199 protein-coding genes, 4 tRNA genes, 5 pseudogenes and 1 riboswitch (2 of these 209 running past the window's edge) are annotated in these 225032 nt (G+C 72.4%); of the genes and pseudogenes, 108 read left to right on the top strand and 100 right to left on the bottom strand.

Features of this window, described 5'->3' with window-relative positions; genetic code table 11:
* Positions 1–407: the 3' portion of a hypothetical protein gene (locus tag IE244_RS03815; RefSeq protein WP_229853960.1), read on the top strand. The gene continues 163 nt to the left of window position 1, outside the view; only the last 407 of its 570 coding nucleotides appear in the window; the start codon falls outside the window, past its left edge; the stop codon is at positions 405–407.
* Here the strand turns inward: IE244_RS03815 and IE244_RS03810 are convergent.
* Positions 394–1827: an RNB domain-containing ribonuclease gene (locus tag IE244_RS03810; protein WP_191871155.1), complete on the bottom strand. Its 1434-nt coding sequence runs from the start codon at positions 1825–1827 to the stop codon at positions 394–396. The genes IE244_RS03815 and IE244_RS03810 overlap by 14 nt on opposite strands.
* A 74-nt stretch (positions 1828–1901) precedes the next feature.
* Here IE244_RS03810 and yaaA point away from each other — a divergent pair, with 74 nt between their 5' ends.
* Both yaaA and eda read left to right on the top strand, forming a co-directional pair.
* A complete protein-coding gene (yaaA, locus tag IE244_RS03805; RefSeq protein WP_191871419.1) occupies positions 1902–2693 on the top strand; it encodes a peroxide stress protein YaaA in 792 nt (263 codons plus the stop codon).
* An 80-nt stretch (positions 2694–2773) separates the two neighbouring features.
* The gene (gene eda / locus IE244_RS03800; RefSeq protein WP_191871418.1) at positions 2774–3454 is read left to right on the top strand and encodes a bifunctional 4-hydroxy-2-oxoglutarate aldolase/2-dehydro-3-deoxy-phosphogluconate aldolase; all 681 of its coding nucleotides are present in this window, start codon (positions 2774–2776) and stop codon (positions 3452–3454) included.
* Here eda and IE244_RS03795 read toward each other — a convergent pair.
* The 3 genes from IE244_RS03795 to IE244_RS03785 are packed head-to-tail and all read right to left on the bottom strand — an operon-like array spanning position 3426 to position 6389.
* A complete protein-coding gene (locus tag IE244_RS03795; protein WP_191871154.1) occupies positions 3426–4769 on the bottom strand; it encodes a bifunctional RNase H/acid phosphatase in 1344 nt (447 codons plus the stop codon). The two genes, eda and IE244_RS03795, sit on opposite strands and share 29 nt — an antisense overlap.
* Before the next feature lie 22 nt (positions 4770–4791).
* Positions 4792–5535 carry a zinc ribbon domain-containing protein gene (locus IE244_RS03790; RefSeq protein WP_191871417.1) on the bottom strand — a complete coding sequence of 248 codons (744 nt, stop codon included), beginning with the start codon at positions 5533–5535 and terminating at the stop codon, positions 4792–4794.
* Complete coding sequence (locus IE244_RS03785) at positions 5532–6389, bottom strand: Nif3-like dinuclear metal center hexameric protein (protein ID WP_031171120.1); 858 nt, start codon at positions 6387–6389, stop codon at positions 5532–5534. The genes IE244_RS03790 and IE244_RS03785 overlap by 4 nt, the downstream gene beginning before the upstream one ends.
* Before the next feature lie 188 nt (positions 6390–6577).
* On the opposite strand from IE244_RS03785, the gene IE244_RS03780 reads away from it, so the two are divergent.
* Both IE244_RS03780 and IE244_RS03775 read left to right on the top strand, forming a co-directional pair.
* Positions 6578–7834: a hypothetical protein gene (locus IE244_RS03780; protein WP_191871153.1), complete on the top strand. Its 1257-nt coding sequence runs from the start codon at positions 6578–6580 to the stop codon at positions 7832–7834.
* Between the two features lie 95 nt (positions 7835–7929).
* A complete protein-coding gene (locus tag IE244_RS03775; RefSeq protein WP_191871152.1) occupies positions 7930–8088 on the top strand; it encodes a hypothetical protein in 159 nt (52 codons plus the stop codon).
* 60 nt (positions 8089–8148) lie between these two features.
* On the opposite strand, the gene IE244_RS03770 is transcribed toward IE244_RS03775, so the two are convergent.
* The 3 genes from IE244_RS03770 to chsH3 are packed head-to-tail and all read right to left on the bottom strand — an operon-like array spanning position 8149 to position 11094.
* Complete coding sequence (locus tag IE244_RS03770) at positions 8149–9114, bottom strand: 3-oxoacyl-ACP reductase (RefSeq protein WP_191871151.1); 966 nt, start codon at positions 9112–9114, stop codon at positions 8149–8151.
* A gap of 14 nt (positions 9115–9128) precedes the next feature.
* Positions 9129–10205, bottom strand: coding sequence for a Zn-dependent alcohol dehydrogenase (locus IE244_RS03765; RefSeq protein WP_191871150.1), 1077 nt, complete (start codon positions 10203–10205; stop codon positions 9129–9131).
* Between the two features lie 31 nt (positions 10206–10236).
* Positions 10237–11094 (bottom strand): enoyl-CoA hydratase ChsH3, encoded by an 858-nt coding sequence (gene chsH3, locus IE244_RS03760; protein ID WP_191871149.1) that lies wholly within the window; start codon positions 11092–11094, stop codon positions 10237–10239.
* A 243-nt stretch (positions 11095–11337) separates the two neighbouring features.
* Between chsH3 and IE244_RS03755 the strand changes: the two are divergent.
* From IE244_RS03755 to IE244_RS03750, 3 genes and pseudogenes are all read left to right on the top strand, one after another.
* Positions 11338–12167, top strand: a pseudogene (locus tag IE244_RS03755) (ABC transporter ATP-binding protein); the annotation flags it as partial.
* Positions 12164–12388, top strand: a pseudogene (locus IE244_RS41730) (ABC transporter permease); the annotation flags it as partial. The pseudogenes IE244_RS03755 and IE244_RS41730, both read left to right, overlap by 4 nt.
* A 17-nt stretch (positions 12389–12405) precedes the next feature.
* Positions 12406–13680 (top strand): sensor histidine kinase, encoded by a 1275-nt coding sequence (locus tag IE244_RS03750; RefSeq protein ID WP_191871148.1) that lies wholly within the window; start codon positions 12406–12408, stop codon positions 13678–13680.
* Here IE244_RS03750 and IE244_RS03745 read toward each other — a convergent pair.
* Positions 13658–15226, bottom strand: coding sequence for an alpha-L-arabinofuranosidase B (locus IE244_RS03745; protein WP_191871147.1), 1569 nt, complete (start codon positions 15224–15226; stop codon positions 13658–13660). The genes IE244_RS03750 and IE244_RS03745 overlap by 23 nt on opposite strands.
* 275 nt (positions 15227–15501) lie before the next feature.
* On the opposite strand from IE244_RS03745, the gene IE244_RS03740 reads away from it, so the two are divergent.
* Complete coding sequence (locus IE244_RS03740) at positions 15502–16143, top strand: response regulator transcription factor (RefSeq protein ID WP_191871146.1); 642 nt, start codon at positions 15502–15504, stop codon at positions 16141–16143.
* A 34-nt stretch (positions 16144–16177) separates the two neighbouring features.
* Here IE244_RS03740 and IE244_RS03735 read toward each other — a convergent pair whose 3' ends face one another.
* From IE244_RS03735 to IE244_RS03720, 4 genes are all read right to left on the bottom strand, one after another.
* Complete coding sequence (locus IE244_RS03735) at positions 16178–16972, bottom strand: hypothetical protein (RefSeq protein ID WP_229853934.1); 795 nt, start codon at positions 16970–16972, stop codon at positions 16178–16180.
* Positions 16973–16998: 26 nt separating this feature from the next.
* Positions 16999–17538: a SigE family RNA polymerase sigma factor gene (locus IE244_RS03730; RefSeq protein ID WP_191871144.1), complete on the bottom strand. Its 540-nt coding sequence runs from the start codon at positions 17536–17538 to the stop codon at positions 16999–17001.
* Between the two features lie 52 nt (positions 17539–17590).
* Positions 17591–19021: an MFS transporter gene (locus IE244_RS03725; RefSeq protein ID WP_191871143.1), complete on the bottom strand. Its 1431-nt coding sequence runs from the start codon at positions 19019–19021 to the stop codon at positions 17591–17593.
* A gap of 108 nt (positions 19022–19129) precedes the next feature.
* The gene (locus IE244_RS03720; RefSeq protein ID WP_191871142.1) at positions 19130–20317 is read right to left on the bottom strand and encodes a thiolase C-terminal domain-containing protein; all 1188 of its coding nucleotides are present in this window, start codon (positions 20315–20317) and stop codon (positions 19130–19132) included.
* A gap of 163 nt (positions 20318–20480) precedes the next feature.
* On the opposite strand from IE244_RS03720, the gene IE244_RS03715 reads away from it, so the two are divergent.
* The 5 genes from IE244_RS03715 (at position 20481) to IE244_RS03695 (ending at position 25977) form a co-directional block, all read left to right on the top strand.
* Positions 20481–22229, top strand: coding sequence for an MFS transporter (locus tag IE244_RS03715; protein WP_191871141.1), 1749 nt, complete (start codon positions 20481–20483; stop codon positions 22227–22229).
* Positions 22230–22340: 111 nt separating this feature from the next.
* Positions 22341–22994, top strand: coding sequence for a class I SAM-dependent methyltransferase (locus IE244_RS03710; protein WP_191871416.1), 654 nt, complete (start codon positions 22341–22343; stop codon positions 22992–22994).
* A 22-nt stretch (positions 22995–23016) separates the two neighbouring features.
* A complete protein-coding gene (locus tag IE244_RS03705) occupies positions 23017–23949 on the top strand; it encodes an N-acetylmuramoyl-L-alanine amidase (protein ID WP_191871140.1) in 933 nt (310 codons plus the stop codon).
* Positions 23950–24032: 83 nt separating this feature from the next.
* Complete coding sequence (locus IE244_RS03700; RefSeq protein WP_191871139.1) at positions 24033–24860, top strand: DUF5336 domain-containing protein; 828 nt, start codon at positions 24033–24035, stop codon at positions 24858–24860.
* A gap of 106 nt (positions 24861–24966) precedes the next feature.
* The gene (locus IE244_RS03695; RefSeq protein ID WP_191871138.1) at positions 24967–25977 is read left to right on the top strand and encodes an LLM class F420-dependent oxidoreductase; all 1011 of its coding nucleotides are present in this window, start codon (positions 24967–24969) and stop codon (positions 25975–25977) included.
* Here the strand turns inward: IE244_RS03695 and IE244_RS03690 are convergent.
* The gene (locus IE244_RS03690; protein ID WP_191871137.1) at positions 25974–26558 is read right to left on the bottom strand and encodes a hypothetical protein; all 585 of its coding nucleotides are present in this window, start codon (positions 26556–26558) and stop codon (positions 25974–25976) included. The two genes, IE244_RS03695 and IE244_RS03690, sit on opposite strands and share 4 nt — an antisense overlap.
* A 129-nt stretch (positions 26559–26687) precedes the next feature.
* On the opposite strand from IE244_RS03690, the gene IE244_RS03685 reads away from it, so the two are divergent.
* Positions 26688–26981, top strand: a complete 294-nt coding sequence (locus IE244_RS03685; RefSeq protein ID WP_191871136.1) for a hypothetical protein — start codon at positions 26688–26690, stop codon at positions 26979–26981.
* A gap of 36 nt (positions 26982–27017) precedes the next feature.
* On the opposite strand, the gene IE244_RS03680 is transcribed toward IE244_RS03685, so the two are convergent.
* Genes IE244_RS03680 through IE244_RS03670 form a run of 3 tightly spaced genes read right to left on the bottom strand, consistent with a single transcriptional unit; the run spans position 27018 to position 30204 of the window.
* Positions 27018–28085: a prenyltransferase/squalene oxidase repeat-containing protein gene (locus tag IE244_RS03680; protein ID WP_191871135.1), complete on the bottom strand. Its 1068-nt coding sequence runs from the start codon at positions 28083–28085 to the stop codon at positions 27018–27020.
* Positions 28082–28816 carry a class I SAM-dependent methyltransferase gene (locus tag IE244_RS03675; protein WP_191871134.1) on the bottom strand — a complete coding sequence of 245 codons (735 nt, stop codon included), beginning with the start codon at positions 28814–28816 and terminating at the stop codon, positions 28082–28084. The genes IE244_RS03680 and IE244_RS03675 overlap by 4 nt, the downstream gene beginning before the upstream one ends.
* Positions 28810–30204 (bottom strand): glycosyltransferase family 4 protein, encoded by a 1395-nt coding sequence (locus IE244_RS03670; RefSeq protein ID WP_191871133.1) that lies wholly within the window; start codon positions 30202–30204, stop codon positions 28810–28812. Before IE244_RS03670 ends, IE244_RS03675 begins: the two co-directional genes overlap by 7 nt.
* 220 nt (positions 30205–30424) lie before the next feature.
* On the opposite strand from IE244_RS03670, the gene IE244_RS03665 reads away from it, so the two are divergent.
* On the top strand, positions 30425–31063 hold the full coding sequence (locus IE244_RS03665; RefSeq protein WP_191871132.1) for a TetR family transcriptional regulator: 639 nt from the start codon (positions 30425–30427) through the stop codon (positions 31061–31063).
* A 134-nt stretch (positions 31064–31197) separates the two neighbouring features.
* On the opposite strand, the gene IE244_RS03660 is transcribed toward IE244_RS03665, so the two are convergent.
* From IE244_RS03660 to IE244_RS03650, 3 genes are read right to left on the bottom strand one after another with little or no spacing between them, the layout of a single operon-like run.
* On the bottom strand, positions 31198–31431 hold the full coding sequence (locus IE244_RS03660) for a ferredoxin (RefSeq protein WP_191871131.1): 234 nt from the start codon (positions 31429–31431) through the stop codon (positions 31198–31200).
* Between the two features lie 2 nt (positions 31432–31433).
* Complete coding sequence (locus tag IE244_RS03655) at positions 31434–32885, bottom strand: aldehyde dehydrogenase (protein WP_191871130.1); 1452 nt, start codon at positions 32883–32885, stop codon at positions 31434–31436.
* Between the two features lie 60 nt (positions 32886–32945).
* Positions 32946–33323, bottom strand: coding sequence for a site-specific integrase (locus IE244_RS03650; RefSeq protein WP_191871129.1), 378 nt, complete (start codon positions 33321–33323; stop codon positions 32946–32948).
* 183 nt (positions 33324–33506) lie between these two features.
* Between IE244_RS03650 and IE244_RS41725 the strand changes: the two genes are divergently transcribed.
* The 4 genes from IE244_RS41725 to IE244_RS03630 all read left to right on the top strand — a co-directional run bounded on the left by IE244_RS41725 (position 33507) and on the right by IE244_RS03630 (position 36971).
* Positions 33507–33956, top strand: a complete 450-nt coding sequence (locus IE244_RS41725) for a DUF6023 family protein (RefSeq protein WP_229853933.1) — start codon at positions 33507–33509, stop codon at positions 33954–33956.
* A gap of 237 nt (positions 33957–34193) precedes the next feature.
* Positions 34194–34922 (top strand): hypothetical protein, encoded by a 729-nt coding sequence (locus IE244_RS03640; protein ID WP_191871128.1) that lies wholly within the window; start codon positions 34194–34196, stop codon positions 34920–34922.
* 483 nt (positions 34923–35405) lie between these two features.
* Entirely contained in the window at positions 35406–36425 is a 1020-nt protein-coding gene (locus IE244_RS03635; RefSeq protein WP_191871127.1) for a Strvi_7410 family MBL fold metallo-hydrolase, read from the top strand.
* Between the two features lie 75 nt (positions 36426–36500).
* A complete protein-coding gene (locus IE244_RS03630) occupies positions 36501–36971 on the top strand; it encodes a nuclear transport factor 2 family protein (protein ID WP_191871126.1) in 471 nt (156 codons plus the stop codon).
* Here the strand turns inward: IE244_RS03630 and IE244_RS03625 are convergent.
* Positions 36943–37524, bottom strand: coding sequence for a helix-turn-helix transcriptional regulator (locus tag IE244_RS03625; protein ID WP_191871125.1), 582 nt, complete (start codon positions 37522–37524; stop codon positions 36943–36945). The two genes, IE244_RS03630 and IE244_RS03625, sit on opposite strands and share 29 nt — an antisense overlap.
* Before the next feature lie 270 nt (positions 37525–37794).
* On the opposite strand from IE244_RS03625, the gene IE244_RS03620 reads away from it, so the two are divergent.
* The 8 genes from IE244_RS03620 (at position 37795) to IE244_RS03585 (ending at position 46254) form a co-directional block, all read left to right on the top strand.
* On the top strand, positions 37795–38658 hold the full coding sequence (locus tag IE244_RS03620; protein WP_191871124.1) for an ATP-grasp domain-containing protein: 864 nt from the start codon (positions 37795–37797) through the stop codon (positions 38656–38658).
* A gap of 199 nt (positions 38659–38857) precedes the next feature.
* A riboswitch (cobalamin riboswitch) is annotated at positions 38858–39006 on the top strand.
* Between the two features lie 113 nt (positions 39007–39119).
* The gene (locus IE244_RS03615) at positions 39120–40337 is read left to right on the top strand and encodes an SCO2321 family membrane protein (RefSeq protein WP_191871123.1); all 1218 of its coding nucleotides are present in this window, start codon (positions 39120–39122) and stop codon (positions 40335–40337) included.
* A complete protein-coding gene (locus tag IE244_RS03610) occupies positions 40334–40996 on the top strand; it encodes an SCO2322 family protein (RefSeq protein WP_191871122.1) in 663 nt (220 codons plus the stop codon). The genes IE244_RS03615 and IE244_RS03610 overlap by 4 nt, the downstream gene beginning before the upstream one ends.
* Positions 40983–42170, top strand: coding sequence for a CbiQ family ECF transporter T component (locus tag IE244_RS03605; RefSeq protein ID WP_229853932.1), 1188 nt, complete (start codon positions 40983–40985; stop codon positions 42168–42170). The genes IE244_RS03610 and IE244_RS03605 overlap by 14 nt, the downstream gene beginning before the upstream one ends.
* Complete coding sequence (locus IE244_RS03600; protein WP_191871121.1) at positions 42167–43900, top strand: ABC transporter ATP-binding protein; 1734 nt, start codon at positions 42167–42169, stop codon at positions 43898–43900. The genes IE244_RS03605 and IE244_RS03600 overlap by 4 nt, the downstream gene beginning before the upstream one ends.
* On the top strand, positions 43897–44718 hold the full coding sequence (locus IE244_RS03595) for an ECF transporter S component (protein ID WP_191871120.1): 822 nt from the start codon (positions 43897–43899) through the stop codon (positions 44716–44718). Before IE244_RS03600 ends, IE244_RS03595 begins: the two co-directional genes overlap by 4 nt.
* A gap of 332 nt (positions 44719–45050) precedes the next feature.
* The gene (locus tag IE244_RS03590; RefSeq protein WP_191871119.1) at positions 45051–45464 is read left to right on the top strand and encodes an aggregation-promoting factor C-terminal-like domain-containing protein; all 414 of its coding nucleotides are present in this window, start codon (positions 45051–45053) and stop codon (positions 45462–45464) included.
* A gap of 88 nt (positions 45465–45552) precedes the next feature.
* Complete coding sequence (locus tag IE244_RS03585; RefSeq protein ID WP_229853931.1) at positions 45553–46254, top strand: YoaK family protein; 702 nt, start codon at positions 45553–45555, stop codon at positions 46252–46254.
* Between the two features lie 91 nt (positions 46255–46345).
* Here the strand turns inward: IE244_RS03585 and IE244_RS03580 are convergent, their stop codons facing one another.
* The gene (locus IE244_RS03580) at positions 46346–47581 is read right to left on the bottom strand and encodes a cytochrome P450 (RefSeq protein WP_191871118.1); all 1236 of its coding nucleotides are present in this window, start codon (positions 47579–47581) and stop codon (positions 46346–46348) included.
* Positions 47582–47811: 230 nt separating this feature from the next.
* On the opposite strand from IE244_RS03580, the gene IE244_RS03575 reads away from it, so the two are divergent.
* From IE244_RS03575 to IE244_RS03560, 4 genes are all read left to right on the top strand, one after another.
* Positions 47812–48981 (top strand): steroid 3-ketoacyl-CoA thiolase, encoded by a 1170-nt coding sequence (locus tag IE244_RS03575; RefSeq protein WP_191871117.1) that lies wholly within the window; start codon positions 47812–47814, stop codon positions 48979–48981.
* A gap of 325 nt (positions 48982–49306) precedes the next feature.
* On the top strand, positions 49307–50689 hold the full coding sequence (proP, locus tag IE244_RS03570) for a glycine betaine/L-proline transporter ProP (protein ID WP_191871116.1): 1383 nt from the start codon (positions 49307–49309) through the stop codon (positions 50687–50689).
* 53 nt (positions 50690–50742) lie between these two features.
* On the top strand, positions 50743–51867 hold the full coding sequence (locus IE244_RS03565) for a DUF2330 domain-containing protein (protein ID WP_229853930.1): 1125 nt from the start codon (positions 50743–50745) through the stop codon (positions 51865–51867).
* Positions 51868–51912: 45 nt separating this feature from the next.
* Positions 51913–52584 carry an O-methyltransferase gene (locus IE244_RS03560; RefSeq protein ID WP_191871115.1) on the top strand — a complete coding sequence of 224 codons (672 nt, stop codon included), beginning with the start codon at positions 51913–51915 and terminating at the stop codon, positions 52582–52584.
* Between the two features lie 30 nt (positions 52585–52614).
* Here the strand turns inward: IE244_RS03560 and IE244_RS03555 are convergent, their stop codons facing one another.
* On the bottom strand, positions 52615–53007 hold the full coding sequence (locus tag IE244_RS03555; RefSeq protein ID WP_191871114.1) for an FHA domain-containing protein: 393 nt from the start codon (positions 53005–53007) through the stop codon (positions 52615–52617).
* Positions 53008–53106: 99 nt separating this feature from the next.
* Between IE244_RS03555 and IE244_RS03550 the strand changes: the two genes are divergently transcribed.
* Complete coding sequence (locus tag IE244_RS03550) at positions 53107–53544, top strand: DnaJ family domain-containing protein (protein WP_191871113.1); 438 nt, start codon at positions 53107–53109, stop codon at positions 53542–53544.
* Here the strand turns inward: IE244_RS03550 and IE244_RS42955 are convergent.
* From IE244_RS42955 to IE244_RS03530, 4 genes are all read right to left on the bottom strand, one after another.
* Positions 53533–54522, bottom strand: coding sequence for a hypothetical protein (locus IE244_RS42955; RefSeq protein WP_308436250.1), 990 nt, complete (start codon positions 54520–54522; stop codon positions 53533–53535). The two genes, IE244_RS03550 and IE244_RS42955, sit on opposite strands and share 12 nt — an antisense overlap.
* 5 nt (positions 54523–54527) lie before the next feature.
* Positions 54528–55178 (bottom strand): hypothetical protein, encoded by a 651-nt coding sequence (locus IE244_RS03540; protein WP_191871112.1) that lies wholly within the window; start codon positions 55176–55178, stop codon positions 54528–54530.
* A 77-nt stretch (positions 55179–55255) separates the two neighbouring features.
* Positions 55256–55672, bottom strand: a complete 417-nt coding sequence (locus IE244_RS03535; protein ID WP_191871111.1) for a nuclear transport factor 2 family protein — start codon at positions 55670–55672, stop codon at positions 55256–55258.
* Between the two features lie 49 nt (positions 55673–55721).
* Positions 55722–56444 (bottom strand): helix-turn-helix transcriptional regulator, encoded by a 723-nt coding sequence (locus tag IE244_RS03530; protein WP_191871110.1) that lies wholly within the window; start codon positions 56442–56444, stop codon positions 55722–55724.
* 60 nt (positions 56445–56504) lie between these two features.
* On the opposite strand from IE244_RS03530, the gene IE244_RS03525 reads away from it, so the two are divergent.
* Positions 56505–57002 carry a GNAT family N-acetyltransferase gene (locus IE244_RS03525; protein WP_191871109.1) on the top strand — a complete coding sequence of 166 codons (498 nt, stop codon included), beginning with the start codon at positions 56505–56507 and terminating at the stop codon, positions 57000–57002.
* Here IE244_RS03525 and IE244_RS03520 read toward each other — a convergent pair.
* Entirely contained in the window at positions 56995–59034 is a 2040-nt protein-coding gene (locus tag IE244_RS03520) for an MDR family MFS transporter (RefSeq protein ID WP_191871410.1), read from the bottom strand. The genes IE244_RS03525 and IE244_RS03520 overlap by 8 nt on opposite strands.
* Before the next feature lie 139 nt (positions 59035–59173).
* Between IE244_RS03520 and IE244_RS03515 the strand changes: the two genes are divergently transcribed.
* On the top strand, positions 59174–60178 hold the full coding sequence (locus IE244_RS03515; protein ID WP_191871108.1) for a peptidoglycan-binding domain-containing protein: 1005 nt from the start codon (positions 59174–59176) through the stop codon (positions 60176–60178).
* A gap of 28 nt (positions 60179–60206) precedes the next feature.
* On the opposite strand, the gene IE244_RS03510 is transcribed toward IE244_RS03515, so the two are convergent.
* Positions 60207–60875: an HAD family hydrolase gene (locus IE244_RS03510; RefSeq protein ID WP_191871107.1), complete on the bottom strand. Its 669-nt coding sequence runs from the start codon at positions 60873–60875 to the stop codon at positions 60207–60209.
* Positions 60876–61075: 200 nt separating this feature from the next.
* Positions 61076–61657 (bottom strand): TMEM165/GDT1 family protein, encoded by a 582-nt coding sequence (locus IE244_RS03505; RefSeq protein WP_191871106.1) that lies wholly within the window; start codon positions 61655–61657, stop codon positions 61076–61078.
* Positions 61658–62044: 387 nt separating this feature from the next.
* Between IE244_RS03505 and IE244_RS03500 the strand changes: the two genes are divergently transcribed.
* Positions 62045–62689: an HNH endonuclease family protein gene (locus tag IE244_RS03500; protein ID WP_191871105.1), complete on the top strand. Its 645-nt coding sequence runs from the start codon at positions 62045–62047 to the stop codon at positions 62687–62689.
* A 216-nt stretch (positions 62690–62905) separates the two neighbouring features.
* Here the strand turns inward: IE244_RS03500 and IE244_RS03495 are convergent, their stop codons facing one another.
* From IE244_RS03495 to IE244_RS03485, 3 genes are all read right to left on the bottom strand, one after another.
* On the bottom strand, positions 62906–63556 hold the full coding sequence (locus IE244_RS03495) for a DedA family protein (RefSeq protein WP_191871104.1): 651 nt from the start codon (positions 63554–63556) through the stop codon (positions 62906–62908).
* A 257-nt stretch (positions 63557–63813) separates the two neighbouring features.
* Positions 63814–64269 carry a DoxX family protein gene (locus tag IE244_RS03490; protein WP_191871103.1) on the bottom strand — a complete coding sequence of 152 codons (456 nt, stop codon included), beginning with the start codon at positions 64267–64269 and terminating at the stop codon, positions 63814–63816.
* Between the two features lie 338 nt (positions 64270–64607).
* The gene (locus IE244_RS03485; protein ID WP_191871102.1) at positions 64608–64844 is read right to left on the bottom strand and encodes a DUF2277 domain-containing protein; all 237 of its coding nucleotides are present in this window, start codon (positions 64842–64844) and stop codon (positions 64608–64610) included.
* A 91-nt stretch (positions 64845–64935) separates the two neighbouring features.
* Between IE244_RS03485 and IE244_RS03480 the strand changes: the two genes are divergently transcribed.
* A complete protein-coding gene (locus IE244_RS03480; RefSeq protein ID WP_191871101.1) occupies positions 64936–65844 on the top strand; it encodes a ketopantoate reductase family protein in 909 nt (302 codons plus the stop codon).
* A 62-nt stretch (positions 65845–65906) separates the two neighbouring features.
* Positions 65907–66248: a DUF8825 domain-containing protein gene (locus IE244_RS03475; protein ID WP_191871100.1), complete on the top strand. Its 342-nt coding sequence runs from the start codon at positions 65907–65909 to the stop codon at positions 66246–66248.
* 36 nt (positions 66249–66284) lie between these two features.
* Here the strand turns inward: IE244_RS03475 and IE244_RS03470 are convergent.
* Positions 66285–66359, bottom strand: a tRNA-Val gene (locus tag IE244_RS03470).
* A 226-nt stretch (positions 66360–66585) separates the two neighbouring features.
* Between IE244_RS03470 and IE244_RS03465 the strand changes: the two genes are divergently transcribed.
* The 3 genes from IE244_RS03465 to IE244_RS03455 all read left to right on the top strand — a co-directional run bounded on the left by IE244_RS03465 (position 66586) and on the right by IE244_RS03455 (position 69556).
* A complete protein-coding gene (locus IE244_RS03465) occupies positions 66586–67356 on the top strand; it encodes a DUF4097 family beta strand repeat-containing protein (protein WP_191871099.1) in 771 nt (256 codons plus the stop codon).
* Between the two features lie 94 nt (positions 67357–67450).
* Positions 67451–68839, top strand: coding sequence for a coiled-coil domain-containing protein (locus IE244_RS03460; protein WP_191871098.1), 1389 nt, complete (start codon positions 67451–67453; stop codon positions 68837–68839).
* Positions 68840–68995: 156 nt separating this feature from the next.
* Complete coding sequence (locus tag IE244_RS03455; RefSeq protein ID WP_191871097.1) at positions 68996–69556, top strand: DUF4383 domain-containing protein; 561 nt, start codon at positions 68996–68998, stop codon at positions 69554–69556.
* Between the two features lie 30 nt (positions 69557–69586).
* Here IE244_RS03455 and IE244_RS03450 read toward each other — a convergent pair whose 3' ends face one another.
* The 3 genes from IE244_RS03450 to IE244_RS03440 form a co-directional block, all read right to left on the bottom strand.
* Positions 69587–70699, bottom strand: a complete 1113-nt coding sequence (locus tag IE244_RS03450) for an amidase domain-containing protein (RefSeq protein ID WP_229853958.1) — start codon at positions 70697–70699, stop codon at positions 69587–69589.
* Positions 70700–70873: 174 nt separating this feature from the next.
* Complete coding sequence (locus tag IE244_RS03445) at positions 70874–72169, bottom strand: polysaccharide deacetylase family protein (protein ID WP_191871095.1); 1296 nt, start codon at positions 72167–72169, stop codon at positions 70874–70876.
* 50 nt (positions 72170–72219) lie between these two features.
* On the bottom strand, positions 72220–74310 hold the full coding sequence (locus IE244_RS03440; protein WP_191871409.1) for a transglycosylase domain-containing protein: 2091 nt from the start codon (positions 74308–74310) through the stop codon (positions 72220–72222).
* Between the two features lie 293 nt (positions 74311–74603).
* On the opposite strand from IE244_RS03440, the gene IE244_RS03435 reads away from it, so the two are divergent.
* On the top strand, positions 74604–74810 hold the full coding sequence (locus IE244_RS03435) for an FmdB family zinc ribbon protein (protein ID WP_191871094.1): 207 nt from the start codon (positions 74604–74606) through the stop codon (positions 74808–74810).
* A gap of 60 nt (positions 74811–74870) precedes the next feature.
* Here the strand turns inward: IE244_RS03435 and IE244_RS03430 are convergent, their stop codons facing one another.
* From IE244_RS03430 to IE244_RS03420, 3 genes are read right to left on the bottom strand one after another with little or no spacing between them, the layout of a single operon-like run.
* Positions 74871–75689: an HAD family hydrolase gene (locus tag IE244_RS03430; RefSeq protein WP_191871093.1), complete on the bottom strand. Its 819-nt coding sequence runs from the start codon at positions 75687–75689 to the stop codon at positions 74871–74873.
* The gene (locus tag IE244_RS03425; RefSeq protein ID WP_191871092.1) at positions 75689–78172 is read right to left on the bottom strand and encodes a phosphoribosyltransferase; all 2484 of its coding nucleotides are present in this window, start codon (positions 78170–78172) and stop codon (positions 75689–75691) included. Before IE244_RS03425 ends, IE244_RS03430 begins: the two co-directional genes overlap by 1 nt.
* Positions 78173–78207: 35 nt before the next feature.
* On the bottom strand, positions 78208–79374 hold the full coding sequence (locus IE244_RS03420; RefSeq protein WP_031159238.1) for an HpcH/HpaI aldolase/citrate lyase family protein: 1167 nt from the start codon (positions 79372–79374) through the stop codon (positions 78208–78210).
* Positions 79375–79560: 186 nt separating this feature from the next.
* Here IE244_RS03420 and IE244_RS03415 point away from each other — a divergent pair, with 186 nt between their 5' ends.
* On the top strand, positions 79561–80340 hold the full coding sequence (locus tag IE244_RS03415; RefSeq protein WP_191871091.1) for a TerD family protein: 780 nt from the start codon (positions 79561–79563) through the stop codon (positions 80338–80340).
* Positions 80341–80364: 24 nt separating this feature from the next.
* On the opposite strand, the gene IE244_RS03410 is transcribed toward IE244_RS03415, so the two are convergent.
* From IE244_RS03410 to IE244_RS03385, 6 genes are all read right to left on the bottom strand, one after another.
* On the bottom strand, positions 80365–81102 hold the full coding sequence (locus IE244_RS03410; RefSeq protein WP_191871408.1) for a TerD family protein: 738 nt from the start codon (positions 81100–81102) through the stop codon (positions 80365–80367).
* A gap of 89 nt (positions 81103–81191) precedes the next feature.
* Positions 81192–82331, bottom strand: a complete 1140-nt coding sequence (locus IE244_RS03405) for a DUF475 domain-containing protein (protein ID WP_191871090.1) — start codon at positions 82329–82331, stop codon at positions 81192–81194.
* A 143-nt stretch (positions 82332–82474) separates the two neighbouring features.
* The gene (locus IE244_RS03400) at positions 82475–83053 is read right to left on the bottom strand and encodes a TerD family protein (RefSeq protein WP_031159229.1); all 579 of its coding nucleotides are present in this window, start codon (positions 83051–83053) and stop codon (positions 82475–82477) included.
* A 105-nt stretch (positions 83054–83158) separates the two neighbouring features.
* The gene (locus IE244_RS03395; RefSeq protein WP_031159227.1) at positions 83159–83734 is read right to left on the bottom strand and encodes a TerD family protein; all 576 of its coding nucleotides are present in this window, start codon (positions 83732–83734) and stop codon (positions 83159–83161) included.
* Positions 83735–83872: 138 nt separating this feature from the next.
* Complete coding sequence (locus IE244_RS03390) at positions 83873–84331, bottom strand: peroxiredoxin (RefSeq protein ID WP_191871089.1); 459 nt, start codon at positions 84329–84331, stop codon at positions 83873–83875.
* 131 nt (positions 84332–84462) lie between these two features.
* Complete coding sequence (locus IE244_RS03385) at positions 84463–84900, bottom strand: DUF3052 domain-containing protein (protein ID WP_031159221.1); 438 nt, start codon at positions 84898–84900, stop codon at positions 84463–84465.
* A gap of 393 nt (positions 84901–85293) precedes the next feature.
* Here IE244_RS03385 and aceE point away from each other — a divergent pair, with 393 nt between their 5' ends.
* Both aceE and IE244_RS03375 read left to right on the top strand, forming a co-directional pair.
* Positions 85294–88041, top strand: coding sequence for a pyruvate dehydrogenase (acetyl-transferring), homodimeric type (aceE, locus tag IE244_RS03380; protein WP_191871088.1), 2748 nt, complete (start codon positions 85294–85296; stop codon positions 88039–88041).
* A 124-nt stretch (positions 88042–88165) separates the two neighbouring features.
* Positions 88166–88909: a potassium channel family protein gene (locus IE244_RS03375; RefSeq protein ID WP_191871087.1), complete on the top strand. Its 744-nt coding sequence runs from the start codon at positions 88166–88168 to the stop codon at positions 88907–88909.
* 158 nt (positions 88910–89067) lie between these two features.
* Here IE244_RS03375 and IE244_RS03370 read toward each other — a convergent pair whose 3' ends face one another.
* Together IE244_RS03370 and IE244_RS03365 are read right to left on the bottom strand one after the other, a co-directional pair.
* Positions 89068–89373 (bottom strand): small hydrophobic protein, encoded by a 306-nt coding sequence (locus tag IE244_RS03370; RefSeq protein WP_191871086.1) that lies wholly within the window; start codon positions 89371–89373, stop codon positions 89068–89070.
* 222 nt (positions 89374–89595) lie between these two features.
* The gene (locus IE244_RS03365) at positions 89596–91242 is read right to left on the bottom strand and encodes an MFS transporter (RefSeq protein ID WP_191871085.1); all 1647 of its coding nucleotides are present in this window, start codon (positions 91240–91242) and stop codon (positions 89596–89598) included.
* 66 nt (positions 91243–91308) lie between these two features.
* Between IE244_RS03365 and IE244_RS03360 the strand changes: the two genes are divergently transcribed.
* The 3 genes from IE244_RS03360 (at position 91309) to IE244_RS03350 (ending at position 94160) form a co-directional block, all read left to right on the top strand.
* Positions 91309–91944, top strand: coding sequence for a TetR family transcriptional regulator (locus IE244_RS03360; protein WP_191871084.1), 636 nt, complete (start codon positions 91309–91311; stop codon positions 91942–91944).
* A gap of 83 nt (positions 91945–92027) precedes the next feature.
* On the top strand, positions 92028–93245 hold the full coding sequence (locus tag IE244_RS03355; protein WP_191871083.1) for an alpha/beta hydrolase: 1218 nt from the start codon (positions 92028–92030) through the stop codon (positions 93243–93245).
* Between the two features lie 66 nt (positions 93246–93311).
* Complete coding sequence (locus tag IE244_RS03350; RefSeq protein WP_191871082.1) at positions 93312–94160, top strand: DUF4429 domain-containing protein; 849 nt, start codon at positions 93312–93314, stop codon at positions 94158–94160.
* 92 nt (positions 94161–94252) lie between these two features.
* Here the strand turns inward: IE244_RS03350 and IE244_RS03345 are convergent, their stop codons facing one another.
* Complete coding sequence (locus tag IE244_RS03345) at positions 94253–94717, bottom strand: MerR family transcriptional regulator (RefSeq protein ID WP_191871081.1); 465 nt, start codon at positions 94715–94717, stop codon at positions 94253–94255.
* Between the two features lie 96 nt (positions 94718–94813).
* Here IE244_RS03345 and IE244_RS03340 point away from each other — a divergent pair, with 96 nt between their 5' ends.
* On the top strand, positions 94814–95290 hold the full coding sequence (locus IE244_RS03340) for a GNAT family N-acetyltransferase (RefSeq protein WP_191871080.1): 477 nt from the start codon (positions 94814–94816) through the stop codon (positions 95288–95290).
* Between the two features lie 19 nt (positions 95291–95309).
* The gene (locus tag IE244_RS03335) at positions 95310–96131 is read left to right on the top strand and encodes a serine hydrolase domain-containing protein (protein WP_191871079.1); all 822 of its coding nucleotides are present in this window, start codon (positions 95310–95312) and stop codon (positions 96129–96131) included.
* A gap of 79 nt (positions 96132–96210) precedes the next feature.
* Here IE244_RS03335 and IE244_RS03330 read toward each other — a convergent pair whose 3' ends face one another.
* Positions 96211–96864, bottom strand: a complete 654-nt coding sequence (locus IE244_RS03330) for a pirin family protein (RefSeq protein WP_191871407.1) — start codon at positions 96862–96864, stop codon at positions 96211–96213.
* Positions 96865–96960: 96 nt separating this feature from the next.
* Between IE244_RS03330 and fasR the strand changes: the two genes are divergently transcribed.
* The 5 genes from fasR to IE244_RS03305 all read left to right on the top strand — a co-directional run bounded on the left by fasR (position 96961) and on the right by IE244_RS03305 (position 101908).
* Positions 96961–98166, top strand: a complete 1206-nt coding sequence (gene fasR, locus IE244_RS03325) for a fatty acid biosynthesis transcriptional regulator FasR (protein ID WP_191871078.1) — start codon at positions 96961–96963, stop codon at positions 98164–98166.
* A gap of 89 nt (positions 98167–98255) precedes the next feature.
* Positions 98256–99182, top strand: a complete 927-nt coding sequence (locus tag IE244_RS03320) for an ACP S-malonyltransferase (protein ID WP_191871077.1) — start codon at positions 98256–98258, stop codon at positions 99180–99182.
* A 10-nt stretch (positions 99183–99192) separates the two neighbouring features.
* A complete protein-coding gene (locus IE244_RS03315; RefSeq protein ID WP_031159184.1) occupies positions 99193–100224 on the top strand; it encodes a ketoacyl-ACP synthase III in 1032 nt (343 codons plus the stop codon).
* 80 nt (positions 100225–100304) lie between these two features.
* On the top strand, positions 100305–100553 hold the full coding sequence (locus IE244_RS03310) for an acyl carrier protein (protein WP_018545314.1): 249 nt from the start codon (positions 100305–100307) through the stop codon (positions 100551–100553).
* Between the two features lie 83 nt (positions 100554–100636).
* Complete coding sequence (locus tag IE244_RS03305) at positions 100637–101908, top strand: beta-ketoacyl-[acyl-carrier-protein] synthase family protein (RefSeq protein WP_191871076.1); 1272 nt, start codon at positions 100637–100639, stop codon at positions 101906–101908.
* 143 nt (positions 101909–102051) lie between these two features.
* Here the strand turns inward: IE244_RS03305 and IE244_RS03300 are convergent, their stop codons facing one another.
* Positions 102052–102546 carry a DUF3145 domain-containing protein gene (locus IE244_RS03300; RefSeq protein WP_191871075.1) on the bottom strand — a complete coding sequence of 165 codons (495 nt, stop codon included), beginning with the start codon at positions 102544–102546 and terminating at the stop codon, positions 102052–102054.
* Positions 102547–102811: 265 nt separating this feature from the next.
* Here IE244_RS03300 and IE244_RS03295 point away from each other — a divergent pair, with 265 nt between their 5' ends.
* Positions 102812–103702 (top strand): SGNH/GDSL hydrolase family protein, encoded by an 891-nt coding sequence (locus tag IE244_RS03295; RefSeq protein WP_191871074.1) that lies wholly within the window; start codon positions 102812–102814, stop codon positions 103700–103702.
* A gap of 26 nt (positions 103703–103728) precedes the next feature.
* A complete protein-coding gene (locus IE244_RS03290; protein ID WP_191871073.1) occupies positions 103729–104703 on the top strand; it encodes an aldose epimerase family protein in 975 nt (324 codons plus the stop codon).
* Here the strand turns inward: IE244_RS03290 and IE244_RS41720 are convergent.
* Both IE244_RS41720 and IE244_RS03280 read right to left on the bottom strand, forming a co-directional pair.
* Entirely contained in the window at positions 104700–105662 is a 963-nt protein-coding gene (locus tag IE244_RS41720; protein WP_229853929.1) for a hypothetical protein, read from the bottom strand. The genes IE244_RS03290 and IE244_RS41720 overlap by 4 nt on opposite strands.
* A gap of 132 nt (positions 105663–105794) precedes the next feature.
* Positions 105795–108236 carry a glycoside hydrolase family 3 protein gene (locus IE244_RS03280; RefSeq protein WP_191871072.1) on the bottom strand — a complete coding sequence of 814 codons (2442 nt, stop codon included), beginning with the start codon at positions 108234–108236 and terminating at the stop codon, positions 105795–105797.
* Positions 108237–108340: 104 nt separating this feature from the next.
* Between IE244_RS03280 and IE244_RS03275 the strand changes: the two genes are divergently transcribed.
* Positions 108341–108922: a TetR/AcrR family transcriptional regulator gene (locus tag IE244_RS03275; RefSeq protein ID WP_191871071.1), complete on the top strand. Its 582-nt coding sequence runs from the start codon at positions 108341–108343 to the stop codon at positions 108920–108922.
* 53 nt (positions 108923–108975) lie between these two features.
* Here the strand turns inward: IE244_RS03275 and IE244_RS03270 are convergent, their stop codons facing one another.
* Together IE244_RS03270 and IE244_RS03265 are read right to left on the bottom strand one after the other, a co-directional pair.
* Positions 108976–109365, bottom strand: coding sequence for a RidA family protein (locus tag IE244_RS03270; protein WP_191871070.1), 390 nt, complete (start codon positions 109363–109365; stop codon positions 108976–108978).
* Between the two features lie 11 nt (positions 109366–109376).
* On the bottom strand, positions 109377–110201 hold the full coding sequence (locus tag IE244_RS03265; RefSeq protein WP_191871069.1) for an NAD(P)-dependent oxidoreductase: 825 nt from the start codon (positions 110199–110201) through the stop codon (positions 109377–109379).
* A 58-nt stretch (positions 110202–110259) separates the two neighbouring features.
* On the opposite strand from IE244_RS03265, the gene IE244_RS03260 reads away from it, so the two are divergent.
* On the top strand, positions 110260–111195 hold the full coding sequence (locus IE244_RS03260; protein ID WP_229853928.1) for a LysR family transcriptional regulator: 936 nt from the start codon (positions 110260–110262) through the stop codon (positions 111193–111195).
* 15 nt (positions 111196–111210) lie between these two features.
* Here the strand turns inward: IE244_RS03260 and IE244_RS03255 are convergent, their stop codons facing one another.
* Genes IE244_RS03255 through IE244_RS03245 form a run of 3 tightly spaced genes read right to left on the bottom strand, consistent with a single transcriptional unit; the run spans position 111211 to position 113083 of the window.
* Entirely contained in the window at positions 111211–111825 is a 615-nt protein-coding gene (locus IE244_RS03255) for a LysE family translocator (RefSeq protein ID WP_191871067.1), read from the bottom strand.
* Complete coding sequence (locus IE244_RS03250; RefSeq protein ID WP_191871066.1) at positions 111822–112625, bottom strand: EI24 domain-containing protein; 804 nt, start codon at positions 112623–112625, stop codon at positions 111822–111824. Before IE244_RS03250 ends, IE244_RS03255 begins: the two co-directional genes overlap by 4 nt.
* A gap of 20 nt (positions 112626–112645) precedes the next feature.
* On the bottom strand, positions 112646–113083 hold the full coding sequence (locus IE244_RS03245) for a MarR family winged helix-turn-helix transcriptional regulator (protein ID WP_191871065.1): 438 nt from the start codon (positions 113081–113083) through the stop codon (positions 112646–112648).
* A gap of 89 nt (positions 113084–113172) precedes the next feature.
* On the opposite strand from IE244_RS03245, the gene IE244_RS03240 reads away from it, so the two are divergent.
* Positions 113173–114207 (top strand): NADP-dependent oxidoreductase, encoded by a 1035-nt coding sequence (locus tag IE244_RS03240; RefSeq protein ID WP_191871064.1) that lies wholly within the window; start codon positions 113173–113175, stop codon positions 114205–114207.
* A gap of 94 nt (positions 114208–114301) precedes the next feature.
* Positions 114302–114721 (top strand): organic hydroperoxide resistance protein, encoded by a 420-nt coding sequence (locus IE244_RS03235; protein WP_191871063.1) that lies wholly within the window; start codon positions 114302–114304, stop codon positions 114719–114721.
* Positions 114722–114792: 71 nt separating this feature from the next.
* On the opposite strand, the gene IE244_RS03230 is transcribed toward IE244_RS03235, so the two are convergent.
* Positions 114793–115944, bottom strand: coding sequence for a serine hydrolase domain-containing protein (locus IE244_RS03230; RefSeq protein ID WP_191871062.1), 1152 nt, complete (start codon positions 115942–115944; stop codon positions 114793–114795).
* Positions 115945–116132: 188 nt separating this feature from the next.
* A complete protein-coding gene (locus IE244_RS03225; protein ID WP_229853927.1) occupies positions 116133–117077 on the bottom strand; it encodes an SCO2400 family protein in 945 nt (314 codons plus the stop codon).
* 200 nt (positions 117078–117277) lie between these two features.
* Between IE244_RS03225 and IE244_RS03220 the strand changes: the two genes are divergently transcribed.
* The 8 genes from IE244_RS03220 to IE244_RS03185 all read left to right on the top strand — a co-directional run bounded on the left by IE244_RS03220 (position 117278) and on the right by IE244_RS03185 (position 127584).
* Entirely contained in the window at positions 117278–118435 is a 1158-nt protein-coding gene (locus IE244_RS03220; protein ID WP_191871061.1) for a mandelate racemase/muconate lactonizing enzyme family protein, read from the top strand.
* Entirely contained in the window at positions 118432–119436 is a 1005-nt protein-coding gene (locus tag IE244_RS03215) for a zinc-dependent alcohol dehydrogenase (RefSeq protein ID WP_191871060.1), read from the top strand. The genes IE244_RS03220 and IE244_RS03215 overlap by 4 nt, the downstream gene beginning before the upstream one ends.
* A gap of 153 nt (positions 119437–119589) precedes the next feature.
* A complete protein-coding gene (locus IE244_RS03210) occupies positions 119590–120558 on the top strand; it encodes a hypothetical protein (RefSeq protein WP_191871059.1) in 969 nt (322 codons plus the stop codon).
* Positions 120559–120595: 37 nt separating this feature from the next.
* Entirely contained in the window at positions 120596–121705 is a 1110-nt protein-coding gene (chvE, locus tag IE244_RS03205; protein ID WP_191871058.1) for a multiple monosaccharide ABC transporter substrate-binding protein, read from the top strand.
* Between the two features lie 46 nt (positions 121706–121751).
* The gene (gene mmsA / locus IE244_RS03200; RefSeq protein WP_191871057.1) at positions 121752–123302 is read left to right on the top strand and encodes a multiple monosaccharide ABC transporter ATP-binding protein; all 1551 of its coding nucleotides are present in this window, start codon (positions 121752–121754) and stop codon (positions 123300–123302) included.
* Positions 123299–124543, top strand: a complete 1245-nt coding sequence (mmsB, locus tag IE244_RS03195) for a multiple monosaccharide ABC transporter permease (RefSeq protein WP_191871056.1) — start codon at positions 123299–123301, stop codon at positions 124541–124543. Before mmsA ends, mmsB begins: the two co-directional genes overlap by 4 nt.
* A 57-nt stretch (positions 124544–124600) precedes the next feature.
* Positions 124601–125764, top strand: coding sequence for an aldose epimerase family protein (locus IE244_RS03190; protein ID WP_191871055.1), 1164 nt, complete (start codon positions 124601–124603; stop codon positions 125762–125764).
* Between the two features lie 101 nt (positions 125765–125865).
* The gene (locus tag IE244_RS03185) at positions 125866–127584 is read left to right on the top strand and encodes a pyridoxal phosphate-dependent aminotransferase (protein ID WP_191871054.1); all 1719 of its coding nucleotides are present in this window, start codon (positions 125866–125868) and stop codon (positions 127582–127584) included.
* A 39-nt stretch (positions 127585–127623) separates the two neighbouring features.
* Here IE244_RS03185 and IE244_RS03180 read toward each other — a convergent pair whose 3' ends face one another.
* The 4 genes and pseudogenes from IE244_RS03180 to IE244_RS03165 all read right to left on the bottom strand — a co-directional run bounded on the left by IE244_RS03180 (position 127624) and on the right by IE244_RS03165 (position 131092).
* Positions 127624–128991, bottom strand: a complete 1368-nt coding sequence (locus IE244_RS03180; RefSeq protein ID WP_191871053.1) for an FAD-dependent oxidoreductase — start codon at positions 128989–128991, stop codon at positions 127624–127626.
* Positions 128992–129233: 242 nt separating this feature from the next.
* Positions 129234–129635 (bottom strand): annotated as a pseudogene (locus IE244_RS03175) (Crp/Fnr family transcriptional regulator); the annotation flags it as partial.
* A gap of 207 nt (positions 129636–129842) precedes the next feature.
* Positions 129843–130496 carry a DUF4360 domain-containing protein gene (locus IE244_RS03170; RefSeq protein ID WP_191871052.1) on the bottom strand — a complete coding sequence of 218 codons (654 nt, stop codon included), beginning with the start codon at positions 130494–130496 and terminating at the stop codon, positions 129843–129845.
* A 137-nt stretch (positions 130497–130633) separates the two neighbouring features.
* Positions 130634–131092, bottom strand: a complete 459-nt coding sequence (locus IE244_RS03165; RefSeq protein ID WP_191871051.1) for an RrF2 family transcriptional regulator — start codon at positions 131090–131092, stop codon at positions 130634–130636.
* Positions 131093–131167: 75 nt separating this feature from the next.
* On the opposite strand from IE244_RS03165, the gene IE244_RS03160 reads away from it, so the two are divergent.
* A complete protein-coding gene (locus IE244_RS03160) occupies positions 131168–134119 on the top strand; it encodes a glycoside hydrolase family 35 protein (protein WP_191871050.1) in 2952 nt (983 codons plus the stop codon).
* Here the strand turns inward: IE244_RS03160 and arfA are convergent, their stop codons facing one another.
* A complete protein-coding gene (gene arfA, locus IE244_RS03155) occupies positions 134120–135634 on the bottom strand; it encodes an arabinosylfuranosidase ArfA (protein WP_191871049.1) in 1515 nt (504 codons plus the stop codon). It abuts the gene before it with no gap.
* 276 nt (positions 135635–135910) lie between these two features.
* Between arfA and IE244_RS03150 the strand changes: the two genes are divergently transcribed.
* The 3 genes from IE244_RS03150 to IE244_RS03140 are packed head-to-tail and all read left to right on the top strand — an operon-like array spanning position 135911 to position 139216.
* Entirely contained in the window at positions 135911–136594 is a 684-nt protein-coding gene (locus IE244_RS03150; RefSeq protein ID WP_191871048.1) for a toxin-antitoxin system, toxin component family protein, read from the top strand.
* A 2-nt stretch (positions 136595–136596) separates the two neighbouring features.
* Entirely contained in the window at positions 136597–137820 is a 1224-nt protein-coding gene (locus tag IE244_RS03145) for an MAB_1171c family putative transporter (protein WP_373305705.1), read from the top strand.
* Positions 137813–139216, top strand: coding sequence for an FAD-dependent oxidoreductase (locus IE244_RS03140; protein ID WP_191871046.1), 1404 nt, complete (start codon positions 137813–137815; stop codon positions 139214–139216). The genes IE244_RS03145 and IE244_RS03140 overlap by 8 nt, the downstream gene beginning before the upstream one ends.
* Positions 139217–139337: 121 nt before the next feature.
* On the opposite strand, the gene IE244_RS03135 is transcribed toward IE244_RS03140, so the two are convergent.
* Positions 139338–140186 carry an SMP-30/gluconolactonase/LRE family protein gene (locus tag IE244_RS03135; RefSeq protein WP_191871045.1) on the bottom strand — a complete coding sequence of 283 codons (849 nt, stop codon included), beginning with the start codon at positions 140184–140186 and terminating at the stop codon, positions 139338–139340.
* The gene (locus IE244_RS03130; protein ID WP_191871044.1) at positions 140183–140956 is read right to left on the bottom strand and encodes an IclR family transcriptional regulator; all 774 of its coding nucleotides are present in this window, start codon (positions 140954–140956) and stop codon (positions 140183–140185) included. The genes IE244_RS03135 and IE244_RS03130 overlap by 4 nt, the downstream gene beginning before the upstream one ends.
* A gap of 111 nt (positions 140957–141067) precedes the next feature.
* Between IE244_RS03130 and IE244_RS03125 the strand changes: the two genes are divergently transcribed.
* Positions 141068–141658, top strand: coding sequence for a hypothetical protein (locus IE244_RS03125; protein ID WP_191871043.1), 591 nt, complete (start codon positions 141068–141070; stop codon positions 141656–141658).
* A 19-nt stretch (positions 141659–141677) separates the two neighbouring features.
* Here IE244_RS03125 and IE244_RS03120 read toward each other — a convergent pair whose 3' ends face one another.
* Positions 141678–142508: an oxidoreductase gene (locus tag IE244_RS03120; protein WP_191871042.1), complete on the bottom strand. Its 831-nt coding sequence runs from the start codon at positions 142506–142508 to the stop codon at positions 141678–141680.
* 109 nt (positions 142509–142617) lie between these two features.
* Between IE244_RS03120 and IE244_RS03115 the strand changes: the two genes are divergently transcribed.
* Complete coding sequence (locus IE244_RS03115; protein ID WP_191871041.1) at positions 142618–143523, top strand: LysR family transcriptional regulator; 906 nt, start codon at positions 142618–142620, stop codon at positions 143521–143523.
* Between the two features lie 104 nt (positions 143524–143627).
* Here IE244_RS03115 and IE244_RS03110 read toward each other — a convergent pair whose 3' ends face one another.
* On the bottom strand, positions 143628–144512 hold the full coding sequence (locus IE244_RS03110; protein ID WP_191871040.1) for an ATP-grasp domain-containing protein: 885 nt from the start codon (positions 144510–144512) through the stop codon (positions 143628–143630).
* Between the two features lie 177 nt (positions 144513–144689).
* On the opposite strand from IE244_RS03110, the gene IE244_RS03105 reads away from it, so the two are divergent.
* Together IE244_RS03105 and IE244_RS03100 are read left to right on the top strand one after the other, a co-directional pair.
* Positions 144690–146177 (top strand): acyl-CoA synthetase, encoded by a 1488-nt coding sequence (locus IE244_RS03105; protein ID WP_191871039.1) that lies wholly within the window; start codon positions 144690–144692, stop codon positions 146175–146177.
* Positions 146170–147501: a carboxyl transferase domain-containing protein gene (locus IE244_RS03100; protein WP_191871038.1), complete on the top strand. Its 1332-nt coding sequence runs from the start codon at positions 146170–146172 to the stop codon at positions 147499–147501. The genes IE244_RS03105 and IE244_RS03100 overlap by 8 nt, the downstream gene beginning before the upstream one ends.
* 15 nt (positions 147502–147516) lie before the next feature.
* On the opposite strand, the gene IE244_RS03095 is transcribed toward IE244_RS03100, so the two are convergent.
* Positions 147517–151140 carry a S8 family serine peptidase gene (locus IE244_RS03095; RefSeq protein WP_191871037.1) on the bottom strand — a complete coding sequence of 1208 codons (3624 nt, stop codon included), beginning with the start codon at positions 151138–151140 and terminating at the stop codon, positions 147517–147519.
* 228 nt (positions 151141–151368) lie between these two features.
* Between IE244_RS03095 and IE244_RS03090 the strand changes: the two genes are divergently transcribed.
* The 5 genes from IE244_RS03090 to IE244_RS03070 all read left to right on the top strand — a co-directional run bounded on the left by IE244_RS03090 (position 151369) and on the right by IE244_RS03070 (position 160484).
* A complete protein-coding gene (locus IE244_RS03090) occupies positions 151369–151782 on the top strand; it encodes a CU044_2847 family protein (protein WP_373305701.1) in 414 nt (137 codons plus the stop codon).
* On the top strand, positions 151779–153446 hold the full coding sequence (locus IE244_RS03085; protein WP_191871036.1) for a VMAP-C domain-containing protein: 1668 nt from the start codon (positions 151779–151781) through the stop codon (positions 153444–153446). Before IE244_RS03090 ends, IE244_RS03085 begins: the two co-directional genes overlap by 4 nt.
* 25 nt (positions 153447–153471) lie before the next feature.
* Complete coding sequence (locus IE244_RS03080; RefSeq protein WP_191871035.1) at positions 153472–154485, top strand: AAA family ATPase; 1014 nt, start codon at positions 153472–153474, stop codon at positions 154483–154485.
* Positions 154475–159298: an SAV_2336 N-terminal domain-related protein gene (locus tag IE244_RS03075; protein ID WP_191871034.1), complete on the top strand. Its 4824-nt coding sequence runs from the start codon at positions 154475–154477 to the stop codon at positions 159296–159298. Before IE244_RS03080 ends, IE244_RS03075 begins: the two co-directional genes overlap by 11 nt.
* Before the next feature lie 148 nt (positions 159299–159446).
* Positions 159447–160484 (top strand): rod shape-determining protein, encoded by a 1038-nt coding sequence (locus tag IE244_RS03070; protein ID WP_191871033.1) that lies wholly within the window; start codon positions 159447–159449, stop codon positions 160482–160484.
* Positions 160485–160878: 394 nt separating this feature from the next.
* Here the strand turns inward: IE244_RS03070 and IE244_RS03065 are convergent, their stop codons facing one another.
* Positions 160879–162306, bottom strand: a complete 1428-nt coding sequence (locus IE244_RS03065; protein ID WP_191871032.1) for an MFS transporter — start codon at positions 162304–162306, stop codon at positions 160879–160881.
* Between the two features lie 93 nt (positions 162307–162399).
* Here IE244_RS03065 and IE244_RS03060 point away from each other — a divergent pair, with 93 nt between their 5' ends.
* A complete protein-coding gene (locus tag IE244_RS03060) occupies positions 162400–163302 on the top strand; it encodes a LysR family transcriptional regulator (RefSeq protein WP_191871031.1) in 903 nt (300 codons plus the stop codon).
* Positions 163303–163340: 38 nt separating this feature from the next.
* On the opposite strand, the gene IE244_RS03055 is transcribed toward IE244_RS03060, so the two are convergent.
* Together IE244_RS03055 and IE244_RS03050 are read right to left on the bottom strand one after the other, a co-directional pair.
* Positions 163341–164315, bottom strand: coding sequence for an anti-sigma factor RsbA family regulatory protein (locus IE244_RS03055; protein WP_191871030.1), 975 nt, complete (start codon positions 164313–164315; stop codon positions 163341–163343).
* A complete protein-coding gene (locus tag IE244_RS03050; protein ID WP_191871029.1) occupies positions 164312–164680 on the bottom strand; it encodes an STAS domain-containing protein in 369 nt (122 codons plus the stop codon). The genes IE244_RS03055 and IE244_RS03050 overlap by 4 nt, the downstream gene beginning before the upstream one ends.
* A 159-nt stretch (positions 164681–164839) precedes the next feature.
* Between IE244_RS03050 and IE244_RS03045 the strand changes: the two genes are divergently transcribed.
* Positions 164840–165625 carry an ANTAR domain-containing protein gene (locus IE244_RS03045; RefSeq protein ID WP_191871028.1) on the top strand — a complete coding sequence of 262 codons (786 nt, stop codon included), beginning with the start codon at positions 164840–164842 and terminating at the stop codon, positions 165623–165625.
* Positions 165626–165772: 147 nt separating this feature from the next.
* Here IE244_RS03045 and IE244_RS03040 read toward each other — a convergent pair whose 3' ends face one another.
* The 9 genes from IE244_RS03040 to IE244_RS03000 form a co-directional block, all read right to left on the bottom strand.
* The gene (locus tag IE244_RS03040) at positions 165773–166996 is read right to left on the bottom strand and encodes a cytochrome P450 family protein (protein ID WP_191871027.1); all 1224 of its coding nucleotides are present in this window, start codon (positions 166994–166996) and stop codon (positions 165773–165775) included.
* An 11-nt stretch (positions 166997–167007) separates the two neighbouring features.
* Positions 167008–168222 carry a cytochrome P450 gene (locus tag IE244_RS03035; protein ID WP_191871026.1) on the bottom strand — a complete coding sequence of 405 codons (1215 nt, stop codon included), beginning with the start codon at positions 168220–168222 and terminating at the stop codon, positions 167008–167010.
* Complete coding sequence (locus IE244_RS03030) at positions 168219–168845, bottom strand: GTP-binding protein (RefSeq protein ID WP_191871025.1); 627 nt, start codon at positions 168843–168845, stop codon at positions 168219–168221. Before IE244_RS03030 ends, IE244_RS03035 begins: the two co-directional genes overlap by 4 nt.
* Positions 168823–169176, bottom strand: a complete 354-nt coding sequence (locus IE244_RS03025; protein WP_191871024.1) for a DUF742 domain-containing protein — start codon at positions 169174–169176, stop codon at positions 168823–168825. Before IE244_RS03025 ends, IE244_RS03030 begins: the two co-directional genes overlap by 23 nt.
* The gene (locus IE244_RS03020; protein WP_191871023.1) at positions 169173–169595 is read right to left on the bottom strand and encodes a roadblock/LC7 domain-containing protein; all 423 of its coding nucleotides are present in this window, start codon (positions 169593–169595) and stop codon (positions 169173–169175) included. Before IE244_RS03020 ends, IE244_RS03025 begins: the two co-directional genes overlap by 4 nt.
* A gap of 2 nt (positions 169596–169597) precedes the next feature.
* Positions 169598–170980 (bottom strand): ATP-binding protein, encoded by a 1383-nt coding sequence (locus tag IE244_RS03015; RefSeq protein WP_191871022.1) that lies wholly within the window; start codon positions 170978–170980, stop codon positions 169598–169600.
* 646 nt (positions 170981–171626) lie between these two features.
* A tRNA-Ile gene (locus IE244_RS03010) sits at positions 171627–171703 on the bottom strand.
* A 175-nt stretch (positions 171704–171878) separates the two neighbouring features.
* Positions 171879–171951: transfer RNA gene (locus tag IE244_RS03005), tRNA-Asn, on the bottom strand.
* Positions 171952–171957: 6 nt separating this feature from the next.
* Positions 171958–172030 (bottom strand) — tRNA-Asn (locus IE244_RS03000).
* A 160-nt stretch (positions 172031–172190) separates the two neighbouring features.
* On the opposite strand from IE244_RS03000, the gene IE244_RS02995 reads away from it, so the two are divergent.
* From IE244_RS02995 to IE244_RS02980, 4 genes are all read left to right on the top strand, one after another.
* The gene (locus IE244_RS02995) at positions 172191–172496 is read left to right on the top strand and encodes a YtxH domain-containing protein (protein ID WP_191871021.1); all 306 of its coding nucleotides are present in this window, start codon (positions 172191–172193) and stop codon (positions 172494–172496) included.
* Between the two features lie 99 nt (positions 172497–172595).
* Positions 172596–174035: a xylulokinase gene (locus IE244_RS02990; RefSeq protein WP_191871020.1), complete on the top strand. Its 1440-nt coding sequence runs from the start codon at positions 172596–172598 to the stop codon at positions 174033–174035.
* A 152-nt stretch (positions 174036–174187) separates the two neighbouring features.
* Positions 174188–175921, top strand: coding sequence for an ABC transporter ATP-binding protein (locus tag IE244_RS02985; RefSeq protein ID WP_191871019.1), 1734 nt, complete (start codon positions 174188–174190; stop codon positions 175919–175921).
* On the top strand, positions 175921–177849 hold the full coding sequence (locus IE244_RS02980) for an ABC transporter ATP-binding protein (protein ID WP_191871018.1): 1929 nt from the start codon (positions 175921–175923) through the stop codon (positions 177847–177849). Before IE244_RS02985 ends, IE244_RS02980 begins: the two co-directional genes overlap by 1 nt.
* 33 nt (positions 177850–177882) lie before the next feature.
* Here the strand turns inward: IE244_RS02980 and IE244_RS02975 are convergent.
* From IE244_RS02975 to IE244_RS02955, 5 genes and pseudogenes are all read right to left on the bottom strand, one after another.
* A pseudogene (locus IE244_RS02975) lies at positions 177883–179146 on the bottom strand (RNA polymerase sigma factor).
* 94 nt (positions 179147–179240) lie between these two features.
* Entirely contained in the window at positions 179241–181154 is a 1914-nt protein-coding gene (dnaG, locus tag IE244_RS02970) for a DNA primase (protein ID WP_191871016.1), read from the bottom strand.
* A gap of 93 nt (positions 181155–181247) precedes the next feature.
* Positions 181248–182510 carry an NAD(P)/FAD-dependent oxidoreductase gene (locus IE244_RS02965; protein WP_191871015.1) on the bottom strand — a complete coding sequence of 421 codons (1263 nt, stop codon included), beginning with the start codon at positions 182508–182510 and terminating at the stop codon, positions 181248–181250.
* Positions 182511–182614: 104 nt separating this feature from the next.
* Positions 182615–183892 carry a deoxyguanosinetriphosphate triphosphohydrolase gene (locus tag IE244_RS02960; protein WP_191871014.1) on the bottom strand — a complete coding sequence of 426 codons (1278 nt, stop codon included), beginning with the start codon at positions 183890–183892 and terminating at the stop codon, positions 182615–182617.
* 80 nt (positions 183893–183972) lie between these two features.
* Positions 183973–184827 carry a sirohydrochlorin chelatase gene (locus IE244_RS02955; protein ID WP_191871013.1) on the bottom strand — a complete coding sequence of 285 codons (855 nt, stop codon included), beginning with the start codon at positions 184825–184827 and terminating at the stop codon, positions 183973–183975.
* A gap of 154 nt (positions 184828–184981) precedes the next feature.
* Here IE244_RS02955 and IE244_RS02950 point away from each other — a divergent pair, with 154 nt between their 5' ends.
* From IE244_RS02950 to IE244_RS02935, 4 genes are all read left to right on the top strand, one after another.
* Positions 184982–185662 carry a SanA/YdcF family protein gene (locus IE244_RS02950; RefSeq protein WP_191871012.1) on the top strand — a complete coding sequence of 227 codons (681 nt, stop codon included), beginning with the start codon at positions 184982–184984 and terminating at the stop codon, positions 185660–185662.
* 2 nt (positions 185663–185664) lie between these two features.
* Positions 185665–187134 (top strand): membrane-associated oxidoreductase, encoded by a 1470-nt coding sequence (locus tag IE244_RS02945; protein ID WP_191871011.1) that lies wholly within the window; start codon positions 185665–185667, stop codon positions 187132–187134.
* A 112-nt stretch (positions 187135–187246) separates the two neighbouring features.
* Positions 187247–189541: a molybdopterin oxidoreductase family protein gene (locus tag IE244_RS02940; protein WP_191871010.1), complete on the top strand. Its 2295-nt coding sequence runs from the start codon at positions 187247–187249 to the stop codon at positions 189539–189541.
* A gap of 56 nt (positions 189542–189597) precedes the next feature.
* Entirely contained in the window at positions 189598–190428 is an 831-nt protein-coding gene (locus IE244_RS02935) for an arylamine N-acetyltransferase family protein (protein ID WP_191871009.1), read from the top strand.
* A gap of 9 nt (positions 190429–190437) precedes the next feature.
* Here IE244_RS02935 and IE244_RS02930 read toward each other — a convergent pair whose 3' ends face one another.
* Complete coding sequence (locus IE244_RS02930) at positions 190438–190881, bottom strand: gamma-glutamylcyclotransferase family protein (RefSeq protein WP_229853925.1); 444 nt, start codon at positions 190879–190881, stop codon at positions 190438–190440.
* A gap of 139 nt (positions 190882–191020) precedes the next feature.
* On the opposite strand from IE244_RS02930, the gene IE244_RS02925 reads away from it, so the two are divergent.
* The 8 genes from IE244_RS02925 to IE244_RS02890 all read left to right on the top strand — a co-directional run bounded on the left by IE244_RS02925 (position 191021) and on the right by IE244_RS02890 (position 200110).
* Positions 191021–192673, top strand: coding sequence for a M4 family metallopeptidase (locus IE244_RS02925; protein ID WP_191871007.1), 1653 nt, complete (start codon positions 191021–191023; stop codon positions 192671–192673).
* A 297-nt stretch (positions 192674–192970) separates the two neighbouring features.
* Positions 192971–193480 (top strand): hypothetical protein, encoded by a 510-nt coding sequence (locus tag IE244_RS02920; protein WP_191871006.1) that lies wholly within the window; start codon positions 192971–192973, stop codon positions 193478–193480.
* Between the two features lie 121 nt (positions 193481–193601).
* Positions 193602–194237, top strand: a complete 636-nt coding sequence (locus tag IE244_RS02915) for a class F sortase (RefSeq protein ID WP_191871005.1) — start codon at positions 193602–193604, stop codon at positions 194235–194237.
* Between the two features lie 152 nt (positions 194238–194389).
* On the top strand, positions 194390–195604 hold the full coding sequence (locus IE244_RS02910) for an NAD(P)/FAD-dependent oxidoreductase (protein ID WP_191871004.1): 1215 nt from the start codon (positions 194390–194392) through the stop codon (positions 195602–195604).
* Positions 195604–198234 carry a nitrite reductase large subunit NirB gene (gene nirB / locus IE244_RS02905; RefSeq protein WP_191871003.1) on the top strand — a complete coding sequence of 877 codons (2631 nt, stop codon included), beginning with the start codon at positions 195604–195606 and terminating at the stop codon, positions 198232–198234. Before IE244_RS02910 ends, nirB begins: the two co-directional genes overlap by 1 nt.
* Positions 198231–198611, top strand: coding sequence for a nitrite reductase small subunit NirD (gene nirD, locus IE244_RS02900; protein WP_191871002.1), 381 nt, complete (start codon positions 198231–198233; stop codon positions 198609–198611). The genes nirB and nirD overlap by 4 nt, the downstream gene beginning before the upstream one ends.
* A 44-nt stretch (positions 198612–198655) precedes the next feature.
* Positions 198656–199240 carry a TetR/AcrR family transcriptional regulator gene (locus tag IE244_RS02895; RefSeq protein WP_191871001.1) on the top strand — a complete coding sequence of 195 codons (585 nt, stop codon included), beginning with the start codon at positions 198656–198658 and terminating at the stop codon, positions 199238–199240.
* A gap of 90 nt (positions 199241–199330) precedes the next feature.
* Entirely contained in the window at positions 199331–200110 is a 780-nt protein-coding gene (locus IE244_RS02890; protein WP_191871000.1) for an SDR family NAD(P)-dependent oxidoreductase, read from the top strand.
* A gap of 6 nt (positions 200111–200116) precedes the next feature.
* On the opposite strand, the gene IE244_RS02885 is transcribed toward IE244_RS02890, so the two are convergent.
* Genes IE244_RS02885 through IE244_RS02875 form a run of 3 tightly spaced genes read right to left on the bottom strand, consistent with a single transcriptional unit; the run spans position 200117 to position 203110 of the window.
* On the bottom strand, positions 200117–200950 hold the full coding sequence (locus tag IE244_RS02885; RefSeq protein ID WP_191870999.1) for a carbohydrate ABC transporter permease: 834 nt from the start codon (positions 200948–200950) through the stop codon (positions 200117–200119).
* A complete protein-coding gene (locus tag IE244_RS02880) occupies positions 200943–201845 on the bottom strand; it encodes a carbohydrate ABC transporter permease (protein WP_191870998.1) in 903 nt (300 codons plus the stop codon). The genes IE244_RS02885 and IE244_RS02880 overlap by 8 nt, the downstream gene beginning before the upstream one ends.
* Positions 201842–203110, bottom strand: coding sequence for an ABC transporter substrate-binding protein (locus tag IE244_RS02875; protein WP_191870997.1), 1269 nt, complete (start codon positions 203108–203110; stop codon positions 201842–201844). Before IE244_RS02875 ends, IE244_RS02880 begins: the two co-directional genes overlap by 4 nt.
* A gap of 357 nt (positions 203111–203467) precedes the next feature.
* Here IE244_RS02875 and IE244_RS02870 point away from each other — a divergent pair, with 357 nt between their 5' ends.
* Positions 203468–203857, top strand: a complete 390-nt coding sequence (locus IE244_RS02870) for a DUF4232 domain-containing protein (RefSeq protein WP_191870996.1) — start codon at positions 203468–203470, stop codon at positions 203855–203857.
* 192 nt (positions 203858–204049) lie between these two features.
* On the opposite strand, the gene IE244_RS02865 is transcribed toward IE244_RS02870, so the two are convergent.
* A complete protein-coding gene (locus tag IE244_RS02865) occupies positions 204050–204448 on the bottom strand; it encodes a cupin domain-containing protein (RefSeq protein ID WP_191870995.1) in 399 nt (132 codons plus the stop codon).
* A complete protein-coding gene (locus tag IE244_RS02860) occupies positions 204445–205956 on the bottom strand; it encodes an MFS transporter (protein WP_191870994.1) in 1512 nt (503 codons plus the stop codon). Before IE244_RS02860 ends, IE244_RS02865 begins: the two co-directional genes overlap by 4 nt.
* Positions 205957–206036: 80 nt before the next feature.
* Between IE244_RS02860 and IE244_RS02855 the strand changes: the two genes are divergently transcribed.
* Entirely contained in the window at positions 206037–206711 is a 675-nt protein-coding gene (locus IE244_RS02855) for a TetR/AcrR family transcriptional regulator (protein ID WP_191870993.1), read from the top strand.
* 51 nt (positions 206712–206762) lie between these two features.
* Here IE244_RS02855 and IE244_RS02850 read toward each other — a convergent pair whose 3' ends face one another.
* The 3 genes from IE244_RS02850 to IE244_RS41715 are packed head-to-tail and all read right to left on the bottom strand — an operon-like array spanning position 206763 to position 210153.
* Positions 206763–209042: an FtsX-like permease family protein gene (locus IE244_RS02850; RefSeq protein ID WP_191870992.1), complete on the bottom strand. Its 2280-nt coding sequence runs from the start codon at positions 209040–209042 to the stop codon at positions 206763–206765.
* Positions 209039–209719 carry an ABC transporter ATP-binding protein gene (locus IE244_RS02845; RefSeq protein WP_191870991.1) on the bottom strand — a complete coding sequence of 227 codons (681 nt, stop codon included), beginning with the start codon at positions 209717–209719 and terminating at the stop codon, positions 209039–209041. The genes IE244_RS02850 and IE244_RS02845 overlap by 4 nt, the downstream gene beginning before the upstream one ends.
* Positions 209720–209730: 11 nt before the next feature.
* Entirely contained in the window at positions 209731–210153 is a 423-nt protein-coding gene (locus IE244_RS41715; protein ID WP_229853924.1) for a hypothetical protein, read from the bottom strand.
* A gap of 618 nt (positions 210154–210771) precedes the next feature.
* Here IE244_RS41715 and IE244_RS02830 point away from each other — a divergent pair.
* Positions 210772–210975 (top strand): hypothetical protein, encoded by a 204-nt coding sequence (locus IE244_RS02830; protein WP_191870990.1) that lies wholly within the window; start codon positions 210772–210774, stop codon positions 210973–210975.
* Between the two features lie 18 nt (positions 210976–210993).
* Here the strand turns inward: IE244_RS02830 and IE244_RS41710 are convergent.
* Positions 210994–211233: pseudogene (locus IE244_RS41710) on the bottom strand (hypothetical protein); the annotation flags it as partial.
* Positions 211234–212071: 838 nt separating this feature from the next.
* Between IE244_RS41710 and IE244_RS02825 the strand changes: the two are divergent.
* On the top strand, positions 212072–212557 hold the full coding sequence (locus tag IE244_RS02825; protein WP_191870989.1) for a hypothetical protein: 486 nt from the start codon (positions 212072–212074) through the stop codon (positions 212555–212557).
* 318 nt (positions 212558–212875) lie between these two features.
* Here the strand turns inward: IE244_RS02825 and ppdK are convergent, their stop codons facing one another.
* Together ppdK and IE244_RS02815 are read right to left on the bottom strand one after the other, a co-directional pair.
* Entirely contained in the window at positions 212876–215596 is a 2721-nt protein-coding gene (gene ppdK / locus IE244_RS02820) for a pyruvate, phosphate dikinase (protein ID WP_031158957.1), read from the bottom strand.
* Between the two features lie 406 nt (positions 215597–216002).
* Positions 216003–217223: an ROK family protein gene (locus tag IE244_RS02815; RefSeq protein WP_191870988.1), complete on the bottom strand. Its 1221-nt coding sequence runs from the start codon at positions 217221–217223 to the stop codon at positions 216003–216005.
* Positions 217224–217353: 130 nt separating this feature from the next.
* On the opposite strand from IE244_RS02815, the gene IE244_RS02810 reads away from it, so the two are divergent.
* The 3 genes from IE244_RS02810 (at position 217354) to IE244_RS02800 (ending at position 222742) form a co-directional block, all read left to right on the top strand.
* The gene (locus tag IE244_RS02810; RefSeq protein ID WP_191870987.1) at positions 217354–218856 is read left to right on the top strand and encodes an MGH1-like glycoside hydrolase domain-containing protein; all 1503 of its coding nucleotides are present in this window, start codon (positions 217354–217356) and stop codon (positions 218854–218856) included.
* On the top strand, positions 218853–220790 hold the full coding sequence (locus IE244_RS02805) for an amylo-alpha-1,6-glucosidase (RefSeq protein ID WP_191870986.1): 1938 nt from the start codon (positions 218853–218855) through the stop codon (positions 220788–220790). Before IE244_RS02810 ends, IE244_RS02805 begins: the two co-directional genes overlap by 4 nt.
* A 164-nt stretch (positions 220791–220954) precedes the next feature.
* Entirely contained in the window at positions 220955–222742 is a 1788-nt protein-coding gene (locus IE244_RS02800; RefSeq protein ID WP_373305700.1) for an alkaline phosphatase family protein, read from the top strand.
* Positions 222743–222771: 29 nt separating this feature from the next.
* On the opposite strand, the gene dusB is transcribed toward IE244_RS02800, so the two are convergent.
* Both dusB and IE244_RS02790 read right to left on the bottom strand, forming a co-directional pair.
* Positions 222772–223905: a tRNA dihydrouridine synthase DusB gene (dusB, locus tag IE244_RS02795; protein WP_031158950.1), complete on the bottom strand. Its 1134-nt coding sequence runs from the start codon at positions 223903–223905 to the stop codon at positions 222772–222774.
* Positions 223906–223985: 80 nt separating this feature from the next.
* On the bottom strand, positions 223986–224861 hold the full coding sequence (locus IE244_RS02790) for a helix-turn-helix transcriptional regulator (protein WP_191870985.1): 876 nt from the start codon (positions 224859–224861) through the stop codon (positions 223986–223988).
* Positions 224862–224962: 101 nt separating this feature from the next.
* Here IE244_RS02790 and IE244_RS02785 point away from each other — a divergent pair, with 101 nt between their 5' ends.
* A protein-coding gene (locus IE244_RS02785; protein ID WP_229853923.1) for an MFS transporter crosses the window boundary here: on the top strand, positions 224963–225032 show its 5' portion. It continues 1355 nt past the right edge of the window; only the first 70 of its 1425 coding nucleotides appear in the window; the start codon lies at positions 224963–224965; its stop codon lies off the right edge, out of view.

Below are 225032 nucleotides of genomic sequence, written 5' to 3'. Positions count from 1 at the left end.
TCGAGACGGTCGGCGTGTCGGTGATGCTCCGCGACATGCCCACCGCGCACGACGTCCTACTGGTGCTGGACGTCTACACCGTGCTGTTCGTCATCGGCCTGCACGCGGCCTGTGTGGTCCGCCCGCACGTGCTGACCGACAAGGCCCTGCGGGTGCGGTACGGCGCCCATGTGGACCTGTGGATCCCGCTGGACGCGATCGCCGCCGTACGCCGCCGTACGCGGATGACGCACGAGCCGGCGGACGGCGTGCTCGACCTCGCGGTCGGTTCACAGACGTCGGTCGAGCTGGAGCTGACCGCACCCGTCGCACACCGGTCGTTCCTCGGCGGGTCCCGGCAGGTGAGCACGGTGCGGCTGCACGCCGACGACCCCGGCGGCCTCGTCCGGGCCCTCACGCCACGGTGAAGACGATCTTCGTCGTGCCCGGGTCGGCCCGGCTGAGCCGTACCCGCAGGCGTTCGCCGAGCGGCAGCCGGTCGCCCTCGATCCGGCCGATGACCGCGGGCGAGTCCACCTGCACGGTGCCCACCGTGGGCCGGCGTTCGTCGATCTCCACCACGCAGCCGTCGAAGACGTCCCCGACCCGGTCCTTGAGCAGGGCCGCCTCCACGATGTCCACGCACTCGCGCTCGACCGTGCCGGCGATGCGGGAGCCGTCGGCCATCCGCCGGGGCAGCGCGTCGAGCGCGGCGAGCACCCAGTCGGGCGGCGGCAGGCCGGCGACGGCGGCGAGACAGATCTCGGACGCGTAGCGGTCGGCGAGCCGGCGCAGTGGGGCCGTGCAGTGCGTGTAGGGGGCGGCGACCGCGGCGTGGGTGGTGATCGCGGGGAGGACGCCGTCACGGAACACCGTGTAGCCGGCGCCGCGCAGCAGAGTCGTGCACTCCTGGAGGAAGGCCGCGTGACGGGTGTCGTGCGGATCGAGGGTGCGGATCAGCGCGGCGTAGGAGACATGGTGCGGCCAGTCGACGCGCAGGGCGGTGGCGGTGCGGCGCAGCCGGGCGACGGCGCCGTCGGGGGCGGCCGGGAGGGTGCGCAGGACGCCGGTGCCGTGGGCGAGCATCAGCTCGGCGGCGGCCATGCCGGTGAGCAGCGAGAGCTGGGCGTTCCAGCCCTCGGCGGGCAGCGGAGAGCGGTAGCCCAGGACATAGGTGTGGTCCTGCTCGGTGATCTCCTGCTCGGGCACGTTCAGGGAGATGCCTCCGCGCTCGGTCTCCTGCCGTTCCCGGGCCTCGCCGATCTCCTTGAGCAGCGCGAGGGGTTCCTCGGCGGTGCCGGCGTCGATCCGCTTCTGCGCCTGCGCGTAGTCGAGCCTGGCGCGGCTGCGGACCAGGGCGCGGCGCACGTCGACGGCGACGGTCCGGCCCTCCGCGTCCAGGTCGATCGTCCAGAGGGCGGCGGGCCGGACCTGGTCCGGCAGCAGGCTGGCCGCGCCCTCGCCGAGCACGGCGGGGTGCAGCGGGATCCTCTCGTCCGGGAAGTACAGGGTGTTCACCCGCCGGTGCGCCTGTGCGTCCAGCTCCTTGCCGGGTACGACGAAGGCGGCGACGTCGGCGATGGCGTACCGGACCCGGTAACCGGTGCCCCGCCGCGACAGGTGGGTGGCCTGGTCGAGGTCCAGGGAGGCCGGGGGGTCGAGGGTGAAGAAGGGGATGTCCGTGGCGTCGTACGACGGCAGGACGGGTGCCTTCGCCGCGCGCTCGGCCTCGGCCCGGGCCTTGGGCGGGAAGTCCGCCGGGAGGCCGAGCTCGGCGCGCAGCGCGGCGAGGGCGGCCCGCAACGGGGCCTCGGGGGCGCCGGTCACGCGGATCTTGCGGCGGGGCATACAGCGAGCGTAGGGCGCGGGCGGGTGGGCGGCACGCCGTACGCTGTCGCGGAGGTCTACGTGAGGAGTACGTGTTGCTGGTCCTGCTGCCGCCCTCGGAAGGCAAGGCGAACTCGGGTGAAGGAGCCCCGCTGGAGCTCGCGGCGCTGTCCCTGCCGGGGCTGACCGCCGCACGCGAGGCCGTGCTCACCGAGCTGGTCGAGCTGTGCGCCGGGGACCCCGACCAGAACGAGAAGGCGCGCGAGGTGCTCGGGCTGAGCGAGGGACTGCGCGGCGAGGTCGCGAAGAACGCCCGGCTGCGTACGGCCGGCGCCCGCCCCGCCGGGGAGATCTACACCGGTGTGCTCTACGACGCCCTCGGTCTGGCCACGCTGGACGCGGCGGCGCGGCGGCGCGCGGCGGACTCACTGCTGGTGTTCTCCGGCCTGTGGGGCGCGGTGCGGGTGACGGACCGCATCCCCTCCTACCGCTGCTCGATGGGTGTGAAGCTGCCGGCGCTCGGCGCGCTGGCCGGGCACTGGCGGGCGCCGATGGCCGAGGTGCTGCCGGAGGTGGCCGGGGACGGACTGGTGCTGGACCTGCGCTCGTCCGCCTACGCGGCGGCCTGGCGGCCGAAGGGGGAGGTCGCGGGGCGGACGGCGACCGTGCGGGTGCTGCACGCGCCGACCCGGAAGGTCGTCAGCCACTTCAACAAGGCGACCAAGGGCCGGATGGTACGGACCCTGCTGACGGCCGGTGCGGCGCCGAGGGACCCGGCCGAGCTGGTGGAGGCACTGCGGGAGCTCGGGCACGAGGTGGAGGCCCAGGCGCCGGTGAAGGCCGGGAAGCCGTGGGCGCTGGATGTGCTGGTGGAGGAGATCCACTAGACACCGCCACCCACCCGACTCCATTGCAGCATGCGCAACGCTCTTTGCGCATGCTGCACCACATGGGCACGATGTGGGGCATGACCTCACCGCTGCCCTCCTCCTCGGCCGCCTCCGTGCTGGATCTCGCGCCCGTCGTCCCCGTGGTGGTCGTCTCCGACGCCGCCGACGCCGTACCGCTGGCGCGGGCGCTGGTGGCGGGCGGGCTGCCGGCGATCGAGGTGACGCTGCGGACGCCGGCGGCACTGGACGCGATCCGCGCGATCGCCGCCGAGGTGCCGCGGGCCCTGGTCGGCGCGGGCACGGTGATCACGCCGGAGCAGGTGGCCGCGGGTACGGCGGCGGGGGCGGGGTTCCTGGTCAGCCCGGGGTGGACAGAGGCACTGCTGGTGGCGATGCGCGGGGCCGGGGTGCCGTTCCTGCCCGGGGTGTCGACCACCTCGGAGGTCGTGGCGCTGCTGGAGCGCGGGGTGCGGGAGATGAAGTTCTTCCCGGCGCAGGCGGCGGGCGGTACGGCCTTTCTGAAGTCGCTGGCCGCGCCGTTGCCGCAGGCCCGCTTCTGCCCGACCGGCGGGATCGGGCCGACGACCGCGCCGGAGTATCTCGCCCTGCCCAACGTGGGCTGTGTGGGCGGCAGTTGGATGGTCCCGGCGGACGCGGTGGCCGCCGGGGACTGGACGCGGATCGAGGAGCTGGCGCGGGGCGCGGCGGCGCTCGGCGGGCGCGCCGGGGTCAGGGACGCAGAGGGGACGTGTCGTTGAGGAGCCGCACGCTCGCGTTGCCGTCCGCGTAGTACGCCACCGCCGAGAGGGAGGCCGCCGACAGCTCCATGCGGAACAGGGACTCGGGCGGGGCGCCGAGGGCGAGGCGGACGAAGGTCTTGATCGGGGTGACGTGGGTGACCAGCAGGACCGTGCGGCCCGCGTGGGCCGCGACGAGCTTGTCGCGGGTGGCGGCGATCCGGGCGGCCGTCTCGGCGAAGCTCTCACCGCCGCCGGTGGGGTGGGCCTCCGGGTCGGCGAGCCAGGCGTTCAGGTCGTCCGGGTAGCGCTCGCGGACCTCAGCGAAGGTGAGACCCTCCCAGGCGCCGAAGTCCGTCTCGCGCAGGCCGTCCTCGATCGTCACCTCAAGGCCGAGGCGGGCGGCGACGACGGCGGCTGTCTCGCGGGTACGGGTGAGCGGGGAGGCCAGGACGGTCTGGATGGTGCCGCGCCTGGCGAGTGCCTCGGCGACCCGGCGGGCCTGTTCGCGGCCCACCTCGGAGAGGGCGGGGTCGGTGCCGCCGCTGCCGGAGAAGCGTTTCTGGGGCGTGAGGGGGGTCTCGCCGTGGCGCAGGAGGACGAAGGTGGCGGGGGCGCCGAGGTCGGGGGCGCTGCTCCAGCCCGGCGTCGAGCGGCGCTCCTCGGCGGGAGCGGCGGGCCGCCGCTCGCCGTCGGGTGCCTGCTCCACGCCCGGCTTCTCCTGCACCGCGGGGGCATCCCCCTCGCCCGCCCGGGCCGCCCCGGCGGCCCGACCGCCCGCAGCCGGGTCGGCCGCCCGCCCCTGCGCCAGCGCGGCACGCGCCCGGGCCGCGCCCGCGGCCGCGTCGCCCGGCGGGCCCGACGGCTCGGGAACGGCGGGCGGAGTGTCCAGGGCCGCCCTCGACTCCGACGGGGACCACTGCCGGCCCTTGGCGCCCGCGTCCATCGCCTCGTTCGCCAAGCGGTCCGCGTACTTGTTCTGTTCGCGGGGGATCCACTCGTAGGTGACCTGGTCCGGGGGGAAGACCGCCCTCGCCTGGGTCGCCAGGGGCTTCATGTCGGGGTGCTTGATCTTCCAGCGGCCCGACATCTGCTCGACGACCAGCTTGGAGTCCATGCGGACGTGGACCCGCGCCGAGGGGTCGAGGGCGTGGGCTGCGCGCAGGCCGGCCAGAAGGCCCCGGTACTCGGCCACGTTGTTCGTGGCGACGCCGATGTACTCCGCCGCCTCCGTCAGGGGCTCACCCGTGGCCCCGTCGAGGACGACCGCCCCGTAGCCCGCGGGCCCCGGGTTGCCCCGCGACCCGCCGTCCGCCTCGACGATGAACTCCCGCACCCCGCAAGCCCCTTACCGACTCTTACAGACCCGACTCGGCCGTACGCACCAGGATGCGGCTGCAGTTCTCGCAGCGCACCACGGCGTCCGGCGCGGCCGCGCGGATCTCGCTCAGCTCGGTGATCGCCAGCTCCTGCCGGCAGCCCTGGCAGGTGCGGGCGTACAGCTTCGCCGCGCCGATGCCGCCCTGCTGCACGCGCAGCTTGTCGTAGAGCTTGAGCAGGTCGGCGGGGATGGCGGCCGCGACGACCTCGCGCTCCTTCGTCACCGAGGCGGTCTCGCCGTCGATCTCCTCGAACGCGGCGTCCCGGCGCCCGGTCGCGTCGTCGATCTTCGACTGGACGGAGGCGACCCGCTCGGTCAGTTCGGTCACCCGCTCCTGCGCGGCCTCGCGGCGCTCCATGACCTCCAGGACCACGTCCTCCAGGTCGCCCTGCCGCTTGGCGAGGGACGCGATCTCGTGCTGGAGGTTGGACAGGTCCTTCGGCGAGGTGACCGCGCCGGAGTCCAGGCGCTGCTGGTCGCGGGCGGCGCGCTGGCGCACCTGGTCCACGTCCTGCTCGGCCTTGGTCTGCTCGCGGGCCGTGTCGCTCTCCTCGGTCTGCGCGGCGACGAGCAGGTCCCGCAGCTGCGTGAGGTCCTTGTTCAGCGACTCGATCTCGACGTGCTCGGGCAGCGACTTCCGCTTGTGCGCCAGCTGCTGCAGGCGGACGTCGAGGCCCTGGACGTCGAGGAGTCGGATCTGGTCGGCGGGCGCGGCGTTCAGTTGGGGGCTCCCATGTGGTTCGTCGTGGTGGTGGACGCCGCGTGGGCGGTCCAGGGGTCGGTGACCGTCTTGGAGACATGGACCCGAAGGTCCCAGCCGTGGCGGTCGGAGATCTCGTCGAGCTGGGCTGCGGCCAGCTCGCACCAGGGCCACTCGGTGGCCCAGTGGGCCGCGTCGAGCAGCGCCAGGGGACTGTGGGCCACCGCCTCGGAGGCCGGGTGGTGGCGCAGGTCGGCGGTGAGGAAGGCGTCGACGCCGGCCGCGCGGACCTGGTCGAAGAGGCTGTCGCCGGAGCCGCCGCTGACGGCGACCGTGCGGACGACGGCGTCGGGGTCGCCGGCCACCCGGATGCCCTGCGCGGTGGCGGGCAGTCGTGCGGCGGCGCGCGCGGCCAGTTCGCGGACGGTCACCGGGTGGTCGAGTTCGCAGACGCGGCCGAGGCCCCGGCATCCCTGCGGGTCGGTGGGGTCCGGGACGAGGGGGCGTACGACACGCAGGTCGAGCGCGCCGGCGAGGGCGTCCGAGACGCCCGGGTCGGCGGTGTCGGCGTTGGTGTGGGCGACGTGCAGCGCGATGTCGTTCTTGATGAGGGTGTGCACGACCCGGCCCTTGAAGTGGGTCGCCGCGACCGTGGTCGTACCCCGCAGATAGAGCGGGTGGTGGGTGACCAGCAGGTCGGCGCCGAGCTTCACCGCCTCGTCGACGATCTCCTGCACCGGGTCGACGGCGAACAGGACCCGGGTGACCTCCTGGCCGGGGTCGCCCACGACCGTGCCGACCGCGTCCCAGGACTCGGCCCGCTCGGCGGGCCACAGGTTCTCCAGCGCGGCGATGACTTCAGACAGACGGGGCACGAAGCAAAGGCTACCTGGCTGGCCTGCGGGGCCGTACCGCATCCGTCCGGTCTGGCCCCGCTCAGCACAAAGGCCCCGGTTTCCTCAGGTGAATCGCTTCTGCGCCACCCGTATGTGTGAAGCGGATGTCGGCCGGTCCCCCGCCTGTGCGTACGAAAACTAGCTTCGTCGCCGGAGGTGACCGAACGATGACGGCCTGTGCGATCGAACCCCCGTCGACCGGTGCGGGGGACGGCGGGACGGGGTGCGCCATCACGGCGGACGGCGCGTACGCGGCACGGCTCGCGCGGGACGGCGAGTCGTGGTTCCCGGAGCGCTGGACGCTGGACGGCCCGGAGCCGTACGCGGTACCGCTGCCCGGCAACCAGCCGGAGGAGCCCGGCACCGAGGTGCAGCCCCTGGCGGACGGCCGGGTGCTGATCCACCGGCTGGTCGAGCACCGGCACGCCTTCTCGCTGCTGTACCCGACCGGCCCCGGCACCGGTGAGCTGCCGCTGGGCGCGGTGGAGTGCCCCGAGCCCGGCACCCGGCTCACGCTGCTGCCGCCGGCGCCGGACGGCAGGCGGGCCTGCGCCCTCGCCGTCGGTCCGCACTCCAGCGCGGTGTGGCTGGTGGCGGGCGGCGCCTTCGGGCCCGAGCGGCTCGTCGAGGTGCCGGGGCGCTGTTCGGGCGGGGTCTGGCTGGACCGCGCCGGGCGGATGCTGGCGCTGGACCGGGAACGGGGCGGGCCGGTCAAGACGGTCGTGGTGGACCTGGAGCGCGCCGAGGTGTCGCCGCTGCTGCAGATCGCGGCGGCGAGTGAGGACCGGCTGCTGCTCGCCGATCCCGACAGCGGGCTGCTGCTCATCTCCTCGGACGCCCCCTCGCCGGGGGAGGAGCGACTGGGCTGGGGGGTGCTGGGCAGCACGCTGCCGGTGCGCTTCCCGGAGAGCCTGCGGATGCCGGACTGTGCGGTGACGCCGTTCGCGATCCAGCCGGGACAGGTGCTGATGCCGGAGAACTGCGCGGTGGCGCTGCGCGTCGACGGGCCGTTCGGCAGCTGGGTGAGCACCTGGCGGCCGGCCGGGCGGCAGGTGAGCCATCTCCCGGCGCCGCGGGGCTGGCTGGCCGGGGCGGGGCTGTGGACACGGGACGGGGTGCTGCGGCTGCCGTACGCCACACGGGAGACGCCGTGCGGGGTGGCGGAGCTGACGGTGCCCAAGGGGGAGACGGGAGGCGCGGCGGCCGCGGGGAGCGGCTTCGCCGGGCCTTCGGGGGGATGGCCGGGGGGCGATGGCCCGGAGGGTCCGGTCCGGGACGGCACGGCGGCCGGGGCGCCCGGGGCGCCGCGGCCGCCGGCGGAACCGGACCCTCCGGAGTCCGCGGAACTCGGGGCCGGGCAGCCGGTGGTGGCACGTCCGGTGCCGTTGCAGCAGGCGCCTCTGGGACGTCTTGTAACGGAATAGTGCCGGTTGGCGTGTGCTCCTGGATTCGGTCCGTGGTACGCCGGTTACACTCGCCCGGCTGTACGAAAGATCATATGACGGGGTGAAGACGTCCGATGAGCGACACCAGCACGACGGAGCAGCTGTCCGCCGACTCCCGGGAGGCTGCCGGCCACGGCAGGCACCGGGGGCCGGTCTCGGCCCAGGAGAGCGAGACGGTTCCGCACGGCCGGCACCGCAAGCCCGCCGAGGAGACCGCCGAGGCGGCTGTCTGAAGGTCGTAGAACAAGAGGGGCGCTCGCTTCGGCGAGCGCCCCTTTGTGCTGTCCGCTGCCCTATCCGCGGGTGAGCCCCAGGACCTCCGCCGCCGCGAAGGTCTCCCCCGCGGGCCGGTCCGCGTAGTGCGGGGTGAGCAGCGCGTCGAGTTCGTCGTAGGTGAACGTCTCCTGCTTGCTGTCGAACTTGGCCTGCACCCGGGGCCGTTCGACGATCGCGACCATGCCGCCGTGGACGACGAGCAGCTGGCCGTTGACCCGGGCGGCGGCCGGTGCGGCCAGGTAGCCGACGAGCGGGGCGACGTGCTCGGGGGCCAGCGGGTCCAGGCCCTGGTCCGGCCGCTGGAAGCCGGCGAAGACGTCCTCGGTCATCCGGGTGCGGGCGCGCGGGCAGATGACGTTGGCGGTCACACCGTACTTGGCGAGGGCCAGGGCCGTGGAGGTGGTGAGCCCGACGATCCCGCCTTTCGCGGCCGCGTAGTTGGGCTGTCCCGCGGATCCGGCGAGGAAGGCCTCCGACGAGGTGTTCACGATCCGCCCGTACACCTTCTCCCCGCCGGCCGCCTTGGACCGCTCCCGCCAGTGCGCGGCGGCGAAGTGCGTGGTGTTGAAGTGGCCCTTGAGGTGGACGCGGATCACCGAGTCCCACTCGTCCTCGGTCATGGAGAAGACCATGCGGTCGCGCAGGATGCCCGCGTTGTTGACGAGGACGTCCAGCCTGCCGAACTCCTCGACCGCCGACCGCACGAGCTCCCGCGCCTGCCGGAAGTCGGAGACGTCGCCGGTGTGCGCGACCGCCCGGCCGCCGCGGTCGCGGATCTCGGCGGCGACCTCCTCGGCGGGGCCCGCCGAGGAAGCGCCGGAACCGTCCCGCCCGGGCCGCCCGTAGTCGTTGACGACGACGGCCGCGCCCAACCGGGCGAGTTCCAGGGCCTCGGCCCGGCCGAGGCCGCGTCCGGCGCCGGTGACGACGGCGGACAGCCCTTCCAGCGGCCGCTCCGGTGACCCCTCCTGTGGCAGTGCCATGCCGGTCCCCGTCCTCAGATCTCGACGCACGTACGCAGGGCCGTCCCGGTACGCATCTGGTCCAGTGCCTCGTTGATCCCGGCCAGCGGCACCCGGTGGGTGATCAGCCCGGCCAGGTCGACGCGGCCCGCCCGCCACAGGGCGATGGTGCGCTCGTAGGAACGCAGCACGTCCCCGCCGCCGTACATGGACGGCAGGATCCGCTTCTCGTCGAAGAACAGCTCGAACATGTTGAGCCGCAGGAAGTCGTCCATGGCGCCGGCGCCGACCACGACGAGGGTGCCGCCGCGCCGGGTGTTCTCGTAGGCGGTGCGGGCGGTGGCGGACCGGCCGACGACCTCGAAGACGTAGTCGAAGCCCTCGCCGCCGGTGACCTGCTGCTTGGCGTCGGCCAGCTCCTCGGGCGAGACGGCCTTCGTGGCACCGAACCTGAGCGCCGACTCGCGCCGGGAGGCGACCGGGTCGACGGCGACGATCTCGGCGGCGCCCTTCAGTCGCGCCCCCTGCACCGCCGAGACGCCGACGCCTCCGCAGCCGATGACGGCGACCGACGAACCGGCCTGGACGTCGGCGGTGTTGAGGGCGGCACCGAGCCCGGTCGTGACCCCGCAGCCGATCAGCGCGGCGATGTCGAAGGGCACGTCCTCGGGGATCGGCACGGCACAGCCGGCGTCGACCACGACCTCCTCGGCGAAGGTGCCGGTGCCGGCGAAGCCGAAGACGTCCGTGCCGGAGCGCCTGAAGTTCGGGGTGCCCGCGTTCATGAAGCCGGCCAGGCACAGTTCGCTCTGGCCGCGTCCGCAGGCCGGACACGCGCCGCAGGCGGGCAGCCAGCAGATGACGACCCGGTCACCCGGCTTCAGGTGCCGTACGCCCTCCCCCACTTCGAGGATCTCACCCGCGCCCTCGTGACCCGGCACGAACGGCGCGGGCTGGGGCAGCACCCCGTTCATCGCCGACAGGTCGGAGTGGCACAGCCCGGCGGCCCGCACCCGGACCCTGACCCGGCCGGGGCCGAACCCCACGGCCTCGACGTCGTCGAGGACCTCCAGCTTTTCCTGGCCGATCTCGTGCAGTACCGCTGCGCGCATGGTGCGGCTCTCCCCTCGAAGGTGGGCTGGCTCAGGAGTGGTGGACGACGGTGTCGGTGAGGACGGGCGCGTCGCCCCGCTCCACCGCGCTCACGGCCACCCGGACGCCGCCCCGCTCCCGCCACATGCGGATGCGCAGGGTCTCGCCGGGATACACCACCCCGGCGAACCGCGTGCTGTAGCCGCGGACGCGGGTGACGTCGCCGCCGAGCAGTGTGTCCACGACCGCCTTGAGCGTGATGCCGTAGGTGCACAGGCCGTGCAGGATGGGCCGCTCGTATCCGGCGAGCTTGGCGAACTCGGGGTCGGCGTGCAGCGGGTTCCAGTCGCCGCAGAGGCGGTACAGCAGGGCCTGGTCCTCGCGGACGGGGCGTTCGACGGTCCGGTCGGGTTCGCCGGCGGGCGGGTCGAGGCGGCGGGACGGGCCGCGGTCGCCGCCGAAGCCGCCCTCGCCCCGGACGAAGATCTGCGCGTCGTCGGTCCACAGCGGGCCGTCGTCGTCGGCGACCTCGGTGCGCAGCACCAGGACGGCGGCCTTGCCCTTGTCGTGGACGGCGGCGAGCCGGCGAGTCGCGGTCGCCGTGCCCTGGGCCGGGATGGGCCGGTGGATCTCCAGCGTCTGCCCGCCGTGCAGGACCTTGGCGAGCTCGACCTCCACACCGGGCAGGAACAGCCCGCCGATCACACCCGGCGCGCCGGAGCCCGCGACGGTGGCGAAGCTCGGCAGGACGTGCAGCCGGGACTCCAGGGTGTAGCGCAGCTCGTCGGGATCGGTGGCGGGGAGGCCGGCGCCGATGCCGAGGTGGTAGAGCTGGACGTCCTTGGTGGTCCAGGAGATCTCGCCGGTCCGGGGTCCGGCCGCGAGGGCTTTCGCTGCGTCGATGGGCATACGGCTCCTGACACTGGCGGTTCAAGACCCCGGTGCGGACGTCCGCACCGTCGGCCGCACCGAGGTCGCTACGGGCCGATCTAGAACGCGTTCCAGTCCGGCGCCCTCTGTATAGCCCAGCGCCCCCCACATGTGAAGGCTCCTGACGCTGTGTCAGTTCTGCTGGGAGGTGACATTTGTACTGCCCGGGTCCGTACATGCGTATCTGCCGGTGGGAGGACCGGGCCCCTTAGCGTCGTGAGCATGACGCAACGGGGAAGCGCCGCCTCCTTCTCGGGGGCGGTCAGGACGTACGGCGCGGTACGCGCGGGGGACGGGGCGGACCTGGAGATCGGGCACGGCGAGACCGAGGCGCCGCTGGGCCGCGACGGCGCCGGCAAGTCGACCCCGATCGGGCTGCTGCCGGGGCTGTACGAGCCCGGCGCCGGCGCCGTGCGGCTGTTCGGCGCGACACCCGGGCGGTCGGTGCGCGCGGGGCGGGTGGGCGCGATGCTCCAGGAGGCACGGCCGGTGCCCCGGGTCACGGTCGGCGAGCTGGTCACCTTCATGGCCTCCCGCCATCCGGCCCCGATGCCGGTGGCGCGGGCCCTGGAGCTGGCCGGGATCACGGACCTGGCCGGACGGCGGGTGGACCGGTTGTCCGGCGGGCAGGTGCAGCGGGTGCGGTTCGCCCTCGCGCCGGCCGGGGACCCGGCGCTGCTGGTGCTGGACGAGCCGACGGCGGCGCTGGACGTGGAGGCCCGGCACGCCTTCCGGGCGTCGATGCGCACCTACGCCCGCCGGGGCCACACCGTCCTGTTCTCCACGCACCACCTGGAGGAAGCGGACGCGTACGCCGACCGGATCGTGGTCATCGACCGGGGCCGGATCGTCGCCGAGGGCACGGCGACGACCTGCGGCGCCGGGCGGGCGGCAACCTGGTCACCGTGGACCTGGCAGGCCGGGAGCCCGAGGACCTGGCCCCGCTGCCGGGCGTCCGGTCGGTGGAGGTGGCCGGCGACCGGGCCCGGCTCCGTACGGACGACTCCGACGCGACGGCGATCGCGCTGGCCGGGCTGGGCGCGATCAGGGGCTCGCGGTGCTCGGCGGACCGTGGTTCCCGGTCAGCCTGTTCCCCGGCCGGCTGCGCGGTCTGTCGGCGTACACGCCCACCCACCGGTTCGCGCAGCTGGGGACCGCCGTAGCGGAGGGTCAGGCGCCGGGCGCCGGTGCCATCATCGTCCTGACGGCCTGGCTCGTTCTGTTCGGTTCGTACGCTGTGCTGTCGTACCGCCGTCGGGCGGGGACCATCTGACCGGGGGAAACACAAAGATGACATGGGTTCGGGGAGTTCGGTGCCGGATACAGGCCCTGCGGGCCGAACGGCACCAGTGGCGCGCCGCGCACGAGCGCTTCAAGGCCGCGCAGCGCGCCGCCCGCAAACAGGGCAAGGAGCCGGACGTCGACCATCCGGGTCCGCCGCCCACCGGCTTCGCCCTGCTGCCCTGGCTGCTGATGGGGATGGGGTCCCTCTCCAACCTCCTCCAGGGCAGGACCCCGAACCCGTGGGTCGGCGGCCTGGGCCTGCTGGCCTTCAACTCCCTCTACCTCTACGTCACTTTCCGCTCCTTCGAACGGGACAGGCGGGAGGCGCTCTCCACCCGGCTGGCGCTGCTGATCATGGCCCTGGTGACCACGGGTCTGGCACTCGGCTACGGCGGTGACTGGCTGACCTTCTTCCCGCTGCTCGGGCTCGCGACCGGCGCGGCCCTGCGCGGTCCGTGGCTGGGCCGGACGGGCCTGCTGCTCTCGGTGTACGCGGGCGCCGTCTCGTACGTCCGCGGCGGGTGGGGGGACGCGTCCGGCATCGGCTACGCCACCTTCATCTCCAGCATGGTGACCGCCGCGATCCTCGGCCTGTCCGAGGCCGTGCGGGAACTGCGCGCCGCCCGCGAGGAGCTGGCCCGGCGCGCGGTGGAGAAGGAGCGGCTGCGCTTCTCGCGGGACCTGCACGACCTGCTCGGGCACACGCTGTCGGTGATCGTGGTGAAGTCGGAGGCGGCCAGGCGGCTGGCCCCGCGCGACATGGACGCGGCGCTGGGCCAGATCGCGGACATCGAGTCGGTGGGCCGGCAGGCGCTCACCGAGATCCGTGAGGCGGTGACCGGTTACCGGGAGGGCAGCCTCGCCACCGAGCTGACCCGGGCCCGTTCGGCGCTGTCCGCGGCGAGCGTGGAGCCGGTGGTGCGCCAGTCCGGCGTACCGCTCGAACCGCAGACGGAGGCGTTGCTGAGCTGGGTGGTGCGCGAGGCGGTCACCAACGTGGTCCGGCACAGCGACGCCGGCCGCTGCGAGATCGCCGTCGACTGCGGCGCCGAGCAGGCCCGGCTCACCGTCACCGACAACGGCAGCGGCAGGCCCGTGAGCCGGCCCGAGCAGGGCATCGGCGGCACGGGACTGAAGGGCCTGACCGAACGCCTCGCGGCGGCGGGCGGCTCGCTCACGGCCGGCCCGTCGCCGCGCGGCGGCTTCGCGGTGACCGCCGAACTCCCGGTGGTGTCGGCGGCGTTCGCGGACGCGGCGGCTACGGCGCCCAGGGCGAGCTGACCGCCCAGCTGACGTCGTCGCTCCAGGACGTGCTGCTGTCGAAGTCGTCGGAGCCGCCGTCGCTCGCTATGTAGAGGTTGTACGCGTAGTGGCGCAGGTACCTCGTGGGGTAGTTGTACGAGGCGAACGAGGTGCCGGTGCCGCTCTTGCCGCTCTGCGGGCAGAAGGTGGCGTCGGCCCGGAACTGGGCGGTGCCGTCCATGGGCTGGCGGTAGAGCCTGTAGTCGTGGTGGCGCAGGAAGTCGCCGGGGTAGTTGCGTGACTCGAAGGAGACGCAGGAGCCGCTCGCGAGGCCGCGGCGGACGATCCAGGTCGCGTCGTTCCTGTCCAGGGCGGAGCTGCCCGAGGTGATCGAGGAGAGCACGCCGGCGTCGTTCTGGTGGCGGACGTAGTCGGTGGTGCAGCAGGAGGTGGTGGCGCGCAGCGAGATCTCCGCACCGGGGTTCAGGGTGCCGGCGCTGCCGCTCGCGCCGCCGTAGCCGACGGAGACGATGTCGGCCTGGACGGCGGCGTCGGCGGCGTCGGTCGGGATGCCGGAGGTCATCACGCCCTCGAAGAAGGAGCCGATGGAGCCGTTGCTGTTGTCGCCGCCGGTGCCGAGGACGATCGCGCCCTCCTGATGCATCGGCGCGTATCCGCTCGTGGTCGGTTCACCCCCGGAATAGGTGGTCGTGAGCCCGCCGGACTGGGCATTCCCGTATTTCAGCGCGAAATGGTTCTGTCCGTTGTTCTTGAGCAGGGCGGTCACGAAAGGAAGGGGTCCGGTGCCCGTGTCGGAGGTGTTCCTGCTGTGTCCGGCGTCGGACTGGAACAGCCCGTTCTCCAGGTCGGCCTGCACCCAGGGGCCCTGTCCGTAGCACGGCGAGAACCAGCACTCGGTGCCGAAGTTGATGGCGTCCATGTGGCCGTTGCCGGTGTCCTTGTTGTTGGTCTCGGCGTTGCCGTAGTCGAAGCAGCAGCGGTTGTTGACGTGGGTGCCGGAGGTCACCATGTACATCCCCTCGGCCTGCCCGTTCACGGCGACGCCCGAGGTGGAGTTGTCCCGGTAGCCCATGCCGGCGGAGATCTCCAGGCCGTAGACCTGATGGCCGCCGGCGGTCACCGGGAGGGCGTCGGCGGGCGCCCCGACATCGGCCGCTCCGGCGCCGCCGGCGCCTTCGACGGTGAGGTTGTTGTGCCGGGCGGACTGGTCGTAGATCTCGGTGATGACGCAGGTCGTGCCGGCACAGAAGGAGTCCTGGGCCGCCGCGTCGGCGTAGCCGCCGGCGGACAGCAGCCCGATGTTCTTCTTCGCCCCGTCCGAGGCGCGCTGCACCTGGTAGAGCGGGCCGCCGTACGACCCGTACAGCGCCCGGACCAGGCTGTGCGCGGCGACGCAGGGGGTGCCCGCGGCGGCGTAGACGTCACAGGGCAGCGAACCCGCCGCTGCGGCCTCGGGCGCACCGGTGCCGAGCAGCAGCGCGGCGAGGGTCGCGCAGACCGCGAGGACGGACAGGGCGGCGCTTCTCAGCCGCCCGGGGCGGATGTGGGGGGACCTCGTGAGCACGGTGCACCTCGGATTCTCTGGTCGACTTCTTTGGTCGATATCTCGGACGTCGTTCGATCGAAATACCGAACCTATTCGACGGCGGAAATGGCACGGATTCCTGGAAATGCAGGGGCGATTGTTTGATCACCGTCTCGGAGCGTCAACCCCCGCTGCACCGGACCATGCCAAGTCTTTAATCGACAGCCGGCCGTACCCGCCCCGCCCGGTGCGGGGGCGCACGGGCTCGGGATCGGCGCCGTTCCAGGTCGGCGGGTCCGCCGTAACCTGACTCCATGAACGAGATGCCCCGCGAGCACCGGACCACCAAGTCCATTCGGGTGCTGCTCGCCGAGGACCAGGGCATGATGCGCGGCGCGCTCGCTCTGCTGCTCGGCATGGAGGAGGACATCGAGGTGGTGGCCCAGCTGGGCTCGGGGGACGGCATCGTCGACGCCGTGCTCACCCACCGGCCGGACGTGGCCCTGCTGGACATCGAACTGCCGGGCGTCAGCGGGCTGGACGCGGCGGCCGAGCTGCGGGAGCAGGCGCCCGACTGCAGGGTGCTGATCCTCACCACCTTCGGCCGGCCCGGCTATCTGCGCCGCGCCATGGAGGCCAGAGCGGCCGGTTTCCTCGTCAAGGACGGGCCCGTCGAGGAACTGGCCGCGGCGATCCGGCGGGTGCTCACCGGGGAGACCGTCGTCGACCCGGCGCTGGCCGCCGCCGCCCTCAGCGCCGGACCGAATCCGCTGACGGCCCGTGAGTGCGAGGTGCTGAAGGCGTCGGTGGACGGGGCGACGGTCGCCGACGTCGCCGGGAAGCTGCATCTGTCCGAGTCCACCGTGCGCAACTACCTGTCCTCGGCGATCGGCAAGACGGGCACCCGCAACCGGGCGGAGGCGGTACGGGAGGCCCGGCAACAGGGGTGGCTGTGACCGGGACTCCTGGCCCCTCCTGCCGGCTGCGGTGTCATCGCGTCACTTCGGCGTCCTTGAACGCCGTGCCCTCGGGCGCGACGCACACGAACCACTTCGCCCCCGGATAGCCCGCGGCCGGCACGATCGCCGGACGGGGCAGGTTGTGCTCGTAGACGACCGGGCCGCTCCTGGCCTTGGTGGTCGTGCCGTCCTTCCAGGTGCAGGTGACCTCCTGGGCGGTCTCGGCGACCTTCCCGACCACCAGGTGGTCCCATGTCGAGCTCGTGTCGTCCAGGGGGTTGGAGGCTGACTCCAGGTCCCTGCCCGTGAGGCGCTCCAGCTTCCGCCTGGCGTCGAACATGACCTGCCGCGGGGGCTGGTCGCCGAACTTCCGGGTCACGAAGTAGGAGGTCTTGCCGATCAGGTCGGTGGGCTTGTCCACGGCGGCCATCAGGTTCAGCTCCTGCATGGCGACGTACTGCCGGTCCGCCTCGGTCCTGTTCCGCGGCGCTCCCCACACCTGGAGGTCGACGTACCAGGGCGTGCCCTGGTACAGGCCGCGCGACAGCTCGGTCCGCTGCGGCTCGTACACATGCCGGTCCTCGGGCGAGGTCGGTTCCGTCGTCAGGTTTCCGTGCCGGTCCCCGTGGCCGCCGCCCGGCAGGCCCGTCACCGCCAGCGTCGCCCCCGTCGACCCCGTCAGCACGACGGCCGTGGCCGTCACGACCGCCCAGCGGCGGGCTCTGCGGCGCCGGCCGCCCCGGATGACCGCCTGGACGGGGGCTGTACCGATCTCGACCTCGTCCGCGGCGTCCGCGAGGAGGAGGGCGATGTCCGTCTGCGTCATGTCGTGGTTCTCCCGCTCCGCGCCCATCACTTCCGCCCTCCGTACGTCACCGTGTCGGCCAGCCCCGGTACGGCCCGGAGTTTCGCGATGCCCTTGGCCGCGTTGCTCTTCACCGTGCCGACCGAGCAGCCCATCGCCTCCGCCGCCTGGGTCTCCGTCAGGTCCTCCCAGTAGCGCAGGACCACCGCCTCCCGCTGCCGCGCGGGCAGCTGGGCGAGCGCCGTGAGCAGCGCGCCGCGGTCGTCGGCCTGCGCGATCCGGTCCCCCGCCTCGGCCACCTCGCGCACCAGGCCCGAGTCGTCCTTCGGGGCCAGGAACTCCTTGAGCCTTCTTCTGTGTCTGCGGGCATGCAGATTGATCATCACGCGCCGTACGTAGGCCTCGGGATCGTCGGCCGCGCCGACCTTCCGCCAGGCCACATAGACCCGCTCAAGCGTGGACTGGACCAGGTCCTCGGCGGCGTGCTGCTCCCCCGTGAGGAGAAACGCCGTACGCATCAGGCGCGGCCAGCGGCCGACCATGAAGCTCTGGAACTCGTCGTTCCGAGCGTTCTTCCCGTCCCCCATGGGCACCTCCCTTGATGTCAGAAGGAGTCCACGGGGCGCCCGGACCGTTGCCTCATCCCCGGGAAGTCGCGGAATCTCCTCGCGGCAGCCACACCAGCATCAGCACCGCGCCGCCCAGCAGCACCGCCGTACTGGCCCGGAAGGCCAGCGCGTAGCCGTCCGTCAGCGCCTGCGGGCCGTGGCCGCCGCCCGTGCCGGCCGCGGCGACGGTGGACATCACGGCGAGGCCCAGTGAACCGCCCATGGTGCGCGAGGTGTTGACGAGCCCCGACACCACCCCCGCCTCCCCCGGCGCCGCCCCCGACGTGGCGAGGGAGGCGAGCGGGGTCACCGCCAGGCCCGCGCCCAGCATCATCAGGATCCCCGGGATCATGATCGCGGTGAGGTACGCCTCGTGGGCGCTCATCGTGGACTGCCAGCCGAATCCCGCCGCGGCCACCAGCGTGCCCAGCGTCGCCGTGGTCCGCGCGCCGGCGGCCCGCATCAGGCGCGGCGCCAGCTTGGAGCCGACGACCACCGCCAGCGAGCTGGGCACGAGGGCGACTCCGGCCTGGAGCGGCGAGTAGCCGAGGACGTTCTGGGCGTAGAGCGTCATGAAGTACCACATGCAGAACATGGCCGAGCCGGAGACGAACATCGCGGCGTTCGCCGCGGCGACCGAGCGCAGCCGGAGCAGCCCGAGCGGCATCAGCGGCGCCGCCGTACGCGCCTCGACCAGCAGGAACAGGCCGGTCAGCAGCAGCCCGGCGAGCAGCGGCAGCAGGGTGGCGGCGGCCGTCCAGCCCTCCTCCTCGGTCTGCGAGATGCCATACGCGAGGGTCGCCAGGCCCGCCGTCACCAGCAGCGCGCCGGGCAGGTCCAGGCGCCGGCCGTCACCGGCCCGGCTCTCGGTGAGCCAGCGCATCGAGCCGGCCAGCACCAGCGCGCCCACCGGCACGTTGATCAGCAGCACCCAGCGCCAGGACAGCAGGTCCACGAGCGCCCCGCCGACGAGCCCGCCCGCGGCCCCGCCACCGGCGCCGACCGCGGACCAGGTGGCGATCGCGCGCGCCCGCGCCGCCCCCTGCGGCACCGCGGAGGTCAGCAGGGTCAGCGTCGAGGGGGCCAGCACGGCCGCGCCCAGTCCCTGCACGGCCCGGGCCAGCAGCAGCTGCCAGCCCTCCTGGGCGAGGCCGCCGCCCAGCGAGGCCAGCGTGAACAGGCCGAGGCCGACCAGGAACATCCGCTTGCGCCCGTACAGGTCGCCGGCCCGGCCGCCGAGCAGCATGAACCCGGCGAAGGCGATGGCGTAGGCGTTCACCACCCACTGCAGGCCGGACGGCGTGAGGCCGAGGCCGCCGCGCATGGACGGCAGGGCGACGTTCACCACCGACACGTCGAGGACGACCAGGAACTGTCCGGCGCAGGCGAGCGCCACCACCAGCCAGGTCGGCGCGGTCGTACGGCGGGATATGAGCGGTGTGGTGTCGGCGGCTTCCAGCATGGGTGTCATGCTCTCAACCGGGTTACGGTCCTTGCATCGTCATTTCGGACCACCGGTGCGGCCCACCGGTCCTAGGTCCCGCGGCCCAGGACCGCCGCAGGGTGCCGCCTACACAGCGCGCAGTACGGTCACCACCGCCGCCCCGCCCAGCCCGATGTTGTGCGCGAGTCCCACCCGCGCCCGCGGCACCTGCCGCTTCCCCGCCCGGCCGCGCAGCTGCCACACCAGCTCGGCCGTCTGGGCCAGCCCGGTCGCGCCCAGCGGATGCCCCTTGGAGATCAGCCCGCCCGACGGGTTCACGACCCACCGGCCGCCGTACGTCGTCGCGCCCGACTCGACGAGCTTCCCGGACTCCCCCGGGGCGCACATGCCGAGGGCCTCGTACGTCAGCAGTTCGTTGACCGAGAAGCAGTCGTGCAGCTCGATCACGTCGACGTCGTCGATGCCGAGCCCGGCGCGTTCGTACGCCTGCCGGGCCGCGTCCCGGGACATGGGCTGACCGACGACGTCGATGCAAGAGCCGGACGCGAAGGACTCCTCGGTGTCGGTGGTCATGGCCTGCCCGGCGATCTCCACGAGACCGGTGAGCCCGCGCCGGGAGGCGAACCGCTCCGACACCACCACGGCCGCCGCCGCGCCGTCCGAGGTCGGCGAGCACTGGAGCTTGGTCAGCGGCCGGTGGACCGTACGGGAGGCGAGGACGCCGGCGACGTCGTACACGTCCCGGAACTGGGCGCGCGGGTTGTGCGCGGAGTGCCGGTGGTTCTTGGCGGCGACCGCGGCGAGCTGCGCCTCGGTCGTGCCGTACCTCTCCATGTGCTCGCGGGCCGCGCCACCGAAGATCTGCGCGGTGGGCGGGGTCTGCTCGAAGCCGTGCCGAGCGGCCATGACGCCGTAGTGCCGGGCGACCGGAGACGTGGAGAAGTCGCCGCCGTCGGCCCCTCCGCCCAGCGCGCCCTTCTTCATCTTCTCGAAGCCCAGCGCCAGGACGCAGTCGGCGGCGCCGCCCTGCACGAGCTGCCGGGCGAGCATCAGCGCGGTCGAGCCGGTCGCGCAGTTGTTGCTGACGTTGTAGACGGGGACGCCGGTGAGCCCCAGCTCGTAGGCGGCGCGCTGGCCGGCGGTCGAGGGCTGGAAGCAGTAGCCGACAGGAACCTGTTCCACATCGGTGTAGACGACGCCCGCATCCGCCAGAGCCGCGCCACCCGCCTCCCGCACCATGTCCCAGTACTGCCATGAACGGGTCTCGGGCTTCTCGAACCTGGTCATCCCGACCCCGGCGACATAGGCCTTCATGGCGCGCAGATTAGAACGTGTTCCATAAATGTACCACCCCCTGACGGGCGATCAGAATCCCATGAAGTGGTCAAGGATTCATTAGAGGCCTGAAGCAACGGAATAGTTGCCTGTGCATACGAGGTTTACCCGGCACTTATCACTACGGGGAGGCCTCGACTTCATGACCCACACGACGACCGACCAGCCCGGCCGGAGGGCCGGCGGCGCCGTGGTCCCGGTGCTCGCCTTCGCGGGCATCGTGGTCGCGGTGATGCAGACCCTGCTCGTGCCGGTCATCAAGGACCTGCCGCAGCTGCTGGACACCACGCCCTCCAACGCCACCTGGGTCCTGACCTCGACCCTGCTGTCCGGCGCCGTCGCCACCCCGATCATGGGCCGGCTCGGCGACCTGTACGGCAAGCGGCGGATGCTCATCCTCAGCCTGGCCGTGATGGTGGTCGGCGCCCTGGTCAGCGCGGTCACCAGCCAGCTGCTCACCATGATCGTCGGCCGTACCCTGCAGGGCTTCGCGATGGGCGCGATCCCGCTGGGCATCGGCCTGATGCGCGACATGCTGCCGCGCGAGAAGCTCGGCTCGGCCATGGCCCTGATGAGCTCCTCGATCGGCGTGGGCGGCGGCCTCGCCCTGCCCGCCGCGGCCCTGGTCGCGCAGCACACGAACTGGCACGCCCTGTTCTACGGCGCCGCCGGCCTCGGCGCGCTGTCCATCGTCCTGACCCTCCTCGTGGTGCCCGAGTCCCCGATGCGGGCGGAGGGCTCCTTCGACCTGCTCGGCGCGCTCGGCCTGTCCACCGGCCTGGTCCTGCTCCTGCTGCCCATCACCAAGGGCAGCGACTGGGGCTGGTCGTCGGGCACCACGCTCGGCCTGTTCGCCGCGTCGGTCGCGGTCCTCGCGCTGTGGGGCCTGTACGAGCTGCGCGTCCAGGCGCCCCTGGTCGACCTGCGCACCACCGCCCGCCCGGCCGTCCTCTTCACCAACCTCGCGTCGATCATGGTCGGGGTGGCGTTCTACGTCGTCTCGCTCGTCCTTCCCCAGCTGCTCCAGCTGCCGAAGACGACCGGCTACGGCCTCGGCCAGTCCATGGTCGTCGCCGGTCTGTGCGTGGCCCCGCTGGGCCTGACGATGATGTTCACCGCACCGGTCTACGCCCGCCTGTCCGCCAGGTACGGCCCCAAGACCACCCTCATCATCGGCCTGCTGATCATCGCCCTCGGCTACGGCGGCGGCCTCGGCCTGATGGACGCGGCCTGGCAGACGATCGTCACGTCCGTCGTGCTCGGCGCGGGTATCGGTCTCGCCTACTCCTCGCTGCCCGCCCTGATCGTCGGCGCGGTCCCGGCCTCGGAGACCGGCGCGGCCAACGGCCTCAACACGCTGATGCGGTCCATCGGCACCTCGGTGTCCAGCGCCGTCATCGGCATGGTGCTGGCCAACACGGCGAACGACGTGGGCGGCATCGCGGTCCCGACCATGCACGGCTTCCGGGTGTCCTTCCTGATCGCCACGGCCGCGGTGGCGGTGGGCCTGCTGCTGGCCCTGTTCCTGCCGAAGGCCGGCCGCCCGGCTCAGCAGCAGCACACCCAGCTCCGGGCGAGCAGCGAGGAGGACGCCGTGCTGGAGCGGGCCGAGGAGGTCCTGCGCGGCTTCCGGGGGCGGGTCCTGGACGCCGGCGGTGCACCGGTCGCCCGGGCCAAGGTGACGCTGATCGACCGGCGGGGGCGGCAGGCGGGGGCGACCGTCTCCGGCGAGGACGGCGGCTATGCGCTCGCCGTGCCGGCGCAGGGGGCGTACGTGCTCGCCGCGAAGGCCTCCGGCCATGGCCCGCTCGCCTCCTCCGCCACGCACTCCGGTGAGGAGCGGGCGGTCGAACTGGACCTCTCGCTGCCCGGCGAGACGGTGAGCGCCTAGGGCCCGGAGCCCCGGAACACTTCGGGCGCCCTCCGCACCCCCTGTCACACCCGTGGCGGGGGGTGCGGCAGCATGGGGCACCTGAACAGCCGTACGACCGGAAGGCGCCCCATGCCCGTCCCCGCCCCCCAGCCCGAGATCCTGGCCGCGTTCGAGGCGGCCAAGGGGTTCATGCCCGTGGACGAGGGGCTGGCGCTGTACGCGGCCGCGGTGGAGGCCGGCGGGCTGGGGCTGCCGTTGCTGGAGGTCGGGACCTACTGCGGACGCTCCACCGTGCTGCTCGCCGACGCGGCCCGTGCGGCCGGGGTCAGCGCGCTGACCGTCGACCACCACCGGGGCAGCGAGGAGCAGCAGCCGGGCTGGGACTACCACGACCCGGAGACGGTCGACCCGGAGATCGGGCTGATGGACACCCTGCCGGCCTTCCGCCGCACGCTGTTCCGGGCGGGTCTGGAGGAGCACGTGATCGCCCTCGTGGGGCGCTCGCCGCGGATCGCGGCCGTCTGGGGCTCGCCGCTCGGTCTCGTGTTCGTCGACGGCGGCCATACGGACGAGCACGCCACCGCCGACTACGAGGGCTGGGCGCCGCACGTGGCCGAGGGGGGCCTCCTCGTCATCCACGACGTGTTCCCGGACCCCGAGGACGAGTTCACCGGTCAGGCGCCGTACCGCGTGTACCTGCGGGCTCTCGCGTCCGGGGCGTTCACGGAGGTCTCGGCGACCGGCTCTCTGCGTGTCCTGCGGCGAACGGGCGCCGGGATCTGACGTCCCGGTTAGAGTCGCAGACGTGTCGTACGCAGGCCCGGACTTCGATCCCCCGCAGCCCCGCCGTCCCCGGCGCGGCCCCCTGACCGTGGCGCTCGCCGCGCTGGTGCCCGGCGCGCTGCTCGGCTGGGTGGTGTACCAGACGGTGGGCGGCGGTGACGGGGCCTCCGCCGCCCCGGCCCCGCGCGGCTCCGCCGCTTCCCCCGCACCCTCGACCCGCTCCGCCTCCCCCGCGGACGACGGCAAACAGCACTCGGGGGCGACGCCCGCGTCCGGTTCGCTGCAGGGCAAGGTCGTCGTCGTCGACCCCGGCCACAACCCGGGCAACTTCCAGCACACGTCCGAGATCAACCAGAAGGTGGACATCGGGACGAACTGGAAGGAGTGCGACACCACCGGGACGTCCACCAACGACGGGTACACGGAGGCCCGGTTCACGCTCGACGTCGCCCACCGGCTGCGCACGCTGCTGGAGGCGCAGGGCGCCACGGTGAAGCTGACCCGTGACGGTGACAGCCCCGCCTGGGGGCCGTGTGTGGACGAGCGGGCCCGGATCGGCAACGCCGCGCACGCCGACGCGGCCATCTCGATCCACGCCGACGGCTCCGCCGAGGGCAACCGTGGCTTCCATGTGATCCTGCCGGGGTCGGTGCACGCCGGTGCCGCCGACACCCGCCCGATCGTCGATCCCTCGCACGACCTCGGTACGCGCATCGCCGGCACGTTCCTGCGCGACACCGGCGAGCCGCCGTCCAACTACCTCGGCGAAGGTACCGGTCTCGTCACACGTACGGACCTGGGCGGTCTCAATCTGTCAACGGTTCCCAAGGTGTTCATCGAGTGCGGCAACATGCGCGATAGCAAGGACGCGGCACTACTGACCAGCGGCGCCTGGCGGCAGAAGGCGGCGCAAGGGATCTCTGAGGGAATCGTGAGTTTCCTGCGCGAGTCGTGAGCGGCGGGCGGAACCGGCCGGACAGCCGGATCTTGCGGACGGTAGTGTCTACCGACGACGAGACGACTTACGAAGGACCTGAAGTGAATATCCGCTCCCTCACTAGAGGCGATGGCGTGGTGATCGTGGCAGCGGTGGTGCTGTTCATCGCGTCGTTCCTCGACAACTACTCGTACGACGAGCTGCCCGACAGCGTTGACCTGCCGAACCTCTGGGAGAGCGGACCGGTCCTGCTCGGCGTTGTCCTGGCGGGGATCATCGCCGCCGCGCTCGTCGTCATCGCTCGCGCCCTGCCGCAGCCGCGCAAGGTCGCGGGTCTCGAACTCGGCGCCATCGGCGTCGCGTTCGCGGTGTTCGCCGCCTGGAGCGCGCTCGGCAACGTCATCGACCCCGTCGGTGGCCTGGACAACCTCCCCGGCGCGGCCGAGGACAAGGCGCCCAGCGCCGGCACGGGCCTGATCCTCGCACTCGTCGCCACCCTCATCATGGCCGCCGCCGCCGTCGCCACCCCCCTGGTCCCCGCCCTCAAGGCGGACCTGCTCCCGGCCCCCAAGCCGGTCGCCCCGCAGCCCTACGGGGCTCAGCCGCAGGGTGGTTACGGCTACCCGGGTGCCCCGGCGCAGCCGTACGGTGCCCAGCCGCAGCCGGGCCAGCCGTTCGGGCAGCAGCCGCAGGGCGCTCCGGCGGCGGCGCAGCCTGCCCCGGCCGCCGCGGACTTCTCCCCGTTCTGGTTCGCCGTCCCGGTCGCCCGGCCGCTGTTCGCGGAGGACGGCTCGCCGACCCCGATCGCCGAACTGGCGCCGGGCACCTGGTACCTGGCCGTCGAGCAGCGCGGTGCCGCGCTGGTCGCGCAGACCCAGGACGGCCGCCGTGGCGTGCTCCAGGACACCTCCGGCATCCAGCGCGGCTGAGCCCGCACCCGCCGTACCCCGGCCCCTCGCCCTTCCGGGCGGGGGGCCGTTGTCGTACAGTCGCCTCCCCACCGGTGAACTGATGGACCGTCAGGAGGCAGATCGGATGCGGCTCGGTCTCGCACTCGGGTACTGGGGACGCGGTCCGGACACCGGTCATGTGCCGCTCGCCCAGGAGGCGGAGCGGCTCGGCTACGCCTCCGTGTGGACGGCGGAGTCCTGGGGATCGGACGTCTTCACACCGCTCACCTGGATCGCCGCGCGGACGTCAACGATCGGGCTGGGCACGGCGGTTGCCCAGATGGCCGCACGTTCGCCGACCACCACCGCGATGCACGCGCTCACCCTGGACCACCTCTCCGGCGGGCGGATGATGCTCGGGCTCGGCCTGTCCGGGCCGCAGGTGGTGGAGGGGTGGTACGGCCGCCCGTTCCCGGAGTCGCCGCTGACCGCGACCCGGGAGTACGTGGACGTCGTACGGCAGGTGCTGCGGCGTGAGGCGCCGGTGGAGGTGGACGGGCGGTTCCATCCGCTGCCCTACCGGGGGCCGGACGGCACGGGGCTCGGCAAGCCGCTGAAGCCGATCACGCATCCGCTGCGGCCCGGCCTGCCCCTCCTGCTCGGGGCCGAGGGGCCGAAGAACGTCGCGCAGACGGTCCGGATCGCCGACGGCTGGCTGCCGCTGTACTGGGCGCCGAGCCGGCCCGAGGTGTACGGGGAGGCGGTGCGGAAGGTGCCGGAGGGGTTCCTGGTGGCTCCGATGGCGCGGGTGAAGGTGTGCGACGACGTCGCCGAGGGGCTGCTGCCGGTCAAGGCGATGCTCGGCTTCTACATCGGCGGGATGGGGCACGCCGCCCGCAACTTCCACGCCGACCTCATGGCGCGCATGGGGTACGAGGAGGAGGCGCGGCGGATCCAGGAACTGTTCCTCGCGGGGCGGCGACAGGAGGCGGTGCTGGCGGTGCCGGACGCCTTCGCCGACGAGATCTCGCTGGTCGGCCCGCGCGAACGCATCGCCGAGCGGCTTCAGTTGTGGCGGGCGGGCCCGGTGACGGACCTGCTGGCCCTGTCACCGGACCCGCACACCCTCAGGGTGCTGGCGGAGCTGAACTCCTAGCCGCCCTTGGCCAGCTGGGACGCCGAGGGCACCTGGTTCTTGACCGGGGCGCCGGCGCTCGCGCCCGCGTTCTTGACGTTGTTGATGACGTCGTCGAAGGCGGAGGCCGCGCCGGTGTCCCCCTGGCGCAGCTTGGACGGCAGGTTCTTCAGGGCCTCGATGCCGGCGGTGAGCGGCGCGAGGGCCTTGGCGAGCGTCGGGTCGCCCTGCGCGTTCTTCTGGGCCGCCTTGAGCCGGTTGTAGGCGAAGGCACCGGCCAGACCGGCCTTCACCAGAGCCGTCTTGCGGCCCTTGGCGCCCTTCTTGAACTTCCCGGCCTTCCAGGGCTTGACGATCCACTGGTAGGTGGCGCCGGCCGCGAGACCGGCGTCGAGCACGAAACGGGTCTTGGCGAACTTGCGCCGTTCCGCGGAGGTGGTCGGGGTGGGGGTCCCGGCGGCGGGGACGGCCTGGACCGCCGTGGTGTCCTTCGTACTGCTCTTCTCGCCGGCCTTCTCGCCGCTGCCGCAGGCGGTGGAGCCGGCCAGCAGGGCACAGCACAGCGTGAGCGCCACGCACAGGCGCCGTATCGGTACGGGCACGGAAGTCCTCCGGACGTGTCCTCCCCGAGCGATCTGCTTCCTCCGGCAGCCTCGCCCGTGAGGGCCGGTTCCGCCACTCGGGGGACGCCGTCCGGGTTTCACCGGGCGTCGCCCGGCAATCCGGAAGGTATGTCCCCTCGATATCGCAACGGTGCGAACCAGGCCGGGACGGTCATCGCGGTCGTCGCCGACATCATGGCCCTGATCCTCGGCCTGTGGATCCTGATGTACCTGCTGGACGCGAACCGGGCCAACAGCCTGGTCCAGTTCGTCCACGACGCCGCCGCATGGCTCGCCGGCTGGTCGCACGATCTGTTCACCTTCGACAAGGCCTGGGCGAGGGTCGTGGCCGGCTACGGCCTGGCCGCGGTGGTCTACCTGTTCGTCGGCCACGCCATCGCCAACCGCATGCACCGCCACTGACGCGCCCCACGGGAGCGCGTCAGTGCCCCGCAGCGCTCAGCAGCAGTCGGGGTCCAGGCCCGTCGGCAGGTGTTCGCCGCCGAAGACCGCGCACGTGGCCTCGTGGCCGCCGAGCGCGGCGACGGCGAGGAGGAGGGAGCCGGCCGTCCAGGAGGTGAGTTCCCGGGGCCACACCGCGTCGTCCTCGAAGACGTAGCCCGTCCAGTACAGGCCGCTCCCGGGGTCGCGCAGATGCTGGATGGACTGCAGGATCGTCAGGGCACGGTCCGACTCCCCCACCGCCCACAGGGCCAGCGCGAGTTCACTGGACTCGCCGCCGGTGACCCAGGGGTTGGGCACCACGCAGCGCACACCGACGCCGGGCACGACGAAGCGGTCCCAGGACTCCTCGATGCGGGACCTGGCCTCCTCGCCCGTCAGCGCGCCGCCGAGGACCGGGTAGTACCAGTCCATCGAGTAGCGGTCCTTGTCGAGGAAGCGCTCGGGGTGCCGGCGGATCGCGTGCCGGAGCCCACCGACCGCCAACTCCCAGTCCGGCTGCGGCTCTTCGCGCTGCTCGGCGATGGCGAGCGCGCAGCGCAGCGCGTGGTGGACGGAGGAGCTGCCGGTGAGCAGGGCGTCCGCGGTGGGTGTGCCGTCGTCCTCACGGCGCCAGCCGATCTGGCCGCCGGGCTGCTGCAGTGCAAGCACCCACTCCATGGCCGCGTAGACGGTCGGCCACATGCGGTCCAGGAAGGTGTCGTCGCCGGTGGACAGGTAGTGGTGCCAGACGCCGACGGCTATGTAGGCGACGAAGTTCGACTCGCGGGCGCGGTCCGTGACGTCGTCGTGGGCGCCGTCGGCGTAGGCGGCGTACCAGGAGCCGTCCTCGTTCTGGTGCCGGGCCAGCCAGTCGTACGCCCGCTCGGCCGCCTCGTGTTCGCCGGCCGCGTCCAGGGCCATCGCGGCCTCGGTGTGGTCCCACGGGTCCAGGTGGTGCCCGCGGAACCACGGGATCGCACCGTCCTCCCGCTGCACGGCGAGGATGCCGCGGACGGTCGCGACGGCCTGCTCGGCGGTGAGGACCCCGGGCAGGACGAGGTGTTCTGTCCGGGGAGTGGTCACCGGGCGTCCACCGAGGGCAGGTGCGGCTTGGTCGCGTAGACCACGAAGCTCTTGCCGATCAGCGGGTTCAGCGCCTGCTCGGCGACCCGCGTGGCGAGCGGCTTCTTCATGATGTCCCAGACCAGCAGCTTGTGGTACGCCCGCACGGGCAGCGCCTTGTCGTTGTCGACGCCGAACGCGCACTTCAGCCACCAGTACGGCGAGTGCAGGGCGTGCGCGTGATGGCTGCCGTACGGCTTCAGGCCGGCTTCGCGGATCTTCGCGACCAGCTCGTCGGCCTTGTAGATGCGGATGTGGCCGCCCTCGACCTCGTGGTAGGCGTCGGACAGCGCCCAGCAGACCTTCTCGGGGCCGTAGCGCGGCACGGTGACGGCGATGCGTCCGCCCGGCCTGAGCACGCGGACCATCTCGGCGAGCACGCCCTTGTCGTCCGGGATGTGCTCCATCACCTCGGAGATGATGACGACGTCGAAGGACTCGTCCGGGAAGGGCAGGGCCAGCGCGTCGCCCTCCATGGCCGTGGCGGTGGCGCCCTCGGGTGCCTCCCCGGCCTCCTTCATCGCCGCGAACCACTTGGCGACCTCGCGGATCTCCTCGGCGTTCTGGTCGAGGGCCACGACCTGGGCGCCGCGCCGGTAGCACTCGAAGGCGTGCCGGCCGGCCCCGCAGCCGAGGTCCAGGACTCGGTCGCCCGGGGCGAGCGGGAACCGGGAGAAGTCGACGGTCAGCACGTGGCCCTGCTTTCGGAAGAGACGCCTGCAACACTTGCCGGGACCGCGGAGCGGCCGGGAACCTGGGCCGCGGGGCGGCGGGGGCCCGCGGAGCGGGCGATGGCCTCGCGGTAGTGGGTCACCGTGCCTTCGGCGGCGCGGGCCCAGGTGAACTTCCGCAGCACCCGCTCCCGGCCGGCCCGGCCGAGCCGCGCCCGCAGCTCCGGGTCGCCGAGCAGCCGGCCGAGCCCGGCGGCCAGCGCGCCCGCGTCGCCCGGCGGTACGGCCAGGCAGGTCTCGCCGTCGCGGCCGGCGACCTCGGGGATCGCGCCGCCGGTCGTGGCGACCAGCGGGGTGCCGGTGGCCATGGCCTCGGCGGCGGGCAGCGAGAAGCCCTCGTACAGCGAGGGCACGCAGGCGACCTCGGCCGAACGGATCAGGTCGACCAGCTCGGCGTCGGAGATGCCCTTGACGAACTCGACGGCGTCTTCGAGGCCGTAGCGCTCGACCGCCTGGGCGACCGGGCCCTCGGCCGGGCGCTTGCCCACGACGACGAGATGGGCGGCCGGGTGCTCGGTGCGCACCTTGGCCAGCGCCTCCACCAGGAACACCAGCCCCTTGAGCGGCACATCGGCGCTGGAGGTGGTGACGATCCGGCCCGGCACCTCGGGCACGGCCGGATTCGGCGCGAACAGATCGGTGTCGGCGCCGATGTGGACCACGTGGACGCGGTCGTCACGGACGCCGAGGTGGTCCACGATCTCCTGCCGGGAGCTGCCGGAGACCGTGAGGACCGAGGGCAGCCGGCGCGAGACGCGCTTCTGCATCCGGGTGAACGCGTACCAGCGGCGCACCGAGTAGCGGCGCTGCCAGCCCTCGGCCGCGTCCAGCTCCAGCTGCCGGTCGACGGTGATGGGGTGGTGGATGGTGGTGACGAGCGGGGCGCCGATGTCGCCGAGCAGGCCGTACCCCAGCGTCTGGTTGTCGTGGACAACGTCGAAGTCGCCGCGCCGGGCCCGCAGGTGGCGGCGGGCGCGCAGCGAGAAGGTCAGCGGCTCGGGAAAGCCGCCGGTCCACATCGTCGCGACTTCGAGGGCGTCGATCCAGTCCCGGTACTCGTCCCGCCCGGGGGTGCGGAAGGGGTCGGGCTGGCGGTAGAGGTCGAGGCTGGGCAGCTCGGTGAGGGTGAGACTGGGGTAGCCCTCGTCGAGGACGGGGTACGGCTGCGAGCCGATGACCTCGACGCGGTGGCCGAGGCGGGCCAGCTCACGCGAGAGATGGCGGACGTAGACGCCCTGGCCGCCGCAGAACGGGTTCCCTTTATAGGTGAGGAGCGCGATGTCGAGCGGTCGCTCGCCGTCGGCCGCGGGGTCCTCCTGGGCACCCGCGTCCCGGGCCTCAGCGGTCACTCCGTGCCCCCTTCTGCCTGCACTGTCCCGCGAGACTACGACGGGACGGTAATCTAGAACAAGTTTCAGACTTGATCGTTCAAGAGGCTCTGAATCTACCGGCAGGTAGGGGCGCTGTGAGCAGTGGATCAGGTGATTCGCGCCACGGCGAGTCGTCCTGCCATGCTGTCTGATCACGTGCCCCACAGACGCCTTCACCGACTGTCACGGAACGGGACCCATGCCTGCGGAATCCAAGGTGGAAGCCAGTTCGGTCCGGCCTTCGCCGTCTCCGTCGTCTCCGCTCACCGAGCGCCAGGAGGCCCGCCGCCGCAGGATCCTGCACGCGAGCGCCCAGCTGGCCAGCCGGGGCGGTTTCGACGCCGTACAGATGCGCGAGGTGGCGGAGTCCTCCCAGGTCGCCCTGGGCACCCTCTACCGCTACTTCCCCTCCAAGGTGCATCTGCTGGTCGCGACCATGCAGGACCAGCTGGAGCACATGCACGGCACCCTGCGCAAGAAGCCCCCGGCCGGCCACACGGCCGCCGAGCGGGTCGCCGAGACGCTGATGCGCGCCTTCCGCGCCCTCCAGCGCGAGCCGCACCTGGCCGACGCGATGGTCCGCGCGCTGACCTTCGCCGACCGCAGTGTCTCGCCCGAGGTCGACCAGGTCTCCCGGCAGACCACACTGATCATCCTGGACGCGATGGGCCTGGAGGACCCCACGCCCGAGCAGCTCTCGGCGGTCCGGGTCATCGAGCACACCTGGCACTCGGCCCTGATCACCTGGCTCTCGGGCCGCGCCTCCATCGCCCAGGTGAAGATCGACATCGAGACGGTCTGCCGCCTGATCGACTTGACGGAGCCGGACAGGTCGTAGGGGCTTCGGGACGGCGCCGGGCAGGTCCACAGGGCCCCTCGGCGGAGCCGGGCAGGACCACAAGGCCCCTCGGCGGAGCCGGGCAGGTCCACAAGGGCACGGCCTCCGGCCGCGCCCTCCGCCCGTGGGACGGGTCAGTCCTCCGGCGGGAACACCGCCTCCCCGTTCTCCGGCAGGGTGATCAGGATCGCCTCCACCGGGCAGCTCTCGGCCGCCGCGAGGATGGGTTCGGCGGCGTCGGGGTCCGGGTCCACCGGATGGGACTGGCGGGCCGGGTCGAGGCGGAAGGCGCGCGGGGCGTGGTGGAGGCACTGGGCCGAGCCGATGCACACCGACCGGTCGACCTCGACGTGCCAGCGGTCGCCCATGCTCACGCCCCCGCCGGCAGGTGGATCATCTTGTGCTCGAAGTACTCGCCGAAGCCCTCGGGGCCGAACTCCCGGCCGAGTCCGGAGTTCTTGTAGCCGCCGAACGGGCCCAGCATGTCCAGGCTGAAGGTGTTGACGGAGTAGGTGCCGGTGCGGACCTGCCGGGCGATCTCGACGCCGTGCTCCACGTCCGCGGTCCACACACTGCCGGAGAGGCCGTAGTCGGAGTCGTTGGCTATCTTCACGGCCTCGGCCTCGTCGCCGTACGGGAGCAGGCAGATGACCGGGCCGAAGATCTCCTCGCGGGCGATGCGCATGGCGTTGGTGACGTCGCCGAAGAGGGTCGGTTCGACGTACCAGCCCTGCTCCAGACCCGCCGGTCGGCCGCCACCGGTGAGGATCTTGGCGCCCTCCTCCTGACCGATGCGGATGTAGTCGAGGTTGCGCCGCTGCTGGCGCCGGGCGACCAGCGGGCCCACCTGGGTGGCCGGGTCCAGCGGGTCGCCGACCCGCAGCGCGCTCGCGGCCTGGACGAAGGCGTCGGCGAACTCGTCGTAGCGGGCGCGCGGGACGAGGATGCGGGTCTGGGCCACGCAGGCCTGCCCGTTGTTCATCCAGGCCGCCGGGACGATGCCCGACACCGCAGTCCCCGCGTCCGCGTCCGGCAGGACGACGGCCGCCGACTTTCCGCCCAGCTCCAGGGTGACCCGGGTGAGGTTGCGGGCGGCGACCTCCATCACCCGCTTGCCGGCCGCGACCGAGCCGGTGAAGGAGACCTTGTCGACGCCGGGGTGGCCGACCAGGTACTCGCTGACCTCGCGGTCGGCGGGGAGGATGGAGAGCACACCCTCGGGCAGGCCGGCCTCGCGGGCGATCTCACCGAGCAGATAGGCGTCCAGCGGGGACTCGGGGGACGGCTTGAGTACGACCGTGCAGCCGGCCAGCAGCGCGGGGGCCAGCTTGGCGGCGGCGACGAACTGCGGAACGTTCCAGGGGACCACGGCGGCGACGACACCGACCGGTTCCCGGCGGACGAGGATCGGCCCGAGGACGCCGTCCCTGCGCTCCTCGTAGGTGTGGTCCCGCGCGACCCTGATCGCCGCGTCCCACACCATCATCGCGCCGAGCGCCTGGGCGAGCACGCTCCAGGAGTACGGGGAGCCGTTCTGCGAGGAGATCACCCGGGCGATCTCCTCGTGCCGGGCGGCGATCCCGTCCTTGATCCGGGTGACGACCTCGATCCGCTCCTCAAGGGTCGTCCGCGGCCACGGCCCCTCGTCGAAGGCGCGGCGCGCCACGGCCACGGCCCGGTCCACGTCCCCGCGGGAGGCGTGCGGCACCCGGCCGATGACCCGCTCGGTGTGCGGCGAGATCACCTCGATGACGTCCTTGCCCAGCGGATCGGTCAACTCCCCGCCGATGAACAGCTGTCCGTGTTCCACGAGCTCGGCCATGGCCTACCGCCTCCCAGCACAGAGCAACTTTCTGACGCAGCCTCAGAACTGATACCAGTTCTAGTTGAAGTAGTCCACGGACAGGACGAGAATGCCCCTGACCAGCGGTTTCCCGATGATCAGGGGCGAGGTCGGAACCCGTGGGCCGTCGGGGCCTCGTGGGCCGTGCGTGTTGAAGGCGTTGCGCCAGACCGCCCCGCCCTCAGCGGCCGTGAAGTACAGGAGCTTCGTCACCGGCTCCCCGTCGGGGCGCATCCAGGGCAGCGTGACTTCGGCCGGCGGGAAGGCCGTCATGTGCTCGGCGAACGCGAAGGCGACCGAGTCCGGCAGCGGCACATCACGGAGCTTGCCGTTCTTCGGCGGAGCGAAGACCAGCTTCCGTTCCACGACCTTGACCTGTTGAGTGACGTGCAGGACCCCGGACGGCGGATCCTGCACCCTCAAGTTCTCCTCAGAACTTCGATCTTGCATTGTCGCGGACATGCCCCGCCCATAGTGTCCAAGTGCTCGATCGCCACGGGGGCGGTCCACCAGCAAAGGTGTCACATGGGCATCAGCTCACGGCGCGCTGTGACCGGCGCTGCCACTTTCAAGCCGCGGGCCTGGTTCGCTGGATCCGCTATGGCAGTGTCGGCATTGCTGCTGACCTCGTGTACGTCCAGTAGCAGTGAAGGTGGGGCCGCCGACAAGACGTCGTCACCGCCCACGGTGAGCGCGTCTCAGGCTGCGGCCAAGCAGGAGAAGAAGCTCACCGACCAGGCCCAGGCGGCCCTTGCCGGCTTTCACAGCGGGACGATGATTGAGGCTGGCGCGGAGCGCGTGACCGACGGCATCCACACAGAGCCCACCCTGAAACAGGGCAAGTCATACAAGCTGAACCTGGTGTGCTTCGGCAGCGGCAACGCGCACTTGACCTTTACGCCGACCAACACTGGGTCAAAGGCCGAGGTGCCGTGCGATCAGTCAGTGGTGGAGCAACGGATCACCGCACACAAGCTGCCGGTACACATCGATGTCGATGGTGCCAAAGGATCTACAGGCATGATCGCGTGGCAGATCGACACCGTCTGATCGAAGCACCCAGTGCCTACAGTGACGTACAGCAACCGCAGCGGCCACGAGTGACCGCCCGAAGCCGTTAGTACCATCCACCGGACTGTGTCCAAGGTAGGGAATCCGCAGGTCAGAGCCTTGATGGTCCAACCTCGCTCCTAAAGCGGGGCTGCTCCGGTACGGCCCGACGTCAGGTGGGACAGTCCCCCGGGCCCGAGCGGATGGGGAAGCGATGATGGCGAGTACGCTCCGCGCATGGCCCTCACGGTGTACATCCCGGAATATCTGGAGGACTGCGAGCTGGTAGCAGGCGAGGATCTCGCGCGCGAGCCCGCCTTCTGGCTCGCGCACCTCATGTTGACCGTGGGCGATCCGGGCGAGGATCCGGAACGCTACGGAGTGGACGCGTCGGTCTACGAAGAGATGGTGGAGCGCCTCGGTGACCCTGAAGAACCTTGGCCTGTGCTGCGCGTCCCCTTCACCGGTGGGCACACCGCGTACGTCGTGTATGCCAACTTCCACGACGTGAACAACGTCGACTTCTTCGTGCGCCACCCCCAGTGGGGACGACTCGGCTACTTCGGCCAGTGCGGCGCTGACGAAGCCGGCCCCGGACTGTCCTGGAAGGAGCTCGCCATACTCGCTCAGGCCACACAGGACAGCAGTGAAGGTCTCACCGATGGCTCACAGCGTCTTCTGCTCCTGCTTCCGATGCTCGGCGATGCCGACATGCCCACCGAAGCCCGCCACATGGTGGCGCAAGCGTTGGTCCACTGTGGCATACGTTCTGACGCAGCTGACGAGTTGGCAACAATCCTGGTCGGCGAGCAGGAGCCCGACAGCGAACCCCGATGGACCGTGACTACTGACAGCCCGCTCGCCGTGTGCTCGTCTTCCTACAGCCCCCGCCACATACCGCTCGCCCTCGGCATCACACCAAGCCAAGCGCAAGCCCTCGCGGACGCCCTTGACGGACGTGGGTGACATCCACGGCTGACATCAACGTCGAGGAACAACCAGCGATCCATGGCAGTCAGACATGACAGTGCCCTTCTGTGGTGAGGCGTCTCCAAAGGGCCCGCGCTCGAACTCCTGACGCGGTGGTCACACGGCGAGCAACGCCGACGGCAGTGGCGGCAGACAGCACCACGCTCGACAGTTCAGCGCCCTACTGGCAGGGTGCCGACGACCCGGCCCCAGGGGCCGCCCGCATCTTCTGAGCGCCGGCACAGGTGCTGTACAGCAGCAGTCCCAGCAAGCGCCGCGCCAGGGGCACCGCTCCGATGGCTGGGCCGTCCCTGGGCCGTCCGGCAGTGACCGCCGTCGACAAGCGATGACAGGCAGCGGGCACATCGATGCAGATCACCCCGACTACCGGCGGTACCAGTCGACTTGGGCGACCTTTGAAACCAGTTCTAGTTATAGTGGGCAATGGCCGCGGGCCGGCGGGTGGAGGGGTGGAGGGTGATGGTGGAGGCGTTCGATCACGGCGGTGGTGTGCGGTCCGTGGCGGTTCCCATCCCGGACAACCCCCTCGGCCACACGCTCGTGTACGTCGTGGACACCGACCGCGGCCCGGTGCTGGTCGACACCGGGTGGGACGACCCGGACTCCTGGGACACGCTGACGGCGGGTCTGCGCGCCTGCGGCACCTGGGCCGGTGAGGTCCACGGGGTGGTGATCACCCATCACCACCCCGACCACCACGGCCTGTCGGACCGGGTGCGCGAGGCGTCGGGCGCCTGGGTGGCGATGCACGCCGCCGACGCCGCGGTCGTACGGCGCACCCGGGAGGCCCGGCCCGAGCACTGGTTCACCTACATGAGCGCCAAACTCGCGGCGGCCGGCGCCCCGGCGGAGCACCTGGCTCCGCTGCGCACCCCCCGCACCCTGCCCGGCCTCTCCCCCGCCCTGCCGGACCGGGAGATCGTCCCCGGTGACCTCCTCGACCTGCCCGGCCGCCGGCTGCGCGCGATCTGGACCCCGGGCCACACTCCCGGACACGTCTGTCTGCACCTGGAGGAGGAACACCCCGCCCGGCTCCCGGGCAACGGCCGCCTGTTCAGCGGCGACCACCTGCTCCCGCGGATCACCCCGCACGTCGGTCTGTACGAGGACCCCGACGACGCGACCGTGACCGACCCGCTCGGCGACTACCTCGACTCCCTGGAGCGGATCGGCCGGCTCGCCCCCGCCGAGGTGCTCCCCGCGCACCAGCACGCCTTCACCGACGCCCCCGGCCGGGTACGGGAGCTGCTCGGCCACCACGAGGAGCGCCTGGCCGGCCTGCTCGCCCTGCTCACCGAGCCGCTCACGCCCTGGCAGCTCGCCGAGCGCATGGAGTGGAACCGCCCCTGGGCCGAGATCCCGTACGGCTCCCGGAACATCGCGGTCTCGGAGGCGGAGTCCCATCTGCGCCGCCTGGTCAAGCAGGGCCGTGCGGAACCGGTGGCGGGGAGCGAGCCGGTGGCCTACCTCGCGGTGTGAGCGGTGTGAGCGGTGGAAGGGGTGTACGGGGTGTAATCCCGTCGCATCCCGGGGGCCTGCCTGTTAGACAGACCTATGGACCCCTTGCGCAGCCTCGTCGCCCAGCACGCCTGCGAGCGTCTGATCATCGACTTCGTCCATCGGCTCGACCTCGGTGAACCGGCCTCCGTGGCCGGGCTGTTCACCGAGGACGGCAGCTGGGAGTGGCCCCCGCCGGGGGACGGGCGCCGGATCGAGGGCCGCAAGGCGCTGCGCGCGTACTTCGGCTCCCGCCCCGCCGACCGGCTCTCGCGCCGCCTGATGTCCAACGTCCTGGTCACGGTGACCGGCCGGACCACGGCCGGCGCCGTGTCGTACTTCTCGACGTACCGCGTCGACGGATACGACGGGGGCGTGGTCCCCGCCGGGCCGCCCGTCCAGGTGGGTCACTACGAGGACACCTTCCGCCGGGTCGACGGCAGCTGGCTGATCGCCTCCCGCACGCTGCACCTGCCCTTCGGCGGTGACACTCCGAGGGTCAGCCCAGCCCGCGCTCCGCGGAGATGATCATCTCGGCGAGGTCGGCCAGTGTGGCGAGCTGGCGGGCGTTCATCTCCGGGGCGCGGGCGGCGAGTCGTACGAGGCCGCTCTCGCGCAGCCGCAGCAGTGGGTCCGCCTTGGCCTCCAGGGCCTGCAGCACCGGCCGCAACGCCTCGTGCAGCGCTTCCGGTTCGTCGGCGGTGAAGAACCCGGCGGGCAGGCCGAAGAAGCGGCGCAGCCGGTCGGTGTGCTGCAGGCCCGGCATGCCGCTCTTGCGCCACTCGCTCAGCCACTGCCGGCTGGTTCCGGCGATCCTCGCCAGTTCGTCCAGCGAGTACCGCTTGCCGTCGGGCCGGCGCCGGGTCTCGCGGATGAAGTCCAGCCGCTGACGCACCCGTTCGGCCAGGCAGGTCTCCGCGGCCCGGCCGCCGGCGAGCAGTTCGACGACGACGCCCACAGGGATGCCCGTGCGATGGGACAGGTCGGCCGCGTCGAGGACTTCCGGCAGCCGGCCGGACCGGCCGGTCAACTCGCCGAGCTGGTCCAGGACAGCGGCCAGCGAGGCGTAGGCGTCACTCACCGAGGTCCCCCCTGGGCGTGTCATCCGTTCGGTGGCTGGGCTGACGGCGAGGCTACCCGGTCGCTCGTTCGCCTACCAGACGTGACAATACTTCCTGCCCAATGCGGCAGCAATCGTTGACAGTTGAGGGCGTGCCGGGTGAGGATCACGACACAGAGAGCAAGATTCGCCCCGCCTGGGTGTCGTCCAGACCCGCCCCGGGTGCCGTCTATGGGGGAGCGGCATCCGGGGTGATCTCTGTCCCGCCTCTCCCGCGAAGGGTGCCGCGCGATGCCGCAGCCCGTCCTTCTGCTCGGGGCCGGCCGGGCCGCGCACGGCGGCTACCCCCTGGCACGGATCGCCGCCGTGCGCCCGGTGGTGCTGGTCGGCGCGTCGGCGCCCGGCTGGGCGCGGCCGTTCCTGTCCGGCCTTCTCGCCGCTGACCCCGCGCAAGAGGCGGAGACGGCCGAGACGGTGGCGCGGTACGCCGCCCGTCATCCGGTCGCCGGCGTGCTGACCTGGAGCAGGGCGCACCTGGCCGTGGCGGCGCGGGTCACCGGGCGGCTGGGGCTGCCGGGTCTGCCGTACGAGACGGCCGCCGCCTGCGCCGATCCACCGGCGTTACGGGCGCTGCTGGTCCGGCACCGGGTGCTGCCGGCGGGGCCGGAGGACACGGAGGGGCCGCTGGTGTCGGCCGAGACGGTCGTCCTGGACGACGAGGTCCGGATCACCGCGCTGACCCGTACGACCCCGCTGCACCACTCGGTCCACGCTCATGACGGGCTGCTGCACAACCGGTTTCTCCGGCGGACCGTGGAACGGACGGTACGGGCGCTCGGGCTCACGCACACCGTCGCGCACGTGGGGGTGCGGCTGACCCGGCGGGGGCCGAGGGTCACCGGCGTCGCACCGCATCTGCCGGGTGACCTGATCCCCTGGCTCGTGGAACGGGCGACGGGGGTGGATCTGGTGGGGGCGGCCCTGGCATTCGCGTGCGGGACGGTGCCGGACGTGACGCCCACACGGCAGCGGGCGGCGGCGATCCGCTTCGCGGAGCCGACGGGGGCGGGGCGGCGCGGGTACTGGGCGGTCGAGGGTGACGACGCGCATCAGTGTGAGCGGGCGCTTGAGGGGGTGGCCGGGGCCGCCGCCTAGCGGTGCGGCGGATCGGTACGGCCGCGTGCCCGATGAGCTGGTCGGCCCGCGGTTCGTCCCGAGCGCTCGCCGCGTCAAGTGCCCGCCGGTCCCGGGACGTTCCACCGCCCACGGCGCCAGGGCGCGGTCGGCCGCCCGGCGGGCCGCCCGTCTCCGTCAGGACCGTGACCCCGGTCACCGCCGTCCTGTGCCCACGGCCACTCCTCAGGGCGCTCAGGGCTGCCGGTAAAGTGGCGGCGTCGTCATCACACCCGTACGGGGGGAAGCCGGTGCAATTCCGGCGCTGACCCGCAACCGTCAACCATCCCGAGGATGGTGAGCCGGACCGCCCCGGGCGGGACGTTGACCGGCTCGCGTACCCGGCGGTCCGCCGGGTACGGCACCGTCGAGGTTTACGGAGCCGAGCCGCCCGGGGGTCCCCGTGCGCTGCCGGTTCCCCGCAGGAGAGGCAGTCGCCGACCATGAACGTCCGCCGCAGTGCCGCGGCTCTCGCCGCCGTAGCCGTGCTGGCCGCCGCCGCGCCCGCCACGGCCGCCGGCCCGTCCCCGTCTCCCAAGGTCGCGATCCCGTCCGGGCTGTACGGCACGTCCGACCCGACGTACGACGGCGTGTGGCGCCAGTCGCTGACGCTGGTCGCCCAGCGGACCCTCGGCTACCGGCCGGCCCCGAAGGCCGTGGACTGGCTCGCGGGCCAGCAGTGTGCCGACGGCGCCTTCGCCGCCTTCCGCGCCACGCCCGCGAAGGCCTGCGACAGCAAGGTCGCGGTGGACACCAACAGCACGGCCGGCGCCGCACAGGCCCTGAAGGCGGCGGGCGGGCACGACACCGCCGTCGGCAAGGCGGTGGCCTGGCTGAAGTCCGTGCAGAACAAGGACGGCGGCTGGGGCTACTACCCGGGCGGGGCCAGCGACACCAACTCCACCTCCGTCGTCATCGGCGCACTGGCCGCCGTCGGCACCGACCCGGCGGACGTGCGCACGTCCGGCAAGTCCCCCTACGACCTGCTGGCCGCCATGGCCCTGTCCTGTGACCGGGACGGCGGCGCCCTCGCCTTCCAGCCGGACAAGAAGGGCAGGAAGGCCGCCAACGCGGACGCCTCGGCGGCCGGTGTGCTCGGCGCGCTCGGCAAGGGGTTCGTCGTCCAGGCCGGCAAGGCGCCCGCGCACGCCGCCTGCACCGAGGCCGCCCACCCCACCCCCGCGCGGATCGCGGACAACGCCGGCGCGTACCTGGCGGCGACCGTCGCCAAGTCCGGTCATCTGCAGTCCACGCTGCCCGGCGCGAAGGACCAGCCGGACTTCGGCAACACGGCGGACACGGTCGTCGCACTCGCCGCGGACGGCCGCACCGAGCAGGCGAAGGCGTCGTACGCCTGGCTGGAGAAGAACGCCTCCCCGTGGGCCGTGCAGAGCGGTCCGGCGGCGTACGCCCAGCTGATCCTCGCCGCGCACGCGGTGGGCGCGCAGCCGGGTGACTTCGGCGGCACGAGCCTGGTCCGCTCGCTGAACGAGCTGGGTCCGGCCCCAAGCATGGACTCCTCCGCACAGGCGGCCAAGAAGTCCGAGGACTCCGAGAAGTCCGGTTCGGGTCTTGGTGTGTGGTGGTTCGTCGGCGTCTGCCTCGTCGCCGGCATCGGCGTCGGCTTCCTGCTCAGCGGCCGCAAGAAGCGCCAGCCGTGACGGCGGTCCGCCGCGCCGCGAGCCTGCTGTGCGCCACGCTGGTCGTACTGGCCGGAGCCGGGCAGGCGCACGCCACCGGCTACCGCTACTGGTCCTTCTGGGAGCGGACGGGCGGGCACTGGACGTACGCCACGCAGGGCCCGTCGACCGCCCGTCCCGACGACGGCGCCGTGGAGGGCTTCCGTTTCGCGGTGAGCGCGGACTCGGCGGACGCGAGCCGGCCGCGCGGCGCGGCGGACTTCGGCGCCATCTGTGCGGGGACGCCCGCCAGGTCCGGCACGAAGCGGGTGGCCCTGGTCCTCGACTTCGGCACCCCGGCGGACGCGCCGTCCGGCGAGACACCACCGGCGCGCCGCACGGCCTGCGCGCGGGTGTCCGCCGACGCGACGAGCGCGGAGGCGCTGGCTGCGGTCGCCACGCCCCTGCGCTACGACACCAACGCGCTGCTGTGCGCGATCGCCGGGTACCCGAAGAAGGGGTGCGGTGAGCAGGTGTCGGCGTCGAGGGGCGGGAAGTCGCCGGAGAAGAGCGGTGGTTCGGACGACGGCGGTTCGGACGACGGCCCGTCGCTGGGTCTGCCCATCGGCGCGGGAGCGGTCGCCGCGCTGGCGGGCGCCGCGGCGTGGCAGGCACGGCGGCGACGCGATGGCTCCGCCTGACCGCGGTCCGGCGGGCGCCGACCGCGCGGTCCCCCGCGCCCCCGGGGAGCCGCGGTACCTCCGCCCGTCGCGGCGCCCCACCGCCGCCCGCACCCGGCACCGGACCGTCGTTCACCCCGGTGCCTGGTGGCTGTGGTCCCTCTCCCTCGGTACCGCCGCCACCCGCACCACCAACCCCCTCCTCCTCGCCCTCCTCATATCCGCCTCCGCCTACGTCGTGGCCACGCACCGCGGTGCCACCCCCGCCTCCCACGCCTACACCGCCTTCGCCCGGCTCGCCCTCGCCGTCCTCCTCGTCCGCCTTCTCTTCGCCGTGGCGCTCGGCTCCCCGGTCCCCGGCACCCACGTCCTCCTCGCCCTCCCCGAAGTCCCGCTCCCGCACTGGGCGCAGGGCATCCGCCTGGGCGGAAAGGTCACCGCCGAGGCGCTCGTCTTCGCCGCCTACGACGGGCTGAAGCTGGCCACCCTCCTGATCTGCGTCGGCGCGGCGAACGCGCTCGCCGGCCCGACCCGGCTGCTGAAGTCCCTGCCCGGCGCGCTGTACGAGACGGGTGTCGCGGTGGTCGTCGCCCTCACCTTCGCCCCGCACCTCGTCGCCGACGTCCAGCGCCTGCGCGCCGCCCGCCGCCTGCGGGGCCGGCCGGACCGGGGCCTGCGCGGTCTGCTGCAGGTCGCGCTGCCGGTGCTGGAGGGCGCGCTGGAACGCTCCGTGGCCCTCGCCGCCGCGATGGAGGCCCGCGGCTACGGCCGCACCGCCGAGGTCCCCGCCCGCGTCCGGCGGACGACGGCCGCGCTCACCCTGGGCGGCCTGCTCGGCGTGTGTGCCGGCACCTACGGGCTGCTCACCGCGGAGGGCGGCGCGTACGGCGTCCCGCTGCTGCTCGCGGGTGTCGTCGCCGCGCTCGCGGGGCTACGGCTCGGCGGCCGGCGTTCGCTGCGCACCCGGTACCGGCCGGACCCGTGGGACGCGCGGGCCTGGCTGGTGGCCGGCTCCGGCGCCGCCGTGGCCGCGCTGCTGACGCTCGCCTCGGCCCGCGACCCGGAGGCCCTGCATCCCGGCGTCGTCCCCCTCGTCGCCCCGGCCCTCCCCCTGTGGCCGGCCGCGGCCGTCCTGCTCGCCCTCGTCCCCGCCTTCGCCGTACCCCCCGCCTCCGCCCCCGAGGAGCCGTCGTGATCCGCTTCGAGGATGTCAGCGTGACGTACGACGGGGCCGCGGAGCCCGCCGTCCGGGGTGTCGGCTTCGAGGTCCCGGAAGGCGAACTGGTGCTGCTCGCCGGCCCGTCAGGGGTGGGCAAGTCGACCGTGCTCGGCGCGGTGAGCGGGCTGGTGCCGCACTTCACCGGCGGCACCCTGAGCGGCCGTGTCACGGTGGCCGGCCGGGACACCCGTACCCACAAGCCGCGCCAACTCGCCGATGTCGTGGGCACGGTGGGGCAGGACCCGCTCGCCCACTTCGTGACCGACACGGTGGAGGACGAACTCGCCTACGGCATGGAGTCGTTGGGGCTCGCCCCTGAGGTGATGCGGCGCCGGGTGGAGGAGACCCTCGATCTGCTGGGCCTCGCCGGACTGCGGGGCCGCCCCATCGCGACCCTCTCCGGCGGGCAGCGGCAGCGGGTGGCGATCGGCTCGGTCCTCACCCCGCACCCCCAGGTGCTGGTCCTGGACGAGCCGACCTCGGCGCTGGACCCGGCAGCGGCGGAGGAGGTCCTGGCGGTGCTCCAGCGCCTGGTGCACGACCTGGGCACGACGGTCCTGTTGGCCGAGCACCGGCTGGAGCGCGTGATCCAGTACGCCGACCGGGTCGTCCTGCTGCCCGGCCCCGGCGAAGCGCCCGTCGTCGGCACCCCGGCCGAGGTGATGGCCGTCTCCCCCGTGTTCCCGCCGGTGGTCGACCTGGGCCGCCTGGCGGGCTGGTCCCCGCTCCCCCTGACGGTCCGCGATGCCCGCCGCAGGGCCGGTGACCTGCGAGAACGCCTGGTCGCCTCCGCTGGGGGCGGTTCTGGTGCGCCGGGGCCGGTCGCGCCCCGCGGCGCAGCCGCCCGCAGGTACGGCCCCGCGCCCGTTGCGGACGCCGCCCCCACCGCCGGGGCCGCGGGCCGCCGGCGCCTCTTCGGCCGCCGCCCCGCGCCCACCGCGCCGACGCCGCACCCGCACATCGCCGAGGCCCACTCCCTCTCCGTCCGCCGCGACCGCATCGACGCCCTGCGGCAGGTGGATCTGACCGTGACCCCGGGCGAGACCATCGCCCTCATGGGCCGCAACGGCGCCGGAAAGTCCACCCTTCTCGGCTCGCTCGTCGGCCTGGTGGCACCGACGGCCGGATCCGTCACCGTCGGCGGGGCCACCCCCCACCGCACCACCCCTCGCGACCTCGTCCGCCGCGTGGGCCTCGTCCCGCAGGACCCCCGCGATCTGCTGTACGCCGACACGGTGGCCGACGAGTGCGCGGCGGCCGACCGGGACGCGGGAGCCCCGCCCGGCACCTGCCGGACCCTGGTGTCCGGGCTGCTGCCGGGGATCACGGACGGCACCCACCCCCGCGACCTGTCCGAGGGCCAGTGCCTCGCGCTCGCCCTGGCGGTCGTCCTGACCGCCCGGCCGCCCCTGCTGCTGCTCGACGAGCCGACGCGCGGTCTGGACTACGCGGCCAAGGCCCGCCTGGTGACGGTGCTGCGCGGGCTCGCCGCCGAGGGGCACGCGATCGTGCTGGCCACGCATGACGTGGAACTGGCGGCCGAGATCGCGCACCGGGTGGTGCTGCTCGCCGAGGGCGAGGTGATCGCCGACGGGCCGACGGCGCAGATCGTCGTCTCCTCGCCGTCCTTCGCGCCGCAGGTGACGAAGATCCTCGCCCCGCAGCAGTGGCTCACCGTGGCCCAGGTACGGGAGGCCCTCGGATGAGTGCCGCACGGCTGCACGCCGTCCGTCTCGGCCCCCGCTCGCTCGCCGCGCTGGCGCTGGTGAGCGCGGTCGGTGTGGTCGCCTTCTGCTGGCCCTTCCTCGCTCCGCCCGGCTCGGGCCTGAGCGCCCACGCCGAGGACGCGCCCTGGCTCTTCGCGGGTCTGCTGGTGCTGCTGGTCGCGGTCGTGGCGGCGACGATCTCCGAGTCGGATCTCGGTCCGAAGGCCGTGGCCATGCTGGGCGTGCTGGCCGCGACCGGGGCCGCGCTGCGGCCGGTCGGCGCGGGTACGGCCGGGATCGAGCCGATGTTCTTCCTGATGGTGCTCAGCGGGCGGGTGCTGGGCCCCGGCTTCGGCTTCACGCTGGGCTCGGTGACGATGTTCGCGTCCGCGCTGCTCACGGGCGGGGTGGGGCCGTGGCTGCCGTTCCAGATGCTGTCGATGGGCTGGTTCACCATGGGCGCCGGGCTGCTGCCGTGGCCGGTGCGGCTGCGGGGGCGCGGCGAACTGCTGATGCTGGCCGGTTACGGCTTCCTCGCCGCCTTCGCCTACGGCACGGTCATGAATCTGGCGGGCTGGCCGTTCATGGGGGCCTCCGCCTCGGACATCTCCTTCGACGCCCATGCCTCCGTTCCGGCCAACCTGGCCCGTTTCGTCGCCTACTGCCTGGCCACCTCCCTCGGCTGGGACCTGGGCCGGGCGCTCTGCACGGTGGCGCTGACCCTCGCGCTCGGCCCGGCCGTGCTGCGCGCGCTGCGCCGGGCCACCCGGCGGGCCGCGTTCGAGACCGCGGTCACATTCGACGAGCACGTTGGGTGAGGCGCCGTGTCCGCGCGGTGAGCGAGCCGGTGAAGCACCCCACATGACGCACGTCACCTACGATACGGGGCCGTAGTACTAAATGTCCGATACGTCCCTTCGTGCACCCCTTCCGACCTGGGCTTTGAGAGCCACGCCACAGAGCCGACGATTCCCGCGGATCCGGCCACAACTAGTAAAAGGGGTCATTGCGGACCGGCTGCGCGGCTGCTTGTCTGGATGACGTCGCCAGGCGCCACGAGCCCTCAGGGCCGCGGCGCCGACGCATGCGGCCACAGCACGTGGTCCATCCCATGCGGGCGACCCCCTGTCCCCGACGCAAGAGGTTCTCCGTGTCCGTCTCCTTCATCCGCCGCATCGCTTCCCCGAAGAAGGCCCTCACCGCCGCCGCCGTGGCCGCCGCCACCGCCGGTATGGCGCTGTCCGCGGCGCCCGCCCAGGCCGCCCCGGCCGCTGCCTCCTCCGCTCAGGCGATCGCGCACAAGATGATCCCGGACGCCGCGCAGTTCAACGCGTTCAGCAAGATCGTCGAGCGGGAGAGCGGCTGGAACCCGGCCGCCACCAACAGCTCCTCCGGCGCCTACGGCCTGGTCCAGGCCCTGCCGGGGTCGAAGATGGCCTCCGCCGGTTCCGACTGGAAGACCAACCCGGCCACCCAGATCAAGTGGGGTCTGGACTACATGAACTCCCGCTACGGCAGCCCGGCCAAGGCCTGGAGCTTCTGGCAGGCCAACGGCTGGTACTGAGCCGACACCCAAAGCCCCTGAAGGCGGCGGCCCGATCCCGGGCCGCCGCCTTCGGCGTTCCCGCAGCCGGGCATGGTCAACTGGAGCGGTGAGCGCAGCGGAGGAGGCATCGGCGGCCGGGGCGCGCGATCCCGAGGTGCGGGGGCTGCGGCTGGTGGTCGTGCTGCTGGCCCTGACCGTGGTGAGCGGTCTCATCGACGCCGTCAGCTATCTGGGCCTGGGCCGGGTCTTCACCGCCAACATGACCGGCAACGTGGTCGTCCTGGGCTTCGCCGCGGCCGGCGCGCCCGGCTTCTCCGTCCCGCACACGGCCACCTCGCTGGCCTGCTTCCTGCTCGGCGCGGCGGCGGGCGGCCGGGTGGCGGCCCATGTCGCGGCCGGCTCCCGGCGCCGGTGGACCCGGCTGACGCTGGCCGCGGAGGCGGTCCTGGTCGGCGCCTCGGCCGCGGCGGCCTTCACCTGGCCGCACACCACCGGCACCCGGTACGCCCTGATCGCCCTGACGGCGTTCGCGATGGGTCTGCGCAACGCGACCGTCCGCAAGCTGGGCGTCGCCGACCTCACCACCACCACCGTGCTGACCATGACCCTGACCGGTCTGGCCGCCGAGTCCCGCCTGGGCGACGCCACCAGCCGGCGCTCGCCGCGCCGCGCGGCCGCGGTGGTCGCCATGTTCGCCGGCGCCTGCCTGGGCGCCTGGCTGGCCCTCCACCACGGTCTCGGCATCCCGTTGCTGATCGCGGCGGCGGCGTCGGGCGTGCTGGCGGTGGCGGCGTCCGGCCGGGAGTGAGCCGCGGGGGACCCGGACCTCGGGGGAGGCGGGAACGGGGCGTCGGGACAGGGGTGCTCCCGCCTCCCTCGGGGTGGGCCGGCCGCCCTGGTCAGCCGGTGGTCACCCGGAGTTCCTTGACGCCGTTGATCCAGGCCGAGCGCAGCCGCCGGGGCGGTTCGGCGAGCCGCAGGTCCGGCATCGCGCGGGCGATCGCCGTGAAGATCAGGTCGATCTCCAGGATCGCGAGCGACTTGCCGAGGCAGTAGTGCGGGCCGCCCCCGCCGAAGCCCAGGTGGGGGTTGGGGTCGCGGGTGATGTCGAAGGCGTCGGGGTCGGTGAAGACCTCGGGGTCGTGGTTGGCGGATGCGTAGAAGAGGCCGACGCGGTCGCCCTTCCTGATCCGGACCCCGCCCAGGTCGGTGTCCTGGGTGGCCGTCCGCTGGAAGGCGTTGACCGGGGTGGCCCAGCGCACGATCTCCTCGGCCGTCGTCCCGGGCCGCTCCCGCTGGAACAGCTCCCACTGGCCGGGGTGGGTCAGGAAGGCGTGCATCCCGTGCGTGATGGCGTTCCGGGTGGTCTCGTTGCCCGCCACCGCCAGCATCAGCACGAAGAACCCGAACTCGTCGGAGTTGAGGTTGCCCTCGTCCTCCGCCGCGACGAGGGTCGAGACGATGTCGCGCGCCGGGCACTGCTTGCGCTCGGCGGCCATGTTCATCGCGTAGGCGATGATCTCGGCGGCCGACTGCGCGCCGACCTCCTCGGTGATGGCGTACTCGGGGTCGTCGTAGGCGATCATCCTGTTGGACCAGTCGAAGATCTTGGACCGGTCCTCCTGGGGGACGCCGATCAGCTCGGCGATGGCCTGCAGGGGCAGTTCACAGGCGACCTCGGTGACGAAGTCGAAGGGGCCCGAGCGGGCGCGGGCTCCCGCGACGATCGCCTCCGCGCGCGCCCGGAGCCGTTCCTCCAGGGCCCGGATGGAGCGTGGCGTGAACCCGCGCTGCACTATCTGCCGGACCCGCGTATGTTCCGGGGGATCCATGTTGAGCAGGATCAGCCGCTGGGCGTCGATCGCGTCGCGCTGGATGTGCTCGTTGAAGCGGATGATCGCCGTGTTGAGGGTGGAGGAGAAGAGTTCCGGGTGCGTGGAGACGTACCTGACGTCGGCGTGCCGGGTCACGGCCCAGTAGCCGGCGTCGGCGAAGCCCGCGATGCCGTCCGGCTGCGGGATCCAGCGGACCGGCTCGGCGCGGCGCAGCTCGGCGAACTCCGGCAGGGGCACGCGGTGGTGCAGCAGGTCGGGGTCGGTGAAGTCGAACCCGTCGGGCAGCGCTGGACAGGGCATCGGCGACTCCCAGCCATCTGACGGACCATCAGCGAGTGTCGTGAACGTAGTAACGGGTTCTAGAAGTGGCAAGGGGTACGGCACCGCCAATCCGTGCGGAGTTCGTGCAGATCGCCGCTTCGGCACCTGCAAGACCCTTGCGGTGACGGACATCACGTCAGCAGACTGCACACAGAACTAGAACGCGTACTAGTTCTGGAGGAGAGCCCTCTCGGAGAGGACCCGCACCCATGGCCGCCGAACCCGTGATCGTCGAAGCCGTCCGCACCCCGATCGGCAAGCGCGGCGGCGCGCTCGCCAATCTGCATCCCGCCTATCTCCTGGGCGAGACCTACCGAGAACTCCTCGGCCGCACCGGCATCCCCGCCGACGCGGTCGAGCAGATCGTCGGCGGCACGGTCACCCACGCCGGCGAGCAGTCCATGAACCCCGCGCGCACGGCCTGGCTGACCATGGGGCTGCCGTACGAGACGGCCGCCACGACCGTCGACTGCCAGTGCGGCTCCTCGCAGCAGGCCTCGCACATGGTGGCCAACATGGTCGCGGCGGGCGTGATCGACGTCGGGATCAGCTGCGGTGTCGAGGCGATGTCCCGGGTGCCGCTGGGCTCCGGCTCCAAGCACGGCCCGGGCAAGCCCTTCCCCGACGAGTGGAACGTCGACCTCCCCAACCAGTTCGAGGCGGCCGAACGGATCGCCCGGCACCGGGGACTGACCCGCGAGGACGTCGACCGCCTCGGTCTGCGGTCGCAGGAGCGGGCCGCGACCGCCTGGGCCGAGGAGCGCTTCAAACGCGAGACGTTCGCGGTCCAGGTCCCGACCACCGAGGAGGAGCAGCACGCCGGGCAGGGCATGTGGCGGCTGGTCGACAAGGACGAGGGCCTGCGCGACACGTCGCCGCAGGCGCTGGCCGGGCTCAAGCCGGTGATGCCGACGGCGGTCCACACGGCGGGCAACTCCTCGCAGATCTCCGACGGCGCGGCGGCGATCATGTGGGCGTCGAAGCGGATGGCGCGCGCCCTGAAGCTGCGGCCGAGGGCCCGGATCGTGGCGCAGGCGCTGGTGGGCGCCGACCCGCACTTCCATCTGGACGGGCCGATCGACGCCACGCGCGCGGTGCTGGGCAAGGCGGGGATGTCCCTGAAGGACATCGACCTGGTCGAGATCAACGAGGCCTTCGCGTCCGTGGTGCTGAGCTGGGCCCAGGTCTTCGAACAGGACCTGGACAAGGTCAACGTCAACGGCGGCGCGATCGCGCTGGGCCACCCGGTGGGAGCGACCGGAGCCCGCCTGATCACCACCGCCCTGCACGAGCTGGAGCGGGCGGACAAGGAGTTCGCACTCGTCACCATGTGCGCGGGCGGCGGCCTGGCGACCGGGACGATCATTCAGCGGCTGTGACCACGGGGTGCGGCCGGGCGGCGAGCAGGGCCTTCACCCTGCCCGGGAAGGTCTCCAGGCCGGCCGGCCGCCGACCGCCCGGTGCGGCGCGGAGGCCCGGTTGCCCGCCAGGGGCGCGAGAAGGATCACAGCGGGGCACCGGAATGCCTCGTCAGGAGGGGGCAGACGTACCTGCGTACACGCCATTTAGCTGCACTGTGCAGCTACTCGCGTACGGGACGTAAAGGGCCGAACGCCGCCTATGGTCGTTTTTCGGCCCGTTTTCCGGCAGCGCCGCCGCACGGACCGCGCCCCTGTCCCCGTCGAAAGGTAGGCGAGCCCCGTTTTGGCGACCGCCACAGCCGTCTCCCCGTCCCTGAAGACCCGCCGGGCCACCCAGGCCCGCGACGTCACCGTCACCGACCCCGCGCTCGTCAAGCGGGCCGTGAAGGCCGCCGCGCTCGGCAACGCCATGGAGTGGTTCGACTTCGGCGTCTACAGCTACATCGCCGTCACGCTGGGCAAGGTCTTCTTCCCCTCCGGCAACCCCACCGCGCAGCTGCTGTCGACGTTCGGCGCCTTCGCGGCGGCCTTCCTGGTCCGGCCGCTCGGTGGCATGGTCTTCGGCCCGCTGGGCGACCGCGTGGGCCGGCAGAAGGTCCTCGCCCTCACGATGATCATGATGGCGGTGGGCACGTTCGCGATCGGTCTGATCCCGTCGTACACGTCCATCGGCGTGGGTGCCCCGCTGCTGCTCCTGGCCGCCCGGCTGGTGCAGGGCTTCTCCACGGGCGGTGAGTACGCGGGCGCCTCGACCTTCATCGCGGAGTACGCCCCGGACAAGAAGCGCGGCTTCTTCGGCAGCTGGCTGGAGTTCGGCACGCTGGCCGGCTACATCGGCGGCGCGGGTCTGGTCACCGTGATGACCGCCCTGCTGTCCTCCGAGGACCTGCTCTCCTGGGGCTGGCGGATCCCGTTCCTGATCGCCGGTCCGATGGGCCTCATCGGCCTGTACCTGCGGATGCGGCTGGAGGAGACCCCGGCGTTCGCGGCGGAGGTGGAGAAGGCGGAGGCCGCCCGGCCGAAGGTGCCGCTGCGCGAGATGGTGGCGGGCCAGTGGAAGGCGCTGCTGCTGTGCATGGGTCTGGTGCTGGTCTTCAACGTCACCGACTACATGCTGCTGTCGTACATGCCGAGTTACCTCACCAGCGAGCTGAAGTACGACGAGACGCACGGCCTGCTGGTCGTGCTGGGCGTGATGGCGCTGATGATGATCGTCCAGCCCTTCGCGGGCGCGCTGACCGATCGTGTCGGCCGCCGCCCGGTGATCGCGGCGGGCTGCGCGGGTTTCCTGTTCCTGTCGATCCCGGCCCTGCTCCTGATCCGCCAGGGCAGCCTGCTCGCCGTCGCCCTGGGCATGGGCGCGCTGGGGCTGCTGCTGGTCTGCTTCACGGCGGCCATGCCGGCCGCGCTGCCCGCCCTCTTTCCGACGCGGGTGCGGTACGGGTCCCTGTCCATCGGGTTCAACGTGTCCGTGTCCCTGTTCGGCGGGACGACTCCGCTCGTCGTGACCGCGCTGATCGGGGCGACGGGGAACATGATGATGCCTGCGTACTACATGATGGCCGCCGCTGTCGTGGGCGGTTTCGCGGTGTGGCGGATGTCCGAGTGCGCCGGCCGGCCGCTTCCCGGGTCCGCGCCGTCGGTGGAGGGTCGCCAGGCGCCGTAGAGGCGTCTCGCCGGGGCCGGAACCGATCACCGGGGCCGCACGTCTGTTGCCCTGTGAAACACGCGCGCGTACGCATCCTCACCCTCGTCCTCGCCCTCCTCGGCATCCAGCTGACCTGGTTCATCGCCCCGGCCTACGCCTGTGGTTGCGGGGCGATGGTGCCGGACCCCTCGGCGCGGATATCCGTCGCCGAGGAGCAGTCGGTACTGCGCTGGGACGGCCGCCAGGAGCAGATCGTGATGCGGCTGACGGTGAACGGCGACGCGCATCACGCCGCCTGGATCATGCCCGTCCCGCACCGGGCCGCCGTCCGCCTCGGTGATCCCGCCCTCTTCGACCAGCTGGCCCACGCCATCCAGCCGGTCCACCGCACCCGGTACCACTTCTGGCCGCGGAACGGCGAGTGGCCCTTCGACGGCTCGGACACCGCCGCCGCCGCACCGCCCGCCGCCGGCGCCGTCGGCGTGGTCGACCGGCAACGGCTCGGCCCCTTCGACGTGGCCCGGCTGACCGCCACCGACCCGGCCGCCCTCGGCGACTGGCTGCACGCCCACGGCTTCTCGCTGCCCGCCCGGCTGAAGACGGCCCTGCAGCCGTACGTCGACCGGCACTGGGAGTACGTGGCCGTCCGGCTCGCCCCGGACAGCGCCGGCACCGCGCTGCACGGCGCGCTGGACCCGATCCACCTGACCTTCGCCGCGAACGCCCCGGTGTACCCGATGCGGCTGTCCCGCCTGGCGAGCCTCCCGCAGTCACTCGGCCTGTACGTCCTCGCCGCGCACCGCATGCGGACGCGCTCGACGATCGGCGGACTGGAGCCCGAGGTGGTCTTCGCCGGCCGCCTGCGCACGCACGACGGCAGCAGCCTGGGCGAGCTGACCGCCGGGACGCCGTACCTGACCGCGCTCACCCAGCGGTTCCCCGACCCCACCCGCATCTCCGGCGACCACGAGCTGCGCCGCGCCGCCGCCGACACCCCGGTCCAGCAGGTGGTCTACGAGGACGAGCTGCGCGAGGTCGCCGGGATCCCGCTCTGGCTGCTCACGGTCGGCGGCTTCCTCCTCCTGGCCGGCTCCGCCGTCGCCCTGATCGTCGTACGGCGCTCGCGGCGGCCGGTGCTTCCGCCGCCGCCCGTGCAGCCTCCGCCGCCGATCGCCCCGTCGGCGCCCCTCGGCTGAGACGATGCAGGGGAAGGGCAGACACTCGGGAAAGGCAGCAGGAGCATGAGCGACTCCCAGCTCTGGGACGACGTCGACGCGTACTTCACCGATCACCTGGCACCCGACGACGAGGCGCTCCGGGCGGCCCTGCGGGAGAACGAGGCCGCCGGACTGCCGCACATCGCGGTCACGGCGGCACAGGGCAAGTTCCTCCAGCTGCTCGCCGAGGTGCAGGGCGCGCGGCACATCCTGGAGATCGGCACACTCGGCGGCTACAGCACCATCTGGATGGCCCGTGCGCTGCCCGAGGACGGCAGACTCATCTCGCTGGAGTACAACGCCCGGCACGCCGAGGTGGCCACCCGGAACATCGCCCGGGCCGGTCTGGACCGGATCGCGGAGGTGCGGGTGGGCCCGGCCCTGGAGTCGCTGCCCAAGCTCGCGGACGAGAACCCGGCCCCGTTCGACCTGGTGTTCATCGACGCCGACAAGGCCAACAACGCCCACTACGTGGAGTGGGCGCTGCGGCTGACCCGCACCGGCAGCCTGATCGTCCTGGACAACGTGGTGCGCGGCGGCCGGGTCCTGGACGCGGGCAGCACCGAGCCCGACATCGTGGGCACCCGGGCCGCGATCGAGCTGATCGCCTCGCATCCGCGGCTGAGCGGTACGGCGATCCAGACGGTCGGCAGCAAGGGCTACGACGGGTTCGCGGTGGCCCGGGTCCTGGACTGAGCGCCGCCCGGTGCGATCCGGCGCGGCGGCTCAGACCTCGTGGTAGAAGCCGACGTTGACGCTGCGCGGCGCGGTGCGGTCCTGGACGACGACCTCGCCGGACCCGCCGCGCGGCAGCCGTACGGTCGTGCCGTAGCCGACGGTCTGCGCGTACTCCCCGACCACCAGCCGCACTTCGGCGGAGGGATCCGCCTGGGAACCGCGCAGCCAGGTCAACTGCCAGCCGCCGTCGGGGCCGCACAGGAACTCCAGGTGCGCCCGGGAGACGAACAGCCAGTCCTCGGGGGTGACCAGCCGGCACACGGACGCGTCCCTGCCGATCCGGAGCACCGCGCCCGGCTCGCTGGGCGCGTCGGCCATCGTCATGCCGGCCGTGGCGCCCGCGTCGGCCCCGGAGACGGTGGCCATGGTGAGTTCGAGCACGTGCGTTCCCCCTGTGACGTCCCTGCACGGCGGCCTGATTGTCGTGCCGCCGCCGCATGATAGAACGCTCCGCGGGGCCGCGTCCGGCACAATGGGCTCATGACCGAACGAAAGCCGCCAGGCGTGCCGTTCGAGACCTGGGTCGACAAACAGATCCGCGACGCACAGGGGCGCGGTGAGTTCGAGCGGCTGCCGGGCGCGGGCGAGCCACTGCCCACCGGGCTCGACTCCACGTACGACGAACTGTGGTGGATCAAGCGGAAGATGGCGCGTGAGGGCCTGTCGGTGCTGCCTCCCGCCCTCGCCCTGCGCAAGGAGGCCGAGGACGCGCTCGCGGCGGCCTACGCGGCGCCCTCGGAGCGGATCGCCCGGAAGCTGATCGAGGACGTCAACGTCAAGATCAAGGACATGATGTTCAAGCCGCCGCCCGGCCCTCCGCTGGGGAAGAAGCCGTACGACGTCGAGGAGGTCGTACGCGAGTGGCGGCGGCTCAGGGCCGCCGCCGAGGGCGGGGTGCCGGGGTCGTCACAGGTGTAGCAGGCGCCCGGCCAGTTCCCGGTAGTCGCGCAGGGCCAGCCTGAGCTGCTCGGTGTCGGTCTCGGAGCCCGGGCCACGGTCCTCGGAGGCCTCCCAGGAGCGGCGCAGCGTACGCCGCCGCCGGTCCACGGCTTCGCCGAAGCGCGCCACGATCTCCTCCAACGCCCGATCGGCCTCCTCGACCGCGCCCCGGGGCTCGTCCACGAACCCGGCGGCCAGCTGCCGCATCCGCCGCTCCCAGTGATCGGTCTCGTCGTGCGGCAGGAGGGGGGCAGCGGCACCGGAGGGTGCGGGAGCCCTCTCCCCGACGCCGCCGGAGCGGCCACCGGGTGCCGGTGCGGCCGGCCAGGTGTCCGGCGCCGGGGACTCGGTCGAGGACGCCTCGCGCGCGCCCGTCTCACCGGGGAAGGGAACGCCCAGCCCGTCGTCCGGCATGGTGCCCTCGCCGGGCAGGCCGGTCCCACCGGGCAACCCGTCGTCGCGCCTCGCCGGACTCTGCCCGCGCACGCCGCTCTCCCCTCGCGTCCGGCTCTCCGGCACCGTCCCGCTCCCCCCTGTCGTCCGCCCCTCCCCCGGCATCCCGCCGGCGCCGCCCGTCCCGGACGCCAGGTCCTCCGTACCGGGACGCAGCCCCTCGGACCCGGTCTCGGCCCGGGCTCCGGAACCGGGCCCGGTTCGCGGTGCCTCCTCGTCGGGCGTCCCGCGACCCGCGGTACCGGCGCCCGCCGGGCCCGGCGGGTGCGGGGACGTGTCCTCGGGGGTGCGGTCGTCGGCCGTCAGGCCCTCCCGTCCGGGGCCGGTCGAGCCCGCGCGGCGGGAGGGTGTCGCGGCCGGCGACGGCGGCTCGCCGGGCAGCCGTTCCTCCGGCCGGGGTTCCCGCGCCGTGCGACGCCCCGGTGCCGTGTCGTCCTCGGGGGTCCAGTCCTCGTCCGGTGGCGGAGTGAAGCGGCCGCCGCTGTCGCTCGTCCTGTCCGACATGACGCTCAGCTCTCCTTCGGACGGCTTCTGTCGAGCGCCCACGGGGCGTGTGGGCGGCTGCCGGCGGGGGTCGCGCGGTGGCGGCCCGTTTCCCGGGCGGGGTGGGTCAGGTCGTCGAAGAGGGCGCGGGCACCGACGAGGGCCGTGCGCATCTCCTCGGTCCCGGCGCCCGACTCGGTCACCGCGTCGCTCGCCCCGGTGCGGGCGACCCGGTGCACCTGCCGGTAGCCGTCGACGTGGTCGGCGTGGTGCACGGACAGCGCGGCGAGCTGCTCCTCGTAGCGCCCGCCGTCCGGGTAGCCGCGCGCGACCGCGAGTTCCGCGAGCAGCCGGTCGGCCTCGGCCACCGCCTGCCGCGGCGCGTCGACGAAGTGTTCCTGTACGGCCGTCCAGCGGGCCGTGTAGTGCGCGCGCCCAGCCGGATCCAGCGGCCGTTCCCGCAGGTCTCCGTGGCGTTCGACGCGCTCGGTCAGTTCCCGTTCGGCGGCCTTGGCGTCACCGTCGTGCAGGGCCACGGCCCGCTCGTACTCGGGCCCGAAGCGCCGCTTCAGGGCGGGACCGCCGCGCCGGTCACGGCCGCGCAGGATCAGGGCGGCGGCCGCGCCGACGACCACGACCGCCACGATCACGATCAACACGATCATGCCAGTGGACATGGTTGCCTTCCGATCGGGCCGGCCCCCCTGGCCGGCTCCCCCTCCGGGTCACCCGGAAGGGGAGCCACAAACGGGGGTCAGGCGGCGAAGCGGCGCAGTCCGGTCACCGACCAGACCGTCGCGATCCGCCCGTCCACCACCTCCAGCAGGTCGATCCCGCTCTTCTGGAAGCCGTCCGCCAGGGTGACGTACCAGCAGCAGGCGGCCCGGCCCAGCTCGCCGTCCACCGTCGGCACACCGTCGACGAAGAACCGCAGCCCGGGCCTGTCCTCACGGAAGGCGGAGACCAGGCCGGCCATCCCGGCCGGGCCGTGCACCTCGTCGGTGACCGCGCCCCGCTCGGGGTCGTTGCCGAAGCGGATACGGAAGCCGGGCGCCAGGAAGGCCTCCGGGTCGCTGAGGTCGCCGTTCCACAGGGCGGTCCAGCGGTCGAACAGGGCGATACCGGTCGCGGTGGTCAGCGTGCTGTGGCTGGTGCGGGAAGTCGTTGTCATGGGCCCAGCCTCCGCCCCGCCCGCGACACCCCCCTGTCGGTGATTGCCGTCACATCGCGGTCGCCGCGTCGAGCGGCACGACGTCGGAGCCGAGGGTGTCCAGGGCGGCGAGGTCCACGGCGCGGTCCGGGGCCCGCTCGTCGAGGGCCGTCGCCGTACGCACCCGGTCCAGCCGGAAGCCACGCGCCGCGTCCCGCAGCCGGCACCAGCCGGCCAGGTACCAGTGCTCCGTTCCGCCGAGGAAGCCGAGCGGTTCCACGTCCCGGGCGGTGATCCGGCCCGCCGCGTCGGCGTACTCCAGGCGCAGCACCCGGCCCGCCGTCAGCGCCTCCCGCAGCACGGCGGGCACCACGGGCCCGGCGGGCCGCCCGGGCCGGGCCGCCGGGACGAGCAGCCGTACCCGCCCGGTCAGTTCGGCCGCCGCCCGCCGCTCCCGTTGCGGCATCACGGCCAGCACCTTGTGCAGTGCGCTGCGGGCGTCGGCCGCGAAGGGCGTTGCGGCCAGCGCGTGCAGCCCGACGGCGAGGGCGGTCGCCTCGGCGGGGGTGATGGTCAGCGGCGGCAGCGTGCGCTCCGGGTCGAGGACGTACCCTCCGGTGCGGCCCGGCTCGGCGTGCAGGGGCACCCCGGACTGCTGCAGCGCGGCCAGGTCGCGCTCGATCGTGCGGACGCTGACCTCGAACTGCCGGGCGAGCGCGCGGGCGCTGCGGGGGCGGGGTGCGGCGGCGCGCAGCTCCTCGACGAGGGCGTAGAGACGGTCGGTGCGGTTCACGGCAGACAGTCTCCGTAAATTCGCTCGGCGGCGCGGCGCCGGCCGCCGACAATGTCCGGCATGACGTGGACGATCGCCCCGGAACCGTACGACTCGCCGGTCGCGGCCGCGCTGTGGCGGGCGTACTACACGGAGGTCAGCGACCGCTGGTATCTGCTGCACGAGGGCCGTCGGACGAACCCGGAGGAGCTGGAGCGGGAGATCGCGGCCCTGCCCGGAACCGAACTCGCGCCGCCCACCGGGCAGTTGCTGGTGGGGCGGTACGACGGCGAGCCGGCCGGGTCGGCGGGCGTACGGCTGCTGGCGCCGGACACGGCGGAACTGACCCGGGTGTTCGTGTGGGGGCAGTGGCGCGGCAGGGGCGGCGCCGCCCTCCTCGTCGGCGCCGCCGAGCGGGCCGCCCGGGCCCTCGGCGCCCGCCGGCTGATCCTCGACACCCGCGGCGACCTGGTCGAGGCCCGCGCCCTGTACGCCCGCCTCGGCTACACGGAGACCGGACCGCACAACGACGACGTCTACGCCGAGCACTGGTTCCGCAAGGAGCTGGCGGTCAGCTGACCTTCGCGGCGTCCGCCTTGTGCGGGCGTTCGCGGTCGGTGCCGCACAGTTCACCGGTGAGTTCCCTGACGAGCTGTGTCAGGTCGGTCGAGCGGCCGGGCTGCCACCAGTCGCCGAGGAGTTCGGCGAGGGACTCCTCGCGGGCCTTGGCGAGGTGTTCCGCGACCTCGCGGCCGGACTGGGTCAGATACAGGTCCAGACCCCGGCGTTCGGCGAGGTGCCGCTCCTCGACCTGGCGGGCGGCGGCGAGGACCGCCTCCAGCGGGACGGGGCTGCGCTCGGCGAGCACGCCCGGCTCCACGGAGCCGTACTTGCGGATGCGCAGCAGCATCCAGCTGGCGGCCGGCAGCAGGTCGTACCCGGCGCGTTCGCCGATCTTCTGGTAGACCTCGCGGCGGCCCTCGCGGGTGCCCAGCAGGGACAGGGCCCGGCAGCACTCGTCGTAGGAGGAGCGGGCGACCGGGTTGGGCGGGATGGTCTCGGAGACGTCCGGCGCGGTGACCGAGCCGCGCAGCCGGTCCTCCTTCAGGAACCAGGCCAGCAGGAAGCCGAGGACGGCGACGGGGGCGGCGTAGAGGAAGACGTCGGTGATGGCGGAGGCGTACGCGTGCAGGGCCGCCGGACGCAGGGCGGGCGGCAGGCCGGCGATGCCGCGCGGGTCGGACTTGAGGGCGTTCGGGGAGACGCCGGGCGGCAGGCTCACGCCCCGGAAGGCGGCGGCGAGTTTGTCGCCGAGGCGGCCGGCGAAGACCGTGCCGAAGATGGCGACGCCGAACGAGGCGCCGATGGAGCGGAAGAAGGTCGCGCCGGAGGTGGCGACGCCGAGGTCCTCGTACGACACCGCGTTCTGCACGATGAGGACGAGCACCTGCATGACCAGGCCGAGTCCGAGGCCGAAGACGAAGAAGTAGACGCTCATCTCGGCGGTGGAGCTGTGCTCGTCGAGCCGGTGCAGCAGGAGCAGGCCGATGGCGGTCACCGCGGTGCCGGTGAGCGGGAAGACCTTCCAGCGGCCGGTGCGGCTGACGATCTGGCCGGAGATCGTGGAGGACAGCAGCAGGCCGACCACCATGGGCAGCATGTGCACGCCGGACAGGGTCGGGGAGATGCCGTGCACGACCTGCAGGAAGGTCGGCAGATAGGTCATCGCGCCGAACATGGCGAAGCCGACGATGAAGCTGATGACGGCGGCGAGGGTGAAGGTGCGGATGCCGAACAGCTTCAGCGGCAGCACCGGTTCGACGGCCCGGCGCTCGACGGCGACGAACGCCACGGCGAGCAGCACACCCAGCACGGCGAGCCCGATGATCTGGGGCGAGCCCCAGGCCCAGGTCGTACCGCCGAGGGAGGCGACCAGGACCAGGCAGGTGGCGACGGCGGCGATCAGGGCGGTGCCGAGGTAGTCGATGACGTGGTGGGCGGTGCGGCGCGGGATCCGCAGGGCGGTGGCGATCACGGCGAGCGCGACCACGCCGACGGGCAGGTTGACGTAGAACACCCAGCGCCAGCTCAGGTGCTCGGTGAGCAGTCCGCCGAGCAGCGGTCCCAGCACACTGGTCGCCCCGAACACGGCCCCGAACAGCCCCTGGTACCGCCCGCGTTCGCGCGGCGGCACGAGGTCCCCGACGATCGCCATGGACAGCACCATCAGCCCACCGCCGCCCAGTCCCTGCAGTGCCCGGAAGCCGATCAGCTGGGGCATGTTCTGCGCCATGCCGCACAGCGCCGAGCCGATCAGGAAGATGACGACGGCCGTCTGGAAGAGCCTCTTGCGCCCGTACTGGTCGCCGAGCTTGCCCCACAGCGGGGTCGCGGCGGTCGAGGCCAGCAGATAGGCGGTGACCACCCAGGAGAGGTGTTCCAGGCCGCCGAGGTCGCTGACGATGGTGGGCAGCGCGGTCGACACGATCGTCTGGTCGAGCGCGGCGAGCAGCAACCCGAGGAGCAGCGCGCCGATCGGGACGAACACATTGCCGGGGACGTGCTCGCCGGCCTGCGCCTCCTTGTGCGTGCCGTGCGTGTCCAGGGCCATGGAGACCTCCCGGGGCTCGGGTGCACCTTCCATCGTGGTCGGTGTCACCGTTTATGGCCTGTTGAGTCCCGCGTTTCCGACGACGGATGTGGAGAACGTGCGCATAGTCTCGGAGGTTCGTGAGGGGAGGGGCGAACACATGACTGATTCCGAGGATCCCGTGGGTCGTACGTGCCCGGCGTGCGGGGCACCGAGGGGCCGGGACCACAGCCCGTCCTGCGACTGCACCGAACGCGCCGCCGAGGCCCTGCGCGAGACCCGCTCGGCCGAGGCGGCAGCGGCGGAGGACTTCGATCCGCTGCGGATACGGCCGTATGTGGAGGTCGAGGAGGGCCGCCCGGTACCGGGCGCGCCCCGTGTGCCGTCCGACGCGGAGACCCGCCCGGTGCCGGCCGTCGAGGCCACCCTGCCGCTGGGGCCGGTGGCGGGACCGGGCACGGCCGGCCCGCGGATGTCCGGGGGCGGCGGGCCGCACGGGACGGGCGGGCCGGGTGCCCGCGGCGGCGCCGACGAACCCGGTGCGGCGGAGCCACCGGCCGACGGGGCGTCACGCCGGCGGTCGCGCCGTACGGTCCTGCTGTCCGTCACGGGCGCCGGGATGACGCTCGTGGCGGCGGCCGGGTTCGCGAGCGGGCTGTTCTCGTACCACCCGCCGTCCCGGGACCGGGCCGTCCAGGAGGTCAGGGAGAGCGTCCCGGAGGTGAGCACACCGAGCCAGGTGTCACCGACGACGCCCTCCTACCCGCCCGCCGTGCCCCGCCCGCCCGCGCCGTCGCCCTCCGCGTCGGCGAGCCGCCCGAGCCCGTCGGCCACGCCGTCCCCGTCGCCGTCCCCGTCCGCCCCGGCCCAGACGTCCCGCCCCGCCGCGCCCGCCGCATCCACGACGGCCCCCGCCGCCCCACGGACCACGCCCGCCGTCGCCCCGGTCCTGCAACGCGGCGACAGCGGCCCGGAGGTGACGGAACTCCAGCTTCGGCTCAGGCAGTTGAACCTCTACGACGACCGGATCAGCGGGGTCTTCGGCGCCCCGGTCCAGGACGCGGTGCGCACCTACCAACTGGCCCGCGGCATCCAGGGCGACACCCTCGGGGTGTACGGGCCGGCGACCCGGAAGAGCCTGGAGGCGGAGACCACCCGGCCGTAGCCGGGGCCGGCCCAGGCAGCCCGCCCCGTCAGGCGATGTGCAGCCGGACCGACCCGTCCGCGACGGCCTCGACCCGTACCCGCGTGAGGTCGGGCACGGCCACGTCGGGAGCGTGCAGGCCGGCCCGGGGACCGACGCCCACCACCGTCATCCCCGCGGAGCGCCCCGCCTCGACACCCGCCCCCGAGTCCTCGAAGACCACGCAGTCGGCCGGATCCACGCCCAGCTCGGCGGCGCCCTTCAGAAAGCCCTCCGGGTCGGGCTTGCTCGCGCCGACCGACTCGGCGGTGATGCGGACCTTCGGCAGCGGCAGCCCGGCGGCGTGCATGCGGGCGGTGGACAGCGGGACGTCCGCGGAGGTCACCAGGGCGTGCGGAAGTCCCCGCAGGGAGGCGAGGAAGGCGCCGGCGCCGGGGATCTGGACCACACCGTCGGTGTCGGCGGTCTCCTCGGCGAGCATGCGGGCGTTGTCCGCGTAGTTCTGCTCCATGGGCCGGCCGGGCAGCAGGAGGGCCATCGAGGCGTGCCCCTGCCGGCCGTGGACGACCTCCATCACCTCGTCGCCGTCCAGCCCGTGCCGCCCGGCCCAGCGCCGCCAGACGCGCTCGACGACGGCGTCCGAGTTGACGAGGGTGCCGTCCATGTCCAGCAGGAAGGCGCGGACGGTGAGGACGGTGGTCGTGGTGGTGGCCGTCATCGGCAGCTCCAGGAACGGACGAGACCCCAGGCGGGAGAGGGCATGGGGGACAAGGCGGCCCCGCCCGCCGGTCAGGGTGAACGGGCGGGAGCCACTTTGTTTCTCTACGGTACAAAATCCGGCGGGGACCCGCCACCACCCCCGCGAGGTTCACCGGCCCGGCTCGGTGGTTCACCGGCCGTTCAGCTCGCCGGCCGAGCTCAGCCCGCCGCCGCCTCGTACAGGCTCCACACCCCGAGCGCGAGCATCAGCAGCGCGGCGATCTGCGTGATCAGCCGCAGCGGCACCCTCTTCATCAGCGCCTTTCCGCCGACGATGCCGAGTCCGGCGACGGCCCACAGACCGAGCACCGCGCCGAGGCCGACGGAGAGGGGGTCGTCGTAGCGGGCGGCGAGGTTGGCGGTCATGATCTGGGTGAGGTCACCGAACTCGGCGACCAGGATGAGCGTGAAACCCGTGCCCGCGACCTTCCAGAAGGACTGGTCCGCGGGCTTCTTGATCTCCTCCTCGCCCTCGTCCTTCTGGAGCAGCAGCATCGCGGCACCGCCGAGGAAGAGGACACCGGTGACGGCGTGCACGATCCGCTGGGGCAGCAGGGTCAGCACGCTGCCGGCCGCCACGGCCAGCACGACATGCAGCAGGAAGGCGGCGGCGACACCCGCGAAGACGTGGCTCGCGCGGTAGCGGGTACCGAGGACGAGGCCGGCGAGCGCGGTCTTGTCCGGCAGTTCGGCGAGGAAGATGACGCCGAAGACGAGCGCCGTCACGGTGATGCTGATCAAGGTTCCTCAATCGGTCGGGCTGCCCCACCGAGAGTGCGGTACGTCACGCGATGACACCTCGGCACGGCAGCGCACTCGGCGTCCGCGTCGGGGGGACACGGACGTGCACTGCTTGCCGAAGGTCTCGCTGGCGGCCTGGTCGAGGTCCGCCTCCGGGCGCCGGCTCAGGCTGGCTGAGCAGTGTGTCGACGGTCCGGCGAAGAGCTACTCCCCTTCTGCGCCCCCCATGGTACGGGATGTGAAGGTTCGGCCGGGAAGCGCCGCACGTCTTGTCGTGTCATGCACACGTCATTAACTTCTTACCGAGCGCTCACCTCACGGCAACACGGTCTCGCGAGCATTCCCTCGCCCGCGCCCGACATCCCCACCCCACAACGGAGTTCACGCATGCCCAGGTTCTACGCGCGTCGACGGCTGAGCATACTCGCCACCCTCACCGGACTCATAGCGTCCGCCGCCCTGTTCAACTCGCCGAGCGCCTCCGCCGCCCTGCCCACGCCGGTCAGCGCCGCCACCGCCCGCGGCTACCTCTCCCAGCTGACGGTCGCCACCGAGAACCGCACCGGCTACAGCCGTGACAAGTTCCCGACCTGGATCACCATCTCCGGCACCTGCAACACCCGCGAGTGGATCCTCAAGCGGGACGGCTCGAACGTCGTCACCAACTCCGCCTGCACCGCGACCAGCGGCAGCTGGTACTCCCCGTACGACGGCGCCACCTGGACCTCGCCCTCCGACGTCGACATCGACCACCTCGTCCCGCTCGCCGAGGCCTGGGACTCCGGCGCGAGCAGGTGGACCACCGCCCAGCGGCAGGCCTTCGCCAACGACGTCACCCGCCCGCAGCTCCTCGCCGTCACGGACAACGTGAACCAGGCCAAGGGCGACCAGGACCCGGCGACGTGGGTCCCGTCCCGGTCCGCCTACCTCTGCACCTACGTGCGCGCCTGGGTCCAGGTGAAGTACTACTACGACCTCTCCGTCGACTCCGCCGAGAAGAGCGCGCTGCAGAACGACCTGGCGAGCTGCTGAGCCGTCCGCCCGGCCGCTGAACCACCCGGCCCGGCAGCCGGGGTTCCGCGCCACGACGCGCGGGGCCGGCCAGGGGGCCGGGCGCCGCCCTCGGGAGGCCGGGCGGCACCCCGCTTCTCCGGCCGGCCGGGCCGGTCCGCGGGGACCGGCCTCGCGGCCGGCCGCGTCGCCTGACGGGCCGAGACCCGCGCGCGGCCCGCGCTGCGGGGCCGGGGTTCAGGAGGCCGGGCTGCGCCGCATCCAGTAGCCGGCCGCCGCGCCCGCCGCGAAGAGCGCGGCCACGGAGACGCCCGTGGCGAGCCATGTCGTGCCGAGCCACCGGGCGCCGTAGTAGCCGAGGGCGGCGCTGTAGGCGGCCCAGGAGAGGCCGGCCAGGGCGGACCAGGGGACGAAGTCACGGGCCCGGCGGTGTGCGGCGCCGGCGCAGAAGGAGACGACCGAGCGGCCGGCGGGGGCGAAACGGGCCAGCACGACCAGCGCACCACCGCCCCGGGCCAGGGCGTCGCCGAGACGTTCCTGCGCGGTGGTCAACCGCCGGGAGCGGGCGATCGCCCGGTCCAGCCGCTCGCCGCCCCGCCAGGCCAGGCGGTAGGCCACCAGATCGCCGATCACCGAGGCGGTCGCCGCCGAGAGGATCAGGGCCAGCAGGTCCGGCACGTCGTGCGGGACGACCCGGCCGGCCGCCGCGCCCGTGCCCGCCGCCGCGGCCGTACCGGCCGTGATGACGAGCACGCCGCTCGGCAGCACCGGCACGAACACGTCGAGCAGAACGGAGACGGCCACCGCGGCATAGATCCATGGTCCGGCGGCCAGTGACCCCACACTCTCGAACACGACGACTCCCGTTGCTCCCCCGTTGACAGCCATACAGCGTACGCCGGGGGTGTGACAGGAGGGTTTCGGGGGTCAACCGGGGCTCATGGGACTTTCCGCGGCTATCCCGGGGCTTTCCAGGCGTCGGTGCGCGACCCCCGGCGAGCCCGGCACCACCCGGCCGTGCCGGGCACCCCGCCTCGCCGCTCACCCCACCGCACCGGGCGTTACGCGAAGCGGCGCCCTTGCCCCTCGTGGCGGGGAAGGGCGCCGGTGCGCGTGCCTCGTGGCGGCGAGGGCGCCCGCGCGGGTCAGGCCGCTATCGGGGTCTGCTCGGCGGCGGCCCGGCCGCCCTCGGCCGTGCGGCGGACGAGGATCTGGTCCAGGCCGAAGGCGCCGGAGCCGGTGAAGACCAGCATCAGGAACGCCCAGCAGAACAGGACCGACAGCTCGCCGCCGTTCTGGATGGGCCACAGCGCGGCCTGCTGGTGGACGTTGAAGTAGGCGTACGCCATCGAGCCCGAGGCGATCAGCGCGGCCCCGCGGGTACCGAGGCCGAGGAGCACCAGGGCGCCGGCGACCAGCTGGATCACGGCCGCGTACCAGCCGGGCCAGGTGCCGGACGGGATCGTGCCGCCCTGGGTGCCCATCGCGCCGCCGAGGACGCCGAAGAGCGAGGCGGCGCCGTGCGCCGCGAACAGCAGGCCTATGACGATGCGGAAGAGCCCGAGGACGTAGGGCTGAGCGGAGTTGAGTCGTGCGGTCATGAGGGGGATCTCCTCTTCGGTGTCGGTCGGGCCGGCCGGGGACGTGTGGATGGCCGGTCATGGGGGCGGCGGTACCGAATGGAGCCCCAGGTTAGGGCTACCTAATCAGTGCTTGCAAGTTCAACATTTGGCCATGGGTTCGGCCGCGCCGACGGCCCTCCCCCGGGAAAGGCCGCACCCAGGCAGCCCGCGCCACCGCGCCGGCGTCCTCGTACGTGACCGAATCCACACCCAGCCGCGCCTGCCAGGTCACCCGTCGCACCCCTCCGTGGGCAACGCGAAGAGTGGCGCACTTGAGTGGAAAACTACTTGACAGCCAGTCAGGCGACCGGCTCAGCTCACGCCGGCCCCGCGGGTCTGGCGGACCGCCCCCGTACCTCCAGCCCCCCGAGCAGCTCGGCCGTGGCCTCGGCCACCGCGGCCACGGCGCGGTCGAAGACCTCGCGGTTGTGCGCGGCGGGAGCCCGGAAACCCGAGACCTTCCGCACGTACTGCAGGGCGGCGGCGTGGATGTCGTCGTCCGTGGCCTCGTCGGGCAGGACGGGCGGACGCAGCGTCTTGATACTCCGGCACATGTCCCCAGTCTCACGCCGCCCGCGCCCCGGTGCGATGATCACGGGGAGGCGGCCACCGACCCCGGGGCCGACCGACGAGAGGAACCTCCTCATGACCATCAAGAGCACCGTGGCCGTCCTCGGCCCCGGCGGCACCGGCGGCCTGCTCGCGGCCCTGCTCTCCCGCTCCGGCCACCGCGTCGTCTGCCTGGCCCAGGAGCGTACGGCCGACGCCCTGCGCGCCACCGGAATCACGGTCCGCAGCCCGCAGTTCGGCGAGTTCACCGCCGCCGTCGAGGCGGACACCGCGCTGCGCGAACCGGTGGACGCCTGCCTGGTCGCCGTCAAGCACACCGCGCTCGACGCCGCCCTCAGCCGGGTGCCGGCCGCCGCCCTGGGCGACGCCCTCGTCGTACCGCTGCTGAACGGCGTCGAGCACCCCGCCCGGCTGCGCGCCCGCTACCGCCCGGACCGGGTCGCCCCGGCGGTGATCCGGGTGGAGTCCACCCGGGTCGCCCCGGGCGTGATCGAACACGGCAGCCCGTTCACGGAGATCGACCTCGCCGGGGACGAGGTGCCCCGGGCCCGCCTGGACGCCCTCGCCGCCGATCTCACCGCCGCCGGGGCGACCGCGCGCGTGGCCGAGGACGAGACGGCGGCCCTGTGGGCCAAGATGGCCTTCCTCGCCCCCTTCGCGCTGCTCACCACCCGGTACGGCCTCCCGCTCGGCGAGGCCCGCACCCGGCACCGCGAGGAGCTGGAGTCCCTGGTCGCGGAGACCACCGCGGTCAGCCGGGCCTGCGGCGCCCCCGCCGAGGCGGCCCAGGCCCTGGCCCGCTACGACGCCTTCCCGCCCGGCGCCAGGTCGTCCATGCAGCGCGACGCCGAGGCCGGCCGGCCACTCGAACTCGACGCGATCGGCGGGGCGCTGCTGCGTGCGGCCGGCCGGCACGGGGTGCCGGTGCCGGTGACGGCCCGGCTCCTCGACGAGCTGCGGGCGGCCGGTCACCCGTTCGGCTGATCCTCCCCTGAATCCCAGGAACGAACTCGCCACCCAAAATCGAACAGGCGTAGCATTGCCGTGTGGCTGCGACCTATGAATTCCCCAGTGACCTCCTCGCCGGTCAGGAGGAGCTGCATCAGGTCCGGGCCGAGCTGTCTGCCCTGCTCAAGCGCCTGCCGTGGTCGGTCGAGCCGATGGACGGCTTCAGTGACGACAACGGCTGGCGCAAGGTGGAGCGGCCCGCCTCCCCGGGCTGGACGGCGGACGAGCAGGCCGAGGTGGAGAAGCTGCGCCGCCGCGAGCACGAACTCGCGGTGTTCGTCAGCACGCACCGTTTCTGGGCCGAGGTCGCGGCGGCGGACCGGGTGGACGCCCGCACCCAGCTGAAGCACGCCCTTGAACAACCGGGCGGAGAGGAATGACAAAGCCCCCGGCCATACGGCCGGGGGCTTTCCCGGTGGTGGGCGCGGACGGTTTCGAACCGCCGACATCCTGCTTGTAAGGCAGGCGCTCTACCCCTGAGCTACGCACCCGGTATCCGGGCTGTGCGCCCAGGACGAGTCGACAGCCTACCTTGCCCGGACCGGTGCACGGCAAACCCGTAACGCCGGGCCAGGCGGGGTCCGTACGGGGGTTAACCCCACCCCGGCTCCGGGAGGCTGCCGGATCGGGGCGCCGATGATGATCACCTAGGGTCGGCGGAGACCGAGTCGGTCCGGCCCTCGCACTCCGACGGGCCGGTGCAGGGGGAGATGTCGTATGGCCCGTTCCGTTCCTTTCCGCGCCGCCGCCATGGCGGTGGTCACCGGCGTGCTCGTCGCGGGGATCACCGCCTGCGGCGCCTCCGCCGCCGACGACGAGCACCCCGAGCACCGGTCCTTCGCCCTGCACGGCCGCACCCTCACCATCGACTCCGACAACTCCGCGCTGGAGGTCGTCGCCACGGACTCCGCCAAGGCCGGCACCGTCGACGTGACCCGGTGGTTCCAGGGGTCCGTCGTCGTCGGCCACGATCCGACGGTGCGCTGGTCCTTCCGCGGCGACCGGCTGGTGCTGCGCGTGCACTGCTCGGGGTTCATCGCCGACTGCTCGGCCCGGCACCGCGTCGAGGTGCCGCGCGGGATCAGCGTGAAGGTCGACAACGGCGACGGCAGCGTGCGCGCGCACGGGTTCAGGGATCCGCTCAGCGTCGACACCGCCGACGGCGCCGTCCGGGTCACCGACTCCAGCGGGCCGCTCGACCTGACGTCGGACGACGGCTCGGTGCGCGCCGACGTCTCCTCGCGCCGGGTGAAGGCGGAATCCAGCGACGGCTCCGTGGACGTGCGGCTGTCCGGCGTGCCCGACCGGGTGGACGCCTCCAGCAGCGACGGCGCCGTCACGGTCGGCCTCCCCCAGGGCGCCTACCGTGTGTCGGCCGGTTCCGACGACGGCGCGGTGTCGGTGTCCGTGCCCCGCGACGACCGCAGCCCGCACCGGGTGTCGGCCCACTCGACGGACGGAAAGGTCACGGTACGCACCGCGAAATGACGGTGCGAATCGCGAACTGACCGGCCCGTGTCTTCGTCTCCTACGGGTGGGAGAATGACACCACCCACGGCGGACCAGGGCACGGGAGAGGGATGTGACGGCGACACCGGGCACGCCAGCGACGCGGTCGTACCCGCCGTCGGCCCTTCGGATCCGGTCCGGGTCCACGGCTCTGCGCGACACCTTCACTCTGCTGAGCCTGCCGGTGCTGGCCGCGCTCGTCCTGCCCGCCGCGTTCGCCGGCGGCGGCACCCGGCGCTGGTTCGGCGGCCGGGCGGAGAGCCAGCGGGCCGAGGCACAGGCCGCGAAGGACGCCGCGGCGGCCGCGTTCTACGAACTGGACACCGCCCAGCGGGACCTGAGGATCTCCATAGAGACGATCACGGCCGTGGACGACTCCCCCGCCGCCCAGCGTGCCGTCACCGACTTCGCGTCGCTCGGGCAGCGGATCGACGAGGTCAGCCAGCGGTACATCCAGGCCGTCGACGCCCACGATCTCGACCGGGACGACCTGGAGGCCTCGACCGCGTCCCGGGCACGCTCGGAGCTGGCCTCCGCCAAGGACGAGCTGGTCCGGGTCAAGCAGGAGCTGGACCGGTTCGGCGCATCGCTCGGGCCGCTCCTCGGCAAGGCCGAGACCCAGCTGGCCCGGCTGGCGCCCGCCGTGGAGCGGGCCCGGCAGGCGCTGCTGGGCGCGAGCAACGCCCTGGACGCCGTACGGGAGCAGGGGCTGCGGGCCGATGACCTCGCCGCGCGGCTGGCCGCCCTCTCCCCCGAGCTGACCAGGCTGAACCAGGGCGCCGGGCAGCACGGGGTGGAGCAGACGCTGGAGCGCGCCGAGCGGGTGCAGCGGGAGGCCGGGGCGATCCGGGCCGAGGCCGAGCGACTGCCGGAGAAGGCCGCCGAGATCGATCACCGGCTGGTCAGCCTGCGTACCCGGGCCCAGGCGCTGACCACCCGGGCCGGGCAGGTGGACCCGGTGCTGAGCGAGCTGCGGCGCCGGTTCGCGGCCGCCTGCTGGCAGGACCTGCAGCAGGTGCCCGAGCAGGCCGCGGAGAACGTACAGCGGGCCGAGCTGAGGCTCGGCGAGGCGCAGGCGGCGCGGGACGCCCAGCACTGGCCGGACGCCACCTCGCTGCTGTCGACGGTACGGGCCCTGCTGAACGCCACCGACGAGGCCGTGTCGGCCGCCGGGGACCGGCTTGCACGGCTGAACGCGGTGCAGAAGGATCCGCAGGCCGAGATCGAGCGCACGCGGTTCGCGATCCGGGACGCCCAGCGGCTGGCGATGACCGGCCGTACGACCCCGGATCCGCGGCATGCGGCGCCGCTGGACGAGGCGGTGGCGCGGCTGGAGCGGGCGATCGGCACGCTGGAGGGGCGGCACCCCGACTACTGGCACTTCCTGACCGAGACGGACGCCGTCCGGCAGGCGGCGGCGCGGGTGGTGGCCCAGATCCGCGACGAGCGCGGGGGGCACTGAGCCGGCCGCAGAGGCGCGGGGTGGGTTTGCTGCCTGTCGCGCGCTCCCCCGCGCCCCGTTCGGAGCACGCCGCCCTCCCGTCGGTTGCAGGGCGCCGCGGGCCGGGCGGATATTGGATGGACGGATGGCCTCCGCTAGCGCCCGAGGGAGGCGGACATGGCCACACACGCTGTGCACACGAAGTCGCGGCGGCGGACGGAGTTCGACAAGCACCTGCCCGTCGATCACCGGTTGAACACCGTCTACCGGATCGGCGCGGGGGTGATCGGCGCGTTCCTCGTCGCCTTCGGCATCCTGGGTCTGATCAACCACATCGGCTTCTTCGACACCGGCGGCAACTCGGTCGCCGGGCTGAACACCAACGGGACGCTGAGTGTCCTGTCCATCGTCGTCGGAGCGATCCTGCTCGCCGGCATGGTGATCGGCGGGAACGTGGCGTCCACGCTGAACATGGTGTTCGGGGTGCTGTTCCTGCTGGCCGGGTTCCTGACCCTCGGCCTGCTGGACAGCAGCTACAACTTCCTGGCATTCAGGATCCAGAACGTGTTCTTCAGCTTCATCGTGGGCCTGCTGCTGATGACCTTCGGCATGTACGGCAGAGTCGGCTCGACCCTGCCGCACGACAACCCGTACTGGCGGGCCCGGCACCCCGACCCGGCCGCCGAGCCGCCGGGAACCATGCTGCCCGGGGCGAAGGACGAGCGCGGGACGGACTGAGCCGTCCCGCGCCGGCCCCACCGGACCGGATCAGGTGCGGTAGGCGTAGTAGAACGCGTTCGGGTACGACGCGACCAGGCTGGCCACCGACCTGTTGTAGGTGTTGGTGGAGTGGTACGTCACATACGGCACGCCGTAGCGGTCGCGGTAGGTGACGATCATCGAGTGGTCCTTGGACCCGTCCCGGTTGAAGTCCATCTGGATCACGTCACCGAGGTCCGCCTGGTAGACGTTGGCCAGCGGGGTGACGCGCTTGGAGGACAGGGCGAACCAGGAGAACTCGTTGACGCCGATGAACGAGTCCGACTGGATGTCGGCCGTGCCGAACCACTTGTGGAAGTCGTTCGTGTAGCCGGGAACGTGCTTCCAGCCGCCCGCCTTCAGGGACTGGCTGACGAAGTTGGTGCAGTCACCGCCGTCGGCCTCGCCGTTGAAGTCCGGGTAGGCCGGGTTGTAGTGGGACCAGTACTTCGCCGCGTACGCGACCATGGCCTTGTAGTCGTACGTGCCGGTGGTGAGGTTCTTCCGGTTGGCCGGGGCGGGCCAGCTGGTGGCCGCGCGGGGCGCGTCCGGCGGGCCGTCGTCGGCGGTCGTGCTCACCTTGGCGACGGACGGCGTGGCGACCTGGTTCACGGCGAGGTAGCCGTCGTCCGTGTCGCGGATGCCGGTCAGCTGCCAGTCCCCGTCGCGGTCGGCCCTGAAGGTCAGCTCGTGGTGGGCCTGGAATCCCGTGGTCTTCGGGCTGCCCGCCGCGGGCTTCTTGTAGCTCAGCGTGGTGGTCTCGGTGACGGCCACCTTGGCACGCCGGCCGTTGACCTGGGTGGCGTCGAGCGTGACCTTCGTGCTGCCCGCGCTGTACTTCTCGCCCAGCTTGGCGAGGCGGGTCCTGCGTGCGCGCAGCTCGCCCAGGGCGGAACTCTGCTCGCGGTTCTGCCCGCCGGACAGGCGGACGGACCCGGAGAAGCCGGACGCGTGCCGCGTCCGGGCGCTGCCGGCCCCGTCCACCAGGGCCTCGGTGCGGTCGGTGAAGACCGCGTCGGCCAGCCGCTGGAAGGTCGCCTTGGTCGCCGCGTCCACCGTCGGGTCGTTGGTGACAGCCGCCCCCGCGCTCCAGTTGGGCACCAGGGCCACGCCGGCGACCACCGAGGCGGCCGCAGCCGTGACTATGGTGGCGCGGCGCCGCTTACGGCTCAGTCTTCTTGATTTCAATGATGTTCCCCTTTACGCCGGTAGACCTACCGGGATGGAGCATCTTTGCATGCATCATGTGGTGGATGTGAAGGGGGTTACACAAGTGGAACCGGCGCTGGGCGCAGGTCACTTGACGACCCGGGACCAGTCCGGCGTCTGGGCGGGATCCAGGCCGCGCAACGCGGCGAGGGTCTGCGGCTTTTGTACGTCGAGCCAGTCGGACAGCTCCTTGAAGGAAACGCACTTGACACCCTTTTTGGTGCAGATCTTCGGGATGATCTGGTCGATGGCCTTCATGTACGTGCCGCCGTTCCAGTCCTCGAAGTGGTTGCCGATGAACAGCGGGGCCCGGCTGCCGTAGTAGACGCGGTTGAAACCGGCCATGTAGGAGTCGACGGTCATCTGCTGCCACTGGGGGTACTTCGACGGGTCGCCGTTCGTCTCGCCTTCGGACTGGTTGTAGAGGAAGTTGAAGTCCATCGACAGGCCCTGGAACTTGCCGTTCTCGTACGGGAGCATCTCCAGCGGGAAGTCCCAGATGCCGTTCTTCTTCCTGGGCCATATCTGGAAGTCGCCCGGGGAGCTGGCGTCGTAGCGCCAGCCGTAGCCCTTGATGGCCTTCAGCAGGTTGGGCTGGCCCTCCAGGCAGGGCGCGCGGCCGCCGGTGACCTCCTTCTTGAAGTCGAACGGCAGCGCGGGGATGTCCTTGTAGCCGGTGTTGGTCTTCCAGTTCTCCACGAACCGGAAGAACTGGTCGATCTCGCTCTTCCACTGGGCGACGGACCAGTCGCTGCCGCCCTTCTTGCCGCAGAAGTGGCCGTTGAAGTGGGTGCCGATCTCGTCGCCCTGCTGGTAGGCCAGGCGGAGCTGCTCCAGGGTGGTGCGGATGTGCGCGTCGGTGGCGTAGTCGATGGCGGCGTCGCCGGGCGCGTGCATCGGGCCGTGGTAGAGGGACTTCTTGCTCTTGGGCAGCAGGTAGATGCCGGTGAGGAAGAAGGTCATGTGGGCGTCGTACTGCTTGGCCATCTCCCGGTAGTGGGAGAAGAGGTGGTCGTCGCCCTCCAGGGCGCCGTCCCAGGAGAAGACGACGAACTGGGGCGGCTTCTCACCGGGCTTGAGCGGCACCGGCTTCAACTGCCCCTGCTGTGGTCCGGTGTAGGAGGTCGAGCCGTCGCCGAGGACGTGGGTCTTGCCGTCCCACGTGGGCGTCGGGCTGGGCTTCGGGGCGGCCACCTTGGCCTTCTTGCCCTCCGAGGCGGTCGGCTCGGTGTGGTCCGGCCGGGTCAGCGCCAGGAAGCCGGCCACCAGGGAGGCCACGACGAGGAGGGCGGCGAGCGTCAGGACCTGCGGGCGGGTGGCGGCGGGGGCCAGGCGACGGCCGGGGGCTCGACGCCGGCCTGTCGGCGACTTCTTGCGAGACATGCGCGGCTCAATCTCCGAAAGGGGCGGGTGGGGGTCTGTCGGGTCCGGAGTCAGCCGAGACCCATGGCGGCCGACCAGAGGGCGTACGGGACGTCGTCCGCCGGTGTGCCCGCCAGGCCCTTCAGGGGCAGCGGCTGCAGGGACTTCGCCAGGTCCATGCGGTAGACGACGACCGCCGTCGACACGGAGTCGGCCGTGCCGGCGTACCAGGCGGCGGTGTCCTTGTCGGCGGTACCGGCTTTCCCGGCCGTCCCCGGCCCGCCCGCGGCCGTGGCCGGGTGGGCGGCCCGGAAGGAGTCGGCGAGCGCCTCCTCGACCTCCCGGGCCACCTGGGCGCCGACCGCACGCCGGGGGCGCGGGGTGTTGAGGGCGACCGGGGCGCCGTTGCGGGTGATCCGGCGCACCGAGTACGGCTCGGTGTGCGTGCCGTCGGCGGCGAACGTGGCGTATCCGCTCGCCATGCGGATGGCGCTGGGCGTGGAGTTGCCGAGCGACAGGGCGGGCACCTGGGGGCCGATGCTGTCGGACAGCAGCCCGGACGCCTCGGCGGTCTGGCGCACGTTCTCCAGGCCGGTGTCCATGCCGAGCTGCATGAAGGGCGTGTTGACCGACTGGGCGAGCGCCTGGCGCAGGGTGATCTGGCCGTAGGACTTCCCGCCGTCGTTGCGGGAGGTGACCTTCTTGCCGCTGCGGTCCCAGTACGGGCCCTCGGGGGTCGTGACGGGGATGTCGTCGTCGCCGTCGTAGACGGTGTCCGGGGTGACGGGGGTGGCCGGCCCGCTGCGTGTCCTGTGGGCGCCGTGTTCGAGCCCGGCGGCGTAGACGAACGGCAGGAACGCGGTGCCCGCCTGGACGGTGGCCGCGTTGGACTCGTTGTAGCCCTGCGTACGGTGGTCGGGGCCGCCGTAGACCGCGAGGATCCGGCCGTCGGTGGCCACCGAGGCGGCGCCGTAGTGTCCGTCCTTCGCCGCGTCCGGGTTGGTCCGCTTCGCCTGCTTGCGGGCCTTGGTGACGGCGTCGGTCAGGGCCTGCTCCCGCTTGCGGTCGAAGGTCGTGTAGATCTGGTAGCCACCGAGGTCGAACTGCTTGTCGGTCAGATGCCCGGCCTTCTTGGCGTACTGCGACGCCAGCTCCACCAGGTAGTCGCTCTGCGCGCCGGTGTTGTACAGCGGGTTGCTCTTCAGCGGTTCGGGGAAGGTCCGGTACCGGGCACGCTCCTGCGGTGACAGCCGGTGGATCTTGACCATCCGGTCCAGGATCCACTTCCAGCGTTCCACGGCCCGCTTGTGGTTGGCCTTGCCGAGCGTCGGGTCGTACAGTCCTGCGCCCTTGAGGAGTCCGGCGAGCATGGCCGCCTCGGAGGCGTTGAGCCTGCTGACGTCCTTGCCGTAGTAGGCCTGGGCGGCGCGCTGGATGCCGTAGCTGCCGCGGCCGAACCAGCTGGTGTTGAGGTAGCCCTCCAGGATCTGGTCCTTGCTCATCTTGTTGTCGAGCTTGAGGGCGATCATCGCCTCGGTGAACTTGCGGCTGACCGTCTGGTTCTGGTTGAGATAGACGTTCTTGACGTACTGCTGGGTGATGGTGGAGCCGCCCTCGGTGTCCCCCTTGCCCACGGTGCGGTACAGCGCCCGTGAGAGGCCTTTGACGGATATGCCCGGGTCCGAGTAGAAGCTCTCGTTCTCCGCCGCCAGCACCGCCCAGCGGACGTCCTCGGGTATGTCCTTCAGCGGCATCGCCTGCCGCTGCACCCAGCCCGTGCGGGCCATCGGCGTGCCGTCCGACCAGAAGTAGACGTTGTCCTGCTGGGTGGCGTACGTGTTCAGGTTGCTCGGTATGTCGGTGAGCGCGTAGGCGGCGACCAGGAAGAGGCTCAGCAGACCGACCGACCCCACCGTGGCGCCGAGCCACTGGCGCCAGGACGGTATCCAGCGACGCCAGCCCACCCGGCCGGGGCGCGGATAGCAGGGCTTCAGACGGCGCGCACGGCGGGCGAACCGGCGGGCGTACGGGGCCAGTGGCCCGAGCAGCCGGCCGGTCACGGCCGCGGCGCGTTCCCGCGCGGAGGGGCGCGCACTGCGCCGGCGCTGGGCCCGGCCCTCGGCGGCGGGTGGCTCCGGCGGCGCGGGCACCCGCAGCTGCATGGTCTCGTCCGCCCTGAGCTCGCCCACCCTCAGATGCAGGGTCAGGTCCGCGTCGAGCGGCTCGTCACCACGGTCTCCCGCCTCGGGAGCGCCGTCCCCCTGCGACGCATCGGTCACCTGCGTCTCCCCTCCGCACTCGTTCTTGCTCGCGCGGTGAGCTGGGCACCCTCGCAGCGGCATTCACAAGTTATCAACGAAGTTTTCGAATCCCCTGCTCAAGGGGCGGAGTTTCTCGCAACACTCATGCAACATTGAGAAACCGGCCCCCGGGCCCCTGCAGCTACCCTGGCCCCATGCCACGCTACGAGTACCGTTGCCGTATTTGCGGCGACACGTTCGAAATGAGCCGCCCCATGGCGGAATCCAGTGCCCCCGCGTCGTGCCCCGCCGGGCACGACGACACGGTGAAGCTGCTGTCGGCCGTCGCCGTGGGCGGCAGGTCCGCGCAGGCCCCCGCGGGGGGCGGGGGCGGCTGCTGCGGTGGGGGCTGCTGCGGCTAGGCGGACGGGCGCGTCGTCCGCCGCGGGCGCTTCGCGGTTGCCCGCGCGGTTCCCGCGTCCCTAGCGGGGTGCCGCCGCGCGGGTCGTTCTCAGGAACTCCCTCAGGATCCGCTCGCCCGCCAGCACCCCCCGCTCCGGCAGCGCGCTGATCTCCGGGGCCGTCCAGCCCGTGTCGGCCAGTTCGCCGTGGCCCGGGCGCCAGCCCCGGTCGGCGGCCAGCAGGAGGTCGGCGTCCAGCAGGGAGTCCCCGGCCGCCAGCGTCAGGTCCGCGCCGGTGCGCCGGGCGACCTCCCGTACCGCCGCGCTCTTGGTGAGCGGCTTGGGGACGGCGTAGATCTTGCGGCCCTGGAGCGAGACCGTCCAGCCACGTTCCTCGGCCCACACCGCCAGCTCCTTCACCCACTCCTCGGGCAGCAGCTCGCGCTCGACGACGAGATAGGCGAACAGCTCCTCGGCGACCCGGTGCTTGCGCACCCAGACGGGGTCGGCCGCCCGCAGCAGGTGCTCGGTGATCTCCGCCAGCGGTGCGCACTCGTCGGCGAGACGCGCCTGCACGCCCGCGTGCCAGCCGGCGTCCGTCACCCCGTCGACCAGCAGATGGCCGCCGTTGGCGCAGATGGCGAACTTCGGGGGCGGGCCGGGCAGGTTGATCCGCTGGTACTGCTTGCGGGTCCGGGTCGTGGTCGGCACGAACACGGCCGTGTCCCCGAGGTCGGCCAGCAGCTGGGCCGCCGTCTCGGTCAGGTACGACAGCGGCCTGCTCTCGTGGACCTCCACGCAGAGCAGCCGGGGCGCCCGCGCGTCCGGCATGGTCAGCGCGAGGGCCGCCGAGGAGTAGATCAGCGTACGGTCGAGGTCGCTCGCCACCAGCACCGGCATCAGACGTTCACCGCCCTGCCGTCGGCACCCGTGGCGCCCCGCGTGTACTGGGGGTGGATCAGCCCGACGCAGGTGTACGGCAGCTCGCCGACCTCCTCGACGGGTACGCCTCTCTGCCCGGCGAGCAGGCGGACGTGGTCGAGGTCGGCCCCGGCCCCGGCGCGGGCGAGGATCTTCCACGGCACCCGGCGCAGCAGCACCCGGGTGGTCTCACCGACGCCAGGCTTGACGAGGTTCACGTCGTGGATGCCGTACGCCTCGCTGATCCGCTCCACGGCCCGCCAGCCGGCCCAGGTCGGGGTGCGGTCCTCGGCGAGCAGCTCCTTGACGGCGGTGCCGACGGTGTCGGCGACCTCCGGGAAGCGGGCGGAGACGGCGTCGAGGAAGGCCACCGAGACGTCGGCGCCGGCGAGGTCGCGGTAGAACTTCGCGCCGTGGAAGTCGTCCGGGCCGACCAGGTCGGCGCGCAGGACCGTACGCGAGATCAGGCCGGAGACGGTGGAGTTGAGGCAGGCGGAGGGGATGAGGAAGTCCTCGCGGGTGCCGTAGGTGCGCACGCAGGAGCCCGGGTCGGCGAGTACGGCGATCTCCGGGTCGAAGCCGGTGATGCCCTCCTTGGCCTCGAACTCCTCGACGGCGCGGGCGAGTTCGCGGGTGATGGCGCCCTTGCCGGTCCAGCCGTCGACGAACACGACGTCCCGGGGGTCGTGACGGGCGGCCAGCCAGCGCAGCGCGTTGGCGTCGATGCCCCGGCCGCGCACGATGGAGACGGCGTAGTGCGGGAGGTCCAGGCCGTGCCGGAACCGGGCCCAGCGGCGCATGAGGATGCCGACCGGGGTGCCCGCGCGGGCCAGGGACACCAGCACCGGGCGGGGGGAACGCTCGGTGATCACCGTCTCCGTCACCACTCCGACGGCCTGCGCGAGGCGGGCCGCGGAGGCGTCGAGGGCGCTGTGGAAGAGCTTCTGGTAGTGCTCGCTGGGCTGGTACTCCACGGGCAGTGACTCGGCGTAGTGCGCGCCGCCGCTCTGGATGGCCTCCTCGCGCTCCTCGGTCGGCGCCTCCAGGGTGACGTCGGAGAGGTCCTGCAGCAGCCAGCCGACCTCCTCGGGCGCGTACGACGAGAATGCGGGGCCGCGGAGGGGCTCGGGCAGCATGGCCGGCCTTTCGGGAGCGTGCGGGACGTACGAGGGCACGACCGCGAGCAGGACGTGCGGGACGTGCGCGGCGAGCTGCGCGAGCAGACCGTCGGGCGCATGCAGGGCGGGGGTGTCGGCGGCCGAGTCGACCACGGCGACGACGGCGTCGAAGCCGCCGCCGGCGACGTTGTAGGCATAGCGCTCGCCGGGGCCGTCGGCCGGGTCGTCGTGGGCGGGGAAGACGAGCCGGGTGCGGATCGCGTAGCCGGGGTCGTCCAGCGCGAGGACGGGCGAGCGGGTGGTGGTGGAGAAGCGCACCTCGGCGTCGGTGGCCCGCTCCAGCTCACGGGCGAGGCGCAGCGGGGCGTACATCAGCTCTTCGAAGCCGAGGACGAGGACACGGCGGGCGCCGGGCGGCAGGGCGTCGCGTATTCGGGCGGCCATGGTGGGCAGCGCGGCTTCGAGGCGGGTGCGGTGGGCGGGGGTGAAGCCGTGACGACCACCGTCGAGAAGGCCGGCCGGCCAGTGCAGGTCGAGGCGACGCGCGTAAGGGGCGCGGGGCGCTGTCCGATGTGCGGCTACCGCCGCGCGGGGGCGGGCCACCGCATCGGGCCCGCACCCGGCGGGCTCATGGCGAGCCACCAGCTCCTGCCCCTTGTCCAGCACACCCGGCGGCAGCAGCACGGTCCCCGACGCGGCGGCGATCAGCTCGATCCGCGCCCCGATCTCCCCGGCGAACCGTTCCATCCGCTCGACGTCCTCGGCCGACCGCATGTCGACCAGCGCAACCACCACATACCGCCGGCGCGGATACCGTTCGTGCAGGTCACGGATGGTGTTCAGTACGGTGTTCCCGGTCGAGAACTCGTCGTCGACCAGGACCAGCGGACCGTCCCCGGCCAGCAGCGAAGGATCCTCCGGCAGCAGCAGATGCGACGTGGCGTGGGAATGCGACTCCTCGAAGCCGCCCGCGCGGGCGACCCCGGGAACCGGCCGACGCGTCGAGTGCAGATACGGCGCCGTACCCAGACCGTCCGCCACCGCGTGGCCCAGCCCGGTGGCGGTCTCCGCGTACCCGAGGACGACGGCCTCACCGGCCTCCGCCTCGCCGAGCAGCGCCGAGACCCGCCGGCCCAGGCGGTGGCCGTAGTCGTACACCACCGTCGGCGACTGCGGGACGTGCTTGCCGAGCACGTTGGACACCAGCAGGTGGGCCCGCTTGGGATTGCGCCGCAGGGCGAGGCCGAGCAGGGCCGGGAGCCCGTCGTCCCCCACGAGTTCGACCCCGAGCCGCTCGGCGACCCAGCGGCCGGACCACACCCCGTCGTTCACTGCGTTCTTCATGCGTTCCTTGGACGATATGGAAGAGATCAACCTGGTCAGCCGGGTATCCCGGCGGCGAGCAGCTCGACGAAGCCGACGTCCTCGTGGGCCACGCCGAAGGCCTCGGCGCGCAGCAGGGTCCGCTCGGCCCAGGCGCGGTGCGGCTTCACCTCGTTCATCTTGTTCGTGTAGGCCGAGCGGAGTACACCCCCACCGCCGCGTTCCGGCCGCAGGATGTCCTGGGCGTCGCTGTACTCCTCGTGGCTGACCACGGACAGCGCGTGGACGGGCAGCACATGGGAGGGGTGGATGCAGGTCTTTCCGAGCAGGCCGTTGGCCTGGTCGAGGGAGATCTCCCGCAGCAGTCCGTCCATGGCGTGTTCGATCAGCCTCTCGCGCAGCTCGACGGCCTGCACCTCAAGGAAGGGGCTCTGCCTCAGCTGCGGCTTGAACATGCGCTCGGAGACCCGGAAGTACTCCCACACGGGCCCGGTCACGGTGAATCCGGTGCCGTCGGCCCGGCCGAGCATGTTCACGACGTCGGAGATCACGGAGGCGACGACCTGGACGTCGTAGGCGGTCATGTCCGGGGCGCGGCGCAGGCCGTAGGAGGAGCAGAAGTCGGTCACGCCGAGGCGCAGGGCCAGCACCCGGTCACGGTACTTGTCGACCGCGCGGAAGATGCCCTCCAGGGTGTCCACGCGGGACTCCCGGTAGAGCAGCTCAGGGGACTCCAGGACGGGCATCGCGAACAGCCGGCGTCCGGTCCCGGCCTCGGCGGCCGTCAGGGCTTCCAGGAAGGGGATGCCGCGTTCCTCGGTGAACTTGGGCAGCACGAATCCGGACAGCAGCCGCACGGACGCGCCGAGGCGCCGGGCGAGATCGGGGATCTGCTCCGGGGTGCGGACCCGGATGAAGAGCAGCGGCGGCTCGGTCGCGGGCCGGGCGGCCAGGTCGGCGAACTGCCGGACGAGGTTCTCCTCGCCGGCCACGACGTCCGCGTCGTCGATCGAGTCCTCCAGGCAGAGCACCATCGAGACCACGCCGTTCCCGGCCTGTTTGACGATGTCGTCGGCGAGCCGCGGCCGGGTGGCCGGGCTGTACAGGGTGGCGCCGAGGGCGGCGGCGAGCAGCCGGGCCGGCGAGTCGGCGCTGAACGCGCACGGCTCCCGGTGGAAGAGGCGTTGCCGCACCTCGGGGGCGAGGTGCCCGAAATGACGCATATGACTCCCTCGGGGGCGCGAGCCAATTCTAAGTAGTCGGTAAAGGGTGGCCGGTAATAGTACGTAGGGATCCATGTCGGGGGTTCCCTGCGGGCATGAATTTCCGGTAACCCGCCCGTGTCGGCGGCGCTCAGCACGCCACCCCCCGCATTGTCGTGGCCAGGACCGAGAAGGCAGGATGACCGCATGACGCACGCGATGCTGAAGGGGTCGAACGTCCCGCTGGAAGCCGGCACGGTCCGCGCCGTGCTGCGCTGGACACCCGGGCAGGGGGTCCCCGACGTGGACGCCTCGGCTCTGCTGCTGGGCCCCGACGGCCGGGTGCGCTCCGACGAGGACTTCGTCTTCTACAACCAGCCCCGGCACCCTTCGGGGAAGGTCTGGCGGCTGGGCAAGAAGCGCATCACCGAGGGACTGACCGACACGATCCAGACGGATCTGCCCGGCGTCGAGCCGGAGGTCGGCCGGATCGTGCTGGTCGCGTCCGCGGACGGGGTCACCTTCGACCGGGTGCCGGCCCTGTGCATCCTGCTGTACGACGCCGCCGTCGCGGACGCCGAGCCGCTGGCCGTGTTCGAGATCAAGCCGGAGACGGGTGCGGAGACGGCGCTGATCTGCGGTGAGCTGTACCGGCGCGGTGAGGGCTGGAAGTTCCGCGCCCTCGGCGAGGGCTACTCGAACGGGCTGAAGGGGCTCGCGACGGACTTCGGCATCTCGGTGGACGAGTCGGAGATGGAGGAGCCGGGTGCTTCCCGGCCGCTGCCTCCGGAGCAGCCGACGTCCGCGGTTCCGCAGCAGCCGCCCGCGTACGGCTATCCGCAGCCGACGTCCGCTCCGCCGGCGTACGGGTACCCGCAGCCCCAGCCCGTGCCGGCGTCCGTGTCTGTGCCGGTGCCCGTGCCGGTGGGACCGGCGGATCCGGACTTCCGGCTGCCGCCGCAGGGGCCCCAGTTCATCGGGCGGTGAGTGCGCCCGCCGGCTCGGGGGCGTTCACCGCTCGGCCTTGGCCTTGTAGCCCCTGCCCCACTGCAGGCCCCACCCGTACAGCCGGTCCAGTTCCCCCTGGAACCCGTACACGAACTTCACCTCGCGGCGGACGACCAGTTCCCCCTTGACGTTCTCGATCATGACGACCGCGCAGGAGCGGGCCTGGGGGTGGCGTTCGTCGAGGCCTATCTCGATACGGGGGCCGTTGCTGGGGTACAGCGTGACGATGGCGTGGGTGCGGTCGAAGGCCGGGGTCTGGTCGTAGATGTAGACGAAGACCAGCAGGCGTTTGATGGCCTCGCGGTGGTCGAGGTTGACGTACATCGTCTCGCCGGACGCCGAGCCGAACCGGTCGTCTCCGCTGAGCTTGATGTACGGCGGGGCGTTGACGTCGCCGAGGTAACCGCCGAGCGGCTGGACGACGCCCTTCGTGCCGTCGGCCAGTTCGTACAGACAGCCCAGGTCGAGGTCGACGTTGACCATGCTCTGGCCGTGCCCGAGGACCTCCGGCGGCTTGAGGGCCTTGAAGGGATGCCTGAAGAGGCTGGTGCGCTGGACCGAGTCGAAGTCGGAGGTGCGCATCCGCCAGGTGAGGTTGACGCGCAGATGGCCGGTGGCCGCGCCCTGCTTGGTCAGGGACACCGCCTGGTGCCGCCTGGTGAGTTCGATGGCGTTGGTCGAGGCGCTGCCCGAGTCGAAGTCGGCAGCGCTGGCGCCCCGCAGCCCGTCGAAGAAACCCATTCCCGCCCCCAGGTCATTCTTGTGAACGCCGTCGGGGCGGCCGACCGTGTCGGCCGCCCCGCTCAGAGCGTTCCTCACCGGCCGGGGTGTCACACCCCGGAGGAGACCTCGGCCTTCTCGCCGGTGCCCTCCCCGGCGTCGGCCAGGGCGCGGTTGCGGCGGACGGAGGACCAGAAGGACCAGGCGATCAGGACGACGCCGACGAGACCGGTGACGACCTCGTTGATCTCGTACTGGATGGTGACCATGAGGATCACGGCCAGGGCGCCGATGGCGTAGTGGGCGCCGTGCTCCAGGTAGACGTAGTCGTCGAGGGTGCCCTGGCGGACCAGGTAGACCGTGAGGGACCGGACGTACATCGCGCCGATGCCGAGGCCGAGGGCCATCATCACGATGTCGTTGGTGATGGCGAAGGCGCCGATCACGCCGTCGAAGGAGAAGGACGCGTCCAGGACCTCCAGGTAGAGGAACATGAAGAACGCGGCCTGGCCGGCCAGCAGCACCGGCGACTTCTGCTTGCCCGTGCGCGCGGCCTCTTCCTCCTCCTCGTGCTCGCGCTCCTCCTCTTCCTCCAGCCGGTCCTCGAAGTAGCCGGACAGACCGCCGACGATCATGTAGGTGATCAGGCCGGCGATGCCGGCGATCAGGACCGTCTGGGCCTTGTCGACGTGCGCGCCGCCGTGCTGGTGGGCGTGGGTGGCGAAGGTGAAGGAGGTGATCAGCAGGACGATCAGGGCGATGCAGACCGCCAGCATGTCGACCTTGCCGAGCTTGGCCAGCGGGCGCTCGATCCAGCGCAGCCACTGGATGTCCCGGTCCTCGAAGATGAAGTCGAGGAAGATCATCAGCAGGAACATGCCACCGAAGGCGGCGATCGCCGGGTGGGCGTCGGTGACCAGCTGCTGGTAACGGTCCTTGTCGGTGAGGGCGAGGTGGACCGCGTCGTAGGGGTTGAGCTTGGCGGTGATGGCGACGATGACGACCGGGAAGACCAGCCGCATGCCGAAGACCGCGATGAGGACGCCGACCGTGAGGAAGATCTTCTGCCAGAAGGCGTTCATCTTCTTCAGGATGCCGGCGTTGACCACCGCGTTGTCGAACGACAGCGAGATCTCGAGGACGGCCAGGATCGCGACGACGCCGAAGGCCTCCCACCCCCCGTAGAAGACCGCGGCGACGAGGCCGAGCGCGGTCACCGCGAACGACCAGCCGAAGGTTTTCAGAAGCACTGGCTACCCAATCGTGTGTTGGGGGCACCTCCCAGACGAAGTCTGGGGGGAGGGTGTCCCCCGCGCCGTACCCGGCTTTGCTAAATGTTGACCCCGAGTGTAGAGGTGCACCCTACCGGCGGTACCGTCCGGGGCAACCCGCGCTACGAAACGTTCACCCCGAAGTCGAGGGCGATGCCGCGCAGCCCCGACGCGTACCCCTGACCGACGGCGCGGAACTTCCACTCTCCCTGATAGCGGTACAGCTCGCCGAAGATCATGGCGGTCTCGGTGGAGGCGTCCTCGCTCAGGTCGTAGCGCGCCAGCTCCTGGCCGTCGGCCTGGTTCACGACCCGGATGAAGGCGTTGGAGACCTGGCCGAAGGTCTGGCCGCGCTCCTCCGCCATATGGATGGAGACCGGGAAGGCGATCTTCTCGCAGTGCGCCGGCACCTTGGCGAGGTCGACCAGGATCGACTCGTCGTCGCCCTCGCCCTCACCGGTGAGGTTGTCGCCGGTGTGCTCGACCGAGCCGTCGGGGCTCTTGAGCTGGTTGTAGAAGACGAACCACTCGTCACCCAGCACGCGGTTCCCGGCGCCGCACAGCAGCGCGCTGGCGTCGAGGTCGAAGGGGGCGCCGGTGGTGGACCGCGCGTCCCAGCCGAGTCCGATCATGACGTTGGTGAGGTTCGGTGCGGCCTTGGAGAGGGAGACGTTGCCTCCCTTGGCGAGCGTGACGCCCATGATGCTGTCCTCCCCTAGTGGTGCTTCCCTGGTTGTCCTGCGCGTCCGGCGCCGCACGTAAACGGTGCGGCGCCGGATGGTGCGAGTGTCGTGACTCTGCCGGGATCAGACGTTGACGCCGAAGTCCTGGGCGATGCCGCGCAGACCGGAGGCGTAGCCCTGGCCGATGGCGCGGAACTTCCACTCCGTCCCGTGCCGGTACAGCTCGCCGAAGACCATGGCGGTCTCGGTGGAGGCGTCCTCGCTCAGGTCGTAGCGGGCGATCTCCTGGCCGCCGGCCTGGTTCAGCACGCGGATATAGGCGTTGCGGACCTGGCCGAAGGACTGCTGGCGGTTCTCGGCGTCGTAGATCGACACCGGGAAGACGATCTTCTCGATGTCGGCCGGGACGCCTGCGAGGTTGACCTTGATCACCTCGTCGTCGCCCTCGCCCTCACCGGTGAGGTTGTCACCGGTGTGCTCGACGGAGCCCTCGGGGCTCTTGAGGTTGTTGAAGAAGACGAAGTGCTGGTCGCTCGCGACCTTGCCGGAGTTGTTCAGCAGCAGCGCGCTGGCGTCGAGGTCGAAGTCACTGCCGGTCGTGGTGCGGGCGTCCCAGCCCAGACCGACGAGGACCGCGGTCAGGCCGGGGGCCTCCTTCGTCAGCGATACGTTGCCGCCCTTGCTGAGGCTGACTCCCACGAGTCCTCCATGTGGTGTCCAGGGGCGGAGAGCCCCGACGTGCTTCGGATATGGGATCAACGTGCCGATCCTAGTGAGGGGTTCCCGCACCCCGCAGACCCTGGACCCGAAGGATCGCAGGTGTCGGCCACGACCGGCCTACAGGGTGTCGAGCGCCTTCACGTAGTCGCCCAGGTCGCGCGCGTCCGGCAGGCCGTTGACCACGGTCCACCGCACGACGCCTTCCTTGTCGATGATGAAGGTGCCCCGGACGGCGCATCCCTTGTCCTCGTCGAAGACGCCGTACGCGCGCGAGACGTTGCCGTGCGGCCAGAAGTCGCTGAGCAGCGGGTACTCCAGGCCCTCCTGCTCGGCGAAGACCCGCAGGGTGTGGATGGAGTCGTTGGAGACGGCGAGCACCTGCGTCTCGCGGTCCGCGAACTTCGGCAGGTTGTCGCGCACCTCGCACAGCTCACCGGTGCACACGCCGGTGAAGGCGAACGGGTAGAAGAGCAGGACCACGTTCTTCTCGCCGCGCAGCTCCGAGAGCTTCACGGTGCGGCCGTGGTTGTCCTTGAGCTCGAAGTCGGGCGCCTTGTCGCCGACCTGGATCGCCATCGTCGTGCATCCCTTCGGTGGGCTGTTCGGGTGAGCGCACAGCAGACGCTCGGCTCCACCCTACGCAGCGATCACCGGGGTCTTCCGGACGGGCTGGGGCGAAATCCAGCCCGTCCGGTGGACGGAGGAGATCACCTCTTGGACTTGGCCGCCTTCGGCGTCGCCAGCCGCGAGCCGCTCCAGTCCTTGCCCACACTGACGCTCTTCGACGCCGTCAGGCCGGCCGTCGTTGCGGCGTCCTGGATGTCGCTCGGCTCCACGTACCCCGAACGGCCGGTCTTCGGCGTCAGGAGAAGGATCGCGCCGCCCTCTTCGATGTACGTGGTGGCGTCCACCAGCGCATCCGTCAGGTCGCCGTCGTCGTCACGGAACCACAGCACAACGGCGTCGGCCACGTCGTCGAAGTCCTCGTCCATCAGGTCGCCCTCGATGGCTTCCTCGATGGCCTCGCGAAGCTCCTGATCGACGTCGTCGTCGTAGCCGATCTCCTGGACCACCTGCCCGGGCTGGAACCCCAGCCTGGCGGCAGGGTTCGTCCGCTCCTCCGCGTGGTCCGCGGTCGCGCTCACGGGTTGCCTCCTGATCATGTCTTGGTGAATATCTCAGCCACGCGCGTGCGCGAAGCATTGGCCGTAGTCCACACGGGCGGGACGGATCGCGCAAGTACCCGGCCGTCCGGACCGCCGAAACGGTGACGATCCCGGCCGTGTCCTCGCAACCCCTGGCACCGTATCCCGATTCTTCGTGACCCACATCACACCGATGTGCCCGGTTTGCGCCATTCGGAATCATTCGGTGATACGACCCTCGAACAGCTTTGCCAAGCCTGTCATACCCCGGGCGTATCGTTGCGTTTTGACCGAGGAGACACCAAGGAGATGACGTACGCCGTCCCGAGGTACACGATGGGGATCGGTGTAGGCAGGTGCAGAAAACTGGCCCTCTGACAGGTAAGGAACAGCGTGGCTTCCGGATCCGATCGCAATCCGATCATCATTGGCGGCCTTCCGAGTCAGGTTCCTGACTTCGATCCCGAAGAGACCCAGGAGTGGCTCGACTCCCTGGACGCCGCCGTGGACGAGCGCGGCCGGGAGAGGGCCCGCTACCTCATGCTCCGGCTGATCGAGCGGGCCCGTGAGCGACGCGTGGCCGTGCCCGAGATGCGCAGCACGGACTACGTCAACACGATCCCCACCAAGGCGGAGCCGTTCTTCCCGGGCAACGAGGAGATCGAGCGCAGGATCCTGAACGCGACCCGCTGGAACGCGGCCGTGATGGTCTCGCGCGCCCAGCGCCCCGGCATCGGCGTCGGCGGCCACATCGCCACGTTCGCCTCCTCCGCCTCGCTGTACGACGTCGGCTTCAACCACTTCTTCCGGGGCAAGGACGAGGGCGACGGCGGCGACCAGGTCTTCTTCCAGGGCCACGCCTCCCCGGGCATCTACGCGCGCGCCTACCTGCTCGACCGGCTCACCGAGGGCCAGCTCGACGGCTTCCGCCAGGAGAAGTCGAAGTACCCGAACGGCCTGTCCAGCTACCCGCACCCGCGCTCGATGCCGGACTTCTGGGAGTTCCCGACGGTCTCCATGGGCCTCGGCCCGCTCGGCGCGATCTACCAGGCGCGGATGAACCGCTACATGCAGGCGCGCGGTATCGCCGACACCTCCAGGTCGCACGTGTGGGCGTTCCTCGGCGACGGCGAGATGGACGAGCCGGAGTCGCTCGGCCAGCTGTCCATCGCGGCCCGCGAGGGCCTGGACAACCTGACCTTCGTCGTCAACTGCAACCTGCAGCGGCTGGACGGCCCGGTGCGCGGCAACGGCAAGATCATCCAGGAGCTGGAGTCGATCTTCCGGGGCGCCGGCTGGAACGTGATCAAGCTGATCTGGGACCGCTCCTGGGACCCGCTGCTCGCGCAGGACCGCGACGGAGTGCTGGTCAACAAGATGAACACCACGCCGGACGGCCAGTTCCAGACGTACGCCACCGAGTCCGGCGCCTACATCCGCGAGCACTTCTTCGGCGACGACGTCCGGCTGCGCGCGATGGTCGAGAACCTGACCGACCACCAGATCCTGATGCTGGGCCGCGGCGGTCACGACCACCGGAAGATCTACGCGGCCTACAAGGCGGCCCTGGAGCACAAGGGCCAGCCGACGGTCATCCTGGCCAAGACGGTCAAGGGCTGGACGCTGGGCCCGAACTTCGAGGGCCGCAACGCCACGCACCAGATGAAGAAGCTGACGGTCGACGACCTCAAGCGCTTCCGGGACCGGCTGCACCTGCCGATCTCCGACAAGGAGCTGGAGTCCGGCCTGCCGCCGTACTACCACCCCGGCCGCGACACCGAAGAGATCCAGTACATGCACGACATGCGCAGCGCGTGCGGCGGGTACGTCCCGACGCGCGTCGTGCGCTCCCAGCCGCTCGCGCTGCCGGACGACAAGGCGTACGCGACGGTGAAGAAGGGCACGGGCCAGCAGTCCATCGCCACGACGATGGCGTTCGTCCGGCTCCTGAAGGACCTCATGCGGGACAAGGAGATCGGCAAGCGGTTCGTACTGATCGCGCCGGACGAGTACCGCACGTTCGGCATGGACTCCTTCTTCCCCAGCGCGAAGATCTACAACCCGCTCGGCCAGCAGTACGAGGCGGTCGACCGGGACCTGCTGCTCGCCTACAAGGAGTCGCCGACCGGCCAGATGCTGCACGACGGCATCTCCGAGGCCGGCTGTACGGCCTCCCTGATCGCGGCGGGCTCGGCCTACGCCACGCACGGCGAACCGCTGATCCCGGTCTACGTCTTCTACTCGATGTTCGGTTTCCAGCGCACGGGTGACCAGTTCTGGCAGATGGCCGACCAGCTGGCGCGCGGATTCGTACTGGGTGCGACCGCGGGCCGTACGACCCTGACCGGTGAGGGTCTGCAGCACGCGGACGGCCACTCGCAACTGCTCGCCTCCACCAACCCGGCGTGCGTGGCCTACGACCCGGCGTACGCCTACGAGATCGCGCACATCGTCCAGGACGGACTGCGCCGTATGTACGGCGGCGACGCCGAGCACCCGCACGGCGAGGACGTCTTCTACTACCTGACCGTCTACAACGAGCCCATCCAGCACCCCGCCGAGCCGGCGAACGTGGACGTCGAGGGCATCCTCAAGGGCGTCCACAGGCTGAGCGAGGGTACGGCGGGCTCGATCCCGGCGCAGATCATGGCGTCCGGCGTGGCGGTCCCGTGGGCGCTGGAGGCGCAGCGGATCCTCGCCGAGGACTGGAACGTCCGGGCGGACGTGTGGTCCGCGACCTCCTGGAACGAGCTGCGCCGCGAGGCGGTGGAGTGCGAGGAGCACAACCTGCTGCATCCGGAGGAGGAGCAGCGGGTGCCGTACGTGACGCGGAAGCTCAGCGGCGCCGAGGGGCCGTTCGTGGCCGTGTCCGACTGGATGCGGTCGGTTCCGGACCAGATCGCGCGGTGGGTGCCGGGCACGTACCAGTCGCTCGGCGCGGACGGCTTCGGCTTCGCCGACACCCGGGGTGCGGCCCGCCGCTTCTTCCACATCGACGCCCAGTCGATCGTCGTCGCGGTGCTGACCGAGCTGGCCCGCGAGGGCAAGCTCGACCGCTCGGTGCTGAAGCAGGCGATCGACCGGTACCAGCTGCTGGATGTGTCGGCGGCGGATCCGGGGGCCGCGGGCGGCGACGCGTAGCCGCGGCGCTCGGCTTTCGCCGACGGCTGCCGAGGAGGGCCGGCGGGTTCGTCGCCGAGCGCGGGGGCGTGGGGGCTGGTCGCTCAGTTCCTCGCGCCCCTGGCGGGGCGCCTACGATGCCGACATGAGCGATCGGTCGGCGCAGGCGCAGTGGGAGCGGTACACCCAACGACCGTTGCTCGCCCTTGCGGTGGCGTTCGCGATCGCCTATGCCGTGCCGATCGTGGACAACCCCGCGAGCCCGGTCCTGGCGGTGGTCTGCACCGCCACGGAGTGGGCGGTGTGGGCGGCCTTCGCGGTGGACTACCTGATTCGGCTCGCGCTCAGCCCGCGGCGCCGGGAGTTCGTCCGCACGCACTGGATAGACCTGGGCGCCGTGGTACTGCCGCTGCTCCAGCCGCTGCGGCTGCTGCGGATGGTGTCGACGCTGCTGCTGGTCGGGCGGCGGGCGCGGATGGCCTCGCAGATCCGGCTGACGACGTATGTCGCCGGGGCGGTGGTCGGGCTGCTGATGTTCGGGTCGCTGGCGGTGCTGTCCGTCGAGCGTGACTCGCCGAACGGGAACATCCGCACGCTGGGTGACGCGGTGTGGTGGTCGTTCACGACGATGACCACGGTGGGGTACGGGGACCACGCGCCGACGACCGGGCTGGGGCGGATGATCGCCGTCGGGCTGATGCTGTCCGGGATCGCGCTGCTCGGTGTGGTGACCGCGAACATCGCGGCGTGGTTCATCGCGCGGTTCGAGAAGGACGACGTGGAGGAGCGGCGTCAGACGGAGGCGATCGCCTCCCTGGCCGAGGAGGTCCGCCTGCTGCGGACGGAAGTGGCCCGGTTGGTCGACGAGCGGGAGCAGCAGCGCAGTTAGCGGGGTGCCCGCTGCCGCGGCCGGGCGGGGGCGGGTCACCCGCCCGCGCCCGCGTGGTGCCGGGAGCGCCCCGTGCGGGGCGCGGGGAACCGCGCGACCAGCCCCCGCGCGCCCGCGGCGCACAGACGGCCCGTGGACCTGTGGCGGACAACCACCGGCTAGAGGAGCCCGTGGCTCCAGGTGGCCGCGCCCGCCAGGGCGATGACGGCCAGTAGCGTGTCGATCGCGCCCAGGATCAGGGCCACCAGGGCCGGGATGTCGTGGTCGTCGGACCACCTGCGGCCCATCGCCTGCCAGCCGCAGAACATCGCGACCGGGCCGAGGACGATGCCCAGGGCGAAGAATCCGGCCACGGCACAGATCGTGCCGATGATCCCGAGCGTCGCACGGTCCGGCCCGGTCCGTTGCCACGTCCGGCCACGTGACCGGGGGTGCCCGCGCGTTCCGTGCCCGAAGCCAGCCATCATCAACTCCCTGAGACCCTTGGACAGTTCGGCTCCGCTGTGCGGGTACCCCGGTTCGCCGTCGACAGACCTGCGCGCGCTGCCCCCCTCCGGCAGCGCGCGCTCCGGCCCGGCGTCCTCCCATGCGCTGCGGAGGACTTGACCCACTGTGACCTGCGGCGCGCGACCGGTGCGAGGAATCTTTAGCGGAGTCACCCTGATAGGGGAAACTGCGCCCCGGCCTCAGATGTGGCCCACGCCCGCCCCCGCCTCCGCGTTCGCGCCCCGCTTGGTGAGCAGCGCGACGAGGACGGCGACCGCCGCCACGCCGGCCGCGACCAGGGAGGCGAGGCTCATCCCGGAGATGAAGGTGTGGTGCGCGACCTCGGTGATCTTCGCGGCGATCTGCTCCGGGACGCCCTTCGGCACCGGGGCGACGCCGACCTGCACCGCCTGTGAGGCCTTGTCCAGCTGATCCGGGGTCAGCCGCGGCAGCCCGGCCCCGGCCCAGTTGCCCGGCAGGTCGCTGTCGACCCTGGAGGCCATCACGGCGCCGAGCACGGCCGTACCGAGACTGCCGCCGATCTGCATGGCCGCCTGCTGGAGACCGCCCGCGACACCGGACAGCTCCATGGGGGCGTTGCCGACGATGACCTCGGTGGCGCCGACCATGACCGGCGCCAGGCCGAGGCCGAGCAGCGCGAACCAGACGGACATCACGCCGCTGCCCGTGTCGGCCTTGAGCGTGGACATGCCGTACATGGCGATGGCGGTCGCGGCCATGCCGCCGGCCAGCGGGACGCGCGGGCCGAGCCTGGTGATCGCGGCGCCGGCCAGCGGCGAGCCGACGATCATCATGCCGGTGAGCGGCAGCAGGTGCAGGCCCGCGTCGATCGGGCTCATGCCGTGGACGTTCTGCAGGTAGAAGGTCACGAAGAACAGGCCGCCCATGAACGCGACGGCCATGAGGACCATCAGGACGACACCGGCCGACAGCGGTATCGAGCGGAACAGGCCCAGCGGGACGAGGGGCTGCGCGACCTTCGTCTCCCAGAAGGAGAACACGGCGAAGAGCGCCACGGACGCGACGACGAACACCCACGTCCTGCCGTCGCCCCAGCCCCATGACGGGGCCTTGATGAGCGCCCAGACCAGGCAGAACATCGCGCCGGAGAGCAGCGCGATGCCGAGGATGTCGAAGGACCGCCCCTCGCCGTGTCCCTCCGGCGGGCTCCCCCCGCGGGCAGCCCGCTGGTCGAGGAGGATCAGCATGCCCAGGGCCAGGGCGAGCCCGCCGACCGGCACGTTGACGAAGAACACCGACTGCCAGTCGACGTGCTCGACGAGGACGCCGCCGAGGATCGGGCCGCCCGCGGTGGACGCGCCGATCACCATGCCCCAGATGCCGATGGCCATGTTGAGCTGCTCGGCCGGGAAGGTCGCCCGCAGCAGGCCGAGCGCGGCCGGCATCAGCAGCGCGCCGAACAGGCCCTGGAAGACGCGGAAGGTGACGACCGCGGCGATGCTGTGGGACAGGCCGATGGCGCCGGAGGCGGAGGCGAAGCCGGTCACACCGATGAGGAAGGTCTGCCGGTGGCCGAAGCGGTCACCGAGCTTGCCCGCGGTGATCAGGGAGACCGCGAGGGCGAGGAAGTAGCCGTTGGTGATCCACTGCACCTGGGCGAAGGTGGCCCCCAGGTTCTTCTGGATCGCCGGGTTGGCGATGGCCACGATGGTCCCGTCGAGGGCCACCATCATGACGCCCACGGCGACGGTGATGAGGGTGAGCCAGGGGTGCCCGCGCAGCCCGGGGGCCGGACGCGACTCAAGCGGGGCGTCCGGGCCGGCGTCCCCCGGCCCCGTCGCGCCGATGGTGGTCTGACTAGTCATGTGTGCGAGGCTAGTGACAGCCTCTGACAGTTGACAACGCCTTTCATGAGTCAGTAACTGACACCCATGGAAACACTCCGCGAACGCAAGAAACAACGCACCCGGGAGGCGCTTCTGCGGGCCGCTCTGGAACTGTTCACCACCCGGGGGTACGAGCACACGACCGTCGACGAGATCGCCGAGGCCGCCGACGTCTCCCAGCGCACCTTCTTCCGCTATTTCGCCGGCAAGGAGGACGTGGCCTTCGCGGTGCAGGGGATGACCGAGGAGCACTTCGTGGCCGCCGTACGGGCGCGGCCCGCCGGTGAGGCGCCGATGGAGGCCCTGCGGCAGGCGGTCCTGGAGGGCTGGGACGCGATCCGCGAGACCGTCGAGTCGGCCGTGCCGGTCGAGCTGTATCTGCGCATGTACCGGACGATCGAGTCGACGCCCGCGCTGCTCGCCGCCCATCTGCGCCGCTCGGCGGCGACCGAGGAGACGATCGCGCGCCTGCTGGCCGAGCGCGAGGGCGTCGACGTGGACGCCGACCCGCGGCCGCGGCTGGCCGTGGCCGTGTTCGGCGGGGTGATAAGGGTCACGGAGCGGCAGTGGTGCACGGGCGACGACTTCAGCCTGGAGGCCATACGCCAACTCACCGCGTCCCACCTCGATCAGGTGGGTCCGGCACTCACCGGAAACTGGCGTACCACAGAAGATCGTTGACGAGGCGTTCGACGTTCCGCGAAACGTGATCCCTGCCACTCGGTTACCCCGAGACCCTCTCGTTCTCCTAGTGTGTCCTCCCAGTGACTTCCTTCGACACCTCCCCGCCACTGAACGTCTGGCGCGCCCTGCTGGCGCTGGCCGTGGTGTTCGTGATGCTCGCGACCACCGGCTGGACCGCCCTGCACAGCCACCGGGAGTCGACCGCACTGCAGGCCTCGCTCGCCAAGTGGGAGCACGGCAGCATCCACGGCCTCCACCTGCCGGACCCGCATGCCGCACCGGCCCGGCTCAGCCGTTTCTTCGCCTCCCTCTCCGCCGGGGACGGCGACCGTCTCGCCCGCCGCTACCCGCTCGCGGTCGGCAACATGAACGGCGCCCCCGTCGCCCTGCGCTACCGCGCCAACCACATCGCGCTGGAGCAGCAACGCAAGGTCGAGAAGAAGCGCATGCACGACAGCCGGCTCAGCACGGCCGGACAGCAGGACGCGGGCCGCCGTATGCACCGCTACGAGTCCCTGCTGGCCCCCCGCCGCCAGATCCTGGCCTTCGACCCCGAGGGCTCGGGCCGCGTCGCCGAGGTGTTCGGGAACCTGGACCGGGCGCAGCGCATCTCGGTCGTCGTCCCCGGCGTCGACACCGACCTGCTCACCTTCCAGAAGACCTACAACCCGTACACCGCGCCGGTCGGCATGGCCAAGGCGCTGTACGCGGCGGAGCGCGCCCAGAGCCCCACGACCCGTACGGCCGTGATCGCCTGGGCCGACTACACCGCTCCTGACGGACTCGGCATGGAGGCGGCGACCGGGCTGCGCGCCGCGGAGGGCGCCGTACGGCTGAACGCCCTGGTGGGCGGCCTGCCCGGCGATGCCCCGGTGGCGATGATCTGCCACAGCTACGGCTCCGTGGTGTGCGGGGTCGCCGCGCACGCCCTGCCCGGCCGGGTGACCGACATAGCGGTGGCCGCGAGCCCCGGCATGCGGGTCTCCAGCGCCTCGCAGCTGGACACCGGGGCCCGGGTCTGGGCCATGCGGGACGCCACCGACTGGATCCAGGACGTGCCGTATCTGGAGCTCGGCGGGCTCGGGCACGGCGCCGATCCGGTGTCCTCGGCCTTCGGCGCGCGTGTGCTGTCCGCCCGGGACGCGCAGGGGCACGCCGGTTATTTCCAGCCAGGCACGGACAGCCTGCGCAACCTCGCCGGGGTGGGGGTCGGCGCGTACGGCGCGGTGACGTGCGCCCGCGAGAACGACGCGTGCCGGGCCGGTGTGCCCGGCACGACGATGGCCGGACGCGCGTAGAAACAGCAGGAAGTGCGGTCTGCGCGGGTGGCGACGGAGGAGCACGTGCCGCATACGATGAGCCGCATGGGTGACGTACTGGCGGGTTTTCATGCCGTCTGGGAGTTCGAGTCCGACTCCGTGCTCATCCGCTACGAACGGGGGATTCGAACACCGAAGCTGTTCCAGGCGCTCGGCGAACGGCGGATCCCGCTGTCCGCGGTCGAGGGCGTGACGCTCACCCCGGGCAGACGCGGCACCGTCGTGCTGCGGCTGCTGCCGCGGGCCGGCGCGGATCCGCTGATGGAGGCGGCGGCCGGCCAGCTGAAGGAGGGTTCCGACCCGTACCGGCTGGTCCTGTCGGCCGAGCGGGAGACGCTCGCCGAGTACTACGCGGACGAGCTGAAGTCGCTGCTGACCGAGGCCGGGCCGGCCGACCAGTTCCTGGTGCCGGTGCCCGAGGCGCCGCTGCAGTTCAAGGCGTACGACGGGAAGGCGTCCTTCGACGGGACGTCCGTGCAGTTCCGCTGGTCGTGGACGGGTGCGTCGTCGGCGAAGTGGAAGGCGGGCGACCAGAGTTTCGCGGTCGCCGACCTGAGCGGGGTCCAGTGGCGGTCGCCGGAGGTGTTCGAAGGGCATCTGCGGCTGGTCGGGCGCTCGGCCGACTCGGCCGCGCCCGTGCAGCCGGACCAGGATCCGGCGGCCGTGGTGTTCGGGCTGGGGTACGGGCCGGTGCACGAGTCGCTGCCGTTCGCCGCCGCGGTCCTGGCGGCCGTCCGCACGCGAGGGCCGGTACCCGTGGCACCGGCCCCCTCCCGGCGTGACCCCGCCGACATCGCCGAACGGATCCGGCATCTCGGGGAGTTGCACCAGGCCGGGCTGGTCACCGACGAGGAGTTCTCCTCCAAGAAGGCCGAGCTGCTGGCGGAGCTGTAGTCACTGCCCGGCCAGGGCGACCTGGCCGGGGCCGGCCTCGTAGGCCTCGGCGCTCGCGCACAGGGGCTCCAGGAGGGCGGCGCCGGCGCCGGTCACCGCACGGCCCCCTCCCCGGCGTAGAAACTGATCTTGCGGTCGAGTACGGCGAGCGTGTCCCGCAGTTCGGCGATCCTGTCCAGGACGTCCCGGCGGGTCGACTCCAGCAGTTCCTGGCGCTCCCCGTAGGTGCTCTCGCCCTCCCGGACCAGCTCCGCGTACCGGACCATGTCCGCCACCGGCATGCCGGTCAGCCGCAGCTTGGTCACGAAGTCCAGCCAGTCCAGGTCGCGGTTGCGGTAACGCCGCTGGCCGGTGTGCGAGCGGTCGACGTGCGGCATCAGGCCGATCCGCTCGTACCAGCGCAGGGTGTGCGCGGTCAGGCCGGTGAACGCGACGACCTCGCTGATCGTGTAGCGGTCCTGGCCGTCGGGCCGCGGATGGTGTCTGGGCGGGGCGGAGCAGATGTCGGCGGGGGCCGTGCGTGCGGTGTCCGCTGGCGTGGTCTGCATCACCGTCATGACCCCACGCTATGGCCTTGGAGTGCGCTCCAAGCAAGCGGATCCGGTAAGAAATGCGCAGGACGCGGGCCAAGGCGCCTGACTAGCGTGCGGCACATGAGTCTTGTACGCCGGGCCCTGCCCGAGGATGCCACGGAAGTGCTGCGGCTGCGCCAGGTCATGATCGACGCCCTGTGGAGCGCGGGGGGCGGCGGACCGGCCGGCTGGCATGCCGAGTCGCTGCCGACGCTGCGGGACCGGCTGGCCGAGCCGGACGGTGACTTCGTCGCCTTCGTCGTGGACCATCCGGACCGGCCGGGGGCGCTGGCCGCGCTGACCGCCGGGACGCTGGAGTACCGGATCGGGAAGGCCGGCAATCCGCAGGGGCGGGTGGGGTACGTGTTCAGCGTGGCGACCGACCCGGGCGCGCGGCGCCGCGGGTACGCGCGCGCCTGCATGCAGGAGCTGCTGGCCTGGTTCCGGGAGCGGGGTGCGGGGCACGTGCTGCTCAACGCCTCCGCGGCGGCCGAGCCGTTGTACGCCTCGCTCGGCTTCACCCGTGACCCGGACCCGTCGATGCGGCTGCTGCTGTGAGCCGCATAGGCTCGGCGGCATGTCGTTGAAGAGCTTGGTGTCGATCGAGAACTGGCCCGTCCCCACCGCCGCGGCGGGTGTCGTACGAGCCGACGGGACCGTCCTCGGGACGCACGGCGCCGTCGGACACCGCTTCCCGCTCGCCTCGGTCACCAAGCCGCTGGCGGCCTACGCGGCGCTCGTCGCCTACGAGGAGGGCGCGATCGAGCTGGACGAGCCCGCCGGGCCGCCCGGGGCGACCGTCCGGCACCTGCTCGCGCACACCTCGGGGCTGGCCTTCGACGAGCACCGGACGATGGCCGCGGCCGGGGAGCGGCGGCTGTACTCCAACGCCGGGTTCGAGCAGCTCGGCGAACACATCGCCAAGGCGACGGACATCCCGTTCGCCGAGTATCTGCGGCAGGCGGTGCTGGAGCCGCTGGGGATGGCGTCGACCTCACTGGAGGGCTCGCCGGCGAAGGACGGCGTGTCGACGGTCGGGGACCTGCTGCGGTTCGCCGCCGAGGTGCAGGCGCCGCGCCTGCTGGACCCGCGCACGGTCGCGGAGGCGATGAGCGTGCAGTACCCGGGCACGAAGGGGGTGCTGCCGGGGTACGGGCACCAGAACCCGAACGACTGGGGGCTGGGCTTCGAGATCCGCGACGGCAAGTCGCCGCACTGGACGGGGAGTTCGTCCTCCCCGCGCACCTTCGGGCACTTCGGGCAGGCGGGTACGTTCCTGTGGATCGACCCCGACGCCGGTGTGGCGTGCGCCGCGCTCACCGACCGGGCCTTCGGGCCCTGGGCGATCGAGGCGTGGCCGGTCTTCACGGACGCGGTGCTGGGGGAGCTGCGCGGCTGAGGTCGGCGGGGGGGGCGGGGGCCCGGACGGCGGGGAACCGCGCGACCGGCTCCCACCGGGGCGCGGGTGGGCGACGGCCCTACGCGCTCATCTCCCACAGCAGCACCTCGGCCGGTGTGACCGCGACCGCCTCAAGAGCCCTCGCCCCGGTGATCCGTGCCGAGTCCCCCGCGCCCAGTTCCTCCTCCCCCAGCCGGACGGTGCCGCGCACCACGTGGACGTACACCCACGCCCCGTCCGGCACCGCCGTCCGCTCCCTGACGCTCAGGCGCCGTACGTGCAGCATCGCGCCGGCCTCCGGGACGGCGTACGGGGTGGAGTCGGCGATGCCGGGGACGATCTCGTACGACGGCTGGCCGCCCGGCTCCAGCGGGGCCAGCCACATCTGCACGAAGGTCAGGGGCGCCGTGCCGTCGTTGCGCTCTACGTGCCGGACGCCCGCGGCCGAGCTGAGCCGCTGCACGTCACCGGGGCGTACCCGGGTCTCGTGGCCGGTGGAGTCGCGGTGGGTCAGCTCGCCCTCGACGACCCAGGTGACGATCTCGGTGTGGCTGTGCGGGTGCTCGTCGAAGCCGGCGCCGGGGGCCAGCCGCTCCTCGTTGCAGGCGATCAGCGCTCCGAAGCGCAGGTTGCCGGGGTCGTAGTGCGGCCCGAAGGAGAAGGCGTGCCACGACTCGATCCCGGCCGCCGCCTCCCCGCCGCGGTAGCGCGCACCGGCGCGGTGTACGTCCATCACGGGACCACCGTAGACCTCCGCGGGGCGCTCCCCGCGGCCGTAGCCCGGACCCGGCGGAGCACCTCCACGTCCGGATAAGGCAGTCTTGTCCCCGTGCCCGAACCCGAATCCCACCGCAGCGATCCCCACGCACACGACGTCCACCCGCACTCCGCGACCCTGAAGCGGCTGGAGAAGTCCTCCGGGAGTCTCGCCGCGCAGGCCATCGCACGCATGGACGAGACCCTGCCGTGGTACCGGGCCATGCCCCCGGAGAACCGCTCCTGGATCGGGCTGGTCGCCCAGGCGGGCATCGCGGCCTTCACCGAGTGGTTCCGGCACCCGGACGCCCCGCAGGCGATCTCCACCGACGTCTTCGGGACCGCGCCGCGCGAGCTGACCCGGGCCATCACACTGCGCCAGACCGTGGAGATGGTGCGGACCACCATCGAGGTCATGGAGAGCGCCATCGACGAGGTGGCCGCCCCCGGTGACGAGAGCGTGCTGCGCGAGGCGCTGCTGGTGTACGCCCGGGAGATCGCCTTCGCCACCGCGCAGGTCTACGCCCAGGCCGCCGAGGCACGCGGTGCCTGGGACGCGCGGCTGGAGTCGCTGGTGGTCAACGCCGTGCTCAGCGGCGAGGCGGACGAGGGGGCCGTCAGCCGGGCCGCCGCGCTCGGCTGGAACTCCCCCGAGCATGTCTGTGTCGTCCTCGGGACCGCGCCGGACGGCGACAGCGAACTGACCGTCGAGGCCATCCGGCGGGCCGCGCGGCACGCCAAGCTGCAGGTGCTGACCGGCGTGCTCGGGGACCGGCTCGTCGTGATCGCCGGCGGGAGCAACAATCCGCTCGCCGTCGCCAAGTCGCTGATCGGGCCGTTCGCCGCCGGGCCGGTGGTCGCGGGGTCCGTCGTCCCCGACCTGCTGGCCGCCACCCGCTCCGCGCAGGCCGCCGCGGCGGGGCTGAAGGCGTGTTCCGCCTGGCAGGACGCGCCGCGGCCGGTGCTGGCGGACGATCTGCTGCCGGAGCGGGCGATCGCGGGTGATCCGAGCGCCCGCGAGCAGCTGGTGGAGGAGATCTACAGACCGCTGGAGGAAGCGGGCTCGGCGCTGCTGGAAACACTGAGTGTCTACCTGGAGCAGGCGAGCAGCCTGGAAGGCGCGGCCCGGATGCTTTTCGTTCACCCGAACACCGTGCGCTACCGGCTCCGACGTGTGACAGACGTCACCGGTTGGTCGCCTTCGGATGTACGATCCGCCTTCACACTGCGGATCGCGCTGATCCTCGGGCGTCTGGCCGACGGCGAGACCCAGGCATAGGGTTTTGTCGGGGCCCCACAAAAGCCCTTCGTGTTCTTCGTCCCTGTCCCCACGGGCGGCCGTGGCCGTCCCCAAGAGAGAGTGTGAGAGTGCTCGTACTCGTCGCTCCCGGCCAGGGCGCCCAGACGCCCGGCTTCCTGACCCCCTGGCTCGAACTGCCCGGCGCCGCCGACCGCGTGGCCGCCTGGTCGGACGCCATCGGACTGGACCTGGTCCACTACGGCACCCAGGCCGACGCCGACGCGATCCGCGACACCGCGGTGGCCCAGCCGCTGCTGGTCGCCGCCGGCATCCTGTCCGCGGCGGCACTCGGTGACATCTCGGAGATCGCTCCGGGCGCCGTCGCCGGTCACAGCGTCGGCGAGATCACCGCCGCCGCCTTCGCGGGCGTGCTCGACGACACCGCCGCGCTCGGCCTGGTCCGCAAGCGGGGTCTGGCGATGGCCGACGCCGCCGCGATCACCGAGACCGGTATGTCGGCGCTGCTCGGCGGCGACCCCGAGACGTCGGTCGCGCACCTGGAGAGGCTGGGCCTGACCCCGGCGAACATCAACGGCGCGGGCCAGATCGTCGCCGCGGGCACGCTGGAGCAGCTGGCCGCGCTGAACGAGGACAAGCCCGAGGGGGTTCGCAAGGTCGTCGCGCTGAAGGTCGCCGGCGCCTTCCACACCCGCCACATGGCTCCCGCCGTCGAAACGCTGGCCAAGGCCGCCGCACAGCTGACGCCCGCCGACCCCAAGGTCCCCTACGTCTCCAACAAGGACGGACAGACCGTCGTCACCGGCGCCGAGCTGCTGGACCGGCTGGTCGGCCAGGTCGCCAACCCCGTGCGCTGGGACCTGTGCATGGAGACCTTCAAGGAGCTGGGCGTCACCGCGCTCATCGAGGTGTGCCCGGGTGGCACGCTGACCGGCCTGGCCAAGCGGGCGCTGCCCGGCGTGACCACGCTGGCCCTGAAGACCCCCGACGACCTCGACGCGGCCCGCGCGCTCATCTCCGAGCACGCAGGTGCCTAAGGAGCGGCAGATGGCGAAGATCAAGCCCAGCAAGGGCGCCCCGTATGCGCGCATCCTCGGCGTCGGCGGCTACCGGCCGACGCGGGTGGTCCCCAACGAGGTGATCCTCGAGAAGATCGACTCGTCCGACGAGTGGATCCGCTCGCGCTCCGGCATCGAGACCCGGCACTGGGCGGGTCCCGAGGAGACCGTGGCCGCGATGTCGATCGAGGCCTCCGGCAAGGCGATCGCGGACGCGGGTATCGACGCCGAGCAGATCGGCGCCGTGGTCGTCTCCACCGTCTCGCACTTCAGCCAGACCCCGGCCGTCGCCACCGAGATCGCCGACAGGCTGGGCACCGACAAGGCCGCCGCCTTCGACATCTCGGCCGGCTGCGCGGGCTTCGGCTACGGCCTGACCCTCGCCAAGGGCATGGTGGTGGAAGGTTCCGCCGAGTACGTGCTCGTCATCGGCGTGGAGCGGCTGAGCGACCTGACCGACCTGGAGGACCGGGCCACGGCCTTCCTGTTCGGCGACGGCGCCGGCGCCGTCATCGTCGGCCCCTCGCAGGAGCCGGCGATCGGCCCCACCGTGTGGGGCTCCGAGGGCGACAAGTCCGAGACGATCAAGCAGACCGTCCCCTGGGACCGGTTCCGCATCGGCGACCTCGGCGCGCTGCCCCTGGACAGCGAGGGCAATGTCAAGTTCCCCGCCATCACGCAGGAGGGCCAGGCGGTGTTCCGCTGGGCCGTGTACGAGATGGCGAAGGTCGCCCAGCAGGCGCTGGACGCGGCCGGGATCAGCCCGGAAGAGCTGGACGTCTTCATCCCGCACCAGGCCAACGTGCGGATCATCGACTCGATGGTGAAGACCCTCAAACTGCCGGAGCATGTCACGGTCGCCCGTGACATCCGCACCACCGGCAACACCTCGGCCGCCTCGATTCCGCTCGCTATGGAGCGGCTTCTGGCGACCGGGGAGGCGAAGAGCGGCGACACCGCACTCGTCATCGGCTTCGGGGCGGGTCTCGTCTACGCCGCCACGGTCGTTACCCTCCCCTAGGCACTCCGTGCCGGATCTCGCGTCCGGCAGGGGGACAACTGCCACAAACCGTCTGGAACATTGAAGAAGGAGCGCCTGACATGGCCGCCACTCAGGAAGAGATCGTCGCCGGTCTCGCCGAGATCGTGAACGAGATCGCCGGGATCCCCACCGAGGACGTCCAGCTGGACAAGTCCTTCACCGACGACCTGGACGTCGACTCGCTGTCCATGGTCGAGGTCGTCGTCGCCGCCGAAGAGCGCTTCGACGTGAAGATCCCGGACGAGGACGTCAAGAACCTCAAGACCGTCGGTGACGCCACCGACTACATCCTCAAGCACCAGGCCTGACCCACCCGTTAGGCCAGGCTGCAAGGCCCCGCCACCCGGCGGTGGCGCCGTAGAATCCCGTATCCGTTGGAGAAAGAATTCCCGTGAGCCCGACCAATCGCACCGTGGTCGTCACCGGTATCGGCGCAACCACACCGCTGGGTGGCGACGCAGCCTCGACCTGGGAAGGTCTGATCGCCGGCAAGTCCGGTGTCAAGCACCTGGAGCAGGAGTGGGCGGCCGAGCAGGCCGTCAAGATCGCGGCTCCGGTCGCCGTGGAGCCCATCGAGGTCATCCCGCGGCCGCAGGCCCGCAAGCTGGACCGTTCTGCGCAGTTCGCCCTGATCGCCGCTCAGGAGGCCTGGAAGGACGCGGGCTTCACCGGCAAGGCCGGTGAGGACGGAAGTGTCGACCCGGACCGGCTGGGCGCCGTCATCGCCTCCGGCATCGGCGGCGTGACCACGCTGCTCGACCAGTACGACGTGCTCAAGGAGAAGGGCGTCCGCCGCGTCTCCCCGCACACCGTCCCCATGCTGATGCCGAACAGCCCCTCGGCCAACGTGGGCCTGCTCGTGGGCGCCCGCGCGGGCGTGCACACGCCGGTCTCCGCGTGCGCCTCGGGCGCCGAGGCCATCGGCTACGCCATCGAGATGATCCGCACCGGCCGCGCCGACGTCGTCGTCGCCGGCGGTACGGAGGCGGCCATCCACCCGCTGCCGATCGCCGCGTTCGGCAACATGATGGCGATGTCCAAGAACAACGAGAACCCCCAGGCCGCCTCGCGTCCCTACGACGTCGACCGCGACGGCTTCGTCCTCGGCGAGGGTTCCGGTGTGCTCGTCCTGGAGTCCGCCGAGCACGCCGCGAAGCGCGGGGCCCGCGTCTACGCGGAGGCCGTCGGGCAGGGCGTCTCCGCCGACAGCCACGACATCGTGCAGCCGGAGCCCGAGGGCCGCGGCATCTCGCACGCGCTGCAGAACCTGCTGGACAACACCGACCTGAACCCGGCCGAGATCGTGCACGTCAACGCGCACGCCACGTCGACGCCGGCCGGTGACATCGCCGAGCTGAAGGCGCTGCGGAAGGTCTTCGGCGACGACGCGGACCACATGGCGGTGTCCGCGACCAAGTCGATGACCGGTCATCTGCTCGGCGGCGCGGGCGGCGTGGAGTCGGTCGCGACCGTGCTGGCGCTGTACAACCGGGTGGCGCCGCCGACGATCAACGTCGAGAACATCGACCCCGAGGCGGAGGCCAACGCGGATGTCGTCCGCGGGGAGGCCCGCAAGCTTCCGGTCGAGGGCCGGATCGCCGCCCTGAACGACTCGTTCGGGTTCGGCGGGCACAACGTGGTCCTGGCGTTCAGGACCGTCTGAGCACGGGCCTGGCGTCAAGGACCGTCTGAGCACAGGCCTGGCGTTCAGGACCGTCTGAGCACGTGAGTGAGGGCCCCTGCCGAGCGGCGGGGGCCCTTTCTCATGCCCGGCTCATGCCCGGAGCCGGGAAGCGGGTCGAGGAGTCAGACCACCTGGTGCAGCCAGCGGACCGGTGCGCCCTCGCCGGCGTAGCGGAACGGCTCCAGTTCGTCGTCCCAGGGCTTGCCGAGGAGCCTCGCGATCTCTTCCTCCAGGTCCGTCTCCTCGCGCTGGGACCTCGTCAGAGCGGCCCGCAGCCGGTCCTCGGGGATGAGGATGTCGCCGTGGATGCCGGTGACGGCGTGGAAGATGCCGAGGTCGGGGGTGCAGCTGTAGCGCTCGCCCTCGGCGCTCGGGCAGGGCTCCGCGGTGACCTCGAAGCGGAGCAGGTGCCAGCCGCGCAGGGCGGAGGCCAGCTTGGAGGCCGTGCCCGCCTGACCCTGCCAGGAGAACTCCGAGCGCCAGGTGCCGGGGGCCGCGGGCTGCCGGATCCAGTCGAGGTTGACGCGCGTGCCGAGCACCCCGGCGACGGCCCACTCGACATGCGGGCACAGCGCGCGCGGCGCGGAGTGCACGTACAGAACTCCACGTGTCGTCACCGGAACCTCCGGGCAGAGCGGGACATCTTGCGGACTGGCTGGCGGCAGTGGCACGACGGCCGCGTTGATGGCGAGGCTACCTTGCGGCGGTGCAAGGAGTGTGACGTACCGTCCGTCCCGGTGCCAGGAAACCCCCGCCATTCACCCAGGGGGACGCTTGTACGGGGGTGCTCCGTTCCAAGGTGCCCGGTCGGGAACCCTCGCACGTTGTTATGGGAGGAAGCACCGAGGACCACGGATTCGACGACGAGGGGATCACCAGGGGATGCGGAAGCGAAGCAGCCGTGGGAGGGCCGCTCTCGCCGTCGTGGCGGCCGCCGTGCTGGGCGTCGCCGGATGCGACGCCGGGGGCGGCAGTCCCGCGCCTGAGGGCACCACGGCACGCGCTGCCAGGCCCGCGCCGGTGTGGGACCGCAGCCCGGACTCGATCGCCGCGGTCGGCGACTCCATCACGCGCGGCTTCGACGCGTGCACGGTGCTGTCGGACTGCCCCGAGGTCTCGTGGGCGACGGGCAGCGACGCGCGGGTCGACAGCCTGGCGGTGCGTCTTCTCGGGGTCACGGGCGCGGCGGAGCGCAGCTGGAACTACGCCGAGACCGGTGCCCGCATGGCGGATCTGCCGGAGCAGATGGCCCAGGCGGCGGCCCGCGGCCCGCAGTTGGTGACGGTGATGGTGGGCGCGAACGACGCCTGCCGTGCGTCGGCGTCGGCGATGACCCCGGTGGCCGGTTTCCGCGCGGACTTCGAGGAGGCGCTGCGCACCCTGCGGTCGGCGCGGCCGAAGGCGCAGGTGTACGTGGCGAGCGTGCCGAACCTGAAGCGGCTGTGGTCCCAGGGCCGTGCCAATCCGCTGGGCAAGCAGGTGTGGAAGCTCGGCATCTGCCCGTCGATGCTGTCCGACGCCGACGACCTGACCAGTGCGGCCACGCTGCGCCGGGACCAGGTGCAGCGGCGTGTGGTGGAGTACAACAAGGTGCTGAAGGAGGTCTGTGCCAAGGACCGCCGCTGCCGTTTCGACAACGACGCGGTCTACGACTACCGCTTCGGCACCGACCAGCTCAGCCACTGGGACTGGTTCCATCCCAGCAGGGACGGCCAGGCGCGGCTCGCGTCGATCGCGTACCGCACGATCACCGCGCCCCATCCGGTTGCCTAGGACACTGATCACCTAGGGTTTCCGACATGAGCGAACCTTTCGGCACACTTTCCGACGGCACGGCGGTCCACCGCTGGACCCTGGAGCGCGCCGGGACACGGGTGGAGGTCCTGACGTACGGCGGGATCGTGCGGTCGGTCCAGGTGCCGGACCGGGAGGGCCGTACGGCGGACGTGGTGCTGGGCTTCGCCGGCCTGGACGGCTATCTCGCGCACCCCGGGCCGTACTTCGGCGCCCTGGCCGGCCGGTACGCCAACCGGATCGCGGGCGCCCGCTTCCCGCTGGACGGCGCGGTCCACACCCTGGAGCCGAACGACGGCCCGAACTCCCTGCACGGCGGCGCGCGCGGCTTCGCCAGGCGGGTGTGGGCGGCGGAGCCCGCCGGGCGGCACGGGGTGCGGCTGCACCGGGTGAGCCCGCACGGGGAGGAGGGTTTCCCGGGCCGCGTGGAGGTGTCGGCGACGTACTCGCTGGACGCCGCCGGCGCGCTGCGGATCGCCTACGAGGCGGTCACGGACGCCCCGACCGTGCTCAACCTCACCAACCACAGCTACTTCAACCTGGCCGGCTCGGGCCAGGCGGGCGGGCACCACCTGCGGCTGGCCGCCTCCCGTTTCACCCCCGTCGACGCGGACCTGATCCCGACCGGCGTCCTGCAGGACGTGACGGGCTCCCGGTTCGACTTCCGTGCCTCCCGCCAGGTCGGCTCGGGCTACGACCACAACTTCGTCCTGGACAAGGGGGTGACCGGCACCCCGGAGGAGGTCGCCGAGCTGCACGACCCGGTCTCCGGGCGGACCCTGACCGTGGCGACGACCGAACCGGGCCTCCAGCTCTACACCGCCGACCACCTGACGGCGCCCTTCGCCCCGGGCGGCGGCATCGCCCTGGAGACCCAGCACTTCCCGGACTCCCCCAACCGGCCTCGGTTCCCGAGCACGGTGCTGCGGCCGGGGGAGGTCTTCCGGTCGGAGACGGTGTACGGCTTCTCGGTCGGCTAGCCGGCCTCGCCGCGCATGCGCCGGGCCGCCTTGCCCAGCAGGGACATCGCGCCGCCGCAGATGAGCAGCGTCGTTCCCCCGGCCACGATCGGGCCGGCCGAACCGCCCTTGATGCCCTCACCCGTCACCGTCGTCGCCAGCACGAAGATGATCGAGTACAGGCTCCGGCCGACCTTCGCGCCGGCCGGGATCACCTGGAGCAGCTGCGGAATGGTGGTCGCGGCGGCCAGCGCCATGCCGAAGGGCAGGGCGGCGGCGAGCATCAGACCCCCGAAGCCGAGGGAGTTGCCGTAGGCACCCCAGCCGGCGCCCTTGTACAGCAGATAGCCGGTCGCGGTGAGGGACAGCAGGACCAGCAGGCCGTTGAGGTAGGCGGCCTGGGTGGCGGCCTTGCGGGCGCCGGGCAGGTGGGCGGCCGGGGAGCGCCAGGCGTCGGCGGTGACGAGCCGCAGCTGCCGCTTGAGTCCCCGCATCTGCAGCAGTGAGAAGACACCGAAGGCCAGCAGGGCGAGCCCGGCGAGTGCCGCGACGAAGCCGAGGGGCTTCTGCGTGATGCCGTAGTGGGCGCCGCCGAAGGTGAGCGGGATGCCGAGGACCATGCCGTAGGCCATCGGCTTGGACTTGGCCTGGATCTTCACCGCCAGTTCCCGCTGGGCCGGGGTCAGGTTCGGATCCAGCCGCATCCGGCCCTCGCCGAGGTGCTGGGCGGGCGGTGGTGCGGCCTGCTGCCGGTGCGGGTGGGGGCCGGCCTGGTGGGGCGGGTACGGCTGCTGGGGCGGATAGGGTTGCTGGGGCGGGTACGGGGTCTGGTACGGCTGCTGGGGCGGGTGCGGCTGCGCGCCGTACGGCCCCGGGTACGGCGACTGGTGCCCGTACGGGCCTGCGGGCGGCTGTGGTGCCCCGTAGGGACCCGGCTGCTGCGGCCCGTAGGGACCCTGTTGCTGCTGGCCTGGATACACGATGTCTCTCCCCCGTGCCCGGTGTGTGTCCGGTGTTCGCGGGCCGGGAGTCTATACGGACCCGGAGGTGGCGAGCCCCGGTCCAGGGGTCAGGTCCCGGACCGGGGCTGTTCGTGGGGGACTTGTCCCGGATCAGACGTTAATCGGCTCGACGAGCCTGAGGTCCGCGATCGAGCGTCCGGCGGCGATCTCGTACGAACCCTTCACACATGCCCACGCCTTCGCCTTCTCGTCCCAGACCTCGAAGGCCCGGCGCGGCAGGGTGACGCTCACCTCGACGCTCTCGCCGGGACCGGCCTCGGCGCAGGCGAAGCCGGCCAGCTGCCAGGCCGGGCGCTCGGGGCCGCCGGGGGCCGGGCAGAGGTAGACCTGGACGACCTCGCGGCCGGGGCGCTCACCCGTGTTGCGCAGGACGACGCGCGCGGTGGTGCCGTCGGTCTCCAGGGACTCGTAGGTCCAGTCGGTGTAGCCGAGGCCGTGGCCGAAGGGGTAGGCGGGGGTGCGGCCGGACTTCTCCCAGGCGCGGTAGCCGATGAACACGCCTTCGGTGTAAGGGAGTTCACCGTCGATGGGGGTGACCTGGGTGACCGGGGCGTCGGCGAGGGAGCCCCAGGTGGTGGGGAGCCGGCCGCCGGGCTCGTGGGTGCCGGTGAGGACGTCGGCGAGGGCGGCGCCGCCCTCCTGGCCGGGGAACCAGCCGAGCAGGACGGCGGCGACCTCGTCGCGCCAGGGCAGTTCGACGGGGGAGCCGGAGTTGACGACGACCACCGTGTCCGGGTTGGCGGCGGCGACGGCGCGGACCAGGTCGTCCTGGCGGCCGGGGAGCCTCAGGTCGGTGCGGTCGAAGCCCTCGGACTCGACACGGTCGGTGGTGGCGACCATGACGACGGCCGTGGCGGCGTTCCGGGCCGCCTCGACGGCCTCGGCGATCAGTTCGTCGGGGTCACGCTGCGGCTCGCGGTGGGCGAGCGTGAAGGCGACGACCTTCACGGGGATGTCGTCGGGGAGCTGGACGACGTGGGTGAGGGAGACGTCGACCGGCCGTCCGGCGGTGAGTTCGGCCTGGGCGCGGGGCACGGGAGCGCCGAAGAAGGCCTCGAAGGGGCCGTCCTCGTCGGGGCGCTGGGCGTCGTCGTAGTACGTCGTGCCGTCGACGGTGAGCGTGAAGGGGCCCGCGCCCTTGATGCCGAAGGTGTGCGGGCCGCTCGCGCGGGGGGTGAAGGTGCCGGTGAGTTCGACGGTGTGCAGGCGGTCGTGGGTGACGCCCTCGGGGAGGTCGGACCCCATCCACTGGATCTGGCCGTTCGGGGCGGAGCGGGTGCCGATGACCCGGCCGCCGCTGTCGCGGCAGACGGCGCTGAGGCGGAATCCCTGGTCGGCGACGGCGAGTTCGGTGGCCGGGTCGGCGCCTGTGGCGTAGCTGAGGGTGCCCTCGGCGAGTGCGGCGGTGAGGCCGTCGAGCGGGGAGACGATCCGGGCCGGGAAGACGGTGGCCGAGCCGCCGCCGAGGACGCGGGCGTCGCGGGCGGCGGCGCCGATCAGGGCCACCGTGCTGTGGGGCTTCAGGGGCAGGGCGGCGTTCTCGTTGCGGACGAGGACGAAGGAGCGGCGTGCGATCTCCCGTGCGAGCTCCTCGCCGTCGACCGGCGCGGGCGGTTCGCTCACGACGGGTTCGGCGCCGTCGAGGATCCCGACGCGGGCGGCGAGGCGCAGGACGCGCCGTACGGCCGCGTCGACGGTGGCCTCGGCGACCTCGCCGTCCCGGACGGCCTGGGCAAGGGCTTCGCCGTAGACGGTCCGCGGGCCGGGCATGGCGACGTCCAGGCCGCCGTTGACGGCGCCGACCGTGTCCCGGGCGGCCATCCAGTCGGAGACGTTGAAGCCGTCGAAGCCCCATTCGCCGCGCAGGACTTCGTTGACCAGGTGGTGGTGCTCGGTCATCGTGGTGCCGTTGACCGTGTTGTAGGCGGTCATGATGCCCCAGGGGCGGGCGTTCTCTACGATGGCCTCGAACGGGGCCAGGTACAGCTCGCGCAGGGCGCGTTCGCCGACCAGGTTGTTCACGGTGAAGCGGTCGGTCTCGGCGTCGTTGGCGACGAAGTGCTTGACGGTGGCGCCGACTCCGCCGGACTGGACGCCGGTCACATAGCCGCTGCCGATCACGCCCGTGAGATACGGGTCCTCGCTGTAGCACTCGAAGTGACGGCCGCCGAGCGGCGAGCGGTGCAGGTTGACGGTGGGCGCGAGCAGCACGTGGACGCCCTTGCGCCGGGCCTCCTGGGCCAGCAGCACGCCGGCCCGGTGGGCGAGGCGGGGATCCCAGGTGGCGGCGAGCGCGGTGGGCGAGGGCAGGGCGACGGAGGGGTCGTCGGCACTCCAGCGCACGCCCCGGACGCCGATCGGTCCGTCCGACATGACGAGGGACCTGAGGCCGATCTCCGGCAGCGCGGGCAGGGTCCACATGTCCTGGCCGGCCAGCAGCCGCGCCTTCGCGTCCAGGCCGAGCTTGCCGAGAGCGGCCTCGACGACCGCCTCGCGGGCCGTGTCGGCCGGGGTGGGCTGGGATCCCGCCATCGCGGTGCCTCCTCGTTGACGTCCGTGCAGGTGCCCCCATCGTGCATCCGTGGCCTGTAGAGCGGTAGGTTTCGTTATCTTGCCGTAATATTCACGGGTCGGGGGTGCCGTACGGTGATCCCATGAACGCGAGGGTCAGGAGCGGGGAACGGCGCGCGGAGATCGTCGGGGCGGCGCTGGAGGTGATCGCCGAACGCGGTTACCGGGGGGCGAGCCTGGCCGCGGTCGCCGAGCGCGTCGGACTCACCCAGCAGGGGCTGCTGCACTACTTCCCGACCAAGGACGCCCTGCTGGTGGCCGTGCTGCAGGACCGGGACCGGTGGGACGCCGTGCCGGACCCGCGGTGGCGGGTGGATCTGCTGGCCTCGCTGGTCGAGTACAACGCGATGCGCCCTGCGATCATCCAGACCTTCTCGGCGCTGCTCGGCGAGAGCGTGACGGAGGATCATCCGGCGCGGGGCTATTTCACCGAGCGGTACGCGCGGGTGCGGGAGTCGATGGCGGCGGTGCTGCGGGCCGAGTACGGCGACAGCCTGCCGAACGGACTCACCCCGGAGCGGACGGCACCCCTGCTCGTGGCCGTGATGGACGGCCTGCAGTACCAGTGGCTGCTGGACCCAGAGTCGGTGGACATGCCGGGGGCGTTCCGTGATTTCCTGCGCCTGCTGGGCGAGCCGGTGGACTGAGGGCGGCGCGTGCCCCCGCACCGGTCCGCCCCCGCCGCGCGGCCGCGCGGCCGTCAGTCACCGCCCGGCACCGCCGCCACGACCTCGATCTCCACCTGTGCCTCCGGGCGGAAGAGGCGTGGGACCTCGAAGGTCATGCTCGTCGGCGGGGTGCCGGTGAGGAACTGCCGTCGTACGGAACCGTATTCCGCCAGCTTGCCGATGTCGGTCAGGCAGGTGCGGATGCTGATGACGTGCGCGAGGCTCGCGCCGTGCGCCTTCAGCAGGGCGTCGATCGCCTCGAAGGCGCCCCGGGTCTGCTCGGCCAGGGTCGCTCCCTCGGCGATCTGGCCCGAGAGGAACAACAGGGCGCTCCCGTCGGCGTGTTCGACGCGGGCCACCTGGGAGTAGTAGGGGCTGAGGGGCCGCGGCCCGCCGGCGGGACTGTCCAGGGTGATCTGCACGGGGGGCTCCTTCAGCTGCTACGGATGATGTGGGCGGCCGTCCGCGCGAGGTCGGCGCGGGCCAGGGCCGGATCGTCCTCGGTGGCCCGCCTGAGGTGCTCCGAGACCGCGGCGGTGACCGGCAGTCCGGCGGTGGCCGTGGCGATCCGGAGGTCCTTGACGGCCAGGTCGGTGGCGAACAGCGCCCCGTCGGCGAAGGCACGCTCCACCGCGCCGCCGAGCGGGCCCGCGCGCAGGGCGTCGCGGGCGGTGTCCCCGTCGAGGCCCAGCGCGGCGGCGAGCCGCAGCGCCTCGGCCACGACGCCGACGCCGCCGATCACCGCGGTGTTGACGACGAGTTTGAGGGCCGCGCCCGAGCCGAGCGCGCCGGTGCGGGTGACCGTGCCGAGGGAGGCGAGGACGTGTCCCACGGCGGCCGTGTCCCCGCCGGCGAGGATGCCGAGCGTGCCCTCGGCGGCCCGGTCCGTGCTGCCCATGACCGGTGCGTCGACCAGGACGACCCCGTCCTTCAGCCGTGCGGCCAGTTCCCGTACGGCGTCCGGTCCGACGGTCGACATCTCGATCCAGGCCGTGCCCGGCCGCAGCTCTGGCACGACGGCGTCGGCCACGGCGGTGAGTGCGTCAGGTCCGGCGAGCATCGTGATCACGACGTCGGCGTCCCGTACGGCCGCGTCGGGCGACCCGGCGAGCGCGGCGCCCTCGGCCACGAGCGGCTCGGCCCGGGCCGGGGTGCGGTTCCAGACGGTCAGCGGGTGACCGGCCCGAAGCAGCCGGCGGGCCATCGGGGCCCCCATGCTGCCGAGCCCCAGGAAGGCGATCTTCTCCGTCTTCTCCATGCCCTCGACGCTAGGATCCGCCGTGCGATGCGACAAGCGAATGTCTAGCATCGCAGGCATGCTGACTTCGCATGACGAGCCCGACCCGCCCGACCTGTCCACCGTCTGGCTGCGGGTGTTCCTGGAGGTCGCCCGGCACGGCTCGTTCACCGTGGCCGCGCGGACGCTGGGCTGGACCCAGTCCGCGGTCTCCCGGCAGATCTCCTCACTGGAGTCGGCCCTCGGCGGCGCTCCGCTCTTCGACCGGCTGCCGCGGGGGGTGCGGCTCACCGAGGCCGGCCGGACCCTGCTCCCGTACGCCGAGGCCGTGTCCGGGTCGCTGCGGGGCGCCGCGCGCGAGCTGGCCGAGCTGCGCGCGGCAGCGGGCGGACGGCTGCGGTTCGGGGCGTTCCCCACCGCCGACGCGGCGCTCGTCCCGCAGGCGCTGGCCGCCTTCCACGCCCGCCACCCCCGCGTACGCGTCTCGCGCGAGGAGGGCCTGTCCGCAGCGCTGCTGGGCCGCCTGACGGCCGGCCGGCTGGACCTCGTGGTGGTGTCGACGACAGGCCGCGCCCCGCTGGACGCGTACGCGCTGCACCACCTCCTCGACGAGACCCTGTACGTCGCCGTTCCGGCCGGCCATCCGCTCGCCTCGGCCGACGGGCCGGTGCGGCTGGCCCGGCTCGCCGACGCGGACTGGATCGCCGGCAGCGCCCGGCCCGAGGGCACCCTGCTCGACGCGGCCGTGCGGCAGGGGTTCCAGCCGCACGTCGCCCATGTCGTCGCGGAGTGGACCGCCAAGCAGGGCTACGTCGCCGCGGGCCTGGGCGTGACCCTGGTCCCGGCGCTGGCCGCCGCGTCCGTGCGCCCGGACGTCGTGCTGCTGCCGGTGCACGCCGAGGACGCCCCGCCGCGCGCGGTGTACGCGGCGACGGTCCGGGGGCGGTCGCTGACGGCGGCGGTCCGGGCCTTCGTCACCGCGCTGCGGCAGGCGGCGGAACGCGTGCCGCGCTGAGCCGGCCGGGTGCGCTCAGTGCGACGGCGCGAGTGCGAGGCTGACCCCGAGGCCGGCCAGGACCGAGCCGATGACCTTGTTGAGGATCTTCTGGCCGCGCAGCATCAGGGTCCGCATCCGGGCCTGCGAGAAGAACGCGGCGACCACGCCGAACCACAGCAGGTGGGCCAGCGACATGAACAGGCCGTAGCCCACCTGCCGGTACAGCGGGGTGTCGGGGCCGACGACCTGGGCGAAGGTGGAGACGACGAAGAGGGTGGTCTTCGGGTTGAGCACGTTGGTGAGGAAGCCGGTGCGCAGCGCGGCGGAGGGGGTCAGCTCGCGCCGGTCGGCCAGGTCGATCCTCAGTTCGCCGCGGGTGCGGTAGGTGCGGACGCCGACGTGGACGAGGTAGGCCGCGCCGATCAGCTTGATCACCGTGAACAGGGCGGTGGAGGAGGCGATCAGCAGGCCGACGCCGAGCAGGGTGTAGGTGACGTGGACCAGGACGCCGGCGGCGACGCCCGCGGCGGCGAGCAGGCCGGTGCGGCGGCCGTACAGATAGCTGTTGCGGACGATCATCGCGAAGTCGGCGCCGGGGGCGACCACGGCGAGGAGCGTGATCAGGGCGACGGCGAGTATCTGGGTCACGGGGTGACGTCCTCCATGTCGGGCTCCCCGTCGGGAGCGGAGCCGTCGTCGGCGTCCTCCTCGCCCAGCAGGTCGCGGGCGAGGAGCGTGGCGCCCGCGACCGCGCCCGGCATCAGGAACACCGCGACGAACGGAACCAGGAAGGCCAGGCCGAGGGGTGTGCCGAAGCCCCAGACCAGGGTCTTGCGGGAGCGGAGCAGGGCGAGCCGGGCGCGCAGTTCGACGCCCCGGCGCTGCAGGGCCACGGCGGCCAGTTCCTCGGTGAGGAAGAAACCGGTGACGAAGAAGCCGAGCACGGGGACGACGGTCTGGCCGACGAACGGCAGGAAGCCGAGGGCGAAGAGCAGCACGCCCCACAGCGCGGCCCGCACCAGGATGCGCAGGCTGTCGCGGGCCGAGATCCACAGCTCGCGCCAGAGCGGCAGGTCCGACCGCGGGGCGGTGCCGTCGGGCGAGACGTCGGCGTCGACCTGCTCCGACAGGTTCTCGTAGAAGGGCTGGCCGACCAGCAGGGTGACGGCCGTGAACGTCAGCACGGCCAGCAGCAGGCCGAGGGCGAACAGGACGGCCGTCAGAAAGCCGCGGAACAGGCCCTGCCAGGGGCTGGACCAGTCGTCCGCGAACGGGGTCGCCCAGGTGACCGCGTCCTCTCCCCACACGGCGAGCGCGACCAGCGCCGCGGCGTAGAGGACCAGGGTGAGCAGCCCGGGCAGCAGCCCGAAGCCGTACTGGCGGCCGTGCCGGGCCATCCAGCGCTGCCCCTTCAGCAGATGACCGAATCCCGCCCCAAGATCGCGCATGGCGGGAACTCTACCGACTCTCAGCCGGCCAGCATCCGGCGCAGCAGGTCGCGCAGGGAGCGGCGTTCGTCCGCGGAGAGACCGGCGAGGGGTTCGCGGGCGAAGTGCAGGCCCTCGCGCAGGTCCCGGGCGACGCGCAGGCCGTCCTCGGTGGCGGCGGCCACCTTCACCCGGCGGTCCGCCGGGTCGGGACGGCGCTCCACCAGCCCCCGGGACTCCAGGCGGTCCACTATGCCCGTGACGTTCGACGGCTCGCACTTCAGCTTGTGCGCCAGCTTCCGCATGGGCAGCGGCTCCACCGACAGCAGACTGAGGAGCCGGGCCTGCGGACCGGTCAGCGCGTGCTCGCCCGCCGCTTCCTCGTAGTCCGTGTAGAAGCGGGCCACGACGTCCCCGATGAGTTCGACGACCTCCATCGTCAGGGCGTCGGGGCGGTGGGTCCTCGGTGGTGTGGCCATGGACACCAGGATACCCGCTTACTTGACATCCTGAAATATTGAAGCGCATGGTTGTTTCAGGTTCTGAAGTAATCGGGAAAGGCACTGTCATGATCAACCGCGAGTGGCACCTGCTCAGCCGGCCCGTCGGCTGGCCGAAGCCGGAGGACTTCGCCCTCGTCGAGACCCCGGTCCCGACCCCGGGTGACGGTCAGGTACTGGTGCGGAACAAATTCCTCTCCGTGGACCCGTACATGCGCGGCCGCATGTCGGCGGCCAAGTCGTACGCCGCCCCCTTCGAGCTGGGCAAGGTCATGCAGGGCGGCGCGGTCGGCGAGGTGATCGCCTCGCACGCCGAGGGCATCGAGGTCGGTGACCACGTCCTGCACTTCTTCGGCTGGCGCGAGTACGCGGTCGTGGACGCGAAGAACGCGGTCAAGGTCGGCCCGACGGCCGTTCCGGCCGTCCAGGTCGACGCCGGCGCCCACGAGGTGCCGCTGTCGGCGTACCTCGGCGTGCTCGGCATGACGGGCCTCACCGCCTACGCCGGCCTGGTGCGCACCGCCTCCTTCAAGGAGGGCGACATCGTCTTCGTCTCCGGCGCCGCCGGTGCCGTCGGCAGCCAGGTCGGACAGCTCGCCAAGCTCCTGGGCGCCTCGCGGGTCATCGGCTCGGCCGGCTCCGACGAGAAGGTCAAGCTGCTGGTCGAGGAGTACGGCTTCGACGCCGCGTTCAACTACAAGAACGGCCCGGTCGCCGAGCAGCTGCGCGAGGCCGCGCCCGACGGCATCGACGTGTACTTCGACAACGTCGGCGGGGACCACCTGGAGGCGGCCGTCGGGTCGCTGCGCGAGGGCGGCCGCATCGCCGTCTGCGGCATGATCTCCGTCTACAACAACACCGAGCCCGCGCCGGGCCCGAGGAACCTCACCCGCCTCATCCAGACCCGGGGCCGCATCGAGGGCTTCCTGGTCGGGGACCACTACGACCTGCAGCCGGACTTCGTCCGGAAGGTCGGGCCGTGGGTCGCCTCGGGCGAGCTCAAGTACCGCGAGACGGTCGTCGAGGGCATCGAGAACAACCTGGAGGCGTTCCTCGGGGTCCTGCGCGGCGACAACATCGGGAAGATGGTCGTCAAGCTCTAGGCTTCACTGGATTTCCGGCATGCGGTAACTTCATTCCGAAATCCGCCGTCGATCGTGGGCGCGAGTCGTGGCGGACCGAGGAGGAGACAACCGCATGCCCATCACGCAGTCCGACGTCCTGTACACCGCCGTCGCCACCGCCGAGAACGGCCGCGACGGCCGGGTCGCCACGGATGACGGCCGGCTCGACGTCGTCGTCAACCCGCCCAAGGAGATGGGCGGCAGCGGGTCCGGGACCAACCCGGAGCAGCTGTTCGCCGCCGGTTACAGCGCGTGCTTCCAGGGAGCCCTGGGAGTCGTCGCCCGGCAGGAGGGCGCCGACGTCTCCGGGTCGACCGTCACCGCGAAGGTCGGGATCGGCCGGAACGAGGACGGGTTCGGGATCATCGTGGAGATCTCGGCGAGCATTCCGAACGTGTCCGCCGAGGTGGCGCGGGATCTGGTCGACAAGGCCCACCAGGTGTGCCCGTACTCGAAGGCGACGCGGGGGAACATCACCGTGACGCTGGTCTGACAGTCGTCGTTTCAGACAGCGGAGGCCGCACCCTTGGACGTGGGGTGCGGTCTCTTCTCCGGGCGGTGGGCTCAGCCCGCCAGCGCCGCCCTGTGGACCGCCCTCACCAGCCTGTCGTTCTCCGGTGCAGCACCCCCCGGAAAGGCCATCCGGCGGCGCGTGTAGCCGTAGGCCAGACCGCTGCGCGGGTCCGCGAAGGCCTGGCTGCCACCGGCTCCGCTGTGGCCGAAGCTGCCCGCGCCCAGCGCCGGGTGCCACATGTCGGCGGTGGCCTGGAAGCCGAGGCCGTACGACTTGTGGGCACGGGCCACCAGGTCGTAGCCCACGGAGTGGATCTGGCCCACCTCGGCGACCGTGTCGGGCTTGAGCAGAGGTGGCCGGTCGCCCAGTTCGCTGATCGCCGCCGCGTACATCTTCGCGAGCCCCCGGGCGGAGGCGACGCCGCCCGCCGACGCCGGTCCCTTGGCCCGTACGAGGCGGGAGTTGGCGTAGTCCGCCAGGGTGCCCGGCTCCGGCACATGGGTGTTGAAGGCGATCGAGGTCAGCGTGTGCGGCCCGGCCGGCTGCGCGGCCAGCAGCGCCTGCTGCTCGGGGGTCGGCAGCATCGGCTGGACCGGGCGGAAGCGGGGCTCCGCGGACTCGGGCAGGCCCAGGAAGAAGTCCATGCCGTACGGCGCCCGCACCCGCTCCTCGTACACCTCCTGCAGCGAGCGGCCCGTGGCCCGGCGGACCACCTCTCCGGTGAGCGCGCCGATCACCAGCGCGTGGTAGCCGAAGGCCGTCCCGGGGCGCCAGAACGGCTTCTGGTCGGCGAGCCGTTCGGCCATCGTCCGGTCGTCGGCGATCTCCTCGGCGGAGAACCCGGCGTCGATCCCGACCAGGCCCGCCCGGTGCGCCAGCAGGTCCCGGAGGGTCACCGCACCCTTTCCCTCGGCGCCGAACTCCGGCCAGTAGTAGGTCACTTTGCGGTCCAGCTCCAGCGTGCCGTCCTGCACGAGAAGCGCGACCACCAGGTGGGCGGCGCCCTTGGTGGACGAGAACACGCCGTACAGCGAGTCCGCCTCCGCTCCCGCCCACAGGTCGACGACCCGCCGGCCGTGCACATACGCGCACAACTGGCCCTCGTAGTCGTCCCGTTCACCGGCGACGAAGGCGGCGAACTCCTCGCGCACCGACGCGAAGCCCTCGGCGACCGTGCCCTGGACGGTGATCTGCTGCGTCATCCGCTCTCCTCAACTGAGCCGCTGCTCGCTGCTCCCTCTCAGCACAACGCCCTTTCCCGCTCGGGGCGTTCCCGAGACCGGTACGGCGCGACGTACCTGTTCGACTCAACCGTCGTGAGCGGCGGGGGGTGTCGTCGATGCCCCGGATGGCGGATGGCGCGGGGTGGTGCGCGCGTGCGCACTCGGGCTCAGGTGCACCACCACAGGAAGCGGTTGCAGGTCTTGGTGGGCGAGGGCGTCGGGGACGGGCCGGACGTCGTCGGAGCGCTGGACGGGGTGGGGGCCGGCCGGGTCGTGTCGGGGGTCACCGGTGCCTGGGGGGTCGTGCCGGAGTCCGTCGCGGAGGTCGGCCGCGCCGTGTGGGTGTCCTTCGCGTCGGGCGACGCGGAGGCCTTGTCCTTGGGGGACTTGGAGGCGGACGCGGAGGCCGAGGCGTCCGGGGAGGCGGAGCCGGCCGCGCCCGGGCTCGCGCCGGAGGTGCCGGCCGCCGGGTCGGCGCTGGCGCCGGGCGCCGTGGAGGACGCGCCGCCATCGGCCGCGGTGTCCGCCGGCGTGCCCGGCCGGCCACTGGAGAAGGGCGAGAAGGGGGCGTCCGTACCGAGCTCGGCAAGACTGAGACCGCCCGCGGCCAGCACGAAGCCCGCGCCGACCAGCAGGACACGGCGACGTCGGCGCCGGTGCGCGGCGGCCTTGCGGTCACGGCGGCTGGCGTCGGCGTCGGCGGGGCTCACGGCGGCGGTGCCACGCCCCCGGCGCCGCGCCGCCCGGCCACCGGGCTCGGGCTCGGGGTCGGGCTCGGACTCCTCGGGTTCGGGGTCCGGGCCGGGCCCGGGGTCCGGGTCGCCGCCGGCCACGGGCTCGGCCTGCGCGCCGGACGCCCAGCCCTGCTGCGGCTCGGGCCCCTTCGGCCATGCCACCTGTTCCGGCCCGGCCGGCCCGTACTGCTGGGGGATGCGGTACTCGTGGGACTCGGGCTGCGCGTACGGCTGGGGAACGCCGTACCCCGGCATCTCACCCGTGCCCGCGTGCGCGTACGCGACCGTCGTCTCCGCCGCGGGGCGTGCCGGTGCTCCGCACCCAGGGCAGGCCAGGGCGCCGTTGAGGTGCCGTTGGCACGGGTGGCAGTAGTCCATGACGCCGGAAGACTAGATTCCCCATGGGGCCTGTTCCTAGGCACCGCTGTGAAGGTTTCGTAGAAAGCGAAATAATTCTCGAAAGGCTTGCCGAAACCGTTACCTGTTCGACCCATTGACACCCCGACCGCCCCGTCCTTACTGTCACGCCAGCATTTCGAACGTGTGACGAAATCTCGAACAGCTGAGGGGCAACTGCCGTGCGCATCACCGGAATCAGCACGCACGTGGTCGGCACGCCGTGGCGCAACCTGACCTACGTCCAGGTGCACACCGACGAGGGGCTCACGGGAGTCGGCGAGACCCGGATGCTCGGTCACACCGACGCGCTGATCGGCTACTTGCGGGAGGCCGAGGCCAATCACATCCTCGGCTCGGATCCGTTCGCCGCCGAGGACCTCGTACGCCGGATGAAGTACGGCGACTACGGCCGTGCGGGCGAGATCGTGATGTCGGGCATCGCGGTCGTCGAGATGGCCTGCTGGGACATCAAGGGCAAGGCGCTGGGCGTGCCGGTGTGGCAGCTGCTCGGCGGCAGGGTGACGGACAAGGTCAAGGCGTACGCCAACGGGTGGTACACGACCGAGCGAACGCCGGAGGCGTACCACAAGGCCGCCCAGGGGGTGAGGGAGCGCGGTTACCAGGCGCTGAAGATCGACCCGTTCGGCACCGGGCACTTCGAACTGGACCACCGGGAGACCCTGTACGCGGTCTCGCTCATCGAGGCCGTACGGGACGCGATCGGCCCGGACGCCGAGCTGATGCTGGAGATGCACGGCCGCTTCTCCCCCGCGACGGCCGTCCGGCTGGCCAGGGAGATGGCGCCCTTCCAGCCGGCCTGGCTGGAGGAGCCGGTCCCGCCGGAGAACCTGAAGGCGCTGGAGAAGGTCGCGGCCAAGGTGGACATCCCGGTCGCCACCGGTGAGCGGATCCACGACCGGATCGAGTTCCGCGAGCTGTTCGACAGCCAGGCCGTGGACATCATCCAGCCGGACGTCGGCCACATCGGCGGCATCTGGGAGACCCGGAAGCTCGCGGCGACCGCGGAGACCCACTACATGCTGGTCGCGCCGCACAACGTGGGCGGCCCCGTGCTCACCGCGGCCTCGCTCCAGGTCGGCTTCACCTCGCCGAACTTCAAGGTCCTTGAGCACTTCAACGACTTCGCGGACGCGGAGATCAAGAAGGTGGTCAAGGGGGCGCCGCAGGTCGTGGACGGGTACTTCCACCTGTCCGACGCGCCCGGCCTCGGGGTCGAGCTGGACGTCGACGCCGCTGCCGAGTTCCCGCAGCAGCAGGCCCGGTTCGACCTGTGGGCCGAGGGCTGGGAGCAGCGCAAGCCGAAGGGTACGAAGTGAGCTCGCAGGTCGTCGTCGAGGGGCCGGGCGCCCACCGGCTCACGGCGCACACGCCCCGCGACCCCGGCCCGGGCGAGGCGCTGGTGGCCGTGCACGCGGTCGGCATCTGCGGCAGCGACCGCGAGGTGTACCAGGGCAACCGGCCCGAGGGGTACGTGCGGTATCCGCTCACGCCCGGGCACGAGTGGTCGGGGACGGTCGCGAAGGTGGGCCCCGCGGTCCCCGCCGACCTCGTCGGCCGCAAGGTCGTCGGCGAGGGCTTCCGCAACTGCCAGGTGTGCGAGCGCTGCCACGCGGGCGAGACCACGCTGTGCACGGCCGGGTACGAGGAGACCGGGTTCACCCAGCCGGGCGCCATGGCCGGCACGCTCACCCTGCCGGCCCGGCTGCTGCACGTCCTGCCGGACGACGCCGACCTCACCGCCGCCGCCCTGCTGGAGCCGGCCGCCTGTGTCGCGGCCGCCGCGCTCAAGGGCCGGGCCCGGCCGGGCGAGCGGGTCGCGGTGGTCGGCACGGGCACGCTCGGGATGTTCGCCGTGCAGTTCCTGAAGGCGGCCTCACCGGGCGAGCTGCTGGTGGTCGGCACCGGACGGGACCGGGAGGCACTGTCCCGGCGGTACGGCGCGAGCGACTTCCGCACCAGGGACCAGGAGCTCCCCGACGACTTCGACGTGGTGATCGAGACCGCCGGGTCCGCGTCCGCCGCACGGACCGCCGCCGCGCTGCTCCGGCGCGGCGGACGGCTGGTGCTGACCGGGATCCCGGCGCCGGGCGCGGACGGGCTCGACCCGACCGATCTCGTCGTACGGCAGCTGGAGGTGCACACCGTCTTCGGGGCGCCCCCGGACGCCTGGGCGCACACCGTACGGGTGTTCGGCGCCGGACTGCTGGACCCGCTGCCGCTGGTCACGCACGAGCTGCCACTGACCGGGTTCCCGCAGGCGATCGAGCTGGTCGGGGCCGGCGATCCGAAGGTGGGCAAGGTGCTGCTCCGCCCCTGATGACGTACGCCGGCCGGGGCGTGACCTGACGGCGCCCCGGCCGGCGTACCACCAGCTTCTTTTCGCGGAGCCGCACAGGCCGACCGCCGCCCAGAGCCGCGAACCTCGTCCGATATTTCGAACACTCAGGACACTGGACCCTAAGGACAGCTTGTGACCGACGCTTCCGCTCCGGCCGCCCGCAGGCCCGGCGAGCAGCCGCTCGCCACGCTCGGCCTGGCCGCGCCCGCCCTCGATCCCGCCGACGCCTCCGCCCACTCCTTCCCGGGCGGCGGCCGCTGGCGCACCGAGATCCCCTCGTGCGAGGGTCCCGAAGCGCTGGCGGTCGTCCTGAAGGAGGCCTCCCGCCTCGATGTGCCGATCCACCGGATCAGCCAGGGCAGCGGCGTGTGGATGCTCACCGACGCCGAGATCACCGAGATGGTCGAGGCCACCGCCGCACGCGACATCGAACTCTGCCTGTTCACCGGCCCGCGCGGCACCTGGGACATCGGCGGCTCGGTGCGGTCCGACTCACGGGGGGCCGGACTGCGCGCACGGGGCCACGACGCCGTCGCCGGATGCGTCGAAGACGCCGTACGCGCGACGGAGCTGGGCGTCAGGTGCCTGCTGGTCGCCGACGAGGGCGTGCTGTGGACGCTGCACCGGGCCCGTACGGCAGGGATCATCCCAGCCGACACGACGCTGAAGGTCTCGGCGCTGATCGGCCCCGTGAACCCGGCCGCGTACGCCGTCTTCGAGCGGCTCGGCGCCGACTCCGTCAACGTACCCAGCGATCTGACGCTGGATCACCTCACCGAGATCCGCCGGGTGTCCGGCGCCCCGATGGACATGTACATCGAAGCCCCCGACGACCTGGGCGGCTATGTGCGCATGTACGAGGTCGCCGAGCTGATCCGGCGCGGCGCCCCGCTCTATCTGAAGTTCGGCCTGTCCAAGGCGCCCGGCCTCTACCCGTGGGGCACCCATCTGCGGGACGTGACCCTGGACACCGCCCGGGAGCGGGTGCGGCGCGGCCGGCTCGCCCTGGACCTGCTCGCCCGGCACGGCGCGGACGGCGACATGGCGCCGCTCGGCTCGCGGCTGCCCGGCCCGCTGCACCGCTTCCCCACCACCGCGTGACCCCTCTCAACGACGAGAAGAACAAGGACGGACCACCATGCGCAACCGCAGAGCCGCACTCGCCGGCATAGCCGCAGCCGCCTCGCTCGCCCTCACCCTGACCGCCTGCGGCCAGAGCGGCTCGGGCGGCAGCAAGGAGAAGACGACGGACGCCAAGGGCGCCACCATCGGCATCGCCATGCCGACCAAGTCCTCCGAGCGCTGGATCTCCGACGGCAAGAACGTCGTCAAGGACCTCCAGGCCAAGGGCTACAAGACGAAGCTCGTCTACGGCGAGGACGATCCGGCCACCCAGGTCTCGCAGATCGAGAACCTCATCACGCAGGGCGTGAAGGGCCTGATCATCGCGGCGATCGACAACAAGTCGCTGGACAGCGTGCTCCAGGAGGCCGCCGACGCGAACATCCCGGTCATCTCCTACGACCGGCTGATCCTCGGCACCAAGAACGTCGACTACTACGCCTCGTTCGACAACGAGAAGGTCGGCAGGCTGCAGGGCCAGTACATCGTAGACCGGCTCGGGCTGGGCAAGGGCAAGAAGGGTCCGTTCAACATCGAGCTGTTCGCCGGCTCCAACGACGACAACAACACCAAGTACTTCTTCGGCGGTGCGATGAGCGTGCTGCAGCCGTACATCGACAAGAAGCAGCTGGTGGTCAAGTCCGGGCAGACCAAGCTCAACCAGGTCGTCACCCTGCGCTGGGACGGCGCCACCGCGCAGAAGCGCATGGAGGACATCCTCACCGGCTCCTACAAGAGCGGCCGGGTCGACGCGGTGCTCTCGCCCTACGACGGCATCTCCATCGGCGTCCTGTCCGCGCTGAAGTCGGACGGCTACGGCTCGGGCAGCCAGCCACTGCCGGTCATCACCGGCCAGGACGCCGAGATCGCCTCGGTGAAGTCGATCATCGCCGGCGAGCAGACACAGACCGTCTACAAGGACCTGCGCAAGCTCGCCGAGGTCGCCGCGACGATGGTCGACGACTCCCTGAAGGGCAAGAAGCCGCAGGTCAACGACACCAAGACCTACGACAACGGGACCAAGGTCGTCCCGGCCTATCTGCTCCAGCCGGTGAGCGTCGACAAGTCCAACTACCAGCAGGTCCTGGTCGACGGCGGCTACTACACCGAGTCCGAGCTGAAGTAACCCGCCCCGACCCCCTCCTGATTCCTACGGATTGGAAGGCACGACCATGGCGGGACCCGTCCTGGAAATGCGCTCGATCGTCAAGACCTTTCCCGGTGTCAAGGCGCTGTCGGACGTCACCCTGACCGTCCGGCAGGGCGAGGTCCACGCCATCTGCGGGGAGAACGGCGCCGGCAAGTCCACCCTGATGAAGGTGCTCTCCGGCGTCCACCCGTTCGGCGGCTACGAAGGCGACATCCTCTTCGAGGGGGAGGTCTGCCAGTTCCGGGACATCCGGGCGAGCGAGCAGCGCGGCATCGTCATCATCCACCAGGAGCTGGCGCTGGTGCCGCACCTGTCGATCGCGGAGAACCTCTTCCTCGGCAACGAACACGCCCGGGGCGGCCTCGTCGACTGGCGCGAGACCCTGCGCCACGCCACCGAGCTGCTGCGCCGGGTCGGTCTGCACGAGCACCCGGAGACCCGCGTCGCCGACATCGGCGTGGGCAAGCAGCAGCTGGTGGAGATCGCCAAGGCGCTGTCGAAGGAGGTGAGGCTGCTGATCCTCGACGAGCCGACCGCGGCCCTGAACGACGAGGACAGCGGCAAACTCCTCGACCTCATCCTGGAGTTGAAGAACCAGGGCATCACCTCGATCATCATCTCCCACAAACTCAACGAGATCCGCAAGGTCGCCGACTCGGTGACGATCCTCCGCGACGGCCGGTCCATCGAGACCCTCGACGTGAAGGCCCCGGAGACCACCGAGGAGCGGATCATCTCCGGCATGGTCGGCCGCGACCTCGACCACCGCTTCCCCGAGCGCACCCCGCACCAGCCGGAGGAGGGCGCGGCGCCGGCGCTGGAGATCCGCGGCTGGACCGTGTTCCACCCCATCGACCAGCAGCGCAAGGTCGTCGACGATGTGTCGATCGAGGTGCGCCGCGGGGAGATCGTCGGCATCGCGGGCCTGATGGGCGCCGGCCGCACGGAACTGGCGATGAGCGTCTTCGGGCGGACGTACGGCCGGTACGCCGGCGGCACGGTGCTGAAGGACGGCACGCGGATCCGTACGAAGACCGTCCCGGAGGCTGTCGCGCACGGCATCGCGTACGTCACCGAGGACCGCAAGCACTACGGCCTGAACCTCATCGACACCATCAACCGCAACATCTCGCTGACCGCGCTGGGCAAGGTGGCCCGGCGGGGCGTGGTGGACGAGCACGAGGAGCGGCAGGTCGCCGAGGGCTTCCGGAAGTCCATGAACATCAAGGCGCCGACCGTGTTCGAGCCGGTGGGCAAGCTGTCCGGCGGCAACCAGCAGAAGGTCGTCCTCAGCAAGTGGATCTTCGCCGGACCGGACGTGCTGATCCTGGACGAGCCGACCCGCGGGATCGACGTCGGCGCCAAGTACGAGATCTACACGGTCATCGACCAGCTCGCCGCCCAGGGCAAGGCGGTCGTCTTCATCTCCTCCGAGCTGCCCGAACTGCTCGGCATGTGCGACCGCATCTACACGATGGCCGCCGGGCGGCTGACCGGTGAGGTGCCGAGGGCCGAGGCCACGCAGGAAGTGCTGATGCGCCATATGACGAAGGACAAAGAGGTAACGCGATGAGCACGGATGTGACCGCCAAGAGCCCGGCTCCCGCGCCGCCGGGCGGGAAGGGCCCGGCCGCCCCGGGAGGGATCCTCCAGCTGGTGCTGGACGGCCTGCGCCGCAACATGCGCCAGTACGGCATGCTGATCGCGCTCGGCCTGATCGTGGCCCTCTTCGCGGTCTGGACCGACGGCGACCTGCTGCTGCCGCGCAACGTCTCCAACCTGGTGCTGCAGAACAGCTACATCCTGGTCCTCGCGATCGGCATGATGCTGGTGATCATCGCCGGGCACATCGATCTGTCGGTCGGCTCGATCACGGCGTTCGTCGGCGCCTTCGCGGCCGTCCTGACCGTCCAGCACGGGATCTCCTGGCCGGTCGCGCTGGTGCTGTGCCTGCTGGTCGGTGCGGCGGCGGGCGCGGCGCAGGGCTTCCTGATCGCCTACCTCGGCATACCGTCGTTCATCGTCACCCTCGCCGGGATGCTGGTCTTCCGCGGTCTGACGGAGCTCTTCCTCAAGGGCCAGACCCTCGGCCCCTTCCCGAACGGCCTGCAGAAGATCGGAAACGGCTTCCTGCCCGAGGTCGGCCCGAACACCAACTACCACAACCTCACCCTGCTGCTCGGGCTCGTCCTGATCGCGGCCGTGGTCCGGCAGGAGTTCCGCGACCGCCGCCGCCAGCAGGAGTTCTCCCTGGACGTCGTGCCCACCCGGCTCTTCCTGCTCAAGCTGACGGCCCTGGTGGCGGCGATCGTCGTGCTCACCCTGCTGCTCGCCAGCTACAAGGGCGCCCCGATCGTGCTGATCATCCTCGGTGTGCTGGTCGTCGGCTACGGCTATGTCATGCGCAACGCGGTCTTCGGCCGGCACATCTACGCGATCGGCGGCAACCTGCCGGCGGCCAAACTCTCCGGGGTGAAGGACAAGAAGGTCACCTTCTACGTCTTCCTGAACATGGGCGTGCTCGCGGCCCTGGCCGGTCTGGTGGTCGCCGCCCGGCTGAACGCGGCCTCGCCGAAGGCCGGTGTCAACTTCGAACTGGAGGCGATCGCCTCGTCGTTCATCGGCGGCGCGTCCATGAGCGGCGGTGTCGGCACCGTCCTCGGCGCCATCATCGGCGGTCTCGTCCTCGGCGTGCTGAACAACGGCATGAACCTCCTCAGCGTCGGCACCGACTGGCAGCAGGTCATCAAGGGCCTGGCCCTGCTGGTGGCGGTCGGGTTCGACGTGTGGAACAAGCGCAAGTCCGGTTCGTAAGCCAGATCGGGCCCCGCCGACCGAGGCGGGGCCCCTCCTCTTCCGGGAGTCGTGTCCATGGAACTGAACAGACGCACGGTCATCGCAGGAGCAGCCGCGGCGGGTGTCGCCGCCACCACCCTCGGCTCGGGCAGTGCCCAGGCCGCGTCCGCCTCGTCGGGGGGCCGCAAGCCGGTGAAGGAACCGTTCGGCACCCTCGCCGACGGCACGAAGGTCCACCGCTGGTCGCTGGAGAACGGCGGCACCCGCCTGAAGGTCCTCTCCTACGGCGGTATCGTCCAGTCCCTGGAGATCCCCGACCGGCACGGCCGGTACGCCAACGTCTCCCTCGGCTACGACGACCTCGACGCGTACGTCAGGGGAACCACCTACTTCGGGGCCACCATCGGCCGCTACGGAAACCGCATCGCCAAGGGGCGGTTCACCCTGGACGGCAGGACGTACCAGCTGTCGGTCAACGACGGTGTGAACAGCCTGCACGGCGGCAAGCAGGGCTTCAACACCAAGGTGTGGGACGTCGAGCCCTTCACCGCCGGCTCCGACGTCGGTCTGCGCCTGTACTACACGAGCGTCGACGGCGAGATGGGCTACCCGGGCACGCTCAGGACGAAGGTCACCTTCACCCTGAACCGGCACGGCGACTGGCGGATCGACTACGAGGCGACCACCGACAGGCCCACGGTCGTCAACCTCACCAACCACACGTACTACAACCTCGCGGGCGAGGGCAGCGGCAGCATCTACGACCACGAGCTGTGGCTGGCCGCGAGCCGCTTCACCCCCACCGACACGGGCCTGATCCCCACCGGTGAGCTGGCAAAGGTCAAGGGCACCCCCTTCGACTTCACCCACCGCAAGCCGATCGGCCGGGACATCCGCACCGGCCATCCGCAGCTGGTCACCGCCAAGGGATACGACCACAACTTCGTCCTGGACAAGGGTGTGACCGCGCGCCCGGAGCACGTCGTCACCCTGCGCGACCCGGGATCCGGCCGCACCCTGAAGATCTTCACCGACCAGCCCGGGGTGCAGTTCTACTCGGGCAACTTCCTCGACGGCACGCTCGTCGGCCAGTCCGGCCGCACCTACCGTCAGGGCGACGGACTGGCCCTGGAGACACAGCACTTCCCGGACTCGCCGAACGAGCCGTCGTTCCCGTCGACCGTGCTGCGGCCGGGCCGGACGTACCGCACGACGACGATCCACACCTTCGGGGCGTGAACCGGCTCACGTCGCCGGTGAGTTGAACGCCACTGCCGTCCCCTCCGTATCCATGGGCGGCCCGTGCTCCCCCGCACGGGCCACCCTGAACGGAGGACGCTTTGGCCGGCAACGTCACCTCGTTGTTCCGCGGCGGCGCCGCGCACAGCCCCTCGATGGCGGCGCTGGCACGAGAGGGTGGCGACGGAACCGGCCCGGTGGACTTCTGCATCCCGTGCAACCCGTACTTCCCCACGCCGGCCATGTACGACGAGCTGTCGGCCCGGTTGCGCGAGATCATCACGTACTACCCGAGCGGCGCCGACACCATCACCGGCGAGCTGTGCTCCCTGCTCCAGCTGCCGCCGCAGTGCGTGGCGATGGGCAACGGCTCCACGGAACTGATCACCTGGATCGACCACCTCCTGGTCCGCGAGTCCCTCGCCGTTCCGGTGCCCACCTTCGGCCGCTGGACCGACCAGCCGATGGAGACCGGCAAGCGGGTCGACATGTTCCCGCTGCAGGAGGCGAGCGGGTTCGCGCTGGACCTGGCGCAGTACGCCGAGTTCATCCGGGCCCGCAGGACGCGGGTGGCGGTGATCTGCAATCCCAACAACCCGGACGGCGGGTATCTGCGCAAGCAGTCGGTGGTGCAGTTCATGGACGCCATGGCCGACCTGGACCTGATCGTGATCGACGAGTCCTTCCTGGAGTTCGCCGACGCGGAGACCGAGCCCAGTGTCGTCCAGGAGGCCATGCTCCGCCCCAACGTGATCGTCCTGCGCAGCCTCGGCAAGAACTTCGGCCTGCACGGCATCCGTTTCGGCTACCTGGTCGCCAACCCGGCGCTCGCGGGCAAGGTCCGCTCCATGCTCCCCAAGTGGAACCTCAACTCCCTCGCCGAGCACGTGGTGTTCATGCTGAAGGAGCACGGCGCCGAGTACGCGCAGAGCCTCACCCAGGTCCGCCGCGACCGGCTGGAGATGGCCAGCCACCTCTCCGCGCTCCCCGGCCTCACCGTCTACCCCTCGCAGGGCAACTTCCTCTTCGTGCGCCTTCCCGTCGGTGCCGAGGGCACGCTGGTCCGGGACCGGATGCTCACCGAGCACCGGATCCTGGTCCGTGAGTGCGGCAACAAGATCGGTTCTTCCAGCCGCTTCCTGAGACTCGTGGTGCGCCCCCAGGTCGACGTGCGTCGCCTGGTGTCCGGCCTGGAGCAGGTGCTCTACGGGTCCAGGAGGGGAGCCGCCGTACCCGAGCTGGGCACCGGGACCAGCTACAGCTCGGGTACGGCGGCGGTGGACCGGCTGGTGAGCGAGACCAACGGGGCCGGCCTGCGGATGCCCGCGGCGCCCGAGCCGGCACCGGTGCCTCAGCCGGCGGTGTCGCCGCCGTTGCCCGCGGCGGCCCAGCCCCTGCCCGTGGCCCAGCCGATGGCACCGCAGCCCGCCCCGCTGCAGCCGCCGATGGCACCGCAGCCCGCGCCGGGACAGCGGCCGATGGTGACGGCACCGGTCCCGCAGCCGGCCCCGATGCCGGCACCCGCTCCCCTGCCGACACCGCTGCCCGCGCCGACGCCCTTGCCCGCTCCCACTCCGGTGCCCGTCCCGGCACCGGTCCCGGCGCCCGCCGCCGCGCTCGCCCCCACTCCCCCGGGCGTCCCCGCGCGCGGCGGGCTCACGGCGGCGCAGGTACGCGGCACGACGGCGCCGGAGACCCCCACTCCGGCTCCGGCGGCCGGCCTCACGCCGGCCCCGGCCACCGGCTGGCCGAACGCCCAGAGCTGGCCCAACGCCCAGAGCTGGCCCAACGCGGCGGGAATGGGGCAGGCGGCGGGCTAGCACCTCGGCCCCTGCGGCCCGGCCTGCCGGTTTGCACCGTCACGCGCGCCGGCCGGACGTGACCGTCAGGACCTTCAGCGCCACGACGGGGTGGAACAGCAGGGCCGGTGAGGCCACCATGTTCACCACGCGGACGAACCTCGTCCATACGGCCGCGTCCTTCACCGCCGCGCGGAAGAGACGTGTGTTGTACCAGTGGGCGAAGCGCGCGGCGAGGGGCTGACCGCCCGGGGTCCACATCAGGTCCGAGTTGGTGGACAGCGTCCACGGGCCCAGCAGCAGACGGCCGAGCCTCTTCTGGAATCCGCCGGCGAGGCCGTCCAGGCGTCCGGCGGCGCGGCGCCGCTTCAGCATGTCCTGCAGAAGTTCCGCTTCCATCGCCGCCACCGTCAGGCCCTGGCCGTAGACGGGGTTGAAGACACAGACGGCGTCACCGACGGCGATGAGGCCGTCCGGCCAGTCCTTGACGGCGTGGTAGAGCCGCCACTGGTTGTCGGTGTTGGTGTAGCGGCGGGTGGGCTCCTGGCCGGTGCGCCGGCTGATGTGCTCGGCCAGACGCGGGTTCGTCAGGCTCTCGGCGAACTCCAGATATCCCTTGTCGTCGGTCGGCGGCTGGTCCTCGAACCCGAAGAGCGAGCACGTCCAGCGGTTGCGCTCCACGGCGAGCATGACCCCGGCCCGGGGCACGCTGGGCGCGAACAGCATCTGGTAGGCGACGTAGAAGTCCGGGTGGCCGGGCTGACCCACGTGCGGTCGGTCGAAGTTCATCGAGGTGTACGTGACCTTGGCCTTCACGGTCCGTCTGGGCGGCACGGTGATCCCGAGCGCGCCCAGCCAGTCCGTGAGGGAGCTGGACCGTCCCGAGGCGTCGACGACCAGGTCGGCCGCCAGCTCGAAGGGTTCGGCGGGCTCGGCGGGATCCGCGGTGTGCGGCCGGCAGGTCACGCCGCTCACCTGGCCGGAGGGACCGCGGGTGAGGCCCGTGCACCGGGTGGACGGCAGCTGCGTGACCTGGGGCAGGGCGACCACCTTGCGGCGCAGTCGGCGTTCGAGTTCGTCGCGGGTGAAGGTCTGGATGCGGACGCCGGTACGGTGCCGTGGCGCGAGTCCGACGGGCAGCAGGAAGTCGATGCCCTCCCCGTAGTCGAAGACCGGCGCTCCCGCCTCTCTCAGCTCCTCGCGCAGTCCGGGGAACAGCCGCTCCAGGATCTGCCCGCCCCGGGCCAGCATGGCGTGCGCGTGGTAGCCCTGCGGAGCGCCCGGATGGACGCCGGTGTCCTCGTCGACGGCGTCCCGTTCCACGAGGACGACCTCGCTGAAGAAGTCGGACAGCACGCGTGCGGTGACCAGGCCCGCGTAGCTGCCGCCGATGACAACGGCTTTGCCCCAGGGGCGTTCTGTGCTCATGTCGTCTCCCATCCACTCGGCTCAACGGCTTGGCCGGGAGCCCCGGCACGGGGCTCGGGAGGCACCCGGGGAGCGCGTGCAGACTCACGAGCATGCGTCCCTGGGCCCGCACGCCGTAACGTCGGATCCGGTCGGCCGCGCGGGGGCGGGGAGGGCGCCGTGGCCCGGGGGATCGGCGACGCCGTCGTCAGTTCCCGTTCGTCCGGGCGACCTCGACGTGCTCCAGGATGCCGCCGTACGGGCCCTCGCCGAGCTTCTCTGCCGTGCGCGATCAGGTACACGTGGTCGGCCTTGCGGCCCTGCTGCGCGATGACCTGGCCCGGGGCGAACTCCTTCTGCACGAACCTGTCGGCCAGCGCACCGAGCGCGTCGTCGTCCGAGAAGCCGCGCAGCAGCGGCAGTTCACCCAGTTCGGCGGGGACCACCTGGATCTTGGAGCCGGTCTTGACGAAGCTCACGCGGCCGTCGCCGACGGTGCAGGAGAGGCGGCGGTTGACCCGGTAGGTCGCGCCGGGCACGTTCACCCAGGACAGGATGCGGGTCGCCCAGCAAGAGCTCATGCCCTGCATCTGGGGTTCGGACTTGATGGTGGCGAGAGTCCGGGATTCGCGCGACGACCTGCTGTCGTCACGCTGCCTGCACAGAAGTAGCAGAGCGCTCTTTACGTTGAGTTATCGGAGCAGGCGGCGCGCGAGGCACGCGATATACCGAACATGCGCCCCTCGCACGCCCCTGACACACAACGCTCCAGGTCGAACGATTCCGCAGGTCAACCAATGGGTGACCGCTCACCGCCGAGAGCCGCCCGGAGCCAGTGCGCACTCAGAGTGGCCGGCGTGGCGGACGCCCGCCTACGCGTTCGGGCACTGCTTCCACGCCAGGTGGTACACCGTGCTGATGTCCCCGTCCGTCGAGTCCATCGTCATGAAGCTGACCTTGCCGGGGGACGTGGTGCCGGCGTTGACCCGCAGCTCGGTGTTGATGTTGAAGTTGCGCAGCACCCCGCAGGGCGCCCAGACCAGTTGCGCCCAGTCCGTGCTGTCGGTGGCCTGCCAGTCGTCGTTGTAGGCACCGCTGAAGGGGTGGCTCTTGGGCACGGTCTGCGAGGAGCCCTGGAAGTAGTACGAGGCCTTCTGGGTGGCGCTCGCGCCGGGCTGCAGCGACAGGAAGCCGCGGTAGTCGGCGCTGGCCACGGCGTAGGTGAAGCCCTGGGGCACGTGGACCACCAGGTTGAGCTGGCAGTTCTTGCGGAAGGCCGTGGGGTCGGAGTTGCCGCCGGCCTGGGCGAGATAGCTGCTGTACGTCACCGTGAAGGCCGTGTTGTCCGGCGAGACGGCGACCGCGGCCGTGCCCTCGGGACAGCCGGAGCCGTTCACCGTCGCCACATCGATGACGATCTTGTCCGGGGGCGGATTGTCGAACACGCCGGAGGCGGGCGTGTGCGCGGGCAGTGCACTGCTGAGCAGCGCCGCGACGGCACCGCTCAGGAGGAGGCCACCAGCCATGGATTCTCCCGTGTCGTGGAGTGGGGGGTCTGTGTGGAACCTGTGGAGAGCCTGAGGCGCTCCGCATCGTAGGAAGCCCCGTTCACCCCCGGGAGGGCCGACTTCGGCCATTCACAACCGGCTGTTCACACCGCCCGTCACGGGTTCTCCCACGCCGCCGGTTCCGCCGCCAGCGCCCGGACGGGCTCCGGCAGCGCGTCCGCCGCGAGGTCGGCGAGGGTGACGCCCTCCAGGATCCGGCGGACGTTGGCGCGCAGCGCGATCCACAGCGGCAGCAGGGGCTGCGCGGTGCCGGTGTAGGCGAGACCCGTCGGGCGTTCGCCGCGGACCGAGACGATCGGTCCGTCCACCGCGCGGATCACGTCCGCGACCGTGACGGCGGCGGCGTCCCGCGCCAGCCGGTAGCCGCCGCCCCCGCCACGCCGGCTGTCGACGATCCCGCCGCGCCTGAGGTCGCCCAGGATCCCTTCCAGGAACTTGTGCGGGATGCCCTGCGTGGCGGCGATTTCCTCCGCCTTCACCGGGCCGTTACCCTGCCGTACGGCCAGCTCCAGTACCGCCCGTACCGCGTAATCCGCCCGTGCCGAGATCCTCATGGATCCATTGTGGGCCGTCGCCGCATGGAGAATGGCCGCACCCGCGCCCCGTAAGATCGCCCGGGAGGATCCACCTTGGCGCTCAGCAGACGTACCTTCAGTGCCCTGACCGGCTCGACCGCGCTCGGGCTCGCCCTCGGCAGCAGCGGCGGCCCCGGGGCGCCTTCGGCGTACGCGGCGCACAGTGTGCCGACCGGCCCGGCCCCCGCCCCGCCGACGGCCGACGGCAACCGGCACACGATCGGGTACGACCGGTACTCGCTGCTCGTGGACGGCAGACGGCTGGTCGTGTGGTCCGGCGAGATGCATCCCTTCCGGCTGCCCAGCCCCTCCCTGTGGCGTGACGTGCTGCAGAAGATGCGGGCCCACGGGTACAACGCCGTGAGCATCTACGTGGCCTGGAACTACCACTCCCCCGCGCCCGGCCGGTACGACTTCACCGGCGTCCGGGACCTGGACCTGTTCCTGCGCACGGCCGCCGAGACGGGCCTGTACGTCATCCTGCGGCCCGGCCCGTACATCAACGCCGAGGTCGACGGCGGCGGCTTCCCCGGCTGGCTGACGGCGACGAAGGGCCGGGCCCGCACCGACGACCCGACGTACCTGGGGCACGTCGACGCATGGCTGACCCAGGTGAACCGGATCGTGCGCAGGCATCTGTTCACCCAGGGCACCGGCACGGTCCTGCTGTACCAGATCGAGAACGAGTTCGACGCCCACGTCGACGCCACCGGCCAGGCGTACCTGTCCCACCTGTACAAGAAGGTGCGGGCGGACGGCATCGACGTCCCGCTGTTCCACAACGACAAGTTGCGCAACGGCTACTGGGTGCCCGGGTCGTTCGACACCGGCGGCGAGAAGGGCGGCTGGCTGTACGGCTTCGACGGCTATCCGTCGCCGTCGGAGACCCCGCCGGACTGGGGGACGTTCGGGCCCGGCGGACCGAAGGGCGGGGCCAGCGCCTCGCCGTCCACACCCGGGTTCGTGCCGGAGTTCGGCGGCGGCTGGTTCGACCCGTGGGGCGGCGCCTGGTTCGACGGCAAGGGGTACGCCGAGTCGCGGCGCACCCGGGACGCGGCCTACGAGCGGCGCTTCTACCTCACCAACCTCGCCAACGGACTCACCCTGCACAACGTGTACATGACGTTCGGCGGGACCTCCTGGGGCTGGCTGCCCGCGCCGGTCGTCTACACGTCGTACGACTACGGCGCCGCCATCGACGAGGGCCGGAACGTCACCGACAAGATCGCGCCGATGCACCAGCTCGGGCATCTGCTCCAGCGCGTGCCCGACTTCGCCAAGCTGGACCGGGCGGCGGACGTGACGGCGAAGGGCCTGAAGGTCTACCACCTGACCAACCCGGACACCGGCTCCCATGTCTACGTCGCCCGCAACGACGGCGGGGACGCGGTGACCACCGACCTGCCGACCGACGCGGGCCGGCTGCGGATCACGGTGCCCGGCAAGGACGCCCGTCTGTTCACGACCGGGCTGAAGCTGGGCAAGCGGACGCTGAAGTACGCGACCGCCGAGCCCGTGCTGTGCCTGACGGCGGGCCGGCAGGACATCGCGCTGTTCGCGGGGCGCCGTGACGACATGACCGAGCTGGTGCTGAAGTGCCCGGTCGAGCCGGACGTCATGCGGCTCGACCCCGAGGCCGCCTGGGCCTTCGCCGACGACGAACTGCATGTGAACGTCCCGCTCGGCCAGGGCGGGCTGACCCGTGTGCTGGTGCAGAAGGGCGAGACCGAGACCCCGCTCCTGCTGCTCTTCGCCGACGACGCCACCGCCGTACGCCTGTTCCCGTACGACACCCCGTCGGGGACCCTGCTGGTGTACGGCCCGTCGGTGCTGCGGCACGTCGAACTGCACGGCTCCGAGGTCCGTCTGACCGGTGACGTCACCGAGACGACGAGCGTGGAGGTGTGGGGGCCGCGCGGGATCGACACCCTGGTGTGGAACGGCCGCACCCTGCCCACCCGGGTGACCCTGTCCGGCAGCCTGATGACCACCGGTCTGCTGCCCGCCGCACCCGAGGTGAAGCTGCCCGAGCTGGGCGGCTGGCGGATGCGGACCGAGAACCCGGAGGCCGGGCCCGGCTTCGACGACTCCGGCTGGAAGGCAGCGGACAAGAAGACGTCGTTCAGCACCACGCCCGTCCCCGCCGGTCAGCCCGTCCTCTTCGCCGACGACTACGGCTTCCACTACGGCGACGTCTGGTACCGCGGCACCTTCACCGGCTCCACCGGCCTGGAGGAGATCGCGCTCGCCTACACGACCGGCACCCAGGGCCTGCTGATGGCCTGGCTGGACGGCGAGCCGCTGGGCACCCACCGGATGCCGGTGCCGGGCAAGGACGCGACCGTGCGCCAGGGCAGCTGGTCGGCGACGGCCGCCTTCCCCGTGCGGGAGGAGCTGCGCTCGCCCGGCCGGCATGTGCTGTCCGTCCTCGTCAGGCGCATGCAGCACGACCAGGACGGCAAGGGGCTCGACACGCACAAGGTGGCCCGCGGGCTGACGGCGGCCACCTTCAAGGGCACCTCTCCGACGGTGCGCTGGCGGATCCAGGGCGAGAAGGCCCCCGACCCCGTGCGCGGTCCGCTGAACAACGGCGGCCTGTACGGCGAGCGGGAGGGCTGGCACCTGCCCGGCTTCCAGGACCACGACTGGGAGCCGGCGGACTTCCCGCGTGCCGCCCGGTACCAGGGGGTGACCTGGTACCGGACCACCTTCCGCCTCTCGGTCCCGGCCGACATCGACGCCTCGGTCGGCCTGACCCTTCAGGACGACCCGTACCGGGCCTACCGGGCGCAGATCTTCCTCAACGGCTGGAACATGGGCCAGTACATCAACAACGTGGGGCCGCAGCACACCTTCGTCCTGCCGAACGGCGTCCTGCGCACCCGGGGCACCAACACCCTCGCGCTGGCGGTCCTGTCGGAGTTCACCACGCTGTCGGGTCCGGGGAAGGTGGGCCTGACGCTGCTCGGCAGGGCGAGCGGCGGAGTGCCGGTCACGCCGGTCTGATCACGCGAGCCTGATCACGTTCCAGGACAGCGGCTCCAGTACGGCGGTGAGGGTGCCGTCCTTCAGGGCGGTGCCCTCGACCGGGTGCGGGGTGACCCGGCCGGGGTCGTCGGCGGTGTTGCGGGCGTCGGGGTCGGCGTCCGCGAGGGCGCTGTGCTCGGTGACGGACGTCAGGTCGAGCCCGTTGAGCGCGACCTGGAGCGGGAGGGCCCCCGTACGGCCGCGGTTGACGGCGAAGACCGTGACCGTGCCGTCGGCCGCGCGGACGGCCGTGGCGTGCAGCAGGTCCGTCTCGCCGTACTTCCTCGTCTCGTACGTCGGCGAGTCCACCCGTACGTCGAGCACCTCGCCCCGGCCGTACTTCGAGGCCTGCGCGAACGGGAAGAACGTGGTCTGCCGCCAGGCCGGCCCGCCCGGCTCGGTCATGATCGGGGCGATCACGTTGACCAGCTGGGCGAGACAGGCGACGGTGACGCGGTCGGCGTGCCGGAGCAGGGCGATGAGGAGCGAGCCGAAGACGACGGCGTCGGTGACGCTGTAGTCGTCCTCCAGCAGGCGGGGTGCCTCGGGCCAGTCGGACGGGGCGATCGTCCGGGCGTGCTCCTCCCAGCGGGAGAGGTACCAGACGTTCCACTCGTCGAAGGAGAGGTTGATCTTCTTCTTGGACTTGAGCCGGGCACCGATGTGGTCGGCCGTGGCGACCACGTTCTCGATGAAGGACTCCATGTCGACGGCCGAGGCGAGGAAGGAGTCCAGGTCGCCGTCGACGGGCTCGTAGTAGGCGTGCAGAGAGATGTGGTCGACCAGGTCGTACGTCTCCTCCAGGACGGTCGCCTCCCACGCGGCGAAGGTCGGCATGGCCTGGCTGGAGGAACCGCAGGCGACCAGTTCCACGGCGGGGTCGGCCTGGCGCATCGCCCGTGCCGTCTCGGCGGCGAGCCGGCCGTACTCCCGGGCCGTCTTGTGCCCGGTCTGCCAGGGCCCGTCCATCTCGTTGCCGAGGCACCACAGCCTGATCCCGAAGGGTTCCTTGGCGCCGTGGGCCGCCCGGAGGTCGGAGAGGGCGGTGCCGGAGGGGTGGTTGGCGTACTCCTGCAGTTCCAGCGCCTCGGCGACGCCTCGCGTGCCGAGGTTGACGGCCATCATGGGTTCGGCCTGGGGGCCGAGCTTCTTCAGGAAGGCGATGTACTCGAAGAGGCCGAACCGGTTCGTCTCGGTGGAGTGCCAGGCGAGGTCGAGTCGGCGGGGGCGGTCTTCGACGGGGCCGACCGAGTCCTCCCACTTGTATCCGGAGACGAAGTTGCCGCCGGGGTAGCGGATGGCGGTGACACCGAGTTCGCGGACGAGGTCCAGGACGTCGGTCCGCAGGCCCTCGGCATCGGCCGCGGGGTGCTCCGGCTCGTAGATGCCGGTGTAGACGCAGCGGCCGAGGTGTTCGACGAAGGAGCCGAAGAGGCGGGGGTTGACCGGGCCGACGGTGAAAGCGGGGTCAAGGGTGAAGCGGGCGGTGTGCATGGCGCCTTCCGGGGTGGTGTGTAGGTTCGTGGGCGGGTGCGGGTGCGGGGTGGCTGATCGCGCCCATGCCGCCCTTACGTTCCAGAAGCGCGTCACGATGTTCGATATACCGAATGATGCTCGCAAGTTCGAACCGGACCGTAGATTCGAAGCGCTTCCGCCGTCAATGGGTCGGGCACAAGCTCATAGGTGGTTTCCTCTTTGACGAAGCTCGCCTGGACCTCATGACGGGGACACGCCCAGACGCGTACGCTCGGACCGGCAGAAGGGAGACCGATGAGCATCGCGGGCGCGCGTGAACGGGCCATACGCCTTTCCGCACGGCTGCGGCGCTCCCGTCCCGGCTCGGCGATGCGCTCACTGGCCGGCGACCTCGCCACCGCCGTCCGCGCCCGGCCCACCACGCCGGACGGTGTACGGGAGGTGTGCCGGGCCGTGTGCGAGGAGATGAGCGCACTGCGCGGCGGACGGCCGGTGGAACTCCGCTTCGAGCGGTTCCCGGACGAGATCGAGGTCACCGGGCTGTGGCTGGAGTTCGCCGACTTCGACCTGGTGATCGTGGAGGAGCGGGCCGAGGCCGTGCAGCAACTGGTGATCCTCGGCCACGAGTTGTGGCACCTGCACGCCGGGCACCGGCACCAGCACCTGGCCGGTGACGCGGCGGCCCGCGCGCTCGCCGACGGGCCCGGCTGGCAGGACGTGCCGCTGACCGTGGCCGCCCGCAACGGCTCCCGCGAGGCCGACGAGGCCGAGGCCGACGACTTCGGGCACCGCCTGGCCGCCCTGTTCCGGCCGCACGTCGCCGGCTCCGGGACCGCCGCGCACCCCGCCCCGGCGCCGCAGACCCTCAACCCGGTGCAACGGACCCTCGGCTATCGCGGACGCACGCAACCGGGTGAGCCGAAGGGACGCGCCGGTGCGGCGTACCGGGCGCCTGGAAAGGGAGGAACCACGCGGTGAGGCTGGCGCTCGATTCCTCGGGCTTCCTCGGGGAGGTCTCCATCTCCTTCTGGATCCCCACGGCCGTGCTGACCGCCGCTCTGGTGATCAAGCTGCCCAGCATCATCAAGATGTGGCGGGATCCGATGCTGCGCGCCGTCGGCGGTCTGCTGCTGTTCGCCTGCGCGGTGTTCGTCTTCGCGGCCCCGCGGACCATCGCCTGGACCAACCGGGTCGCCGGGGTGCCGAACATCTCCGCGCCCCTGGTGTACTCCCTGCTCACCGCGCTCTGCGCGTCCTGGCTGCTGCTGATCATCGCCTGGCGCAACGGCCGCTCCGACCGCTCCGCGCAGACCCGCCGGGTGACCCGCTGGGTCGTCAGCATCTACGCGGGCGTGGTGGCCGCCCTGTGGGTGCTGTTCGCGCTCGCGGACGTGCCCGAGGAACGGCTGCGGGACCTCGACACGTACTACGCCAACACCCCCTTCATGCGCGAGGAGATCCTGCTCTACCTCGTCGCGCACACCGTGGCGTGCTCGATCACGGCCCGGCTGATCTGGAACTGGATCCGCACCGACGGACTCGACGCGTGGCTGCGCTGGGGGCTCGGGCTGCTGGGCGTCGGCTATGCCACGAACCTGTTCTTCGACGCGGCCAAGCTCACGGCCGTCGTGGCCCGGTGGACCGGACACGACCTGGACTGGCTGAGCACCAATGTGGCCCCGGCGGGCGCGTGCGTGTCCGCCACCCTGGTCGCGGTGGGCTTCATCGTCCCGCACGTCGGCCAGTACCTGCACGAGCGCTGGCACGTCCGCCTGCGCCACCGCGGCCTCGGCCCCCTCTACCAGCTGACGCGGACCGTCACCGGCGAGCGCGAGCCCTTCGCCCCGCACGCACCCGCCGAACTGCGCCTGATCCGCCGCGAGACCTTCATCCGCGACGCGCTGCTGCAACTGTCCCGGCACCTCGACGAGGACCTGCGCGGGCGCTCGTACGAGGCCGCCCTCGCCCTCGGCTTCGAACCCGGCCGGGCCAGGGCCCTCGCCGCCGCCGTGACCCTGCTGGACGCGGCCGGCGGCAGCCGGCCGCCACGGACCGACGGAGCCGGCTCCCCGTCCGGCCCCGACACGACGTACCTGCTGCAGGAGATCCAGGCCGTGTCCCAAGCCCTCCGCCACCCCGACGACATCACGGCGGTACGCGCCCGCGCGACCGCCCCGGCAGAGAGCGTGCCCGCGCATGAGTGAACGCCCCTCCCCCGAAAGAACCGCCGTCGTGCTGGGGGGATCCCATACCGGCATGCTCGCGGCACGCGCCCTGGCCGAGTTCGCCGACCGGGTCGTGGTGGTGGAACGCGACGCCCTGCCCGAGGGCCCCGCGCCCCGCAAGGGGCTGCCGCAGGCCCGGCACGCCCACATGCTGTGGTCGGGCGGGGTGCGGGCCGTGGAGGAGCTGCTGCCGGGGCTCACCGAGGCGCTCAAGGCCGCCGGGGGCCGCCGGCATCCGGTCACGACCGGTGTGGTCGCGCTGTCCGCGCAGGGCTGGTTCCGGCGCTGGCCCGAGTCCCATCATGTGCTCCTGGCCGGCCGGGATCTGCTGGACGCCACGATCCGCGCGCGGGTGCTCGCCGACGAGCGGATCGAACTCCTCGACGCGGCCGAGGCCCTCGGCCTCACCGGCACCGCCGCCGCGGTCACCGGCGTACGGATCCGGGCGCGGGACGGCGCAGAACGCACCCTGCCGGCCGGCCTCGTGATCGACGCGACCGGGCGCGGGTCCCGGGCCCCGCACTGGCTGGCCGGCCTCGGACTGCCCGCACCGGAGTGCCGGGAGATCGACCCGGGCGTGGTGTACGCCAGCCGGCTCTTCCTCGCCCCCGAGGCCGCCCGGGAGGAGTTCCCGGTGGTCAACCTGCAGTCCGATCCGCGGGGCGACGGTCCGGGCCGCTCGGGCTTCCTCCTCCCCATCGAGAACGGCCGCTGGATCGCCACCCTCGCCGGCACCCGGGGCGGCGAACCCTCCGCCGCGAACGAGGACTTCATCCCCTTCGCCCGCGAGAAGCTGCGGCACCCGCTGCTGGGCGAACTGCTGGAGCGCGCCGAGCCGCTGTCCGACGTCTCGGTGACCCGCTCCACGGTCAACCGCCGGCACTTCTACGAGCGGATGCCGGCGTGGCCCGAGAACTTCGCCGTCCTCGGCGACGCGCTCGCCGTGTTCAACCCGGTGTACGGCCATGGTCTGGCCGCCGCCGCGCAGAGTGCGGTGCGGCTGCGCGCGGTGCTGCGGCGGCACGGCTGGGGCGCGCCGGGACTGGCGCGCCGCGTGCAGCGGGCGGCCGCCCGGCCGGTGCGCGCGGCGTGGGACCTGGCCCTCGGCCAGGACGTGTTCTACCCGGGCGCGGCGGCCTCCGGCCCGACCGTGCGGGACCGGCTCCTGTCCGCCTACGTCGACCGCCTGATGCGCACGGCGACGGGCAACGGGCGCATCGCCCGCCGGGTCACCGACGTGACGTCACTGGAGCGGGGGGCGCAGGTGCTCCTGACGCCGAGCGTGCTGGTCGCGGCGGCGCTGGGCCCGCTGCGGCCCCCCTTGGCGGGGCCTCCGCTGACCGCGGAGGAGCAGAAGGCGGCGGGGGTCCTGTAGGCCGTCGTCCGGCCGCGGGCCGGGGGAAGCGCATCGCGCGGTTCCCCGCGCCCCTCGGGGAACCGCGGTGCCGCCGGCCCTCGGGGCACCCGCCCGCGCGCGGGAGCGGCCGCTTGCGGGGTCAGCCCCGGAACGCCGGTTGGGGCAGGCCCTGGCCCGCCCCCGGGATCACCAGCAGGGACCCCGCCAGGGGATGCGGGGCCGTCAGGCCGACGCGGGCTGTCGTGATGTACAGGTCGGTCAGGTCCGCGCCGCCGAAGGCACACGCGGTCGTCCGCGCGGCCGGCACCCTGATCACCCGGTCGAGCTCGCCGCGCGGCGTGTACCGCCGCACCGCTCCCCCGTCCCACAGCGCCACCCACACACAGCCGTCCGCGTCGACCGTCAGGCCGTCGGGGAATCCCGCGCCCTCCTCGATCTCCACCAGCGGCCGGCGCCCGTTGACCCGTCCGCCGTCGTGGCCGAAGACGTCCACCCGGCGGGTCGGGGTGTCCACGTAGTACAGGAGGCGCCCGTCGGGGCTCCAGCCCGTGCCGTTGCTGATCGTGACGTCGGGCAGGACCGTCTCCACCGCCCCGTCGCCGGTCAGCCTGCTCAGCGTGCCGCCGCCCGGCGCCTCGTCGTAGCGCATCGTGCCCGCCCACAGCGAGCCGTCCGGCGCGACCGCGGCGTCGTTCGCGCGGCGGCCGGTGACCGGCTCGTGGTGCAGCCAGCGGAACGCGCCGTCGGGGTCCAGCAGGCCCACGCCGTCCCGCAGGTTGAGCACCAGGCCGCCGCCCGTCCGGGGCTTGACCGCGCCCACGTGCTGCTCCGTCGTCCGCGAGGTACGACGGCCCGTCGCGGGGTCGTAGGTGTGGACGCGCATGCCCAGGATGTCGAGCCAGATCAGCCGGCCCGTCGCCGGGTCCCAGGTCGGTCCCTCACCCAGCTCCGCCCGGGCCGGTACGGCGACCTCGTACCCGGCGCTCACGCCGCGCTCCGGTGGCCCAGCCGCTCGGACAGCTCCGCCGCGCCCTTGGCCGCCAGCTGCTCCAGCTCGGCCCGGCGCTCGTCGCTCCAGCGGATCATCGGCACGGAGACGGAGAGGGCGGCGACGACCTGGCCGGTGCGGTCGCGCACCGGTGCGGCCACACAGCTCACGTCGGGGTTGGACTCGCGGCTCTCCACCGCGATGCCCCGCTGCCGGATCTCCGCCAGCGCCTCGCGCAGCACACCGGGTTCGGTGATGCTGTTCGGGGTCATCGCGGTCAGCTCGGCGTCGTCCGGGATCCGTGCGGCCAGCTCCTGCTCCGGCAGCGAGGCCAGCAGCATCTTGCCCACCGAGGTGCAGTGGGCCGGCAGGCGGCGGCCGGCCGCGGAGACCATGCGGACGGCGTGCGTGGAGTCGACCTTGGCGATGTAGATGACGTCGGTGCCTTCGAGGATCGCCACGTGCACCGTCTCGTCGCAGGTCTCGGCGACCGCGCGGGCCACCTGCTGGCCCTCGGCGGCGAGGTCGAGCTGCTCGGCGTAGCGGCTGCCGAGCTGGTACGGACGTACGCCGAGCCGGTAGCGTCCGGGCTGACCGGGCACCTGCACGATGTAGGCCCGTGCGGCGAGCGTGGTGACCAGCTCGTGCACGGTGGTGCGCGGCAGCTGCAGCCTGCGCACGATGTCGGGGGCGGAGAGCGTCCCGTCCCCGTCGAGGAACAGCTCAAGAATGTCGAGAGCCCGGGTCACGGCAGGCACGAGGCGTCCCACGTCCGGCCCCCTCCCTTGGGTCTAAGCGCCCGTTGGCCACCCCGGCGTTCGAGATATCAACAGGCGATCGGCATGACGAACACAGGCTAGTCATGGACAGGTACGCGGGCAATGGGCGGGAACGCGCCGGGCACCATGGGTGCCATGCATGTCGACTTCCAGCTGGTGCTGCTGCGCCGCATGGCCGACCACAATCCGGATCTGGTCGAGGACGCCCGGCGCGAGCTGGGCGCCTCGGTCAAGGACATGCGGGAGGCGAACAAGCGCTGGCAGGCGATGGTCCGCTCGCCGAGGGCCCGGTCCGCCGCCGCCCGCTACCGCTCGGTCCTGGGAGAGCCCGAGTCGGTCCTCCCCCGCCGCCTCGGCGACGTCGACTGCGAGGCCCGGCGCTGGGCCCTGCCCCTGTGGCCCGGCCTGCGCTTCGAGGTGCTGGTCGGGCCGGACGGGGCGGTCTGGAACGAGTGGCTGGTGCGCGCGCCGGGTGCCGTGGCCCCGGAGCCGGCGACCCTGGACGACCTCGTCCCCTGGTCCTGCACGGTGGACGAGGTGGCCCGCGCCTTCGCCCCGGCCCGCCCGCTGGAGGGCACCGCCCCGACGCGCTGGGGGCTGGCCTTCACCGCCCCCGACCGGGACGGCGTACGGCACGAGGTGGTCGCCGAGTTCACCTGGGGCCTGCTCCAGAGGACGGCCGTGATCAGCTAGGTCGGGCGTCGAAGCCGGGTCAGGCGTCGAAGGCCGTCGCGCGGGTGCGCTTCTCCCACGCGGTGACGTCGTCGCGGACCTGGTCGAGGTGGGCCAGGACGGCACTCACCCCGTCCTCCCCGAGCGGCAGCCGCAGCGGGGTGTGCTCGGCCTCCAGCGCGGCCAGGACGAGGGCCGCGGCCTTGGCCGGGTCGCCGGGCTGGGTGCCGTCGCCGCCCTCGACGAAGCCGCGGGTCTCGCCGACCTTGGCGTACACCCCGCTGTCGGAGCTGACCCCGGCGCGGCCGGTGCCGAACAGCGAGGTCCGGAACGCGCCCGGTTCGACGACGAGCACCTTGACGCCGTACTCCCGCACCTCGTCCGCGAGCGCCTCGGACAGGCCCTCCAGGGCGAACTTCGTCGCGCTGTACGCCCCGAACCCCGCGAAGGACATCTGGCCGCCCATGCTGCTCATCTGCACGACGGCGCCGGAGCGGCGCTCCCGCATGTGCGGCAGGACCGCCCGGACCAGCGCCGCCGGTCCGAAGAAGTGCAGGTCGAACAGGGCGCGCAGCTCGTCGTCGGTCGTCTCCTCGACGGCTCCGACATGGGTGCGCCCCGCGTTGTTGACCAGCACGTCGATCCGCCCGTGCCGGGCCACGACATCCCGGACCGCCTCCTCGATCGCGGCCACGTCGGTGACGTCCAGCCGCAGCGCCTCCACCTGGTCGGGATGGGCGGCCACCAGGTCGTCCAGGGCCTCCGGGCGCCGGGCCGCGCCGACCACCACATCACCGGCCGCCACGGCGGCCTCGGTGATCGCCCGTCCGAAACCGCTGCTCGCCCCGGTCACCAGCCACACCTTGTTCATCAGGACTCCCGCCGCTCTCTTCATGTCTGTGTGTCTCTGTTGCGGACACGTACCAGACTGCTGCCGCGAGCCGTTGCCCGTCCAAGACCGACGGTGATAACCAACGGCTATGACCATCGACGTGCACGCCCGGGATCTGCGCTACTTCGTCGCGGTCGCCGAGGAACTCCACTTCACGCGCGCCGCCGAGAGGCTGTACGTCTCCCAGCCCGCGCTGAGCAAGCAGATCCGCGCGCTGGAGCGGCAGTTGGGGGCGGAACTGTTCCGGCGCGACCGGCACGGCGTCGCGCTGACGGACGCCGGTCAGGCGCTGCTGCCGCACGCCCGGCAGGTGCTGGCCGCGTGGGAGGCGGGCGGGGCGGCCGTCGAGGCGGCCAGGGCGGCCCAGCGCAGCACGCTGGTGGTGGGCATGAGCACCAGTCCGGGCCGGGGCGGGCTGCTGCCGGCCGTCCGCTCCCGGTTCACCGCCGCGCATCCCGCGGTCACGGTCCGGCTGCGCCAGATGAGCTGGGACGACCCGACGGCGGGCCTGGCGGACGGCACGGCGGACGTCGCCTTCGTCTGGCTGCCGCTGCCCGACGAGGAGCGCTACGCCTGGACGGTGGTCGCCGAGGAACCCCGGCTGCTCGCCCTGCCCGAGTCCCATCCGCTCGCCGCCCGCGCCGGGCTCGACTTCGCCGACCTGCTGGACGAGCCGTTCCTGGCCCTGCCACGGAGCGCGGGCCGGCTGCGGGACCACTGGCTCGCGCTGGACGCCCGCGCCGGCCGGCCGCCCCGGATCGGCGCGGAGATCTCCGGGGCGGAGGAGACGTACGAGGCGCTGCTCGCCGGCCTCGGGATCTGCCTGGTCGCCGAGGGCAACGCCCCGCTGATCACCCTGGGCGGCGTCACCACGCGCCCGGTCCGTGGCATCGGACCGAGCCGCTACGCGCTGGCGTGGCGGCGGGAGGACGGCCACCGGCCGCTGGTGCGGGCGTACGCGCGGGCGTGCCGGGAGACGGCTCGGGCGCGCTAGGGCCCCGCGGGGGCGCGGGGACCCGCGCGACCGGCCACGACGGCGCCGCGGCCGCCGAACGGCACCTCACGCCACCCCGGCAGGCGCTGGGGGTGTTCTTCGGATCACCCCGACGTCGCGGGGTCGGCGGCCTCCAGCACCGCCGCCACCACCCGCTCCAGCGACCCGGGGTGCAGCCACAGGAACAGGTTCGGCTCCACCAGCTCCAGTTCCATCAGCCGAGGCTCCCCGTCCTGTCCGTCCACCAGGTCGACCCGCGCGTACAGCAGCCCGGCCCCGCCGGGAACCGCGCCCAACGCCTTCTCGGCGAGCACCAGTTCCTCCGGCGTCGGCCGCCACGGCCGCAGGTCCGGATGCGCCACCTTGTCCGCGTCGTACGCGGTACCCGGCGCGAGGACGGCGCCCTTGCGGCTGGCGTGCAGCAGCCGGCCGCCGAAGAACTGCAGCGCCCGCTCCCCGCCGACGTCGATGCCCCGCACGTACGGCTGCACCATCGCGGTGAAACCCTCGGCGTGCATCCGGGTGAGGTGGCGTACGGCCTGCTCGTGCTCGGCGGGCGTGTAGCGGGCGGCGAACCGGGCGCCCGCGCCCGAGGTCGGCTTGATCACGTACTCGTGGCCGTCGGGCAGGCCGGCCGGCTCACCCGGCGCTATGTAGCGCGTGGGGACGGTGGGCACGCCGGCCGCCGCCAGCTCGCCGAGGTAGCGCTTGTCGGTGTTCCAGCGCACCACGGGCGCCGGATTGGCGAGCCGGGTGAGCGCGCCGACCCGCTCGACCCAGGCCCCGAACTCCGCGGCCCGCCAGCTGTAGTCCCAGGTGGAGCGGATGACGACGAGGTCGTAGCGGCCCCAGTCCGTGTCCGGGTCGTCCCAGTACCGGGCCTCTGCCTCGGCGCCGGCCGCCCGCAGCGCCCGCACCAGCTCCGGCAGGTCGGTGTCCTTGCCGGGCTCGGCGCCGGGGTCGTAGGTGGCGAGGGCGATGCGGGGCACGGCGGACTCCCTGTCGTACGACGGTGTGATCACGGCGAGGCTAACAACCGTCGCGGTCCGGCACGAGGGAGCACGGCGCTCCACCGCGGTTCACCGCGGACCTGAGCCGGCAGGCGGCTCCTGGTGTAGGAAGGTGCCGACGGTCAAGCGACAGTCCCACGGTTAGGAGTGCGCCGCGTGTCCTCCCTCTTCCCCGCCCTGACGGACGGTCCGGGCGAACGCAGCGAGACGGGGGTCCCCCCGGACGGAGTCCGGGGGAGGACCGCCCTGCGGTTCGGCGAACGGTCGTTGACGTACGACGAGCTGGCCGGGGCCGCCGGTGCGCTCGCCGCCCGGCTGCGGGGCGCCGGCCGGGTCGCCGTGTGGGCCACACCGGAGCTGGAGACCGCCGTCGCCGTGACGGGCGTGCTGCTCGCCGGAGCCGCCGCGGTGCCGCTGAACCCGAAGTCGGGCGAGAAGGAACTCGCGCACATCGTCTCCGACAGCGCGCCGGAGCTGGTGCTGGCCGCGCCGGGCAGCCGACTGCCCGACACCCTCGCCGAGTTGGAGCGGATCGATGTCGACGCGTCCGCCGGACCCGGCGCCGCACCGCGGGAGACGGCCACCGCCGAGGATCCGGCGCTGATCGTCTACACCTCCGGCACCACCGGCCCGCCCAAGGGCGCCGTCCTGCCCCGCAGGGCCCTCGCCACCACCCTGGACGCGCTCGCCGACGCCTGGCGCTGGACGGCGGACGACGTGCTGGTGCACGGGCTGCCGTTGTTCCATGTGCACGGGCTCGTACTGGGCACCCTCGGTCCGCTGCGGCGCGGCGGCGGCGTCCGGCACCTGGGGCGGTTCTCCACCGACGGCGTGGCACGGGAGCTGAACGCCGGGGCGACCATGCTGTTCGGGGTGCCGACGATGTACCACCGGATCGCCGAGGCCCTGCCGGCGGACCCGGAGCTGGTCAAGGCGCTGGGCCGGGCCCGGCTGCTGGTCTCCGGGTCGGCCGCGCTGCCCGTGCACGACCACGAGCGCATCGCGACGGCGACCGGGCGGCGGGTCATCGAGCGGTACGGCATGACGGAGACGCTCATGAACACCAGCGTGCGGGCCGACGGGGAGCCGCGCGCGGGGACCGTGGGCGTCCCGCTGCCGGGCGTCGAGCTGCGGCTCGTGGAAGAGGACGGGACGCCGCTGACCGCGTACGACGGGGAGAGCGTCGGCGAGATCCAGGTCCGCGGGCCGAACCTCTTCACCGAGTATCTGAACCGGCCCGACGCCACGGCCGCCGCGTTCACCGCCGACGGCTGGTTCCGTACCGGTGACATGGCGGTGCGGGAGAGCGACGGGTACGTCCGGATCGTCGGCCGCAAGGCCACGGACCTGATCAAGAGCGGCGGCTACAAGATCGGCGCCGGTGAGATCGAGAACGCGCTGCTGGAGCACCCCGGAGTGCGGGAGGCGGCGGTCACCGGGGAGCCGGACGCGGACCTCGGCGAGCGCATCGTCGCCTGGATCGTCCCCACCGCCCCCGAAGCGCGGCCCACGGCCGAGGAACTGGCGGACCACGTGGCCCGTCGCCTCGCCCCGCACAAGCGCCCCCGCGTCGTCCGCTACCTGGACGCGCTCCCCCGCAACGACATGGGGAAGATCATGAAGCGGGCACTGGCCGATGGCTGAGCGACGTACGGCCCGGGAGATACTGACCCTGCTCGCGGACCCCGGCACCTTCAGCGAACTCCCGCACCCGTCGCGGAAGTCGGCCCCCGACGGGCCCCTCGGCTGGCAGGGGTACGACGCCTCGCGCGCCCGTGCCGCCGCGCGCACCGGCGAGGAGGAGTCGGTCGTCTGCGGCACGGCGCGCGTCGAGGGCACCCCGGCGGTGCTGACCGCCTTCGAGTTCGGCTTCCTCGGCGGCTCCCTGGGTGAACGCACCGGCGACCGCCTGGAGGCGGCGTACACCCACGCCCGCGCGCACCGGCTGCCGGTCGTGCCGTTGATCGCGACCGGGGGCAGCCGGATGCAGGAGGGCATGCTCGCCCTGAGCCAACTCCAGCGGGTGGCCCGGCAGTCGGCGCTCACCCGGGAGGCGGGGCTGCCGCAGATCGCGGTGCTGCGGGACCCGACGACCGGCGGCGGCTGGGCCACGCTCGGTGCGGGCGCGGACGTCGTCCTGGCCCTGCCCGGCGCCCAGGTCGGTTTCGCCGGCTCCCGCGTCCGCCCGTCCGACGCCGACCCGTCCGCGTACACGGCGGAGTCCCAGCTGGCGGCGGGCTCGGTGGACGCGGTGGTGGCCCCGGCGGAGCTGAAGGAGACCCTGGGGGCATGGCTTCGCCTGCTCACGTCCCCGGCCCCGGACGCGCCCGCCCCGCCACCGGCCCTGGGCGGCGTCGGCCTTCCGGCCACCGGCTGGGACGCCGTCCAGCGGGCCCGCGACCCCCGGCGCCCGCGCGCGCACGCCTACCTGGACTCCTTCTTCAGCCGCCGCCGTGACCTCAGCGGTGACCGGTGCGGCGGTACGGATCCCGACGGGATGCTGTGCGGTTTCGGCGAGCGGGACGGTCGTACCGTGGCCTATGCCGCGCAGACCGGAGCGGCGACCCGCCCCGCCGGCTTCAGGACCGCGGCCCGCCTGATCCGGCTGGCGGACCGCCTCGGCATCCCGGTGCTGACGCTGGTGGACACCCCGGGCGCCGCGAACGACGCGGAGGCGGAGCGGCAGGGCGCCGGCGCGGCGATCGCGGAGGTGTTCGGGGCGGTGGCCGCGGCCCGGGTCCCGATCACCACGCTCGTCATCGGGGAGGGCGGCTCCGGCGGAGCCCTGGCGCTGGCCGCACCGGGCAACACCTGGGCCACCCCGGACAGTTACTTCTCGGTGATCGCCCCGGAACTGGCGGCGGCGATCCTGAAGCGCCCCCGGGAGGAGGTGGAGGCGACCGCCGGCCAGCTGCGGATCCGACCGCAGGACCTGGTGGAGCTGGGGGTGGTCAGGGGGATCGTGTGAGGCGCCCCGGGAGCGCTACCGGACCCCCACCGCCCGGACGATCTCCTGCGTCACCGAGCCCCCCTTGTCGTCGTGGGCCGTGGCCCGCAGCGAGACGGACGACGCGCCGCGCGGCACGGTCAGCGTGCCGCGCCAGGAGGCGCCCGCGCCCTTCAGGGGAACCGCCCGCCAGGTCGCACCCCCGTCGTACGACACCGCCAGCCGGCCCTCCCCCAGGGTCCCCGTCCCGGCGGCCCCCGCCACGTACGACGCACCGAAGCCCACCGGAACCCGCCGCCCGCCCCGCACGGTCCCCGCGAGGTCGGTGTCGACGTCGAAGGCGAGGTTGATCAGCGGCAGATACGTCCAGTGGTCCTCCGCCGTCGCCGCCGAGCGGAACGTCCACTCGCTGTGCCCCGTCGAGGCCGGCGTCCAGCGTCCCGCGTCCAGCACGGTGTCCGTGACGACCTTGTAGGCGTGCTCGTCGGCGGGTGCGTCCCGGACGTACGCGGCGGACCCGGTGCGCGTGTCGACCAGGGTGCCGTCGAGGTAGACGGCGGTGGTCTGGCTCATGCCGCTGTCCTCGCGCCACACGTCCCCGAACCCGCTGTGGTCGGGCCCGGAGTCGCCCCAGCCGGGGGTGTTCAACTGGATCTGCCTCCCGGCGCGTTGCTGGCCCCAGCCGAGCCCGGTGCCGAGCCACGGGTGCCAGACGGGCCGGAACCAGTGCAGCGCCGGGCGCGTACCGCCCTCGTACCGGACCAGGCCGCCGCGCTCCTCCAGGGTGCCGTCGCCGACCGACACGGACTCGTGCCAGCGCTGGCCGGGGCCGGTGGAGACGTAGTCGGTGCGCACGGCGGGCAGGCGGACCCGTTCCAGGAAGCCGAGGCCGACGGAGAAGGTGTCGGTGAGGGAGTAGCGGAACTCACCGCCGTCGGCGGGCCGGGCCGCGTGGAACGTCACGCGTACGGCGGCCAGTCCACACCTGCCGGGCGTGTAGACCAGACTCCGGTCGGGGATCGCGCCCCGGTGGCCCTCGGACAGGTCGTACACGTACGGGGAGTCGGCGGTACCGGTCATGTCGACCCGGCCGGCCGTGCGGAGCCGGGCGGCGTCCGCCGCGTCCACGGTGGCGATCTGCAGCGGCCGGTCGGCGTTGTCGTCGGTCCCCCACCAGGCCATCAGCCGGCCGGGCGTGTCGTCCGTGACGAACAGGGCCCGGGCGCCCGCGTCCTGCGCGGCCCGGGCGAGCGCGGCCGGGTCGGCGCCGTCGGCGAGGCGGGCCAGTACCGCCTTGCCGGCGACCCCGGTGAAGGGGCCGTCGCCGGCGTCCACGAGCGGCAGCCTGGTCCGGCCCCCGATGAGGGTGCCGCCCGGCTGGACGGTCGCCTCGCCGATCCCGGCGACCTCCAGCTGCGGCTCGGCCAGCCGCCACACGGTCCGGTACTCGAAGGCGCCCTCGGTGACCTTCGCCGTGGGCGCGGCGAAGACGCTGTCGTAGGTGAGGGGCACCTGGACCGCGCCGAAGAGGTCGGCGCCGTTCGCCTGCCGGTCGTACTCCATCAGGAGCTGGCGGGTCTCGGTGCGCCGGTCCACGCCGGCTTCGACCTCGCGCAGTCTCCGGCCGTCCAGGGTGACGTCCTGGTCGTGGTCGAGGGTGATCTGGGGCGCCGTGAGGAAGCCGAGGCCGAGGGAGTCGGCGCCATGGCTGCCGTGCACGTCCAGGAAGGTGGCGAGCGCGTAGGGGCCGGGCTTGAGGCGCAGCCGGAGGGTGCCGGAGCCGCCGACGCGGACCGCCTGGGTCTCCTCCCCCGCGGCGAGCCGCTGCACGGTGAGGTCGGCGGGGGCGGGAGCGCCCGACCGGTCCTTGACGTGGACGGTGAGCGTGTACCGCTCCTCCTCCTTGACCAGCCCGAACACCGTGTGCGCGACGGTGCGGCCGGTCTGGTCCACGGCCACGATCTGCCCGCTGGTCTCGCCGACCGGCGCCCTGGACCCGTCGCCGGTGACGGTCGTGGAGGCGGTGCCGTGGGCCGGCACGGTGAGGGCCCGGTCGGCCAGGGTGGCGACCCCGTCGGGGGCGCCGTGCACGGACAGCGTCAACTCCGCGGCCTTTCCGGTGGAGTTGCTGTAGGTGACGGTCCGGGCCACCGGCTTGTTCGCGTCGTACGGCCAGCTGTGGAAGCCGAGGTCGGCGCTGCCGGTGGCGGTGACGCCGGTCCCGACGGCGTCCGGCACGCTCACGCGTCCCGCGCCCAGCGCGTAGGCGGAGGCGCCGAGTTGCTTCGAGCTGGACATCAGCGCGTCCTTCAGGCGTGCGCCGGTCCAGTCGGGGTGCCGCTGGGCGAGCAGGGCGGCGACTCCGGCGACGTGCGGGGCCGCCATGGACGTACCGCTCATGGAGGTGTAGTAGCCGCTGCCGGAGACGAGCTGGGAGCGGGCGGCGAGGATGGCGACGCCGGGGGCGGACACGTCGGGCTTCAGGGCGTTGTCGCCGTAGCGGGGGCCGGCGCTGGTGAAGTAGGCGGCCCGGTCGGCGGAGTCCACCGCGCCGACGGTGAGGGCCGCGTCGGCGGCGCCGGGCGAGCCGATGGAGGACGGGGCGCCGGTGTTGCCCGCGGCGACCACGAAGAGCGCGCCGGTCTCCCGGGAGAGGGTGTCGACGGCCTGGTCCATGGGATCGGTGCCGTCGCTCGGCTCGGTCGAGCCCAGGCTCATGGAGACGATCCTCGCGTGCACGTCCCGCGCCGCCCACTCCATCCCGGCGATGATCTGGGACTCGCTGCCCGAGCCCTGGTCGCTGAGCACCTTGCCGACGGCGAGCGCGGCCTCGGGCGCGACACCCTTCTCCCGGCCGCCGGAGGCGGCGCCGCTGCCGCCGACGGTGGAGGTCACATGTGTGCCGTGCCCGCTGCGGTCGGCGACCTCCTGACCCTCGACGAAGCTCCTGGCCGCGGTCACCCGGTCCGTGAGGTCCGGATGGCCGAGGTCCACCCCGGTGTCGAGGACGGCGACGGTGACGCCCTTGCCGGTGAGCCCGGCGTCCCAGCCCGCCGACGTGCCGATCTGGGCGTTGCTCTCGGCCATGTCGGCCTTCACCCTGCCGTCCAGCCACACCCTGGCGAGGCCGTCGTGGCGGGTGAACGACCGCCAGAAGGTGCGCCCCTTGCCGGCCTCGACCGCGGCCCCGTGCAGGCTGGTCAGGGTCCGGGTCCGCGCGGTCCCGGCCGGGGTGGCGGTCCGCGCGCCCTCGCCGTAGGTGACGATCAGCGGCAGCGTGTCCGTCCCGGAGTCCGTCAGCCCCTGCCGGATCAGCCCGCTCACGTCGAACAGCCGCCGGTCCAGCGTCCCCGCCCGCAGATACGGCAGTGCCTCGTCGGGTACGACGGTGACGGCGCCGTTGCTCACCTGCGTCCGTACGGCGCCGGTGGCGCCCTCGGCCCGCCGCACGGTGACCGTCCTCTTCCCGCGCCCGAGGTCGGTCACGGTCACCCTGTCACCGGTGACGAGGGTGACGGTGGTGGCCGCGGCGGCGTCGGCGGGGGTGCGCGCGGCCACGTGTGCCACCGCCACCGCCGGACCGGCCGGAAGCAGGGCGCCCACCAGGCCCGCCGCCAGCAGAGCCGCCCCGTGTCTGACTCGTCCTGGTCCTCTGGTCATCCACGCCTCTTCTCGTCGGGATGTCTGTCCGAGTGGATCGCGTGCTGGGACGAGTGTCATGTGTGCGGTGCCGCCGGAGTGTTGCGGGACACGGGCGGGAAGGTGACTCGGCGGTCATCCTCCGACGCGGTCGTCCGGCGCGTCCGGCGGCGGGTGCGTCCGGAAGCGCGCACGGCTTCGCCTCCTCTCCGCGACAATGGAGAGGTCGTTGATCACGAGGACGGGGGCATGACGGTGCACAAGCTGGTGGAGTTCACCACGGAGGACGGGGCCGTGGTCGTCGTGGAGACAGCGGAGGCCGCCGGCGGCACCCGCCTCGTCTCGCGCGGTGAGGGCCCGGCCGCGCAGGCCACGCGCACCTTCGAGGGCGCCCTGGACAGCGTGCGCGCCGCGGCCCACTCCGCCCTGCGGGTCTTCCGTGACGGCGCTCTGTGCCCCGACTCCGTCGAGCTGGAGTTCGGCGTGAAGCTGACCGCGGAGGCGGGCGCGGTCATCGCCAAGGGGGCGGCGGAGGGCCAGTTGGTGGTGCGGTTGGGGTGGTCGTCGGAGCGTACGGCCGCGCGGCCGTCGGCGGGTTCGGTCCCGTCGGACACCTCGGACGCATCGGTGGTGAGCGTCCCCGGGCCGGCGTCCCGGTCATGACGGGGGCGTCCTGGCAGGCCCGGATCGAGTGCGGGGGCGTGGTGGCCGGCGCGGGCTTCCTGGTCTCGCCCACCACCGTGCTGACCTGCGCACACGTCGTACAGGGCAGTGCGGCGGGCACGTTGACCGTGTCGTTCCCGAACCGCCCGGACCTCGGCCGGCTGCCCGCGGACGTGGCCGCGCACGGCAACTGGGCGGGCGGCGCCACCGATCCCGGTGACCTGGCCGTCCTGGAACTGGCCCGGAAGGTGCCGCAGCGCCCGGCGCGGTTCGCCCCGCAGGCCACCGGACCCGCCCTCGCCCATGTGGTGTTGGAGGCGTACGGCTTCCCGGAGGGCTACGACGAGGGCCAGCTCGCCTGGTACCGCGCCAGGTCCGCCACCCGCATCGCCGGCGAGTGGGTGCAGCTGGAGGCGATGGCCGGGCACGGTCAGCCCCTGACGCACGGCTTCAGCGGTGCCGCGGCGGCCCTCCCGGACGGACGGGTGGTCGGCATGGTCGCGCAGGTCGCGAGCGAGCCCGGGGTCCTGGTCGCCCGGATGCTGCCCACCGAAGTGCTGGCCCGCCACTGGCCCGCGCTGACCGGGCTGCTCCCGCGCCACGCGGCCGCCGAGGATCCGGCGCGGCGCCTTGACGCGCTGGTGCGCAGGGCCGAGGACGCCGGTCTCGTCTGCTCACCGGACCAGCTGTTCGTGGACGCCGTCGGTGACTTCGGCCCGCCCCTGCCACCGGGCGGCTTCGCCTCCCTGCGGGCGGCGGCGGGCTATGTGCGGTGGGAGGTCGAGGATCCCGCCGAGGCACTCACCCGGTTCGCCGGCCGGCTGGCGGAGCTGCTGGAGCGGCCCGCGCCGGCCGCGCCCGCGCCCGCCGCCTGGGCGCCGATCCTGGTCGAGATCGACCACAGCGGCGCCGATCCCGACCAGGTCACGGTCGCGGTGTCGGCCTACCGGGACGGACGGCGGCGGCCCGTGGGCACGGTCCGGCTGCCGCGTGCCGAGATGCGGGCGTACATACAGCGGGGCATCGACCGGGCCTTCGCGGAACTCGCCTTCGGCGCGGACGAGTTGCTGACCTTCACGCTGCCGCGCGATCTGCTGAACCTGCCGGTGGCGGACTGGGCGTGCAGCGCCGACGACTCCACCCCGCTCGGCTGCGCCCATCCCGTGGTCGTCACCGACCGCTCCCGGCACCACAGCGCCCGGCTGCGCCACCAGCTCGGCAAGAGGTGGCAGAGGATGGCGACGGACCCCAAGCCGGTGCTGCACCGCGTGGAGTGCGGCACCCCGCACCTGGGCCTGCGCAAACGCCTGCGCGAGCAGGACGCGGGCCTGGCGGGCTTCGCCGCCCCGCCGACCGCCGTACCCGAGCACTTCGAGGTGGGTCTGAACATGCCCGTGCCCGTGCTGCTGTGGCCGCGTGCGGGCTGTCCCGGTGCCGCCGAGCACCCGACGCCGTGCACCGGTACGGCGTTCCTGGACGCCCTCGCCCCGCATGTGGAGGGCGTCGCCCCGGCCGAACTGCCCAGACGTATCCAGCTGCTGCGGGAGGAGGCCGAGGCGCAGGAGGAACCCGAACGGCACTGGGCGAAAGGTGTCCAGCTGCTGTGGGACGACCCGCGCTGCTTCCCCGAGCCCACCGCCAGCCTGCACACCCCCGTGGCCTGAACCGCCGAGAGAAGGACCGCATCCCATGCCCCTGTGGCCCGTGTACACCGGCACGAAGGAGCCGCACGACGGCATCACCGAGCTGCCGCCCGCCCCGCCCTGGCGGGCGTTCGACGGCGGTCCCCCGCTGGACACGCCCGCCGACACCGCCGACACCGCGGCCACCTCACCCGACCGCACCCACCGCGCGCAGACCTACCGGGCCACCCCGCAGACGGTCGAGCTGGTCAACGCGGCGCTGTACCTGCGCCGCCCGCTCCTCGTCACCGGCCCGCCCGGCACCGGCAAGTCCTCGCTGGCCTACGCGGTGGCCCGGGAGCTGAGGCTGGGCCCGGTGCTGCGCTGGAACATCACCAGCCGCAGCACCCTGCACGACGGCCTCTACCAGTACGACCCCCTGTCCCGCCTGTACGCGGCCCGCCAGACCACGCCCGGCCCCGCCCCGGAGTCCGGCCTGGAGGACCATCTGCGTCTCGGCCCGCTCGGCACGGCCCTGCTGCCCTACGCCCGGCCCCGCGCGCTGCTCATCGACGAGATCGACAAAAGCGACCTGGACCTGCCCAACGACCTGCTGAACGTGCTGGAGGAGGGGCAGTACGAGATTCCCGAACTGGTCCGCGCCGCCCGGCACGTGCCGAAGGCGAAGGTGATGGTCGACGGCACCCACGACCGGGTCCCGGTCGAACGCGGCCGGGTCCGCTGCCGCGCCTTCCCGTTCGTCGTCCTGACCAGCAACGGCGAGCGCGAGTTCCCGCCCGCGTTCCTGCGCCGCTGTGTGACGCTGCGGCTGCGGCAGCCGGACGACCAGCAGCTGGCGGACATCGTCCGCGCCCACTTCGACGGCGAGCCCGACGCCTACGCGCACACGCTGATCAGCCGCTTCCTGTCCCGGGTGGGCGGCGGCGACCTGGCCACGGACCAGCTCCTCAACGCGATCTACCTGGCCCGCTCCGCCGATCTGCCCGTCGATTCCCTGGACGGACTGGCCCAGCAGCTGATGCCGTACCTGAGCGAGGACCGGCAGCCCGATGCCCTCTGACGGTACCCGCCGCCGGGACCCGCTCACCCGCCTGACCGACGCCCTGGCCGAGGCGGCGGGCGGCGTGCGCCCGACCCCGCTGCAGATGGCCGAACTGCTCTGGCTGGCACGGCAGATGGAGCCGGTGGCGGACGGCGGTCCGGTGACGACCGCCGCGCCGCCCCCCGAACCCGGGGCGGCACAGCCCCTGCCGGAGCCGCCCGGACCACCGGCGCGCGACCCGCGCCGCCCCCCGCCTGCGGACCCCGGACCCGCCCGGACCGGGGCCGGCGAGACGCCCCGCGCCCCGCTGCACCTGCCCGCACCGGTCCCGGACACGCCGGGCGCCTACGCCGGGCTGCTGGCGCCCGCGCCGCCGATGCTGCGCCATCCCCTGGGCCTGCAGCGCGCGCTGCGCCCCCTGAAACGGCACACCGACGCCCCGTCCGGTCACCGCCTCGACGAGCACGCCACCGCCGACCGCATCGCCCGCCTCGGCGCGTCCCCCGAGTGGTGGCTGCCCGTGCTGCGCCCCGCCCGGGAGCGCTGGCTGCGTCTGAACCTGGCGTACGACACGGGTCCGACGATGCCCGTCTGGCGGCCCCTGATCCGCGAACTGCACACGGCGGTGGCCCAGTCGGGCGTCTTCCGCACGGTGAGCCCGCTCCGTGTCACCGCCGAGGGCACGGTGCACGGCGACGGCACGCACGCCCCGGCCGACGGACGCACCGTCACCCTCGTGATCAGCGACTGCATGGGCCCGCAGTGGCGACCGGGCCCGGCGGGCAGCCGGTGGGAGGCGACGCTGCGCCGCTGGTGCCGCCGGATGCCCGTGGCCGTCGTACAGCCGCTGCCCGAGCATCTGTGGCGGGACACCGCGCTTCCGGTCGAACCGGGCCTGCTGACCGCCCCGTTCCCGGCCGCTCCGGCGACGGCGCTGGCGTTCGCCCCGTACGACGGCGATCCGGCGCGGTTCACGGCCCGGGGGGTGATCCCGTTGCCCGTCCTGGAGGCCGGTCCGCGCTGGCTGGCGAACTGGGCGGCCCTGCTGGCGTCGGCCGGCGGCAGCGGCTTCCCGGGCTCGGCGGCGGCGCTCGGCGGCCGCCCGGACCCCGGGACCCGCACCGATCTCGGCCGGCTCTCCGCCGAGGAGCTGGTGCTGCGGTTCAGGGGGACGTCGTCCCCGGAGGCGGTCCGGCTGGCCGCCCATCTGGCCGTCGGCCGCCCCGACCTGCCGGTCATGCGGCTGGTGCAGCGGGCGGTCGAACCCGATCCGCGTCCCCAGCACCTGGCCGAGGTCATCCTCAGCGGCCTGCTGACGACGGCCCCCGGGCCCGCGGGCAGCTATGCCTTCCGGCCCGGCGTCCGGGAGCTCCTGCTGCGCGGCCTGCCCCGCTCGTCCCGCAGCCGCACGACCGACCTGCTGGCCCGTGCGGGCGCCCTGATCGAGGACCGGGCCGGGGCGGCACCCGGTGAGTTCCACGCGGTGGCGCCCGTGGCAGACGGTTCGGGCGGGGCCGCACCGGACGGGGAGCCCTTCGCGACGGTACGGCGGGAGAGCGTGCGCAGGCTCGCCGGGGGCGGGGCGCCGTCGGTGCCGCCGGGGCTGGCCGGCCGTTACCGGCCGCTGCGGCGGTTGAGCCCGGGCGGGTCGCTGTGGCTGGCCGGGGAACCGGCGGCGGACCGGACGGTGGTGCTGCGGCTGCACGAGCCGGTCACCGACCCGAAGTGGCGCGCGGACTTCCTGCGGGAGACGAGGGCGCTGAAGGCGCTGGACCATCCCAACGTGGTGACCGTCCACGACTTCGGCATCGAGGACGACATCCCGTACGTGGTCATGGAACACCTGGACGGCATCCCGCTGAACACCCTGGCGGCGCCGAACGGCTACCACCTGCCGGCGCCGCTGACGGTGTCCCTGGGGGCGCAGCTCGCGCGCGCTCTGCGGGCCGCGCACACCCAGTGGGTCCGGCACGGCGCCGTCGGCATGTCCCGGGTGGTGCTGCTGCCCGACGGAACGGTCCGGCTCACCCTGTTCGAGCCGGTCCTGCCGTCGGACATGCCGAGGGACGAGGACCTGCGGGCGCTGGGCCAGATGATGCTGCACCTGGCCGCGGGGAGCGCACGGGCCGGTGCGGCTCCTACACTGCGTCATCTGCCCGAGCCGGTGCGCGGGCCGTACGCGGAGGCCCTCTCCCTCCTGCGGTCCACGCTGCACCGGAGCGCGGGCGTGCCGGCGCTCCTGGACGATCAGCTTCTGGACCTGGCCCAAGAGGCGTACCGCCCGCGCTCCTACGCCCTCCTGGGGCCGGTGACCGTCGACGTACCCGGTCGCTCCCCGCAGTTCCCGCCGGAGGCACGCGCGCTGCTCGCCATGCTGCTGCTCCGGCACGGACGGAAGGTCACCCACGACGAGCTGCGGGCCGGCCTGTGGAGCCCGGCGGAGGAACCGGAGGACGCGACGGCGGCGCTGGGCCGGCTGGCCTCGGACCTGCGCGCGGCCCTGGGCCCGGGGGTGCTGGCGACGCTTCCCGACGGCTACGCCCTGCACACCAGCGCCGACCATGTGGACCTGCTCCGCTGCGAGGAACTGCGGCGCCTGGCCACCGAGCTGTCGGACCGGGGAGATCCGCGGGCGGCACGCGAGCGGCTGGACGAGGCGCTGGCTCTGTGGGGCGGTGCCGGACCGCTGGCCGGCGTGCCCGGGCCCGCCGCCCGTACCGCGCGCACCCGGCTCCTCCAGCTCCAGCTCGCACTGCAGCGCGAACGGGCCGAACTCGACCTGGAGTCAGGGGAGTTCGAGCGCGCGGCGGCGGACCTCACCGCGCTCCTGCGCGCGCACCCGGCGCGCGAGGACTACCGCCGTCTGCTGTTGCTCGCGCTGCAGCGGCTGGGCCGCACCGAGGCGGCCCTGGAGGTGTTCGAGGAGTACGCGGAGTCCGGTGGCGACGATCCCGTCCTGCTGGCTCTGGGGCACGAACTGCGCGGCGACCTCGCCGACGACGCCGCGCCCGGGGACGCGGAGCAGCCGCCCGACTACGACCCGGATCCCGGCCGCGGCTCCACGGAGGGCCCCGACGGGCTGCCGCTGGGCTCCTTCCCCACCGAGGACGACCTGCCCTCGCTGCTGTACGGTCCCGAGGACGCGGCGGCGGAGGCACCCCTGCCGCAGGACGACGTGCCGGACAGCCTGTTCGCCGCGGAGGAGGCGTCGGACGCCCCGCCGTCCGACCCGCCGCTGCGGCCGGTGGCCCGCTTCGAGCTGGCGGACGGGCCCGGGAACCCGGACGACCGGCCGGCCCTGGGCCGCGCGGTGGTGCGTCTGCTGCTGGCCGCCGAACTCGGCCCGGACGACTACGAGCTGCGAACCGAGTGGAACGGGTACGCCCTCCGGCTGCGCACCGAGGCGGCGGAGCTCGCCCTGCTCTGCGTCACCCTGCGGGAACTGCGGGACCGGCTGGCCGAGACGGGCGGGCTGCGCTGGCGGGTGACGTTCGAGCGGCCCCAGGACGGCCACCGCCGCGCGGGCGCCGGTCCCGGAGCCGAGCTGCTGGACCGGGTGCGGGACGCGGCCGGCGCCCTGGGTGTCGTCGCCGTCCCCGACGTCCTGCGCACCGAACTGGTCCGCAGCGGTGTCGTCGCCGACTTCGGCCCACCCCGCACCGTGATCCGCGGCGACCAGGCGCTCCCCCGGCTGCTGCCCCTGACCCCGCACACGCCGGCCGACGGCTGGTACGCCCTGGCGCACGCGCCGGCCCCGGGCGCCGTCGAGCCCGTCCAGGGCCCGTTCCGGCTGCCCGGCGAGGTACCGCTGCCCCGCCCCGCCGGCCGGACGAGAACCGTCGTCTTCACGGCGTACGGCCCCGGGTTCACCCTCAACCGCCCCAGCGGTGACACCTACTACTACGAGGTGGATCTCACCGAGCGCCGGCTGGAGCTGACCGAACTGGGTCCGGTGGTCAACGGCGTCCCGGTCTTCACGCTCACCGGGGAGGCGAGCTGGCGGATCACGGACCCGCTGCGTGCCGTGTCGGCGGCGTCCGGCCGCGTTCCCTCCGTCCTGGTCACCGAGCGGCTGCGGGACTGCCTGGGCATGGTCTCGCCGCTCTACCCGCCGCGCCGCACGGCCGAGGCCCACGCCCGGCTGGAGGCGGAGCTGCGCGCTCACCCTCCGTCCGGGTACACCGTCGACTGGCGGGGCTCCCTCACCCCGACCCGCGGCTCCCTGGCGGCCCCGCCCCGGGACGAGGTCGACGGAGAACTCGCCGACGCTCTGCGGGCGGCGGACGCGGTGCTCCTCGGCTTCGACGGGGTGCTGACCCGCCTGCGCGGGGACGACGGCTCCTTCCTCCCGCTCGACCTGCTGAGGGAACGGGCCGGGGAGGTCTCCGCGGCCGAGCTCGCCGGGTCTCTCCGGACGCGCGAGACGGCCGCCGCCCGTGCGGCGAAGCCGGTGGCCAACGCCGACCTGCTGGTGCGCACCCTGGACGCCCGGGGCCTGCCGCTGGCCGTGGTCACCGACTGTGCGACGGAGGCGGTGACCGGGTACCTGGAGCAGCGCGGGCTGATGGGCTGTCTGCCCGGCGGAGTGCACGGCCGTGACGACCTGGGCCACCCGCTGATGCCGCACCCGCACCGCGTCCTGCAGGCCGTCGCCCGGCTCGGTGTCCGGCCGGAGCAGTGCCTGATGATCGGCACCGGCGACAGCGAGTGGGAGGCGGCCCGGGCGGCCCGGGTCCCCTTCGTCTACGTGGACCCCGGCTTCCGCCGGGCCGCCGACGTGCTGGCGTCCTACGGTCTCCTACCTCTGCTGCGGGCCGCACAGAGCGTGTGACGCGCCACGGGCCGCGAAGAACCCCCATTCAGCGGCGCCCCGCCCGGCCCCCTCCAGAAGGCGCCCGCCGCCGGGCTCCGCACAGGATGCAGGAAGAGGCCCGCCGCCCGGCCGGGCGCAAGGCCCCGCGCACCAGGGAGGATCTGCCGTGACCGTCCGTCTGGAGCAGTTGCGCCGCTGCCACTTCGCCGTCGACCTGGGTGCGGCACGTACCCGGGTGTATGTGAAGGGTGCCGGACTCGTCGTCGACCAGCCCTCGGTCGCCGCCGTGAACACGCGAAGCGGATCGCTCATCGGGGTCGGTGACTTCGCGGAGCAGATGACGGGACGGACGCCGGGCTACATCCGGGTCGTACGGCCCATCTCCGGTGGCACGGTGGTCGACATCGAGATGGCCCAGCGCATGCTGCGGCAGCTGCTCGGCGACAAGATACGCCGTGCCCTGCGGCGCAATCTGCGGTTGCGGGCCGCCGCGTGCACCCCGCACGGCGCCGATCCGCTGGCCCAGCGGGCGACCATCGAGACGCTGGTCGGGCTGGGCGCGCGCCGGGTCGAGCTGGTGGACACGCTGATCGCCGCCGCCGTGGGGTGCGGGCTGCCCGTGGAACGCCCCGAGGCCACCATGATCATGGTGTGCGGGGCGGCGGCCACCCAGGTCGCGGTGCTCTCGCTCGGGTCCATCGTGACCGCCGAGCGGGTCCCGGTGGGCGGCGAGGCCGTGGACCAGGCGATCGTGCAGCATCTGCGGCTCGAACACCAGCTGATCCTGCCCAGCCAGTCCGTACGTCCGCTGCAACTGGCGCTGTCCGGCAACGGGCTGAACTCGCAGGGACCCGCCTCCGCCGAGATCAACGGCCGGGACGTGGCCACCGGGCTCGCGCGCAGCGTGCGCATCAACACCGCCGCCGTGCGGGGCGCCATCCAGACCCCGCTGACCGCCGTCCTCGACGGCATCGGCAAGGTGCTGCGCGCCTGCCCGCCCGACCTGGTCGCCGACCTCGCCGACCGCGGGATCATGATGGTGGGCGGCTCGGCGCTGCTGCCCGGCTTCGACCAGATGCTGCGGCAGGCCACCGGGATACCGGTGCACATCGCCGAACGCCCGGACATCTGCGCGGCCCAGGGCATCGGCGCCATGCTGGAGGGCCGGATCGAGCCCCTGGTCCTGAACCCGCTGGTCGCCTGAACACCGCACGGCACGCGGCGCAGGGCACCACCGGCCGGGATCAGGACGGGCTCGCCGAGACCTGTACGGCCACGCGTCCGCCGGCGGGGAGCCTTTCGGAACGGCCGCGCCCGGCCGGGCAGGCGCGGCGGCGGCCCGCCGGCGGCCGAGGACGCACAACCGCCGGGGGCACTCGGCCTCCCGCCGTCCGTCCGCTTCCTCGCGCCGGTGGAGAACCGGCTCCCGGACCCCATCGCGGGCCACCGGGCCGCGGTACGGCCGGCGGTGTACGACGACGGGGGCGGCGGGCGCGGGACGGGCCCGACGTGGGGCCCCCCGCGCGGGCGCGGTCGGCGCCACGGCCCGCGGCCGGACGGCCCGGGGCGTGCGGCATCGTGGTGCCCCGGTGGGGCGCTCAGGCACCGGTCGCGCCCACGAGCAGTACCGCGCAGGCGCCGACCACGACGAGGACGTACCCGGACGCGGCCAGGGAGCCCAGCGTGCCCAGGACCGCGACCCCCAGCGCCGACCCCGCCTGGCGTATGCCGTTGAGTGCCCCCTGGCTGGTCGCGGCGTACTCCGGCGGTGCCGCGACGGCCACCGCGGCCGCCGCCCCCGGGATGGACAACGTGCCGGTCGCGGCGAGCGCCAGCTCGGCGGCCACGATCAGCGGCAGCGGCGGGTGCGGGCCCCCCGCGCAGGCCAGCAGCACCCCGGCGGCCACGGCGGCGGACATGCCGGTGAGCAGCACCGGGCGGGGGCCGTGGCGGGCGACGAGCCGGCCGGTGAAGAACGGCATCACACACACCGGGAGGGCCATCGGCAGGGCGGCGAGACCCGCGTGCAACGGCGTCAGCCGGTAGGTGTGCTGCAGCCACACGGCGAGCTGGTACATCCCGCCGAAGTAGGCGAAGCAGGACACCGCGGCGGCGGCCATCGCGGCCCGCACCTTCGGCAGGGCGAGCAGCGCGGGCGGCAGGACCGGGGCGGCTGCCCGGCGTTCGACGGCGGCCACCGCGGCGAAGCAGCCGAGTGCGGCGGCGAGCGGGACGAGTGCGAGCGGCGCGCCCCAGCCCTCGATACCGGCCTCGACCAGGCCGAAGGTGAGCAGGCACAGGCCCGCGGTGGACAGGGTCAGGCCGGGGCGGTCCAGGGCGCGGTCGGCCCGGACGGGCGGTACGGGCAGCCGGCGGGCGAGGAGCAGCGCGGCCAGAGCCAGCGGCGGGTTGACGAGGAACACCAGCCGCCAGCCGCCGAGTTCGACGAGCGCGCCGCCGAGCACGGGGCCGGCGGCGGCGCCGAGCCCGCTGAGCGCGGTCCAGGCGCCGATGGCGCGGGTACGGCGGGCGGGGTCGGGGTGCAGGTGGATCAGGAGGGCCACGGAGGCGGGCACGAGACCGGCGCCCGCGGCGCCGAGCAGCGCGCGCCCGGCGATCAGGGCGCCGGCGCCGGGCGCGAGGGCGCAGGCCGTGGACAGGACGGCGAACAGGCCGAGCGCCCTGGTGTAGACGCGGCGGGCGCCCCAGCGGTCGGCGATGACACCGCCGGTCAGGAGCAGCCCGGCGAAGACGACCGTGTAGGCGTCGACGGTCCAGGGCAGCGCGGCGGCCGCCGGGTGCAGCGAGGTCTGGATGTCGGGGACGGCGACGTTGAGGATCGACGTGTCCAGCAGGACGAGCAGGTTGCCGAGGGCGATACCGGCGAAGGTGAGACGGGAGATCCGCCCGGCCGTCCGCCCGGAGACGTTCGCGGCGGTGTGCGCGCGGGTGCTCCCGGCGGCCTCGCCGGAAGGGGAACCGGCGGGCGGTGCGGCTGGTCGTGCGGTGGAGTCGGCTGTGGTCATGGGCGCAGCGTGTCCCGGCGGGCGCGGGCGCCGCGACACCGTGATCGCGATGGCCCCATCGGGAAGTCCGATGGGCTGGTTACCCTTGCCGCCGTGGACTCCCGTTATCTGCGCGCCTTCGTCGCGGTCGCCGAGCACGGCGGCATCTCCGCCGCCGCCCAGGCGCTGGGCTACGCACAGTCCAGTGTGAGCGCCCAGCTCAAGCGGCTGGAAGCCGACCTGGGCGTGAGCGTACTGGTGCGGGCCGGCACGGGTGCGGTGCTCACCGAGGCCGGCACCCGGCTGCTGCCGTACGCCCGCGAGTCGTTGGAGCTGGAGGAGCGGCTGCGCCGGGCGGCCCGCGGCGACCGGCCCCGGCTGCGGATCGGCGCGCCGGAGTCACTGGCCCACGCGTGGCTGCCCGAGGTGCTGGCGGCTCTGGAGTACGGCGCGGGCGGCACGCGCACCGGTGCGGACGTCGCGCTGACGGTGGCACCGCGCCGGGGGCTGGAACGGGCCTTCGAGGCAGGCGAACTGGACCTGATGTTCGAGTACGACAACGGCGTCGGTCCGGTCCGCCCGCACGCGGTCGTGGGGCACTGCCGTTCGGTGCTGGTGGCGGCGTCGGGTCATCCGCTGGCGCGGCAGGAGACGGTGACGGCGGAGCAGCTGCTCGGCTACGACTTCCTGGTGGCCGAACGCGGCTGCACCTCGGAGATGCTGGTGGACCGCTTCGGCCGGGATCTGCTGGCCGGTGCCCAGCAGACCCTGCTCCAGGGTTCGATGGCGGCTCTGCTGCGGCTCATCGGACACGGCCACGGCATCACCCTGCTGCCGGAACTGACGGTCACGCGGGAGCTGCGGGAGGGCGAGCTGGTCGAGCTGCGCCTGTCCGAGCGGATCCGGCCGGTGAGCATCGTCGCCCAGTGGCATCCACGCCTGGGCCCGGCCGAGAGCGCCGTACGGGCCCTGCTGGCGGTGGCCCATCAAGCGGACCCGTTGCGCGACCCGGACTGAGCGTCCGCCCCGGCAACTCCGCCCGCCGGAAAACCGATTCAGCACCCCACGTAGCACCGGACGGTCGTCCCGGCGGCCCCCGTGTGCATCCGCACCAGATCCGCCACCAGATTGACCAGCAGCAGCCCGCGACCGCCCCGCTGGTCCCGGGAGGCCGGCTGCCGGCCGGCGAGCGGGTCGGCCAGGCGCCCCTTGTCGCGGACCTCGCACACCACGTACCCGCCCTCGCCCCACACCGTGAGCCCGCCGGTGCCGCCGCCGTGGACGACGCTGTTGGTGGTCAGCTCGGCGGTGATCAGCGCCAGGTTCTCCAGGCCCGGGCCGGCCAGGCCCAGCCGGGCGCCGTGCTCGGTGGCCAGGTGCCGTACGGCCGAGAGGGAGTCCGCCTCGAAGGCGGTGGTGAACACTCCCGCGCCGTCGTCGGGGGCGGGCGGCAGCGGCTCGTTGTAGCGGGCGACCACCTCGTCGGGGTCGTAGGACTCGCTGCCGCGCTGCGCGCCGGCGCCGGCGCCGGCGCCGGCCAGGATGACGAGCGGGTGGGTGGCGTGGGCGTCGGCGAGCGCGCGCGCCTCCAGCCGGGCGGTGTCGTACGGGCACAGTATGGTGACCTCGCGGCCCCGGAACGCGGCGTTGATCAGCGCCTCGTGCTGGGCGCAGGCCGGGTACTCGGCCGGGCTGCGGTCCGCCCAGACCGGCTCCCCGACGATGTGGACGCGTCGGCCCGGCGGCTGGGCGTCGGTGAAGGCGCGCAGGACGCCCGGGATGATCCGGCCGGGGTTGCGGCCGGCCTCCCGCATGTCCGTGAACCGTACGGCGTCGCCGTCGGCCCCCAGCGCGTCCTGGATCAGCCGCAGGTTCTCGCCGGGTACGGCGACCGCGACCGGGGCGCCGTCCGCCAGCGCGGCACGGACGAAGGGGACGGTGCCGGCCAGGTACTCCTCCGCGTCGCCGTAGAACAGCGCGGGGTGCACGAACGGCTCGGGCGGCCCGGCGGATTCCGTCGCCGTGATCATGATGCCGCCACCTCGATCGCCGGAAGTCCGGGCCACAGCAGCCCCAGGACCCGGGGCAGGGCGGCCGGCGGGCGGTCCAGCACCAGCCGCCGCTCGCCGAAGCGCCGGGCGGCGTCCGCGAGCACCTCCGCCCCGGCGACATCGACGAAGGACAGCGCGGAGAGCTCCACGAAGTACACGTCCCCGCGGTCGCGCACGGCGTCCTCCAGCGCGCGCTCCCAGATGCGGTGGGTCGGCAGGGTCACTTCACCGACCGCGCGGAATCCGGCCCGCGCGGTGAGCGGGTGCACGCTGAGCCACGGGACCGCCGGCGCCGGTACGGCACCGGCCGGCCGCCGGGGCCGTACGACCTCGGGTTCACTCATGCCTTCACCCACTCGCACAGGTAGAGGAGTGCCCAGTATGCCGCTCGGCTCACCTGCCGGGAGGGGATCCGGCACGACGGGTGTGGGCGGGGACGCAGCGGGCAGGCGGGCGTCGAGGCAGCGGGAGGACCGCACGAGGGCGGAGGGCGGGACGACGGCATGCGTTCAGCGGCATCCACACCGCACGTGGGGCGGCCGGACACCCTGGTCGTCGACGTACGGGGGCAGGGTGACCGGGTGGTCCTGCGGGCCCGTGGCGAGCTGGTCCACGGTTGCGCGGACACCCTCGCCGGGATCCTGGCCGGGCTGCCGGCCCACCTCGCCCGGATCGAGCTGGACCTGACGGAGCTGTCCTTCATGGACTCGGCCGGCCCGGCGTTCCTGGACACGCTGTGGGAGCACGGCCGCCGGCACGGGGTCGCGGTCTCCGCCACCGGCTGGCGGGGCCAGCCGCGCCGGGTGCTGGAGCTGATGGGGCTGGACACCACCGACCCGCTGCGTACCGCGCCGCCCGGCGCGCTGCCCGCCCGCGCCGCCTCGGCGGTGGCGCGGGAGCGCGCCGAGCAGCTGGACGCGCTGCGCCTGGAGGTCGAGCAGTTGCGGCAGGCGATCGACTCACGCCCGGTGATAGACCAGGCCCGCGGCATCCTGATGGCCGCGCACGGCTGCACCCCGGACCGCGCCTGGGAGGTCCTGCGCGAGACCTCCCAGCGCTCCAACACCAAGCTCCGCCAGGTGGCGGCGGAGATCACGGCGAGCGCGCGGCCCGGCGCCCCGCCGCTGCCGGAGCGGCTGCGCGCCGCCCTGCGGACGGCGATCGACGGCCGGCCCGGCGGCCCGGGGCCCGTGCCGCCGGCTGATGCGGCGGTCAGTACGGCAGGATGCGCCCCGACGGCGTCCTGCGGTCGATCTCCCGCTCGCGCGGGGCGGCGGGCCGTCGGCTGACGCGCACCCGGATCTGACGGTCCATGACGACCCCCTCCTGCCGGCACCACCCGGCGGTGGTCGCCGGTAGGAGGTCCGTGCCCAGCGCGCGGCACGTTCAAGCACGCCGGGGCCGAAGTCGTCGCCCGGTGCGGACGGCGCCGGGGCCTACGGCCGCAGGCGTACGGGGAGTTGCTGGTGGCCGTTGCTGATCAGCGAGGCCACGGGCCGCAGTTCGCCGGCGGGGACGGCGAGGGTCATGTCGGGGAAGCGGGCGAAGAGCTGGTCGAGTGCCTCGGTGACCTCCAGCCGGGCCAGCGGAGCACCGAGGCAGAAGTGCACACCGTGGCCGAAGGCCAGGTGCTCCTTGACGGTACGGGTGACGTCGAAGGTGTCGGCGGTGTCGCCGTGCCAGTCCGGGTGGCGGTTGGCGGCGGCGTAGGACGCGAGGATCGGCTCGCCCTGTGCGATGGTCCGGCCGTCGGGCAGCTCGATGTCGGTGACGGCGTAGCGCAGGGGCAGATGCTTCACGGCGGGCTCGTGCCGCAGGGTCTCCTCGACGACGTCGCCCCAGCCGGCCTTGCCGGTGCGGACGAGGTCGCGCTGGTCGGGGAGGGTGAGCATGGCGACGATCGCCTGGTCGATGACGTTCACGGTGGTCTCGTAGCCGGCGCTGATCATCAGCAGCAGCGTGTCGCGGAGTTCCTCGCCGGTGAAGCCGGTGCCGTCCGACTCCTCGTCACGGGCCGCGATGAGCAGGGACGTCATGTCGTCGCCGGGGTCGCTGCTCTTGGTGGCGATCAGGTCGTCGAGCACGGCGTACAGCCGCACGGCGTTGGCCTGGGACTGCTCCGGCGTGAGCGTGGTGTCGAAGACGCGGTCCACGAGCTGCCGGAAGTCGGCTCGCTGGTCCTCCGGTACGCCCATCAGGTGGCCGATCACGGAGATGGGCAGCGGGTAGGCCAGGCGCTCGCGCAGGTCCACGACCTCTCCCGCGGGCAGCGCGGCCAGGTCGTCGACCAGCTCGGTGACCATGGCCTCGACGGCCGGGCGCAGTTCGGCGATGCGCCGTGCGCTGAAGGCGGGGGCGACCATCCGCCGCAGCCTGCGGTGGTCGGCGCCGTAGGCGGTGAACATGTTCCTCACGGCGACCCACAGGGCGAGCGGCCACGTCGCGACCGACTGCTCGAAGCCGGGCCAGTGCGCGCGTGCGTCCTTGGAGACGGAGGGGCTGGTCAGCAGCTGCTTGAGGAGGGCGGGGTCGGTGACCGCCCAGGCCTGTACGCCGAGGATGTCCACCCGGGTGGCCGGGCCCTGGGCACGCAGGTCGCGGTGCTCCTGGTGCCGGGCGGCGCCGGAGGGGTCGAGCACGAGCGGAGTGTGCTGGGACATGCTGGTCTCCTTCAGACGACAGCGGGGAAACGGACGGGCAGGGCTTCCAGGGCGCGGTGGAAGGGCCCCGGCCGCCAGGCCAGTTCGGACACGGGGCAGGCGAGGTCCAGCTCGGGGAGCGCGTCCAGAAGCCAGGTGATGGCCGTCTCGGCGATGAGGTAGGCGTGGGTGCGGGCGGGGCAGGTGTGCGCGCCGATGCTCCAGGACAGGTGCGCGCGGTTGCCGGCGAGCTGGCCCTCGGTGACTCCGCCGGTGACGGCCGGGTCGTTGTTGCAGGCGGCCATGGAGATGAGGACGGGCTGATGGGCGGGCAGCAGCACCCCCTCGACGTCGATGGGGTACGGCGGGTAGCTGATGCAGTAGTTGGCCATCGGCGGGTCGGTGTACAGGACCGTGTCGAGGGCGTCGCGCACGGGCTGGCCGGCGTGCAGGCCGGCGGAGAAGTGCTCGTCGGTGAGGATCTTGAGCACGGTGTTGCTGATCAGGTGGGTCAGCGGCTCGATGCCCGCGCCGTAGAGCGTGACGAGCTGATGGAGCATCTCCATGTCGTCCAGGCGGGCGGAGTGGGCCAGCAGCCGGGAGGTGACGTCGTCGCCGGGGTACTGCCGCCGCAGGGCGACGAGCTCCGCGAGCGCCTGGCCGAGCATCTCGTTGCCCTGCGCGGCGGTCTCGGCCTCCGCCTCGAAGATCTTGGCCATGCCCTCGGCGATGCGCCGGCCGATCTCGTCGGGGCAGCCCAGCAGCGCGCTCAGCACCTGGAAGGCGATGGGCCACGAGTACTGGGTGAGCAGGTCGGCGTGGCCGTGGGCGCGGAAGCCGTCGAGGGCGCCGGCGGCGACCTTCTCCACCAGCGCCCGCAGCTCGTGCTGGTCGACCGCCTGCAGGCTCGCGGTGTTCGCGGCCCGGTAGCGGGCGTGCTCGGGTCCGGACGAGCGCAGCGCGTTGGGGCGCCACTCCATCATCGGCAGGACCGGGCAGGTCTCGGGGACGCCCTGCTGCCAGATCCGCGGGTCGGCGGGGAAGTGCAGCGGGTCGTTGAGGATGCGCCGGGCCTGGTGGAAGCCGATGACCAGGGTGGCGGGGATGCCGGGGGCCAGCTCCACGGGGACCAGCGGTCCGAAGACGCGGCGCATGCGCGCGTAGGCGGCGTGGGGGTCGGCGGCGAACTCGGCGTCGTAGAGGGCGACCGGCGCCGGCGGGGTCGCCGCGGGGTCGAGGGGGGTCATGGGCGAGGCTCCACAAGGGGGGCGGGGGCGTGACGGGCGGTCAGGTGCTCGATGAGGGTGATGAGCGCGTACACGCAGGACCGGCGGTCCCGGGCGTCGCACTCGGCCAGCGGGGTGTCGGGATCCAGCGCGAGTGCCTGGCGGACCTCGTGCAGGGGGTAGCGGGGCGCGTCGGGAAAGACGTTGATGGCGACGGCGTACGGCGTCTGCTGCTCCTCCAGCAGGCTCAGCACCTCGTGGGAGCCCTCCAGGTCGCGGGCGTCGGCCAGCACCAGGGCGCCCAGCGCTCCTTCGGTCAGGCCCTCCCACAGGGGGCGGAAACGGGTCTGGCCCGGGGTGCCGAACAGGTACAGGACCAGCCGGTCGTCGAGCAGATGGATGCGCCCGAAGTCCATGGCGACGGTCGTGGTCGTCTTGTGCGGCGTGCCGCGCAGGTCGTCCACGCCGACACTCGCCTGGGTGATCGGCTCCTCCATGCGCAGCGGTGTCACCTCGGAGACGCTGCCGACGAAGGTCGTCTTGCCGACCCCGAACGCCCCGGCCACGACGATCTTCGCCGACCGGGTCACGGCAGGGGCCAGATAGTGAACGGCGGGCTGGTCAGACCAGTTCGCGGAGTCCACGCAGCACCTCCTCCAGCAGGTCGAGTCCGGGCCGGCCCTCCTGGACCGGGGCGGGGCTGGTCAGATGGCCGCTGTCCATCAACGACGAGACGAGGATCCGCACGGTGGAGGGCGGCAGCTCCAACGCGGCGGCGATGTCGGCCACGGCCAGACCGCCCCGTCCGCCGGCGAACAGGCGCATCACCCTGCGGGCGTCCGGCCCCAGTCTTTCGGTGGGGCCGGACGCGGCGATGAGGACCGTCTCCAGGCGCACGTCCCGGCTGGGGCGGTTCTGCCCGCCGGTACGGACGTAGGGCCTGATCATGTCCGGGTCGTGCCGCGGACCCGTCATGTCGCGGTGCCGCCTTCCAGGGCGGGGCCGCGGTCCGAGACGCCCATCTCGTGGCCGAGCCGTGCGGCCAGCCGCACCATGTGATGGCTGATCAGGCCCACATCGGCCGAGGGGCCGGTGGTGACCACCGACAGCATCGTGTTGTGCGCCGCGGCGGTCGTCAGCCCGATGCGGCCCTGTGACTCGATGAGCAACTGACACATCCCCTTGCCGCCGACGTGCTCGTCCCAGGCCTTGCCGGCGGCGCGCAGCGACGCGGTCACGGCGGCGAGCTTCTCCGCGTCCTCCTGGCCGATCGTCGTCGTGCGGGCCTGCAGCAGGCCGTCGCCGCTCATCAGCACCGCGTACTCGACGCCCTCGACGCAGCCGAGCTCCTGGTCGAGCAGCCATCCCAGGCTGTTGCTGTGCGTGTCGCGCATGGTCAGTGTCCTTCGGTAAGTCCGGTGTCTTCGTCGGTCTGGCGCCCTCGGCGGCTGCCGGCCGCCCAGGCGGCGGCGACGCTCGGCCGGCCCGGTACGGCCGGCGTGTCGGGCGCCGGCGCGGGCGCGGGGTGTGTCCTGGCCGGTCGTTGACGGACGGTCAGTCCGCTCGCGGTGGTCGCGGCAGCCGCCGGGGCGGCGGGGTTCCGGGGGGCCGGCACTGCCGCGGGGCTGCTGGTGGCGACGGCCGCGGGGGTGGTGGTGACGGCCGCGGGGGTGGTGGCGGGCGGGCCGGCGGTGGAGAACACCAGGAGGTTCTTCGGCAGCACCAGCACGGCCCGGGTGCCCTGGTAGATGTTCGGCGCGCTCAGCTCGACCCGGAAGCCGTAGTTCTCGGCGAGCAGCGAGGCGACCCGCAGGCCCGTCTGCGGATGGGCGCCGAGCTGGGTGATGTCGTCGCGGTCCTTGCCGGACATGATGTCGCTGGCCCACATCAGCCGCTCGTCGTCCATCCGCAGTCCGGCGTCGTCCACGGTCAGGAAGCAGGCGTGGTGGCCCTCCTCCACCGAGACGTGCACCCGCGCGGTCGGCGGGGAGTAGCGCAGGGCGTTGTCCAGCAGCACCGCGAGGGTGTGGACGACCGCCTCGACCGCGCGGCTCTGCACCGCGACGGTGTCCAACTCGTGGTGCTCCACCCGCTGGTAGCCCTCGATGCGGCCCATCGACGCGCGGATCACATCGCTGAGGGAGGTCTGCGGCCAGCGCCTGGAGAGTTTGTCGCCGGCCAGTACCGCGTAGCCCTGTGCGGTGAGCAGCATCTGCTGCGCGGTGTGGTCGATGTGCACCAGCGTGGCGTACGCCTCGTCGTCCTGGTGGGAGCGCACCCCCTGGCTGATCTCCCGGCTCAGCCGGGACGCCCTTGCCACCACGTTGGACGCGAAGCTGCGCACGGCCGCACGCGTCGCCTCCCGCGACTCCCGGCGGGCCCTGGCGACCTCGTGGTCCGCCGCGGACCGGATCTCGGCGACCCGGTGGTCGGCCGCGGCCTGCGCGTCCTCCCGCACCCGCACCACGGCGGCGGCCGCCTGTCCGGCGACGTCGCGGAGCCGCCCGGCCAGGGGCGTGTGCATCAGCGGCGGGGGCAGCGGGAGGTCGGTCCCGCGAGGCCCGCCGGGGCCGGCGGCGGCGATCGCGGGCAGCACGTCGGAGGCCAGCTGGCCCATGGCGTGCTCCGCGGCGCGCAGTTGCCGGGTGAGCTGTTCGGCATGGCCCTGGAGCTGGTCGGCCCTGCCTCGCTCGCGTCGGTAGGAGCGGTGGAAGTGCCCAGCGGTCCCTGCGGCCGCCACCGCCACCACGGCACCGACGGCCAGTATCAGATCGGTCATCAAGTCCTCTGCAGAGTGTCCGAGCCGCGAACCGGTCAGTGGATGGGGAGCCGACGGCGGTGGCGGTCCCCGCCAGGCGGGACGGCACCGCCGTCGGCGCAGCGGACTTCGTCGGCCGCCGCTCACCCGGAGGACATCCATCTGGATGCGGACATGACAGACCAAAAGCCGGGAATGCACGCGCAGGCGATCCCGCGCACCGCCGGTCCTGCCACGAGGGACGGGCACGGCCGAGGGGAAGAGCGGGATACGGCGGGACGACGGACACGCCCTCACAGGAGGCATCCCGGGTAAGGCGGCGGGTGCGGCGGGCAGGGTGTCCTCCGGGTACGCGGTCATGTCGCCCTGCGCCACGTCCGCGACGCCCGCCGGCCGGCTTCGATCCGGTCCGAGCCTATCGGCAGACCGGTACGGTGTTCGACGGTCTCCTGCCAGAACTGTGTGAAGGATCGGCGGCGGCCCGGCATGTCGTCGCACGTCCCTCCCCCTCGAACGGCGCCCCCGTTCCACCGCCTGCGTCCAGATGCGAACGTGCCGCAGTGTAACGAGGTCGGGACAGTGCGTGGGAGGGCCGTCCACGAGAGGGACACCCGGCGCCCCGTTTCGGGGTCCGGCCAGGTCACATCGTTTCTGCACCTGTGGCGCCTGGTGGGGCGGGTGGGACTCGAACCCACGGCCGACGGATTATGAGTCCGCTGCTCTAACCGGCTGAGCTACCGCCCCATAGCGGCGTGTCGCGTACAAGTGTGCGCGCCGTCTGCCGCAGCATAGCCGCTCATACGATCTCCTGCTTCGGATGGTCGGCTTCTGCGCTGCTCATGACCCTGAGGACATCGGCGCAGGCGCGGCGGTTCCCGCGGACATGAAAAAGGACCCCCAAGGGGCCCTCGTTCACGCGCTCCCCCGACTGGACTCGAACCAGTAACCTGCCGGTTAACAGCCGGCTGCTCTGCCAATTGAGCTACGGAGGACCGAAGCTCCCCCGACTGGACTCGAACCAGTAACCTGCCGGTTAACAGCCGGCTGCTCTGCCAATTGAGCTACGGAGGATCGCCTCGATTGCATCGAACGTACCTCCCTGGGTATTCGCCAGGGGGCGGGCGCTCGCTGCGACACATACATTAGCGCAAGCAGGGGGGTGCTCCGCCAATCGGTTCCCCCGGCGCCCCACGTCGCACCAGCAGACCCAGGCAAGGAAAGGGTGGCAGCCATGCGCTACCGGCTCACGTTCGTCGCCGGACTGGCCCTCGGTTACGTACTCGGCACGAGGGCCGGACGCGAGCGCTACGAGCAGCTGAAGAAGTCCGCTCAGCGGATCGCGCAGAACCCCGCCGTGCGCAACACGGCCGAGACCGCCGCCCAGCAGGGCCGCCAGTACGCCGGCAAGGCCTTCCACACGGTCAGCCACAAGGTCGGCGACCGGGTCCCCGAAACGGTGGCCCAGCGGGTGCGTTCCCTGAGGGAGCGGAGCCTGGACGGGACCCCCGAGGACGACTGGGGCACGAGCAACACGTAGGGGAACCTCCCCGCGCCGGACGAGCTGTCCGGCCGAGGGACGCGGGCACTGTCGCGCCCCCGGCCACCGCATCCTCAGGAATGCTGCAAAATTCTCCGCATGGGGATAGTCGCCGGCTTGGACAGCTCGCCTGATTTCACTCGCATCGTGGTCTGCGACGCGGACACCGGTGCCGTACTGCGGCAGGGATACGCCCCGCACCCGGTGGAGGGTCGCCCGAGCGACGTGGACCCGCAGGCCTGGCTGCTCTCCCTGGGCGAGGCCGCCGGCGGCGGCCTGCTCGAAGGCGTGCAGGCCATCGGTGTGTCGGCGCAGCAGAACGCCGTGATCCCGCTGGACGCCCAGGGCAACACCGTGCGCCCGGCGCTGGTCGGCGGCGACAAGCGGGCCCAGGTCGCGGCGGCGGACCTCGTCGACGCGCTCGGCGGCCGGGAGGCCTGGGCACAGGCGGTCGGCTGTGTCCCGCAGGCCGCCCAGCCGGTCACCAAGCTGCGCTGGCTCGCGAAGAACGAACCCGAGAACGCCCGCCGCACGGCCGTACTCCTCCAGGCGCACGACTGGCTGGTCTGGCAACTGCTCGGACGGCCCGTGCGCAGGACCACGGATCGCGGCGGGGCGTCCGGTACCGGGTACTGGTCGGCCGCCACCGGCGGCTACCGGCCCGACCTGGTCGAGCTGGCGCTCGGCCATCAGGCGATGCTGCCGGAGGTGATCGGCCCGTCGGACGCGGCCGGTACGACCCCGGAGGGCCTGCTGATCTCCGCCGGCACCGGGGAGACCATGGCCGCCGCGTTCGGGCTCGGCATCGGGCTGGGCGACGCGGTGGTCTCCCTCGGCGCCTCGGGCTCGGTGATGGCCGTGCACCCGGAGGCGCTCGCCGACCAGTCCGGGATGATCACCTCGCTCGCCGACGCCACCGGCATGCATCTGCCGGTCGTGACCACGCTGAACGCCGTACGCACCCTGCGCGGCACCGCCGAACTCCTCGGGCTGCCGGACCTGGAGAGCCTGTCCGAGCTGGCGACGAAGTCCACGCCGGGTGCGCACGGACTCGTCCTGCTGCCCTATCTGGAGGGTGAGCGGACGCCGAACCTGCCGCACACCGCGGGGACGATCGCCGGGCTGCGGCGGGAGTCCATGAAGCCGGAGCATCTGGCGCGGGCCGCGTTCGAGGGCATGCTGTGCGGGCTCGCCGACGCGCTGGACGTGCTGCGCGGGCGGGGCGTGGAGGTGCGGCGGGTCTTCCTGCTCGGCCCGGCCGCCGAACTGCCCGGCGTGCAGGCCTCGGCGCCCTCGCTGTTCGGCGCGCAGGTCGTCGTACCGCAGCCCGCGGACTACGCGGCGATCGGCGCGGCCCGGCAGGCGGCCTGGGCGCTCGGTGTGTCCCAGGGCACACTCGACCCGCGCACCCCGCCGGCCTGGCAGGGTGCGGCGGCGCAGGTGCTGGAGCCGGGCGACGAGCTGGCCGTGGGGCAGGCGGTGCGGCAGCAGTTCACGGCCGTACGGGAACAGACCCATCCGGGGGCGTTTGGCCTGTGACGTCCCCCGACGCCCGGCAACACCCACGACCCGTAGGGCGGTAAGAGCTTCGCCAACGGGTTAATGAGTTGAGGTAACGCGGGTGGAGTGTTCGACGATAGGGGCCACGGGCACACCGACCAGCCCCCGTCGCCGACTCCGAGAGACCTAGCGTGCTCATACGACTTCTGCGTTCCTGTCTCAGGCCCTACAAGAAACCCATCGCCCTGCTGGTGCTGCTGCAGTTCCTGCAGACCTGCGCCACCCTCTATCTGCCCACCCTGAACGCGCACATCATCGACAACGGTGTCGTGAAGGGGGACACGGGTTACATCCTGTCCTTCGGCGCCCTGATGATCGGCATCTCGCTGGCTCAGGTCGTGTGCAACATCGGTGCCGTGTACTTCGGTGCGCGGACCGCCTCCGCGCTCGGCCGGGACGTGCGCGCCGCCGTCTTCGACCGGGTCCAGTCCTTCTCCTCGCGTGAGGTGGGCCACTTCGGGGCGCCCTCGCTCATCACGCGTACGACCAACGACGTGCAGCAGGTCCAGATGCTGGCCCTGATGACGTTCACGCTGATGGTGTCGGCTCCCATCATGTGCGTCGGCGGCATCGTGCTGGCCCTCGGCCTGGACGTGCCGCTGTCCGGGGTGCTCGTCGCCGTCGTGCCGGTGCTGGCGGTCTGCGTGACGCTCATCGTGCGCCGGCTCCGGCCGCTGTTCCGGTCGATGCAGGTCCGCCTGGACACCGTGAACCGGGTGCTGCGGGAGCAGATCACCGGCAACCGGGTGATCCGCGCCTTCGTCCGCGACGACTACGAGCAGGAACGGTTCGGGAGGGCCAACGGCGATCTCACCGAGATGCAGCTGGCCACCGGCCGGATGCTCGCGCTGATGTTCCCGATGGTCATGACCGTGGTGAACCTGTCGTCGATCGCGGTGGTGTGGTTCGGCGCGCACCGCATCAACAGCGGCGGGATGCAGATCGGTGACCTGACCGCGTTCCTCGCCTATCTGATGCAGATCGTCATGTCCGTGATGATGGCCACCTTCATGTTCATGATGGTGCCCCGCGCGGAGGTGTGCGCCGAGCGCATCCAGGAGGTCCTCGGGACCGATTCCAGCGTGGTTCCGCCGACGGCGCCCGTCACCGAGCTGCGCGCGCACGGGCACCTGGAGATCCGGGGCGCGGGCTTCCGCTATCCGGGTGCCGAGGAGCCGGTGCTGAAGTCCATCGACCTGGTGGCCCGGCCGGGCGAGACGACCGCCGTGATCGGCTCCACCGGCAGCGGCAAGTCGACCCTGCTCGGGCTGGTCTCGCGGCTGTTCGACGCCACCGAGGGCGAGGTCCTCGTCGACGGCGTGGACGTGCAGCGGGTCGACCCGAAGCTGCTCGCGCGGACGGTCGGCCTGGTGCCGCAGAAGCCGTACCTGTTCGCGGGCACGGTCGCCACCAACCTGCGCTACGGCAATCCCGACGCCACCGACGAGGAGTTGTGGCACGCGCTGGAGGTGGCGCAGGCCAAGGACTTCGTGAGCAAGCTGGAGGCCGGTCTGGACGCGCCCATCGCCCAGGGCGGTACGAACGTCTCGGGCGGTCAGCGCCAGCGGCTCGCCATCGCCCGCACCCTCGTCCAGCGCCCGGAGATCTACCTCTTCGACGACTCCTTCTCCGCGCTCGACTACGCCACCGACGCGGCCCTGCGCACCGCGCTCTCCCGCGAGACCGCCGAGGCGACCGTCGTCATCGTCGCCCAGCGGGTGGCGACCATCCGGGACGCCGACCGGATCATCGTGCTGGACGAGGGCCGGGTCGTCGGCTCCGGCCGGCACCAGGACCTGATGGCGGGCAACGAGACGTACCGGGAGATCGTGCTCTCCCAGCTGACGGAAGCGGAGGCTGCCTGATGGCCGGGCCCATGGGACGCATGATGGCCGGGGGCGGCCCCGACCAGCGCTCGATGGACTTCAAGGGGTCGGGCAAACGGCTCGTCGCCCAGTTCAAACCGGAACGCCTCACGATCTACGGCCTGCTGCTGTGCGTGGTCGTCAGCGTGGGCCTGAGCGTCGTCGGCCCGAAGATCCTGGGCCGGGCCACCGACCTGGTCTTCTCCGGCATCATCGGCCGGCAGATGCCGGCCGGGGCGACCAGGCAGCAGGTCCTCGACCAGATGCGGGCCCATGGCCGGGGCCGGATCGCGGACATGCTGATGAGCACCGACTTCACCCCCGGCAAGGGCATCGACTTCGATGCCGTCGGGAACATCCTGCTGCTCGCGCTCGGCACGTTCCTGATCGCCGGCCTGCTGATGGCGGTGGCGACCAGGCTGGTCAACCGCGCCGTGAACCGCACGATGTACCGCATGCGCGAGTCCGTGCAGACGAAGCTGTCGCGGCTGCCGCTGTCGTACTTCGACAAGCGCCAGCGCGGCGAGGTGCTCTCGCGCGCCACCAACGACATCGACAACATCGGGCAGACGCTCCAGCAGTCGATGGGCCAGCTGATCAACTCGCTGCTGACCATCATCGGCGTGCTCGCGATGATGTTCTACGTCTCCTGGATCCTCGCGCTGGTCGCGCTGGTCACCGTGCCGCTGTCGTTCCTCGTGGCCACCCGGGTCGGCAAGCGGTCGCAGCCGCACTTCGTGCAGCAGTGGCGCTCCACCGGCAAGCTGAACGCGCACATCGAGGAGATGTACACCGGGCACACCCTGGTGAAGGTGTTCGGCCGGCAGGAGGAGTCGGCGAAGCAGTTCGCCGAGCAGAACGAGGCGCTGTACGAGGCCGCGTTCAAGGCGCAGTTCAACAGCGGTGTGATGCAGCCGCTGATGATGTTCGTGTCCAACCTGAACTACGTCCTGGTGGCGGTCGTCGGCGGTCTGCGGGTCGCGTCCGGCACCCTCTCCATCGGTGACGTCCAGGCCTTCATCCAGTACTCGCGGCAGTTCTCGATGCCGCTGACGCAGGTCGCCTCGATGGCGAACCTGGTGCAGTCCGGTGTCGCCTCGGCCGAGCGGATCTTCGAACTCCTGGACGCGGAGGAGCAGGAGGCGGATCCGGTGCCGGGCGAGCGGCCGGAGGAACTGCGCGGACGGGTCCGGCTGGAGCACGTGTCCTTCCGGTACGACCCCGAGAAGCCGCTGATCGAGGACCTCTCGATGACGGCCGAGCCCGGTCACACCGTGGCGATCGTCGGCCCGACGGGTGCCGGCAAGACGACCCTGGTCAACCTGCTGATGCGGTTCTACGACGTGTCGGGCGGCCGGATCACCCTGGACGGCGTGGACATCCGGCGCATGTCCCGCGACGAGCTCCGCTCCGGCATCGGGATGGTGCTGCAGGACACCTGGCTGTTCGGCGGCACCATCGCCGAGAACATCGCCTACGGCGCGTCCCGGAAGGTCACCCGCGGCGAGATCGAGGAGGCCGCGCGGGCCGCGCACGCCGACCGGTTCATCCGGACGCTGCCCGACGGGTACGACACCGTGATCGACGACGAGGGGACGGGGGTCAGCGCGGGCGAGAAGCAGCTCATCACCATCGCGCGGGCGTTCCTGTCCGACCCGACGATCCTCGTGCTGGACGAGGCGACGAGCTCGGTCGACACCCGCACGGAGGTGCTGATCCAGAAGGCGATGGCGAAGCTGGCGGCGGGGCGGACGTCGTTCGTGATCGCGCACCGGCTGTCCACGATCCGGGACGCGGACACGATCCTGGTCATGGAGAACGGGTCCATCGTCGAACAGGGCGCGCACGCCGAGCTGTTGGCGGCCGACGGTGCGTACGCCCGGCTGTACAAGGCGCAGTTCGCGCAGGCCGTGGCCGAGGTGGACTAGTCAGCGGGGGGCCGCCGGCGGGCGGCCCCCCGTTCAGTCCAGGTATCCCCTCAGCTGATCCGCGAAGGCGTGGTCCCGGAGCTTGTTCAGGGTCTTGGACTCGATCTGCCGTATCCGCTCCCGCGTCACGCCGAACAGCCGGCCTATCTCCTCCAGCGTCCGGGGGCGGCCGTCGATGAGGCCGTAGCGGAGCTGGACGACCTTGCGCTCGCGCTCGCCCAGCGTGGACAGCACCGCTTCCAGATGCTCCCTCAGCAGGAGGAACGCGGCCGACTCGACAGGGCTCGCCGCGTCCCCGTCCTCGATCAGATCGCCGAGGGCCACGTCCTCCTCCTCACCGACCGGGGCGTGCAGGGAGACCGGTTCCTGGGCGAGGCGCAGCACCTCGCAGACCCGCTCGGGTGGCAGGCCGAGGTGGGCGGCGACCTCTTCGGGTGTCGGCTCGTAGCCCCGCTCCTGGAGCATGCGGCGCTGCACACGGACGACCCGGTTGATCAGCTCGACCACGTGGACCGGGACACGTATGGTGCGCGCCTGGTCGGCCAGGGCCCGTGACATGGCCTGGCGGATCCACCAGGTGGCGTACGTCGAGAACTTGTAGCCCCGCGCGTAGTCGAACTTCTCGACGGCCCGGATCAGTCCGAGGTTGCCCTCCTGGACCAGGTCGAGCATGGTCAGGCCGCGGCCGACGTACCGCTTGGCGACGGAGACGACGAGCCGCAGGTTGGCCTCGATGAGCCGCCGCTTGGCCATCCGCCCCATGACGACGAGCCGGTCCAGGTCGAGGGCCAACTGGCTGTCCAGATCGGGGGTGTTGCCCAGCTTCTCCTCGGCGAACAGGCCGGCCTCCACCCGGCGGGCGAGTTCGACCTCCTCGGCGGCGGTGAGCAGCGGGATACGGCCGATCTCGCGCAGGTACTGGCGGAACAGGTCGGCCGAGGGGCCGCCGGTCTCGGCCCGGGCGGGGACCCGGATCCCGACGGGTTCGCCGGCCTCCTCGGGTTCGTCCCTGAGCGCTTCCGCCGGCGGTTCCGTCGGTTCGGTGGATGTCGCCTCCGGGTGCAGGGCGGCGCGGCTCTGCGGGGGCACGGCCATGAGAACGTCCGTCTCCGCGTCCGGCTCGTCCGCGGTGGTGCTGGTGGCGCTGTCGGTCTGAGTGAGGGTCTGGGTCTGCACGGGGGCGACCTCCAGGATGATCGCTGCTGAAGGTGTGCGGCAGCGGTACTTCGGGAGTGGAGAGTCGACGGCCTGCGCTCCGAGGACTCGGGCACCGCCCCCAGTGTGGGGGAAGACACATCCCCGCCACGAGGGGCTTGCGGTGACTTTTTGCGTCCGTTCCGTCACCCGGCGGTTACCCGGCCAGTCGGACTATGCGACTGGCAAAGGCGCCCCTACAGCGCCTCCGCCCCCCGCTCCCGCAGCGCCTGGTCGTACTGCTGGAGGATCCACAACTCGTTCTGTACGGCGGCCAGCTGGGCGGGGTCGCCGCCGGCGGCCAGGCGGGTCATCTGGGACTGGATGTCGCGGATGCGGCGCTCGACGGCGCGGCGCCGGATCTGCACCAGGACCGTGCCGGCGTAGGTCTCGTCCACCGTGCGACGCAGGATCGGCTCGACGGCCAGCTCGGTGACCATGGCGCGGACCGTGTCGTCGGGCGCGGCCTCACGGACGCGGACCAGGTACTCCTGCGGGTCCTGGACCCCGTACTCGGCGCCGCCCGACTCGGCGACTGCCTGGCGCACGGCCGCGTACGGAGGGGCCGTGAACTCGTCCAGGCCGTAGGCGTCGAAGGCCGGGGAGACCAGTTCGGGCCGCTGCAGGGCGAGTTTGAGCAGTTCACGTTCGGCGGCGTGGACGGGATTGCGCAGGGTCAGCGCCGGGCCGGAGGCGGCGGGCCGGGGGGCGGCCGCCGCCGCCCACTGCTGTTCGGGGCCGCGTGGGCGGTCCTGCTGCGGACCCCTGCCGCCGCGGTCCCTCGCCCAGCGGGCCAGCTGGGCGACACGCCGGACCACGAACTGGGTGTCGAGGATGCCGAGCATGCCGGCCAGTTCCACGGCCACCTCGTGCTGGGCGCCGCTGTTCTTGATCCGGGCGACGATCGGGGCGGCCTCGTCCAGCGCCGCCGCGCGGCCCGCCGGGGTGTCCAGGTCGTACCGGTTCACGATCTGGCGGAGCGCGAACTCGAAGAGCGGGGTGCGCGGTTCCGCCAGATCGGCCACGGCGTCGTCACCCTTGGCCAGGCGCAGCTCGCAGGGGTCCATGCCGTCGGGCGCGATCGCGATGTACGTCTCGGCGGCGAACTTCTGGTCGTCCTCGAAGGCACGCAGGGCGGCCTTCTGCCCGGCCGCGTCGCCGTCGAAGGTGAAGATCACGCGGGCCGAGCCGTTGTCCATCAGCAGCCGGCGCAGGATCTTGATGTGCTCGCCGCCGAAGGCCGTACCGCAGGTCGCGATCGCGGTCGTCACACCGGCCAGATGGCAGGCCATGACGTCCGTGTAGCCCTCCACGACGACCGCCCGGCTGGACTTCGCGATCTCCTTCTTCGCCAGGTCGATGCCGTACAGCACCTGGCTCTTCTTGTAGATCGCCGTGTCGGGGGTGTTCAGGTACTTGGGGCCGTTGTCCGCCTCGTACAGCTTGCGGGCGCCGAAGCCGACGACCTCGCCGCCGATGTCGCGGATGGGCCACATCAGGCGGCCCCGGAACCGGTCGATGGGTCCGCGGCGGCCCTCCTGGGAGAGCCCGGAGAGGATCAGCTCCTTGTCCGTGAAGCCCTTGCCGCGCAGGTAGCGGGTGAGGTGGTCCCAGCCCTGGGGGCTGTAGCCGACGCCGAAGTGGACGGCTGCGGCCTGGTCGAAGCCGCGCTCGGCGAGGAAGATCCGTCCGGTCTCGGCCTCGGGGCCGGTGGCGAGCTGCTCGGCGTACCACTGCGCGGCGATCTTGTGTGCCTCGACCAGGCGGATGCGTTCGCCGCGCTGGTGGGCCGGGTTGTACCCGCCCTCCTCGTAGCGCAGCGTGATGCCGGCCTGGGCGGCGAGCCGCTCGACCGCCTCCGAGAAGGAGAGGTGGTCCACCTTCATCACGAAGGTGATGGTGTCGCCGCCCTCCTGGCAGCCGAAGCAGTGGAAGAGCCCCTTGCTGGGGCTGACCTGGAAGGACGGCGACTTCTCGTCGTGGAACGGGCACAGGCCCTTGAGGTTGCCGCCGCCCGCGCCCCGCAGCTGGAGGTACTCGGAGACCACGGCGTCGATCGGGACCGCGTCCCGTACCGCCTTCACGTCCTCGTCGTTGATCCGTCCTGCCACGCGTGAATTCTACGGGGGCGCGGTGACACACGTGGGGCACGCGCGGCGCCCCCAAAGGGGCGCGGGCGCACGACGGCGGGCCCCGGCAGCCGCCTAGGCGAGCGAGTCCAACGGGACATGCGGGTCGGCCAAGGCCTCGGGATCCACCGGCACCGCGGCACGGATGAGCCTCTGGATCTGCTCTGTGACATCCCACACGTTCACGTTCATCCCGGCCAGCACGCGTCCCTCCTTCACCCAGAACGCGATGAACTCCCGCTTCCCGGCGTCGCCCCGGATCACCACCTCGTCGTACGAGCCGGGCGGGGCCCAGCCGCTGTACTCCATGCCCAGGTCGTACTGGTCGGTGAAGAAGTAGGGCACCCGGTCGTAGCCGACGTCCTGGCCGAGCATGGCCCTGGCCGCGGCCGGGCCGCCGTTCAGCGCGTTCGCCCAGTGCTCCACCCGCAGCCGGGTGCCGAACAGGCCGAGCGGGAAGGACGCCACGTCACCGGCCGCGTAGATGTCCGGGTCGGACGTGCGCAGCCGTTCGTCCACCGCGACGCCGCCGCCCCGCGCCCGGTCGGCCAGCTCCAGTCCCGCCGCCTCGGCGAGGGCGACCCGCGGTGCCGCGCCGATCGCGGCGAGGACGTCGTGGGCGGGGTGCTCCTCGCCGTCGTCGGTGCGGGCCGCGAGGACCATGCCGTCCTGGCCGACGATCTCGGTGAGCCGCCGCCCGAAGTGGAAGCGGACGCCGTGCTCGCGGTGCAGCTCGGCGAAGACGTTGCCCAGCTCGGGGCCGAGCACCCCGTGCAGCGGGGTCGGTGCCGGCTCGATCACCGTGACCTCCGCGCCGTACTCGCGGGCCGCCGCCGCGATCTCCAGGCCGATCCAGCCGGCGCCCGCGATCACGATGTGCCCGTTGTCCCGGCCGAGGTGCTGGAGGACGCCCTTGAGCCGCTCGGCGTGCGCGAGCCGGCGCAGGTGGTGCACGCCCGCCAGGTCCGTGCCCGGGATGTCCAGGCGGCGGGGCTCGGCACCGGTGGCGAGCAGCAGCTTGTCGTAGCGCACGAGGGTGCCGTCGTCGCCGAAGCGGACCGTCTTCGCCGCACGGTCGATGCGGTCGACGGTCTGGCCGAGGTGCAGCTCGATGTCGTTCTGCGCGTACCAGGCGGGCTCGTGCACGAAGACGCTGTCGCGCTCCTCCTTGCCGAGGAGGTAGCCCTTGGACAGGGGCGGGCGCTCGTAGGGGTGGTCGCGCTCGTCACTGATCAGTATCACCCGGCCGGTGAAGCCCTCCGCCCGGAGCGTCTCGGCCGCCTTGGCGCCGGCGAGACCGCCTCCGACGATGACGAATGTCTGATCCGCGTCGACCACTTGATGCCTCCTCGTAAGGGTGCCGCCACATGCGAGCGTCCCGCACGCAGCCTGCTGCGGGAAGGGGGGGTGACCCGATCAGGCCACTGCCGGTCACTTTCCTCTCACATATGCCCCGTCAGTCTCGCGTGCAGCGAGCGCGCCGCGACGTCGGTGAGGGAGGCGATCTGGTCGACGATCACCCGCTTGCGCGCGTGGTCGTCGCCTGCCCCGTCGAACAGGGCCCGAAACTGCGGGTCGAGGCCGTCGGGCGCGCGGGCGGTGAGCGCCTCCGCCAGCTCGGCGACGATCACCCGCTGGTCCGCGCGCAGCCGCTCCTGTTCGGCGCGCTGCATCACGTACCGGTCCGCGACCGCCTTGAGCACCGCGCACTCCATGCGGGCCTCGCGGGGTACGACGAGTTCGGCGTCGTAGCGGGTGAGCCGGCCGGTGCCGTACGCGGCGCGCGTCGCGCCCTCGGCGGCGAGGCAGAACCGGCCGATGAGCTGGCTGGTGGCGTCCTTCAGGCGGGCCTGTGCGACCGCGGTGCCGTCGTATCCGTGCGGCCACCACTCCTCGTCCTGGAGCCGGTCGAGGGCGGCGGAGAGTTCGGCCGGGTCGGTGCCGGCGGGGACGTACCGGCCGACGGCGACCTCGAACACCGCCTGCCGCTCGGGCTCCGCGTGCAGGCAGTTGGGATCGATGTGACCGGCGTGCAGGCCGTCCTCGACGTCGTGCACCGAGTACGCCACGTCGTCGGACCAGTCCATGACCTGGGCCTCGAAGCAGGTGCGGGTGCCGGGGGCGTGCGCTCTGACCCAGTCGAAGACCGGGCGGTCGTCCTCGTAGACCCCGAACTTCCGCGACGCCGGGTCGGTGGGGTGGGCGCCGCGGGGCCAGGGGTACTTGGTGGCGGCGTCGAGGGCGGCGCGGGTGAGGTTGAGGCCGACGGACCCCTCCGGAGTGAACCGTTTGGGTTCGATGCGGGTGAGGAGCCGCAGCGACTGGGCGTTGCCCTCGAAGCCGCCGCAGTCGTCCGCGAAGGCGTTCAGGGCCTGTTCGCCGTTGTGGCCGAAGGGAGGGTGGCCGAGGTCGTGGGCGAGACAGGCGGCTTCCACCAGGTCGGGGTCGCAGCCGAGGGCCGCGCCGAGTTCGCGGCCGACCTGGGCGCACTCCAGGGAGTGGGTCAGGCGGGTGCGGGGGCTGGCGTCCCACACCTGGCTGCGGGTGCCCGGCGTGACCACCTGGGTCTTGCCCGCGAGGCGTCGCAGGGCGGCTGAGTGGAGGATGCGGGCGCGGTCGCGCTGGAAGGCGGTGCGGCCGGGGCGTTTGTCGGGCTCGGGGGCCCAGCGTTCGGCCGACGCCGGGTCGTAGGGGCCGTTGTCGAGTGCGGTGCCTTCCATGATTCGACAGTAAGCGTCGGCGGTGACAAAAGGGGGTGCCCGGTGCCTGTCCGGCTGCCGGGTCGTGTCGACGCGGCCCCCTAGGCGGCTTCGGTGGAGCGCGCCGCGAGGTTCTCCTCGTATCTGTGCAGGATCAGGCGGGCCATCGCCGGGTGGGCGCCGAGCGGGGCCGCGGCGATCCACGGTGCCGCCCGCGCGCACTGCGTGGCGAAGCGCCCCGGTGCCGTGAAGTACGACGCGACCGCCACCCGGTGCCGGCCGCGGGCCGCCAGTGCGCGGACGGCCGCCGGGACCGTCGGGGCCGCCGCCGAGGCGTAGGCGGGGACGACCGGGACTCCCAGCCGGTCCGCGAGGAGGCGGGCGGTGCGGCGGGTGTCCGTCGCCGAGTCGGGGTCGCGGGAGCCGGCGGCGGCGAGGACGACCGCGCTCGCGCGGCGGGCCGCCCGGTCCATGGCCGTGGGCCAGCCCGACTCGACGAGGCGGTCGTACAGGGTCTCCGTCAGGAGCGGGTGCGGGCCCAGCGGGGCGGCCACCCGGGTGCCCGCCCGCGCCGCGGCGGCCATCCCGGGGATGTCCTGTTTGACGTGGTAGCCGCGCGAGAGCAGCAGCGGGACCAGGACGGCGGGGGCGTCGCCGAGGGCGGTGAGGGTGTCCGGGAGGAGGGGCGCGTTCAGCTCGATGTGGCCCAGGCGGACGGCCAGGCCGGGGCGCAGTTCGCGCACGCGGTCCCGCAGGGTCCGTACGGTGTCCAGCGCGCGCGGGTCGCGGCTGCCGTGGGCGACCAGGACGAGCGCGGGCGGGGCCGGGCGGCGGCGCACGGGCGGGGGGACGAGCCGGAGCTGTCCGGTGAGCCGGCTGCCGATGCTGTGCATGAGGTGCGCCGTGCTGTCGAGGTGGAGGTCGGACTCGGAGCGGAAAGGGTGCGACGCCGTCATGGAAGGATCCTGCCGGGGTCAGATTGCGGGGCCGTTGCCGGGCCGTCACGAGCGTTTTCCGCCGCATCACGTCGTACGGATGCTCGATGTGAGGCGAACCGGATCGCGGCCGCCGGCGTCCTCCATGGTCGACAAGACGATCCGTGGGGGCCGTATGAAGATCCGTCGACCGCGGCTGCCGCGCACCCGTCAGGGGCAGCGGCGGCTGGTGCAGACCGTGATGGCCGGGTGTGTGCTGGCGCTGCTGCCGGCGACGTGGCTGTACGTGTCCACGGCGGACCGGCTGCGCACGACGGCGGACGCCCCGCGGGCGGAGGTCGCCGTGGTGTTCGGGGCCGGGCTGTGGAACGGGGAGCCGTCGCCGTACCTCGCGCACCGGCTGGACGCGGCGGCGAAGCTGTACCGGGCCGGGCGGGTCGAGGTGGTCCTGGTCACCGGCGACAACAGCCGCAAGGACTACGACGAGCCCGACGCGATGCGCGCGTACCTGACGCAGCACGGGGTGCCGGGCGACCGGATCGTCAGCGACTACGCCGGGTTCGACACCTGGGACTCCTGTGTACGGGCCAGGAAGATCTTCGGCGTGGACCGGGCCGTGCTGGTCAGCCAGGGTTTCCACATCCGGCGGGCGGTGGCGCTGTGCCGGGCGGCGGGGGTCGACTCGTACGGGGTCGGGGTCGACGCGAAGCACGACGTGACCTGGTACTACGGCGGTACGCGCGAGGTGTTCGCGGCGGGCAAGGCGGTGCTGGACGCGGTGTTCCATCCGGATCCGACGTTCCTCGGCCCGCGGGAACAGGGGGTCACGAAGGCGCTGGCGCGGGCGCGGGGCTGAGCATGGAGATCACGGAGCTGACGCCCGCCGAGCGGCGCGTCCGGGACGCCTTCCCGCTCGGCGCGGGGGTCGACTTCCGGGAGGGCGAGGACGAGGACGCGGCCTCGGGCGCCGCATGGGGTCCCGAGCGGACGCTGCGGGCGGAGGTGCTGCGGGATCTGCTGCTGGACGGCCCGGTGCGGGAGGGCCGGATCGCCGGTCTGAAGGTGTGGGGCGCGCGCATCACCGGTCGGCTGGACCTCCAGTACGGCACCGTCGCCCATCCGGTCCGGCTGCGCTCCTGCCACTTCGAGGAGGCGCCCGACCTGTACGGGGCGCGGGTCGTCGCTCTGGTCCTGAGCGACTCGGTGCTGCCGGGGCTGACGGCCGGGAACCTGCGTGCGGACGGGGTCGTGCGGATCACCTGCTGCCGGATCAGGGGGCCGGTACGGCTCCAGGGGGCGAAGCTGTCCGGGGCCTTCTTCGCCAACGGGGCGCGGCTCGGCACACCCGGTGAGGTCCCCGAGGAGGCCGTGCTCCAGCTCAACCACGCGGAGGTGGCCACGGACGTGTGGGCCCCGGGGCTGGTCGCACACGGAAAGGTGCACATGAACGGGGCGGTCGTGCGCAATCAGGTGAACCTCAACGACGCGGAGCTGAACGCCCCTGGAGCCACCGCGCTGCACGCCGAGGTCCTGACGGTCGGCACCGATCTGCACGCCATGCGGCTGCGCGCCCGCGGCCGGGTCAACCTGGGCGGTGCGCGGATCCCCCGCCAGCTCAACCTCGCCCACGCCCGGCTGTCCAACCCGGGCGGCCGGGCCCTGCGCGCCAGCAGCAGTGTCGTCGGCGAGCTGTGGCTGCGGGAGGCCGAGCCGATCGAGGGGTCCGTCAATCTGCGCCGGGCCCAGTTCGACCTGCTGCACGTGCCGCCCGAGGTGTGGCCCCGGCAGGTGCAGACCGACGGACTCGGCTACCGCGTCCTCACCCCGCACCTGCCGGCCGCGCAGCGCCTCCCGCTGCTCGAACGGGAGCCGGACGGTTACCTTCCGCACCCCTACGAGCAGCTGGCCGCGGCGTACCGCACGGTGGGCGACGACGGCGCCGCCCGCACCGTCCAGCTGGCCAAGCTCCGTCGGCACCGGCGCACCCTGCCGCCGTACGCCCGGCTGTGGGGCTTTCTCCAGGACGCGGCCGTCGGCTACGGTTTCCGCCCGATGCGGGCCGCGGGCTGGCTGCTGTTCCTGCTGTGCACGGGCACGCTCGCCTTCGCGCTGCACCGTCCGCCCGCCCTCAAGCCCTCCGAGGCGCCCGCGTTCAACCCGCTCTTCTACACCCTCGACCTGCTGCTGCCGATCATCGACTTCGGCCAGGAGGGGGCGTTCGCGCCGCACGGCTGGTACCAGTGGCTGGCGTATCTGCTGATCGCCGCCGGCTGGGTGCTGGCGACGACGATCGCGGCGGGCGTCACCCGCTCCCTGAACCGCCAGTAGGCACCGGGCCGCGGGACCTCACGCCGTCCCCGGCCCGGCTGGGAGGCCGCCGTGGCGGGCGCGTAACCCGAGGCGGTCGGGGCCGTAACACGGTCGGCGCAGGCTGGGCGGTATGGAGACGATCGCCTCGACGCCCACCCACTGCCCGTACTGCGCCCTGCAGTGCGGGATGAACGTCACGCCCCTGCCGCAGGGGGGCGTCGAGGTGACCGAGCGGACGGACTTCCCGGTGAACCGGGGCGCGCTGTGCGGCAAGGGCCGTACGGCGGCCGAGGTGCTGTCGCCGGCGGTGCGGCTGACCTCGCCGCTGGTGCGGTCCGCCGGCCGGCTGGTCGAGGCGAGCTGGGCGGAGGCACTGGACCGGATCGCCGAGCGGTTCGCGGGGACGCGGGAGGGGTACGGGGCGGACGCGCTGGGCGTGTTCGGCGGCGGCGGGCTCACGAACGAGAAGGCGTACGCGCTGGGCAAGTTCGCCCGGGTCGTCCTCGGCACCTCGCAGATCGACTACAACGGCCGGTTCTGCATGTCGTCGGCCGCGGCGGCCGGTACGAAGGCGTTCGGTCTGGACCGGGGGCTGCCGTTCCCGCTGGCGGACATACCGCGGACGGGGTGCGTGATCCTCGTCGGCTCCAATCTCGCCGAGACCATGCCGCCGTCCCTGCGGTTCTTCACGGAACTGCGGGAGAACGGCGGCACGCTGATCGTCGTCGACCCGCGACGGACGAGGACGGCCGAGCAGGCGGACCTGCACCTGGCCCCCCGCCCCGGCACCGATCTCGCCCTGGCACTGGGCCTGTTGCACCTGGTGGTGGCCGAGGGGCGGACGGACGAGGAGTACATCCGGCTGCGGACGACGGGCTGGGAGGAGGCGCGGGCGGCGGCGATGGCGCACTGGCCGGAGCAGGTGGAGCGGATCACGGGGGTGTCCGTTCCCCGGCTGCGCGAGGCCGTACGCCTGTTCTGCGAGCCGGAGGCGGCGATGGTGCTCACCGCGCGCGGGCCGGAACAGCAGTCCAAGGGCACGGACACGGTGGGCGCGTGGATCAACCTGTGCCTGGCGACCGGCCGGGCGGGCCGCCCGCTGTCCGGGTACGGCTGTCTGACCGGGCAGGGCAACGGGCAGGGCGGCCGCGAACACGGCCAGAAGGCCGACCAGCTGCCCGGCTACCGCAAGCTGGACGACCCGGCGGCGCGGGCGCATGTGGCGCGCGTGTGGGGGGTGGCCCCCGAGGCGCTGCCCGGCCCCGGGCGCAGCGCGTACGAACTCCTCGACGCCCTCGGCACGGACATCCGGGCGCTGCTGCTGATGGGCTCCAACCCGGTGGTGTCGGCGCCGCGCGCGGCCCATGTCGAGGAGCGGCTGCGCTCGCTGGACTTCCTGGCGGTGGCCGACGTCGTCCTGTCCGAGACGGCGGAGCTGGCGGACGTCGTCCTGCCGGTCACCCAGTGGGCGGAGGAGACGGGCACGACGACCAGTCTGGAGGGCAGGGTCCTGTTGCGCCGCCGTGCGGTCGCCCCGCCGCCCGGGGTGCGCAGCGACCTGTACGTCCTGCACGAGCTGGCGGCCCGGCTGGGGGTGGAGAAGGGCTTCCCGACGGACCCCGAGGAGGTCTTCGAGGAGCTGCGCCGGGCGAGCGCGGGCGGCCCCGCCGACTACTCGGGCATCAGCTACCGCCGCCTGGCGGAGGAGAACGGCGTGTTCTGGCCGTGCCCGGCCCACGACACCCGCACCGAAACCGGCCCGGCCGCACGAGGAGACAGCGGATTCCCCACGGATCCCGCCGGCCACCCGACGGCCCCACCCGCACTCACCGGCGCCACCGGCGGACCGGCGGTGGTGGACGACGGGGAGGACGCGGTGCTCGACGACCTGCCCGACGACCCGGCCCAGGACACCGGCGACGCGGTGTCGCCCGTATCCGCCGCGCCCGTGGTGCACCCCGGAACCCCCCGGCTCTTCCTCGACCGTTTCGCCACCGCTGACGGCCGGGCCCGGTTCGTCGCCGTGACGCACCGGGCCACGGCGGAGGAGCCCGACGCCGAGTATCCGCTGCTGCTGACCACCGGCCGGGTGGTGTCCCAGTACCAGTCGGGGGCGCAGACGCGACGGGTCGCCGAGCTGAACGCCGCCGCGCCCGGCCCCTTCGTGGAGCTGCACCCCCGGCTCGCGGCCCGTATCGGCGCGGTCGAGGGCGAACCGGTCACGGTGGTCTCCCGGCGCGGCCGGGCGGTGGCCCCGGCCCGCATCACCCCGGCCATCCGCCCCGACACCGTGTTCATGCCGTTCCACTGGCCGGGCGAGGGCCGCGCCAACACGCTCACCAACCCGGCGCTCGACCCGACGTCCCGCATGCCGGAGTTCAAGTCGTGCGCCGTGCGGGTCGAGGTCGTAGGACCAGGGGAGTAGCGCGGATCGATCCGCGGGCCGCGGCGGCAGGCGGCCGGGGCACGTAGGTTCGAGGCATGTCCGACTTCGACCAGCACGACCTCGACGCCTATCTGGACCGCATCGGCTGGAAGGGCGGCCGGCGGGCCGACCTGGAGACACTGCGGGGTGTGCATCTGGCGCACGCGCTGTCCCTGCCCTTCGAGAACCTGGACGCCGTGTCCGGGCGGGCTCCGTCGCTCGCCCCGGCCGAGGTGATGGCGAAGATGGTGCACGGACGGCGCGGCGGCTACTGCTACGAGCACAACACGCTGCTCCGGCTGGCGCTGCAGGCGCTGGGGTTCGGGGTGACGCCGCTGGCCGGGCGGGTGGTGCTGGGCGCCGAGACGCCCGAGAGCCGGCCGCGCACCCATGCGATGCTGCGGGTCGCGGTGCCGGGCGAGCCGCGGTCGTATCTCGCGGACGTCGGCTTCGGTGCGGAGGGTGCGCTGCTGGTGCCGGTGCCGCTGGTGACCGGCGAGGAGTCCGAGGGCGCGGGGCGCCGGCACCGGCTGGTGCGGCTGCCGCACCAAGGGCCCCTGGAGCTCCTGGAGTTGCAGGTGCGGGACCGCCGGACCCGGGCGTGGGTGGGACAGTACGCCTTCACGCTGGAGCCGTTCGCCGCGCCGGACTTCGAGGTGTTCAACTGGTACGTCGGCACCAGTCCGCGTTCCCCGTTCACCCGCCGCCCCTATCTGCAGCGGACCACCGCGGAGCGCCATCTCGCCCTGGACGGCGACCGGTTGACCGAGACCCGTACCGACGGCACGGTGACCGAGCGCAGGCTGGCGGACGAGGCGGAGGCACGGCGTGTGGTCGAGGAGGAGTTCGGGATCGCCGTGCCCGAGGGGCTGACGCTGCTGGGCTGAGGCACCGGCTCAGCGGCGGGAGAGCCAGTCGCCGCCCTCGATCGGCTTGCCCTCGGCCCGCAGCCGGGCGGCGACACGCGGGGCGGCCAGATACACCCAGGCCCGCACCGGTGTGCCGTCGGCGGTGCGGACGACGTTCCGGGCGACGCGTTCGTAGAGGTTGTGCGGGTCGTCCGGGACGTATTCCTCCAGGCGGTCCAGGGCGGCGAGCAGCGCGGTGTACGCCTGCGTGCGGGCCGTGACCAGTTCGCCCCGGACCTCGCCGTCCGGCCGCTCGACGGCGTAGGGGTAGCCGGGGCCGTCGTAGAGCGCGGCGCCGGGCAGCCGGGCCGGTTCCTCCGCCGTGGTGCGCCCGCGCAGGAACAGGTCGTGGTTGGCCTCGCCGGGGCGGAGGGTGCCGTAGACGAAGAACGGCAGCGGCGTCCCGGACCGTTCGGGCTCCTCGGTGATCACGGAAACGATTCTGTACCCCCTTCGGCTCCTCACACATCTCCATGAAGAGGCTATGGACATGACATGTCAGGGCCCCTTAAATCTCTGTGGACATCAGCGCCACCCCCACGCCCAGTTCGGCGCCTCCCCGAGGAGACAGATGAGCCGGATACGCCAGCACGTCCGAGGGTCCCGTCGTCTCACCACCACCGCCGGCGTCGCCGTCACCACCGCGACCCTGCTGACCGTCGCCCTCTCCCCCGCCGCCCACGCCGACACCAGACCGACCCGGTCCACCGCGATCCAGAACGCGGCGTCGGCACTCCTGGCCCATGCCGCGAGCCTGGGCCTGACCTCCGCCGAGAACACCAGCGTCCGCGATGTGATCGTGGACAAGGACGGTACCCAGCACGTCCGCTACGACCGCACGTACCACGGACTGCCCGTGCTGGGCGGTGACTTCGTGGTCCACCTGGCCCCCGACGGCGCCTACCGCAGCACGAACCGGGCCACCCGCGGCACCATATCCCTCAGCTCGGTCCTCCCGAAGGTCTCCGCCCCCAGGGCCGCCGACCTCGCCGTGAACGCCCTGCGCGCCGCCCACCTCGGCAACGCGCTCAAGGGGGTCAAGGCCAAGCCCGAGCTGATCGTCGACGCCCTGCACGGCACCCCGAAGCTCGCCTGGCGCACCAACGCGGCCGGCCTGGACTCGCTCGGCAACCCGGTCGCCCGCACCGTGCTGACCGACGCCCGCACCGGCCATCAGATCGACGCCTGGGACAGCATCGAGACCGCCGCCGGTGACGGCAAGTCGCTCTACAGCGGGACGGTGCCGCTGCAGACGACCCAGTCGGGGTCGTCGTACCAGCTCAAGGACCCCACCCGCGGCAACACCTTCACCGGTGACGCGGAGGGCAAGACCGACCTGTGCTTCTTCGGCATCTGCTTCAGCCGGGCACCCGCGACCCTCTTCACCGACGCCGACAACCACTGGGGCACCGGCGCCACCTCCGACCGCGCCTCGGCCGCCGTCGACGCCCAGTACGGCACCAACGAGACCTGGGACTACTACAAGAACGTCCAGGGACGCAACGGCATCGGCGGCGACGGCAAGGGCTCGTACAACCGCGTCCACTACGGCAGCAGCTACAACAACGCCTTCTGGGACGACAGTTGCTTCTGCATGACGTACGGCGACGGCGACGGGACCACCTTCGGGCCGCTGGTGGCGCTGGACGTGGCCGGGCACGAGATGACCCACGGCGTCACCTCCAAGACGGCCGCGCTGACCTACTCCGGCGAGTCCGGCGGGCTCAACGAGGCCACCTCGGACATCCTCGGCACGATGGTCGAGTGGTACGCCAACAACCCCTCCGACCCCGGTGACTACCTCATCGGCGAGAAGATCGTGAAGCCCGGCTTCGGCCAGCCCGCCCTGCGCTTCATGGACAAACCGTCCAAGGACGGCAACTCGGCGGACTACTGGAGCAGTTCGGTCGGCAACCTCGACGTCCACTACTCCTCCGGCGTCGCCAACCACTTCGCCTATCTGCTGGCGGAGGGCAGCGGCGCGAAGACGATCAACGGCGTCAGCTACAACTCGCCGACGTCCAACGGCTCCACGCTCACCGGCATCGGCCGGGACAAGGTCGGCAAGATCTGGTACCGGGCCCTGACGGTCTACATGACCTCCTCGACGAACTACGCGGGGGCCCGCACGGCGACCCTGAACGCCGCCAAGGACCTGTACGGCGCGGGCAGCGCGGAGTACAACGCGGTGGCGGCGGCCTGGAGCGCCGTCAACGTGAACTGAGTCCCCTGTGCCGCACCGGCCCCGGGAGTCCCCGACTCCCGGGGCCGTCACCCGTTCAACGGCGGGCGTCGCTCCATTCGTGTTTTCTTCATACCGGTCTCCCGTCTGCTCCCGCACAGGGCTGTGACCTGCTCGAACCCCGTGCCCGCTAGGCCGTGTGGGGGGCCGGAGCCGCCACCCGTTCACCGCATTCCTGACGAGCCCTCAGGAAGCGGAAGTCCCGGACTGCGACTTACCTCGGTAGGGCAGGGGCGAGCCCCCTGGACACGCCGTCAAGCCGAAGCCCCGGGGAGCACCATGCGCCGCACCGCCCGTCTGCTGACCGGTACCGCGCTCGTCGTGGCAGCCGCGGCGCCCGCAGCCGCCGGCGGCACCGGCAGCCTGGAGGTGTATCCCTCCACCGTGGCGCCCGGCGCCCAGGTCAGCGTGAACACCGCCGCGTGCGGAGACAAGGGCTCGGCGACCGGTGACGCGGGCGCGGTCGGCGCCGGCACCTTCACCCTGGCCCCCAGTTCGCACGAGGGCGAGGCGATCGGCCAGTTCCAGGTGCCGCCCAGCGCGCAGCCGGGGACGTACGAGATCGTCGCCGCCTGCGCGGTGGGCGACCGGCAGGTGAAGGGCGACCTGGTGGTGGCGTTGGGCGCGGCGCACGAGCAGGTGCAGCCGCGAGGAAGCGTGAAGACGGGGGTCGGCGGCGCACTCGGCCCCGGCCCCGTGCAGACCACGGCGGGTGTGGCGGCGCTGGCCGTCGCCGCCGCGGGCGGTACCTGGCTCCTGCATCGCCGGGCGAGAGGCGACGGGATCTGACGGACACCCTCCGCTGTCCGTCGGCCGGTACCGCATGTCCCGCCCCCTCCGGGTCCGATGCCCCTCGCGGCCCGGAGGGGGAAGGGATCTTCGGGGGTCCGCCCCCGGGAGAGGGGTCCGTATGCGCAGGAGCGCCAGGCGTGCCCGGCTCGGCGACACCGCGATAGCCGCGCTCACCGTGGTGGCCCTCGGCTCCGGGGTGTGGCTGCTCGGCGACGCCGGGACGGACACGCCACCGCAGCCGGCGGCCGCCGAGGGCCGCCCGGACCCGGGCGAGGAGCGCCTCACGGCCCCCGCGCTCGCACCCTCGCCGCCCACCCGCATCCGCATCCCCGCGATCCGGGTGAACGCCCCGCTGATGGGCCTGTCGCTCACCCCCTCCGGCAGCCTGGACGTGCCGCCCGCCCGGGAGAAGAACCTGGCCGGCTGGTACGAGTCCGGCACCATGCCCGGTGAGACGGGCACCGCGATCGTCGCTGGGCACGTCGACAACACCGAGGGTCCCGCCGTCTTCTACGACCTGGGCGCGCTGAGGCGGGGCGCCCGGATCGAGGTGGACCGCCGGGACGGCGGCGTGGCCGTGTTCACCGTGGACGCGGTGGAGGTGTACGCGGCCCGCGACTTCCCCGACGACAAGGTCTACGGCGCGGCTCACCGCCCCGAGCTCCGCGTCATCACCTGCGGCGGCGGCTACTCGAAGGCCACCGGCTACCAGGGCAACGTGGTGGTGTTCGCCCATCTGACGGGCAGCCGCTGAACGCTCCGCCCCCGGGTGAAAGGGGCGCGGGGCGGTGCCGCAGCCGCACGGCGGCGACCTCACACGCCCTTGCCGCGGTAGCTGAGGGCAGCGTTCCTCACGGGAAACAGACGTGATGCGGCCGGGTAACGTCCGGACCGCACGCTCGGGGCATGACCTCGAATACGCGTGTGGTGGTGATCGGCGCCGGCCTCGCGGGCGTACGGCTCGCCCGGCGGCTCGGTGAGCTGGGCACGCCCGCGCTGCTCCTCGGCGAGGAGGAGCACCCTCCGTACAACCGGGTGCTGCTCGCGGAGGTGCTGGCCGGCCGCTACGCCCCGGAGGTGATCAGCCTCCCGGCACCGGCGGGGCTGCTCCGGGCCCGGGTCACCGGTATCGACCGGGCCGCCCGGACGGTCGGCTGCGCCGACGGCACGTCGATCGCATACGACACGCTGGTCCTCGCCACCGGCTCCAACCCCGTACTGCCGCCGCTGCGCGGTCTGTTCACGCCCGACCGCCGGCTCCCCGAGGGCGTCCACGCGTTCCGCACCATGGACGACTGCCTGGGCCTCGCCAAGGCGGTCCGGCCGGGCGTGCGCGCGGTCGTCGTCGGCGGCGGGCTGCTCGGTGTCTCCGCCGCCCGCGCGCTCGCCGTGCGCGGCGCGCAGGTGGTCCTCGCCCAGCAGGCCGAGCGGCTCATGGAACGCCAGCTCGACCCGGACGCCTCCCGGCTGGTGCTGCGGCACCTCACGGACCTGGGCGTCGAGGTGCACACCGAGTGCCGGGTACGGGACGTGCGCTGTCTCGCGGGCGCGGTCCGCTCCGTGGAACTGGCCGACGGATACGCCCTGGACGCCGACCTCGTCGTGGTCGCCTGCGGGGTGCGCCCGCGCACCGGCCTCGCCGAGCAGGCCGGTCTCGCCGTGCGCAAGGGGGTCCTCGTCGACGACGCCCTGCGCACCTCCGACCCGCACATCCACGCCGTCGGCGACTGCGCCCAGCACGACGGCACGGTCTACGGCCTGGCCGCCCCGGCGCTGGAACAGGCCGACGCGCTCGCCGCGCTGCTCGCCGGCGGCACGGACGCGCGCTACCGCGGCACCCGCTCCCTGACCCGGCTCACCCTCGCCGGCCCGGGCTCCCCCTTCGACCTGGCCGCGTTCGGCGAGACCGAGGCGCGCCCCGGCGACGACGTCGTGCGGCTCGCCGACGCCACCCGCGGCACCTACCGCAAGGTCGTCGTCCGTGACGACCGCCTGGTCGGCGGGGTCCTGGTCGGCGAACTCGGCACCGTCGGCGCGCTCGCACGCGCCTGGGAGGGAGCAGAGCCGCTCCCCGACGACGGCCCCCTGCTCCACCTGCTCACCAACGACGGAGGCTCCTGATGTCCACGGACACCCGCACGGACACCCCCACGATCGTGCTCGTCGGCCACGGCATGGTCGGCCAGCGCTTCCTCGAAGCGCTCGCCGAGCGCGGCCTGACCGCCACACACCGCGTGGTCGTGCTGTGCGAGGAGCCGCGTCCGGCGTACGACCGCGTCGCCCTCACCTCGTACTTCTCGGGCCGGACGCCCGAGGACCTGTCGATGACGGACATGCGGTTCATCGAGGACCACGGCATCGAGCTGTACACCGGCGATCCGGCGGAGAGCATCGACCGCGCGGCGAAGCAGGTCACGGCCAGGTCCGGCAGGGTCTTCGGGTACGACACGCTCGTGCTCGCCACCGGCTCCTACCCGTTCGTGCCGCCGGTGCCGAACAAGGACGCCGAAGGCTGCTTCGTCTACCGGACCATCGAGGACCTGCTCGCCATCGAGGAGTACGCGAAGACGCGGGCGAGGACCGGTGCCGTGGTCGGCGGTGGGCTGCTCGGCCTGGAGGCGGCCGGTGCGCTCAAGGGCCTCGGGATGGACACCCACATCGTGGAGTTCGCGCCGCGTCTGATGCCGGTGCAGGTCGACGAGGGCGGCGGCGCGGCGCTGCTGCGGACCATCGAGGGCATGGGCCTGTCCGTGCACACCGGCACGGGCACCCAGGAGATCGTCACCGGCGCGGAGGGTGCCGTCACCGGCATGAAGCTGTCCGACGGCTCCGAACTGGCCGTCGACATGGTGGTGTTCAGCGCCGGGGTGCGGCCCCGCGACCAGCTGGCCCGGGACTGCGGTCTCGCCGTCGGCGAGCGCGGCGGCATCAGCGTGGACGAGCGGTGCCGTACGGTCGGCGACCCGCACGTGTTCGCGATCGGCGAGTGCGCGCTGGCGGCGGACGGTCGGGTCTACGGGCTGGTGGCGCCGGGTTACGAGCAGGCCGAGACGGCCGCCGCGGCCATCGCGGCGGACGAGGGCGAGCAGCTGACGTTCACCGGCGCCGACCTGTCCACCAAGCTGAAGCTGCTCGGCGTGGACGTGGCGTCCTTCGGCGACGCGCACGGCACCGCCGAGGACTGCCTGGACGTCGTCTACTCCGACTCCCGCGCGGGTCTGTACAAGAAGCTGGTCATCGGCAGGGACGGCACGCTGCTCGGCGGCATCCTGGTCGGCGACGCGGAGACGTACGGCACCCTGCGGGCCCTGACCGGCTCCGTGCCGCCCATCGCCCCCGAGTCCCTCGTCCTGCCCGCCGGAGCGGACTCGGGGGCCCAGCTCGGCCCGTCCGCGCTGCCGGACGAGGCGATCATCTGCTCCTGCCACAACGTCAGCAAGGGGGCGATCCGGGGCGCGGTCGGCGAGCACCGGTGCACCACCGTGCCCGAGGTGAAGAAGTGCACCAAGGCCGGTACCGGCTGCGGCAGTTGCGTGAAGGTGCTGGGCCAGCTGGTGGACGCCGAGCTGGAGGCGTCCGGCATCGAGGTCGACAAGGGCCTGTGCGGCTGCTTCGCCCAGACCCGCGAGGAGCTGTACGAGATCGTCCTCGCCCTGCGCATCACGTCGTACCAGGACCTCCTCGACCGCCACGGCCGCGAGGACGCCCGGGGCGGCGACGGCTGCGAGACCTGCAAGCCGGCCGTCGGCTCGATCATCGCCTCCCTCGCCCCGGCGATCGGCGCGAGCGGCTATGTCCTGGACGGCGAGCAGGCGGCGCTGCAGGACACCAACGACCACTTCCTGGCCAACCTGCAGAAGAACGGCTCGTACTCGGTCGTGCCGCGCATCCCCGGCGGCGAGATCGCCCCCGAGAAGCTGATCGTGATCGGCGAGATCGCCCGGGACTTCGGGCTGTACACGAAGATCACCGGCGGCCAGCGGATCGACATGTTCGGCGCGCGGGTCGAGCAACTGCCGCTGATATGGGCCCGGTTGGTGGACGCCGGCTTCGAGTCCGGACACGCCTACGGCAAGGCGCTGCGCACGGTGAAGTCCTGCGTCGGCTCCACCTGGTGCCGGTACGGCGTCCAGGACTCCGTCCGGATGGCGATCGACCTGGAGCTGCGCTACCGGGGCCTGAGGTCCCCGCACAAGCTCAAGTCCGCCGTCTCCGGTTGCGCCCGCGAGTGCGCCGAGGCCCAGTCGAAGGACTTCGGGGTCATCGCGACCTCCAACGGCTGGAACCTGTACGTCGGCGGCAACGGCGGCGCCACCCCACGCCACGCGGACCTGCTCGCGCAGGACCTGTCCGACGCCGAACTCGTCCGCCTCATCGACCGGTTCCTGATGTTCTACATCCGCACCGCCGACCGGCTGGAGCGCACGAGCACCTGGCTGGAGCGGATCCCCGGCGGCCTGGACCACGTACGGGACGTGGTGGTGCACGACTCGCTCGGCATCTGCGACGAGCTGGAGCAGATGATGCGGGCACACGTCGCCCACTACCGCGACGAGTGGGCCGAGACCATCGACGACCCCGAGAAGCTGGCCCGGTTCGTGTCCTTCGTGAACGCCCCGGACACCCCGGACCCGGTCGTCGCCTTCGTCCCCGAGCGTGACCAGATCAAGCCCGACCTGCCACTGCTGTCCATCGGCATCCGCCCCTCGGACACCGCGGCCGACGTCCTGGAAGGAAGCGCCCAGCGATGACCCTGGCTCTTGAGACCACCGACCTGAAGGTCCAACTCCGGCTTGCCGACGGCTGGTTCACGGCCTGTGACCTCAGCGCGCTCGTCCCGGGCCGCGGGGTGGCCGCTCTGCTGCCGGACGGCCGCCAGGTGGCCCTCTTCCGCGACCGCACCGGCCGGCTGTACGCCGTCGGCAACCGCGACCCGTTCACCGGCGCGGCCGTCCTCTCCCGCGGCCTGACCGGCACCCACCAGGGCCGCCCCTTCGTGGCCTCGCCCCTGCTGAAGCAGCGTTTCGACCTGATCAGCGGGCAGTGCCTGGACGACGAGGCGGTGCGGGTGGCGGCCTACGAGGTCCGCGCCAGTCCGCACCAGTCGGCGCCAGTCCGCACCACCTGACCCTTACTTGACCGAGCGGTTCAGAAAATCCTAGGCTGTGATCCATGGCCAGGACCAAGGAATTCGACCCCGACGCCGCGCTGCAGTCGGCCCTGGAGCTGTTCTGGCGGCGCGGCTACGAGGCGACGTCGATGGCCGACCTGGTCGCCCACCTGGGCATCGGCAGGGCGAGCCTGTACGCCACCTTCGGCAGCAAGCACGCGCTGTACCTGAGCGCGCTGGAACGGTACGGGCAGACCCAGAACCCCCTGCTCACCGAGGAGCTGTCCCGGCCGGGCCCGGTGCTGCCGGCCGTACGCGCGCTGGTACTGCGGTTCGCCGCCGAGGCCACGGCCGAGGCGACCCGGCGGCGGGGCTGCCTGGTCACCAACACGGCGGTCGAACGGGCCGCGCACGACGCGGCCGCCGCCCGCAGGGTGGAGCAGAGCTGGGACCACCTGGAGACCCTGCTGCACTCCGCCCTGGTCCGCGCCCAGGCGCAGGGCGAACTGGCCGCGGACCGCGCCCCCCTGCCGCTCGCCCGCACCCTGCTCGTGCTGCTCCAGGGCCTGCGGGTGGTCGGCAAGGCCTCGACCGACCCGGCCCGCGTCCGCGACGCGGCGGAGCAGGCCCTGGCGCTGCTCGGCTGAACCAAGACGCCCTCCGCCCGGAGGGCGTTTCCTTCGCCTCCATACTGAACCGATCAGTCAAGAAAACGGTCGTCAAGAACAGGGGAGATCATGACCGCCACCGCACGCAACCGCTTCTCCGGCCGGACGGCCCTCGTCACCGGCGCCGGCACCGGCATCGGGCGGGGCATCGCACTCGCCTTCGCCCGCGAGGGCGCGCACGTGGTCGTCGCGGGACGCCGCGCGGAGCCGCTGGAGGAGACGGTGGCGCTGATCGAGCGGGCGGGCGGCAAGGCGCTGGCCGTCACCGCGGACGTGACCAGCGCCGCCGAACTGCGGGCCCTGGTGTCCGCCGCCGTGGACCGGTTCGGCTCCCTCGACGTGGCGGTGAACAACGCCGGCGTGCTGACCGGGCGCGGTGTGCCCGCGGCGGACCTGCCCGAGGATGCCTGGCGGACGATGCTCGACATCAACGTCACCGGAGTCCTGCTCGCCCTCCAGGCCGAGGTCGCCCAGATGCGGACCCAGCCGAACGGCGGGGCCATCGTGAACATCGCCTCCCGGATCGGCGTCCACAGCCGGCTGCGCGGCACCACCGGCTACGCCGTCACCAAGGCGGCCGTGTCCGTGCTCAGCCGCAGCGCCGCCCTGGACCACATCGCCGACGGTGTGCGCATCAACGCCGTCAGCCCCGGTCCCACCGCCACGGACATGTCCTTCAAGCCCGGTGAGACGGAGGCCGACCGGGCCGCCCGGATGCGTACCGAGGCGCCGCTCGGCCGGGTCTCCACCGTCGAGGAGGTCGCCGCCGCGGTGCTCTACCTGGCCTCGGACGACGCGGCCTCCGTCGTCGGCACCGACCTGGTGGTGGACGGCGGCTCCACGGCCTGACCCGGTTCAGTCGATCCCGGACCGCTCCACCCCCGCCACGATCCACCGCTGGAAGCACAGGAAGACCAGCAGCAGCGGGAGGACCGACACGACGGCCGCGACGAACAGCTCGTGCAGCCGGATCACCTGGGACGTCGTGAACGACGACAGCGCCACCTGGACCGTCCAGGCGTTCTGGTCCTGTCCGATCACCAGCGGCCACAGGAAGGAGTTCCACGCGCCCAGGAAGACGATCGTGCCGACCGCCGCGAACACCGGCCGCGCGTTCGGCACGACCACCAGCCAGTACGTGCGCCAGTACCCGAGCCCGTCGACCTGCGCCGCGTCCTCCAGCTCCCGCGGGAAGCCGAGGAAGTACTGGCGGAAGACGAAACAGGCGAACGCCGAGAACAGCGTCGGGACGATCAGCCCGCGCAGGGTGGAGATCCAGCCCAGCGACGACACCAGCACGAAGCTCGGCACGAAGGTGACGGCGGCCGGGACCAGCAGGGTGCCGAGGATGCCGTAGAAGACCTTGTTCGCGTGCCGGTACGGGATGCGGGCGAGGCCGTAACCCGCGAGGGACGCGAGGAGCAGGGTGCCGAGCGTCGTCGCGACGGCGATCAGCGCGGAGTTGAGCAGCGAGCGGGCGAAGGGAACGGACGGGTCGTCGAACAGCTCCCGGACGTTCCCCCACCGCAACGCGCCGGGAAAGAAGGTCCATTCGGGCGAGGTGATGTCCTGCTCGCTGGACAGCCCGTTGCGCACGAGCAGATAGAAAGGGATCAGGAAGACCAGCGCGAGCACGACGAGCAGCACCAGCCTGAGCGCCCGCCCGGCCCGTACCAGGGCGTCATCCATCGGCGTCCGTCCTTCCCAGCCCCAGCCAGCGCGCCTGCCCCACCGTGACGACGGCGATGATCAGCGCGAGGATCACCGCGCCCGCACTGCCGAGCCCGAGGTTCTGCCCCTGCCCGAGGGCGGTGTAATAGAGGTAGACCAGCGGCGGCCGGGCGTAGGGGGGATAGCCCCGGGCGTCGGACAGCAGGTTGTAGAACTCGTCGAAGGCCTGGAAGGCGTTGATGACGAGCAGCAGCACCACCGCCACCGAGGTGGCCCGCAGCTGGGGCAGGGTGATGTGCCGCAGCACCGTCCAGCCGGGCCGGGCCCCGTCCACGGCGGCCGCCTCGTACAGCACCGGGTCGATCCGCTGCAGCCCGGCCAGGAACAGGATCATGTAGAACCCGGCCTGCAGCCAGAGCCGTACGGTGACGATGACCAGCCAGTACCAGGGCGGGTCGGTGGTGGACAGCCAGGCCACGGGATCGCCGCCGAACCACCCGAGGACGGTGTTCGCCAGCCCGAACCGCACCCCGTTGAAGATCGACATCTTCCACACCAGCGCGGCGACGACATAACTGCACGCGGCCGGGAGGAAGAAGACCGAGCGGAAGAACGCGCGCGCGTGTTCCAGCCGGTTGACCATCAGCGCGAGGGACAGCGAGAACACGTACGTGGCCGGCACGATGAAGGCGGTGAAGACGAGGAAGGTCTTCAGACTGTCGACGAACGCGTCGTCCCGCAGCATCGCCGTGTAGTTGTCCAGGCCGACGAAGTGCGTGGGCGTGACGGTGTTGTGCGCGTCGAAGAAGCTGAGGCCCACGCTCCACAGCAGCGGCACGTACGTGAACAGCGCGAGCCCGAGCGCGAACGGCCCCACGAACGCCCAGAACCAGAGGGTCCTGCGGCCTCTCATGACGGCTTCTTCGCGTGCTTCACCCGGTCGAGCTCGCCGGTCACCTTCCGTACGACGGCCCGCAGTTCGCCCTCCGGTCCGGCCCCGCCCCTGATGATCCGGCTGAGCGCGTCCTGGTAGGCGGTCTGGCTGGCCGGTGTCCACAGCAGGGGCTGGGCGTAGCCGTGGTCGGTGGTGAAGCGGACGGCGTCGGCGGCGGCGCCCGACCGCAGCCCGGCCGCCTTCTTCGCGAGGGAGATCCGGGCCGGGATGTGGAAGCCGTAGGACAGCGCGAAGTCCTCCTGGAAGTCCGTCCGTTCGACCCACAGCCACTTCACGAACTCCTTGGCGGCCTCCTGGTGCCCGCCGCGCGCGCTGACGGCGGCCCCGTACGCTCCGACGGGCACCGAGGGCTTCCCCTGGCCGCCGTCCTTCGGGAACGGCAGCACGCCGAAGTCGTCCCCCAGCTCCTTGCGCACCTGCGGCAGCGCCCACAGCCCGGACCACTGCATCGCGGTCAGCCCCTGGACGAAGGCGGACGGGTCGGACCAGTCGGCGGGCGCGCCGAGGAGGAGGGACTTGTCGGCGTACAGCTGGTGCAGCTTGGCGAGGGTGCGGGCGGCGGCGGGGTCGTCGAAGCCGACCTTGCCGTCCTCGGTGACGAGCTGGAGCCCGGCGGCGTACAGGGGGGTGCCGCCGAGCACACCGGCTCCCCCGTCGTTGCCCAGGAACAGCCCCTTGACCTTGCTGGTGGTGAGCTTCTTCGCGGCGTCCACGAGGGCGTCGAGCGTGGCGGGCGGCTCGACCCCGGCGTCCTTCAGCAGACTCCTGCGGTAGTAGAGCATCTGCATGTCGATGACCTGCGGAATGCCCCAGATCCTGCCGTCGTACGTCTTCGGCGCGAGCACCGCCGGGTTGAAGTCGTCCTCGACCCCCTTGAGGAGATCGGTGAGGTCGACGACCTGGCCGCCCTGGATCTGGTCCAGGGTGGGCCCGTTCACCTCGAAGACGTCCGGCCCGGAGTCGGTGAGCAGGGCGGCGGCGGTCTGCTGGTCGTAGTTCCCGGGCCGCCACTGCACCCTGACCCGTGCCTTCTTGTACGCGGCGGCGTACCGCTGGACGGCCTGCTCGGTGCCGGCCTCCCCGTACTGGTGGTACCACTGCGACAGCTCCGCCCCCTTGGCACCGCCGCCCCCACGCCCGGTGTCGGACCCGCAGCCGGCGAGTAGTCCGGCACCCGCCGCCCCGGCTCCCGCGACCAGCAGTCCCCTACGGCTCATCGTCATCGTCGGCGCCCCCTGACGTCGGTCGTCCTCGTCATCGATGCACGGCCCAACGATCAACCATGCCCGTCGATTACGAAAGGGGAGTTGCAGCCGTGTGTCAGGGGGCAGGCACAACTTTTCCGGCCCCGGACGCATCCAACACAGTGACGTTCATCCATCGATTCGCCCGACGGAGGCGGATACGCCATGTTTCCTTATGCGCACGTCCCGAAAACCTTCCGGACCTCCCCCAGGCGCGGCGCGGCGGTCGTGCTGACCGCCGCACTCCTGGGAGTGACGGCCGCGGGAGCCGCGTGGAGCGCGACTCCGGCGGCACCCGCGGCGGCGCGGGCCTCGGCCACCGTCCGGACCTGCACCGTGAGCGACCTGTACCTCTCCATGGGCCGTAAGGAGGGCGCGGCGGGGTCGCTGTACTGGGCGATCCAGTTCACCAACACCGCTACGACCGCCTGTGCCCTGCGCGGCTACCCGGGCGTCAGCGCCCTGGACACCTCCCACCACCAGATCGGCCCGGCCGCCACCCACAGCGGCTCCTCCTACGGCACCGTCACGCTCGCCCCCGCGCACTCCGCCTCGGCGATAGCGCGCACCACCAACGGCCCGGTGGGCGGGCCCTGCCTGCGCACCGGCAGCTACCTGCGGATCTACCCGCCGGGCTCGCGCTCCGCGGCTCTGGTACCGGCGCCCTGGAAGACCTGCTCGGGCATCTTCCAGGTGGGTCCGGTGAACGTCGACGGCACCTTCTGAGAGCACGGGCGCCCGCTGCGCCGAGAGCGCAGGCGCCCTCTCCTACCGAGAGCACAGGCGTCCCCTCGTGCCGAGAGCACAGGCGCCCTCTCGTACCGAGAGCACAGGTGTCCCCCGTGCGGCAGGCAGGAGAGCCGAAGGGGCGGCAGGCCGGGTCCGGCCACCGCCCCTCGCGCTTCCCGGCGGCGCGGCTCACTCGCGGGAAGCGCTGCGCCTCTCCAGCCCCGACCCCGGACGGCGCGTGATCGACATCAGATCGCTCGGAGCGTCCAGTTCGAGGCGGTGCCAGCGGCCGCGGGGCACGATCACCGCCGTACCCGCGCCCAGCCGCACCATCTCCTCGGCGCCGCCCTCCGCGGTGGGGCGCAGATACAGCCGCACGCCGCCGGCCAGGCAGCACACGGCCTCCTCCGCGTCGGGATGCACCTCCCAGTGGTCGGCGTGCACATCGGCGTCGGTCTCCACATGGAAGGCCGCGACCTGCCAGACGCCGGGATCGCCGCCGGTCATCCGCCGGGCGCCGGCACGGACGCCGCCGTCGGGCCGGAAGTCCAGCATCGAGGAGAAGAGGTCGACGGGTGTGATCGTCATGACGGTGTTCCTTCCATGCGCTTGGCGGGGGGAGCAGCAGGGGTGTCGGCAACCGCGGGAGGAGCAGCGCCGGGTCCGGTACCCGGACCCGTGCTCGGAGCCGGTCTCCGGTCCGGGCGGCGGGGCAGCACGAAGACCGCCACGGCCGCCGCGAGCAGGAAGAGGACGGCCGTGACGGCCAGGGCCAGGGCATAGCCGTCGCTGAGGGCACCGGGGTCGGTGGACGCGCCCGTGCGGCGGGCGGCCACCGTGGCCAATGTGGCCACGCCGATGCATCCGCCCAGCTGACGTGCGCTGTTGAGCAGGCCGGAGGCCATTCCGGCCTCGCCGGGCCGGACGCCGGTCGTCGCGGCGGCCGCCGCCGGGGCGAACACCAGACCGATGCCGACGCTGGTGAGCAGGGACGGCCCGAGCACGTCGGTGAGAAAGCCGCCGTGCGGGCTGATCCGGGCGAACCAGGCCATGCCCGCGGCGGCGAGGAGCGCGCCGGGCACCAGGGCGGTGCGGGGCGACCGGGTCGCGGTGATCCGGGTGGCGGCGACGGTGGCCGCGACCGAGCCCGCGCAGAACGGCAGGAACGCGGCACCGGTCGCGGCGGCGCCGAGGCCCAGAACCTGCTGGAGGTACAGGGAGACGAAGTAGAACGAGGCGAACTGCCCGGCCGCGGCGAGGAACACCAGCAGATCGGCACCGGCGACCCAGCGGCTGCGCAGCAGGCCGAGCCGCAGCAGCGGTGAGGTGGCCCGGGATTCGACGAGGACGAACGCGGCCAGGACGAGGGCCGAGCCGCCGAGAGCGGCCAAGGTCCCCCGGCTCCCCCAGCCTTGGACATCGGTCCGTACGACCCCGAACACCAGCAGCCCGGTGCCGCCGGTCGCCAGCAGTGCCCCGAGCGCATCCGGCGCCTCCCGCCGGACGGGCCGCGGCGCGCTCGGTACGGCCGCGTGGACCAGCACGAGCGCGGCGGCCACGATGGGCAGATTGACCAGCATCACCCAGCGCCAGCCCGCGTACTGGGTCAGCACTCCGCCCGCCAGTACGCCGAGCGCGCCGCCGAGGGCGTTCATCCCGCTCCACACACCGAGGGCGCGGACGCGGGCGGGGCCGTCGGTGAAGGTGGTGGTCAGCAGGGCCAGCGCGGCCGGCGCGGTGGCGGCGGCGCCCACGCCCTGTCCCGCGCGTGCGGCGACCAACTGCCAGGGTTCCTGGGCGAGTCCGCCGGCGAGCGAGCAGGCCCCGAAGACGACGAGTCCCGCGACGAACAGCCGCCGCGGCCCGTACAGATCGCAGGCCCTCCCCCCGAGCAGCAGAAACCCACCGAAGGTGAGCGCGTACACATGCACCACCCAGGACAGATCCAGCGGCGCGAAACCGAGCGCGTCACGGATCGCGGGGAGCGCGACGTTGACCACGGCCATGTCGAGAGCGACGACGAACTGGGCGACGGCAGCGGCGGCGAGCAGCGCGGCGCGTCTGCCGCGCAGGACGTCACCTAAGTTTCTATACATGTAAGAAAAGTAGCGCCCCCAACCGCCGTTGTCGACGGACCGAGACTGGGACCGGCCCCGGCGACGGCATGATGGGACCCATGCCGCAACCGCCCGCCCCTCGAAAGACCACCGGCCGACCTGCCCGTATCTCCCGCGCGGAGATCATCCGGACGGCGCTCCGGATCGTCACGGAGGAGGGAGTGAACCGGCTGACGATGCGCCGCCTGGCCACCGAGATCGGCAGCACGCCCATGGCGCTGTACCACCACGTCCGCGACAAGGAGGAACTCCTCGTCCTGCTGCTGGACGACTACGCCGCCCGCGCCCTGCGACGGCCGGCCGCCCCTCCCGCCGACCCGCGCGAACGGGTGATCGCCGCGGCGACCGCGATCCACGAGGTGCTGTCCGCCTGCCCCTGGACGGTGGACGTCCTCACGGCGGACGACCTCCTGTCCACGTCCGCGCTGTGGCACGTCGAGCAGATCGTGGACGGTCTGACGGAGTGCGGGCTGTCCCTGGACGACGCCGTCCACGGCTACCGGACCATCTGGTACTACACCGCCGGAGAGATCGTGGTCCGCGCGACCGCCGCCCGCCGGCGCGCCACCGACGACCGCCCGACCTACCGCGACCGCGTCTTCACCGACCTCGACCCCACCGAACTCCCCCGCCTGGCCGAGGCATCGAGCCGCTGGGGCCCCCTGACAGCCGAGAACACCTACGCCACCGGCCTCCAGGCCCTGCTGAACGGCCTGCTCACCACACCCGCCTGACACAACACACCGGGGCGGCACCCCCACCGGGCACCGCCCCCACCACACCCCTCAGTCACGCCGAATCAATTCCGGATCGATACGACGCCCTACTAGGGGGAGCGAGCCTAGGGCGGCTACGGCTACGACGCACAAGGTACCGCCGAGCAGAAAGGGGAGCCCGGCACCGTCCCAGAAGACCGTGCCACCACCGGTGACCAGATAGCTGGACTCGGCCGTTTTGCCTGTGACGATGGCAAGGAGCAGGCCTACAGCCAAGGGCAACACGACTTGAGCCACCTGCACCGCCCGCAGGGTGCGAGGGCGGGCACCGAGGAGGGTGAGCGCGGTGACCTGGGGGCGGCGTTCCACCGCGCGGTCGGTGGCGGCGACAACATAGGCGGCGACGCCGATGACGGCACCCAGGACCATGCCGAGGCCGAGGAGAGTCTTGACGACCGCGATTTGCTGGAGAGCCGTGATGTTCAGGCCCTGCGGGATCACGTCGATCGTCGGAGCGACATGACCAATGCCGTCAAGGACCCTGCGCACGGTGTCCGAGTCGGAGTTGCTGATCAACGTGAACGTGGCGCTCTCAGGACGCGCGCTCAAGGGCAGTTCGGAAGGCGGAACGAGAATGGACTGACTCCCCAGGACCAAGGAGCCCTCAAACTCGCGGTACCGAACCATTCGCTTCGGCACTGTGATGGACGCGTTACGGTGCCCACCGCCCAACTGGAGACGGAGTTTCTCTCCAGCCTGCGCCGGACCGTCCTGAGACCCGTTACTGCTCCAGAGCCGGAGCGGCTGCCCATCGACGCACCCTCCGACCCGCGACGTCACTGCCCGAAGCTGGGTACACGTGGCCACGACCACTTCGGGGGACCAGACCGTCTCGGACGCGCCGACGAGCGACGACTCCATGGTTACGACCCGGGCGCGGACGTCCGGCATTCGTTCGAGGGACTGCCGCTGGGCCGTGGTCAGCTGCGCGTAGGGGATGTCGTAGGCCTGAATTGGGGAAGTGTTCTTGGTGACCTGGTCCAGCTCGATCAGGATGCCTTGGGCCAAAGAAGCCGCGAATACCAGCACAACCAAGCCGGACGCCACCCGGAGCGCCCCACCCGGCTCGGCCTCGTTGCGCCGCATGGCGAGCCCGAGGGCGACTGAACTGGTGGACCGGGCGACACGCCGGGCGACATACCGGCAGGTGGAGGTCAGCGTCGTCACGAGGCCGACGCCGATGAGGACGACAGCCGACGGGATGAGTACCGAGGGCAGCCCCGTGTCATGGGGCGCGTGTCCGGTCGCGCCAGCGAGACAGTACCCGGCAGCGATGCCCAATCCCGCTACCAGAGGGAGAAATCCCCATGCGGAAGCCTGCTTCTCCACGGCGGTCCTACGCACGGCCAGCGGATTGGCCGCAGCCTTCCGCGCACTTGCCCGTGCCACCAGCCAGGCGAGCATCGGGCACCCCACCAGACATGCCACGAGCGTCGAACCGCTCAATGCACCGTCACTCGGATACCAGGTGAATCGGGGAAGTCCGACCCGGGACACGAACTGGTTCAGAGCCCAGTACTCGCCTAACCCGATGAGAGCGCCGATTCCAGCCGCCGCTACCGTCTCGGCGGCGTTCACCCTCTGCACCTCCCTGGCACTCATCCCCAGCAGACGAAGAGCAGCCAGCCTGCGAGCCCGCTCGGCGGCGGAGAGGCGAGCACACACGGAGAGGAACACTGCAAGGGGCAGCAGAACGATGCCAGCCATCGTGAAGCGCAGAATGTTGAGCGTGGACTGCTCGACGGTCGTGTTCGGTGCCCATGTCGTCCCGAACCCCATGAAGGGCCAGCCGTCCGATAGATCACCACGACTCATGCCCACGTAGGCGATCAGCTCCTCGGGACGTGCGAGCCCCTGCGCCCCGATGAGCCCCACCTCCCGGCCGGGCAGGCGATGCATCAGCCCTGGCTCGGCACGCAACAGTTCGTGCAGCCGTGGGGATACGAAGACTTCACCGCGAGCGGGAACGACTTTCAAGCCCGGTGGGGCCTCAACTGCCTTGGTACCTCGGGCCAGGAAAATGCGGGTGAGGGGCCTTGAACCATAGGGATCGGTCCGTTCCAGCCACAGCGGGAAATTGCCTTTTTCGTCAGCTGAAACACCATGTACGGCGACTGGCTGCCGGGCCGCAACGCGCCCATCCTGCGCAGCGAGGATGCCGGGGATCGTGAGCACGATCGCGAGGCAGCACACTCCGATCGAACCGCCCAATGCCATGAGCGCAAAGCGGATGCGGTTTCCGCGTCCGCTGCCCAACAGCAGCCGTAGCCCCAAGACAAGTTCCTTCACCGGACCGACCGTCCCTGCAAAGTGAGGACGCCATCGACCATGGTGTACCTGGTGTCCGCTCGGGCCGCGACTTCGGCGTCATGAGTGACGAGCACAACGGCCGTCCGCTGGGAGCGGGCCAGCGCAAGGAACTCGTCCAGTACCGCTTGCGCGTTGACGCTGTCGAGCGAACCGGTCGGTTCGTCGGCGAAGACAACCGTCGGCTGGTGCACGAGCGCGCGTGCCACGGCGATCCGCTGGCTCTGCCCGCCCGACACCTGTGAAGGGCGCCGATCCCGCAGATCTTCGAGGCCCAGCCGGCTGAGCACGTCCCTGGCGGCAGCGAACGCCGCCGCCTTACGTTGGCCGGCCAGCCGAAGCGGTAGTGCCGCGTTCTCCTCTACGGTCAGTTCCGGCAGTAGCTCGCCGTACTGGAATACGAAGCCGAACCGGTCGCGGCGCAGTGAACTCAGCTCATCGTCGCTGAGCTTATCCAACACGCGTCCCTCGAAACGGACTTCACCGTGAGTGGCGGGCAAGACACCGGCAAGGCAGTAAAGAAGGGAGGACTTTCCCGACCCGCTGGGGCCGGTGACGGCTGCGATCTCGCCGCGTCGGAGCGCAATGTTCGCCCCTTTCACTGCCTGCGACGAGCCGTAGGAGAGATGGACTGCCTGAGCAACAAGGACTTCGGACATCGTGAACCCACTCAGCCGTTGTGACCCTTGAAGTGCAGCTCATGGGAGCAGTTGTCCGGCCTGAGCGTTCCCCTGTCGAGGCAGACGCGAAGGTAGGCATCGTTCGTGTACAGCTGAGCACCGTCCCAGTTGGAGTGATGCAGATAGACCCTCTTACGCTGCTTGCCGTAGTAGCGGGTCCAGTCATGGCCTTCGACTCGGACCTGTACGTATCCGTTGTGGTCGTCGCCGGGGTCAATGTCGTTCAGGTATGCGGTCCACTCGAAGGAACCGTGATTCCGTTCAGCCGGATTGAACCGGTAGTGACCTGCTTCGAGAGTGACGCTCCCCTTCACCTCCAGCATAGGCAGCCGCTGCCACGACGAGGCAAACGCCGTCCCCGCACCCGCGATAAAGACACCGGCCGCCACCAGACCCACCACTGCCCTGTTCATACGCACCTCTCCCATGCCCCGACGACCCCACTGGCAGCCGGAGTTACAGAAAGTAGCGTCACGCTCACATGCCGAATCCTTCCCTCCCCGACCCTCCATCCCATCAGGTGATCAGGAACCGGACACCGGCCGAAACACACACTGCGGGCCGAGGTGGCGGTGTGCGTGCTTGTCGTGGGCGTGCAGCCAGCACTGCGGGCTCTGACCCGGGGGCGTCTGCTGCGCGGTCGTGGTCACCACCAGCCCGAAGGCCCCTTCGCGGCGTTGGTCTTGGCGGCCTCGGTCACGATCCGCTGCCGCTCGATCCGCAGGGCCGTGATTCCCGAGGTCGGACGGGCCTCAGCGCTCATCCAGGCGGTATCCAGCTTCCGGGCCGCGCGGTGGGCGCCGTTACCCCGGTGCAGGCTGTACGCGTCGGACCCGATGACTCCTAGCGCGAGGCGGCGCACGCGGCCGCAACTCACGGTTCCGGACCGCCTCCAGCTTGCGGGCGGTCTGCTGCACCGCCCTGTCCAGGCGGCGGGCGTCGGGCTTGCCCATGGTCAGGCACCTTCAAGGGACAGTGCGTCGGGAGGGGGCGCGGCGGCTGGGGCCTGCGGGGACGGCTAAGGTCGCCGCATGGGTGGGGAGACCAAGCCAAACGCTCGAAGAACCAAGGGCCGCACGTGCCTGAAGTGCGATAGCCCGCTGCCCGACAGCACGCGGCGCATACCGCGTCTGTTCTGCTCGCTACGGCATGCGGCGACGGGCGTATTGATGACCGTCATCGTCGTCTTCCTGCTGGTCGTACGCCTGTCCCACTTGTGGGTGCTGTTCGACTGACCCGACCAGGGCGCCCCCTCAGACGACCCGCTTCCCAGCAGCCCTCAGGCGGACCTCGGAGGCGGAGCGGCCGGCCGAAACCGGGATGCCATCTCCCGGTAGGCCAAGGCCAAGTCCTCACTGCGTCGGATGGCCTGCACCAGCACGTCGCCCGAGAGGGCCGGCCCTTCCAGGACGGGCGTCGTGACCGGTTCCACGGGGCCGCCGGGCCCCCTCGGTGGCCGCTTCGGCCCGCAGCCGGGCGCGGGCCACGGCCGCGTTCGCGGCTCTGGATGCCACTCGATCCTGACTCTCGGGGTCTCCGACGGTGACCCGTCCATGCTCGCCGGCGACCTCACCCGATGGGAGGAGATTGCTTTCCGGCATGGCCCTTCTGTGGCATGGCCAGGCTGGGGCGCACTGATGAATGATCCTGATGCCGATACGGAGCGCTCCGCCCGCCGTCGCGAGCGCCAGGCGGAGCCTCCATCCACCCGCGACGGCCCCGCCCCTTACGGGTGGGGCCGTTGCCAGGTCAGGAGCCCAGTAGATCCCACAGCACTCGAAGTGCCTGGATCACCAGCGGCCCCCACTCACATACAGCTTTCGCTGCCTTCCTGGCGGTTTCGCGGGGGTCCTTCAGGTCGCACCCATCAGGGTCAGCCATCAGGACCTCCTCTCGGGGCCCAGCCTTCGTGGGCTCCCGGGAAGACCGCGTGCCGTGCGCCGAAGTGACTCCGAGTCTCTAGAAAGTGAGCACAGCGCGACACACCTGTGGAGCCCAATTTCCAATGGCTCGAAAGGACTGTGTCTAAGCGGTCTGTCACCCGCAGAGGTGAGGCTTGGTCAATACGGTCCCAAATATGCGATCCAATTGCATCGATGTGCACGCAAAGCCGGACCAGCGCAGCGCTTGAACTGGGATCCGCATCGGGTGCCGGTAGTCGGTAGTCGCCCAGCAACTCGGGCCGTCGCAGTGGGGAGACCAGAGCCGGGCCGTCTTCGGGCCGTTCGAGGGTGGCCAACGGTAACCGCTGACGACTAACGACCACCGCGAGGGCGCGGCAGCAGGCAGACACGGACGCCCGGCTCCGGCCACCCGTCCCCCGCCGGATTCATGCTCGCAGTTGCCGCCCTCTTGCTCACCACATGCTCCGGCTCCAGCCCAGCCGACGACTCGGCCGAGTCGAAGACGCTCCCCAGCAAGACGTCGGCCGCGCCCACCGGCCTCGCCGCCAGGCAGGCCGCCGCCGTGCTCGCCGAAGCCACCGGCGTCACCACCCTGGGCGACCCTACCGACAACACCACCTCTCGGTCCGGTAAGGCCGCCGGTGAAGAGGCGAGCCCGAGCGACTGCCTACAGCTCATCACCACCGACACGGTGTCGATCTACGAGTACCCGTCACCCGGAATCGCCGCCCACCGAGTGGAGTACATGGCCACCGAGCACTGGCGACAGGTCGGCCGGTTCGCCCTCGCCTGGAGTGCCCGAGACCAGAAGCTCATCGACGACAGCCACCGCACCGACCTGGTGAAGGCCATCCAGAGGGTGGACGCCGTCCACGACCTGGACGTGGCGACCGCCAGGAAGTCGGGAAGTTAGCTGCGTGCGCCGGGCGGCCAGTTGCGACCGTCGCGAGTCGAGCAGATGTTCCGCCCCCTAGGCATCGACATGGCCAGCCGCGCCCGGGGGCACAACGAGGGCACAGGGGCCTCACGTGGGTTCAGCGGCAGCCAACGCCGGCAAACACCGCCGTTTCACCTGGTCAGCGACGTAGCTTGGCAGTCTCCGCAGATGATGCGCGGAGAGGCGACACCCCCGCACAGGGTGTCGCCTCTCCTCTTCGTGCGCCGGAACCGCCGCCGATCGGTGAGGGTCGGGGACCAGCGGCGGCTCCGGGGTTCAGTGGCCCGCGAGGGCCTAGCGGTGGTCGCTGCCCACCGAGTTCGTCGCCGCGCGCCCCGCTTCGAGGCGGGCGACCGGGATGCGGAACGGGGAGCAGGAGACGTAGTCCAGGCCGACCTCGTGGAAGAAGTGGACGGACTCGGGGTCACCGCCGTGCTCGCCGCAGACGCCGAGCTTCAGGTCGGGGCGGGTACGCCGGCCCGCCTCGGCCGCCGCCTTCACCAGGGAGCCGACGCCGTCCTTGTCGATGGTCTCGAAGGGGGAGACACCGAAGATTCCCTTTTCCAGGTACGCCGTGAAGAAGGAGGCTTCGACGTCGTCGCGGGAGAAGCCCCAGACCGTCTGGGTCAGGTCGTTCGTGCCGAAGCTGAAGAACTCCGCCGCCTCGGCGATCTGGCCGGCCGTCAGGGCCGCCCGCGGGAGTTCGATCATCGTGCCGATGGCGAGCTTGAGCTGCGTGCCCGTCGCCGCCTCGACCTCCGCGATGACCTTGTCGGCCTCCTCGCGGACGATCTCCAGCTCCTGGACCGTGCCGACGAGCGGGATCATGATCTCCGCGCGCGGGTCGCCCTTCGCCGACTTGCGGGACGCGGCCGCCTCGGCGATCGCGCGGACCTGCATGGTGAACAGGCCGGGGATGACGAGGCCCAGGCGCACGCCGCGCAGACCCAGCATCGGGTTCTGCTCGTGCAGGCGGTGCACGGCCTGGAGCAGGCGCAGCTCGTTCTCGTGCGGTTCCTGGCGGGACTCGGCCAGGGCCACCCGGACCGAGAGTTCCGTGATGTCAGGGAGGAACTCGTGCAGCGGCGGGTCGAGGAGGCGGATGGTGACGGGCAGGCCGTCCATCGCCTCGAAGAGCTCTACGAAGTCCTTCTTCTGGAGGGGCAGCAGCGCCTTCAGGGACTCCTCGCGCTCACTCTCCGTGTCCGCCAGGATCAGCCGCTCGACCAGCTCGCGGCGGTCGCCCAGGAACATGTGCTCCGTGCGGCACAGGCCGATGCCCTGGGCGCCGAAGCGGCGGGCGCGCAGCGCGTCTTCCGCGTTGTCCGCGTTGGCGCGCACCCGCAGGCGGCGCTTGCGGTCGGCGAAGGCCATCATGCGGTGGACCGCCTCGACCAGCTCGTCCGCGTCGTCGGCGCCGGGGTGCATGCGGCCCTCGAAGTACTCCACGACGGGAGAGGGGACGACCGGGACCTCGCCGAGGTAGACCTTGCCGCTCGAACCGTCGATGGAGATCAGGTCGCCTTCCTCGACGACATGGCCGCCCGGGACGGTCATACGGCGGCGTTTGGTGTCGACCTCCAGCTCCTCCGCGCCGCAGACGCAGGTCTTGCCCATGCCGCGGGCGACGACGGCCGCGTGGGAGGTCTTGCCGCCGCGCGAGGTCAGGATGCCCTCGGCCGCGATCATGCCGTCCAGGTCGTCGGGGTTCGTCTCGCGGCGGACCAGGATGACCTTCTCACCCGAGCGGGACCACTTGACGGCCGTGTAGGAGTCGAAGACCGCCCTGCCCACCGCGGCGCCGGGAGATGCGGCGATGCCGCGTGCGACCTTGTCGACCTTCGCGTGCTCGTCGAAGCGCGGGAACATCAGCTGGGCCAGCTGGGCGCCGGTGACGCGCTGGAGCGCCTCCGTCTCGTCGATCAGGCCCTGGTCCACCAGCTGGGTCGCGATACGGAAGGCGGCGCCCGCCGTGCGCTTGCCGACGCGGGTCTGGAGCATCCAGAGCTGGCCGCGCTCGATGGTGAACTCGATGTCGCAGAGATCCTTGTAGTGGTTCTCCAGGGTCTCCATGATCTGCATGAGCTGGTCGTACGACTTCTTGTCGATCTGCTCCAGCTCCGCCAGCGGGACGGTGTTGCGGATGCCCGCGACCACGTCCTCGCCCTGGGCGTTCTGCAGGTAGTCGCCGTAGACGCCCTGGTGGCCCGAGGCGGGGTCACGGGTGAAGGCGACGCCCGTGCCGGAGTCGGGGCCCAGGTTGCCGAAGACCATCGAGCAGACGTTGACGGCCGTACCGAGGTCGTGCGGGATGCGCTCCTGGCGGCGGTACAGCTTGGCGCGGTCGCCGTTCCACGAGTCGAAGACCGCCTTGATGGCGAGGTCCATCTGCTCGCGCGGGTCCTGGGGGAAGTCCCGGCCGGCTTCGGTCTTGACGATCTTCTTGAACTTGGTGACCAGCTTCTTCAGGTCGGCCGCTTCGAGGTCCGTGTCGACGGTGACCTTCTTGGCCGCCTTGGCCGCGTCGAGGGCCTCCTCGAACAGCTCGCCGTCGACGCCGAGGACGGTCTTGCCGAACATCTGGATGAGGCGGCGGTAGGAGTCCCAGGCGAAGCGGTCGTCGCCGGCCTGCTTGGCGAGGCCCTGGACCGACTTGTCGGAGAGGCCGATGTTCAGGACCGTGTCCATCATGCCGGGCATGGAGAACTTGGCACCCGAGCGGACGGAGACCAGCAGAGGGTTGTCGGGCTGGCCGAGCTTCTTGCCCATGCGGGACTCAAGGGCGTCGAGGTGCGCACTCACCTCGTCACGCAGTGCCGCGGGCTCCGCACCGCTCTCCAGGTAGACCTTGCAGGCCTCGGTGGTGATGGTGAAGCCGGGAGGGACCGGCAGACCGAGGTTGGTCATCTCGGCGAGGTTGGCGCCCTTGCCGCCGAGGAGGTCCTTGAGGTCCTTGTTGCCCTCGGTGAAGTCGTAAACGAACTTCACTACGTGGGGTTCTTTGTTTTCCGACACGGGTCTCGACTCCTTGAGGCCACGGTGGCTGCCCTGACGGCGAGGAACATACCCAGATCGAAGGCGCATGGGTACGTCCACTTGCGTGTCATGCGCCCGTAACCGTTCGTCCGCCAGCGGATCGAAAGTCAAAGCTTGGCAAGCCCAGACGGGCGCATGTTTTCACTTCTTGAACGCACACACCTCCAAACGGCATGGATTCCGCTCAGATGAGCGGCCCTCAGCACGCCTGATTTCGATCGATGAACGATCAAGGGGTGGCACCCAGTGCCACCCCTTGGAGAAGTGCAGTCGCCCATGATCCGCTCATCTGAGCGCAACCCTTATCAAGGGTGGCGAGAATCACGCTGCCACAGCGAGCCGGATTTCACCATGCGGACGCCGGAACGGGACGAGAACACCGACGTCACACGCCCAGCGCCAGCAGGCGCTCCTCGACCCGCTCCGGCGCGTAGAGGTGTTCCACGACCAGCGCCCCCGCTCCGATGAGCGCGGCCCGCTCCCCCAGCCGGGAGGTGACGACATGCAGGTGGGCCGTGGAGCGCGGCAGCGCCCGCTGGTAGAGCAGCTCACGCACACCGGTGAGGAAGGGGGTCCCGGCGAGATCGCCCGCGATCATCAGCACGCCCGGGTTGAGCAGGGTCACCACGGTCGCCAGTACGTCACCGACCCGGCGCCCGGCCTCCCGGGCCAGCGCCGCCGCCTGAGGGTGCCCGGCGGCGAGCAGGTCCCGTACGTCCGCCCCGGAGGCGGCCGGCACCCCGCTGTCCGCCAGCCGCCGGGCCACGGCGCCCCCGCTCGCGACGGCGGCGAGACAGCCGTACGAACCGCAGCGGCACAGTGCCTCCGCGCCCACCCGGATGTGCCCGATGTCGCCCGCGCCGCCGTCGATCCCCCGGTAGATCACGCCGTCCACGACCACTCCGGCGCCGATGCCGGTGGACACCTTGACCAGCACGAAGGCCGCGCAGTCGGGGTGTCCGGCGCGCTGTTCGCCGTAAGCCATCAGGTTGGCGTCGTTGTCCACGAGGACGGGGACCGGACCGGCGCCGGTGTGCTCGGTGAAGGCGCGGGACAGGCGGCCCGTGATGTCGTAGCCGTCCCAGCCCGGCATCATCGGCGGCTGCACCACCCGGCCGGTCCCGCTGTCCACCGGGCCGGGTACGGCGAGCCCGATGCCGCAGACCTCCGCCGCCGGGCGTCCGGCCTTCTCCAGCAGCCGGTCGAACCAGTGGCCGAGTTCGCCGAGCACGGCCTCCGGGCCGTCCTCGACGACCAGGGTCCCCGCGTGCTCGGCGAGGATCTCGCCGGTCAGGGAGAGGACGGCCGCGCGGGCGTGCCGGGTGTCCAGGTCGGCGGCGAGGACGACGGCGTGGGAGCCGTCGAACTCCAGGGTGATGGCGGGCCGGCCGCCGAGCGGGGAGTCGACCGGACCGCCGGCGCCCTCCCGCAGCCAGCCGGCCCGGAACAGCCGGTCCAGGCGCTGGCCGACGGTCGCACGGGACAGTCCGGACGCCTGCTGCAGCGCACCGCGCGTCACGGCCCGTCCGCTGCGGACCAGTTCGAGCAGCTCTCCGGCACCGGCCTGGCCGCCGGCTCTGACAGCCCTTCCCGGACGTCCGGTCATGCGCACCCCCTTGTGTTTCCCAAGCCTGCATTACATATTGAGTTTTGCGTGTTAAATAGACGTAACTCTACGGTCGTTGCAACAGAACCCGGTCTCCCGGCCGGGCGTCTTCGTCTTCGGGGAGCCCCGAGTGGATCGCAGCACGCAGCTCACCGCCCGTCCCGCGGAGCACGAGAGCGCATACGGCCCTCCGCCGCCCGGCACGTCGCTGTGCGTCGCCGCGGCCCGGGTGCTCGACGCGAACTGGACGGGCCGCTCGACGGTCCCCTCCCGGAGCCTGTATCCGCACCAGTGGTCCTGGGACTCGGCGTTCGTCGCGATCGGGCTCCGGCACCTCTCGCCCCTGCGGGCCCAGACCGAGTTGGAGACGCTGCTGGCCGCCCAGTGGGCCGACGGGCGCGTCCCGCACATCGTGTTCAACCCCTCCGTACCGCTCGACGCCTACTTCCCCAGCCCCGACTTCTGGCGCTCCACCACCGCCGGCCGCACGGCCGGTGCCCCGCGCACCGTACAGACGTCGGGCATCGTGCAGCCACCGGTGCACGCGCTGGCGGCCTGGCTGGTGCACCGCGCCGATCCCGGTCTGTCCCGGGCGCGCGGCTTCCTGGCCCGGGTGTACCCGCGCCTCGCCGCCTGGCACCGCTATCTGCTGCACCGCCGGGACCTGGGCGGCGGCGGGCTGGTGTCGGTCGTCCACCCCTGGGAGCAGGGCATGGACAACAGCCCTTGCTGGGACGCCCCGCTGGCCCGGATCGCGCCGGCCCCGGCCCGCTCCTTCCGGCGCGCCGACCTCGCCCACGGCGCCCCCGAGGACCGGCCGACGGACCTGGACTACGGACGCTATGTGCGACTGGCGGCCGACTACCGGGACGCCGGGTACAGGGACGGGGTGGGTGGGGGGCGTGGCGACGGGGTGGGCGGGGGGCGTGGCGGGGGCGGCGGGGAGTTCGCCGTCGAGGACCCCGCCTTCAACGCCCTGCTCATCGCCTCCGAGCACGCGCTGGCCCGGATCGCCGAGGAGCTGGGCGCGGCCGGCACCGCCCGGCAGGCGCGGGCCGAACGGCTGACGGCGGCGCTGGTGGAGCGGCTGTGGGACCCGGCGGCCGGGATGTTCCTGTGCCGGGACCTGAGGGGCCGGCCGGGGCTGATCCGGGAGCGGGGCGTCTCCGGTCTGGTGCCGCTGCTCCTGCCGGGCCTGCCGCGCGCGATCGCCGCGGAGCTCGTCCGCACCCTGCACGGCCCGCACTTCGGGCTCGGCGACCGCACCCGGCTCGTGCCCAGCTACGACCTCCTCGGCGAGGCCTTCGACCCGCACCGGTACTGGCGCGGCCCGGCCTGGTTCAACACGAGCTGGCTGCTGGAGCGGGGCCTGCGGGTGCACGGCGAGCGGGAGCGGGCCGACGCGCTGCGCGCGGCCGTGCTGCAGCTCGCCGAGGCCACCGGTTTCGCGGAGTACGTCGACCCGCGCACCGGTGAGGCCTGTGGCGCGACCGGCTTCGGCTGGACCGCCGCACTCGCCCTCGACCTGCAGCACGAGCTGCACCAAGAGCTTCTCAAGGGCGCCCGCGAGGGCGTGTCCAAGGCGGCCACCGGCACGTTCGACAGAAATGACGAAGGAGGCGACCGGGGATGACGGACCGGCATCATCTGCTTGTGCACGGGGCGACGTTCGCCGCCGTGGGCGACCGGGGCGACATCAGCGGGGTGCGCGGCAGCGGCTCCCCGGAAGGCTTGTTCGTACGGGACGCCCGGCACCTCAGCCGCTGGCAGCTGACCGTCGACGGTGCGGTGCCCGAGGTGCTCACCCCGGTGGCCGACGCCGACGCGGCCCGCTGTGTGCTGGTCCCGCGCGGCGGCCGGCAGGAGCCTCCGGGGCACACGCTGTTCCGCCACCAGGCCGTGGGGGACAGTTCGTTCGTGGAGTCGCTGCGGGTGACCAGCAACCGCCCGGTGCCGACCACGGTCCGCCTCGCCATCACCGCCGACGTCGACTTCACCGACCAGTTCGAACTCCGCTCGGACCACCGCACCTACGCCAAGGCCGGCGCCGTACGCTCGCGCGAGGTCCTGGACGACGGCATCGAGTTCACCTACCGGCGCGCCGAATGGCGGTCCTGTACGACCATCACGGCCGACCCCGCGCCCGACGCCGTGGAGGAGACCGGTACCGGCGCCCGCCGTCTGGTGTGGACCCTGGACCTGGCTCCGCACGGCACGACCGAGTTGGTGCTGCGTGTGATCGCCCGCCCGCACGGCGAGAAACGCGCCCTGCGGGTGCCCCGCGACCCGGCGTCCGTGCACGAGCAACTCCTCGATCTGGAAGGGGAGTTCGTGCTGGGGGTGGCCTTTCCGACCGGCTGGCCGGAACTGGCGGAGGCCTGCGCGCGGGGCCTCGCCGACCTGGCCGCGCTGCAGGTGCCGGCCACCGGCCCGGACGGTGAGGAGCTGCGCGTCCCGGCCGGCGGCGCCCCCTGGTTCCTCACGCTCCTGGGCCGGGACGCCCTGCTCACCTCCCTGTTCACGCTGCCGTACCGCCCGGAACTGGCCGCCGCCACGCTCCCCGCGCTCGCCGCGACCCAGGCGTCCGGTGCCGGCCCCTCCCCGGTCGCCCAGCCCGGCAAGATCGTGCACGAGGTACGGCACGGGGAACTGGCGCACTTCGGGCAGGTGCCGTTCCGGCGGTACTACGGCTCGGTCGACGCGACCCCGCTGTTCCTGGTCCTGCTCGGCGCGTACGTCGAACAGACCGGGGACACCGGACCGGCCCGCCGCCTGGAGCCGCACGCCCGGGCCGCCATCGGCTGGATGCTCGACCATGGCGGCCTGACCTCGCGCGGCTACCTCGTCTACCGCGCCGACGAGGGCGGCCTCGCCAACCAGAACTGGAAGGACTCCCCCGGCGCGATCTGCTGCGCCGACGGCACCCGGCCCACCGGCGCGGTGATGGCGGCGGGCGCACAGGGCTACGCGTACGACGCGCTGCGCCGCACGGCGTGGCTGGCGCGCACGGTGTGGGGCGACGAGACGTACGCGGCCCTGCTGGAGCAGGCGGCGGCCGATCTGCGGGACCGGTTCCAGCGGGACTTCTGGATGGAGGAGCGCTCCTTTCCGGCGCTCGCGCTGGACGGGGAGGGCCGCCAGATCGACGCGCTGGCCTCCGACGCCGGGCATCTGCTGTGGTCCGGGCTGCTGGACAAGGAGTACGGCGAGGTGGTGGGCCGGCGGCTGCTGGAGCCGGACTTCTTCTCCGGCTGGGGGGTGCGGACGCTGGCCGCGGGGCAGGGGGCGTACCACCCTCTCTCGTATCACCGCGGTTCCGTGTGGCCGCACGACAACGCGCTGATCACGTTGGGTCTGGCGCGGTACGGGCTGCACGACGAGGCCGGTGTGGTGGCGCGTGCGCTGGTGGACGCGGCGGTGGTGGCGGGGTACCGGTTGCCGGAGGTGCTGGCGGGGTACGGGCGGGACACGCATCCGGAGCCGGTGCCGTACCCGCACGCCTGTGTACGGGAGTCCCGGTCCGCCGCGGCGCCGCTCGCGCTGCTGACCGCGGTGGGGGGTGCGTAGCGCCGTCGTGAGGCGCGGGTGCGTCGTGGCTGGTCGCGCGGCTCCCCGCGCCGCTCGGGTCGGCGCACCGCCGTTTGCCAGGTGTTTGCCCGGTGCTTGTGAACAGGGGATGCGAGGGGGCCGTACCCGTGGGCGTCACGGGTGTCGTACGGAAGGACCCTCGGGTGTCTCAGGACACGAGCACGCGCCAGCTGGAAACCGAAGCGCCGAAGGACGATGTTCCCGCCGCGCCCACATCCGGCCCGCGCCGTTCCTTCCCGCGGCCCTGGACCGGCTGGGCGGCGCGGGTGCGGCGGTGGCGGGAGGCTCATCCCACGGCCGCTCAGGGTCTCTCCGTCAGCGTGACCGTGCTCGCCGCCGCTCTGGTCGTCGCCGCGCTCGTGATGCCGAACTCGGTGGTGCGGCTGGGGCCCGCGAAGTTCGTGCGGATACCTGCGGAAGCCGTGATCGGTGCCGCGGTGATGCTCGCGCTGCCGCGCCGGCCGCGGGTGGTGACGGCCGCCGTGTCCGGGGTCGCGCTGGCCGCGATGACCGTGCTGAACGCGCTCGACATGGGCTTCAACCAGTACCTCGGCCGCCCCTTCAACGTCGTCCTCGACTGGAGCCTGTTCGGTGACGCGGAGTCGTATCTGGAGGACTCCCTCGGCCGTACGGCCACCCTCGCCGCCGTGGCCGGTGTGATCGCGGCGGTCCTGCTGCTCTGCGTGCTGCTGGCGCTGGCCATGGTCCGGCTGAGCAACCTGCTCGCCCGGCACAGCGGCACCGCGACCCGGGGCACGCTGATCGCGGGCGTCGTCTGGATCACCTGCACCTCGCTCGGCCTGCAGGTGTCCGGCGTGCCGGTCGCCGCCGACAGCACCGCCACCGCGCTGAAGACCCAGGCCCGCCGTATCTCGGCCACGCTCAGGGACGAGGCGGCGTTCGAGAAGGTCGCGAGGGTCGACGCCTTCGGGAACACCCCCGGCAGCCAGCTGGTCCCCGACCTGCGCGGCAAGGACATGGTCTTCACGTTCATCGAGAGCTACGGCCGCAGCGCGATCGAGGACCCGATCATGGCGCCCGGCGTCGACCAGACCCTCGACGCCCGCACCAAGGCCCTGGCCAAGGCCGGTTTCCACGCCAGGAGCGGCTGGCTGACCTCGGCGACCTACGGGGGCAGCAGCTGGCTCGGCCACTCCACCACCATGTCCGGCCTGTGGATCAGCAACCAGCAGCGTTACCGCACGGTCATGGCCAGCGACCACCTCAGCCTCACCGACGCGTTCAGGAAGACCGGCGCCTTCGACACGGTCGGGGTCATGCCGGGGGTGCAGAAGGCGTGGCCCGAGCAGAAGTGGTACGGCCTCGACAAGGTCTACAACGCCTTCCAACTCGGCTACCGGGGACCGAAGTTCAGCTGGTCGACGATGCCCGACCAGTACGCGCTGCAGCAGTACCAGGACCGGGTGCACAGCAAGAGGCCCGCCGACGGCAAGGCGCGGATGTCACTGCTGATCCTCACCTCCAGCCATCAGCCCTGGGCGCCGATCCCGAAGATGGTCGGCTGGGACCAGCTGGGTGACGGCTCGGTCTTCAAGGGCATCCAGGCGGCGGGCAACGACCCGGCCGACGTCATCGCGGACACCACCAAGTCCCGCCAGGAGTACGGCAAGTCGATCCAGTACTCGGTGACCGCGCTGACCCAGTGGCTGCAGCGCTACGGCTCCAAGGACACGGTGCTCGTCTTCCTCGGCGACCACCAGCCCATCGCCCGGGTCAGCGGCAACCACGCCAGCCGTGACGTGCCGGTCTCCATCGTCGCCAAGGACCCGAAGGTGCTCGACAAGATCGCGGGTTGGGGGTGGACGGACGGCCTGCGTCCGGCCCACAACGCCCCGGTCTGGAAGATGAGCGCCTTCCGCGACCGCTTCCTGACGGCCTACGGCTCGACCCCGCACCCGAAGAAGGGCTGACCCGGAAGGCGGGCGGGAGAACAGACCGCTCAGCCGCCGGAGGTGTCCAGCTCCGCGTCCTCGCTCACGCCCGCGCAGTCGTAGGGGTCCTTCAGCCAGCCGTCCGGCAGCACCACCCGGTTGTTGCCGGACGTGCGGCCGCGGGGCCCGTCCGCGCCGGCCGGCCACGGCTGGTCGAGGTCCAGCTCGTCCAGACCCGCCCGCAGCTCCGCCAGCGAGGACGTGATCGCGAGCCGCTTGCGCATCTCGGAGCCGACCGCGAAGCCCTTCAGGTACCAGGCGACGTGTTTGCGGAAGTCGACGACCCCCTTGGACTCGTCGCCGATCCACTCGCCGAGCAGGGTGGCGTGCCGGACCATGACGTCGGCGACCGCACGCAGGTCCGGCCGGGCCACGTCCTCGGCGCGTCCCTCGAACGCCGCGACCAGGTCGGAGAACAGCCACGGCCGCCCGAGGCAGCCGCGCCCCACGACGACCCCGTCGCAGCCGGTCTCGCGGACCATCCGCAGCGCGTCCCCGGCCGACCAGATGTCGCCGTTGCCGAGCACCGGGATCTCCGGCACGTGCTCCTTCAGCCGGGCGATCGCGTCCCAGTCGGCGGTGCCGCCGTAGTGCTGGGCGGCCGTGCGGCCGTGCAGGGCGATCGCCGTGACGCCCTCCTCGACGGCGATACGGCCGGCGTCGAGGTAGGTGATGTGGTCGTCGTCGATGCCCTTGCGCATCTTCATCGTGACGGGGAGGTCACCGGCGCCGCTCACGGCCTCCCGGAGGATCGCCCGCAGCAGGTTCCGCTTGTACGGCAGCGCGGAGCCGCCGCCCTTGCGGGTGACCTTCGGGACGGGGCAGCCGAAGTTCAGGTCGATGTGGTCGGCCAGGTCCTCCTCCGCGATCATGCGGACGGCCTTGCCGACGGTCGCCGGGTCGACGCCGTACAGCTGGATCGAGCGCGGCTGCTCGCTCGCGTCGAACCTGATCAGCTGCATGGTCTTCTCGTTGCGCTCGACCAGCGCCCGGGTCGTGATCATCTCGCTCACGAACAGGCCCTTGCCGCCGGAGAACTCCCGGCACAGGGTACGGAAGGGCGCGTTGGTGATCCCCGCCATGGGGGCGAGCACGACGGGCGGTGTCACGGCGTGCGGGCCGATGGAGAGGGGGTGGGTCATCAGACGGCTCCGAAGCGAACGGGTCGGGCGTACGGCGGATACGCCACGGGACAAGGAACCATTGTCCCTCACCGGGCCCGTCACCCGTCCGCCAGCTCCGCCAGCCGCTCCAGCCGCTCCTCGGTCTCCTCGTCGGCGGGGATGTACGCGACCACCCGGTGGGCCGGTGACTGCGGGGCCAGCCACATGGTGCGGTGTTCGAGGCGGACCAGGCCGACCACCGGGTGCCGGTACCGCTTGACGTGCGGGGACAGGGGCGCGACCTCGTGCCGTTCCCACAGGGCGCGGAACTCCTCGGAGGCCGCCAGCAGCCGGTCCCGGTGCTCCTTCCACACGGGCTCGGCGACATGCTCGGCCATCGCCACCCGGTACTTGGCGATCAGGTCGCGCAGCATCTCGTCCCGGTCGAGGAAGTCCCGCTTCCAGCGCTCGCTGGTGGCCAGCAGCCACAGACAGTTGCGGTCGGCCACCGGGAGCTCGGTGAGGTCGCCGAAGAGCTGGGCGAAGGGGCGGTTGGCGGCGAGGACGTCGTAGCGGGCGTTCTGCAGGGAGGCGGGGTAGGGCGCGAGCCGTTCGACGACCTTGCGCGCCGAGGTGGAGACGACCGGGCACTCGGGGTCGATGCGCGGGTCCGTGGTCCCGGCGAGGGCGAAGAGGTGGGCGCGCTCGGTGGGGTCCATGAGCAGGGCGCGGGCGACGGCGTCGAGCACCTGCGCGGAGACATGGGTGGCGCGGGCCTGCTCGATCCACGTGTACCAGGTGACCCCGACCGCGGAGAGCTGGGCGACCTCCTCGCGGCGCAGGCCGGGCGTGCGGCGGCGCGGGCCGCGCGGCAGGCCGACCTGTTCCGGGGTGACGCGCTCGCGGCGGCTGCGCAGGAAGGCGGCCAGTTCCCGGCGCCGGACGTGCTGCGCCCTGGGGGGCTCGGTGCGGTGTTCCGGCGCTGCGACGGTCATGCAGCAAGGGTGCCGTCCGGTCGTACCCCGGTTCCAGTTGGTGCCGGTACCTGGATGACCACCGCCTGGTACCCGGCTGGGAGCTGCCGGAGAGTCGGGGCGTGACCACGACGACGACCTCTGTGCGTACCGACGCCCCACCCCGCGGCCTCACGGCCCTCGGCCTGCTCA

It is taken from the genome of Streptomyces filipinensis (assembly GCF_014649495.1).
Taxonomy (GTDB): Bacteria; Actinomycetota; Actinomycetes; order Streptomycetales; family Streptomycetaceae; genus Streptomyces; species Streptomyces filipinensis.
The sequence above is the reverse complement of the archived record's forward strand: the minus strand, read 5'-3'. Positions and strand labels throughout refer to the sequence as shown.

Excerpts from the sequence above, each read along its gene's own strand:
- IE244_RS03810 (WP_191871155.1), bottom strand. The coding sequence starts at position 1,827 with ATGCCCCGCCGCAAGATCCGCGTGACCGGCGCCCCCGAGGCCCCGTTG.
- eda (WP_191871418.1), top strand. The coding sequence starts at position 2,774 with ATGACCTCACCGCTGCCCTCCTCCTCGGCCGCCTCCGTGCTGGATCTC.
- IE244_RS03780 (WP_191871153.1), top strand. The coding sequence starts at position 6,578 with ATGACGGCCTGTGCGATCGAACCCCCGTCGACCGGTGCGGGGGACGGC.
- IE244_RS03775 (WP_191871152.1), top strand. The coding sequence starts at position 7,930 with ATGAGCGACACCAGCACGACGGAGCAGCTGTCCGCCGACTCCCGGGAG.
- IE244_RS03770 (WP_191871151.1), bottom strand. The coding sequence starts at position 9,114 with ATGGCACTGCCACAGGAGGGGTCACCGGAGCGGCCGCTGGAAGGGCTG.
- IE244_RS03765 (WP_191871150.1), bottom strand. The coding sequence starts at position 10,205 with ATGCGCGCAGCGGTACTGCACGAGATCGGCCAGGAAAAGCTGGAGGTC.
- chsH3 (WP_191871149.1), bottom strand. The coding sequence starts at position 11,094 with ATGCCCATCGACGCAGCGAAAGCCCTCGCGGCCGGACCCCGGACCGGC.
- IE244_RS03750 (WP_191871148.1), top strand. The coding sequence starts at position 12,406 with ATGACATGGGTTCGGGGAGTTCGGTGCCGGATACAGGCCCTGCGGGCC.
- IE244_RS03740 (WP_191871146.1), top strand. The coding sequence starts at position 15,502 with ATGAACGAGATGCCCCGCGAGCACCGGACCACCAAGTCCATTCGGGTG.
- IE244_RS03735 (WP_229853934.1), bottom strand. The coding sequence starts at position 16,972 with ATGACGCAGACGGACATCGCCCTCCTCCTCGCGGACGCCGCGGACGAG.
- IE244_RS03730 (WP_191871144.1), bottom strand. The coding sequence starts at position 17,538 with ATGGGGGACGGGAAGAACGCTCGGAACGACGAGTTCCAGAGCTTCATG.
- IE244_RS03725 (WP_191871143.1), bottom strand. The coding sequence starts at position 19,021 with ATGCTGGAAGCCGCCGACACCACACCGCTCATATCCCGCCGTACGACC.
- IE244_RS03720 (WP_191871142.1), bottom strand. The coding sequence starts at position 20,317 with ATGAAGGCCTATGTCGCCGGGGTCGGGATGACCAGGTTCGAGAAGCCC.
- IE244_RS03715 (WP_191871141.1), top strand. The coding sequence starts at position 20,481 with ATGACCCACACGACGACCGACCAGCCCGGCCGGAGGGCCGGCGGCGCC.
- IE244_RS03710 (WP_191871416.1), top strand. The coding sequence starts at position 22,341 with ATGCCCGTCCCCGCCCCCCAGCCCGAGATCCTGGCCGCGTTCGAGGCG.
- IE244_RS03695 (WP_191871138.1), top strand. The coding sequence starts at position 24,967 with ATGCGGCTCGGTCTCGCACTCGGGTACTGGGGACGCGGTCCGGACACC.
- IE244_RS03685 (WP_191871136.1), top strand. The coding sequence starts at position 26,688 with ATGTCCCCTCGATATCGCAACGGTGCGAACCAGGCCGGGACGGTCATC.
- IE244_RS03665 (WP_191871132.1), top strand. The coding sequence starts at position 30,425 with ATGCCTGCGGAATCCAAGGTGGAAGCCAGTTCGGTCCGGCCTTCGCCG.
- IE244_RS03660 (WP_191871131.1), bottom strand. The coding sequence starts at position 31,431 with ATGGGCGACCGCTGGCACGTCGAGGTCGACCGGTCGGTGTGCATCGGC.
- IE244_RS03655 (WP_191871130.1), bottom strand. The coding sequence starts at position 32,885 with ATGGCCGAGCTCGTGGAACACGGACAGCTGTTCATCGGCGGGGAGTTG.
- IE244_RS41725 (WP_229853933.1), top strand. The coding sequence starts at position 33,507 with ATGGCAGTGTCGGCATTGCTGCTGACCTCGTGTACGTCCAGTAGCAGT.
- IE244_RS03640 (WP_191871128.1), top strand. The coding sequence starts at position 34,194 with ATGGCCCTCACGGTGTACATCCCGGAATATCTGGAGGACTGCGAGCTG.
- IE244_RS03635 (WP_191871127.1), top strand. The coding sequence starts at position 35,406 with ATGGTGGAGGCGTTCGATCACGGCGGTGGTGTGCGGTCCGTGGCGGTT.
- IE244_RS03630 (WP_191871126.1), top strand. The coding sequence starts at position 36,501 with ATGGACCCCTTGCGCAGCCTCGTCGCCCAGCACGCCTGCGAGCGTCTG.
- IE244_RS03620 (WP_191871124.1), top strand. The coding sequence starts at position 37,795 with ATGCCGCAGCCCGTCCTTCTGCTCGGGGCCGGCCGGGCCGCGCACGGC.
- IE244_RS03615 (WP_191871123.1), top strand. The coding sequence starts at position 39,120 with ATGAACGTCCGCCGCAGTGCCGCGGCTCTCGCCGCCGTAGCCGTGCTG.
- IE244_RS03605 (WP_229853932.1), top strand. The coding sequence starts at position 40,983 with ATGGCTCCGCCTGACCGCGGTCCGGCGGGCGCCGACCGCGCGGTCCCC.
- IE244_RS03595 (WP_191871120.1), top strand. The coding sequence starts at position 43,897 with ATGAGTGCCGCACGGCTGCACGCCGTCCGTCTCGGCCCCCGCTCGCTC.
- IE244_RS03580 (WP_191871118.1), bottom strand. The coding sequence starts at position 47,581 with ATGCCCTGTCCAGCGCTGCCCGACGGGTTCGACTTCACCGACCCCGAC.
- IE244_RS03575 (WP_191871117.1), top strand. The coding sequence starts at position 47,812 with ATGGCCGCCGAACCCGTGATCGTCGAAGCCGTCCGCACCCCGATCGGC.
- IE244_RS03560 (WP_191871115.1), top strand. The coding sequence starts at position 51,913 with ATGAGCGACTCCCAGCTCTGGGACGACGTCGACGCGTACTTCACCGAT.
- IE244_RS03550 (WP_191871113.1), top strand. The coding sequence starts at position 53,107 with ATGACCGAACGAAAGCCGCCAGGCGTGCCGTTCGAGACCTGGGTCGAC.
- IE244_RS42955 (WP_308436250.1), bottom strand. The coding sequence starts at position 54,522 with ATGTCGGACAGGACGAGCGACAGCGGCGGCCGCTTCACTCCGCCACCG.
- IE244_RS03540 (WP_191871112.1), bottom strand. The coding sequence starts at position 55,178 with ATGTCCACTGGCATGATCGTGTTGATCGTGATCGTGGCGGTCGTGGTC.
- IE244_RS03535 (WP_191871111.1), bottom strand. The coding sequence starts at position 55,672 with ATGACAACGACTTCCCGCACCAGCCACAGCACGCTGACCACCGCGACC.
- IE244_RS03525 (WP_191871109.1), top strand. The coding sequence starts at position 56,505 with ATGACGTGGACGATCGCCCCGGAACCGTACGACTCGCCGGTCGCGGCC.
- IE244_RS03520 (WP_191871410.1), bottom strand. The coding sequence starts at position 59,034 with ATGGCCCTGGACACGCACGGCACGCACAAGGAGGCGCAGGCCGGCGAG.
- IE244_RS03515 (WP_191871108.1), top strand. The coding sequence starts at position 59,174 with ATGACTGATTCCGAGGATCCCGTGGGTCGTACGTGCCCGGCGTGCGGG.
- IE244_RS03510 (WP_191871107.1), bottom strand. The coding sequence starts at position 60,875 with ATGACGGCCACCACCACGACCACCGTCCTCACCGTCCGCGCCTTCCTG.
- IE244_RS03500 (WP_191871105.1), top strand. The coding sequence starts at position 62,045 with ATGCCCAGGTTCTACGCGCGTCGACGGCTGAGCATACTCGCCACCCTC.
- IE244_RS03495 (WP_191871104.1), bottom strand. The coding sequence starts at position 63,556 with ATGGCTGTCAACGGGGGAGCAACGGGAGTCGTCGTGTTCGAGAGTGTG.
- IE244_RS03490 (WP_191871103.1), bottom strand. The coding sequence starts at position 64,269 with ATGACCGCACGACTCAACTCCGCTCAGCCCTACGTCCTCGGGCTCTTC.
- IE244_RS03485 (WP_191871102.1), bottom strand. The coding sequence starts at position 64,844 with ATGTGCCGGAGTATCAAGACGCTGCGTCCGCCCGTCCTGCCCGACGAG.
- IE244_RS03480 (WP_191871101.1), top strand. The coding sequence starts at position 64,936 with ATGACCATCAAGAGCACCGTGGCCGTCCTCGGCCCCGGCGGCACCGGC.
- IE244_RS03465 (WP_191871099.1), top strand. The coding sequence starts at position 66,586 with ATGGCCCGTTCCGTTCCTTTCCGCGCCGCCGCCATGGCGGTGGTCACC.
- IE244_RS03455 (WP_191871097.1), top strand. The coding sequence starts at position 68,996 with ATGGCCACACACGCTGTGCACACGAAGTCGCGGCGGCGGACGGAGTTC.
- IE244_RS03445 (WP_191871095.1), bottom strand. The coding sequence starts at position 72,169 with ATGTCTCGCAAGAAGTCGCCGACAGGCCGGCGTCGAGCCCCCGGCCGT.
- IE244_RS03440 (WP_191871409.1), bottom strand. The coding sequence starts at position 74,310 with ATGCAGCTGCGGGTGCCCGCGCCGCCGGAGCCACCCGCCGCCGAGGGC.
- IE244_RS03435 (WP_191871094.1), top strand. The coding sequence starts at position 74,604 with ATGCCACGCTACGAGTACCGTTGCCGTATTTGCGGCGACACGTTCGAA.
- IE244_RS03430 (WP_191871093.1), bottom strand. The coding sequence starts at position 75,689 with ATGCCGGTGCTGGTGGCGAGCGACCTCGACCGTACGCTGATCTACTCC.
- IE244_RS03425 (WP_191871092.1), bottom strand. The coding sequence starts at position 78,172 with ATGAAGAACGCAGTGAACGACGGGGTGTGGTCCGGCCGCTGGGTCGCC.
- IE244_RS03420 (WP_031159238.1), bottom strand. The coding sequence starts at position 79,374 with ATGCGTCATTTCGGGCACCTCGCCCCCGAGGTGCGGCAACGCCTCTTC.
- IE244_RS03415 (WP_191871091.1), top strand. The coding sequence starts at position 79,561 with ATGACGCACGCGATGCTGAAGGGGTCGAACGTCCCGCTGGAAGCCGGC.
- IE244_RS03410 (WP_191871408.1), bottom strand. The coding sequence starts at position 81,102 with ATGGGTTTCTTCGACGGGCTGCGGGGCGCCAGCGCTGCCGACTTCGAC.
- IE244_RS03400 (WP_031159229.1), bottom strand. The coding sequence starts at position 83,053 with ATGGGCGTCACGCTCGCCAAGGGAGGCAACGTCTCCCTCTCCAAGGCC.
- IE244_RS03390 (WP_191871089.1), bottom strand. The coding sequence starts at position 84,331 with ATGGCGATCCAGGTCGGCGACAAGGCGCCCGACTTCGAGCTCAAGGAC.
- IE244_RS03375 (WP_191871087.1), top strand. The coding sequence starts at position 88,166 with ATGAGCGATCGGTCGGCGCAGGCGCAGTGGGAGCGGTACACCCAACGA.
- IE244_RS03370 (WP_191871086.1), bottom strand. The coding sequence starts at position 89,373 with ATGGCTGGCTTCGGGCACGGAACGCGCGGGCACCCCCGGTCACGTGGC.
- IE244_RS03365 (WP_191871085.1), bottom strand. The coding sequence starts at position 91,242 with ATGACTAGTCAGACCACCATCGGCGCGACGGGGCCGGGGGACGCCGGC.
- IE244_RS03360 (WP_191871084.1), top strand. The coding sequence starts at position 91,309 with ATGGAAACACTCCGCGAACGCAAGAAACAACGCACCCGGGAGGCGCTT.
- IE244_RS03350 (WP_191871082.1), top strand. The coding sequence starts at position 93,312 with ATGGGTGACGTACTGGCGGGTTTTCATGCCGTCTGGGAGTTCGAGTCC.
- IE244_RS03345 (WP_191871081.1), bottom strand. The coding sequence starts at position 94,717 with ATGACGGTGATGCAGACCACGCCAGCGGACACCGCACGCACGGCCCCC.
- IE244_RS03340 (WP_191871080.1), top strand. The coding sequence starts at position 94,814 with ATGAGTCTTGTACGCCGGGCCCTGCCCGAGGATGCCACGGAAGTGCTG.
- IE244_RS03335 (WP_191871079.1), top strand. The coding sequence starts at position 95,310 with ATGTCGTTGAAGAGCTTGGTGTCGATCGAGAACTGGCCCGTCCCCACC.
- IE244_RS03330 (WP_191871407.1), bottom strand. The coding sequence starts at position 96,864 with ATGGACGTACACCGCGCCGGTGCGCGCTACCGCGGCGGGGAGGCGGCG.
- IE244_RS03315 (WP_031159184.1), top strand. The coding sequence starts at position 99,193 with ATGGCGAAGATCAAGCCCAGCAAGGGCGCCCCGTATGCGCGCATCCTC.
- IE244_RS03310 (WP_018545314.1), top strand. The coding sequence starts at position 100,305 with ATGGCCGCCACTCAGGAAGAGATCGTCGCCGGTCTCGCCGAGATCGTG.
- IE244_RS03295 (WP_191871074.1), top strand. The coding sequence starts at position 102,812 with ATGCGGAAGCGAAGCAGCCGTGGGAGGGCCGCTCTCGCCGTCGTGGCG.
- IE244_RS03290 (WP_191871073.1), top strand. The coding sequence starts at position 103,729 with ATGAGCGAACCTTTCGGCACACTTTCCGACGGCACGGCGGTCCACCGC.
- IE244_RS03280 (WP_191871072.1), bottom strand. The coding sequence starts at position 108,236 with ATGGCGGGATCCCAGCCCACCCCGGCCGACACGGCCCGCGAGGCGGTC.
- IE244_RS03265 (WP_191871069.1), bottom strand. The coding sequence starts at position 110,201 with ATGGAGAAGACGGAGAAGATCGCCTTCCTGGGGCTCGGCAGCATGGGG.
- IE244_RS03260 (WP_229853928.1), top strand. The coding sequence starts at position 110,260 with ATGCTGACTTCGCATGACGAGCCCGACCCGCCCGACCTGTCCACCGTC.
- IE244_RS03250 (WP_191871066.1), bottom strand. The coding sequence starts at position 112,625 with ATGCGCGATCTTGGGGCGGGATTCGGTCATCTGCTGAAGGGGCAGCGC.
- IE244_RS03245 (WP_191871065.1), bottom strand. The coding sequence starts at position 113,083 with ATGGCCACACCACCGAGGACCCACCGCCCCGACGCCCTGACGATGGAG.
- IE244_RS03240 (WP_191871064.1), top strand. The coding sequence starts at position 113,173 with ATGATCAACCGCGAGTGGCACCTGCTCAGCCGGCCCGTCGGCTGGCCG.
- IE244_RS03235 (WP_191871063.1), top strand. The coding sequence starts at position 114,302 with ATGCCCATCACGCAGTCCGACGTCCTGTACACCGCCGTCGCCACCGCC.
- IE244_RS03230 (WP_191871062.1), bottom strand. The coding sequence starts at position 115,944 with ATGACGCAGCAGATCACCGTCCAGGGCACGGTCGCCGAGGGCTTCGCG.
- IE244_RS03225 (WP_229853927.1), bottom strand. The coding sequence starts at position 117,077 with ATGGACTACTGCCACCCGTGCCAACGGCACCTCAACGGCGCCCTGGCC.
- chvE (WP_191871058.1), top strand. The coding sequence starts at position 120,596 with ATGCGCAACCGCAGAGCCGCACTCGCCGGCATAGCCGCAGCCGCCTCG.
- mmsA (WP_191871057.1), top strand. The coding sequence starts at position 121,752 with ATGGCGGGACCCGTCCTGGAAATGCGCTCGATCGTCAAGACCTTTCCC.
- mmsB (WP_191871056.1), top strand. The coding sequence starts at position 123,299 with ATGAGCACGGATGTGACCGCCAAGAGCCCGGCTCCCGCGCCGCCGGGC.
- IE244_RS03190 (WP_191871055.1), top strand. The coding sequence starts at position 124,601 with ATGGAACTGAACAGACGCACGGTCATCGCAGGAGCAGCCGCGGCGGGT.
- IE244_RS03180 (WP_191871053.1), bottom strand. The coding sequence starts at position 128,991 with ATGAGCACAGAACGCCCCTGGGGCAAAGCCGTTGTCATCGGCGGCAGC.
- IE244_RS03170 (WP_191871052.1), bottom strand. The coding sequence starts at position 130,496 with ATGGCTGGTGGCCTCCTCCTGAGCGGTGCCGTCGCGGCGCTGCTCAGC.
- IE244_RS03165 (WP_191871051.1), bottom strand. The coding sequence starts at position 131,092 with ATGAGGATCTCGGCACGGGCGGATTACGCGGTACGGGCGGTACTGGAG.
- arfA (WP_191871049.1), bottom strand. The coding sequence starts at position 135,634 with ATGCACACCGCCCGCTTCACCCTTGACCCCGCTTTCACCGTCGGCCCG.
- IE244_RS03150 (WP_191871048.1), top strand. The coding sequence starts at position 135,911 with ATGAGCATCGCGGGCGCGCGTGAACGGGCCATACGCCTTTCCGCACGG.
- IE244_RS03140 (WP_191871046.1), top strand. The coding sequence starts at position 137,813 with ATGAGTGAACGCCCCTCCCCCGAAAGAACCGCCGTCGTGCTGGGGGGA.
- IE244_RS03125 (WP_191871043.1), top strand. The coding sequence starts at position 141,068 with ATGGGCGGGAACGCGCCGGGCACCATGGGTGCCATGCATGTCGACTTC.
- IE244_RS03120 (WP_191871042.1), bottom strand. The coding sequence starts at position 142,508 with ATGAACAAGGTGTGGCTGGTGACCGGGGCGAGCAGCGGTTTCGGACGG.
- IE244_RS03115 (WP_191871041.1), top strand. The coding sequence starts at position 142,618 with ATGACCATCGACGTGCACGCCCGGGATCTGCGCTACTTCGTCGCGGTC.
- IE244_RS03100 (WP_191871038.1), top strand. The coding sequence starts at position 146,170 with ATGGCTGAGCGACGTACGGCCCGGGAGATACTGACCCTGCTCGCGGAC.
- IE244_RS03095 (WP_191871037.1), bottom strand. The coding sequence starts at position 151,140 with ATGACCAGAGGACCAGGACGAGTCAGACACGGGGCGGCTCTGCTGGCG.
- IE244_RS03090 (WP_373305701.1), top strand. The coding sequence starts at position 151,369 with ATGACGGTGCACAAGCTGGTGGAGTTCACCACGGAGGACGGGGCCGTG.
- IE244_RS03085 (WP_191871036.1), top strand. The coding sequence starts at position 151,779 with ATGACGGGGGCGTCCTGGCAGGCCCGGATCGAGTGCGGGGGCGTGGTG.
- IE244_RS03080 (WP_191871035.1), top strand. The coding sequence starts at position 153,472 with ATGCCCCTGTGGCCCGTGTACACCGGCACGAAGGAGCCGCACGACGGC.
- IE244_RS03075 (WP_191871034.1), top strand. The coding sequence starts at position 154,475 with ATGCCCTCTGACGGTACCCGCCGCCGGGACCCGCTCACCCGCCTGACC.
- IE244_RS03065 (WP_191871032.1), bottom strand. The coding sequence starts at position 162,306 with ATGACCACAGCCGACTCCACCGCACGACCAGCCGCACCGCCCGCCGGT.
- IE244_RS03055 (WP_191871030.1), bottom strand. The coding sequence starts at position 164,315 with ATGATCACGGCGACGGAATCCGCCGGGCCGCCCGAGCCGTTCGTGCAC.
- IE244_RS03050 (WP_191871029.1), bottom strand. The coding sequence starts at position 164,680 with ATGAGTGAACCCGAGGTCGTACGGCCCCGGCGGCCGGCCGGTGCCGTA.
- IE244_RS03045 (WP_191871028.1), top strand. The coding sequence starts at position 164,840 with ATGCGTTCAGCGGCATCCACACCGCACGTGGGGCGGCCGGACACCCTG.
- IE244_RS03040 (WP_191871027.1), bottom strand. The coding sequence starts at position 166,996 with ATGTCCCAGCACACTCCGCTCGTGCTCGACCCCTCCGGCGCCGCCCGG.
- IE244_RS03035 (WP_191871026.1), bottom strand. The coding sequence starts at position 168,222 with ATGACCCCCCTCGACCCCGCGGCGACCCCGCCGGCGCCGGTCGCCCTC.
- IE244_RS03025 (WP_191871024.1), bottom strand. The coding sequence starts at position 169,176 with ATGACGGGTCCGCGGCACGACCCGGACATGATCAGGCCCTACGTCCGT.
- IE244_RS03020 (WP_191871023.1), bottom strand. The coding sequence starts at position 169,595 with ATGCGCGACACGCACAGCAACAGCCTGGGATGGCTGCTCGACCAGGAG.
- IE244_RS03015 (WP_191871022.1), bottom strand. The coding sequence starts at position 170,980 with ATGACCGATCTGATACTGGCCGTCGGTGCCGTGGTGGCGGTGGCGGCC.
- IE244_RS02995 (WP_191871021.1), top strand. The coding sequence starts at position 172,191 with ATGCGCTACCGGCTCACGTTCGTCGCCGGACTGGCCCTCGGTTACGTA.
- IE244_RS02990 (WP_191871020.1), top strand. The coding sequence starts at position 172,596 with ATGGGGATAGTCGCCGGCTTGGACAGCTCGCCTGATTTCACTCGCATC.
- IE244_RS02980 (WP_191871018.1), top strand. The coding sequence starts at position 175,921 with ATGGCCGGGCCCATGGGACGCATGATGGCCGGGGGCGGCCCCGACCAG.
- IE244_RS02960 (WP_191871014.1), bottom strand. The coding sequence starts at position 183,892 with ATGGAAGGCACCGCACTCGACAACGGCCCCTACGACCCGGCGTCGGCC.
- IE244_RS02955 (WP_191871013.1), bottom strand. The coding sequence starts at position 184,827 with ATGACGGCGTCGCACCCTTTCCGCTCCGAGTCCGACCTCCACCTCGAC.
- IE244_RS02950 (WP_191871012.1), top strand. The coding sequence starts at position 184,982 with ATGAAGATCCGTCGACCGCGGCTGCCGCGCACCCGTCAGGGGCAGCGG.
- IE244_RS02945 (WP_191871011.1), top strand. The coding sequence starts at position 185,665 with ATGGAGATCACGGAGCTGACGCCCGCCGAGCGGCGCGTCCGGGACGCC.
- IE244_RS02940 (WP_191871010.1), top strand. The coding sequence starts at position 187,247 with ATGGAGACGATCGCCTCGACGCCCACCCACTGCCCGTACTGCGCCCTG.
- IE244_RS02935 (WP_191871009.1), top strand. The coding sequence starts at position 189,598 with ATGTCCGACTTCGACCAGCACGACCTCGACGCCTATCTGGACCGCATC.
- IE244_RS02925 (WP_191871007.1), top strand. The coding sequence starts at position 191,021 with ATGAGCCGGATACGCCAGCACGTCCGAGGGTCCCGTCGTCTCACCACC.
- IE244_RS02920 (WP_191871006.1), top strand. The coding sequence starts at position 192,971 with ATGCGCCGCACCGCCCGTCTGCTGACCGGTACCGCGCTCGTCGTGGCA.
- IE244_RS02915 (WP_191871005.1), top strand. The coding sequence starts at position 193,602 with ATGCGCAGGAGCGCCAGGCGTGCCCGGCTCGGCGACACCGCGATAGCC.
- IE244_RS02910 (WP_191871004.1), top strand. The coding sequence starts at position 194,390 with ATGACCTCGAATACGCGTGTGGTGGTGATCGGCGCCGGCCTCGCGGGC.
- nirB (WP_191871003.1), top strand. The coding sequence starts at position 195,604 with ATGTCCACGGACACCCGCACGGACACCCCCACGATCGTGCTCGTCGGC.
- nirD (WP_191871002.1), top strand. The coding sequence starts at position 198,231 with ATGACCCTGGCTCTTGAGACCACCGACCTGAAGGTCCAACTCCGGCTT.
- IE244_RS02895 (WP_191871001.1), top strand. The coding sequence starts at position 198,656 with ATGGCCAGGACCAAGGAATTCGACCCCGACGCCGCGCTGCAGTCGGCC.
- IE244_RS02890 (WP_191871000.1), top strand. The coding sequence starts at position 199,331 with ATGACCGCCACCGCACGCAACCGCTTCTCCGGCCGGACGGCCCTCGTC.
- IE244_RS02885 (WP_191870999.1), bottom strand. The coding sequence starts at position 200,950 with ATGGATGACGCCCTGGTACGGGCCGGGCGGGCGCTCAGGCTGGTGCTG.
- IE244_RS02880 (WP_191870998.1), bottom strand. The coding sequence starts at position 201,845 with ATGAGAGGCCGCAGGACCCTCTGGTTCTGGGCGTTCGTGGGGCCGTTC.
- IE244_RS02875 (WP_191870997.1), bottom strand. The coding sequence starts at position 203,110 with ATGACGATGAGCCGTAGGGGACTGCTGGTCGCGGGAGCCGGGGCGGCG.
- IE244_RS02865 (WP_191870995.1), bottom strand. The coding sequence starts at position 204,448 with ATGACGATCACACCCGTCGACCTCTTCTCCTCGATGCTGGACTTCCGG.
- IE244_RS02860 (WP_191870994.1), bottom strand. The coding sequence starts at position 205,956 with ATGTATAGAAACTTAGGTGACGTCCTGCGCGGCAGACGCGCCGCGCTG.
- IE244_RS02855 (WP_191870993.1), top strand. The coding sequence starts at position 206,037 with ATGCCGCAACCGCCCGCCCCTCGAAAGACCACCGGCCGACCTGCCCGT.
- IE244_RS02845 (WP_191870991.1), bottom strand. The coding sequence starts at position 209,719 with ATGTCCGAAGTCCTTGTTGCTCAGGCAGTCCATCTCTCCTACGGCTCG.
- IE244_RS41715 (WP_229853924.1), bottom strand. The coding sequence starts at position 210,153 with ATGAACAGGGCAGTGGTGGGTCTGGTGGCGGCCGGTGTCTTTATCGCG.
- IE244_RS02830 (WP_191870990.1), top strand. The coding sequence starts at position 210,772 with ATGGGTGGGGAGACCAAGCCAAACGCTCGAAGAACCAAGGGCCGCACG.
- IE244_RS02825 (WP_191870989.1), top strand. The coding sequence starts at position 212,072 with ATGCTCGCAGTTGCCGCCCTCTTGCTCACCACATGCTCCGGCTCCAGC.
- IE244_RS02815 (WP_191870988.1), bottom strand. The coding sequence starts at position 217,223 with ATGACCGGACGTCCGGGAAGGGCTGTCAGAGCCGGCGGCCAGGCCGGT.
- IE244_RS02805 (WP_191870986.1), top strand. The coding sequence starts at position 218,853 with ATGACGGACCGGCATCATCTGCTTGTGCACGGGGCGACGTTCGCCGCC.
- dusB (WP_031158950.1), bottom strand. The coding sequence starts at position 223,905 with ATGACCCACCCCCTCTCCATCGGCCCGCACGCCGTGACACCGCCCGTC.
- IE244_RS02790 (WP_191870985.1), bottom strand. The coding sequence starts at position 224,861 with ATGACCGTCGCAGCGCCGGAACACCGCACCGAGCCCCCCAGGGCGCAG.